Annotated in this window: 209 protein-coding genes, 6 tRNA genes and 1 pseudogene (1 of these 216 cut by a window edge); 114 read left to right on the top strand and 102 right to left on the bottom strand. The window is 64.7% G+C overall.

The window, feature by feature from the left end:
• The 3 genes from ACW7G1_RS07000 to phaR all read left to right on the top strand — a co-directional run.
• On the top strand, positions 1–679 hold the 3' end of the coding sequence (locus tag ACW7G1_RS07000) for an EAL domain-containing response regulator (protein WP_456979862.1). It extends 1400 nt beyond the left edge of the window; 679 of the gene's 2079 nt are visible here — the last part of the coding sequence; its start codon lies beyond the left edge, outside the window; it ends in the stop codon at positions 677–679.
• Between the two features lie 98 nt (positions 680–777).
• Complete coding sequence (gene phbB / locus ACW7G1_RS06995; protein ID WP_456979046.1) at positions 778–1518, top strand: acetoacetyl-CoA reductase; 741 nt, start codon at positions 778–780, stop codon at positions 1516–1518.
• An 85-nt stretch (positions 1519–1603) separates the two neighbouring features.
• Positions 1604–2101 carry a polyhydroxyalkanoate synthesis repressor PhaR gene (gene phaR / locus ACW7G1_RS06990; protein WP_456979045.1) on the top strand — a complete coding sequence of 166 codons (498 nt, stop codon included), beginning with the start codon at positions 1604–1606 and terminating at the stop codon, positions 2099–2101.
• 26 nt (positions 2102–2127) lie between these two features.
• Here the strand turns inward: phaR and ACW7G1_RS06985 are convergent, their stop codons facing one another.
• Together ACW7G1_RS06985 and ACW7G1_RS06980 are read right to left on the bottom strand one after the other, a co-directional pair.
• A complete protein-coding gene (locus ACW7G1_RS06985) occupies positions 2128–3057 on the bottom strand; it encodes a M48 family metallopeptidase (RefSeq protein WP_456979044.1) in 930 nt (309 codons plus the stop codon).
• A gap of 33 nt (positions 3058–3090) precedes the next feature.
• On the bottom strand, positions 3091–4992 hold the full coding sequence (locus ACW7G1_RS06980; protein WP_456979861.1) for an SUMF1/EgtB/PvdO family nonheme iron enzyme: 1902 nt from the start codon (positions 4990–4992) through the stop codon (positions 3091–3093).
• Between the two features lie 94 nt (positions 4993–5086).
• On the opposite strand from ACW7G1_RS06980, the gene rnd reads away from it, so the two are divergent.
• The 17 genes from rnd (at position 5087) to ACW7G1_RS06895 (ending at position 24212) form a co-directional block, all read left to right on the top strand.
• On the top strand, positions 5087–6193 hold the full coding sequence (rnd, locus tag ACW7G1_RS06975) for a ribonuclease D (RefSeq protein WP_456979043.1): 1107 nt from the start codon (positions 5087–5089) through the stop codon (positions 6191–6193).
• 51 nt (positions 6194–6244) lie between these two features.
• Positions 6245–6320 (top strand) — tRNA-Ala (locus ACW7G1_RS06970).
• Between the two features lie 159 nt (positions 6321–6479).
• On the top strand, positions 6480–8111 hold the full coding sequence (locus ACW7G1_RS06965; RefSeq protein ID WP_456979042.1) for a TldD/PmbA family protein: 1632 nt from the start codon (positions 6480–6482) through the stop codon (positions 8109–8111).
• A gap of 19 nt (positions 8112–8130) precedes the next feature.
• The gene (locus ACW7G1_RS06960) at positions 8131–9765 is read left to right on the top strand and encodes a TldD/PmbA family protein (protein WP_456979860.1); all 1635 of its coding nucleotides are present in this window, start codon (positions 8131–8133) and stop codon (positions 9763–9765) included.
• A 35-nt stretch (positions 9766–9800) separates the two neighbouring features.
• The gene (locus tag ACW7G1_RS06955) at positions 9801–11132 is read left to right on the top strand and encodes a TldD/PmbA family protein (protein WP_456979041.1); all 1332 of its coding nucleotides are present in this window, start codon (positions 9801–9803) and stop codon (positions 11130–11132) included.
• A gap of 43 nt (positions 11133–11175) precedes the next feature.
• Positions 11176–11898, top strand: coding sequence for a DUF4159 domain-containing protein (locus ACW7G1_RS06950; protein ID WP_456979040.1), 723 nt, complete (start codon positions 11176–11178; stop codon positions 11896–11898).
• A 16-nt stretch (positions 11899–11914) separates the two neighbouring features.
• Positions 11915–12925: an AAA family ATPase gene (locus ACW7G1_RS06945; protein WP_456979039.1), complete on the top strand. Its 1011-nt coding sequence runs from the start codon at positions 11915–11917 to the stop codon at positions 12923–12925.
• A 13-nt stretch (positions 12926–12938) separates the two neighbouring features.
• Positions 12939–13844, top strand: a complete 906-nt coding sequence (locus ACW7G1_RS06940; RefSeq protein ID WP_456979038.1) for a DUF58 domain-containing protein — start codon at positions 12939–12941, stop codon at positions 13842–13844.
• Positions 13841–15064, top strand: coding sequence for a BatA domain-containing protein (locus tag ACW7G1_RS06935; RefSeq protein WP_456979037.1), 1224 nt, complete (start codon positions 13841–13843; stop codon positions 15062–15064). Before ACW7G1_RS06940 ends, ACW7G1_RS06935 begins: the two co-directional genes overlap by 4 nt.
• Positions 15061–17256, top strand: coding sequence for a hypothetical protein (locus ACW7G1_RS06930; protein WP_456979036.1), 2196 nt, complete (start codon positions 15061–15063; stop codon positions 17254–17256). The genes ACW7G1_RS06935 and ACW7G1_RS06930 overlap by 4 nt, the downstream gene beginning before the upstream one ends.
• On the top strand, positions 17253–19127 hold the full coding sequence (locus ACW7G1_RS06925; protein ID WP_456979035.1) for a carboxypeptidase regulatory-like domain-containing protein: 1875 nt from the start codon (positions 17253–17255) through the stop codon (positions 19125–19127). The genes ACW7G1_RS06930 and ACW7G1_RS06925 overlap by 4 nt, the downstream gene beginning before the upstream one ends.
• Before the next feature lie 42 nt (positions 19128–19169).
• Positions 19170–19246, top strand: a tRNA-Arg gene (locus ACW7G1_RS06920).
• Positions 19247–19269: 23 nt separating this feature from the next.
• Positions 19270–20802 carry an L-piperidine-6-carboxylate dehydrogenase gene (gene amaB, locus ACW7G1_RS06915; RefSeq protein ID WP_456979034.1) on the top strand — a complete coding sequence of 511 codons (1533 nt, stop codon included), beginning with the start codon at positions 19270–19272 and terminating at the stop codon, positions 20800–20802.
• Between the two features lie 23 nt (positions 20803–20825).
• Entirely contained in the window at positions 20826–21161 is a 336-nt protein-coding gene (locus tag ACW7G1_RS06910) for a DUF4190 domain-containing protein (protein ID WP_456979033.1), read from the top strand.
• A gap of 2 nt (positions 21162–21163) precedes the next feature.
• Positions 21164–22225 carry a quinone-dependent dihydroorotate dehydrogenase gene (locus ACW7G1_RS06905; protein ID WP_456979032.1) on the top strand — a complete coding sequence of 354 codons (1062 nt, stop codon included), beginning with the start codon at positions 21164–21166 and terminating at the stop codon, positions 22223–22225.
• Entirely contained in the window at positions 22222–23295 is a 1074-nt protein-coding gene (gene murB, locus ACW7G1_RS06900; protein ID WP_456979031.1) for a UDP-N-acetylmuramate dehydrogenase, read from the top strand. Before ACW7G1_RS06905 ends, murB begins: the two co-directional genes overlap by 4 nt.
• Complete coding sequence (locus ACW7G1_RS06895; RefSeq protein WP_456979030.1) at positions 23289–24212, top strand: DMT family transporter; 924 nt, start codon at positions 23289–23291, stop codon at positions 24210–24212. The genes murB and ACW7G1_RS06895 overlap by 7 nt, the downstream gene beginning before the upstream one ends.
• Here the strand turns inward: ACW7G1_RS06895 and ACW7G1_RS06890 are convergent.
• Positions 24196–24816 (bottom strand): phosphatase PAP2 family protein, encoded by a 621-nt coding sequence (locus tag ACW7G1_RS06890; RefSeq protein ID WP_456979029.1) that lies wholly within the window; start codon positions 24814–24816, stop codon positions 24196–24198. The genes ACW7G1_RS06895 and ACW7G1_RS06890 overlap by 17 nt on opposite strands.
• 82 nt (positions 24817–24898) lie before the next feature.
• On the bottom strand, positions 24899–26167 hold the full coding sequence (gene ispG, locus ACW7G1_RS06885; protein ID WP_456979028.1) for a flavodoxin-dependent (E)-4-hydroxy-3-methylbut-2-enyl-diphosphate synthase: 1269 nt from the start codon (positions 26165–26167) through the stop codon (positions 24899–24901).
• 128 nt (positions 26168–26295) lie between these two features.
• Here ispG and xseA point away from each other — a divergent pair, with 128 nt between their 5' ends.
• The 5 genes from xseA to ACW7G1_RS06860 all read left to right on the top strand — a co-directional run bounded on the left by xseA (position 26296) and on the right by ACW7G1_RS06860 (position 32804).
• Positions 26296–27651: an exodeoxyribonuclease VII large subunit gene (gene xseA / locus ACW7G1_RS06880; RefSeq protein WP_456979027.1), complete on the top strand. Its 1356-nt coding sequence runs from the start codon at positions 26296–26298 to the stop codon at positions 27649–27651.
• On the top strand, positions 27648–28121 hold the full coding sequence (locus ACW7G1_RS06875) for a DUF4442 domain-containing protein (RefSeq protein ID WP_456979026.1): 474 nt from the start codon (positions 27648–27650) through the stop codon (positions 28119–28121). Before xseA ends, ACW7G1_RS06875 begins: the two co-directional genes overlap by 4 nt.
• Positions 28122–28184: 63 nt before the next feature.
• Positions 28185–30173, top strand: coding sequence for a bifunctional serine/threonine-protein kinase/formylglycine-generating enzyme family protein (locus ACW7G1_RS06870; RefSeq protein ID WP_456979025.1), 1989 nt, complete (start codon positions 28185–28187; stop codon positions 30171–30173).
• A gap of 13 nt (positions 30174–30186) precedes the next feature.
• Entirely contained in the window at positions 30187–30891 is a 705-nt protein-coding gene (locus ACW7G1_RS06865; RefSeq protein WP_456979024.1) for a DUF502 domain-containing protein, read from the top strand.
• Positions 30892–30983: 92 nt separating this feature from the next.
• Positions 30984–32804 carry a DUF885 domain-containing protein gene (locus tag ACW7G1_RS06860; RefSeq protein ID WP_456979023.1) on the top strand — a complete coding sequence of 607 codons (1821 nt, stop codon included), beginning with the start codon at positions 30984–30986 and terminating at the stop codon, positions 32802–32804.
• Positions 32805–32869: 65 nt separating this feature from the next.
• Here the strand turns inward: ACW7G1_RS06860 and ACW7G1_RS06855 are convergent, their stop codons facing one another.
• The 6 genes from ACW7G1_RS06855 to ACW7G1_RS06830 form a co-directional block, all read right to left on the bottom strand.
• Positions 32870–33562, bottom strand: a complete 693-nt coding sequence (locus ACW7G1_RS06855; RefSeq protein ID WP_456979022.1) for a hypothetical protein — start codon at positions 33560–33562, stop codon at positions 32870–32872.
• 2 nt (positions 33563–33564) lie between these two features.
• Positions 33565–34665, bottom strand: coding sequence for a hypothetical protein (locus ACW7G1_RS06850; protein ID WP_456979021.1), 1101 nt, complete (start codon positions 34663–34665; stop codon positions 33565–33567).
• Positions 34662–35780: a GNAT family N-acetyltransferase gene (locus ACW7G1_RS06845; RefSeq protein ID WP_456979020.1), complete on the bottom strand. Its 1119-nt coding sequence runs from the start codon at positions 35778–35780 to the stop codon at positions 34662–34664. The genes ACW7G1_RS06850 and ACW7G1_RS06845 overlap by 4 nt, the downstream gene beginning before the upstream one ends.
• A 236-nt stretch (positions 35781–36016) precedes the next feature.
• Positions 36017–37375, bottom strand: a complete 1359-nt coding sequence (locus tag ACW7G1_RS06840; protein ID WP_456979019.1) for a DEAD/DEAH box helicase — start codon at positions 37373–37375, stop codon at positions 36017–36019.
• Positions 37376–37671: 296 nt separating this feature from the next.
• Positions 37672–41304 carry an ABC transporter permease/M1 family aminopeptidase gene (locus ACW7G1_RS06835; RefSeq protein WP_456979018.1) on the bottom strand — a complete coding sequence of 1211 codons (3633 nt, stop codon included), beginning with the start codon at positions 41302–41304 and terminating at the stop codon, positions 37672–37674.
• A gap of 13 nt (positions 41305–41317) precedes the next feature.
• Positions 41318–42232 carry an ABC transporter ATP-binding protein gene (locus ACW7G1_RS06830; protein WP_456979017.1) on the bottom strand — a complete coding sequence of 305 codons (915 nt, stop codon included), beginning with the start codon at positions 42230–42232 and terminating at the stop codon, positions 41318–41320.
• 187 nt (positions 42233–42419) lie between these two features.
• Between ACW7G1_RS06830 and ACW7G1_RS06825 the strand changes: the two genes are divergently transcribed.
• Together ACW7G1_RS06825 and ACW7G1_RS06820 are read left to right on the top strand one after the other, a co-directional pair.
• Positions 42420–44531, top strand: coding sequence for a M13 family metallopeptidase (locus tag ACW7G1_RS06825; RefSeq protein WP_456979016.1), 2112 nt, complete (start codon positions 42420–42422; stop codon positions 44529–44531).
• Positions 44532–44685: 154 nt separating this feature from the next.
• The gene (locus tag ACW7G1_RS06820) at positions 44686–46677 is read left to right on the top strand and encodes a M13 family metallopeptidase (protein WP_456979015.1); all 1992 of its coding nucleotides are present in this window, start codon (positions 44686–44688) and stop codon (positions 46675–46677) included.
• Between the two features lie 113 nt (positions 46678–46790).
• Here ACW7G1_RS06820 and ACW7G1_RS06815 read toward each other — a convergent pair whose 3' ends face one another.
• Both ACW7G1_RS06815 and ACW7G1_RS06810 read right to left on the bottom strand, forming a co-directional pair.
• Positions 46791–47447 carry a rhomboid family intramembrane serine protease gene (locus ACW7G1_RS06815; protein ID WP_456979014.1) on the bottom strand — a complete coding sequence of 219 codons (657 nt, stop codon included), beginning with the start codon at positions 47445–47447 and terminating at the stop codon, positions 46791–46793.
• Between the two features lie 113 nt (positions 47448–47560).
• On the bottom strand, positions 47561–47896 hold the full coding sequence (locus ACW7G1_RS06810; protein WP_456979013.1) for an MGMT family protein: 336 nt from the start codon (positions 47894–47896) through the stop codon (positions 47561–47563).
• A gap of 35 nt (positions 47897–47931) precedes the next feature.
• Between ACW7G1_RS06810 and ACW7G1_RS06805 the strand changes: the two genes are divergently transcribed.
• A complete protein-coding gene (locus ACW7G1_RS06805; protein ID WP_456979012.1) occupies positions 47932–48342 on the top strand; it encodes a hypothetical protein in 411 nt (136 codons plus the stop codon).
• On the opposite strand, the gene ACW7G1_RS06800 is transcribed toward ACW7G1_RS06805, so the two are convergent.
• Both ACW7G1_RS06800 and ACW7G1_RS06795 read right to left on the bottom strand, forming a co-directional pair.
• Positions 48339–49466 (bottom strand): anion permease, encoded by a 1128-nt coding sequence (locus tag ACW7G1_RS06800; RefSeq protein ID WP_456979011.1) that lies wholly within the window; start codon positions 49464–49466, stop codon positions 48339–48341. The genes ACW7G1_RS06805 and ACW7G1_RS06800 overlap by 4 nt on opposite strands.
• A 10-nt stretch (positions 49467–49476) precedes the next feature.
• On the bottom strand, positions 49477–50103 hold the full coding sequence (locus tag ACW7G1_RS06795; RefSeq protein ID WP_456979010.1) for a DUF47 domain-containing protein: 627 nt from the start codon (positions 50101–50103) through the stop codon (positions 49477–49479).
• 303 nt (positions 50104–50406) lie between these two features.
• Between ACW7G1_RS06795 and ACW7G1_RS06790 the strand changes: the two genes are divergently transcribed.
• Both ACW7G1_RS06790 and ACW7G1_RS06785 read left to right on the top strand, forming a co-directional pair.
• The gene (locus ACW7G1_RS06790) at positions 50407–51744 is read left to right on the top strand and encodes a hemolysin family protein (RefSeq protein WP_456979009.1); all 1338 of its coding nucleotides are present in this window, start codon (positions 50407–50409) and stop codon (positions 51742–51744) included.
• Positions 51728–52363, top strand: a complete 636-nt coding sequence (locus ACW7G1_RS06785; RefSeq protein WP_456979008.1) for an exopolysaccharide biosynthesis protein — start codon at positions 51728–51730, stop codon at positions 52361–52363. Before ACW7G1_RS06790 ends, ACW7G1_RS06785 begins: the two co-directional genes overlap by 17 nt.
• A gap of 8 nt (positions 52364–52371) precedes the next feature.
• On the opposite strand, the gene ACW7G1_RS06780 is transcribed toward ACW7G1_RS06785, so the two are convergent.
• The 3 genes from ACW7G1_RS06780 to ACW7G1_RS06770 all read right to left on the bottom strand — a co-directional run bounded on the left by ACW7G1_RS06780 (position 52372) and on the right by ACW7G1_RS06770 (position 56342).
• On the bottom strand, positions 52372–54543 hold the full coding sequence (locus tag ACW7G1_RS06780; RefSeq protein WP_456979007.1) for a putative bifunctional diguanylate cyclase/phosphodiesterase: 2172 nt from the start codon (positions 54541–54543) through the stop codon (positions 52372–52374).
• Positions 54540–55457 (bottom strand): phosphate/phosphite/phosphonate ABC transporter substrate-binding protein, encoded by a 918-nt coding sequence (locus tag ACW7G1_RS06775; RefSeq protein ID WP_456979006.1) that lies wholly within the window; start codon positions 55455–55457, stop codon positions 54540–54542. Before ACW7G1_RS06775 ends, ACW7G1_RS06780 begins: the two co-directional genes overlap by 4 nt.
• Before the next feature lie 105 nt (positions 55458–55562).
• Positions 55563–56342 carry an RNA methyltransferase gene (locus tag ACW7G1_RS06770; RefSeq protein WP_456979005.1) on the bottom strand — a complete coding sequence of 260 codons (780 nt, stop codon included), beginning with the start codon at positions 56340–56342 and terminating at the stop codon, positions 55563–55565.
• Between the two features lie 111 nt (positions 56343–56453).
• Here ACW7G1_RS06770 and ACW7G1_RS06765 point away from each other — a divergent pair, with 111 nt between their 5' ends.
• Complete coding sequence (locus tag ACW7G1_RS06765) at positions 56454–57284, top strand: inositol monophosphatase family protein (RefSeq protein ID WP_456979004.1); 831 nt, start codon at positions 56454–56456, stop codon at positions 57282–57284.
• Between the two features lie 87 nt (positions 57285–57371).
• Here ACW7G1_RS06765 and secF read toward each other — a convergent pair whose 3' ends face one another.
• The 5 genes from secF to queA form a co-directional block, all read right to left on the bottom strand.
• A complete protein-coding gene (gene secF, locus ACW7G1_RS06760; protein ID WP_456979003.1) occupies positions 57372–58337 on the bottom strand; it encodes a protein translocase subunit SecF in 966 nt (321 codons plus the stop codon).
• A 15-nt stretch (positions 58338–58352) separates the two neighbouring features.
• Positions 58353–60218, bottom strand: a complete 1866-nt coding sequence (gene secD, locus ACW7G1_RS06755) for a protein translocase subunit SecD (protein ID WP_456979002.1) — start codon at positions 60216–60218, stop codon at positions 58353–58355.
• A gap of 57 nt (positions 60219–60275) precedes the next feature.
• Entirely contained in the window at positions 60276–60611 is a 336-nt protein-coding gene (gene yajC / locus ACW7G1_RS06750) for a preprotein translocase subunit YajC (protein WP_456979001.1), read from the bottom strand.
• Between the two features lie 113 nt (positions 60612–60724).
• Positions 60725–61834 (bottom strand): tRNA guanosine(34) transglycosylase Tgt, encoded by a 1110-nt coding sequence (gene tgt, locus ACW7G1_RS06745; RefSeq protein WP_456979000.1) that lies wholly within the window; start codon positions 61832–61834, stop codon positions 60725–60727.
• Positions 61831–62895, bottom strand: coding sequence for a tRNA preQ1(34) S-adenosylmethionine ribosyltransferase-isomerase QueA (queA, locus tag ACW7G1_RS06740; protein WP_456978999.1), 1065 nt, complete (start codon positions 62893–62895; stop codon positions 61831–61833). The genes tgt and queA overlap by 4 nt, the downstream gene beginning before the upstream one ends.
• Positions 62896–63117: 222 nt before the next feature.
• Between queA and ACW7G1_RS06735 the strand changes: the two genes are divergently transcribed.
• The gene (locus tag ACW7G1_RS06735; RefSeq protein WP_456978998.1) at positions 63118–64632 is read left to right on the top strand and encodes an aminotransferase class III-fold pyridoxal phosphate-dependent enzyme; all 1515 of its coding nucleotides are present in this window, start codon (positions 63118–63120) and stop codon (positions 64630–64632) included.
• A gap of 102 nt (positions 64633–64734) precedes the next feature.
• Here the strand turns inward: ACW7G1_RS06735 and ACW7G1_RS06730 are convergent, their stop codons facing one another.
• Positions 64735–64884 carry a hypothetical protein gene (locus ACW7G1_RS06730; RefSeq protein WP_456978997.1) on the bottom strand — a complete coding sequence of 50 codons (150 nt, stop codon included), beginning with the start codon at positions 64882–64884 and terminating at the stop codon, positions 64735–64737.
• Between ACW7G1_RS06730 and ACW7G1_RS06725 the strand changes: the two genes are divergently transcribed.
• Both ACW7G1_RS06725 and ACW7G1_RS06720 read left to right on the top strand, forming a co-directional pair.
• A complete protein-coding gene (locus tag ACW7G1_RS06725; RefSeq protein WP_456978996.1) occupies positions 64883–66397 on the top strand; it encodes a catalase in 1515 nt (504 codons plus the stop codon). The genes ACW7G1_RS06730 and ACW7G1_RS06725 overlap by 2 nt on opposite strands.
• A gap of 300 nt (positions 66398–66697) precedes the next feature.
• A complete protein-coding gene (locus ACW7G1_RS06720; protein WP_456978995.1) occupies positions 66698–69046 on the top strand; it encodes a membrane-bound PQQ-dependent dehydrogenase, glucose/quinate/shikimate family in 2349 nt (782 codons plus the stop codon).
• 180 nt (positions 69047–69226) lie between these two features.
• Here ACW7G1_RS06720 and ACW7G1_RS06715 read toward each other — a convergent pair whose 3' ends face one another.
• From ACW7G1_RS06715 to ACW7G1_RS06655, 13 genes are all read right to left on the bottom strand, one after another.
• Positions 69227–69811, bottom strand: coding sequence for a hypothetical protein (locus ACW7G1_RS06715; RefSeq protein ID WP_456978994.1), 585 nt, complete (start codon positions 69809–69811; stop codon positions 69227–69229).
• The gene (locus tag ACW7G1_RS06710) at positions 69808–70068 is read right to left on the bottom strand and encodes a hypothetical protein (RefSeq protein ID WP_456978993.1); all 261 of its coding nucleotides are present in this window, start codon (positions 70066–70068) and stop codon (positions 69808–69810) included. Before ACW7G1_RS06710 ends, ACW7G1_RS06715 begins: the two co-directional genes overlap by 4 nt.
• A gap of 47 nt (positions 70069–70115) precedes the next feature.
• Positions 70116–71006 carry an ATP-grasp domain-containing protein gene (locus ACW7G1_RS06705; RefSeq protein WP_456978992.1) on the bottom strand — a complete coding sequence of 297 codons (891 nt, stop codon included), beginning with the start codon at positions 71004–71006 and terminating at the stop codon, positions 70116–70118.
• Positions 71007–71124: 118 nt separating this feature from the next.
• Positions 71125–71583: an HIT family protein gene (locus tag ACW7G1_RS06700; protein WP_456978991.1), complete on the bottom strand. Its 459-nt coding sequence runs from the start codon at positions 71581–71583 to the stop codon at positions 71125–71127.
• Between the two features lie 108 nt (positions 71584–71691).
• The gene (locus tag ACW7G1_RS06695; RefSeq protein ID WP_456978990.1) at positions 71692–72078 is read right to left on the bottom strand and encodes a YchJ family protein; all 387 of its coding nucleotides are present in this window, start codon (positions 72076–72078) and stop codon (positions 71692–71694) included.
• Between the two features lie 53 nt (positions 72079–72131).
• Complete coding sequence (locus ACW7G1_RS06690) at positions 72132–72557, bottom strand: PaaI family thioesterase (RefSeq protein WP_456978989.1); 426 nt, start codon at positions 72555–72557, stop codon at positions 72132–72134.
• 23 nt (positions 72558–72580) lie between these two features.
• Positions 72581–75136, bottom strand: coding sequence for a diguanylate cyclase (locus tag ACW7G1_RS06685; protein WP_456978988.1), 2556 nt, complete (start codon positions 75134–75136; stop codon positions 72581–72583).
• 34 nt (positions 75137–75170) lie between these two features.
• A complete protein-coding gene (locus tag ACW7G1_RS06680; RefSeq protein ID WP_456978987.1) occupies positions 75171–75386 on the bottom strand; it encodes a hypothetical protein in 216 nt (71 codons plus the stop codon).
• Between the two features lie 139 nt (positions 75387–75525).
• Positions 75526–76146, bottom strand: coding sequence for a YbhB/YbcL family Raf kinase inhibitor-like protein (locus ACW7G1_RS06675; RefSeq protein WP_456978986.1), 621 nt, complete (start codon positions 76144–76146; stop codon positions 75526–75528).
• A 92-nt stretch (positions 76147–76238) separates the two neighbouring features.
• Positions 76239–76796 (bottom strand): DUF3228 family protein, encoded by a 558-nt coding sequence (locus tag ACW7G1_RS06670; RefSeq protein ID WP_456978985.1) that lies wholly within the window; start codon positions 76794–76796, stop codon positions 76239–76241.
• A 14-nt stretch (positions 76797–76810) separates the two neighbouring features.
• A complete protein-coding gene (locus ACW7G1_RS06665) occupies positions 76811–77821 on the bottom strand; it encodes a zinc-dependent alcohol dehydrogenase family protein (RefSeq protein ID WP_456978984.1) in 1011 nt (336 codons plus the stop codon).
• A gap of 70 nt (positions 77822–77891) precedes the next feature.
• Entirely contained in the window at positions 77892–82577 is a 4686-nt protein-coding gene (locus ACW7G1_RS06660) for an autotransporter domain-containing protein (protein WP_456978983.1), read from the bottom strand.
• A gap of 320 nt (positions 82578–82897) precedes the next feature.
• A complete protein-coding gene (locus ACW7G1_RS06655) occupies positions 82898–83488 on the bottom strand; it encodes a PAS domain S-box protein (RefSeq protein WP_456978982.1) in 591 nt (196 codons plus the stop codon).
• Between the two features lie 211 nt (positions 83489–83699).
• Here ACW7G1_RS06655 and ACW7G1_RS06650 point away from each other — a divergent pair, with 211 nt between their 5' ends.
• Positions 83700–86837: a TonB-dependent receptor gene (locus ACW7G1_RS06650; protein ID WP_456978981.1), complete on the top strand. Its 3138-nt coding sequence runs from the start codon at positions 83700–83702 to the stop codon at positions 86835–86837.
• Positions 86838–87020: 183 nt separating this feature from the next.
• Positions 87021–87938, top strand: a complete 918-nt coding sequence (locus tag ACW7G1_RS06645) for a glycerophosphodiester phosphodiesterase (protein ID WP_456978980.1) — start codon at positions 87021–87023, stop codon at positions 87936–87938.
• A gap of 84 nt (positions 87939–88022) precedes the next feature.
• Here the strand turns inward: ACW7G1_RS06645 and ACW7G1_RS06640 are convergent, their stop codons facing one another.
• Positions 88023–88802 carry a FecR family protein gene (locus ACW7G1_RS06640; RefSeq protein WP_456979859.1) on the bottom strand — a complete coding sequence of 260 codons (780 nt, stop codon included), beginning with the start codon at positions 88800–88802 and terminating at the stop codon, positions 88023–88025.
• A 104-nt stretch (positions 88803–88906) separates the two neighbouring features.
• The gene (locus ACW7G1_RS06635; protein WP_456978979.1) at positions 88907–89518 is read right to left on the bottom strand and encodes an RNA polymerase sigma factor; all 612 of its coding nucleotides are present in this window, start codon (positions 89516–89518) and stop codon (positions 88907–88909) included.
• Between the two features lie 303 nt (positions 89519–89821).
• Between ACW7G1_RS06635 and ACW7G1_RS06630 the strand changes: the two genes are divergently transcribed.
• Genes ACW7G1_RS06630 through ACW7G1_RS06620 form a run of 3 tightly spaced genes read left to right on the top strand, consistent with a single transcriptional unit; the run spans position 89822 to position 92416 of the window.
• Entirely contained in the window at positions 89822–90250 is a 429-nt protein-coding gene (locus tag ACW7G1_RS06630; protein ID WP_456978978.1) for a DUF2231 domain-containing protein, read from the top strand.
• Entirely contained in the window at positions 90247–91533 is a 1287-nt protein-coding gene (locus tag ACW7G1_RS06625) for a PQQ-dependent sugar dehydrogenase (protein WP_456978977.1), read from the top strand. The genes ACW7G1_RS06630 and ACW7G1_RS06625 overlap by 4 nt, the downstream gene beginning before the upstream one ends.
• Positions 91534–91582: 49 nt before the next feature.
• Positions 91583–92416, top strand: a complete 834-nt coding sequence (locus tag ACW7G1_RS06620) for a DODA-type extradiol aromatic ring-opening family dioxygenase (RefSeq protein ID WP_456978976.1) — start codon at positions 91583–91585, stop codon at positions 92414–92416.
• A 91-nt stretch (positions 92417–92507) separates the two neighbouring features.
• On the opposite strand, the gene ACW7G1_RS06615 is transcribed toward ACW7G1_RS06620, so the two are convergent.
• From ACW7G1_RS06615 to rsmD, 7 genes are all read right to left on the bottom strand, one after another.
• Positions 92508–93275: a TMEM43 family protein gene (locus tag ACW7G1_RS06615; protein WP_456978975.1), complete on the bottom strand. Its 768-nt coding sequence runs from the start codon at positions 93273–93275 to the stop codon at positions 92508–92510.
• Positions 93272–94162: an MBL fold metallo-hydrolase gene (locus tag ACW7G1_RS06610; RefSeq protein ID WP_456978974.1), complete on the bottom strand. Its 891-nt coding sequence runs from the start codon at positions 94160–94162 to the stop codon at positions 93272–93274. Before ACW7G1_RS06610 ends, ACW7G1_RS06615 begins: the two co-directional genes overlap by 4 nt.
• An 85-nt stretch (positions 94163–94247) precedes the next feature.
• Positions 94248–95987, bottom strand: a complete 1740-nt coding sequence (gene ggt / locus ACW7G1_RS06605) for a gamma-glutamyltransferase (RefSeq protein WP_456978973.1) — start codon at positions 95985–95987, stop codon at positions 94248–94250.
• 28 nt (positions 95988–96015) lie between these two features.
• A complete protein-coding gene (locus ACW7G1_RS06600) occupies positions 96016–96270 on the bottom strand; it encodes a YfhL family 4Fe-4S dicluster ferredoxin (protein ID WP_456978972.1) in 255 nt (84 codons plus the stop codon).
• 72 nt (positions 96271–96342) lie between these two features.
• On the bottom strand, positions 96343–96843 hold the full coding sequence (locus ACW7G1_RS06595; protein WP_456978971.1) for a hypothetical protein: 501 nt from the start codon (positions 96841–96843) through the stop codon (positions 96343–96345).
• Positions 96844–96949: 106 nt separating this feature from the next.
• Positions 96950–97453 carry a pantetheine-phosphate adenylyltransferase gene (gene coaD, locus ACW7G1_RS06590; protein WP_456978970.1) on the bottom strand — a complete coding sequence of 168 codons (504 nt, stop codon included), beginning with the start codon at positions 97451–97453 and terminating at the stop codon, positions 96950–96952.
• 57 nt (positions 97454–97510) lie between these two features.
• Positions 97511–98140: a 16S rRNA (guanine(966)-N(2))-methyltransferase RsmD gene (rsmD, locus tag ACW7G1_RS06585; RefSeq protein WP_456978969.1), complete on the bottom strand. Its 630-nt coding sequence runs from the start codon at positions 98138–98140 to the stop codon at positions 97511–97513.
• A gap of 62 nt (positions 98141–98202) precedes the next feature.
• On the opposite strand from rsmD, the gene ftsY reads away from it, so the two are divergent.
• From ftsY to ACW7G1_RS06565, 4 genes are read left to right on the top strand one after another with little or no spacing between them, the layout of a single operon-like run.
• A complete protein-coding gene (gene ftsY, locus ACW7G1_RS06580; protein WP_456978968.1) occupies positions 98203–99477 on the top strand; it encodes a signal recognition particle-docking protein FtsY in 1275 nt (424 codons plus the stop codon).
• 16 nt (positions 99478–99493) lie between these two features.
• A complete protein-coding gene (locus tag ACW7G1_RS06575) occupies positions 99494–100819 on the top strand; it encodes a hypothetical protein (RefSeq protein ID WP_456978967.1) in 1326 nt (441 codons plus the stop codon).
• Entirely contained in the window at positions 100816–101880 is a 1065-nt protein-coding gene (gene mutY / locus ACW7G1_RS06570) for an A/G-specific adenine glycosylase (RefSeq protein WP_456978966.1), read from the top strand. Before ACW7G1_RS06575 ends, mutY begins: the two co-directional genes overlap by 4 nt.
• A 29-nt stretch (positions 101881–101909) precedes the next feature.
• Entirely contained in the window at positions 101910–102185 is a 276-nt protein-coding gene (locus ACW7G1_RS06565; protein ID WP_456978965.1) for an oxidative damage protection protein, read from the top strand.
• Between the two features lie 6 nt (positions 102186–102191).
• Here ACW7G1_RS06565 and ACW7G1_RS06560 read toward each other — a convergent pair whose 3' ends face one another.
• Complete coding sequence (locus ACW7G1_RS06560; protein ID WP_456978964.1) at positions 102192–102620, bottom strand: DUF6491 family protein; 429 nt, start codon at positions 102618–102620, stop codon at positions 102192–102194.
• A gap of 161 nt (positions 102621–102781) precedes the next feature.
• Between ACW7G1_RS06560 and ACW7G1_RS06555 the strand changes: the two genes are divergently transcribed.
• The 8 genes from ACW7G1_RS06555 to dxs all read left to right on the top strand — a co-directional run bounded on the left by ACW7G1_RS06555 (position 102782) and on the right by dxs (position 110347).
• A tRNA-Phe gene (locus ACW7G1_RS06555) sits at positions 102782–102857 on the top strand.
• Between the two features lie 116 nt (positions 102858–102973).
• A complete protein-coding gene (locus tag ACW7G1_RS06550) occupies positions 102974–103687 on the top strand; it encodes a zeta toxin family protein (RefSeq protein WP_456978963.1) in 714 nt (237 codons plus the stop codon).
• A 12-nt stretch (positions 103688–103699) separates the two neighbouring features.
• Positions 103700–103897 carry a hypothetical protein gene (locus ACW7G1_RS06545; protein ID WP_456978962.1) on the top strand — a complete coding sequence of 66 codons (198 nt, stop codon included), beginning with the start codon at positions 103700–103702 and terminating at the stop codon, positions 103895–103897.
• A gap of 127 nt (positions 103898–104024) precedes the next feature.
• On the top strand, positions 104025–104507 hold the full coding sequence (locus ACW7G1_RS06540) for an LEA type 2 family protein (protein WP_456978961.1): 483 nt from the start codon (positions 104025–104027) through the stop codon (positions 104505–104507).
• Between the two features lie 82 nt (positions 104508–104589).
• Positions 104590–106380 (top strand): acyl-CoA dehydrogenase C-terminal domain-containing protein, encoded by a 1791-nt coding sequence (locus ACW7G1_RS06535; RefSeq protein WP_456978960.1) that lies wholly within the window; start codon positions 104590–104592, stop codon positions 106378–106380.
• Between the two features lie 75 nt (positions 106381–106455).
• Positions 106456–107154, top strand: a complete 699-nt coding sequence (locus ACW7G1_RS06530) for an HNH endonuclease (protein ID WP_456978959.1) — start codon at positions 106456–106458, stop codon at positions 107152–107154.
• A gap of 64 nt (positions 107155–107218) precedes the next feature.
• The gene (locus ACW7G1_RS06525) at positions 107219–108334 is read left to right on the top strand and encodes a hypothetical protein (RefSeq protein ID WP_456978958.1); all 1116 of its coding nucleotides are present in this window, start codon (positions 107219–107221) and stop codon (positions 108332–108334) included.
• Positions 108335–108421: 87 nt separating this feature from the next.
• Entirely contained in the window at positions 108422–110347 is a 1926-nt protein-coding gene (gene dxs / locus ACW7G1_RS06520; protein WP_456978957.1) for a 1-deoxy-D-xylulose-5-phosphate synthase, read from the top strand.
• A gap of 75 nt (positions 110348–110422) precedes the next feature.
• Here dxs and ACW7G1_RS06515 read toward each other — a convergent pair.
• From ACW7G1_RS06515 to uvrB, 11 genes are all read right to left on the bottom strand, one after another.
• Positions 110423–110499, bottom strand: a tRNA-Pro gene (locus tag ACW7G1_RS06515).
• Between the two features lie 73 nt (positions 110500–110572).
• Entirely contained in the window at positions 110573–110929 is a 357-nt protein-coding gene (locus tag ACW7G1_RS06510) for a MerR family transcriptional regulator (protein WP_456962930.1), read from the bottom strand.
• Positions 110922–111224 carry an integration host factor subunit alpha gene (locus tag ACW7G1_RS06505; protein WP_456961050.1) on the bottom strand — a complete coding sequence of 101 codons (303 nt, stop codon included), beginning with the start codon at positions 111222–111224 and terminating at the stop codon, positions 110922–110924. Before ACW7G1_RS06505 ends, ACW7G1_RS06510 begins: the two co-directional genes overlap by 8 nt.
• Before the next feature lie 74 nt (positions 111225–111298).
• Positions 111299–113689 (bottom strand): phenylalanine--tRNA ligase subunit beta, encoded by a 2391-nt coding sequence (gene pheT, locus ACW7G1_RS06500; protein ID WP_456978956.1) that lies wholly within the window; start codon positions 113687–113689, stop codon positions 111299–111301.
• A gap of 22 nt (positions 113690–113711) precedes the next feature.
• Positions 113712–114749, bottom strand: a complete 1038-nt coding sequence (gene pheS / locus ACW7G1_RS06495; protein WP_456978955.1) for a phenylalanine--tRNA ligase subunit alpha — start codon at positions 114747–114749, stop codon at positions 113712–113714.
• Positions 114750–114864: 115 nt separating this feature from the next.
• Positions 114865–115224: a 50S ribosomal protein L20 gene (gene rplT, locus ACW7G1_RS06490; RefSeq protein WP_456961047.1), complete on the bottom strand. Its 360-nt coding sequence runs from the start codon at positions 115222–115224 to the stop codon at positions 114865–114867.
• A gap of 13 nt (positions 115225–115237) precedes the next feature.
• Positions 115238–115435 (bottom strand): 50S ribosomal protein L35, encoded by a 198-nt coding sequence (gene rpmI / locus ACW7G1_RS06485; protein WP_456961046.1) that lies wholly within the window; start codon positions 115433–115435, stop codon positions 115238–115240.
• A gap of 194 nt (positions 115436–115629) precedes the next feature.
• Positions 115630–116151 carry a translation initiation factor IF-3 gene (infC, locus tag ACW7G1_RS06480; protein ID WP_456979858.1) on the bottom strand — a complete coding sequence of 174 codons (522 nt, stop codon included), beginning with the start codon at positions 116149–116151 and terminating at the stop codon, positions 115630–115632.
• A gap of 80 nt (positions 116152–116231) precedes the next feature.
• On the bottom strand, positions 116232–118133 hold the full coding sequence (gene thrS / locus ACW7G1_RS06475; protein ID WP_456978954.1) for a threonine--tRNA ligase: 1902 nt from the start codon (positions 118131–118133) through the stop codon (positions 116232–116234).
• Between the two features lie 300 nt (positions 118134–118433).
• Positions 118434–118508, bottom strand: a tRNA-Val gene (locus tag ACW7G1_RS06470).
• 82 nt (positions 118509–118590) lie between these two features.
• Positions 118591–120696, bottom strand: a complete 2106-nt coding sequence (gene uvrB / locus ACW7G1_RS06465) for an excinuclease ABC subunit UvrB (RefSeq protein WP_456978953.1) — start codon at positions 120694–120696, stop codon at positions 118591–118593.
• A gap of 153 nt (positions 120697–120849) precedes the next feature.
• Here uvrB and ACW7G1_RS06460 point away from each other — a divergent pair, with 153 nt between their 5' ends.
• Both ACW7G1_RS06460 and ACW7G1_RS06455 read left to right on the top strand, forming a co-directional pair.
• Positions 120850–121380: a GspH/FimT family pseudopilin gene (locus ACW7G1_RS06460; RefSeq protein WP_456978952.1), complete on the top strand. Its 531-nt coding sequence runs from the start codon at positions 120850–120852 to the stop codon at positions 121378–121380.
• An 85-nt stretch (positions 121381–121465) separates the two neighbouring features.
• Positions 121466–121542: transfer RNA gene (locus ACW7G1_RS06455), tRNA-Asn, on the top strand.
• Positions 121543–121608: 66 nt separating this feature from the next.
• Here ACW7G1_RS06455 and ACW7G1_RS06450 read toward each other — a convergent pair.
• Genes ACW7G1_RS06450 through ACW7G1_RS06425 form a run of 6 tightly spaced genes read right to left on the bottom strand, consistent with a single transcriptional unit; the run spans position 121609 to position 128553 of the window.
• On the bottom strand, positions 121609–122052 hold the full coding sequence (locus ACW7G1_RS06450) for a type IV pilin protein (RefSeq protein WP_456978951.1): 444 nt from the start codon (positions 122050–122052) through the stop codon (positions 121609–121611).
• The gene (locus tag ACW7G1_RS06445) at positions 122052–125774 is read right to left on the bottom strand and encodes a pilus assembly protein (RefSeq protein WP_456978950.1); all 3723 of its coding nucleotides are present in this window, start codon (positions 125772–125774) and stop codon (positions 122052–122054) included. Before ACW7G1_RS06445 ends, ACW7G1_RS06450 begins: the two co-directional genes overlap by 1 nt.
• An 11-nt stretch (positions 125775–125785) precedes the next feature.
• The gene (locus tag ACW7G1_RS06440) at positions 125786–126274 is read right to left on the bottom strand and encodes a pilus assembly PilX family protein (protein ID WP_456978949.1); all 489 of its coding nucleotides are present in this window, start codon (positions 126272–126274) and stop codon (positions 125786–125788) included.
• Positions 126275–126278: 4 nt separating this feature from the next.
• Positions 126279–127517, bottom strand: coding sequence for a PilW family protein (locus ACW7G1_RS06435; protein ID WP_456978948.1), 1239 nt, complete (start codon positions 127515–127517; stop codon positions 126279–126281).
• The gene (gene pilV, locus ACW7G1_RS06430; RefSeq protein WP_456978947.1) at positions 127514–128020 is read right to left on the bottom strand and encodes a type IV pilus modification protein PilV; all 507 of its coding nucleotides are present in this window, start codon (positions 128018–128020) and stop codon (positions 127514–127516) included. Before pilV ends, ACW7G1_RS06435 begins: the two co-directional genes overlap by 4 nt.
• Positions 128017–128553 (bottom strand): GspH/FimT family pseudopilin, encoded by a 537-nt coding sequence (locus tag ACW7G1_RS06425; RefSeq protein ID WP_456978946.1) that lies wholly within the window; start codon positions 128551–128553, stop codon positions 128017–128019. The genes pilV and ACW7G1_RS06425 overlap by 4 nt, the downstream gene beginning before the upstream one ends.
• A 127-nt stretch (positions 128554–128680) precedes the next feature.
• Between ACW7G1_RS06425 and ACW7G1_RS06420 the strand changes: the two genes are divergently transcribed.
• Positions 128681–129703 carry a sensor histidine kinase gene (locus ACW7G1_RS06420; RefSeq protein WP_456978945.1) on the top strand — a complete coding sequence of 341 codons (1023 nt, stop codon included), beginning with the start codon at positions 128681–128683 and terminating at the stop codon, positions 129701–129703.
• Positions 129704–129923: 220 nt separating this feature from the next.
• Here the strand turns inward: ACW7G1_RS06420 and ppnN are convergent, their stop codons facing one another.
• The 5 genes from ppnN to grxD all read right to left on the bottom strand — a co-directional run bounded on the left by ppnN (position 129924) and on the right by grxD (position 136522).
• On the bottom strand, positions 129924–131306 hold the full coding sequence (ppnN, locus tag ACW7G1_RS06415) for a nucleotide 5'-monophosphate nucleosidase PpnN (RefSeq protein WP_456978944.1): 1383 nt from the start codon (positions 131304–131306) through the stop codon (positions 129924–129926).
• Positions 131307–131403: 97 nt separating this feature from the next.
• Positions 131404–134601, bottom strand: a complete 3198-nt coding sequence (locus ACW7G1_RS06410; protein ID WP_456978943.1) for a TonB-dependent receptor — start codon at positions 134599–134601, stop codon at positions 131404–131406.
• Positions 134602–134815: 214 nt separating this feature from the next.
• On the bottom strand, positions 134816–135409 hold the full coding sequence (locus tag ACW7G1_RS06405; RefSeq protein WP_456978942.1) for a MarC family protein: 594 nt from the start codon (positions 135407–135409) through the stop codon (positions 134816–134818).
• 10 nt (positions 135410–135419) lie between these two features.
• Complete coding sequence (locus ACW7G1_RS06400) at positions 135420–136112, bottom strand: SDR family NAD(P)-dependent oxidoreductase (protein WP_456979857.1); 693 nt, start codon at positions 136110–136112, stop codon at positions 135420–135422.
• Between the two features lie 68 nt (positions 136113–136180).
• Positions 136181–136522, bottom strand: coding sequence for a Grx4 family monothiol glutaredoxin (gene grxD / locus ACW7G1_RS06395; protein WP_456978941.1), 342 nt, complete (start codon positions 136520–136522; stop codon positions 136181–136183).
• Between the two features lie 121 nt (positions 136523–136643).
• On the opposite strand from grxD, the gene sodB reads away from it, so the two are divergent.
• Complete coding sequence (gene sodB / locus ACW7G1_RS06390; protein WP_456978940.1) at positions 136644–137222, top strand: superoxide dismutase [Fe]; 579 nt, start codon at positions 136644–136646, stop codon at positions 137220–137222.
• Between the two features lie 48 nt (positions 137223–137270).
• On the opposite strand, the gene ACW7G1_RS06385 is transcribed toward sodB, so the two are convergent.
• Together ACW7G1_RS06385 and purE are read right to left on the bottom strand one after the other, a co-directional pair.
• On the bottom strand, positions 137271–138425 hold the full coding sequence (locus tag ACW7G1_RS06385) for a 5-(carboxyamino)imidazole ribonucleotide synthase (protein WP_456978939.1): 1155 nt from the start codon (positions 138423–138425) through the stop codon (positions 137271–137273).
• On the bottom strand, positions 138422–138925 hold the full coding sequence (purE, locus tag ACW7G1_RS06380) for a 5-(carboxyamino)imidazole ribonucleotide mutase (RefSeq protein ID WP_456978938.1): 504 nt from the start codon (positions 138923–138925) through the stop codon (positions 138422–138424). The genes ACW7G1_RS06385 and purE overlap by 4 nt, the downstream gene beginning before the upstream one ends.
• Before the next feature lie 92 nt (positions 138926–139017).
• Between purE and ACW7G1_RS06375 the strand changes: the two genes are divergently transcribed.
• The 3 genes from ACW7G1_RS06375 to ACW7G1_RS06365 are packed head-to-tail and all read left to right on the top strand — an operon-like array spanning position 139018 to position 140464.
• Positions 139018–139287 (top strand): Trm112 family protein, encoded by a 270-nt coding sequence (locus tag ACW7G1_RS06375; RefSeq protein ID WP_456978937.1) that lies wholly within the window; start codon positions 139018–139020, stop codon positions 139285–139287.
• Positions 139284–140150, top strand: coding sequence for a carboxylating nicotinate-nucleotide diphosphorylase (gene nadC, locus ACW7G1_RS06370; protein ID WP_456978936.1), 867 nt, complete (start codon positions 139284–139286; stop codon positions 140148–140150). The genes ACW7G1_RS06375 and nadC overlap by 4 nt, the downstream gene beginning before the upstream one ends.
• Positions 140151–140152: 2 nt before the next feature.
• Complete coding sequence (locus ACW7G1_RS06365; RefSeq protein ID WP_456978935.1) at positions 140153–140464, top strand: DUF3301 domain-containing protein; 312 nt, start codon at positions 140153–140155, stop codon at positions 140462–140464.
• Here the strand turns inward: ACW7G1_RS06365 and ACW7G1_RS06360 are convergent.
• The 6 genes from ACW7G1_RS06360 to ACW7G1_RS06335 form a co-directional block, all read right to left on the bottom strand.
• Positions 140457–141008: a ClpXP protease specificity-enhancing factor gene (locus tag ACW7G1_RS06360; RefSeq protein ID WP_456978934.1), complete on the bottom strand. Its 552-nt coding sequence runs from the start codon at positions 141006–141008 to the stop codon at positions 140457–140459. The genes ACW7G1_RS06365 and ACW7G1_RS06360 overlap by 8 nt on opposite strands.
• Positions 141009–141089: 81 nt before the next feature.
• The gene (locus ACW7G1_RS06355) at positions 141090–141725 is read right to left on the bottom strand and encodes a glutathione S-transferase N-terminal domain-containing protein (RefSeq protein ID WP_456978933.1); all 636 of its coding nucleotides are present in this window, start codon (positions 141723–141725) and stop codon (positions 141090–141092) included.
• 137 nt (positions 141726–141862) lie between these two features.
• A complete protein-coding gene (locus ACW7G1_RS06350; RefSeq protein ID WP_456978932.1) occupies positions 141863–142609 on the bottom strand; it encodes a cytochrome c1 in 747 nt (248 codons plus the stop codon).
• Positions 142602–143861, bottom strand: coding sequence for a cytochrome b (locus tag ACW7G1_RS06345; RefSeq protein ID WP_456978931.1), 1260 nt, complete (start codon positions 143859–143861; stop codon positions 142602–142604). The genes ACW7G1_RS06350 and ACW7G1_RS06345 overlap by 8 nt, the downstream gene beginning before the upstream one ends.
• 3 nt (positions 143862–143864) lie before the next feature.
• Complete coding sequence (gene petA / locus ACW7G1_RS06340; RefSeq protein ID WP_456978930.1) at positions 143865–144545, bottom strand: ubiquinol-cytochrome c reductase iron-sulfur subunit; 681 nt, start codon at positions 144543–144545, stop codon at positions 143865–143867.
• A gap of 136 nt (positions 144546–144681) precedes the next feature.
• Positions 144682–145620: a lytic transglycosylase domain-containing protein gene (locus tag ACW7G1_RS06335; RefSeq protein ID WP_456978929.1), complete on the bottom strand. Its 939-nt coding sequence runs from the start codon at positions 145618–145620 to the stop codon at positions 144682–144684.
• A gap of 155 nt (positions 145621–145775) precedes the next feature.
• Between ACW7G1_RS06335 and miaB the strand changes: the two genes are divergently transcribed.
• The 6 genes from miaB (at position 145776) to ACW7G1_RS06305 (ending at position 152978) form a co-directional block, all read left to right on the top strand.
• Positions 145776–147182 carry a tRNA (N6-isopentenyl adenosine(37)-C2)-methylthiotransferase MiaB gene (gene miaB, locus ACW7G1_RS06330; protein WP_456978928.1) on the top strand — a complete coding sequence of 469 codons (1407 nt, stop codon included), beginning with the start codon at positions 145776–145778 and terminating at the stop codon, positions 147180–147182.
• A gap of 68 nt (positions 147183–147250) precedes the next feature.
• A complete protein-coding gene (gene azu / locus ACW7G1_RS06325; RefSeq protein WP_456978927.1) occupies positions 147251–147697 on the top strand; it encodes an azurin in 447 nt (148 codons plus the stop codon).
• Between the two features lie 73 nt (positions 147698–147770).
• Complete coding sequence (locus tag ACW7G1_RS06320) at positions 147771–148463, top strand: TetR/AcrR family transcriptional regulator (RefSeq protein WP_456978926.1); 693 nt, start codon at positions 147771–147773, stop codon at positions 148461–148463.
• A 109-nt stretch (positions 148464–148572) separates the two neighbouring features.
• The gene (locus ACW7G1_RS06315) at positions 148573–149634 is read left to right on the top strand and encodes a DmsE family decaheme c-type cytochrome (RefSeq protein WP_456978925.1); all 1062 of its coding nucleotides are present in this window, start codon (positions 148573–148575) and stop codon (positions 149632–149634) included.
• 15 nt (positions 149635–149649) lie between these two features.
• A complete protein-coding gene (locus ACW7G1_RS06310) occupies positions 149650–152184 on the top strand; it encodes an MtrB/PioB family outer membrane beta-barrel protein (protein WP_456978924.1) in 2535 nt (844 codons plus the stop codon).
• An 8-nt stretch (positions 152185–152192) separates the two neighbouring features.
• Positions 152193–152978, top strand: a complete 786-nt coding sequence (locus tag ACW7G1_RS06305; RefSeq protein ID WP_456978923.1) for a c-type cytochrome — start codon at positions 152193–152195, stop codon at positions 152976–152978.
• Positions 152979–153037: 59 nt separating this feature from the next.
• Here the strand turns inward: ACW7G1_RS06305 and ACW7G1_RS06300 are convergent, their stop codons facing one another.
• Positions 153038–154735: an amidohydrolase gene (locus ACW7G1_RS06300; protein WP_456978922.1), complete on the bottom strand. Its 1698-nt coding sequence runs from the start codon at positions 154733–154735 to the stop codon at positions 153038–153040.
• A gap of 82 nt (positions 154736–154817) precedes the next feature.
• On the opposite strand from ACW7G1_RS06300, the gene ACW7G1_RS06295 reads away from it, so the two are divergent.
• The 5 genes from ACW7G1_RS06295 (at position 154818) to corA (ending at position 159523) form a co-directional block, all read left to right on the top strand.
• Positions 154818–155804 carry a PhoH family protein gene (locus tag ACW7G1_RS06295; protein WP_456978921.1) on the top strand — a complete coding sequence of 329 codons (987 nt, stop codon included), beginning with the start codon at positions 154818–154820 and terminating at the stop codon, positions 155802–155804.
• 19 nt (positions 155805–155823) lie between these two features.
• Entirely contained in the window at positions 155824–156297 is a 474-nt protein-coding gene (gene ybeY / locus ACW7G1_RS06290; RefSeq protein ID WP_456978920.1) for an rRNA maturation RNase YbeY, read from the top strand.
• Between the two features lie 75 nt (positions 156298–156372).
• On the top strand, positions 156373–157260 hold the full coding sequence (locus ACW7G1_RS06285) for an HlyC/CorC family transporter (protein WP_456978919.1): 888 nt from the start codon (positions 156373–156375) through the stop codon (positions 157258–157260).
• On the top strand, positions 157253–158467 hold the full coding sequence (locus tag ACW7G1_RS06280) for a lipoprotein N-acyltransferase Lnb domain-containing protein (protein ID WP_456978918.1): 1215 nt from the start codon (positions 157253–157255) through the stop codon (positions 158465–158467). Before ACW7G1_RS06285 ends, ACW7G1_RS06280 begins: the two co-directional genes overlap by 8 nt.
• 42 nt (positions 158468–158509) lie before the next feature.
• Positions 158510–159523, top strand: a complete 1014-nt coding sequence (gene corA / locus ACW7G1_RS06275; RefSeq protein ID WP_456978917.1) for a magnesium/cobalt transporter CorA — start codon at positions 158510–158512, stop codon at positions 159521–159523.
• A gap of 32 nt (positions 159524–159555) precedes the next feature.
• On the opposite strand, the gene ACW7G1_RS06270 is transcribed toward corA, so the two are convergent.
• From ACW7G1_RS06270 to ssb, 7 genes are all read right to left on the bottom strand, one after another.
• Complete coding sequence (locus ACW7G1_RS06270) at positions 159556–160803, bottom strand: DUF819 family protein (RefSeq protein WP_456979856.1); 1248 nt, start codon at positions 160801–160803, stop codon at positions 159556–159558.
• 78 nt (positions 160804–160881) lie between these two features.
• Entirely contained in the window at positions 160882–162972 is a 2091-nt protein-coding gene (locus ACW7G1_RS06265; protein WP_456978916.1) for a prolyl oligopeptidase family serine peptidase, read from the bottom strand.
• Positions 162973–163036: 64 nt separating this feature from the next.
• Entirely contained in the window at positions 163037–164986 is a 1950-nt protein-coding gene (locus ACW7G1_RS06260) for an OPT family oligopeptide transporter (RefSeq protein ID WP_456978915.1), read from the bottom strand.
• Positions 164987–165134: 148 nt separating this feature from the next.
• On the bottom strand, positions 165135–167153 hold the full coding sequence (locus ACW7G1_RS06255; RefSeq protein WP_456979855.1) for an alpha/beta hydrolase family protein: 2019 nt from the start codon (positions 167151–167153) through the stop codon (positions 165135–165137).
• Between the two features lie 69 nt (positions 167154–167222).
• Positions 167223–168122: a dTDP-4-dehydrorhamnose reductase gene (gene rfbD, locus ACW7G1_RS06250; RefSeq protein WP_456978914.1), complete on the bottom strand. Its 900-nt coding sequence runs from the start codon at positions 168120–168122 to the stop codon at positions 167223–167225.
• A gap of 4 nt (positions 168123–168126) precedes the next feature.
• Positions 168127–168690 (bottom strand): dTDP-4-dehydrorhamnose 3,5-epimerase, encoded by a 564-nt coding sequence (gene rfbC / locus ACW7G1_RS06245; RefSeq protein WP_456979854.1) that lies wholly within the window; start codon positions 168688–168690, stop codon positions 168127–168129.
• Between the two features lie 78 nt (positions 168691–168768).
• Entirely contained in the window at positions 168769–169248 is a 480-nt protein-coding gene (ssb, locus tag ACW7G1_RS06240; RefSeq protein ID WP_456978913.1) for a single-stranded DNA-binding protein, read from the bottom strand.
• A gap of 186 nt (positions 169249–169434) precedes the next feature.
• Between ssb and ACW7G1_RS06235 the strand changes: the two genes are divergently transcribed.
• Positions 169435–170442: a polyprenyl synthetase family protein gene (locus ACW7G1_RS06235; protein ID WP_456978912.1), complete on the top strand. Its 1008-nt coding sequence runs from the start codon at positions 169435–169437 to the stop codon at positions 170440–170442.
• Between the two features lie 17 nt (positions 170443–170459).
• Here ACW7G1_RS06235 and murD read toward each other — a convergent pair whose 3' ends face one another.
• Genes murD through ACW7G1_RS06220 form a run of 3 tightly spaced genes read right to left on the bottom strand, consistent with a single transcriptional unit; the run spans position 170460 to position 175864 of the window.
• Positions 170460–171881, bottom strand: a complete 1422-nt coding sequence (gene murD / locus ACW7G1_RS06230; protein ID WP_456978911.1) for a UDP-N-acetylmuramoyl-L-alanine--D-glutamate ligase — start codon at positions 171879–171881, stop codon at positions 170460–170462.
• Positions 171862–173241 (bottom strand): UDP-N-acetyl-alpha-D-muramoyl-L-alanyl-L-glutamate epimerase, encoded by a 1380-nt coding sequence (murL, locus tag ACW7G1_RS06225; protein WP_456978910.1) that lies wholly within the window; start codon positions 173239–173241, stop codon positions 171862–171864. Before murL ends, murD begins: the two co-directional genes overlap by 20 nt.
• Before the next feature lie 40 nt (positions 173242–173281).
• The gene (locus ACW7G1_RS06220) at positions 173282–175864 is read right to left on the bottom strand and encodes a bifunctional aspartate kinase/diaminopimelate decarboxylase (protein ID WP_456978909.1); all 2583 of its coding nucleotides are present in this window, start codon (positions 175862–175864) and stop codon (positions 173282–173284) included.
• A 244-nt stretch (positions 175865–176108) separates the two neighbouring features.
• On the opposite strand from ACW7G1_RS06220, the gene ACW7G1_RS06215 reads away from it, so the two are divergent.
• A complete protein-coding gene (locus tag ACW7G1_RS06215) occupies positions 176109–176987 on the top strand; it encodes a PhzF family phenazine biosynthesis protein (protein ID WP_456978908.1) in 879 nt (292 codons plus the stop codon).
• Between the two features lie 12 nt (positions 176988–176999).
• Here ACW7G1_RS06215 and ACW7G1_RS06210 read toward each other — a convergent pair whose 3' ends face one another.
• Positions 177000–177446 (bottom strand): OsmC family protein, encoded by a 447-nt coding sequence (locus ACW7G1_RS06210; RefSeq protein ID WP_456978907.1) that lies wholly within the window; start codon positions 177444–177446, stop codon positions 177000–177002.
• Between the two features lie 226 nt (positions 177447–177672).
• Between ACW7G1_RS06210 and ACW7G1_RS06205 the strand changes: the two genes are divergently transcribed.
• Genes ACW7G1_RS06205 through ACW7G1_RS06195 form a run of 3 tightly spaced genes read left to right on the top strand, consistent with a single transcriptional unit; the run spans position 177673 to position 179489 of the window.
• Positions 177673–178266 (top strand): DUF1439 domain-containing protein, encoded by a 594-nt coding sequence (locus ACW7G1_RS06205; protein ID WP_456978906.1) that lies wholly within the window; start codon positions 177673–177675, stop codon positions 178264–178266.
• Positions 178267–178281: 15 nt separating this feature from the next.
• Positions 178282–178977 (top strand): hypothetical protein, encoded by a 696-nt coding sequence (locus ACW7G1_RS06200; RefSeq protein WP_456978905.1) that lies wholly within the window; start codon positions 178282–178284, stop codon positions 178975–178977.
• A 14-nt stretch (positions 178978–178991) separates the two neighbouring features.
• On the top strand, positions 178992–179489 hold the full coding sequence (locus tag ACW7G1_RS06195) for a PIN domain-containing protein (protein WP_456978904.1): 498 nt from the start codon (positions 178992–178994) through the stop codon (positions 179487–179489).
• On the opposite strand, the gene ACW7G1_RS06190 is transcribed toward ACW7G1_RS06195, so the two are convergent.
• The 3 genes from ACW7G1_RS06190 to ACW7G1_RS06180 form a co-directional block, all read right to left on the bottom strand.
• The gene (locus ACW7G1_RS06190; protein ID WP_456978903.1) at positions 179461–181746 is read right to left on the bottom strand and encodes a DUF5916 domain-containing protein; all 2286 of its coding nucleotides are present in this window, start codon (positions 181744–181746) and stop codon (positions 179461–179463) included. The genes ACW7G1_RS06195 and ACW7G1_RS06190 overlap by 29 nt on opposite strands.
• A gap of 304 nt (positions 181747–182050) precedes the next feature.
• Positions 182051–182854: a 3-hydroxybutyrate dehydrogenase gene (locus ACW7G1_RS06185; protein WP_456978902.1), complete on the bottom strand. Its 804-nt coding sequence runs from the start codon at positions 182852–182854 to the stop codon at positions 182051–182053.
• A gap of 47 nt (positions 182855–182901) precedes the next feature.
• Entirely contained in the window at positions 182902–183387 is a 486-nt protein-coding gene (locus ACW7G1_RS06180; protein WP_456978901.1) for an SET domain-containing protein, read from the bottom strand.
• A 97-nt stretch (positions 183388–183484) separates the two neighbouring features.
• On the opposite strand from ACW7G1_RS06180, the gene ACW7G1_RS06175 reads away from it, so the two are divergent.
• The 15 genes from ACW7G1_RS06175 (at position 183485) to ACW7G1_RS06105 (ending at position 200181) form a co-directional block, all read left to right on the top strand.
• Complete coding sequence (locus ACW7G1_RS06175; RefSeq protein WP_456978900.1) at positions 183485–183952, top strand: SUF system Fe-S cluster assembly regulator; 468 nt, start codon at positions 183485–183487, stop codon at positions 183950–183952.
• An 89-nt stretch (positions 183953–184041) separates the two neighbouring features.
• Complete coding sequence (gene sufB, locus ACW7G1_RS06170; RefSeq protein ID WP_456979853.1) at positions 184042–185478, top strand: Fe-S cluster assembly protein SufB; 1437 nt, start codon at positions 184042–184044, stop codon at positions 185476–185478.
• Positions 185479–185512: 34 nt separating this feature from the next.
• Positions 185513–186292 carry a Fe-S cluster assembly ATPase SufC gene (sufC, locus tag ACW7G1_RS06165; protein WP_456978899.1) on the top strand — a complete coding sequence of 260 codons (780 nt, stop codon included), beginning with the start codon at positions 185513–185515 and terminating at the stop codon, positions 186290–186292.
• Positions 186292–187587, top strand: a complete 1296-nt coding sequence (gene sufD / locus ACW7G1_RS06160; RefSeq protein ID WP_456978898.1) for a Fe-S cluster assembly protein SufD — start codon at positions 186292–186294, stop codon at positions 187585–187587. Before sufC ends, sufD begins: the two co-directional genes overlap by 1 nt.
• Positions 187584–188894: a cysteine desulfurase gene (locus ACW7G1_RS06155; RefSeq protein ID WP_456978897.1), complete on the top strand. Its 1311-nt coding sequence runs from the start codon at positions 187584–187586 to the stop codon at positions 188892–188894. Before sufD ends, ACW7G1_RS06155 begins: the two co-directional genes overlap by 4 nt.
• A gap of 24 nt (positions 188895–188918) precedes the next feature.
• Complete coding sequence (locus ACW7G1_RS06150) at positions 188919–189458, top strand: GNAT family N-acetyltransferase (RefSeq protein WP_456978896.1); 540 nt, start codon at positions 188919–188921, stop codon at positions 189456–189458.
• The gene (locus tag ACW7G1_RS06145; RefSeq protein ID WP_456978895.1) at positions 189455–189775 is read left to right on the top strand and encodes a non-heme iron oxygenase ferredoxin subunit; all 321 of its coding nucleotides are present in this window, start codon (positions 189455–189457) and stop codon (positions 189773–189775) included. The genes ACW7G1_RS06150 and ACW7G1_RS06145 overlap by 4 nt, the downstream gene beginning before the upstream one ends.
• 193 nt (positions 189776–189968) lie before the next feature.
• On the top strand, positions 189969–192296 hold the full coding sequence (locus tag ACW7G1_RS06140; protein ID WP_456978894.1) for a catecholate siderophore receptor Fiu: 2328 nt from the start codon (positions 189969–189971) through the stop codon (positions 192294–192296).
• A gap of 12 nt (positions 192297–192308) precedes the next feature.
• Positions 192309–193001 carry a Fe2+-dependent dioxygenase gene (locus tag ACW7G1_RS06135; protein ID WP_456978893.1) on the top strand — a complete coding sequence of 231 codons (693 nt, stop codon included), beginning with the start codon at positions 192309–192311 and terminating at the stop codon, positions 192999–193001.
• Positions 193002–193124: 123 nt separating this feature from the next.
• Complete coding sequence (locus tag ACW7G1_RS06130; protein WP_456979852.1) at positions 193125–195296, top strand: TonB-dependent receptor domain-containing protein; 2172 nt, start codon at positions 193125–193127, stop codon at positions 195294–195296.
• 58 nt (positions 195297–195354) lie between these two features.
• A complete protein-coding gene (locus tag ACW7G1_RS06125) occupies positions 195355–195993 on the top strand; it encodes a PepSY-associated TM helix domain-containing protein (RefSeq protein ID WP_456978892.1) in 639 nt (212 codons plus the stop codon).
• Positions 195994–196041: 48 nt separating this feature from the next.
• A complete protein-coding gene (locus tag ACW7G1_RS06120; protein WP_456978891.1) occupies positions 196042–196569 on the top strand; it encodes a DUF2271 domain-containing protein in 528 nt (175 codons plus the stop codon).
• An 85-nt stretch (positions 196570–196654) separates the two neighbouring features.
• On the top strand, positions 196655–197455 hold the full coding sequence (locus ACW7G1_RS06115) for a DUF4198 domain-containing protein (RefSeq protein WP_456978890.1): 801 nt from the start codon (positions 196655–196657) through the stop codon (positions 197453–197455).
• A 54-nt stretch (positions 197456–197509) separates the two neighbouring features.
• Positions 197510–198514: an FAD:protein FMN transferase gene (locus ACW7G1_RS06110; RefSeq protein WP_456979851.1), complete on the top strand. Its 1005-nt coding sequence runs from the start codon at positions 197510–197512 to the stop codon at positions 198512–198514.
• Positions 198511–200181 carry a sulfite reductase subunit alpha gene (locus ACW7G1_RS06105; RefSeq protein WP_456978889.1) on the top strand — a complete coding sequence of 557 codons (1671 nt, stop codon included), beginning with the start codon at positions 198511–198513 and terminating at the stop codon, positions 200179–200181. The genes ACW7G1_RS06110 and ACW7G1_RS06105 overlap by 4 nt, the downstream gene beginning before the upstream one ends.
• 8 nt (positions 200182–200189) lie before the next feature.
• On the opposite strand, the gene ACW7G1_RS06100 is transcribed toward ACW7G1_RS06105, so the two are convergent.
• Both ACW7G1_RS06100 and ACW7G1_RS06095 read right to left on the bottom strand, forming a co-directional pair.
• Entirely contained in the window at positions 200190–200795 is a 606-nt protein-coding gene (locus ACW7G1_RS06100) for a HutD/Ves family protein (protein WP_456978888.1), read from the bottom strand.
• A 204-nt stretch (positions 200796–200999) separates the two neighbouring features.
• Entirely contained in the window at positions 201000–201281 is a 282-nt protein-coding gene (locus ACW7G1_RS06095) for a ComEA family DNA-binding protein (RefSeq protein ID WP_456960969.1), read from the bottom strand.
• A 207-nt stretch (positions 201282–201488) separates the two neighbouring features.
• Here ACW7G1_RS06095 and ACW7G1_RS06090 point away from each other — a divergent pair, with 207 nt between their 5' ends.
• The 3 genes from ACW7G1_RS06090 to murU are packed head-to-tail and all read left to right on the top strand — an operon-like array spanning position 201489 to position 204824.
• Complete coding sequence (locus tag ACW7G1_RS06090; protein WP_456978887.1) at positions 201489–202994, top strand: M20 family metallopeptidase; 1506 nt, start codon at positions 201489–201491, stop codon at positions 202992–202994.
• 37 nt (positions 202995–203031) lie between these two features.
• Positions 203032–204096, top strand: coding sequence for an aminoglycoside phosphotransferase family protein (locus ACW7G1_RS06085; RefSeq protein WP_456978886.1), 1065 nt, complete (start codon positions 203032–203034; stop codon positions 204094–204096).
• Entirely contained in the window at positions 204093–204824 is a 732-nt protein-coding gene (murU, locus tag ACW7G1_RS06080) for an N-acetylmuramate alpha-1-phosphate uridylyltransferase MurU (protein ID WP_456978885.1), read from the top strand. The genes ACW7G1_RS06085 and murU overlap by 4 nt, the downstream gene beginning before the upstream one ends.
• On the opposite strand, the gene hda is transcribed toward murU, so the two are convergent.
• From hda to ACW7G1_RS06065, 3 genes are read right to left on the bottom strand one after another with little or no spacing between them, the layout of a single operon-like run.
• Complete coding sequence (hda, locus tag ACW7G1_RS06075; RefSeq protein ID WP_456978884.1) at positions 204787–205491, bottom strand: DnaA regulatory inactivator Hda; 705 nt, start codon at positions 205489–205491, stop codon at positions 204787–204789. The genes murU and hda overlap by 38 nt on opposite strands.
• On the bottom strand, positions 205488–206645 hold the full coding sequence (locus ACW7G1_RS06070) for an AI-2E family transporter (protein WP_456978883.1): 1158 nt from the start codon (positions 206643–206645) through the stop codon (positions 205488–205490). Before ACW7G1_RS06070 ends, hda begins: the two co-directional genes overlap by 4 nt.
• Positions 206645–207844: a DUF2066 domain-containing protein gene (locus tag ACW7G1_RS06065; protein WP_456978882.1), complete on the bottom strand. Its 1200-nt coding sequence runs from the start codon at positions 207842–207844 to the stop codon at positions 206645–206647. Before ACW7G1_RS06065 ends, ACW7G1_RS06070 begins: the two co-directional genes overlap by 1 nt.
• A gap of 177 nt (positions 207845–208021) precedes the next feature.
• On the opposite strand from ACW7G1_RS06065, the gene purM reads away from it, so the two are divergent.
• From purM to ACW7G1_RS06045, 4 genes are all read left to right on the top strand, one after another.
• Positions 208022–209047, top strand: a complete 1026-nt coding sequence (purM, locus tag ACW7G1_RS06060; protein ID WP_456978881.1) for a phosphoribosylformylglycinamidine cyclo-ligase — start codon at positions 208022–208024, stop codon at positions 209045–209047.
• A 51-nt stretch (positions 209048–209098) separates the two neighbouring features.
• Entirely contained in the window at positions 209099–209785 is a 687-nt protein-coding gene (gene purN / locus ACW7G1_RS06055) for a phosphoribosylglycinamide formyltransferase (protein ID WP_456978880.1), read from the top strand.
• 68 nt (positions 209786–209853) lie between these two features.
• Positions 209854–210645: a DUF3108 domain-containing protein gene (locus tag ACW7G1_RS06050; protein WP_456978879.1), complete on the top strand. Its 792-nt coding sequence runs from the start codon at positions 209854–209856 to the stop codon at positions 210643–210645.
• A 24-nt stretch (positions 210646–210669) separates the two neighbouring features.
• Positions 210670–211353 carry a DUF3108 domain-containing protein gene (locus ACW7G1_RS06045; protein WP_456979850.1) on the top strand — a complete coding sequence of 228 codons (684 nt, stop codon included), beginning with the start codon at positions 210670–210672 and terminating at the stop codon, positions 211351–211353.
• A gap of 12 nt (positions 211354–211365) precedes the next feature.
• Here ACW7G1_RS06045 and murA read toward each other — a convergent pair whose 3' ends face one another.
• Positions 211366–212637 carry a UDP-N-acetylglucosamine 1-carboxyvinyltransferase gene (gene murA / locus ACW7G1_RS06040; protein WP_456978878.1) on the bottom strand — a complete coding sequence of 424 codons (1272 nt, stop codon included), beginning with the start codon at positions 212635–212637 and terminating at the stop codon, positions 211366–211368.
• Between the two features lie 2 nt (positions 212638–212639).
• A complete protein-coding gene (locus tag ACW7G1_RS06035) occupies positions 212640–212876 on the bottom strand; it encodes a BolA family protein (RefSeq protein ID WP_456978877.1) in 237 nt (78 codons plus the stop codon).
• A gap of 186 nt (positions 212877–213062) precedes the next feature.
• Here ACW7G1_RS06035 and ACW7G1_RS06030 point away from each other — a divergent pair, with 186 nt between their 5' ends.
• The 13 genes from ACW7G1_RS06030 (at position 213063) to ptsP (ending at position 223301) form a co-directional block, all read left to right on the top strand.
• Positions 213063–214067 (top strand): KpsF/GutQ family sugar-phosphate isomerase, encoded by a 1005-nt coding sequence (locus ACW7G1_RS06030; RefSeq protein ID WP_456978876.1) that lies wholly within the window; start codon positions 213063–213065, stop codon positions 214065–214067.
• Positions 214068–214071: 4 nt separating this feature from the next.
• Positions 214072–214674: a KdsC family phosphatase gene (locus ACW7G1_RS06025; RefSeq protein WP_456978875.1), complete on the top strand. Its 603-nt coding sequence runs from the start codon at positions 214072–214074 to the stop codon at positions 214672–214674.
• A complete protein-coding gene (lptC, locus tag ACW7G1_RS06020) occupies positions 214671–215237 on the top strand; it encodes an LPS export ABC transporter periplasmic protein LptC (protein WP_456978874.1) in 567 nt (188 codons plus the stop codon). Before ACW7G1_RS06025 ends, lptC begins: the two co-directional genes overlap by 4 nt.
• Entirely contained in the window at positions 215227–215832 is a 606-nt protein-coding gene (lptA, locus tag ACW7G1_RS06015) for a lipopolysaccharide transport periplasmic protein LptA (RefSeq protein ID WP_456978873.1), read from the top strand. Before lptC ends, lptA begins: the two co-directional genes overlap by 11 nt.
• Positions 215832–216551, top strand: coding sequence for an LPS export ABC transporter ATP-binding protein (lptB, locus tag ACW7G1_RS06010; RefSeq protein ID WP_456978872.1), 720 nt, complete (start codon positions 215832–215834; stop codon positions 216549–216551). Before lptA ends, lptB begins: the two co-directional genes overlap by 1 nt.
• An 89-nt stretch (positions 216552–216640) precedes the next feature.
• On the top strand, positions 216641–218065 hold the full coding sequence (locus ACW7G1_RS06005; RefSeq protein WP_456978871.1) for an RNA polymerase factor sigma-54: 1425 nt from the start codon (positions 216641–216643) through the stop codon (positions 218063–218065).
• Positions 218066–218134: 69 nt separating this feature from the next.
• Complete coding sequence (gene hpf, locus ACW7G1_RS06000) at positions 218135–218464, top strand: ribosome hibernation-promoting factor, HPF/YfiA family (protein WP_456978870.1); 330 nt, start codon at positions 218135–218137, stop codon at positions 218462–218464.
• A gap of 5 nt (positions 218465–218469) precedes the next feature.
• On the top strand, positions 218470–218931 hold the full coding sequence (locus tag ACW7G1_RS05995) for a PTS sugar transporter subunit IIA (RefSeq protein ID WP_456978869.1): 462 nt from the start codon (positions 218470–218472) through the stop codon (positions 218929–218931).
• Entirely contained in the window at positions 218931–219890 is a 960-nt protein-coding gene (gene hprK, locus ACW7G1_RS05990; RefSeq protein ID WP_456978868.1) for an HPr(Ser) kinase/phosphatase, read from the top strand. Before ACW7G1_RS05995 ends, hprK begins: the two co-directional genes overlap by 1 nt.
• On the top strand, positions 219890–220828 hold the full coding sequence (gene rapZ / locus ACW7G1_RS05985) for an RNase adapter RapZ (protein WP_456978867.1): 939 nt from the start codon (positions 219890–219892) through the stop codon (positions 220826–220828). The genes hprK and rapZ overlap by 1 nt, the downstream gene beginning before the upstream one ends.
• 3 nt (positions 220829–220831) lie before the next feature.
• Positions 220832–221224, top strand: coding sequence for a PTS sugar transporter subunit IIA (locus tag ACW7G1_RS05980; RefSeq protein WP_456978866.1), 393 nt, complete (start codon positions 220832–220834; stop codon positions 221222–221224).
• Between the two features lie 75 nt (positions 221225–221299).
• Entirely contained in the window at positions 221300–221569 is a 270-nt protein-coding gene (locus tag ACW7G1_RS05975; RefSeq protein WP_456978865.1) for an HPr family phosphocarrier protein, read from the top strand.
• A gap of 1 nt (position 221570) precedes the next feature.
• Complete coding sequence (gene ptsP / locus ACW7G1_RS05970) at positions 221571–223301, top strand: phosphoenolpyruvate--protein phosphotransferase (protein ID WP_456979849.1); 1731 nt, start codon at positions 221571–221573, stop codon at positions 223299–223301.
• On the opposite strand, the gene ACW7G1_RS05965 is transcribed toward ptsP, so the two are convergent.
• Positions 223295–223708: a hypothetical protein gene (locus ACW7G1_RS05965; RefSeq protein WP_456978864.1), complete on the bottom strand. Its 414-nt coding sequence runs from the start codon at positions 223706–223708 to the stop codon at positions 223295–223297. The two genes, ptsP and ACW7G1_RS05965, sit on opposite strands and share 7 nt — an antisense overlap.
• Positions 223709–223866: 158 nt before the next feature.
• On the opposite strand from ACW7G1_RS05965, the gene mgtE reads away from it, so the two are divergent.
• On the top strand, positions 223867–225228 hold the full coding sequence (mgtE, locus tag ACW7G1_RS05960) for a magnesium transporter (RefSeq protein WP_456978863.1): 1362 nt from the start codon (positions 223867–223869) through the stop codon (positions 225226–225228).
• Between the two features lie 57 nt (positions 225229–225285).
• Here the strand turns inward: mgtE and ACW7G1_RS05955 are convergent, their stop codons facing one another.
• A complete protein-coding gene (locus ACW7G1_RS05955; protein ID WP_456978862.1) occupies positions 225286–226299 on the bottom strand; it encodes an integron integrase in 1014 nt (337 codons plus the stop codon).
• A 657-nt stretch (positions 226300–226956) separates the two neighbouring features.
• Here ACW7G1_RS05955 and ACW7G1_RS05950 point away from each other — a divergent pair.
• From ACW7G1_RS05950 to ACW7G1_RS05940, 3 genes are all read left to right on the top strand, one after another.
• The gene (locus tag ACW7G1_RS05950) at positions 226957–227352 is read left to right on the top strand and encodes an MAPEG family protein (RefSeq protein ID WP_456978861.1); all 396 of its coding nucleotides are present in this window, start codon (positions 226957–226959) and stop codon (positions 227350–227352) included.
• A 537-nt stretch (positions 227353–227889) separates the two neighbouring features.
• Positions 227890–228273, top strand: a complete 384-nt coding sequence (locus ACW7G1_RS05945) for a nuclear transport factor 2 family protein (protein ID WP_456978860.1) — start codon at positions 227890–227892, stop codon at positions 228271–228273.
• Positions 228274–228340: 67 nt separating this feature from the next.
• Positions 228341–229000 carry an HAD family hydrolase gene (locus ACW7G1_RS05940; protein WP_456978859.1) on the top strand — a complete coding sequence of 220 codons (660 nt, stop codon included), beginning with the start codon at positions 228341–228343 and terminating at the stop codon, positions 228998–229000.
• Between the two features lie 119 nt (positions 229001–229119).
• Here ACW7G1_RS05940 and ACW7G1_RS05935 read toward each other — a convergent pair whose 3' ends face one another.
• Together ACW7G1_RS05935 and ACW7G1_RS05930 are read right to left on the bottom strand one after the other, a co-directional pair.
• Positions 229120–229524 (bottom strand): transposase, encoded by a 405-nt coding sequence (locus tag ACW7G1_RS05935; protein WP_456979848.1) that lies wholly within the window; start codon positions 229522–229524, stop codon positions 229120–229122.
• A gap of 147 nt (positions 229525–229671) precedes the next feature.
• Positions 229672–230032 (bottom strand): annotated as a pseudogene (locus tag ACW7G1_RS05930) (IS110 family transposase); the annotation flags it as partial.
• A gap of 246 nt (positions 230033–230278) precedes the next feature.
• On the opposite strand from ACW7G1_RS05930, the gene ACW7G1_RS05925 reads away from it, so the two are divergent.
• Positions 230279–230488, top strand: a complete 210-nt coding sequence (locus ACW7G1_RS05925) for a DUF1737 domain-containing protein (protein WP_456978858.1) — start codon at positions 230279–230281, stop codon at positions 230486–230488.
• The last annotated feature ends 198 nt before the right edge of the window (positions 230489–230686 follow it).

Raw genomic sequence — 230686 nt, 5'->3', positions numbered from 1 at the left:
GGTGAGCCTGCACGGCGAGCCCCGGCAGATGTACGACACCTACTTGCGCATGCGCGGTGAGCACGACGAGCTGATCCAACCACCGGCATTCCTGCACATTGCAGAAGAGCACGGCTTGCTGTGGGAAATTGACCGCTGGGTGGTCGCCAATGCGATCGCCAGCATTGCCCAGCAGCTCAAGGCCGGCCAGCGCACCACCTTGCTGGTGCGTATCACCGAGGTATCGCTGCAGGACGACAGCCTGTTGCAACACATCCAGGAGCAGCTGGCCAGGCACGCAGTGGACGGTGAATTGCTGGTGCTCCAGTTATCCGAGTCAAAGGTGTTCACCCACCTCAAAGCCGCCCAGGTGTTCCAGCAACAGGTCGCGAAGATGGGAGTGCGGGTGGGACTGGAGCAGTTCGGCAGCGGGCTGAACTCGTTCCAGCTGTTGAGTCATTTTGACGCCGCATTGCTGAAGTTCGATCCCAGCTTCATGGAGGACCTCCCGGCGAACCCGGAGTCCCAGCGCCGCATCCGCGAGATTGCCGACAAAGCCCGTGAGTCGGGAAAACAGACCATTGCCGAGATGGTCGAGGATGCCGCCAGCATGACGGTGTTGTTCAGCGCGGGTATCGACTACGCCCAGGGACACTTCCTGGCCAAGGCCGGACCCAGAATGGATCACGAATTCAACTAGCGCTGCGTTGCACAACAGAAGTTTCATGCTTGCCTACTAGACTCTTCCAGCAAGGGAGCACCATCCCGATTGCACCCGCCATTGAGGAGAGACAGGACATGCAGTCACGCGTCGCATTGGTCACCGGCGGTACCGGCGGCATTGGAACCTCGATCGTCAGGCGATTGGTCAACATGGGCCACAAGGTCGCGACCAACTTTCGCGATGAGGCCCGTGGTGCTGCCTGGCAAGCCAAGATGAAAGACGCGGGCATCGACGTCGCGCTGGCACCGGGCGACGTGTCCAGCCCGGAACAGGCCGCCGCATTGATCCAGGAAGTCGAGCGCCAGCTCGGCCCGGTCGACATCCTGATCAACAACGCCGGAATCACCCGCGACTCGACCTTCCACAAGATGACGGCGCAGCAATGGAACGACGTCATCTGCACCAACTTGAACTCGTGTTTCAACGTCACCCGGCCGGTGATCGAAGGCATGCGCGCGCGCAGGTGGGGCCGGATCGTCCAGATCAGCTCGATCAATGGCCAGAAGGGCCAGTACGGGCAGGCGAACTACGCCGCCGCCAAGGCCGGCATGCACGGCTTCACCATCTCGCTGGCACAGGAAAACGCGAAGTTCGGGATTACCGTCAATACCGTCTCGCCGGGTTATATCGGCACTGACATGGTGATGGCGGTACCCGAGGAAGTGCGCGAGAAAATCATTGCCCAGATCCCCACCGGACGTCTCGGCACGCCCGATGAGATCGCCTACGCGGTGAGCTTCTTCATGCCTGACGAGGCGGGCTGGATAACCGGCGCCAACCTGTCCGCGAACGGCGGTCAATACATGGGCTGGTAACGTCGCAGCGCCGGCCGGCCTTGTTGCAAGACCTCACCTGCTGGGCCATGCTGCAAAGCATCATGGCTTCCGGTCCGATTGTCCCATGTCCTCCAATCGCGTCATCAAGAAATACCCCAACCGTCGGCTCTACGACACCGAGATATCCAGCTACATCACGATCGAAGATGTGCGGCAGCTGATCATCGATGGCGAGGATTTCGAGGTGCGTGACGCGCGTTCGGGTGATGACCTCACCCGCCAGGTGCTGTTGCAGATCATTACCGAGCATGAGCAGAACGGCGAGCCGATACTCTCCACGCAGCTGTTGAGTCATGTCATCCGCTTTTACGGTGACTCGATGCAGGGCTTCATGGGCAATTACCTGGAACGCTCGATGCAGACCTTCCTGGAGCAGCAGCAACAGTTGCGCAAACAGCTCGGCAACTCCGTCGGGCAGACGCCATGGTCGATGATGAACCAGCTGACCGAGCGCAACATGGCGCTATGGAAGGAATTCCAGCAGAACCTGTCCGGCAGCGTCGGGCAAGCGCCGACGCCACCGGGCAAGAAGACCGGTGACAAGTCCAGGTCCAAGTCCTAGACGCCGCCAAGCTCCGCGCGCTGCGGTTACCTGGCCGCCCCCTGGCAATATTTCTCATAGAACCCAATAGCCTGCGGCATCAGGGCTTGCAGCGTCTGGATGCGGTTGGCGGGGTCTGGATGGGTCGAGGCGAACTCTGGCGGACGTTCGCCGCCGCCCAGTTGCGACATCCGCTCCCACAGCGGTATCGCCGCACGCGGGTCATAGCAGGCCGCCGCCGCCAACATCAGCCCGACCTCGTCCGCCTGGGTTTCGTGGCTGCGGCCATACGGCAGAATCAGGCCGTACTGGGCCCCTGCCCCCAACGCCGCCATCACCGCCTGCTGTTGTTGCGGGTCCATCCCGCCCACCGCCATGCCGGCGGCCACCTGCCCCAGCTGCACCAGGTTCTGCTGGGCCATGCGCTGTGAGCCGTGGCGCAACAATGCGTGTGCAATTTCGTGGCCCATCACCACCGCCATTGCGTCCTCGGTCCGGGTGATCGGCAGCAGCCCGGTATAGACCGCCATCTTCCCGCCTGGCAGGCAGAACGCGTTGGCCTGGTCGGACTGGATGACGCTCACGTCCCACTGGAAGTCCTGATATGAGGTGGGGGCTGGTTGCTGGTGCTGGGCGGCCAGGTCCGCGGTAACCTGCGGCACCCTGGCCACGAGCCGCTGGGCGATGCCGCGGACCTGCTGGCTCACCGGGTCGCTCGCCGGAAGCAACGCACCTTGCGCCTGCGCGTCACCCAGCACCTGCTGGTAGGCATTGGCACCAAGCTCCGACTCTTCAGCCGAGCTGGCGCCATAGTGCGCGGTCTGGCCGGTATAGGGATCGGTCTGGGCACTTCCAAACCATTGCCAGGCCGCGTAGCCGGCGAACAGCAACAATATCCACCAACGGATGCCACCGCCGCGACGCTTGCCAGCCGGCGCTGTACGGCGCCGGGAACCCAACAGGGAACCGATATTCATTCCACGCTCCTTATTTCCCGGAACTCATTACGTTCAGATCTCGCGCACCACCCGGAAGCCGACCCGGGCGTTGGTGGTGTTGGCGTCGCTGCCAAGCCGCCACGCCGAACGCGTCTGGCTTGGCGAGCTTGCCCACGAGCCGCCACGCACCACCCGGTCCCGGCAGCCTGGATTGATCCAGGCGCGGCCGTCAGACGGCGCGCGCCGGTAGCTGTCATGCCAGCAATCGCCCACCCACTCGCTGACATTACCGGCCAGGTCGTGAAGACCGTAGGCGTTGTCCGCATACGAGCCAACCCGCGCAGGCCCCCACGACCCGTCGCCATAATCGTCAAAGGCATTGCGCCAACCACGTCCAGTGGGGGATTGGTCGAGTCCGCCGGTAAAGTTCCCGGCCTTGGATGGTGGCGCACCGTCGCCCCACGGAAACCGTGTCTGGCTGCCGGCGCGCAACATGTATTCGAACTCCGCCTCACTCGGCAACCGGTAGTGATGACCCGTCTGCTCCGACAACCAGCGGGCATAGGCTTCGGCGTCCTTGGCGCTCACATGCACGACGGGCTGGTCATCGGCCGCCGGAGCGCCGGTGTAGTCCGAGCGCCAGTCCACATGGCTTCGGTGCACCAGGTTGCCGCTGCGCTCGTCGTACACCGTGGAGCCCTGCCGCCGACTGGCGCGTGATTCATAGCCGGTCGCAGTGACAAAACGGCGGAACTCGCCGACGGTGGTTTCATTGCGCGATACCGCCAACCCGCGGTCAAAACGGATGCTGCGCACCGGCAGTTCCGACTCGCTCGCGTCCGGCTCGTTGTCACCGGCCCCCATCCGGAACGCGCCATGCGGAATCACCACCATCTCCGGGCCACGGCCACCGTGCTCAAGCGCTTCGGTGAACGCCTGCCCCGGGCGAAACAGCCCGTAGTGCGTCACCAGCTCGATCTGCTCGCGCAACTCGATTGCCGCCGGGTCGCCGGCCGGTGCGATCCGCAGCAACGTTGCCAACTTGCCACGCGCCACGTCGAGGCCGTCCTCCTTCGACAACGCAGCAATGCCCTCGTCGCGCAGGTTGCCCACCCGCGCGCCGCGCTGGCGCGCTATCCGTTGGCGCGCCTGCTCTGCCGTGTCCATGTCCGGTCGCACCTGGGCGGCATGTCCCAACCAGGTTTCGGCAGTGGCGTAGTCGTCACCCTCGGCTGCCAGCTCGGCCTTGCGGATCAAGCCGCTCTCGGCCGCGGCCAGCCCCTGCCTCGCACGTGCATCCGCGGGACGCAACGCCAGTGCCTGGCGGAAATAGCCTATCGCACCGTCCTGGCCGTCTTGCCCCTGGTTCAACGCGCGCTCGCCGCGCAGGTTGGCTTGCCCAGCCTGGTCGGCGCGGTCCAGCAATTCCAGGTACTCGATCACGCCCTCATCGGTCGGCGCAACCGCCCGGGCAACCGCGGCGACCTGATGGGCATGACGCAACTGCTCCGGGTCGGAATCGATTCCCCCCAGTGCGGCGCTGCCCTGGGCCAGCAGAGCCTCCAGGGCGCGCTCCAATCCGGCCAGGACCTCGGGATCCTCCGGTGCGATATCCCGCAGCGCCAGGTACGACGGGATGGCATCGTTCGCGTCACCGAACAATTCGCCCTGTTCCAGCGCGAGTTGCGCGCTTTTTTTCAGATCGGCGGCACTGTCGGCATCCACTTCGACCGGCGGTGCCTGCCAAGCGGGTACGGGCGAGACTTGCTGGTCATCGCTGATGGTGACGACCGGCACCCGCGGGCCGGCAGCGGCTTCCGGATCGGTTGATGCAGAACGCTCCGTGTCCGGCTCGTTCGCACAGGCCGCCAACAGCAGCGCGAGCACCGTGGCCGCTACCCACCGCACGGGTCGTGACGCGGGTGACTGTACTGGCAATCGTGCTTGCAATCGTCCTCCTGCCCTGCGAACCATCGGCGCCGCGCCAAGGGGCACGGTGAAAGTAGGCTATTGTCACCCGCCCCGGCAATCTGTGTATCGGAGCCGCTCTCACGTGCCAAGTCCCGCCATGCCTCCATCATCCACTCCCGTCTGGATCACCGATCCCGCCGAGCTGACCGCCCGCCTCGCCGATCGCCCGGTGCGTATCGCCCTGGACACCGAATTCATCCGCGAACGCACCTATTGGCCACAGTTGGCACTGGTGCAACTGGCGCTGGAGCGCGACGGCGTACTGGAGATCCTGCTGGTAGACACGCTTGCGCCGGGAATCACGCAGGCACTTGCACCGATCCTTGTCGACGAGTCGGTCCTGAAGGTCATGCACAGCCCCAGCGAGGACCTGGTGGCCTTCCAACACGCCTGCGCCGTGGTACCGCAGCCGTTGTTCGACACCCAACTGGCAGCCGCGCTGGCGGGCATCGCCGGTGGCATGGGCTACCAGAAGCTGGTCGAGAACCTGACCGGGATTGCCCTGGCCAAGGGTGAGACGCGCTCGGACTGGCTGCGCCGGCCGCTGTCACCGTCGCAGTTGGAATACGCCGCGGACGACGTTCGCCACCTGTTCCCGATGCACGATGCCCTGGCCGGCATGCTCGACCAGCTCGGTCGCAGCCAGTGGCTGGCCAGCGACGAGGCGCGCACCGTTGCCAACGCCCGCAACGCCGGGCTGGAGCAATGGCCGCATCTTTCAATGCGCAGCGCCCAGTTCCTCGACCTTGACGCCCAGCGCCGCCTGGTGCGGCTGTTGCGTTGGCGCGAGGCCTACGCTCGCGAACACGACCGCCCGCGCAGCTGGATCCTCGACAACGAGCTGGCGGTTGCGCTGGCCCGTACCGTGCCGGCGGATCCCGCCGCGCTGCAAGCCGTGTTGGACGCCCACCCCAAGGCACCGCGCAAGCTGGGCGAGCCCATCTGGCAGGCACTCACCACCCCGTTGCCCGACGAGGCCGACCTGCCCGACGCGGGACTGGCGGAAAAACGCGACAAGAACCGTTTGCGGCAACTGCAGGACGCCGTCACCGCCCGCAGTTCGGAACTGGGCTTGCCTGCCGGCGTTCTGGCGTCGCGACGCTATCTGGAGGCACTGCTGGATCACGGCGAGTGGCCCGATGCCCTGGCTGGCTGGCGCCGTGAAGTATTGGAACCCAGTCTCGCCCCGTTGCTGCAAAAATAGTCGCGGGTACTGGCGCTGGTGCCCGCACGCCGCTACAATTTCAAGCTTCGTGGGGCGGTAGCTCAGCTGGGAGAGCGCCACGTTCGCATCGTGGAGGTCAGGGGTTCGATCCCCCTCCGCTCCACCACGAAACATTCCGGATAGCCTCCGGATACAAAAAACCCCGCCCAGTGCGGGGTTTTTTGTATCCGGCTTGTATCCAGCGCACCAACCATGCCTAACGTCACTTGACGGCATATAGCGTGGCCAGCACAGTCGATTGACACGTTTCTGGGGCGCGTTAACGATGGATAGACGACAGTTCCTTACCCTCGGCAGCCTCGGCGTCGCCGGCCTGGCGCTCCCCTCATGGGGGCACGCCATTGCCGCCGAGGCGCTGTTGGATCCGCTCGACGTGGCAGTCAACAAGGCGCTCGCCGATACCGCGCTGCAGGCGGCCACGGATGCCGGCGCGTCTTACTGCGACGTGCGCATTGGCCGCTACCTGCGCCAGTTCCTGAGGACCCGCGAAGACAAGGTCGAAAATATCGTCAACACCGAATCCACCGGCGTTGGCATCCGCGTGATCGCCAATGGCTCCTGGGGCTACGCGGCAACCAACGACCTCACTGCGGCAGGCATCGCCGATGCGGCCAGGCAGGCCACGGACATCGCCCAGGCGAACGCCAAGACCCAGACCGCGCCGGTGCAACTGGCCAAGACCCCGGGTCTGGGCGAAGTGTCCTGGAAGACACCGATCCGCAAGAACGCGATGGCGGTGCCGATCAAGGAAAAAGCCGAGCTGTTGCTGGGCGTCAACGCCGATGCCATCCAGGCCGGCGCCGACTTCGTCAACTCGATGCTGTTCCTGGTCAACGAGCAAAAATACTTCGCGTCCACCGATGGCTCCTACATCGACCAGGACATACACCGGATCTGGGTGCCGATGACGGTCACCGCCATCGACCGGGCCAGCGGCAAATTCCGTACCCGCGACGGGTTGTCCGCACCGATGGGCATGGGTTACGAATACCTCGACGGGAATGCCGACGACCGCTTCGTCCTGCCCAATGGGGTGGTCAGCTACGGCCAGTCCTACAACCTGCGCGATGACGCGATTGCCGCAGCGAAGCAGGCGCGCGAGAAGCTCAACGCGCCCTCGGTCAAGCCGGGGAAATACGATCTGGTGCTGGACCCCTCGCACACCTGGCTGACCATCCATGAGTCGGTCGGCCACCCGCTCGAACTGGACCGTGTACTGGGCTACGAGGCCAATTACGCCGGTACCAGCTTCGTGACCCTGGACAAGGTCAGGGATCACTTCCAGTACGGCAGTGAGCACGTCAACATCATCGCCGACAAGCTCGAGCCCGGCAGCCTGGGTGCGGTCGGGTACGACGACGAGGGCGTCAAGACCAGGCGCTGGGACCTGATCCGCGATGGCAAGCTGGTCAACCTGCAGGGCACTCGCGACCAGGTACACCTGCTCGGCCAGGACGCCTCGCATGGCTGCAGCTACGCCGACTCGTGGTCGAGCGTGCAGTTCCAACGCATGCCCAATGTCTCGCTGGCCCCCGGCAAGGACCCGCTCAGCGTTGCCGAGATGATCAAGGATGTCGAAAACGGCATCTACATCGTCGGTGACGGCTCGTTCTCGATCGACCAGCAACGCTACAACGCGCAGTTCAGCGGCCAGCTGTTCTATGGCATCAAGGACGGCCAGATCACCGGCATGCTCGAGGACGTGGCTTACCAGATGCAGACACCCGAGTTCTGGAATTCCTGCGCCGGGGTCTGCGACAAGAGTGACTACCGTCTTGGCGGCACGTTCTTCGATGGCAAGGGCCAACCATCGCAGTCGTCGACCGTCTCTCACGGATCCAGCACGGCACGCTTCAATGGCGTCAACGTGATCAATACAGCACGCAACCTGGGCTGATGGAGAACCCTGCACGATGATGCACCGTCGCGATTTCCTGAAAGCATCCAGCGCCGGTCTGGGCTTGTTGTTGCTGCCTTCGTTCGGCCATGCCATTGCCGCTGAAGAGCTGACCAGCCGGCTCGACGCCGCCGTGAACAAGCGTCTCGCCGACGCCGCGCTCAATGCGGCCAAGTCCGGCGGCGCAAGCTATTGCGACGTGCGTATCGGGCGCTACCTGCGCCAGTTCATCACTACCCGCGAAGACAAGGTCGAGAACATCGTCAACACCGAGTCGGCCGGCATCGGCGTGCGGGTGTTGTCCAACGGTGCGTGGGGCTTTGCCGCAACCAACGAGTTCGGTACCGACGCGGTGGCCGCAGCCGCGCTGCAGGCGCTTGCGATTGCGAACGCCAACGCGAAGATGATCACCACGCCGGTCCAGCTGGCACCGGCGCGTGGCGTCGGCGACGTGTCGTGGGCGACGCCGATCCAACGCAACGCCATGGCAGTACCGGTCAGGGACAAGGTCGAGTTGCTGCTGGGGGCCAACGCTGCAGCGCTGTCCGCCGGCGCCAGCTTCGTCGCGTCGCGGATGTTCCAGGTCAACGAGCAGAAATACTTCGCGTCGACGGACGGCTCCTACATCGACCAGGACATCCACCGCATCTGGACGCCGTTCACGGTCACCGCGATCGACCAGGCCAGCGGCAGGTTCCGTACCCGCGACGGGCTGTCCTCGCCGATGGGCATGGGATACGAGTTCCTCGATCCGCAGCCGGAGCACCGCTTCGACCTGCCTGGTGGCGTGGTGATGTATTCCGATTCCTATGACATCGTCGCCGACGCCGCCGCGGCGGCGCGCGATGCCCAGGCCAAGCTCAAGGCGCCGTCGGTGAAACCGGGCAAGTACGACCTGGTGCTCGACCCCAGCCACCTGTTCCTCACCATCCATGAGTCGGTCGGCCATCCGCTGGAACTGGACCGCGTGCTCGGCTATGAAGCCAACTACGCCGGCACCAGTTTTGCCACGCTCGACAAGTGGCGCTCCGGCGATTACCACTACGGCAGCGACCAGGTGACGATCGTCGCCGACCGGACCCAGCCGCATTCGCTGGGCGAGATCGGCTACGACGACGAGGGCATCCCGGGCCAGCGCTGGGACCTGATCAAGGACGGCGTCCTGGTGAATTACCAGGCCACGCGTGACCAGGCCCATATCATCGACGAGGCGCACTCGCAGGGCTGCTCCTATGCCGACTCCTGGTCGAGTGTGCAATTCCAGCGCATGCCCAATGTCTCATTGGCGCCCGGCAAGGCCGAATTGACCCCGGCGCAGATGGTCAAGGACATCGACAACGGCATCTACATCTTCGGCCGCGGCTCGTACTCGATCGACCAGCAGCGCTACAACGCGCAGTTCGGCGGCCAGTTGTTCTACGAAATCAAGGACGGCCAGGTCACCCGCATGATCGAGGACGTGGCGTACCAGATCCGCACGCCGGAGTTCTGGAATTCGTGTTCGGCCATCTGCGACCAGCGCGACTACCGCCTCGGCGGCTCGTTCTTCGACGGCAAGGGCCAACCCTCGCAGGTCTCGGCGGTCTCGCACGGGTCCAGCACCACACGCTTCGACGGTATCAACGTCATCAACACGGCACGCAGCCTCGGCTAGAAACGCCAGGCACGCATCAACCAGGAGTTCCGCAGATGGGTATGCTCACCGAACAGGAGGCCAAGGCGATCCTCGACAAGGTCATCGCGCTGTCGACGGCCGACGAATGCACCGCGACCTTGGACGGCTCGATCGATGGAAACGTCCGTTTCGCACTGAACAACATCTCCACCAGTGGCGTGGTCAGCGATACCAGCCTGGCGGTGCAGGTGGCGTTCGGCAAACGCGTGGGCGTGGCGACGATCAACGAGTTCGATGACGCCGCATTGAAACGCGTGGTGCAACGCGCCGAGGAGTTGGCGAAGCTCGCCCCGGAAAACCCCGAGTTCATGCCCGTCATCGGCAAGCAGGACTACAAGCCGAGTCCGACCTTCACTGCCGCGACCGCCGCGATCACCCCGGCGTATCGCGCCAAGGTCGCTGCCGATTCGATCGAGCCGTGCAAGACCCAGGACCTGGTCGCCGCCGGCTTCCTCAATGATGGCCAGGGCTTCCATGCCCAAGCCAACAGCAAGGGCAATTTCGGCTACCAGAAGACCTCGGCAATGGATTACACGTGCACCGTGCGTACTGCCGACGGCACCGGCTCGGGCTGGGTGGCGCGCAACCTGGCGGATGTGAGCCAGTTCGACGCCAGCAGCGACATCAAGACCGCGATCGCCAAGGCACGTGGTTCCGCCGATGCCAAGGCGCTGGAGCCGGGCAAGTACACGGTGATCCTGGAGCCGGCGGCGGCCGCCGGGCTGGTCTCGTTCATGATGCGGTTCTTCGATGCGCGGCGCGCCGACGAGGGCCGCAGCTTCCTGTCGAAAAAGGGCGGCGGCAACAAGCTCGGCGAGCAGGTCTACGACCCGCGCGTCAACATCAGCTCCGATCCATGGCACCCGGAGGTGGCGGTGCTGCCGTGGGACGGCGATGGCTTGCCGCGCGAAAAAGTGTCATTGGTGAAGGATGGCAAGATCGCCAACCTGCAGTACTCGCGTTACTGGGCCGACAAACACGGAAAACGCGCCCCGGGGCAGCCCGGCAACCTGCTGATGGAAGGTGGTGACAAGTCCACCGCCGAGCTGATCCAGAGCACCGAGCGCGGCGTGCTGGTCACGCGCACCTGGTACATCCGCATGGTCGATCCGCAGACCGTGCTGTTGACCGGCCTGACCCGCGACGGCACGTTCTATATCGAGGACGGCGTTATCAAGTATCCGGTCAAGAATTTCCGCTTCAATGAGTCGCCAGTGATCATGCTCAACAACATCGACGAACTCGGCCGATCCGTGCGCGTGGGTGACGAGTCGGACTTCGTGATGATGATCCCGGCGATGAAGCTGCGTGATTTCACCTTCAGTTCCCTGTCGGACGCGGTCTGAGCCACCATCGAAAAAAGAGGTCGCGGCCGGCCGCAGCATTTGCATGAACAGTCTTGAGCACCGCCGCGATTTCCTCCGGTTACTGGCGGGCAGCGCCGCCGCGGTCCTGGTCACGCCATGGCCGCGAGTCGCAGTTGCGGCGAGCGCCAACTACGATTTCTGGTTCACCCGATTGCGTTACGAATCCGGCGACTGGGATGTCGATCAGCGCATGCCGGCCAACATGATCACCTCGTTGATCGACTACACCAGCCTGCGGGTGGACCCGGAAGAGCACGTGCTCGACCTCGCCGATCCGAAGATGCTGATGGCACCGTTTTGCTACCTCGCCGGCCACAAGCTGGTCGAGTTCAACCCGGCCGAGCGGCGCAACTTCGAGCGCTACGTCCGCAACGGCGGCTTTATTTTCGTCGACGACTGCAACCACGACATCGATGGGTTGTTCGCCAAGTCGTTCGAGGCCCAGATGGCATCGATCTTCGGCAGCAAGGCACTCAGGAAACTACCCGACAGCCACGCCTTGTACCGCAGCTTTTTCACGTTCAAGGATGGCCCACCGGCAACCTCGTTCGAGCTCAACGGCTGGGGTGATGATCTGGTCCACGATTACCTCAAGGGCATCGAAGTGGATGGCCGTTTGGGAGTGCTCTACAGCAACAAGGATTACGGCTGCGAATGGGACTACGACTGGCGCAACAAACGCTTCCTGGCCGAGGACAACACCAAGCTTGCCGTCAATATCGCGATTTATGCATTGACCGCATGAGACAACCGGAACAACCATGAACGATACGCCGACCGGCACCCCGACAGAAACAGACATCCAGGCCGAGCTGGCCCAACTCGAGACCCTGCGTCGCGCCATCGCGCAGGCGATCGTCGGCCAGGATGAGGTGGTGGAACAGTTGCTGATCGGCCTGCTCGCCGGCGGCCACTGCCTGCTGGAAGGAGTACCGGGCCTGGGCAAGACCTTGCTGGTGCGCTCACTCGGCCAGGCGCTCGACCTGCAATTCCGACGCGTGCAGTTCACTCCCGACCTGATGCCAAGTGACATCATCGGCACCGAGATACTGGAGGAGGATCACGGCACCGGACAACGCCACTTCAAGTTCCAGCGCGGCCCGGTGTTCACCAACCTGCTGCTCGCCGACGAGCTCAACCGCACGCCACCAAAAACCCAGGCAGCGCTGCTGGAGGCCATGCAGGAACGTACCGTCAGCTACGCCGGCGTCACCCATCCGCTGCCGTCGCCATTTTTTGTGTTGGCAACGCAGAACCCGCTGGAGCAGGCCGGCACCTACCCGCTGCCGGAGGCGCAGCTTGATCGCTTCTTGTTGCATGTGCGGGTGGAGTATCCGACCCAGGCGGAAGAACGCGAGATCCTGGTCCAGACCACCGGCACCCACCAGGCCGAAGTGCCGCAGGTGATGCACGGTGAAGCGGTATTGGCCTTGCAGGCGCGCGTTCGCGAAGTGCACCTGGGCGACGACTTGCTGGACTGGATTACCCGACTGGTGCGTGCCAGCCGGCCTGACGACAACGCCCCACCGGAAATACGCCGGTGGGTGAAATGGGGAGCCGGTCCGCGTGCCGGGCAATCGCTGGTGTTGGCTTCCAAGGCCCGTGCGCTGTTGCACGGACGCCTGGCCGCCACCCGCGAAGATGTCCTCGCACTCGCCGCCCCCGTGCTGCGTCACCGCCTGTTGTTGTCCTTTACCGCCGAAGCCGAACAGACCCATGGCGACGAGGTCATTGCGGCCCTGCTGACCGCCGTGCCATTCGCGCCGCGCTGAGGCAGGTGACGCCGTGGCGCATCCGCCGACCCCTCTGCCAGACCTGATCCCACCGGATGTCCGTGCTCGGCTGAAGAACATCCCGCTTGTCGCGCGACAGGCTGCGGGTGCACAGGGCTTCGGCCAGCATCGCAGCCACCACCGCGGCGCCGGTCTGGAGTTCGCGCAGTACCGTGCCTACGAGCCCGGCGATGAGTTGCGCCAGATCGACTGGAAGCTCTATGCGCGCTCGGATCGCTTCTTCGTGCGCGAATCCGAGCGCGACAGTCCGCTCGACCTGTGGCTGCTGATCGACACCAGCGCCTCCATGTCACAGGAAGATGCCGCCCGCCCCGGCTGGTCGCGGCTGGATGCCGCCAAGTCGCTTGCGGCCTGCCTGATCGAGCTGGCGGCAAGCCAGGGAGAGCGCTTTGGCCTGGCCATCATTGGCGGTGGCCAGCTACGGTTGCAGGGCATTGGCGCCGGGCCACGCCACCGTGATCGCTGCCTGCTTGAGCTGCAGTCCCTGGCCGCCACTGGCACCTGGCCCGGCGAAGCGCGATTGCGGCCGCTATGGCAACACGTCGGGGCACACACTTTGGTTGTGTCGCTCAGTGATGCCTTCGACGAAGCGGTCGCGCACCTGCTGGAGCGCCTTGCCACGGCGCGGCGCGAGGTGCTGAGCGTGCAGATACTGACCACCGAAGAACGCGACTTTCCGTTTCGCGGCGGCTGCCGTTTTCAAGACCCCGAAAGTGGCGAGGAAATGCTCGGCGACGGCAATGACATCCGCGACGGCTTCATTGCCCGCTTCGCCGCGGCACGTGCCGCCCTGGCTTCGCGCCTCGCCGCCAACGGCATCCGCCATGTCGAATACATGCTCGACGAACCGCTCGACCTGCCGCTACGCCGGCTGTTCATGGGCGCACCCCGCCCATGACGATATCGCTGCTGCTGCCGCTCAGCCTGGCAGCTCTGGCCGCGTGTCTGATACCGCTGCTGATCCACCTCGCGCGGCGCAGCGAGCAACGGCTGGTGATGTTCGCCGCCTTGCGTTGGCTGCAGGCAAAACCACAGCCACGGCGCAACTACCGTTTCGAGGAAATCCTGCTGCTGTTGCTGCGCCTCTTGCTGCTGGTAGCGCTGGCGTTGCTGCTGGCCGAGCCGGTGTTGTTCGGCCGGCCGGACCGGACACCGTGGATTGTGGTGGCGCCCGGCGTCGACGTCGCAGCGGCTCGTCGGGATATCGGCATGGCCGATGCCCACTGGCATCGATTGGCGCCAGGGCTTCCACTGCTGGATGAGCAGGACACAGACAGCACTGAAAAGCCCGCAACAAACCCCTCCTCCTTGAGCAGCCTGCTGCGCGAGGTCGACGCGACGATACCGGCCGGCACGGCATTGACCGTACTGGTGCCACCGGTGATCGTTGGTGCCGATGCCGAGCGCCCCGTGCTCAGCCGCAATGTCGACTGGCGTGTCGTTCCGGGATCCGGTACGGCAACGCCCGCGCGTCCGGTGCCCCCCGCGACACCCTCGCTGATGGTGCGCCATTCGCCAGAGCGTACCGCTGCGTTGCGTTACCTGCGTGCCGCGGGCGAGGCGTGGATGGCACTGGATCGGGGCACCGACCCGGAAACCGACCCTCCGGCCACGACGCCAGTCCCGCCAGTGACCATCGCGCTCGCGGCCCAGCCGATTGATGTCGACCAGCGATACCTGGTCTGGCTGGTCCCCGGCCCACTCCCCGACAGCGTGCGTGAGTGGATCATCGCCGGCGGCAGTGCACTGCTGGACGCCGGCACCACCGCACCCGATCTGGCGGATGCCCCTGTCCTGTGGCGTGACGCCGACGGCCCGATCGTGCGCGGTACCAGCCTCGGCCGTGGACGCGTCATGCGCCTGGAGCGCGAGCTGGTGCCGGCGGCAATGCCGAGCTTGCTTGAACCCGACTTTCCGATCCGTCTGCGACGGTTGCTGGTCGGCGAACCACCGCAACCGACCCTGGTGGACGCCACCGTTCACACGCCCCGGAGCGGTCGTGCGGACTATCCCGAAGAACCGCGTCCGCTCGCGCCGTGGCTGGCGATGCTGGTGGCGCTGGTGTTCCTGATGGAGCGCTGGGTGGCCGGTGGCCCGCGTCGCAAGCCCGTCGCATGAGTACCGCCAACGCCCGCTTGCAGCATGCCCGTGGCCTCGCCCGCCGTCGCGCGATGGGGACCGCGGTGCTCGCCACGTTGCCATGGCTGCTGGCGGCCATCGTCCTTGCCTGGCGCGTGAACGCATCGGTCTGGTCGCAGCTGCTGGTCGCCGCGACGCTGATCGCCTCGCTTTGGCATGTCTGGCGCAGCGGACGCGGCTTTGATGATCACTGGTTGGCACGGCTTCTGGACGCACAGCGCGCCGACATGGAGGACAGCGCGGCCTTGCTGCTCCCGCAGGCCGCGCCAACCAGCGCGCTGGGGCGCCTGCAACGCGAACGCCTGCGCCAACGCATTCAGGACCAACCCACCCCGGATCTGCGAGCCCCGTGGAAAACACGCCAGTTGCTTGGGGGCGCGGCATTGGCCGGCGCCTGCATCGCTGCGATCGTGCTCTATCCCGGGCTGCCGCAAGCCACGCTCCACCCTGCCGCCTCTTCGGGGAAGCACGCGGCGGCGGCCCCGGCACGCTTGCTCGATCAGCACATCGGTATCCAGCCGCCGGCCTATACCGGCCTGCCGGAGCGTACCGTCGATACCTTGGCGGCCAAGGTGCCGGAGGGCTCGACGCTGCAATGGACATTGCACTTCGCGCCGGCACCGGAGCAGGTGGAGCTGGTCTTCCACGATGGCCGGCGACTCGCCTTGGAGCGTGACGGCGATGACTGGAAAGGCACGCTTCGCATCGACAAGCCAACCCTGTATCGCATTCAAACCGATCAGCCACTGCCACCGGTCCAGGCAGGTCCTCATCGCCTGGATGTGGTCAACGACAATCCTCCCCAGTTGCACGCACTGGAGCCGCAGCAAACGCTCACCCTGGCCACACCGGGGCAACGGACGTGGACGCTGGAGTTCGAAGCCAGCGACGACTACGGACTGTCACCGGACGCGCGACTTCAACTGACCCGGACCGAGGGCGATGGCGAGAACATCACCGCCCGCCAACACGTCATCACCGTGCGCGGACGTGGCGACGCCCGGCACAAGCGCTACCGCCATCAGATCGACCTGACCACGCTAGGCCTGGCTGCAGGCAACGATGTCATTGCCAAGCTCAGTGTCAGTGATCGTCGCGCCCCAAAAGCCCACACCACCGACAGTCCGAGTTACATCCTGCGCGCGCCGGCGGTCATCATCCCCAGTTCCAGCGATCTTGAGGGCGTGGTCAAAAGGGTGATGCCCGCCTACTTCCGCAGCCAGCGCCAGATCATCATCGATGCGGAGGCCTTGCTGGAGCAGGTGCACGGGCTGGCGCCGGACGTCTATCTCGAAAAATCCAACACCATCGGCGTCGACCAGCGTCTTCTGCGACTGCGCTACGGACAGTTCCTGGGCGAGGAGACCAGCGGTGAGCCGCGGCTGATGGTGACCGCCGACGCCCAGGATGAGTACCTGGCAACGCTGGGGGGTGACGAGACCGATGCGTCGACCACGGCGGCGGCCGGCCACGATGAGCACGGCGACGAGCACGCCGACGCGTCCGACGTGTCGCGACCGGCCACGTTTGGCGAACAACAGGACATGGTCGAGGAGTTCGGCCACACCCACGATCACGCTGAAGCCGCGACCTTGCTCGATCCGACTACGCGCAAGCTGCTCAAGTCCGCGCTTGATGAAATGTGGCAGTCGGAGCTGAACCTGCGACAGGGCCGGCCTGAACTCGCCTTGCCCTACGCCAACCGCGCGCTTGGTTTCATCAAGCAGGTTCAACAGGCCGAGCGGATCTACTTGCCGCGCGTGGGCAGTGAGCAGCCGCCAATCGATCACGAGCGGCGCCTGAGCGGCAAGCGCACCGGTCTGGCCGATCGCGGGGACCCGCTGGAGCCGGCGGCCGGCACCGATACCACCGTCGTCAATGCGTGGCGCGCGCTGGCACCGGTTACGGCAAGCCAGGACACGACCCTGGATCTCGACGCGCTCGGGCACTGGGTCGCATCAAACGACATCGACACCTCCGACCCGTTGCTGCTGGCCGCTGCCATCGATGCACTGCGACGCGACCCAACGTGCGCCGACTGTCGCCAACAACTTCGGCACTTGTTGTGGCCATTGTTATCGCGGTCACCCGCTGCCACCGGCGAACGTCCGTCGCCAGGACGCGTGGGCGACGCCTATCTGGATGCGCTCGGGCGCGCGGGTGAGCAATGAACATCTCGTCACTCGACTTCACTGTTGTCATAACCGGCGTTCTCGCGCTCGCTGTCGTGCTCGCCAGCGCGCGCAGCCTGTGGCATCGGCACCGTCAGCCGCCGTCTTCACGCCCCCGCGTCTGGCGCACGGTGGTGTTGCTGTTGGCGCAAGTTGCCAGCGCCTGGCTGCTCTATCAGGTGCTGTGCCCACCCCCTGTCGCACTTACCACCGGGACGCTGGTCGTGCTGACCGCAGGGGCGAGCGAGGTGACCGGACAGGCGCCTGCCGATGCCCGCGTGATCGCGTTACCCGAATCACACGCCGACACCGACACCCGGCCCGATGCCGAACGCTTCGGCGATCTCGCCAGCGCATTGCGTCATTACCCTGCCACCAAGCGACTCCGTGTGGTCGGTGCCGGCCTGGTCGCACGCGACCGCGATGCCGTACGCGGATATCCGGTCGAATTCCACCCAGCACCACTCCCCGAGGGCCTGCTCGAACTGCACTCCCCGACGCAGGTGCCCGTCGGCCGTCAGTTCGCCATTACCGGGCGTGCGATGGCGCTGGATGGCGGATCGGCGGAACTGCGTGACCCGGCAGGCGGCCTTGTGTCCCGCAGTGCCATCGAGGACAAGGGTCGCTTCGAACTGCACGCCCGCACCCGCAGCGCCGGGGTGACGTCCTATCGGCTGCAAATACGCGACGCCGATTCGCAGGTGGTGGATGACGTGGTCGTCCCTGTGCAGGCAACCCCGACCCACCCTTTGCGGGTGCTGATGATGGCGGGCGCACCGAATCCGGAGTTGAAGTTCCTGCGCCGGTGGGCGCTCGACGCCGGGGCCGAGCTCGACACCAGCATCAGCCTGGGCGCCGGCTTGCAGATTGGCACCACAGCCTCCGATTTACGCCCCGCCGCGCTGGACCAGCTCGACCTGCTGGTGCTCGACCATCGCCGCTGGCATGGACTGGGCCGCCGCGACCGCAGCGCCCTTGCCGCCGCGGCGGACGGTGGGCTCGGGGTGTTGCTGCGCCTGGACGGGCCGGTCAACGGCGCGGATCGCAACCATCTGGAGACGCTCGGCTTCTCCGCATCAACCACGGCCACGCCACGTGAGATCCGACTGGCGCGCAGCGACCTCACCGAAATTGGCACAGACCCTGCCACAGACACCGTAGCCACCGCCGACAACGACACCGCCGCATCGCCGACCTTGCATACCAGGTCCCCACAACTATCCGCCGCCGATGCGGTCACGCTTCTGGCCGACGCGTCCGGCGCGCCCGTGTCCATCTGGCGCGCGCATGGGCGCGGCCGCGTCGGCGTATCCATAGTCAATGACAGTTATCGATTGGTGCTGGCCGGGCGCGACGATGTCCACGGGGATCTGTGGAGCGATGCGTTCACCACCCTGGCGCGTCCGGCCCCGGTCGGCTCCCCGCCGACGGTGGACGCCGCCGCTCCAGGCCAACGCAGCGTGATCTGTGGCATCGGCGAGCAGGCCAGCGTTCTGGTGCCGGGCGGGCACTCCGCCCCATTGACGCTTGATCCGGCCAGCGACGGCGGCCATTGCGCCGGGTTCTGGGCCGATACCAGCGGCTGGCACCAGCTCCGCGACGCAGACCGCACGTTGCCGTTCTACGTCCGCGAGCCGTCCGATGCGCCCGGTCTGGCCGCCTACACGCTGCATGAAGCCACCCGCGCCCTGGCCGCGCCTGCCATCGCCAACGCCGATACCCCGGCGTTGACCCATGAATCGGCAGCCCGATCGACCCGGCTCAGCCCGCGTTTACTCTGGTTTTGCGCGTGGTTGCTGCTGGTAGCGGCGTCCTGGTGGCTGGAACGCGCACGGCGGGGCCAGCCTGCAGCCCGCCCGGGATCCACCTGAGTTCCGGCCCGCCGTCCATTCGTGCGAAAATTACCGTTTTACGGCCCCGTAGCTCAGCTGGATAGAGCGGTCCCCTCCTAAGGGACAGGTCACACGTTCGAATCGTGTCGGGGTCACCAGGTTTTTTCCAAGGAGTTTCTTCATGACCCACCCCGTCCTCACCGCACTCGGCCTGACCGACAACGAATCAGGCACCTATCTCGGCAATGGCGAATGGGCCACGTCCAGCGATGCCGGCATCCTGGAGCCGATCAATCCGACTGATGGCGAGTCGCTGGCGCGGGTCAATGCCACCTCGCAGGCCGACTACGACAAGCTGGTCGAGCGCGCCCAGGCGGCGTTCCAGGTCTGGCGTACCACCCCGGCGCCGCGACGTGGCGAGGCCGTGCGCCTGTGCTCCGACGCGCTGCGCGAGAACAAGGATGCGCTGGGTTCGCTGGTCGCGCTGGAAATGGGCAAGTCCAAGCCCGAAGGCGACGGTGAAGTCCAGGAAATGATCGACATCGGCGAGTTCGCTGTCGGCCTGTCGCGCCAACTGTATGGCCTGACCATGCCGTCCGAGCGTCCCGGCCACCGGATGTACGAGCAATGGCATCCGCTGGGTGTCGTCGGAGTAATCTCGGCGTTCAACTTCCCGGTCGCGGTGTGGGCCTGGAACGCGCTGGTCTCGGCGGTCTGCGGCAACATCACCATCTGGAAGCCGTCGCCCAAGACCCCGCTGTCGGCGATCGCCTCGATCAAGATCTGCAACGAGGCGCTGAAGAAGGGCGGCTTCCCGGACATCTTCTTCCTGTTCAACGACGACGATAACAAGCTGGCCCAGACCTTTGTCGACGACAAGCGCATCAACCTGGTCAGCTTCACCGGTTCGACCAAGGTCGGCCGCCACGTCGGTGAGCGCGTCGCCAAGCGCATGGGCCGCTCGCTGCTGGAGCTGGGCGGCAACAACGCGATGATCGTGGACGCCAGTGCGGACATGAAGCTGGCGATCCCGGCGATTGTGTTCGGCGCGGTCGGCACCGCCGGTCAGCGCTGCACCAGTACCCGCCGTGTGTTCATCCACGAGTCGATCTATGACGACGTATTGGCCAAACTGGTGACCGCGTACAAGCAGGTTGAAAGCAAAACCGGCGATCCGATGGACACGGCCAACCTGATGGGTCCGCTGAACAGCGCCGAAGGCGTGAAGGGCTACCTGGCAGCGATCGAGAAGGCCAAGGCGGCCGGCGGCAAGGTTGAAACCGGCGGCGCGGCCATTGACCGCAAGGGCAACTTCGTCCTGCCGACCCTGATCACCGGCCTGGCCAACAGCTCCGAGGTCGTCCAGACCGAGACCTTCGCGCCGATCCTGTACGTGATGAAATTCAGCACCTTGGACGAAGCAATCGATATGCAGAACGACGTGCCGCAAGGCCTGTCCTCGGCGATCTTCACCGAGAGCCTGAAGGCGGCCGAGCAGTTCCTGACGGCGCGCGGATCCGATTGCGGTATCGCCAACGTCAACATCGGCACCTCGGGTGCGGAAATCGGCGGTGCGTTCGGTGGCGAGAAGGAAACCGGCGGCGGTCGCGAGTCGGGTTCCGACGCGTGGCGCGCCTATATGCGTCGCCAGACCAATACCATCAACTACTCCGACGAACTGCCGCTGGCGCAGGGCATCAAGTTCGACCTGTAAGGCAAGCCACCGAGACCAGCACGATGAACAGTCCGGATCATCCTTCGTCGCTGCCCCCGCCCGCACCCGTTGCGGGCGGTAGGCGAACCAGTGTCCTGGCCATCATCAGCCTGGTCGCGGGCCTGCTCGGCTGGACAGTATTGCCGTTCGTCGGCAGCATCGTGGCGATCGTTACCGGCCATCTGGCACGCAGCGAGATCCGCAGGGATCCCGGGGTGATGGAGGGCGATGGATTGGCCCTGGCCGGGCTGGTGCTGGGGTACGCGATGGTGGTGATTGCGGTCTTGTCAGTGATCGCCATGCTGCTGTTTTTTGGCGGGCTGGCGGCATTCTTCGCGCTCGCCTCCAACTGGGGGTGAGCATGTACGGGTTGGCACGCCCGCTGTTGTTCACCATGGACGCCGAGCGCGCCCATGACCTGAGCTTGCGGGCGCTTGACCTGGCCCATCGCAGCGGCGCAACCGGGATGCTGGGACGCTTACCGGAACCGTTGCCGACCCGTGCCTTCGGGCTGGAGTTCCCCAACCCGGTCGGCCTGGCCGCCGGGCTGGACAAGAACGGCGAGCATATCGATGCATTGCTGGCACTGGGTTTCGGTTTCGTCGAGATTGGTACCGTGACCCCGCGGCCCCAAGCGGGCAACCCAAAGCCACGCATGTTCCGCCTGCCCGGACAGAAGGCGGTGATCAACCGGCTGGGCTTCAACAACGCGGGCGTGGACGCGCTGGTGCGCAATGTCGAACGGGCGCAACGCACGGGCAAGGGTTTGTTGGGCATCAATATCGGCAAGAACAAGGAAACGCCCAACGAGATTGCCGAAGGCGACTACATGTATTGCCTGTCGCGGGTCTACCAGTTGGCGGACTACGTGACGGTCAACATCTCCTCACCCAATACCGCCGGCCTGCGCGAGTTGCAGGAAGAGCAGATGTTGCGTCGACTGATTGGCACCCTGCGTGATGAGCAGGAGCGTCTTGGGGCCAAGCACGGCCGCCGCATCCCGATGCTGGTCAAGATCGCGCCGGACCTGTCCGATCACGATATCGAAGCCTGCGCGCGGGTGCTGGCGGAACTGGAAGTCGATGGCGTGATCGCGACCAACACCACCGTGTCGCGCATCGCTATCGAGGGCGCTCGCCATGCCGGGGAGCAAGGTGGCCTGTCGGGGAAGCCGCTGCTGGGCCCATCGACGACAGTGCTGCGGATGATGCGCACCCGGCTGCCCGAATCGATCCCCTTGATTGGCGTCGGCGGCATCCTGTCGGGTGCCGATGCGGTGACCAAGATGGCCGCCGGGGCGAGTCTGGTGCAATGTTATTCGGGGCTGGTCTACCGCGGTCCGGCGCTGGTGCGCGAGTGCGTGGAGGCGATCCGCCGGCGCAAGTTCGCACCCAGCAGTGGCCCGATGCCACCGGCTGCATGAATTCATCCCCCCGCATCCTCCGACAGGTACCGTTGCAACCGCGCAACACCCTGGGCGTGGTCGCCTGTGCCAGCTTGCTGGCGGAAGTCGGTGATGCGTCAGCGCTGCCGGGATTGTTCCAGCACGACGAGTTTGCAGGCCGCTCACCGCTGGTCCTGGGTGGCGGCAGCAACCTGCTGTTCGTGGAAGATCCGCAGCCACCACTGCTGGTGTTGACCGGTCGCGAGATCCGAGTGGTCGACGACTCGGGTGGCGGGGTCGTCTTGCGTGCCGACGCCGGAACGCCGTGGCATGGTTTCGTACTGGACACGCTCGCTCGCGGCTACGCGGGGCTGGAAAACCTCGCGTTGATTCCGGGCAGCGTGGGCGCGGCGCCGATCCAGAATATCGGCGCGTACGGGGTCGAGGTGTGCGAGCTGATCCACGCGGTCGAGGCGTTCGAGCCGGCGACCGGGGCATGGCATCGCCTGGATCGCGACGCCTGTGCATTCGCCTACCGCGACAGCCTGTTCAAGCGGCAGCCGGACCGTTTCATCGTCACCGCAGTGGAGTTCGCGCTATCGCGCACGTCGACACCGCGTACGTCGACAGCACGACTGGACTACGCCGGTATCCGGCAGGAACTCGCCGCAATGCAGGTTGATGTGCGCGACCCGAGCCCGCGCCAGGTCGCCGATGCCGTGATCGCGATTCGCCGTCGCAAGCTGCCCGACCCGGCGGTCATCGGCAATGCGGGCAGCTTTTTCAAGAATCCCATCGTGCCGACGTCGCAGGCGCAATCGCTGCTGGCGGAGCACGACGCACTGCCGGTGTTTCCGGTCCGCGACAACGACCCCGACAATGACTGCCGCAAGCTGTCGGCCGCGTGGTTGATCGATGCCTGCGGCTGGCGGGGGCATCGCGACGGTGACGCCGGTGTTGCCGCATCGCACGCATTGGTACTGGTCAACCATGGCCATGCGAGTGGCCGTCAATTGTTCGGGCTGGCGCGGCGGATTGCCGATTCGGTACACGCTCGCTTTGGCGTGGCGCTGGAGCCGGAGCCACGCATGATCGGAGCACGATGGTGAGCACCCCCAAGGCGTCCATGCCGGTACATACGCGTGCGGCGTTGTTGATGCTTGGCAGCACCGGCTTCTTCGCGCTGATGGTGATCACCATCCGCCTGGCCTCTGAATCACTGCATACCTTCGAGGTCGCATTCTTCCGCAGCTTCTTCGGCATGCTGGCAGCACTGCCACTGGTGCTCAAACATGGTCCCGGGCTATTGCGGACGCAACAACTACCCCGCTACCTGGTGCGTTGCGTGCTGGGCACGCTGTCGATGTTTTGCGGCTTCTGGGCGATCGGCAACCTGCCACTGGCCGAGGCGGTATCGCTGTCCTACTCCACCCCGTTGTTCGTGACCATCGCGGCGGTGCTGTGGTTGGGCGAGCAGGTGCGGGTACGCCGCTGGAGCGCGGTCGTGCTGGGTTTCATCGGCGTGCTGGTCATCGTGCGCCCCGGCACGGCCGAGTTCAGTGCCGGGACGCTGGTCGCGGTCTCGGCGGCGGTCATCAGCGCCATCGTCGCGATCCAGATCAAGCAGTTGTCGCATACCGAACCGGCGGACCGGATCGTGGTGCTGACCACCATCTTCTGGGTGCCGATGTCGCTGGTACCGGCACTGTGGGTGTGGGAATGGCCGCAGGGCATCACCTGGCTGTGGGTGATCGCCGCCGGCATCCTGGGGACTGCCGGGCACATGCTGTGGACCCGTGCGCTCAAGCTTGGCGATGTCTCCGCGCTGACGCCGATCAGCTTCGTGCAGTTACCGATCGTGGTGGTGTTCGGCTTCTTCCTGTTCGGTGAGAGCCTGGATCGCTGGACCGTGATTGGCGCGACGATCATCCTGGTTGCAAACGGCTACATCGCCCATCGCGAGGCAAGTCTCGCGCGTCGCGCGGCGACCTCGGCACCGAGTACTGCGGTCAAACCGGGCCAGTAAACGGCCTGTGCTGCGGGCGGAACACCGCCAGATACGCGACCACCGCCCAGACGCTGGCCGCGGCCCAACCGGCAAGGATGTCGGAGGGGTAATGCACGCCAAGGTAGATTCGCGAGAAGCCGACCAGCAGCACGAACGGCACCGCGCATGCCACCACCGGCCAGCGCCAGCGGGTGTGCCACAACACCAACACCAACACCCAGGCCAGGGTCGCCGACCCCATCGCGTGTCCGCTGGGGAAACTGTAGGTGAGCTCGGGCGTGATCGACTCCCACAGTGATGGCCGGTCGCGCGCGAATATCAGCTTGGTGCCAACGTTGAGCAGGCCGGATCCCGCCAGTGCGATCGCGGCAAAGGTCGCCGCCCGCAACCGCCTCAACAGCAGTAGCGCCAGCACCAGCGCGATGTCGAACGGCACCACCCCATGCAGGTAGCCGATATCGGTAATGGCAACGAAGAAACGATCCAGGTCCGGTGTCGCCAGCGCGTGGGCGAAACGCAGGACCGGCTCGTCGAAGCCGATCACCTCGCGCTCGTGGATGTCCCCGGCCAGCTCGGCAAAACCCCACAGCGGCAACAGCAAGCCGATGAATACCAGAAGCAATCGCCAACCGTACCGCCGCGACAGATCGGTAACGAGGTGCCGCTCCGCGCGGAGCGTCTCGCCGACCGCGGGAAGCTTGCGCTCAGTCGGCCCTGTTGCCGCCATAGTGTCGCTCGACATAGGTGTCGATCAGCCCGACGAACTCATCGGCGATATTCTCACCACGCAGGGTCACGGTCTTCTGGCCATCCTCGAACACCGGTGCCGCTGGCGCCTCGCCGGTACCGGGCAGCGAAATGCCGATGTTGGCGTGGCGTGACTCCCCCGGCCCGTTGACGATGCAGCCCATCACCGCGAGGGTGAGGTTCTCGGCTCCTGGATGGGTGACTTTCCACTGCGGCATCTTCGCGCGTACATGTTCCTGCACGGTCTTGGCCAGCACCTGGAAAAACTCGCTGGTGGTGCGACCGCAGCCGGGGCAGGCGGTGACCATCGGGGTGAATGCGCGCAGGCCCATGGTCTGCAACAGCTCCTGGGCGACGATGACCTCGTTGGTCCGCGACTGGCCCGGGTCGGGCGTCAGCGAAATACGGATCGTGTCGCCGATGCCCTCCTGCAGCAACACTGCCAGCGCGGCGCTCGAAGCGACGATGCCCTTGCTGCCAATGCCGGCCTCGGTCAGGCCCAGGTGCAGTGCGTAGTCCCCGCGGGTCGCCAGTTCGCGGTATACCGCGACCAGCTCCTGCACGCCGCTGACCTTGGCGCTGAGCACGATGCGATCGGCCGGCAAGCCGATATCGACGGCCCGCGCGGCCGAGTCCAGTGCCGAGCGGATCAGCGCCTCGCGCAGCACCCGTCCAGCGTCCCAGGGCTTGGCGCGCAGCGCGTTCTCGTCCATCAAGTCGCGGGCCAACGACTGGTCCAGCGAGCCCCAGTTGGCGCCGATCCGGACCGGCTTGTGGTACTTGATCGCCAGTTCGATCAAGGTCGCGAACTGGCTGTCACGCTTCTTGCCAAAACCGACGTTGCCCGGATTGATGCGGTACTTCGCCAACGCCTCGGCACACGCCGGCTCTGCGGTCAGCAATTGGTGGCCGTTGTAATGGAAGTCGCCAATCAGCGGCACCGGGGCGCCGATCATCGCCAGCTTGTCGCGGATCCGCGGCACAGCGGCGGCAGATTCCGCGTTGTTGACGGTGATGCGCACCAGTTCGGAACCCGCGCGCCACAACTCGGCGACCTGCTTGACGGTACCGGCGATGTCGGCGGTATCGGTATTGGTCATCGACTGCACCACCACCGGTGCGCCACCGCCAACGGTCAACCCGCCGATCCTGACCGCACGCGTCTGCAGGCGCGGCCGGGGGCCAAAGGCGGCGTGGGAGCAAGGCAAGGCGACGTCCTGGTTCATCCGCTCATTGTACCGCCGCAGGCAGGCGTTATATGGCAACAGTGACGGCGGCAATGCCGTTTGCCCGTGATCCGCGTGACCACTCCCGACCGCTGGGTTACCTTGTCCAGCCACCCTGCCCTGTTGCCATGACCCTCGACGATCCCAACCACGTCCTGACCCCGAGCCAGCTCAACACCCTGGCGCGCGACCTGCTGGAAGGGGCATTCCCGCTGGTGTGGATCGAGGCGGAGCTGGGCAACGTGGCGCGTCCGTCTTCCGGACACCTGTACCTGACTCTCAAGGATGCGCGGGCGCAGGTGCGTTGCGCGATGTTCAAGCCCAAGAGCAGCTGGCTGAAGTTCATCCCGCGCGAAGGCATGCGCGTACTCGCGCGGGGCCGGCTGACCTTGTACGAGGCGCGCGGCGAGTACCAGATGGTACTCGACCACATGGAAGAAGCCGGCGAAGGCGCGCTGCGCCGGGCATTCGACGAGTTGAAGGCGCGGCTGCAGGCCGAGGGCCTGTTCGACGACGCGCGCAAACGGCCATTGCCGGCGTTTGCATCGCGTATCGGCGTGATCACCTCGCCCACCGGCGCGGCGGTGCGCGATGTCCTGAGCGTATTGGCACGCCGTTTCCCCCTGGTCCAGGCCGAGGTCTTGCCGGTACCGGTACAAGGTGCGACCGCCGCGGCGCAGATCACCCGGATGCTGCAGCGCGCCGCCGCCTCCGGCCGTTACGACGTGCTGGTGCTGGCCCGTGGCGGTGGTTCGATGGAAGACCTGTGGGCGTTCAACGACGAACAGCTGGCGCGGGCGATCGCCGCCTGCGAGGTGCCGGTGGTGTCGGCGGTCGGCCACGAGACCGACTTCAGCCTGGCCGACTTTGCCGCCGACATGCGGGCACCCACGCCATCGGTCGCGGCGGAATTGCTGGTACCCAACCGGGATGACCTCAACCGCCGCCTGCGCGCGCTGGATGCACGCCATGCCAACCTGCAGGCACAACATCTGCGCCAGGCGATGCAGCGGGTGGACCGCGCCGGACTGCGACTGAACGCACAGCGCCCGCAAGCGCGGCTGGATGGCTTGCGCCGACGCCAGCTCGATGCCCTGCGCCGGCTCGCCGCCGCATGGCGACAACGGCTTGAGCAGGATCAGTCCCGCCTGCGCCACGCCGACGCGGTACTGCGGATATCCCATCCGAAGCGGCGTATCGATCGTTTGCGCGAGCGGCTGGCGGCGGTGTCGCAGCGTCCGCAGGCGGCTATCGCCCGGCGACTGAGCCACGATGCCCTGGCACTGCGTGGGCTTGCACGCTCGCTGGAGGCGATCAGTCCACTGGCCACCGTCAGCCGCGGCTACGCCATCGTCGAGCACCCTGACGGCCGCCTGGTTCGCAGCGTGTTCGATGCCGAACCCGACGACCATCTGGAAATCCGGCTCTCGGATGGCCGGCTGCAGGTCCGGGTCGAAAAGCCGCACCAGGCGCCCGGTAAATGAACCCCAACCTGCTCCGCCACGGGCTCAACCTGTGGCCGCCATTCCTGTTCAGCGGCATCCACGTCACTGCCATTGGCGCCCATTACCACCATGCCCATGTCGAGCTGCGCATGCGCCCGTGGAACCGCAATTACGTTGGCACCCATTTCGGCGGCAGCCTGTTCGCAATGACCGATCCATTCTGGATGCTGTTGGTGATGCAATCGCTGGGGCGCGACTACATCGTCTGGGACAAGGCCGGCACGATCGACTTCATGAAGCCGGGCCGGGGCACGGTACATGCGCGCTTCGACCTGGAGGCGACGGTTCTGGACGAACTGCGCGAAGCGACCGCCGACGGCGACAAGGCCTTGCGCTGGTTCGAGACCGGGATCACCGACGCGCAGGGCGATATCGTCGCCCTGGTACGCAAACAACTGTACGTGCGCCGAAAACGTCGTACCTTTGGGGATATCGAACCGGACCCATGAGCGCTATGCTCGTCGCTCGCGAGACAGGGGGGCCGCGCGATGCCGCATCCGCCAGACAATGAAATGAGCACGCAACCGCTGCCCGAAGTTCGGGGCTATCGGCTGCTGCGCATCATCAATCATGGCGGCATGTCCACGGTGTACCTGGCCGAACAGATTGCCCCGTCACGCGAGGTCGCGATCAAGGTGATGGCGCCGCAGGCGTTGTCGGATGAAGTCAGTCGGCGTCGCTTCGAGAACGAGGTCCGCACCATTGCCAGGCTGGAGCATCCCCACGTGGTACGCATCCACGAACTGGGGCGCACCGCCGATGGCCTGCCGTATTACACGATGCCGTACCTGTCGCGTGGCCACCTCGGCCAACGCCGCTTCCTGCTCGACAATGGCGAGCCCGACGAACCTCGCATAATCGCGACCTTGCGCACGGTGCTGTCTGCCTTGGCGTACGCGCATGGCCGCGGCGTGGTGCATCGTGATGTCAAAGCCGAGAACGTGCTGTTTGACGACGGCGAGCAACCGTTGCTGGCCGATTTCGGGATTGCGTTGCGACGCGGCTTCGGCCCGCGGGTGACGGCTATCGGCCTGGCGGTTGGCAGCACGGCCTACATGGCACCCGAACAGGCACGCGGCGAGGAAGTCGACGGTCGCGCCGACCTCTACAGCATGGGTGTGCTGGCCTGGGAAATGCTTACCGGCCACTTGCCGTTCGAAGCCGCTGACGCCTTGTCGATGGCCGTCATGCATGCGCAGGACCCGATCCCGAAATTGCCGGCGCACCTGCGTCATTGGCAACGTTTCATGAACCGTGCGCTGGCCAAACAGCCCAGTGAGCGATTCGAAGATGTCGGCCAGATGGCGGACATGCTGGCCCGGGTAGAGCAGCGCCAGGGTTGGCCGCGACTCGCCGTGTTCCGGGAGCGCATCACCGGCCAGCTGGCGGACATGCCACGTTGGGCGTTGGCTGTTACCGCCCTGGTGTTCGTGGCCATTGTCGGCAGCGCCCTGTTGACCCGCAACGACGGCGTCAATGGGTTCTTCCGCGCTGGCGCGCCGATGATCGAAAACACCGTCCAAACCGATCCAATCCCATCGATGTTGCGCCCCCTGCCCGAGGCGCCCGTGCAAGCGGCATTGGACAATGCGCGCAGGCAGATCGTGCAGCGCAATCTCACTGCACCAGAGGGCAACAACGCCTATGCCAGCGTGGTGAAGGCGTGGCAGGCCGAACCCGACAACCGGCAAGTGCAGGCGGTGGCTGACGAGCTCACCACCGCACTGGGCGCCGAATTGCTACTGAACCTGCGCAACGGCAAGGACACCCGCGCGAAGGAATACGCAGCCCGTGTGCAGCAGCTGGCCGACGATACCGGAACCCCCGTGTCGCCTGCTCGCTCGCAACTGCAATCGGACATCCAGCAGGTCCTGCAGCACCGGGTCGAGCGGGCCGCCACCCATTTTGACAGTACGTTGGCGACCGCTGTTGCCGCCCTGGCAGGACCGCTTGGATTGCCGGACGACGCCGCGGCCAAACTGCAACGCCTGGCCTTGTCGATCCCAAGGTCTGGGCAGCGATTGCCGGGTGACCCTTCGGGCGCGGTGGTGGCAACGGCCGGCGTAGCGGTCAGTCGCAAGCCGGTCAGCGTCGATGATTACTCCCGCTTCGCCACGCTCACCGACCGTCCGGCCGCGCGCTGTCGCGAGCGCGTATCGCTGTTGCGCGTGCTCGCACCACGTGACTGGCGAGATCCCGGGTTCGACCAGGACGAAGAAAACCCGGTTGCCTGCGTATCGTTCCCCGATGCACAGGCCTATGCCGAGTGGTATAGCCGCCAATCCGGGCATACCTATCGTTTGCCATCGACTGCCGAGGCCGATCAGCTGGCACCGGAGATCAGCGGCAAGCCCTTGTCGTTGTGGCTGCTTGACTGCGGTAGCAGCTGCAAGCAGCGCGAGGCTGGCGGCGCGTCATGGCGCAGCCAGGCTGCGAGTCGGGCGCTGAATACCGACCGTGGCTATGACGATGTCGGGTTCCGGCTGGTAAGGGAGCTGTAGCATCCGTCCACCGATGCCGCGCCGCCCCATTTACAATCGCGCCATGCGCACTCCCCCTACCCTGAAGCGACTGTTCCTCACTGGACTGCTGACCTTGTTGCCGCTGTGGCTGACGTGGGTCGTCGGCAAGTTCGTGTTCGTATTGCTATCGGACACCAGCCGGCCGATCACCGGGCCGATGCTGACCCGGCTTGCCAGCGACTTCCCGCACTTCGCCGGTTGGCTGGCGCAGCCCTGGGTGCAGACGGTGATCGCGCTGGTCGCAACCTTGCTGGTGATCCTGCTGTCGGGGATCATGGCCCATCGGGTAATCGGCCAACGGTTGCTGCGCTGGTTCGAAGCCGTAATCGGGCGCATCCCGTTCGCCAGCACCATCTATGGCAGCGCGCGGCAACTGCTGGATATCCTGCAGACCAAGCCCGACGGCACCCAACGGGTGGTGCTGATCGACTTCCCACACGACCAGATGAAGTCGATCGGCTTTGTCACCCGGGTGCTCAAGGAGCAGGGCACCGGCCGCGAACTGGCCGCCGTGTACGTGCCAACCACGCCGAACCCGACCTCGGGCTACCTGGAGATCGTCCCGGTCGAGAAGATCACCCCGACCGACTGGACCGTCGACCAGGCGATGAGCTTCATCATCTCCGGCGGCGCGGTGTCGCCTGACTCGATCCCGTTCTCGCCACCTGCGCGGACTGATGGCGGGAAGACCACGTAGCGATCGCGGGTGACTTTTGGGCCATGCCATGCGCGCCGTGAGCGATGAGGCTCGACGATTGTGCTTGCCGGCCCATCCAATCGGAGAATGCGATGAAGTCCAACGTCACCCGCTCCCTGCTCGCCGTTGCCCTGGTCGCCGCAATGGCCGGCTGCAGCCCCACCCCCGCCAACGATGCGGCCCAGGCCGAGCCCGCCACCGAACAGGCCGCAACCGACAAGGCCGCCCAACTCAAGGAGATGTACGCCCAATACTGGGAGGAGTACCTCAAGCTCAACCCATTGGCGGCGACTTTCCAGGGCGACCCGCGCTACAACGATCAGATGCCGAACTACCTGTCCGAGCAGTACCGGCAGAAGTCGCACGAGTTCACCCAGCGCTGGCTGGACAAGGTCGAGGCGATCGGTTCGGACGGGCTGGAAGACCAGGCGCTGCTCAGCTATGAGATCTTCGTCGAGGATGCCGAGGACGAACTGGCCAGCGAACAATTCCCCGGCTGGATGCAACCGATCAACCAGTTCTACAACCTCGCCAGCATGGCGGTGCAGCTTGGCTCGGGCACCAGCGCGCAACCGTTCAAGACCGTTGACGACTACGCCGCCTGGCGCAAGCGCGCCGCACAGGTGCCGGTACTGTTCGACCAGGCCATCGCCAACATGAAGCTCGGCGTCGAGGCCGGCGTGGTGCAGCCCAAGGTGCTGATGGACAACGTGGTTGACCAGCTCGACGCGTTGATCAAGGAAAAGCCCGAAGAAACCCTGTTCTGGAAGCCGATCGAATCGATGCCCGAATCATTCGCGGACGCCGACAAGGAGCGTATCGCGGCGGAATACCGCGAAATGATCGACACCGAGCTGATGCCGGCATATCGCGAGCTGCGCGAGTACATCGCCAACGATTACATGTCGCACGCCCGCGACACCGTAGGCATGGCCACGTTGCCCAATGGCGAGGCGTGGTATGCGTTCAACGCCCACAAGTCCACCACCACCGACCTGAGCCCGAGCCAGATCCACCAGATTGGCCTGGACGAAGTGGCCCGCATCCACGGCGAGATCCACAAGGTGATGAAGGAAGTCGGCTTCAAGGGCACGCTGCAGGAGTTCTTCGAGTTCATGAAGACCGATCCGCAGTTCAGCTTCGACAGCGAGGAAGCGCTGCTGACCTACTACCGTGGCCTCGAAGACAAGATCAACCAGAAGATCCCGGAGCAGTTCTCGCTGATCCCCAAGGCCGGTTTCGAGATTCGACCGGTCGAAGCGTTCCGGGCCAAGTCCGCGGCCGGCGGCTCGTACATGACCCCGAGCGAGGACGGCAGCCGTCCCGGCATCTTCTACGTCAACACCTATGACCTGCCGACCCGCAAGACCTGGGATGCGGAAGACCTGTACCTGCATGAGGCGATCCCTGGCCACCATTTCCAGCTCGCGCTGCAGCAGGAGCTGACCGACCTGCCCGACTTCCGCCGCTTCGGCGGCCAGACCGCGTTCATCGAGGGCTGGGGCCTGTATGCCGAGTCGCTGGGCAAGGACCTGGGCGTCTACGAGGATCCGTACAGCTACTTCGGCTATCTGCAAAATGAACTGTGGCGCGCGATCCGGCTGGTCGTCGATACCGGCCTGCACAGCAAGGGCTGGACCCGCCAGCAGGTGATCGACTACATGCTGGAGAACTCGGCGGAAAGCGAGACCCAGGCCACGGCGGAAGCCGAACGTTACATGGCGATCCCGGGCCAGGCACTCGCCTACAAGATCGGTGCCCTGAAGATCCAGGAACTGCGCGACAAGGCGGAAGCGGCGCTGGGGGAGAAGTTCGACGTGCGCGAATTCCACGCACAGGTATTGAAGGACGGCTCGGTGCCACTGGACGTACTGGAGGACAAGCTCAACCGCTGGATTGACAGCGTGGAATAACCGCCGCGCTGACCGCATCGCGCACCTGACCGCACAGCCGGAAGTTGTCTCACCGCCGGCTGCTGTCAGGTGGCGCGGTTGACATAGATGCGCAGGCCGGTGCTGTTGTGATGCAGGCGCAGGAAGCCGGCCCCATCGAATACATCGGCGTGGAGCGGATTCGAGTAGGCGATGAGGATGCGTCGCGGTTCTGCCTCATGGGCGGCCTGGATGTTGGCCAGTACCTGGCGCATCACCACCTCGTCGAACGGGTTGTAGAAATAGCAGAACAGGTCACCTGCCGGTGGGCGAAAGGCGACGGCATCCATGCAGAACAACTCGATCGCCCTCGCCTTCGCATCCCGGGCCGCGAAGGCGGCGATATTGCACATGGCCTCGGCGTACAGCGATTCAAACAGTTCGACCCCAACCACGCGGCGAAAGCCAAGATCGGCGGCCAGCACCAGTGCGCGACCCTTGCCGGCGCCGTAGTCGATGAATGTGCAAGCGGTCGGATCGAATGGTTGTGCGGCACTGACCAGACGCCGGAACTTGCCGAACGCCAACGGCGCATAGAACACCGCGTTGGCCGAGTGCTCGTGGCCAGGATCGCAGGCCACGGACTCGGCAACTTCGACCTGGCCCACGGTTGCGATGCCAAGCCTTCGATCCAGCCGCAGCTCGGCCTGGCCACGCAGCCAGACCGGCACCTTGCCGACCACGCCGAACACGCCGTCGATGCGGACCTGCCGGACCAGCTTGCGGATAAAAGTCACCATCGTCAGCTGTCCTGCTCCAACCAGGTCATATGCAGGACGGGCATTGCCTGCGGGGAGATATCCGGGTTGAGCCACATGCCAATGAGCGGTTGTCCGCTGCGGGCGACGAAGCCCGCCGCGCGCCAACCGGCCATGGCCTGCTCGTCGGCCGTAAGCAACAGGTGGATGGCGCTGCGTCGCTGCGCCCGCGCTGCGGCGACCAGGACCCGGATCAGCTTGGGGTGGATCCCTGTCATTGCATCAGCAGCCCAGTAATCCAGCACTTCCAGCGGTTGATCAAGCGCGGCATGGGCATCGCAGGCAAACCATGCCACCAGTTGATCGTCGTCGTCCGACACCAGCAGGTAGCGCGCGCGGCCCGCCGGCGGCATGTCAAACCGCCAGCGCAACAATGCGTGGTCGCGCACGCTGGTCAATGCGCAGGTGTGGGTCGAGCCATGCCACAGCGTGTCCATGCGCGGGTCGCTGTGCTCCGACCAGCGCCAATGCAGGTCCGACACGACGCCGCCGGCCAGCAGGTCCCGCAGCCGCACCGCCGAATCCACCAGCGCACCGACCGGACGCGCTATGGCCACCGGCAGCCTGCGTTGCAGGTAATCCCCGTAGCGCAGCACCTTGGCGTGTCGGCTCAACGTGCCCAGTACGCTGAAGCCTGCCCGGCGGCTGACGCCAACCGCGCTCGGCCGTGGCAGCCCGTACAACAGGTCGAACCGCCCTCGTGCGGCTTCCAGCAACGACTGCTGCAGCAGCAACGCCGGGCCCAGGGTGCGGTGGCCGGCAGCCACCGCAAAGTACGCGACGACCCCGGCGCGAATGGCCTTGCCTTGCCAGATCACCGGCCGCGGACCGGCGCTGATGACACCGACCAACTCGCCATCGGGATCATGACGCAACAACTGGATGATGGCCGGGCCGTCCGGATTGTCGCGGTAGAAGTGGTCGTACTTGTCGGGCGCAATCGCCGGCGGTCCGAAATCACCCTGCCAGAGGGCAATGATCGCGTCGCGGTCACGCACCGCGTCACCCGGATGCGTGCTGTAGCGCATGACCTCCACCACCTTGGTGTCGGCCACGGTGGTAACCGCGCCGCCCGTCGTGCTCATGGAGATGATTCGGCGCGGCGGGTCAGCAGCCGCTGCAACCGTTTGCCGTAACGCAACAGCATCCGGTTGGCCAGGGTGTTGCGCAGGATGGCGTAATCGCCCAGCACGCATTCACCGGCCCACAGGTTCGGAAACATGGTGTTGTCCGCCACCGTGCAGGAGTCGACGGCAGCCAGCTGGGGGTAGCGCTCGCGGATGTGATGCATCTGGTACAGCTCGATCAGGATGCCGGGCGAGTACCGCGCATAGGCTTCGTCGTAGGCAATCTTGAAGGTGAAGGCATGGGCACCGCTCAGGAAGTTGCACTTCATCGCGATGGGCTTGCCATCCAGGTCCAACGCCAGCATGTGCAACTGGCCGCGGGCGTGGGCGGCCTGGCAGGCGGCCAGCAGGAAGGTGCGGCCTGGATCACTGGCACCCATGGCGGTGCCCGCGCGGCCTTTCCAGCCACTGGCTTCGACCCGCAGGAACTGCTCGATCCATGTCGCAAGGTCGTCGTCCCTCGACATCACTCGGTAGCCGACCTCGCCCTCATCCCCCAATCGTCGCTCCTTGCGCCGGAGCGTGCTGCGCTGTTTGGCGGACATGTGTTGCGGGTCGTCCGGCACGTTCAGGTGATACATCGCACGGGTCCAGCGGGTACACCGCGACAGCAGTCGTCCGCGCCGCGCGATCCCCGCATCCAGGGCCGCCGCGACGGCGCCATCCATGCGGATGTTGACCAGCTCGATAACACCGGCGGGAGCGTCGCGTGCGGCCAGCCAGTCGAGCATGGCATCGACCGCCGCCTGCACATGGTCGCGGTGCAGCAGCGGCGCAGACAGGAAGGCATAGTCATGCGTCCATGAGCGCAAGGTGGGCTCAGGCATGCGCTTGAAATGCGCGTGATGGGCCAGCGGCAGCAACCCGATAAGCTCACCTGCGGCATCACGCACGGTCAGCAGTTGCAATGCCTCCGTCGACAAAAACATCAGCGCGGGGCGCAAGCACCAGCTTTCGTAGAAGGGGTTGGGTTCGGCCGCCTCGGCCGCAAGTTGATCGATCTCCCCCGCCAGTGCGTCATCAACGCAGTCCACCTGCGTCAGTTGCGCCCATGGAGCAGGTAGTTCGTTCATGGTTGCACTGGTCACGGACACGCTGGTTCTCCCCGGGTTCGCGGTCACAGGAACCGCTCTCGGTGGGAATAACGCAAAACGCGCCATGAGGTGGACACCGGTGCGCAATTTTTTGTCGCGCCACAACGCAAACGACCCGGAGGTCATCCGGGTCGTTTGCTGGATCGTTTCAGGCAAGCGTTACGCCGTAGCGCCGCTGCCCGCCGGGTGGCTACCCGTACTCAGCCGCCAGTGCTTCAGGCGCTGGAGCCGTCCCGGAACGAACCGCGTCCGCCACGACCACCGGCCGGTGCCGTGCGCTGTCGCGGGCCGCCGGCATGGGCATGACGCGGAGCCGGCTGGCCATGCGAACGAGCACCGCCACGCGGGGCATTGTTGCGTGGAGCGTTGTTGCGCGGCGGACGGCCCGCACCGGCATTGTTGCGCGGGTTCGGGATCGCCACGTCCAGACGGATCGGACGGCTGGGCTCGTAGCCCGGCACCACCACCATCTCGACATCCTTCTTCAGCACATGCTGGATCTGGCGAAGCAGGCCGCCTTCGTCGTGCGAGACCAGCGACAGCGCCTCACCGGTGGAACCATTGCGGCCGGTACGGCCGATCCGGTGCACGTAGTCCTCAGCGACCATCGGCAGGTCGAAGTTGATCACCAGCGGCAAATCAGGAATGTCCAGACCACGTGCGGCGACATCGGTGGCGACCATTACCCGGGCACGGTTCGACTTGAAGTCACGCAACGCCTTCTGGCGCTGTGACTGGCTCTTGTTGCCGTGGATGGCGACCGACTTCAGGCCGGCGGCTTCCAACTGTTCGGCAAGCCGGTTGCAACCGTGCTTGGTACGACCGAACACCAGCACCTGGTCGCCCGGACGCTTGGCGATGATCTCGATCAGCAGGTCGCGCTTGCGGCCGCTGTCCACCGGGTGCGCGCGGTGGGTGATGGTGTTGGCGATCGCGTTGTTGGTGGCGACCTGGACCTGCTTGGGATCGCGCATGAACTGCAACGCAAGCTGCTTCAGCTGGCTCTCGAAGGTGGCCGAGAACAACAGCGTCTGCCGCTGCGCCGGCACGCGGCCGAGGATGCGCTTGATCGCGGGCAGGAAGCCCATGTCGAGCATGCGGTCGGCCTCGTCGAGCACCAGCACTTCGATCTCGTCGAGCTTGACGGTGCCGCGCTCGATGTGGTCGATCAGCCGGCCCGGCGTGGCCACCACCACGTCGATGCCGCGACGCAGATTTTCGACCTGCGGGCCCATGCCGGCGCCGCCGAAGATCGTGCAGAAGTTCAGGCGCAGGTGTTTGGCATAGCTGCGCAGGCTGTCGTTGACCTGCACCGCCAACTCGCGGGTCGGCACCAGGATCAGCGCGCGCGGCTTGCGCGAACCGTTCGGCGCGGTCTGCTTGGCCAGCCGGTTGAGCAGCGGCAAGCCAAACGCGGCGGTCTTGCCGGTGCCGGTCTGGGCGCCACCCAGCAGGTCGTGGCCATCCATGATCAGCGGGATGGCCTGGACCTGGATCGGGGTCGGGCTGGTATAGCCCTGTTCGGCAAGCGCGCGCAGCAAAGCAGGCGCAAGGCCGAGGGATTCAAAAGACATGTTGTAACTCCGAGTAGATAAAAAACCGCATGGAATGCGGCAAGACCCGGAGCGTTCCCTGAAACCGCGCTGCGAGTATTCAATGTGACGGTGCCGGATGCTCCGGACCGTGTCGGCGCGACGAAAGACGTGCGGGATAACGTCGTATTGGGCGGTCCCCGCATGCAGGGAACTCGCACCAGATACGACAGGCAACCTGGGAAACGTAAGGCAGCCGTGCGCTGAACAGGCGAATCCTACGTGAAAATCTCCGCCTGCGCCAGCACCCGAAACTGCCCGTTCATTTTTGCGCCGGGTTACTTCACCGACACCCGCTTGCGGTTGTCCGACGACACCCGGTCGATCAGCTTGTTGTAGGGGTCGAAACCGGCCTCGTACGGCAACTGGTCGACCACCACGGTCAGCGCCGGCGATCCATCGACGATGTGCTGCCGCTCGAGGTACAACACCTGCTCATCGGCCTCCTCGCCCGAGGGCCCGCGAGCGAATACCCCGACCTCGATCCAGTCGTCGAGCTTCGCCGCGGTCTCCCTGCCCTCGCCATCTGCGTACAGCTTGGCCGCATGCAGATTCAGGGTGACTTCGTACTTGCCGTCGTCGCGCTTGACCGCGGTTGCAGCATCTACCCGGTTGTCATAGAAGCTGATCTTCTCGAACAGGTCGGTGATCAACTGCTGGTGCTCCGGCGCGGCCTCGGCGCGGATGTAGCTCAGCAACTCGGCCGAGGTGGTGAACGGTGCGTGCTGGTAGGCCTTGTCGGCGATGAAGCGCGACAGCGCGCGGTTGAGCGCGTCCTCGCCGATCTCGTCGCGCAACCGGTAGAACACCAGCGAGCCCTTGCGGTAATGGATGTACTGCTGATTTTCGACCCGGTACAACGGCAGCTCCTCGATCATCTCGCCACCGCGGCTGGACAGGTAACGGTCCAATTCGTACTTGAGGAAGCGACGCATCCTGTCGCGACCGTACTCATGCTCCATCACCATCAGCGCGGAGTATTGCGCCAGCGATTCGCTGAGCATGGTGGCGCCCTGCACGTTCGCGCCGATCACCTGGTGCGCCCACCATTGATGCGCGATCTCGTGGGCGGTGACGTAGAACACGTAGTCGATCGCGTCCTCGTCGCGCAGGTCGGCGATGAAGCCGATCGACTCGGAGTACGGGATCGTTCCGGCGAAACTCTGGGCGAAGCTGCTGTAGCCGGGGAACTCGATGATCCGTACCTGCTCATGTTGGTAGGGACTGAAATTCGCCTCGAAGTAAGCGAGCGACTTCTGTACCGACTCGACCATGCGGTCGACGTTGTACGGATGCTTGGGGTCGTAATAGACCTCGATCGGGATCTCACCGGGCGTGCCGGCCTTGTAAACGCCCTTCCTGACCTCCCATCGCGCCGACAGGGTTGCATGGAAGTCCAGCATCGGCCGCTGCATGGCGTAATCGAAGCAACGCCGGCCATCGAGCAGGTACTCCTTCTGCAGCACGCCCGGAGCGAGCGCGACCTGATCCGGCGCCGTGCACACCGTGGTCTTGAAGGCGATCCAGTCCCCGTCGTCACTGATGTAGGTGTTGGCCCGCGCAGCCTCGTCTTCCAGCTTGGCCATGCGCGGCACGTCGCCCATCCCGCGCTTGCGCCGCTCGTTGCGGTCGGCGATCTGGAAACCTTCGTTGTAGCCGAAGCTCGGCAACATCTGCGAGTTGATGAAGGAGCCGTTCTCGACCACCGCGGTGGAGGCGGTGTCGTTGCCGAAACCCTCCTGTCCGAACTCGACATCGAAGCTCAACTCGCGCTGCTCGCCTGGCTGCATCGGCTCGGCCAGACGGTAGATGCGGTAATTGACCGGCTCATCGTTGCTGACCAGTTCCGCTTCGCCGAACGCCAGCGCATGCAGCTGCGTATACGGATACAGCTGAATATGGATGTCGTTGATGGCCGCCGCGTGCGGATTGCTGATGGTGTAACTGCCGCGGATGCGCACGCGCTGGTCTTCCGGGCGCAGATCCACCTGCGTGCTGACGGCGCTGATGCGCGGTTGCGGCAGATCCCGGTACTGGCGGTACTGCTCCTCGTAACGCTGCTGGCGATCCTTGACGGCATCACCGGCGACGTACTCGTTGCGCACGTTGGTGTTCCAGAAGATGAAACCACCCAGCAGCGCGAACACCACCAGGCTCGCCGCCACCGCAACGCCATGACCGCCCATCAACCGTTGGCGCGCCAGCTTGAAGCGCTCGCGCCGGCTTGGTGATACCCCACGCACCCAGAACGCTGCCGCGACCAGCAACAACACCAGCAGGCACACGCCCCAGTACGCGTGGAACCACAGCCGCGCGGGCAGGAAATGGCCGTAGCCGTTCATGTCCGAATACGGCGCCTCCGGCGCGCTACCGTAGTTGTAGAGGTTGTGATCGAAGTCGAGGTAGCCCAGCGTGCCCTGCGCCACCAGCCAGGCGATCAGCAGGCCGTAACCGATGAACTTGTTGTTGCTCAGCACCTGCAACACCAGTGCGAGACCGGCGATCAGCACGAATGGAATCGAATCCAGCAACGACGCCTTGAGATACAGCGCTGGCTCCAGCGCGGTGAATCCCTTGCCCAGTTGCATCGCCATCGCGGCCAACGCACCGACGGCCTGGAACGCCAGTACCACCAGCACCAGCGCCGCCATCTTCGCCGCCAGCGGCACCCAGTTGGGCACCGGCAACGCGTCGGTCACCTCGTCGATCTTCGCCCCCCGCTCCTTCCACACCAGCTCGCCGGCGTAGAACATCACGATGATCAGCAGCATGAACGTGAAGCTGCCCTGCAAGGCCTGCAGCATCAGCGAGGTGACCGGGTAGACCTTGGTGCCGAACATGCTCTGGACGACGCTGGCACTGCCGCTGAAGTTCGCCACCGCCAGCACCAGCATGATCAGGAACGGCACGCTCTTGAACACGCCGACGCTGTCGAACCGCCACTGGCGCAGGAACTGCCGCCACGCCACCGATGCTCCGGTGGCAGGTACCACGCGCGGCGCGATCATCGAGCTGGGGCGCGCGGTGACCGCAGCGGCCGGCGCGGTAGCGGCACGACGGGCACGACGGGCACGACGGGTAAACCAGCCCGCAAACCAGCCCTTGCCAGTACCCGTCCGCTGCGGCTTGAACAGCGCAAACGTCGCCACCACCAGCCCCAGAGCAATCGCCACCCACAGCGCGCGGTTGGCAAGCAGGTAACCGGTCACGACCGGCAACTGGGTATTGTTCTCCGCCGCCGACCAGTAGCGGACGATGCGGCGGAACGCCGTGATACCGAACGGATCGAGCAGCGTGGCCAGCCAGACGTTGTCCAGATCGGCCGTGAGCCGGCCCGACATCACATACAGCACAAAGAAACCGATCACGCCCAGGTACACCGCCAGCAGGCTGCGCGTGGTCACCGCCAGCAGCGCCAGCAACGCGCCGGTGAACAGCAGGTTCGGCAACACCAGCACGCCGAAACCCCACACATACGGCGCCAGCGAGAACGCGCCCAGACGCTCGGGATCGACCCACGGCATCAGCGGGCCGATCATCAGTCCCAGCGCGACCATCAGGTAGACCACGCAGCACGCCGCCACCGCAGCGGCGAACCGGCCGATCAGGAAATCGCGCTTGCGCATCGGGCTGGAGAAGAACAGGTCGGCGGTGCCCAGCTCGAAATCACGCAGCAGCGCGCCACTGATGAAACTGACGATCACCAGCAGGCCGAGCACGGTGAACACGCCCAGAAAGGTGATGATCACGGTCGGCGCGTTGCGGTTGATGTTGCCGACCGCGCTGCCGATCTGGATCGCATCGCTGCTGGCCGCGCCGAACGCGAACAGGCCGAACATCAACGCCATCAGCCACAGCAACGGCGCGCGCAACTGCTGCTTCAGCTCGAAGCGGAAGAATTCAAGAATCATGTCGTGACCCCGCTCAAGCCGCTTCGGCGCGGGATGCCGTCTGCCGAGCCTGCTGGCGCAGGCGCTGGAAGTAGACGTCCTCAAGATCCGGCGCGACCTGCTCGAAACCTCCTTCCGGGCTGTCACTGGCAAACACGTGGATCACCGGATGACCCGCCACCAGCCGGGTCGACAGCACCGTGTGGCTTCTTTCGTACTCGGCCAATGCCGCCTTGGTCACCTGCTTGCGCCACACCTGGTTGCGCAGCGCCTCGATCGCCGCGTTCGGCTGGCCGGTCAGCAACACCTGGCCCTTGTTCATGATCGCCATCGTCGGGCACAAGTCGGTCACGTCCTCGACGATGTGGGTGGACAGGATCACCGCGACGTTCTCGCCGATCTCCGCCAGCAGGTTGAGGAAGCGGTTTCGCTCCTCCGGATCCAGACCGGCGGTGGGCTCATCGACGATCACCAACCGCGGGCTGCCGAGCAGCGCCTGGGCGATGCCGAAACGCTGGCGCATACCGCCCGAGTAGGTGCCCAGATTTCGCTTGCGCGCGTCCCACAGATTGACCTGTTGCAGCAGGCCATCGACCACCTCGCGACGCTGCTTGCGCGCGGTCAGACCCTTGAGCACCGCAAAGTGCTCCAGCAGATCCTGCGCACTGACCTTCGGATAAACACCGAAGTCCTGCGGCAGGTAACCGAGTTGACGGCGCACCGCGTCCTTGTCGCGTAGCACGTCGATCGGCTTGCCATCGGCACCGTCGAGCGTGACGGAGCCACTGTCGGCCTCCTGCAAGGTCGCCAAGGTTCGCATCAACGAAGACTTGCCCGCGCCATTGGGACCCAGCAACCCGAACATCCCCCGCGGAATGTCGAGACTGACGTCATCAAGTGCGTGCACGCCGTTGGCGTAGGTCTTGCTGAGTTCACGGATACTGAGCATGAACGCCCCCCGATATGGTGATGTAGCGAACCATAACACCACTCCAGCCCCCATTGCCATGACTTTCCGGCAATGACCTTCGACACACCCGTCAGTCCTGCAGGAGGTCTAATGTCGACCGGTCCCGTACTTGAAAGAAGTACTCTTCGGGGCTGTCATTCCTCAATGCCACCGGCCGGAGTCATACGTGAGCTTGAACAAACCACAAATCCTGTTGCTGTCCCTCGCCATCGCCACTGCCGTGGCCGCCTGTTCCAACCAGGACGCCGCCACCGCTGACGACGCCAGCGCCAAGCCTGCCGCTGCCGCTGACGCCAACTCACTGACCATCGACGAGAGCGCGCTGCCACCGGTCAACCGGTTCCAGATCTCCGACCTGGACAAGTCCAAGGATGCCTGCACCGACTTTGGTGGCTACATCAACGGCACCTGGTTGGCAGCCAACGATATTCCGGGCGACCGCACCAGCTGGGGCGCGTTCGAGATGCTCGACGAGCGCTCCACCGCAGTCCAGCACCAGCTGGCCAAACAGGCCGCTGCCAATGACGATGCCACCGGCGTGCAGAACATCGTCGGCGACTTCTGGGCGACCGGCATGGACGCCGAGCAAATCAACGCCCAGGGTATTGCTCCGATCCAGGACAGGATCGACGCAATCGCCGCACTCGACAGCCAGCAGGCGGTCACCGATTACCTGCGCAGCAGCGCAGCGGAAGGTGAGAATTTCCTGTTCTCGTTTGGTGCCGAGGCCGACTTCAAGAACTCCGACATGAATATCGCCTACGCCGCCCAGGGCGGACTCGGCCTGCCGGACAAGTCGTACTACCTGGATCCCGACAAGGCCGACAAGCTGGCTGCCTACCAGGAGCACATCGCCAAGGTATTGGAATTGTCCGGCGTGGAAGTGGCACAGGCGGCGAAACAGGCAAGCGACGTGATCGCCTTCGAGACCCGGCTGGCCAAGGCTTCCAAGTCCAGCGAAGAGATGTCGCGTGATGTCTCGTTGTTCTACAACCCGGTCAGCCTGGCCGAAGCCGACAAGCTGACCCCGAACTTCCAGTGGACGAAATTCTTCGAGTCCCAGGGTGTCGCCGCCCCGGAGATGTTCTCGCTGGCCATCCCGGCCTTCCACGAGCAAGTCAGCCAGATGCTGGCCGACGTACCGGTCGAGCAGTGGCAGTCCTACCTGCGCTTCCACACCGTCGACGGTGCCTCGCCGTTCCTGAGCGACGCGTTCGTGCAGGAGAACTTCAACTTCTACAACAAGGCAATGCGCGGCCAGAAGGAGATCAAGGACCGCAGCAAGCGGGTGCTGAACACGATCGAGGGCGAAGTGGGCGAAGCCCTGGGCCAGATGTACGTCAAGGTCGCCTTCTCCCCCGAGTCCAAGGCGCGCATGGAAACCCTGGTCAAGAACCTGAGCGACGCGCTGAAGGTTCACCTGGAAGGCCTGGACTGGATGAGCGATGAGACCAAGGCCAAGGCCATGGAGAAATGGGGCAGTTTCACGCCGAAGATCGGCTACCCGGACAAGTGGCGCGACTGGACCGGGCTGGAGACCGACCGCGACAGCTACATCGGCAACGTGATGGCGGCCAACCAGTTCAACTACCAGTGGAACCTGTCCAAGATCGGCCAGCCCGTCGACAAGACCGAATGGGGCATGAGCCCGCAGACCGTCAACGCCTATTACAACCCGCTGGCCAACGAGATCGTATTCCCGGCGGCAATCCTGCAGCCACCGTTCTTCGATCCCGAAGCCGGCGACGCGGTCAACTACGGCGGCATCGGCGCGGTGATCGGCCACGAGATGATCCACGGCTACGACGACCAGGGCAGCCGTTTCGGGCCGACCGGCAACTTCGAGAACTGGTGGACCGAAGCGGACTCCAAGGGCTTCAGCAGCCGTACCGACAAGCTGATCGCGCAGTTCGACGCCTATGAAGCGATGCCGGGCAAGCACGTCAACGGCAAGCTCACCCTGGGCGAGAACATCGCCGACCTGGGCGGGCTGGCGGTGGCTTACGACGCGATGAAGCAGGCAACCGAAGGCACCCCGGACCCGATGACCGATGGCATGACCCGCGACCAGCGGTTCTTCGCCAACTGGGCCACCGTGTGGCGTCGCAACTTCACCGACGACGAGCTCAAGGTACGCCTGACCACCGATCCGCACGCACCGGCGAACTTCCGCGCCATTGGTGCGCCGTCCAACATGCCGCAATTCGCCGCGGCGTTTGAGTGCACGCCCGGCCAGCCGATGGTTCGCGGCGACGACAAAAAAGTCGTCATCTGGTAATCGTGCCGGGCCCTGGTCAGGCCTGACAATGCAATGACCAGCGAGCGAAGCAGAAGCCCGGATTCGTTCCGGGCTTCTGCTTTTTGCCACCCGCGTTCAGTGGTCAAGGCCCATCCGTTGTTAGACTGGCGCGATCATCTGGACGGAATCCGCAATGACCCTTCGACCGCTCTGTTGTGCCCTCGCCCTGGCCTTGACTGCAGGCTTCGCTTCGCCGGGTGCCGTCGCGCAGGATACTGCCACCGCGTGCAGCGATTTTCATGCTTTTTCCAACAGCGGATGGCTCACCGCCAACCCCCTGCCCGCCGGTTCGGACTCCGTCTCCGCGCTGGGGCAACTGGGGGAGCGCGCGCGCCAGCAACAGATCAGTTTGCTCAATGCCGCCATGCAGTCACCCGAAGGCGATGTGCAGAAGCTGCTGGGTGATTTCTGGGCCAGCGGCATCAGTGAAGCCCAGGTCGAGCGCGACGGCGCCCAGCCATTGGCGCCCCTGCTGGACAAGATCATCGCGGTAAAACGCTCCCAGCACGTCGCCCCGACCATCGCGGCCCTGCATCAGGTAGGCATCCCGGTAGCATTCAACTTCGGCGCCGACATCGACCTGCGCAACCTGCAAAGCCATATCGGCTACTTCAGCCAAGGCGGACTGGGTCTCCCCGATCCGGCCTATTACACCCGCACCGATGCCGCGACCCAGGCGTTGCTGGCCCAGTACGACACCTACGTGCAGAAGATCCTCGCCCTGACCGGCGTGAAGGAGAAGGACCTGGCCGATCAGGCGCAACTGGTGATTGACCTGGAGACCCGCATCGCCCGGCTCTCGCTGCCCTTGTCCAAGCTGGAGGATCCACGCACCAACTACGCGCCGGTTGCCACCGAAGGACTCGCTGCGCAGTACCCGAACCTGCACCTGGATCAGTTTCTCGAAGTCCAGGGCGTCACCTCGCCCACGGTATCGGTTGCCAACCCGGAGCTGCTGACCGGTATCGACACATTGGTCGATGAGCTCAAGCCCGAACAATGGCGTGCCTATCTGCGCTGGCAAGTGGGCGATGCCATGGCACCGTACCTGTCCAAAGTCTGGCGTGACGCGCACTTTGATTTTCACGGTCACCTGTTGGCCGGCACCAAGGCACCGCCGCCACGCCAGCAACAGGTACTGGATGCCATCAACCTCGCCGCCGGCCCAATGCTGGGGCACGAGTACGCCGAAAGGTACCTGACCCCGGAGGTCAAGGCGCGGGCACTCGAAATCGCCGGCCACGTCCGCGACGCGCTTGGCGTCGCCCTGCAGGGCGACTCACGCCTGGGGCCGGAAGCCCGGACAGAAGCGGCTGCCAAGCTGGCCGCGCTGAAGATCGAGATCGGCACCCCGGCGCGGGATCTCGACTACACCGTACAACCGATGGGTCGGGGCAGCTTCGGCGGCAACATGCTGATCGCCTCCACCTGGCGTCACCGCGAGGAAATGCGACGGATCGGCGAGGACAATGCCGGCCGCCGCTGGAACGTGTTGCCACAGCAACCTGCACTGGCCTACGACCTGGCCCACAACCGCTTGATAATCACCGCGGCGGTGCTGCAATCCCCGATAATGAACCCGATCGCACAGACCTCCGCCCAGTACGGCAGTTTTGGCGCACTGGTCGGTCACGAGCTCAGCCATGGCTTCGATTCGCGCGGTCGCTTCGTGGACGCCGCCGGGGAGCTGCGCGATTGGTGGGGCCCGCAGGAACTTGCGGCCTGGGATGCCACGGCAAACCAGCTGGCCGCGCAGTACGGAGCCTTCGACTATCCGGTGCTGGAAGCGACCAAGGTCAATCCGGCAGCGGTCCGCAACGAGAGCGTTGCCGACCAGGCCGGAGTCGAGTTGGCGTGGACGGCTTACACCGCTGCGACACCCGATGCCGACAAGGCATCCGGGAAAGCCTTCTTCGAAGGTTGGGCAGCCCTGTGGCCGAAGCATATGACTCCGGAGATGGCCGCCCGCAGCGCCGTCAGCGACGTGCACGCCCCCGGCGTGTGGCGGACCAATGGCCCGTTGATGAACCTGGGCGAGTTTGGCGAGGTCTACGGTTGCAAGGCCAAGACGTCCATGCAATACAAAGCCGATGACCGGGTCGTACTCTGGCCGCAACACGACTGAGCCAGGACTGGGTCAGGCAGGAAAACGGCGCGGATGAAACCGCGCCGTTTTTATTTTACCGTTCTTGTTCCACTGTTCCTGGTTCACTTTTCCTGTTCAGCTATCTGCTCGCATCAGCGTACGACGCGTGGCCGCGGTGGCCCACGACGGCCAAACGGTGGCTGGCCCCGCCAATACCGGATCAGCAGCCAGCCAAACAGCATCCCGCCCAGATGGGCAAAATGGGCCACGCCGGGCTGGTAACCGCTGAAGCCCAGCATCAGCTCGATGGCGCCATAGACAATCACCAGCGTGCGCGCCTTCATCGGGATCGGCGGGATCAGCAACATCACCCGCTGGTGCGGAAACAGCATTCCGTAGGCCAGCAGCAGGCCGAACACGCCGCCCGAGGCGCCGATGGTCGGATAGGCGGCGCCACCGTGTGACATCGTCCAGGCCCCGACGATCAGCTGGCATACCGCCGCGCCCGCCACGCAGCCCAGGAAGTAGGTCAGGAACCGACGCTCGCCCCAGGTGTGTTCCAGCGGCGCACCAAACATCAGCAACGCGATCATGTTGAACAGCAGGTGGGTAAAGCTGCCATGCATGAAGCCGTAGGTGAGCAACTGCCATGGCAGGAACTCGTTGACCATGTAGGCGCTGTCTCCGCTGCTGATTGGCCAGAGCATGAACGACGCCAGTGCAGCGTCACCCAGCACCATCTGCAGGACGAAAACCAGTCCGTTGGCAATCAACAGCGCCTTGGTGACGGGCGGCAAGTTGGAAAACATCGCATCTCCTCAAAGGTCGTTCAATGGTAGCTGCTGGGCGCGGTTTCCGGTTGGGAAGCCAGTCGAGGACATGGTGTTCACGTGGTCGACTGACAACCCCGCTGGCATATCCCTCAGTCTCCCTGCCCGCCCCAGATCTGCTCATCCAGCGTCGCGGCGGCACGCAGACCGCGCACCCGCCCTGCCTCCACCACCACCCCCTCGGCCCGCAAGCGCTGAACCTGCTCGGCAAGCTGGGGTGAGTCGGCAGGGAAAGCGATACGCCCGTCCGAGCGCAGGACCCGGTGCCAGGGCAGGTCGGGGTCGTCGTTGTGGCTCAACAGGCGGGCCACCATGCGCGCACGCCCGGGGAGCCCGGCGCGACGCGCCACCTCGCCGTAGCCGGCCACCGAACCGCGCGGTATTGCCCGGATGACGGCCAGGATTCGGGTGGGAGCATCATCTTGCATCGCGGTAGCATAGTGGTCCCGACCCGGAGTCGCCCATGCACAACCTCCAAGCGATCCAGCAGCACCTGGTTGCCGCCGGCTTCCAGATCAGCTTGCCGCACGAAGGCGTGGCCTGCATCGAGCTGTCACTGGACAACGGCAGCCGCCACCAATCGATCTTCCTGTCGGAACTGGACGACGACGATGGGCGTCCCTACCTGCGCGTAAGCAGCTCGGTGGCGCCGATTGCGGGCCTGGATGCCCACCGCGCCCTGGTATTCAACTGGCAAAGCCGGGTCGGCTACCTGGCCATCGGCGACATGGGCGGAGAACGCTACCTGCAACTGTGCGAAAACCGCCCGTTCGACGGACTCGATGGCGCCGAAGTCCACCGACTGGTACTGGAGATCGGCGGACTCGGCGACCGCATGGAACGCTCCCTGTCCGGTGAGCGCGACCTGCTCTAGGCCCAGCCGGCGGCGGCCAACACCCGGAACGACAGGTACGCGATACCGCCGGCCGCGGGGATGGTCAGGATCCATGCCCAGATCATCCGCTCCACCATCGTCCACTTGATGGCATTCAGGCGTTTGGCGGTACCCACGCCCATGATCGACGCAGAGATGTTGTGGGTGGTGGACACCGGGATCCCCAGCGAAGACGCAATGGTGATGACCGTCGCCGCACTGGCCTCGGCGGCAAAGCCATGGATCGGATGCAACTTCACCAGTTTGTGGCCCAGGGTCTTGATGATGCGCCAGCCACCGGCAGCGGTACCGGCCGCCATCACCGCGGCGCAGGTGAACTTGATCCACAGGTCGATGTCGCCATTGACCAACGCATCCTCCGAAGGGTGCAGGAACGCCAGGAAGCCCGGCAGGTCATCCAGGGTGCCATCGGACTGCGCGGCGACCAATGCCAGGGCGATGATGCCCATGGTCTTCTGGGCGTCGTTCATGCCGTGCGCGAACCCCATGTAGGCCGCGCTGCCGATCTGCGCCTTGCCGAAGAACGCGTTGACCCAACGGGTCCGCGCCAGTCGCGCCACCAGCCCACCGGCCCGCGCCATGGCCGAGATGATCGCGAACAACACCCCCATCAGCAGGAAGCCGCCGACGAATCCCGCCACCGGCGAGGTCACCATCGGCACGATCACCTTCCACATCACGCCGGCGCTGCGGTACCAGGGTTCCACCGGGACCGAAAAGATGATCGCGTCGAAATTGTTCGCGGCCGCCGCCAGTGCCGCACCCATCAGCCCACCAATCAGGGCATGCGAGGACGAGGACGGCAGGCCGAGCCACCAGGTGATCAGGTTCCACACGATGCCGCCCAGCAACGCGCACAGGATCAGCTGGGAACTGACATCGACCACGGACGCATCGATCAGGCCAGACGCAATCGTCTTGGCCACCGCGGTGCCCAGCAATGCCCCCAGCAGGTTGGTACTGGCCGCCATCGCGACCGCCTGCGCCGGCGACAGCACCTTGGTGGCGACTACCGTGGCAATCGAGTTGGCGGTGTCGTGGAAACCATTGATGTACTCGAACACCAGCGCCACGAACACGACTATCAGGACCAGGGTCAACATCCCGGGAGCCTCAGGAGTTCTTCAGCACGATGTCGTACGCCACCACCCCGGCCTCGCGGCAACGGTCGATGGCCTTTTCGAGGATCTCGAAGAACTCCTTGAGCAGGAACATTTGCAACGGCTCCAGGTCCCCCGAGTAGATATCCCGGTACAGCTCAAGCATCAACCGGTCCGCCTCGTTCTCGATCGAGCGCAGCTCGTCGTTGAGTTGTTTCATCGGCGCCAGCTTGATCTTGCGCAGCTGCTTGACCATCTTGACCACCACTCCGGCCGCCTGCTCCAGCATCGCCGCGCGCGGCGCGAAGTCGATGTGTCCCAGGTGCTGCACGGCCAGTGAGTAACGGTCGGCAAACTTCTCGGCCTGCTTGTTGATCTTGTGCAGTGCGGAGCTCAACGCCTCGATATCTTCGCGCTCGATCGGGGTGATGAAGCTGTCGACCAGCTCCTGGCTGATCTGCCCCGAAGCATCGCGCTCGCGCTGGCGGGCGAGCTTGAACGCATCCAGCGCCGGCTCGGCGTCTGCGCTCCTGAGCATCTCGTGCAACGCCTTGGTACTGTCGTGTGCGGCAACCGCAGAAGCCTCCAGCAGCGTATAGAACTGATTGCCTTGGCCGAACATGGTTTGCAGGGAGAACATCAGGGAGGGACCTCGTCGTGCTGGCGGCAATGGGTCGCCGGAATGTGCGGGCAGGAGTGCCGCAACCGGACAGCGGTGGAGGCGACGGCGGAATTATGACGGTTTCGTGACCTTCACGCCCAGTCGGGGACTCTCAACGGGCCCACGGGCACCACCTGCTAAAATTCGCGAGCGCCGCATCGGCGCGCTTATCCGACATCATTTCTCCATGGACGACGACTCCAAACCTCCGCCAACAGTCATTACGCCGCCATTGCGGCGACACGTGTGCGCCCCCTTCACCGCCAACCCGGAGAGGTCGCAATGCTGGAGTTCCTGATTGTCCTGGTCCTGATCGCGTTCAACGCCTTCTTTGCCCTGTCGGAAATGTCGGTAGTCACCTCACGCCGGCCCAAGCTGCGCCAGATGGGTCGCTCCAGTCCCAACGCCCGCAAGGCACTTGACCTGGCCGAGCACCCCGACCGCTTCCTTTCCACCGTGCAGGTGGGTATTACCCTGATCGCCATCCTGACCGGCATGTTCGGTGGCGACGCCATCGGCAACGCGATCGGCAGCTGGCTGGGCGAGAAGATCCCGGCCCTGGGCAGTTACGCCCGACCGGTTGGCGTGGTGCTTGCGGTCGGCCTGATCACCTACCTGAGCATCGTGCTGGGCGAGCTGCTGCCCAAGCGCCTGGCGCTGCTGGCACCGGAGAAGCTGGCCAGCTTCATTGCACTGCCGATGCACTGGGTTTCACGGATCGCGACTCCGGCGGTTTGGCTGCTGATGGTCAGCACCCGCGGCCTGCTCAGGCTGCTGCGGCTGGACCGTAGCCAGGCCACGAACATCAGCGAGGAGGAGATCCGCCTGCTGGTCAGCGAGAGCCACGAGCAAGGCGTGATCGATGCCGACGAGCGCAAGATGATGCACCGTGTGCTCGGCTTGGGCGATCGCACTGCCGACAGCCTGATGACTCCCCGCACCCGCATCACCTGGCTGGATGCCGGTGCCCCGCTGGAGGTCAACCTGGAGACGATGCGCAATGCGCCCGTCTCGCGCTTCCCGGTGTTGCGCGGTACCGATCAGGACGTGATCGGCGTGGTCGAAGCCAAGTCGCTGTTGCGCGCACTGGCGCCCGGGGTGGCGATCGACCTGTTTGGCAACATGCGCGAGGCATTGTTCGTATCCGAATCGACCCACGCGATGAAGCTGCTGGAGATCTTCCGCGAGGAGCAGCAATCACTGGCGCTGGTGGTGGATGAGTACGGCGACGTAACCGGCCTGGTGACGGTCAACGACGTGATGGGAGCGGTCATTGGCCGCGTCCAGGCGGGCATGGGGACGACGACCGAACACCAGGCCGACCAGGCCAGCCCGGTGGTGGAGCGCGCCGACGGCTCGTACCTGATTGATGGCAGCCTCCACGTCGAGGACCTGCACGAGCTGGTCTCCGGCTCCGTGCCAGGCGACGAGGAGCACGACTTCCATACCGCCGCAGGCATGGTGATCACCCACTTCGGCCGCATTCCCAATGTCGGCGAGCAGTTCGCCTGGCCCGGCTGGCGGATCGAGGTGGTCGACCTGGATGGCCCGCGCATCGACAAGCTGCTGCTGTTCCCCGAACCCGAGCAGGATCCGGACAACGATGAGACCAGTGGATAGGCAACAGGCCATCCGCGAAGCGGGGACGCGTGCGCTGCTGGACGCCTTTGCCCACGGCGAGCAGGAACAGGTGGTCAAGCTGGGAGAGGTGTTCGCCGGCCTTGGCAAGCGGTCCTTCGGCATGCTGTTGTTCGTTGCCATCCTGCCCGCGTTCATCCCTGTTCCAGGGGTGGCAGGCGCGATCAGCGGACCGCTGGTCATCCTGGTCGGAGCGCAGTTGCTGCTCGGCTTGCGAACCCCGTGGCTACCCCGGTTCGTCGCCTGCCGCGGCCCGCGCCGACAAACCCTGGCGCGTTTTCGTGACCGGTTGTCACCCTGGCTGGCCCGGTTGGAACGCGTGGTACGACCACGCTCGCCCGCCTTGCTTGATCATCGCCTGGCCAACGCGTTCACCGGCTTGCTGCTGGTCGCGCTGGGACTGCTGCTGGCCTTGCCGATACCGCTGACAAACTATCTGTTTGGCGTCTTGCTGCTGTTGTTCGCGCTGGCATTGCTTGAGCGCGATGGCCGCCTCATGGCGGTTGCGTGGTTGGCCGGTGCAGCGGCCGTTACGGTGTTTGGATTGCTGTCGGGCCAGATCGCCGCGCTCATCACTCCGTGGATCGACCTGCTGTTCTAGCAGAGGTGCTAGCCCAGGCCCGATGCCATAGGCGGCTGCGCCCGCAACATCTCATGGAATGCTTCCAGGGCCATCGGGTGCCCCAGCCAGTACCCCTGGGCCAGGTTGCAGCCACGCTCGCGCAACAACGCGTACTGGCTTTCCGTCTCCACGCCTTCTGCGACCACCGGAATTCCCAACGAATGCGCCATCGCGATGATCGCGGTGGTCAAGGCAAGGTCGTCGGGGTCATGCAGGATGTCCGCTACGAAGCTGCGATCGATCTTGACGCCATCGATCGGCACCCGTCGCAGATGGCTCAGGCCGGAGAAGCCGGTTCCAAAATCGTCCAGCCAGACACGCACCCCGCGTGCGCGCAGTTGATGCAACATCTCGCTCGCATGCGCCTCATCACCGATCATCGCGGTTTCGGTCAACTCGACATGCAGCTGTTGCGGGGGCAACCCGCTATCTCCCAGCGCCGCGGCGACCACGTGCGGCAAGTCGCCACGACGCAGCTGCCGTGGCGAGACATTGACCGACACGAACAGCGGCTCCCCACTGGCCGACATCGATTGCCAGTGAACGGCGTCCCGACAGGCGACCTCCATGACCAGCGGCCCGATGGTTTCTATCAGCCCGCTCTGTTCGGCGACCTCGATGAATACCGACGGAGCAATGGATCCCAGCTCCGGATGGTTCCAGCGCAGCAATGCCTCCGCTCCGACCAGGATGCCATCGGCGAGCTGGAAGATCGGTTGGTACACCAGGCTGAGCTCCCCGCGGTCCCAGGCATCACGCAACTCCGCTTCCAGATGCAGCCGCCGCTCCACCGCCTGATTCATCGTCCGGCTGTAGTAGCGGATGCAGTTCTTGCCCGCGGCCTTGGCCTGGTACATCGCGATATCACCGATTTTCATCAGGGTCGCGGCGCCGGCCGCATCCTGCGGAAACAGGCCGATACCGATGGAAATCCCGAGGAAGACATCGCTGGCCCGTAGTGGCAAGGGGATCGCGACCTGCTCCACCAGCATTTCTGCCAACTCGCTGGCGACGGCGCGCAACTGGTCCCCATCAGCCGCCTCAAGCAGCACCAGGAACTCATCACCACCAAAGCGTGCCACCAGGGCCTGCTCGCCGGCCACCCGCGCGACAACCTTGCGGATGCGATTGGAGACCTCCAGCAATACCTCGTCCCCGACGTCATGGCCCAAGGTGTCGTTGACCCGCTTGAAGTCATCAATATCGGCGAACAACAACGCCAGCTGTCGGCCCGAGCCACGCAACTGCACCAGGCGCTGGTCCAGCGCCTCCCGGAAAGCGAGGCGGTTGGCCTGGCCGGTCAGCGCGTCGGTATAGGCCATCTTGCGGATGTCGCGGTCATGGCAGGCGATACTCTCGCTCATCCGCGAGAACGCGCGCATCAGGTCGCCAAGCTCGTCGTTGCGATCACTGGCCGGCACCTGTGTTCCGAATGCCCCACCCTCGATCGCACGCGCTGAATCGGCCAGCTGGCGGATAGGACGTACCAGCCAGCGATGGATCGACCACAACGTGACGCCGCCCAGGGCCAGCACCGCGACACCCAGCAGGCCAATCCAGAACAACTGCCGCCGACCCAGTTCCGACAGGCTCTGGCGCAAGCTGGCTGCCCCACGTTCCTGGTACCCGCGCACGACGTCGAGGTCGTACCCGATACGGACCCCGCCCAGGCGATTGCGGCCGACCAGGATCGGCGCCGACACCTCCATGATTGTGTCGCTGAACTGTGTATGCAGCGCCGTCGTTGCAATGGCCTGTGCCGCCAATGGATCGCTCATGTGCCGACCGTAACCGGGGATCTCGTCACTGCCGTCGTGCAGGACGTTGCCGTCTTCATCGAAGACAGTGACGTAGGCAATGCCGGGCTGGCGCAACGCGTCGCCGATGAGCGCTCCGACCTGGTCCAGGTCGTGGTAATAAAGCGGGTTCGCCAGCGACTCCGCCAATGGCCCGACCATCCCTTCCGCCCGTCGATGCAGCGTCTCGATGGTCATGGAATGCATCGCCGCCCGGCTGGCTGCCTCGACCTCGTACTGGGTGCGGTTCTGGCGGTGCAACAACAACGCGATCAGCGCCACCAGCACTACCATCGCGACCAGCATCAGCGATGCGACCCTCGCCTGCAGCCCGTAAGCCGGCTTGAAACGCAATGGCTTCATTCGACCTTGGCCCGTACGTGGCGGACGCCGGACTGGATGTGATCCAGCGCATGGCGGGATTTGGTGTCGATCGGCAAGAACCCCGTAGTCCCGAAAAATTGCCGTAGCGCGGCGCTGGCGGACGGATCGCTGGCCGCGCCCAGCAGCACTTCCTTGAGCCGTGCCCGCACCGCCGGGTCCATGTCCGGGCGCAGCATCTCGACCGCACGCGGGTAGTCCGGTGTGCGGCCGATCACCAACAGGTCGCGTCGGAAGGCCTTGGGCATCCGCTCCGGGTTGTCCCAATCCAGGTTGCTCATCACCCCGGCATCGACCACCCGTTTATGCACCCAGGTCGCGATGTTTCGCTCCGAACGCGCGAACAGGTAGCCCAGCGCGTCGGAATCGATCGAATCGGTCGGGGAAAGCAGTATCTCCAATGTGATTCCGAGCCCCAGCAACTCGCCTGCCGGGACAAAATAGGCACTGGTGGAGGACGGCCGCTGGAAGGCGATGCAATGCCCGCGCAAGCCGTCCAGGCCGGTGATGCCGCTGTCACGCCGGACGAAGAACACGCTGTGGTATTGACTGTGGCCGCCACGCTCGGTCAAGACCAGGGGCTGGGCGCCGGCACGCTCGCGCAGCAACATGCCGGACCCGGCGGTCTCGGTGACCCAGTCGACCCGGCCGCGGCGCATATAGCTGGCCATCTGCTGGGCATCACGCGCCATGAGTACGCTGCCCTCACGGATCCCCACGTCAGCCATCCGGGGCACCACATAGTCCAGCAACGGCTTGAGCTGCTCGTAGTGGGTCGCCGGATCGTCGCTGATCCGGCCCAACACCAGCACACCGTCGTCCGCCATTGCCGGCGACAACGCGCATCCGAACACGACCAGCAGAGCCAATACGGCCCGCTGAAGCGTTGCGATCACTGCAGAACTCGCACAGTAAGCCGGCCAACCCGAGGCAATGTCACAGGATAGCCCGAAAATCCTGCTCGCCACCCTCGACGCGCGCCCTCAGCGTGCCGGCTGCACTCATCGCTTTCCCGCCAGGGTTGCCATGCGGGTGGCATCCGCCAATACCCCGCGCAACAAGCGCACCTCCGGCTCATCCAGGCTTGCGCGCATGAACAATCGGCGCAGCTTGCGCATTGCCGATGCCGGCGCCCGGCCCTTGTGGAAATCGATCGCATCCAGCGTCTCGCCCAACTGGGTGAAAAAGCCCTCCATCTGGGCGTGCGATGCAGGCAACTGATGAGCTTCGTCCGCTACAGACGGTCCGGAGGCGGCCAGCAGCGCCAACCGCACCTCATAGGTCAGCACCTGCACCGCGGCCGCCAGGTTCAACGAGCTGTAGTCCGGGTTGGCGGGGATATGCACCGCGGCATGGCACAGCTGCAACTCGTCGTTGTCCAGGCCGGTACGCTCACGGCCGAACACCAGCGCGACTTCCTCATCGGCCGCCGCCCGGGACACCAGGCGCTGGGCCCCTGCGGCAGGCAGCAACTCGGGCAACATTATGCGACGGGTACGCGCGGTACAGCCGACTACCAGCCGGCAGTCGGCAACAGCCTCCGCCAGGCTGCCGCAGACCACCGCGGCAGACAGCAAGTCGTCGGCACCGGCCGCCAGCGCGAACGAGTCCCCGTTGGGCAATTTTTCCGGCGCGACCAGGACCAGACGGGCCAGCCCCATGGTTTTCAGCGCGCGAGCCGCCGAGCCGATGTTGCCCGGATGCTGGGTCCCGACCAGCACGATACGGATGCGATGGGCGACGGGAAGCGGAGCGTGTTCGGCAATGCGCGTGGTAGTCATGACGGCAATGGTAAACTTCCCGGCCGGCCACGGTCTCCATCCGTGTCATCGCCGGCTGCTCTTTTCCCTTGTCAACCCTTCCTTCACCTCTTTCGCCCGAGGCCGTTTGCCATGCAGAAACCCGCCGTCACCCTCATGGTCAAGGCCGCCCGCTCCGCCGGCAATGTGCTGTTGCGCCACATGTACAAGCTGGATGCGTTGAACGTGGTCGAGAAGGACCGCATGGACTTCGCCAGCGAAGTCGACGAGCTGGCCGAGAAGGAAATCATCAAGGAGTTCCGCCGCGCCACCCCGGACTACGCGATCCTTGGCGAAGAGGGAGGGCTGATCAAGCCCAAGAGCGGGAGCTCCCGCTTCACCTGGGTGATTGACCCCCTGGACGGCACCAGCAACTACCTGCGCGGGATCCCGCACTTTTGCGTATCCATCGCGCTGGTCGAGGCCGGCGAGCCGGTCCACGGGGTGATTTTCGACCCGCTGCGCAATGAGCTGTTCACCACCAGTCGCGGCAGCGGCACCACGCTCAACGACAAACGCGTACGGGTCTCTGACCGCAAGGACCTGACCGGGGCCATGATCCTCACCGGGTTTGCCCCGCGCGAGCGCGCCCGTGCCAGCGCACAGCTCAAATGCATCGATACGCTATTCACCGAGATCGAGGACATCCGCCGCAGCGGCTCCGCCGCGCTCGATCTGGCGTACGTGGCCTGTGGCCGCGCCGATGCCTACTTCGAGGCCGGCCTGAAGCCGTGGGATATCGCCGCTGGCGCACTCATGGTGCGTGAGGCGGGTGGCAAGATCAGCGACTTCCGCGACCGCACCACCGGCCCGATGGACGCACGGGGCGTGGATCCGCGGCCGCTGCTGGCCGGCAACATCAAGGTCACCGGACTGTTGCAGCAGCGCATCGTCAATACCGGTTATGCGGCCGCGTTTGATTGAGTCAAAACCGCACGGACGAATGAACAATGAACACCCACGAAAAAGGCCGCGGAATCCGCGGCCTTTTTCGTGGGGGCAATCGCACGGTTACGGTCGCCGGGCCAACGCTTCGTCGTTCTTGGCCTTGGGCATCAGGTCCTGCTTGGTGATCTTCAGGAAGCCGATGGTCAGCAGCGGGGACGCCACGAAGATCGACGACAAGGTGCCCACGACCACGCCGATCATCATCGACTCGGCCATGCCCCGCAGGGAGCCGCCACCGTACAGATACAACGCCAGCACGGTCAGGAACGCGACCACCGAGGTGATGATCGTGCGGGACAATGTCTCGTTGATGGAGGCATTGATGATCGTGCGCGGGTCGGCGCGCATGGTTCGGAAATTCTCACGGATTCGATCGAACACCACGATGGTGTCGTTGATCGAGAACCCCAGCACCGACAGGATGCCCGCCAGCACCGTCAGGTCGAACTCGTGGCCGCTCAACGCGAACCAGCCGGTGACGAGCACCACGTCCTGCAGCGACGCAATCACGGCAGCGACCGCGAATTTTTTCTCGAACCGCATCGAGATATAGATCAGGAAGCCGACCACGACGAAGATCACCGCCCAGATCCCATTGAGCGCCAGCTCCTTGCCGACCTGCGGACCGACGAAGTCACTGCGCATCACCCTGCCGGGATTCTCAGGCGTTGACACGGCCTTGGTGATGGCCTGGGCCGTCCGCGAGTCAATCTGGGCAGCCTCGTCTTCGCCTTCCTGCTCCGATTGCAAGCGAACCAGGATATCGTTGCCCGAGCCAAAGCTGAGCACCTCGGCATCGCCGTACCCGGCGTCCGCAAGCCGGGTACGCGCATCGTTGATGTCGATCGGTTGCTCGAAACGCAACTCGGTGACGGTACCGCCGGTGAAGTCCAGCGCGAAGTTGAAGCCGTTGAACACGATCGACCCGACCGATACCAACAGCAGAATGATCGACAACGAAAACGCTGCAGTGCGCAGGCGCAGGAAGTCGATGTTGACGTTTACCGGGATGAGGTTGAGTTGTTTCATGATCGTTTCCCGCCGTCAGATCGCAAGGGACTTGAGCTTGTTGCGCTTGCCGTAGATCAGCGTGGCCATCGCCCGCGAACCCGACACCGCCGTGTACATCGATGTCGCGATGCCTACGATCAACGCCACCGCAAAGCCCTTCACCGGACCGGTACCGAAGGCGAACAGCGCCACGCCGGCCAGGATTGCGGTCAGGTTGGCATCCATGATGGTCCCGGTGGCTTTCTCGTAGCCGGCGACGATCGCCGATTTGGGCGGCATCCCGTCACGTAGCTCTTCGCGTATTCGCTCGTTGATCAGCACGTTTGCATCCACCGACAGGCCGACCGTCAACGCGATACCGGCCAGGCCAGGCAAGGTCAGCGTGGCCCCGAACAGCGACATCACCGCGACCAGCATCAGGATATTGAGCAGCAACGCCAGGCAGGTGATCAGCCCGAACATGCGGTAGTACACCAGGAAAAACACCAGCGCGAAGGTGAACGAATAGCTCACCGCAGTCAGACCCCGCGTGATGTTTTCCCGACCCAGGCTGGGACCGACGATGCGCTCCTCGACGAAGTCCATCGGTGCGGCCAGCGAGCCCGAGCGCAGCAGCAGCGCCAGATCCGCCGCTTCCTTGCTGCTGTCCAGCCCGGTGGTCTGGAACTCCTTGCCGAACACGCCGTTGATGTTGGCCACCGAGATCACCTGCTCGCTGACCCGGGTGCTGCGCACCTCTTCGCCATCAACCATGCGTACCTCGGGGATACGCTCGATGTAGACCACGCCCATCGGCTTGCCCACGTTCTCGCTGGTGAAGTCGAACATGCGCTGCCCACCGGCACTGTCCAACCGGACCGAGACCGACGGTGTGCCGGATTGCGGATCCATCCCCGAGGTAGCGCCAATCAACTGGTCACCCGAGGCGATCACACGCTTGTTGAGCAGGATCGGCACCGGCTTGCCATCCGGACCGAGCTCCTTGCGGTAATAGACCTTGGCCTGCGGCGGCACGTTGCCCGAGGCGAGCGCGTCATACGCGTTGCCTTCAACCACGGCGCGGTATTCCAAGGTGGCGGTGGCACCGATGATGCGCTTGGCCTGGGCGGTGTCCTGCACGCCCGGTAATTCAACCACGATCCGGTCATTGCCCTGGCGCTGGATCAGCGGCTCGGACACGCCCAATGCGTTGATGCGGTTGCGCAAAGTGCCCAGGTTCTGGGTCAGCGCGTCGGCCATCATCCGCTGCAACTCGGCGTCGGGCACCGTCAGCGTCAGGGTCCGGTCATCTTGATTCAACTGCAGCGCCGGCTGGCTGGCGCGGATCTTGTTGAGCGCATTGGCAGCGTCGGCCGCGTCGGCCAGACGTACCACGATGGAATTATCGGGCCGGCGGGTCACCGACTCGTAACGCACCCGGCTATCGCGCAACACCACCCGGGTGTCCTCGACGATGGCTTCCATGTGCTTGTCCAGCGCCGCCTTCTGGTCGACCTGCATCAGGAAGTGCACGCCGCCCTGCAAGTCCAGGCCCAACAGCATGCCGTCGGCACCGATGGCGGTGAGCCAGCCGGGGACGGTGGACGCCAGGTTGAGCGCGGTCACGTAGTCGCTGCCCAGCACCGGCGCCAGTGCATCGGCGGCCCTGGTTTGCAGCTCGGTGCCAGGCAGGCGCACCAGCAGGTTGTCACCGGCCAGCTCGACTTGCTTGACCGGGATGCCCGCCTTCTCAAGCGTGCTGCTTACCCGGTCGGCCAGTGCCTGGTCGACGGGTGCACCGCGGCTGGCGGTGACCTGTACCGAGGGATCCTTCTGGTAAAGGTTGGGCAACGCGTACAGCGTGCTCAACACGATGGCCAGCACCAGTACAACGTATTTCCAGCGCGCGTAAGTCAGCATCGATTGCCCCTGCGGCGACCACCCCGGCCACCAGACGTCAAAAGTAGTGTTGGCCGATCAGGCCGACTTCAAGGTGCCCTTGGGCAATACGTTCGCAATCGATCCCTTCTGCACGCGGATGCGCACGTTGTCGGCGACCTCCACGGTGATGAAGTTCTCTCCCAGCTCGGTCACCACGCCGGCCATGCCGCCGTTGGTCAGCACTTCGTCGCCCTTGGCCAACTGGCCGAGCATTGCCTTGTGCTCCTTGGCGCGCTTCATCTGCGGACGGATCATCAGGAAGTACATGACGCCGATCAGCAGGATCGGGAACAGCAAGGACATTCCAAAGCCGCCAGCCGCCGGCGCAGCGGCTGCATGGGCGGGAGCAATCAGGAGATCAAGCAGGTTCATGTGGAAATTCCGTAAAGGCTGAAATTAGCCGGGGATTATGTCACGGCAGGGCACATACCACTTGCCTGGTCGTGAGACGGGTTGAAACCGGTTGAAATGGGGCTTGCACGCCACTACGGCTGACGCGCGAGATAAAAAGACTCCCTGAACGCAGCAAAGGTTCCCTGCCCGATTGCCTCGCGCATCTGCGCCATCAGCCGCTGGTAGTAGCGCAGGTTGTGCAGCGTACCCAACATCGGCCCGAGCATCTCGTTGCAACGGTCCAGGTGGCGCAGGTAGCTGCGGGTGAAGCCGCCGGCGCAGGCGCGGCAGTCGCAACCCTCCTCGATCGGCCGCAGGTCGTGCTCGTATTTCGCGTTGCGGATGCGCACCGTGCCGGTCGAGGTGAAGAAGTGGCCGTTGCGTGCGTTGCGGGTCGGCATCACGCAATCGAACATGTCGATGCCGCGCGCCACACCTTCGACCAGATCCTCCGGCCGCCCCACGCCCATCAAGTAGCGCGGACGGTCGGCAGGCAATTGCGGACAGGTGTGCTCAAGCATCGCGTTGCGCTCATGCTCCGGCTCGCCGACCGCCAGGCCGCCGATCGCGTAGCCGTCGAAGCCGATCTGCTTGAGTCCTTCCGCCGAGCGTGTACGCAGGTCGTGGTGGACCCCACCCTGGACGATGCCGAACAACGCCGCATCGTTGCCGTCGTGGGCTTTGCGGGAACGCTCGGCCCAGCGCAGGCTCAGTTCCATCGACTTTTTCGCGACATCCGGCGTCGCCGGGTACGGCGTGCACTCGTCGAAGATCATCACGATGTCCGAGCCGAGCACCTTCTGGATGTGCATGCTCTCCTCGGGTCCCAGGAACACCTTGCGGCCGTCGATGGGCGCGGCGAACGTCACCCCGGCCTCGGTGATCTTGCGTTTGTGCGCCAGCGAGAACACCTGGAAGCCACCGGAGTCGGTCAGGATCGGGCCATCCCACCGCGTGAAACCGTGCAGGCCGCCATGTGCCTCGATCACCTCGAGGCCTGGCCGCAGGTACAGGTGAAACGTGTTGCCCAGGATGATCTGCGCACCCAACCCGTGGATGTCATCGGGAAACACGCCCTTGACCGTGCCGTAGGTGCCGACCGGCATGAACGCCGGGGTCTCGACTGTGCCGCGCGGAAAATCCAACCGGCCGCGGCGCGCGGCGCCGTCGGTGCCGAGCAGTTCGAAGGACATGCGGCTCATGGCTGCTGCTCGGTGGTGCGCTCGGGCCACAGCAGCATCGCGTCGCCGTAGGAGAAGAACCGGTAGCGCTCGCGGATCGCATGCGCGTAGGCCGCAAACACCCGATCCTTCCCGGCGAACGCGGACACCATCATCAGCAAGGTGCTCTCGGGCAAATGGAAGTTGGTGACCATCGCATCGACCGAGCGGATCCTGTAGCCGGGCAGGATGAACAACCGGCTCTCGCCGGCATAAGGACGCAACTCGCCCCCGGGATTGGCCTCGGTAACTCGCATTGCCGTCTCCAGCGCGCGCACCACCGTGGTACCGACCGCAATCACCCGGCCCCCGGCAGCGCGCGTGCGCCGCACCTGCCCGACCAGCCCAGCGCCGACATTCAGCCACTCGCTGTGCATCACGTGCTGGTCCAGGTCGTCAACCCGCACCGGCTGGAACGTGCCCGCGCCCACATGCAGGGTGACGTGGCCGGAATCCACGCCCCGCGCGGCCAGCCGCTCCAGCAACGGCTGGTCGAAGTGCAGCCCTGCGGTGGGCGCGGCGACTGCGCCGGTCTCGCGTGCGAACACGGTCTGGTAGCGCTCGGCATCATCCGCGCCCGGAGCACGCTGGATATAGGGCGGCAATGGCAACTGGCCTGCGTGCAGCAGCCATTGCTCCAGCGATTGCCCGACATGGAACCGCAGGCGATAGAACTCGCCATCACGCCCCAGCACTTCGACGTCCCCACCCGCATCCAGGGCGATCCGCGCGCCCGGCCGGGGTGACTTGCTGACGCCCAGTTGCGCGCGCGCCTCATCGCCACCCAGCAACCGCTCGATCAAAATCTCGACCCGGCCACCGGTTGCCTTCTGCCCGAACAGGCGCGCCGGAATCACCCGGGTATCGTTGAACACCAGCAGGTCGCCAGGCGCAAGCAGATCGGGCAGTTGGTGGAATATGTGGTCTTCGATGCCACCCGGCTCTGGCGGCACCAGCAGCAATCGGCTCGACGAGCGTTCGGGCAACGGCGCCTGGGCAATCAGCGCCTGCGGCAACGCATAATGGAAATCGGATTTTTTCAAGGCGGATCTTCGAGGCGACTTTCGGGCAGACGGGCGCGGTGACAACCCACCCGCGCCGGCCGCATAGTGTAACGACGGTGGGGGTTATGCCCAATACGGCCGGCATGATAGAATCATGCAACTAATTGAATCAAAACGAAAAACACCCTCGTGTTGAACTCCTGAGCGCTTATGCCGGGCTACTTTCGACACCGCAATCGACCCCGTGGAGGAACAACACCGATGTCCAGCACCACCAACGGCAACGCCATTGTCAGCAAACTTGCGCCACTGCGCGCCCACGCCGGCTCGCGCCGTACCATCGGCCTGGACGATGCTGTTCTGGCCAGTTTTTCCACCGATGCCGACCTGATCGAGGCGGTCGATGCCGCGGTCGCCGAATACCACCGCGTCAAGGGTGATTTCGCCGACCTGCTCGAGCTCGACGAGGATGCCCAGACCCACGCCATGCAGGCGGGTTTCATCAACTTCTACCAGGACGACGCGGTCAATCCCTATATCGCCCTCACCGCACGCGGGCCGTGGATCGTGACCCTGAAGGGCGCGGTGCTGCATGACTCGGGCGGCTACGGCATGCTGGGTTTCGGCCACGCGCCGGTCAAGGTGCTGGAGGCGATGGCCAAGCCGCAGGCGATGGCCAACATCATGACTCCGAACCTGTCCCAGCTGCGCTTTAGCACCTTGCTGCGTGAAGCGATCGGCTTGGGCCGCGACTGTCCGTACGCGAGCTTCATGTGCCTGAACTCAGGTTCCGAATCGGTCACGCTGGCGGCCCGCATCGCCGATGCCAATGCCAAGGTCATGACCGACGAAGGCGGCCGGTACGCCGGTCGCACCACCATCAAGCGGGTCGTGGTCAAGGGTGGTTTCCATGGCCGCACCGAGGGTCCGGGCTTGTACTCCAATTCCTCGCGCAAGGCCTACGAGCAGTACCTGGCCAGCTACCGCGGCGAGAACAGCGTGATCGTGATCGCGCCCTACGACATCGACGCGCTGAAGCAGGCGTTCGCCGATGCCGACGCCAACAACTGGTTCATCGAGGCGATGTTCCTGGAGCCGGTAATGGGCGAAGGCGACCCGGGCCGCAGCGTACCGGTTGACTTCTACAATGCCGCCCGCGCGCTGACCAAGGCCCATGGCGCGCTGCTGCTGGTCGACTCGATCCAGGCCGGACTGCGCGCCAACGGCGTGTTGTCGATCGTTGATTACCCCGGCTTCGAGGGCGTCGATGCGCCCGACATGGAGACCTACTCCAAGGCGCTCAACGCCGGCCAGTACCCCTTGTCGGTTCTGGCGGTCAACGAGGTGGCCGCGAATGCCTACAAAAAGGGCTTGTACGGCAACACCATGACCACCAACCCGCGCGCGCTGGACACGGCCTGCGCGGTGCTGGAAACGGTTACTCCGGCCCTGCGCGAGACCATCCGCGCCCGCGGCGCCGAGGCGATCCAGAAGCTGGAGGCGCTCAAGGATTCGCTGGGCGGGATGATCACCAAGGTCCAGGGCACCGGCCTGCTGTTCTCGTGTGAGCTGTCCGACGACTTCAAGTGCTTCGGCACCGATTCCACCGAAGAGTGGCTGCGTGAGCACGGCATCGGCGTGATCCACGGCGGCGCCAACTCGCTGCGTTTCACCCCGACCTTCACCGTCACCAGCGCCGAGATCGACCTGCTGGTCAGCATGGTCAGCCGCGCCCTCAAGGAAGGCCCTCGCCTCAATCAGGCCGCGGTAGCCTGACCGCCACCACGTCAGACACTGCAAGCGCGTACTGAAAAAGCCGGGGCAACCCGGCTTTTTCACGCCAGCATCAATACGATTGAAATTTTTGATCGCTCGTAGCTAGAGTCGTGCGGTTTGCCTATCGCTTTGATCGAGATAATCGAATGGCATATCAATGGCGCGCGAGGCAGACTCGTTGGCAACACCAAGCCAAGCCGCCTGGATCCGTCCCAATGCGGCGCTGACCATCGACATGAGGAAGACGACCATGACCCGTTCCGACAACACGTCCAACAGCAGTGCGCCCAACAGCGGATCGACCACCGGTGCCGGCGCGCCCGCCCCGAGCGACCGCAACTCGCTGAGCATCGGCGCCGACGGTCCGATCCTGCTGCACGACGTGCACTTCCTGGAGCAGATGGCGCACTTCAACCGCGAGAAGGTGCCCGAGCGCCAGCCGCACGCCAAGGGCGCGGGTGCGTTCGGCGTGCTCCAGACCACCGAGGATGTCTCGAAGTACACCAAGGCGGCGCTGTTCCAGAAGGACGCGTCGACCGACATGCTGGCGCGCTTCTCCACCGTCGCCGGCGAGATGGGCAGCCCCGACACCTGGCGCGACGTACGCGGCTTCTCGCTGAAGTTCTACACCGATGAGGGCAACTACGACCTGGTCGGCAACAACACGCCGGTGTTCTTTGTCCGCGACCCGATGAAGTTCCCCCACTTCATCCGCAGCCAGAAGCGCCTGCCCGACTCCGGCCTGCGCGACAACCACATGCAGTGGGACTTCTGGACCAACAATCCCGAGACCGCGCACCAGGTCACCTACCTGATGGGCGAGCGTGGCCTGCCGCGCACCTGGCGGAACATGAACGGCTACGGCTCGCACACCTATATGTGGATCAACGCTGCCGGCGAGAAGTTCTGGGTCAAGTACCACTTCCACACCGAGCAGGGCATGGCGTTCTTCAATAACGCGGAAGCTTCCACGATGGCGGGCCAGGACGCCGACTTCCACCGCGGCGACCTGTTCAACGCGATCAAACGCGGCGAGCACCCCAGCTGGATCCTGTCGGTGCAAGTCATGCCGTACGCGGACGCGAAGAGCTACCGCTTCAATCCGTTCGACCTGACCAAGACCTGGTCGCACAAGGACTATCCGCTGATCAAGGTCGGCACCATGACCCTGAACCGCAACCCGGAGAACTTCTTCGCCCAGATCGAGCAGGCCGCGTTCTCGCCGGGCAACACGGTGCCGGGCATCGGCCTGTCGCCGGACAAGATGCTGCTCGGTCGCGCGTTCGCCTACGCCGACGCCCAGCGCCACCGAATCGGCACCAACTTCCACCAGCTGCCGGTCAACCAGCCCAAGGTGCCGGTCAACACGTACATGTTCGACGGCCAGATGACCTACCACCACAGCGGCAACGCGCCGGTGTACGCACCCAACAGCGGCGGCCGCACTTGGGCCGATGAAACCGGCCCGGTGGCAGACGGCTGGGAGACCGACGGCGAGATGGTCCGCAGCGCCTACACCCTGCACGCGGAGGACGACGACTTCGGCCAGCCCGGCACCTTGGTGCGCGAGGTCTGGAACGATGCCCAGCGCGCGCAGTTTGTCGATCAGGTCGCCGGCAGTCTGCTCGGCGGCGTCCGCAGCCCGGTGCTGGAACGCGCGTTCGAATACTGGAAGAACGTCGACCCCGCGACCGGCCAGCAGATCGAGGACAAGGTCCGTTCCGGCAGCGCGCCGGCACCGGCCGAGGGCATGGGCGAGGGCTGATCACCGGCTCGTATGCATGATCGCCAGCTCGTGAAGCGGTCTCGGCCAAGGCCGCCGCAACACGACCGATTGCGACCAGACCGATCGCAACACCCCGGCCTCGCGTGCCAGTCACGCGGGGCCGTTTTGTATGCCCGTGGCGTCATCCAGGTCACGGACATCCGGTAGGGTTTCAGCGCAGGGCGGAAAGCCGTTGGTCAATTCCGCGTAGTAGGCTCACGCACACAACTACTCTCACTGCCGGAGTCCACCGTGGGTATTTCAGCGCAAGCAACTTCACCCCGGGCTTGGCCTGCCTACGTGGCCGCCATCCTGGTGCTGCTGTGCGGGGCGTTCATGGCGATCGGCGGCGGCCGACTGCTGATGCTCGGCGGCAGTCCGTATTTCGTGCTCGCGGGCATCGGCCTGGTGGTCGCGGCGGTGCTGATGTTCCGCCGCCGGGCCGCCGGCACCTGGCTGTATGCGTTGGTGATGCTGGCGACGCTCGGTTGGGCGCTGTGGGACGTGGGCCTGGAGTTCTGGCCTTTGGTCTCGCGGCTGTTCGCGTTCGGCGTGCTGAGCCTGCTGGTCGCGCTGGCCTGGCCCGCGCTGACGGGTACCCGCAATCGCGGCGTTTGGGTCGTCGCCGCCGTGCTCGCCGTGGCCCTGCTCGCCACTGCCATCCGGGCGTTCCAGCCGAGCCCGATGGTGCAGGCCAGCGGTCCGTATCCGGCGGTGACGCCGGTATCGCCGGCGGCGGCACAGAAGGAATGGCGGCATTGGGGCAACACGACCGCCGGCACGCACTTCGCGGCGCTCGACCAGATCAACCGCGACAACGTCGGCCAACTGCAGGTCGCGTGGACGGCGCGCACGGGCGACATCCCCGAGAGCACCGGCTCTGGTGCCGAGGATCAGAACACGCCGCTGCAGATCGGCGACACGCTGTATGTGTGCACCGCCTACGGCAAGGTGTTGGCGCTGGACGTGGACACCGGCGAGGAGGCGTGGCGGTTCGACCCGCACGCCACCGCGCCCAACTGGCAGCGCTGTCGCGGCCTCGGCTACCACGAGCAGCTGGCTGGCGCGGCATCGGCGAGCGTCGATCCAGCCAGACGCCCGGCCCTTGCCTCGGCGAACTGCAGCAAGCGCCTGTTCCTGCCCACCATCGACGCCCGCCTGATCGCCCTGGATGCCGACAGCGGCCAACCGTGCGCGGACTTCGGCGACAACGGTACGGTCGACCTCGGCATCGACATGGGCCAGATCAAGCCCGGCTACTACCAGCAGACCTCGACCCCGCTGGTGGCCGGCGACCTGGTGATCGTCGGCGGCCGCGTCGCCGACAACTTCTCGGTCGGCGAACCGCCCGGCGTGGTCCGTGCCTACCACGCGGTCACCGGCGAGCTGGCCTGGGCCTGGGATCCGGGCAACCCCGCCACCACCCTGCGCCCGCCCGAAGGCGAGACCTACACCCGCGGCACGCCCAACGTGTGGTCGGCGATGGCCTACGACCCCGCACTCGGCCTGGTGTACCTGCCGACCGGCAACGCCACCCCCGACTTCTGGTCCGGCCATCGCAGCGAACTCGACGACAAGTATTCATCGGCGGTGGTCGCGGTGGATGTCGCCACCGGCCGGCCGCGCTGGCACTACCAGATGACCCACCGCGACCTGTGGGACTTCGACATCCCGGCCCAGCCGTTGTTGTACGACGTGCCCGACGGCAACGGCGGCACCCTGCCGGCGCTGGTGCAGATCACCAAGCAGGGCGAGATCTTCATGCTCAACCGGGTCACCGGCGAGCCGATCGCCGAAGTCGTCGAAAAGCCGGTGCCACAGGGCAACCTGCCCGGCGAGCGCTATTCACCGACCCAGCCGTACTCGGTCGGCATGCCCTCGATCGGCAACGAGACCCTGGTCGAATCCGACATGTGGGGCGCCACCCCGTTCGACCAGCTGCTGTGCCGGATCCAGTTCAAGTTACTGCGCCACGAGGGCGTGTACACCCCACCGGGGCTGGACCGCTCGCTGCAGATGCCCGGCTCGCTGGGCGGCATGAACTGGGGCGGCGTCTCGGTCGACCCGACCACCCACACCATGTTCGTCAACGACATGCGCCTGGGGCTGGCCAACTACATGGTGCCGCGCGCGGACGTCCCGACCTCCGCCAGCGGCATCGAGATGGGCATCGTCCCGCAGGACGGCACGCCTTACGGTGCGATGCGCGAGCGTTACCTCTCGCAGCTCGGCATCCCCTGCCAGAAGCCGCCGTTCGGCACCATGACCGCGATCGACCTGGCCAGCCGCGAGATCCTCTGGCAGGTGCCATTGGGTACCGTGCAGGACACCGGCCCGCTGGGCATCAAGATGCATCTGCCGATCCCGGTCGGCATGCCGACCCTGGGCGGCTCGCTGGCTACCCAGTCCGGCCTGGTGTTCTTCGCCGGCACCCAGGACTACTACCTGCGCGCACTCGACGGCCGCACCGGCAAGGAATTGTGGAAGGCGCGGTTGCCGGTCGGCAGCCAGGCGGGACCGATGACCTACGTCTCGCCCGATACCGGCCGCCAGTACGTGGTGGTGACCGCCGGCGGTGCCCGCACCTCGCCCGACCGCGGCGACTATGTGATCGCCTATGCGTTGCCGGAGGGTTCGGCGGATCGTTGATCCTGGTTGCCGTGGGCATGGCGAGGGCTGATCACCCGCACGTATTGACGCCGGCTTGTGAAACACCCGGCCCCGCGTGCCTGTCATGCGGGGCCGTTTTGTATCCGGCGCGTGACCACCGCGCCCGGAGCTCCCGCGCCGAATCGACACTGGAACCCGATTCGGGGGGATTACCGGCGGCTACGCATTCACCGCCAGTTGGAACGCCACCCCGCACGCCAGCCCTGTCACCGCACCGACGAGGACTTCCGAAATCCGGTGTCGGCGCAGTACCAACCGCGACCACGCCACCACCACTGCGGCCGCAAGCAACCCGGCGAACGCCACCGCCTGCGGCCAGACGATGCACGCCGCGAACATCGCGAACCCGACATGCAAAGAGATCTTGAGCCGGCCGCGCAGCACGTGGCCGGCCAGCACGATCACCCCCGACAAGCCGATCGCCGCGACTACACCACGATCCGAACCGGCCGCCGCGAGTATCGCCGCAAGCCCCAGCAGCACCCATGCGGCGAACCGGTTGAGTTGCGAGCGCTCGTGCGGTTGCGAGGCATCGATATGCGACCAGCGGCCCGAGCGGGTCTGCAGCACGCTGTAGATCATCACCACCGCGGCCGCCGCCAGCGTGAGCCCCAACGCCTGCCACACCCGTCCCGGCGCCGGGCCGCCCGCATTAGTGGCCACGGCGGCTGCGACCATCATCACCACCACCGGGTGGATCAGGATCGACACCAGGCGCGCGACCCATTCCCAAGTCGGTTTCATGCCGTTGCCGGCGCCGCCTTCCCCGCCTCCAGGCGCGCCCCGGCGAGCGTGCCGACGGCATGCGCCAGGAACGGCATCACGAAGTGCCGCGGCTCGAAAAGATGGATGGCGCTGGCGAGGCCCTCGGCGCTGGCCACGTCCACGCCCGCAGGCGGCGGAATCAGCGACGGGCCGAGGGTGACGAGTGCCAGGTTGACGGCACGGCCGACGACGAACCCGACGACGACGGCAATCACGTTGCGCAGCAGGTGGGGCATGGCGGGTTACCGACGAGTGGAAGATTGGCCTTGGAGCGTCGAAACGATCAGGCGTTCTCGAGCCAGGCCTGTACGGCCCGGCCGAACGCCGCGCCCTGCCGTGGATCGGCGCCGAGATAGAAGTCCGGCTCGATCAGTTCGGCCTCCATCAGCAGCCAGCGGCCGTCCGTATCGGGCAGGACGTCGATGCGTGCGTACAGCAGCGGCGTGTCGATCGCAGCGAGGGTTTGTTCGGCCAGCGCCAGCGCACCGGCCGGGGGTTCCGGCAGTGCGGTGTAGATGCCGCCGTACTGCACCTGGATGCGGAACTCGCCCGTCACTGGGCGCTTGTTGACTGCATGGCTGAAGCGGCCGCCAAAGAACAGCAGCGAGGTTTCGCCTTCGGTCTCGATGGTCGGCAGGTACGGCTGGATCATCGCGGCGCCTGCGGGGACATCGTGAGGGGCTTCGTGGAGACGATCGCCGCGGCCCAGGCGCTGGGTCTTCCAGCCACCGCCGGAGACGGTCGGCTTGACGATCAACTGCTCCGCGCCGGTGGCGGCGAATACCTTCTCGAGCTGGGCCGGCGTCACCCGGTCTGTCCAGAGGGTGGGCGGGGTCGCGATGTCCCGTTGCCCCAGCCTCTCCAGATAACGCTTGTCCGAGTTCCAGGCCAGTACTGCGGCAGGATTGGCCAGCGCGATCCCGTCGGCGTCCCAGGTCCGGCAGGCGTGAAGCCAGCGGGCGTGATCGTAATGGTAGCCCCACACGATCAGCGGAAGGACCAGCGCAAACCGCTTCAACCCGCTGCTGTCATCGACATGGGCCGTCCATGGTGTCGGCGTCGCGGTCACGCCGCTGGTTTCCAGCGCGCTCTGGAGACGGTGCAACACCTCCGGCCACAGCTCCGCGAAAGAGGGGTCGGCGGGATCGGGGGTGAGGATGGCGACTTCGGTCATCGGTGCTCCGGTACGTGGCGCATGCGTGGCGATTTTCGGCGTTGGGGAACCGGCGCGATCCATGCTATCCGGATCAGGTCAACGTATGCACGAGGTGACGAGTGGAAGCTTGGCGAGCTTACCGCTGCGGATCACTCTTCGTCCGGCCATTGGCTTGCCGCCAACTGCCGACGCAGCGTCTCCGCATAAACCTCCCTGACCCGCTCGTCTGGCGTATCTGGCGCATGCGGATAGACGCGCAACATCCCGTCGCCGACCGGCGCGGATGCACATGGAAATGCAGGTGCGGCACTTCCTGGCCGGCCGCCTCGCCGATGGAATGCCAGATGCCAAGACCCTCGTTGGCGAACGCCTCCCCGACCGCCCGTGTCACCCGCGTCAGCATGGACATCACCGCCGCGCCGGTGGCGTCGTCCAGCTCACGAACATCCGGCAAATGACGCCGCGGAACCACCAGGACATGGCCCGGGCTGAACTGGCGCAGATCGACGAACGCGACCACCAGATCGTTCTCGCAGACGATGCTCGCGGGCTCGGTTCCGCGGACGATCCTGCAGAAGGGACAGTCGCTGCTCATGTGCGACAAACGGACTCGATGAACGCCATGACTTTCCCCTGCTGCTGGTCGAACAATCCCCTTGACGGCAACCGCAGCCGGATCCGCGGTGCGCCTTGCACGATGTTGCTAGACAGGAAACTCCCCGTCCAGGTAAAACCAGCGGCCATCCACGCACGCGAAACGGCTCACCTCGTGCAGCCGTACCGCGGGAGCGCTGCCAACCTTGTAGCGGGCCACGAACTCCACCACCGCGCTGCCATCACCGGCATCGGCGTGGCGCTTCACGTCCAGCCCCAGCCAGCGCAGACCCGGGGTGTCGTCCAGGTCGAGCGAGGCTGGGCGGGTGTCAGGGTGCCAAGTGGCCAGCAAGTAGTCACGCAGGCCCAGCACATAGGCGCTGTAGCGCGAACGCATCAACGCCTCGGCGGTGGCGGCCGGGGCACGGCCCTCGTGCAGCGGCTGGCAGCAGGTCGCATAAGCGACGGACGGGTTGCAGGGACAGGACTGGGGCATGGAGAGTCTGGAATCACGCCGCGCAGCGGAGCCGCGGTCGGCTGGATGAATGGTCAGGCGCCTTGCTTCGGATAAAGCACCATTTGAGTACAACGGAAAAGAGCGATGGTCTTGCCGGACTCCCGGTGCGTGACCACGACATCCCAGACCTGGGTGGTCTTGCCAAGATGCACGGCTTTGGCAGTGCACTCGATCGTTCCATCACGGGCGGTGCCGAGAAAGTTGGACTTGAGTTCGATCGTGGTGAAACCTTCTGCTCGTTCCGGAAGATTGGCGACGCACCCATAACCTGCGGCGGTATCGGCCAGGGTGACAATGCTGCCGGCATGCAGGAACCCGTTGGGCGCCATCATCTCCTTGCGCACCGGCAGCTCCGACGTGACCTCTGACGCAGAGATACCCGTGATGACGATGCCGAGATGACCGGGGAGATTATCGGCGCCGATTTTGTTGAAGTAATCTGGATTCAGCATGGGCATGGCTTCAAACACCTTTGTTCTTGTCATCCCAGGGCATGGGTTCCCAAAGCTCGGTCTTGTTTCCATCCGGACTCCCCAAGGGTACTTCCTTCAGGCGCGGGAGCGCCGCGCAACTCGCCCAGCGGCGGAATGACCAGCGTGGTGTATTCCTCATAGTGCGCGTCGGGCAGGTCGCGCAGGGCCAGGCGCTCGATCCGGGGGGATCCGATCGGCAGCTGCGCCGCCTCGTACAGGATCACCTCGTGCTCTGCCGGGTACCAGCGCAGCAGCTTGTCGACCAGCGCCTGCAGCCCTTCGCGCTCGGCATGCAGGCGACGGCACGACAGGTCGCCGGACAGGGCGACCTGCCAGAGCAGCACCAGGCCGGCGGTATCAGGCCGGCGATCGTAGACAAGGAAATGGGTCGCCTCCATCGACTGCACGCCGCGGTGGCCCGGGTCGATCCCGAGGTCGGCGTACAGGCAGGCTTCGGCGGAAATCCCCGGCTCCATGCGCGCCGGAATGCCCTTTGCGCGGGCCTTGCGAAGCACCCCATGCGGCACATCGGCAAACACTCCCGGGTGGCCGTAGAACACCGCACAGACGTGCTTGCCGGCCTCCACCTCGGCCATGATCACCGCGTCGATCTCGCGGTAGATCTCGCGCCGGTCCTTGTCGGGCGCGTAGTAGACGCCGAGGTTGATCGCATCGGGGCGGAAGCCGTGGATCATGCCCAGCGCGAACGGGTCGACCAGGCAGAACACGACCTCGGCTTCGCGGATTTCCGACAGGCAGCGTTCGCTGGCGTGGCGGCCGAACTGGATCCCGCTGCCCACCACCACCAGGCCTCCGGCCGAATTCGCGGCGGAGCCGGCATCCCCGCTCGCACACACCACGCGGTCGCGACCGTCGTGCTTGGCGCGGTACAGGGCCTGGTCGGCCTCGTGGATCAGCTGCTCCAGCGTGGCGGTGCCAGCGCTCTTCGGGCAGATCCCCGCGCTGAGGTTGAAGCCGAACGTCTGCCCGAACACGGTGATCGGTTCGATCCTGGCGCGCAGGCGCAGCAACAGCGCCTCGGCTTCGACCACGTCGGCATCGAGCAGAATCGTGAACTCGTCGCCGCCGCTGCGCCCGGCGATGCCGCGCGCACCGACGACCTCAATGATCCACGTGCCGAGCGAACGCAGCGCCTCGTCGCCGGCGGCGTGGCCGTAGCTGTCGTTGACCTGCTTGAACAGGTCGATGTCGGCGACGATCGCCGTGAACGGCCGCCCGTTGGCGCGTGCGTGCGCGAATGCCGTCTCGCCGAGCTTGCGGACCTGCTGGTAGTTGTACAGGCGGGTCAGGCCGTCGCGCTCGGACTGCCAGCGGTAGCGACGGCGCTCGCGGATCGAGCGGCGCAGCAGGCCGAACAGCAGGACCGCGGTGACCAGCAGCCCGACCAGGCCGACGCCGAGCAGCAGCTGCCGGCGCTGCGTCGCGGTGACCTGCAGCGCCGCCAGCTCCTTTTCGGCTTCCAGCAGGGCGATCTGCTGCTCCTTCAAACGGGTATCGAACTCGACCTGCAGGTAGACCAGGCGGCGGTCGCGGGCGTCGCGCTCGGCCACCTTCGATGCCGACATGGACAGCCGGAAATGGGCGAGCGCCCGGGCGAAGTCGCCGCGCCGCTCGGCCAGCCTGGCGAACAGGTCCTCGGCCTCCGCGATCGCGAGGTGGAAGTCCTGGTCACGGTAGTAGCGCAGGGTGTCGGTCAGCAGCATCTCGGCCTCGTCGAGCCCCCGGTTCAACTCGATCAGGCTTTTGGCCACCTCCAGCCTGGCGCCCCAGGCGCCGGCCGCGAAGCCCGCCGCCCCGAAGTCCGCAAGCGCCTGGCGGGCCCAGCCCAGTGCCTCGGCGTAGCGCCCCTGGCTGGCCAACATCTTGCCGACGCCGTACTTGCCGTTGGCAATGAACACCAGGTCGCCGGCGCGGGTGCAGGCCTCGATCTGGCGATGTCGCCATGCCTCCGATTCGCGGAAATTACCCGCGTGATCCTCGGCCATGGCCACGTCGGCCAAGGCCAGGCACAGCGCCCTGGGATCATTTCCGGCTTCGACGGTTTCGAGGGCACGCATCGCCAGGTCCCGCGCCTTGTCGGTCTCGTAGACGAGGGTGTGCAGATAACTGGCGGCGCCGAGCAGCCCGGCCGATTCCGCGGGGGCCTCATCCAGGTACGACAGGCCCTCGCCCAGCCAGGTGAATGCCAACGTCCAGTCCTCGACGTTGGCGGCCATGCTGATGGCGGTGGTATAGACGCGCACACGCAGCGCCGCAGGCAGGTCCTGGCGCAGCAGCTCGGCCAGGCCCTGCAGCGCGGCGGACTGGTTGCCGGCGAGCCCGAGATTGCGCAGACGGACGAACTCGATCCGGTGGCGCTGCTCCTGCGAGAGCGCATCCAGCTGCGATGCCAGGCCCTCGATCTTCCTGTCGGACTCACGCCAGTGCGCGGTGACCGCCAACCGCTCGATGTCCTGGACCTGCGCCTCCAACGCGTCGTCGGCGAACACCGGCGTGGCGGCGAACACCAGTAGCAGGAGGGCGATGGAGACTAACCGGCTCATGCAGTCGCGAGCATTGGCGGCGTAAGGCGGCCAGCTACTCGTAGGCCTTGATGATGTGGTTTGTGGCGAACTTTCCGTCCGCCAGTCCAGTGAGCCGCTTGATCGCAGCGTAATCGCTGGCGAGCATTGCCTTCTGCTCGGCCCCGGACAGCCCGGCGCGCCGGACCACCGCGCCCGGATCCTTTGCATACTCCGCGGCCAGTGCGGCATCGCTGCCGAGTTTCCGCATCAGTACGAGCAGTTTCGACATGTCCCCTTCCCCCTTGAGTTGACCAGACATCCACTGCCGCATGCGCAGGATCGATCACCCCAGTCCCGCCATCAAGCCATTTGACCCTAGCATAGGCCCGTGTCCGTCTCCGTGGAGCGCGCCGGGGTACCAGCCGCCGTCAGCCGGCAGGCTCCTGCGGTGCCGCGTAAGTGCCCACCAACCGCGCTTTCCCCACGACGTGGCCACGCATCGCGTTGAGCAGCGCGTCGCGGCCGGTGTCGGGCGCGAGGTCGAGCGCGGCATCCAGTGCAAACACCTGGAAGTGGTAGTGGTGCAGGCCGGTCCCCGCGGGTGGCCGAGGGCCGAAGTAACCGGTTGATGCGTGGTCGTTGAGGCCCTGGCGCATGCCGTCCGGGTCGGCCAGCCGCGGTTCCGCGGGCAGGCCTTCGGGGAGCGACGTCGCGCCGGCCGGAATGTTCCAGGCCACCCAGTGCACGTAGGGCGCGGGCCGGTTGGCGTCGGGATCCTCCATCACCAACGCATAGGTCCGCGCACCCTCCACGGGCTGCCAGGCCAGCGCCGGCGAAATGTCCTCGCCGTAGGCACTGTGGCGCGCCGCGATTGGCTGGCCGTCGGCGAAAGCCGGCGAGCGCAACGCGAACTCGCCGGCGTTGGTGGCCTGCGTGTAGGGGCTGTCGAAGGCGAGCGCCACGCCATCGCCCTGGCAACCCGGGGCGATGGCCGCCAGCAGGGCGGCGAGAGCGATCGGCAGGATGGTACGTCGGGGCGTGCGGTTCATGGCGCGATCCTCGAAACGGATAGGTAACTTCCCTTCGCAGGCTAGCGCACGTCGCGTTGCGCGGGTGCGAAACCGTCAAACGCGACGTTCCCCTACCCGCGCCAGTTCGCGTGCGCGCGCCAGAACTCCACGCTGCCACGGTAGGCCTCACGGTCGACAGCCACGCCTGAGCCGCCTTCGGCAACGCCCAGCGCATTGCGCATCATCGTGATGGGTGCCATCGGCGTTTCTTCGGGCTCTACCGTGTACATGCACCCCACCACGCCCCAGTCGGCGTCGATCACCGTGCCCTCCTTCGCCAGTTGGTCGCGGCGGTAGAGGATGGGAATGAGATAATCCGCCACTGGGGGTTCGAGGCCCTCGAACCAGCGCACCAGCACCGGCAGTTCATCCTTCGTGCGCGCCTCGTAGTCGGAGCGCAGCAGGTGGCGGTTACTGTCGGTAATCGGCACCGCCAAGCAACGCGTCGACGTCCAGTTGCGGTGCACATGCAGCTTGCAGAACGGCGCGTAGCCGTCGAGCACTTTCAGCGGCGGCACATCGTTGAGATGGCGCTCGAATTCCGCGGGCGTGCAGTCCTGGATGGTGTTGCCACGCGACGCGCGCGGGAACAGGCGCGTGCGGGCGAAGTCGGTGAGGACGATGGACATGGACGCCCCGCCGCTCAGATGTCGAGCACAATTTTGCCGAAGTGCTTCCCACTCTCCTGATGGCGGAATGCAGCCACCAGGTCGTCAAGCGCAAAGTGGCGATCGATGACCGGGCGCAGCGTGCTGACGTCGAGCGCACGCACCATGTCCTGCTGCTGGCGGCGGCTGCCGACCACGAACGCCTGCAGCCGCAGGTGTCGCGCCAGGGCCAGGCCGAGCGGCAATTTGCTGTCCATGCCGGTCAGCACGCCGATGACGGCGATGTGGCCGCCCACGCGGGTCGCCAGCATCGACTGCACCAGCGTCTCGGGACCGCCCACCTCGATCACGTGGTCCACGCCACGGCCACCGGTCAGGCCGCGCACGGTCATGCCCCACTCCGGGTCCTTGCGGTAGTTGATCACCTCGTCGGCGCCCAGCTCGCGCAGGCGCTCGAGCTTGGCGTCGTTGGACGAAGTCGCGATGACCCGCGCGCCGGCCTGCTTGGCGAACTGCAGCGCGAAGATCGACACGCCGCCGGTGCCCTGCACCAGCACGTCCTGCCCTGGCTGCAATGCGCCGTGCTCGAACAGTGCGCGCCAGGCGGTCAGGCCGGCGGTGGTCAGGGTGGCCGCCTCGGCATGGCTCCAGCCGCGCGGCGACCGGGTGAACGCCATCGCCGGCGCGGTCACCTGCTCGCGCGCATAGCCGTCGATGCCGTCGCCCGGCACGCTGCCGAAGCCCTCGGTCTTTGGCTCGCCGTCCAGCCAGTCCGGGAAGAACGTGCTGACCACGTGGTCGCCGATGGCGAACTCGGTGACGCCCGCGCCGACCACGGTCACTTCGCCGGCGCCGTCGGACATCGGAATGCGGCGTTCCTTGGGCGCCATCGCGCCACTCACCACACCGTAGTCGTGGTAATTCAGCGAGCTGGCGCGCAGGCGCACGGTGATCTCGCCGGGGCCGGGCTCGACGGCCTGGGACGTGGCGATGGTGACGTGGTCGAAACCGCCGCCGGCGGGGATGTAGAGGGTCTTGATAGTCATGTCGGCCAGTCTAGACTCCCGGCCGCGCCGGCGGCGACAACGGGTGGGACAGTGAGTTTCCGCCAATGACTCAGAACCGCCAGAGCAGATTCACCGACCCGGCATTCTCACGACTGCCATCACCAAACTGCCCTGCATAACTCACGCCCAGTGTGGCGTTGCGAGAGATCGCAACATCGGCGCTCAACTCCAGCATTGCCACATTGCGCGCAATCGCCGTTCCAACAATGTTGAACGGCTGACTGCCATTGAACGCCAGCGTGCTTTGCGAGTTGATTGAACCCAGCACATGCCCCCAGCCCAGGCTGCCGCGCACCGTGCCCTTGCTCTCACCTTGCATAAACGGGGCCTGCAACCGCACGCCCAGGGTCGTGCTGGTCTGATCATCGGTTTTGGCTTGCCCGCGAAGTGCGGCCGAGCCACCGGATTCACTGAAGGCGCGCGTGTTCAACTCATTCCACGCCACGCCGGCAAAGGGTTCCAGCGTGGTCGTACCCATCGGCCATGCATAACCCAACTCGGCCGCCATTTGGCGGGTGTTGGCGCGGTAGTCGGCGTTGAGCTCCTGGCTCAAACCCGCTGCCGCGATGCGGCGCTGGCTGTCGATGTCATGCCAGGAGTAACCACCACCCGTCAGCAAGTTGAGTTTTCCGGTACCGACCTCAAACGCTTTGCCCGCGTAGAGCGTGGCGCTATAGCTGTTGATCTGGCTCTTTGAGTTACGTCCGTCGACGCGCAGTGTGCTGTCGGTATAGCCCAACACCCCGCCCACGCGCCACGCATTGCCGATCACCCTATCCGCGCCGCCAAATACTCCGCTGGTGCGCTGTGCTGTACTGGCTGCGTTGTCGTTACCGTCCATGCTCAACCAATTACCGACAACCTCCGCCCACGCCGGCAAGCCATCGGCTTGTACGCCAAGCGTACCCGGCTCCGCCATCGCGGTTAGATTGCTGCGCAGGTGCTTGAACGACAGCGCCCGGGTGCCGGCGGCGCTGCTTTGCAGTGCGGCACCGGTGCTGGCATGAATCTCACCGGACAGGTTGTCGAACACCGCCGGTGGCGCGCCCTCCGCAAGGGTTTCGATACGCCGATACAAGTCATCGACGTTGCCCAGGCTCTCCAGCGCGTTGGCAGTGGCGCGCTGGTTGGACGTGTTGGCGGCATCGGCAAAACGCATCGGCTGCGCGGGTTCCGTGGGCACCGTGGGCACCGTGGGCACCGCGGGCACCGCGGGTTCCGTGGGTTCCGTGGGTTCCACCGGCGCATCCTTGCGTACCAATTCCATCGTCACCGCGTTGGTCGCATACGCCAGGCTCGGGGTGAGATAGGCAAACACCGACTGCACTTCATCGAACGTGCCGAACACGCCCTGGTCGGCGCTCAGAATGGTGTAGCCGATACCCGCCTGATAGCTGCCACCGGGGCCCACATGCATCACGGTGCCACCGGCCAGTGTCGCGGTGCCGGTCACATTGGCCCGGCTGCTGTTGGCCGAGGCCGGATCAGCGAAGACCAGATAATGGGAGCCGGCCGCCATCGTCAAATTGCCGTCGATCGTCAGCGGTGCGCTGACATCGCCCGGCATCAGACTGCCGCCTGCCGCAACATTCGTATTACCTACCGTGCCGCTGCCGCCCAATAGGCTGCCTGAGGCGACGTTGAGCAGGGAGGACGAGGCAATGGAGCCGGCAACCAACAGGGTGCCTGCGTTCAACGCAGTCGCACCTGTATAGGTACTGATGCCCTCCAGCCGCAAGACACCCGCACCGATCTTGGTCAGCCCGCCGCTACCCAATCCACCGTCGCTGATCACGCCGGCGATCGTATCGTTCTGATTCAACCCGCCCAGCGTCAGGGTCTTGTCACCCAACACCACCGCGCCCGCACCCGACAACGAACCTATGCCGATGCCCGCGCCGGCAAGCGCACTGATATCCAGCGTGCCACCGGCATTGTTCTGCAGCGTGGCCAGATCCGCCGTCGAGTTACCGAAAAATTCGATCACGCCATCGGCGTTGTTGATGATCTGTCCCTGTCCCGCCGAGCTCTGATCAACAAACCACATCACGCCATCGGCCAGATTGACGAGGTTCGCGTTGCCGGCGCTGGCGTCGTGCAGGAGGACGGTTGAACCCCCATCGCTATTGAACAGCGTGGCATCGGCTGCGCTGGACGTACCACGGAAGTAGGTGCTGCCACCCTTCTCGTTATGGATGTTGAGCGATTGCGCGCTGACCGGGGTCGCGCCCATGGCGAGAAAGTCCAGCACGCTGCCGGCCCCGCTGACCTTGACCGCCCCGGCCCCCAAACCACCGGTGGTCATGACCGTCAGGTTTCCGCCCTGCACCTGGGTACCACCGGCGTAGGTATTGGCTTGGGTCAGCGTGACATTGCCGGCGCCCGTCTTGACCAGAGTGCCTGCGCCATCGATCACGCCACGCAAAGTGAGCATGCTGCCGGCGGCCGCATCCACGGTGCCCGCGGTGGTCAGCGTGATCGCGCGGCTGCTATCGAAACTCGCGGTGCTTGCCAGCGTGCCGCCACTGAATGTCAGTCCACCCGCGGCGCTACCCAGATTGGCATCGCTGGACACCGACAACACGCCAGTACGAAGCTCGGTGCCACCGCTGTAGGTGTTGCTGCCGGCCAGGACCAAGGTACCGAAATCAGACTTCACCAGGCGGCTGGCGCCGGTCAGCGCCGAGGCAAGCGTGGCCGTCATGCCTGCGCTGCTGGTCAAGCCGGTGCCCACGCGCACGATGGTCTCGCCGCCCACGCCTTGAAGCGCGATCGCGTCGCCTTCGATCCGATAACCGTCCGTGGTGAACTGCATGCCGGTGACGCCAATCGCGCCGGCCGCGTTGTCCACCGTGACCGTATCGGCCGCGCCCTGGAAGACTGCAAATGTCGGATTTGGCTGGAACGCACCGTTGGCTGCGGCACTAGCGTCAGTCCAGTTGTCACCGTCAGCGCGCCAGGAGCCTGCGCCGCCATCGATCACGCCATTGTTGTGGAGCGTCGTATTGCCGCCATCCCAGAAGCCGAGATCTGCACCCGCCGCGGACACCAGATTGATCTGGTTGGCGGCGGCGGTCTGGACATGGAAATCGCTGGCTGTCATCCCGCCCGGCATGAGGCCGATCGCAAGGCCGTTGTCGGTCAACGTGCCCGCGTAGTCGAACAGGCGATAGACGCCTGCACCAAAGCCGCCCTGGTTGGCCACATGGAGGGTGCCGTCCAGGATCAGGTTGCCTGCCACATCAAACAGCGCAGCAGTCGGCGCACCACCCAACGCCACCTTGATCGCACTGCCGTCGTCCAGAGCGAGGTTGCCGCCGATGGCAAGCGTCTGGCCTTGCGTGCCAGCCAGCACCGCGTCACGGGAGATCGCAACATCGCCGCCAATCGTGCCAACACCGGCAAGCGTGCCGGCCGCATTGGCAAGGACATCGCCGCTGAAATGACCGTCCACCTGAAACCGGCCGTTGCTTACCGTTGCCCGATCACTGGCCAACTGGTTGGTCACCACCAGCGAGCCACCGCGCACCGTGGTGCTGCCGCTGAAAGCCGAGCTGTCGCCGCTCAGCGTCAGCGTGCCCGCGCCCTGCTTGTTGAAGCTGCTGGCCAATGCCGATGAGAATCCCGTGCCCACCCCGATATTGAAGCCCGCGGTGTCAAACCAGGCGCCTTCGGCACCCACCGCCAGCGTGGAAAAACCTGACAGATAATCCGACTGGTTTTCCATCGCCTGCGCGATGCCGCCGTTGAAGTCGAGCGTGGCATTGCCCGGCCCTTTCATGATCTGACCGGTGCTGAGAACGCCACGCCCACTGGTGCTGTCGCCATTGAGGTTGAGCGTGCTGGTTGCTCCAGCGGCCGTACCCATGGTGATGCTTGGACTGACTACTTGCCCGCGCTTCTCGATGGTCAACGTGCCGGTACCGACGTGGCCCAGATAGAGGTTATCTAGATTCGTCCAGATCGAACCCGCACCGGTGACTGTGACCGTGCCGACGCTATCCCCCCCCAGACCTAAATAACCGACGATGTTGGACACCGTGCCGCCATCGGCAATGGTCAAGCTACCTTGACCTACGGAACCAACCTGTAGTTGGCCAGAATTGATCCAGCTCGATCCCACACCGGAGACAGTGGCGCTACCACCTGCCAGCTCCGTCCCTATGAAACCGGTGCGGCTTTCAACCTTGCCACCATCCAGGACATTCAGCGTGCCGGAGCCGGCACCACCCACCATAAACTGGTCCAAACTCGTCCAAATCGAGCCGGGACCGGTCACGGTCAGGGTGCCGGTGCTTCCGGGCCACTGACCGATCATCACAAAACCCGGGTTGCGAACCCTGCCGCCCTGCTCGACGGTCATCGTGCCGCTGCCAGCAGCGCCCACAATGAAAGCGCTTGAATTCGTCCACGTCGAGCCCACGCCGGTCACCTTGACCGTGCCGTCACTTCCCGCGTGCCTTCCGACAAAAGCCCCGCCGCTGGAAACCGTGCCGCCGCCCTCGATGTTCAGCGTGCCAACGTTGGTGTCGCCAACAGAAATGGTGCCCGCGACGTTCCATGGATCCGCGGGGGCCGGAAAAGCCGGCGTCACATCGCCGCTGACGGTCACCGATTGCGCGAGGCTGGGCTGCGCACAAACCAGGGTGGCGAGCACCACAGCCACGGCCTGGGCAAGCGGAAGCAGGCGCAGCCCACCGTTGTGGGACCGCTGGGCTTTCTTGGGGTACTTCATTGTCGGTTTCCTGATTGCTTGAATGATCAGCAGGCATGTATCCCCGCATGTCTTGGCTGACAGCCGGGCGCGCAGCGTCGATAGAAGCTTCCGCCCCGCTGACGATGCAGACATCCACTGGTATGCCCCTGGGGGCCGGTGTCACGTTGTTCCCATGCCAGACGCGCTTGGAAGCAACGCCGCGTGCACAGATCACGGCATGCTAGACAGCCGCAGGCCATTGCCCAATCCTGCTAATCAGCAGGATTGCACCCTGTCATTGCAACGGGGTGGGCAACCCGGATCCCATCACAAGGGAACTCCGGCGGTGTTGCATGACCTCAGCCGGCCGGCTCATCCCGCAGCGGCTTGAGCCACAGGCTCATCAATCCCGCACGGCCACGCACACCGAGTTTCCGGAAGATGCCGGTGATGTAGGAATGCGTGGTGGACAGAGCGAGGCCGAGCTTTTCAGCGATCTGCTTTTCCGTAGCATCGGAAAGTAGAAGCTCCAGCACTTTCTGTTCGTGCGGTGCTAGACCGGCCACTGCAGGCACGTCCCGCATGGTTGGCGCCTTGATGCGCCTCAACCCGGTGATATCACGGGCAACCCCGATACGCAGGCCCTCCGCTTCCAGCCACCGCGCCGACCACATGAGGTGGACTTCTTCACCGTTCTTGTGGAGATAGCGGTTCTCGAACCCGATCCTCTCGTTGGCCTTCATGACATCACGTGCTTCATGCAGGGTCTTGTCCCGGTCCACCGGCGCCACGAGATCCAGCATGGATCGTCCGACCATCTCGTCGGGCCGGTAGCCGAAAATACTCAGGCAAGCAGCGCTTACGTAGGTGATCCGATGGTTGGAATCGACCATGAAAACAGCATCCGGCAATCGGTCATAGAAGCTCAATGCACCGTCACCCATTGCCATGCTCATTTTTTCCAAAGGACGATGCCGAAGCATGTTACTTGAAGCAAGAGAACTGAACGCTCAAAACGCTTCCTGATCCCGGCGCCAAGTGATGTTGACCCAGCGGGCATTGGTCGCCTCGTCTGTCACAAAAATTTAATCTGCCAACGTGAAGGAAACCGCCAAGTGCACCGTCATCAATGGGGTACATCCTCCCAACAGGAATCCCGCAGTGCGCTCAACCTCCTCCCGCTTGGCCATCTCGATCGCCGCCGCCATGGTTGCGATCTCTCTTTCAGCCCCCCTGCATGCACAAGACCAGGTGCATGAATTCAACGTTCAACAACAGGATGCGTCGAGCGGGATCCGCGAGTTCGCGCAGCAGGCTGGCATCCAGGTCATCGTCTCCGGCGACGACGCTCAAAACCGCATCGTCAATGGCGTGTCGGGAACGCTGCCACCGCGCGCCGCACTCGACCGGCTGATCGCCGGAACGGGACTGACGGTTCGCTCGTTCGACAACAACGTCGCGGTCCTGGGCCCGGAACCCCCGGCGACACCAAGCGCCACCGAGGCGTCCGGGGAGGATATTTCAACGCTCTCCAACGTGGTGGTCACCGGCTCGCGCATCGCGCGCCCGGAACTGGAATCGTCGATGCCCATCGGCGTGATCGACATGGACCGCGCCATGAGCCAGGGCAAGACCACTCTGTACGAAACCGTGCTGCAGGACGTCGCGGTCGGCCCCGGCAACGGCCCCTACAACAGCTCACCCGAAGGCCAGTACGACGGCGGCATCGCGACCATCGAACTGCGCAACATGGGCGTCGCCCGCTCGCTGACGCTGGTCGACGGGCGTCGTCGCGTGTCCAGCGGCCAGTCCTCGTCGGCTGTCGACATCAACATGATCCCCGCCGCGATGGTCGAGCGCATCGAGATCATCACCGGCGGCGCGGCCGCGGTCTATGGCGCAGATGCCGTGACCGGTGCAGCCAACATCATCACCCGGAAAGATTTCGAAGGGCTGGAGTTCTCGGCAACCACCGGCACCACCCAGGACGGCGGTGGCGACAAGACCCAGTTCTCGGTCGTGGCCGGCACCAGTTTCGCCGACGGTCGCGGCTCCATGATGTTCGGCGGCACCTGGGCGAAGAACGACCCCATCCACTACTACGACCGTTATTCGAAGGGCACGAACCTCAGCTATCAGGTCAACCCGGAAAACACCGGACCCAACGATGGCATTGCCGACCGCATCATCCGTTACAACACCACCAACATGTACCTGCAGCCGGCACCGACCATCTACGCGGGCGGGGACACGTATCTGTTGAACCCGGACGGCTCGGCCTACGTGGGCGCCTACGACACCTGCCATTCCGGTTGCGGCACTTCGCGCGATGGAGGCGATGGCGGAATGCCGCAGAGCCAGCACTGGAGCGACTTCCTGATCGCGCCGATCGAGAACGCGTCCCTCATGGGCCGTTTCGACTATCAGTTGACCGACCGGCTGAACTTCGGCATGAACTTCGACTACGGCCGCTCCAAGTACGATTCCTACCGCCGCCCGTACCGCGACGACGACCGCCTGACCTGGCTCAACGGTGCCGGTGGCGCGGTTGCCTACCTGGACAACCCGTTCCTGCCCGACTCCTTTCGCGACGTCATGCTGGCCAATGGCCTGGAATCAACGGTCGTGCAACGCAGTTATGAAAATTTCGGCCAGATGACCGATCACAGCGACCGCCAGACCTTCAACATCGGCAGCTCGTTGGACGGCGAGATTGCCGCTGGATTCCAGTGGGAAGCGTTCTGGCAGCATGGCCGCAGCACCAATGACATCCACGCGAACAACGTACCGATGGCCTCACGCCTGCTCACCGCCCGCGACGTGATCGCCGATGAAAACGGCATTCCGGTGTGCCGCGATGAAGCCGCCCGCGCGCTCGGCTGCGTGCCGCTCGACGTCTTCAGCACTGAAGAGCTCAGCCCGGAACTACGCGACTGGATGATGGCCACGCGCCGCAAGCATCGCGAACAGAGGCAGACGATCTTCGGCGGCAGCCTGGCCGGCGAGCTGTTCTCCCTCCCGGCCGGTGAGGTGCAGGCAGTGCTCGGCATTGAGCACCGCAAGGAATCCATCCACAACGTCGACGACAATGGCGCCGCGGCGCCGGCCAATGAACTGTCGCACCTGGGCACCTGGGCACCCTACGAGCCGGAACTTGCAGCTTCCAACGACGTGTCCGAAATCTACGCCGAACTGGTGGTCCCCGTGTTGAAGGATCTGCCCTTCGCGCACCGCCTGACCGTGGAAGGTGCGTACCGCTATTCGGACTATAGCGACTTCGATTCCACCAACACCTGGAAGCTGGGAACGAGCTGGGCACCGATCGAGAGCCTGACCTTACGCGCCACCAAATCCAGGAGCGTGCGCGTTCCGAACTTCGGCGAGTTGTACTCCGCCCGCGCCGTGCAGGAGATCGGCGTGCGCGATGCATGCCTGGAAACCAGCTACCAGGCCAACCCGACCCGCATGGCCAACTGCGCGGCGCTGATGCAGCAACTGGGCGTTGACACGCCCTACCTGCCCAGCGAGATCGGAACCGGCCACGTCATCACCGGCGGCAGCCAGGACGTCACCCCGGAGATCTCCGACAGCGTCAGCGCGGGCCTGGTCTGGCAGCCGCAGTTCGTGCGCGGCCTGGACCTGACCCTGGACTACTGGAACATCAAGCTCGACAACATGATCACCGCGATCTCGCGGCAGAACATCCTGAATCTGTGCATGGACCTGCCCAGCAGCGACAACGAGTTCTGCGATCGCATCACCCGTGATTCGCGCGGCTACGCCGAAGGCGTCGATACCAGCTACATGAACGTGTCCGAGTCCGAGGCCAAGGGCATCGACCTTGGGGCGAACTACCGCTTCGACCTTGGCCCGGGCCGGCTGAGCCTGGGCCTGCGCGCCAGCTACCTGCTCAAGTACGAGACCACCACCCTGCCGGGGGTGGACACCAGCCGGATCATCTACGACGGCGGCTACCAGAACCCGGACTTGCGCGGCAACCTGTCGATGAACTACGACATCGGTGACTGGGAAATCGGCCTGAACAACCGTTACTGGGGCAAGGCGCTCAACTACACCAACGTGTCTGTCGAAGCCTACGACGGAAACAGGCTTCCGGCGCGGCTCTACAACGACCTGACCGTCGGTTGGCACATAAACGAGCACGCCACCTTCCGCGTGGGCGTCAACAACCTGTTCGACGCCCAGTCGCCGTATCGGCCGCGCACCTACGAGGGTGGCGGTGGTGTTTACGACGTCTACGGCCGCTACTTCTACGTCAACGCAAAGCTCAGCTTCTGAGGTCGATCCGTTGGGACGACGACGCCACGCCACGGCGGCATGGCCTGTGAAGCAACACTTCAGATCAGGAGACGCACATGAACATGATTGCAAACAGCCCGCTTGCAAGCGCGCTGACCGCGCATGGCAGGAACTGGTGAACCTGTTGCAAACCGAATATGCGAACCGTCGAGGAGTAGAAAAATGAAGCGTACAAACATGTGTGTGCTATCCGCGAGCCTGGCCGTGGCGCTGTCGGCCTGCGCCATGCCCAATACGGTCTGGGCAGAAACGGTCGCCCCGGAGACAGCCAGCCAGCCGTCCATCGCCGCACACCGGGGCGGGGCGATGCATCGCCCCGAGAACACCATCAGCGCGTTCGACCACGCCATCGAGCTGGGCGTGGATGTGCTGGAGTTCGACATGGTGATGACCAGCGACGACGAGCTGATCGTGCATCACGACGCCACCATCAACCCCGACATCTGCATTCCCGACCCGAGCTCCGACATGGTGGCCGGGCCGGTACGTGGCCTGACCCTCCAGCAGACCCAGCAGTTCGACTGCGGCACGAAGGTGCGCGACATCTATGCCGTGGAAGGCCATGTGGCGGTTCCGGGTGCGCGTATCCCCACGGTGGATGAACTGCTGGGACGCTTCCGGAGCAAGGACGTCGTCTTCTACGCCGAGACCAAGATGCCCAAGCCCACGCCGGGCATTGCCGATGTCGATCCGGTGACGTTCGCGACCCTGGTGGATGCGGTGGTCCGCGCTCACGGATTGCAGGACAGGCTCATCCTGCAGTCCTCCGATTACCGCACCATCGACGCCCTGCACACCATCAATCCACGCATCCGCACCTGCCTGCTGGGTGCGCACAACTGGGGCCATCGCGATTTCCTGACAACGCTGCAGCAGCACCATGCAACCTGCATCCTGCTGCGCGATTCCATAGTCGGCAAGGAAGACGTGCGGGCGTTGCAGGACGCGGGCGTGCAGGTCTATTCGGAAGTCGTCGACACACCGGAGGCCTGGCGCAGGTACCTTGACCTCGGCGTGGATGTCCTCTTCACCAACCACCCGGAAGGCGCGATCAAGTTCGTGGAGCGACAGGGCCAGTAATCGGACAAGGCCGCGTCGGCTTCACTTGATCCGTTATGACATCGGTGCGTCCCGACGCCATTCACTCGGGTGGGTGGCCCGCAGTTACGGGGCGCGTTGCGCTTCGAGAATGATGATTCCATCCCCATGGCCCACTTTCGCGCCTGCAATGGCGGCCGCGGCCTGGGCGAAGTGCTCAGGTTCATTCGCCTTGAACAGACCGACGACCCTGACGTCGCCGATGGCCGGGTCCCGCACGACGATCTGGGTGCGATTGACGCGGTTGAAGCGCTTCGCCGCGGCCAGGATCGATTCGTTATCCAGTGATATCTGCCCGGGGTTCAACGCCTGTGGCATGGTCGCGTCGGGGTCCAGCGTCACCTGGTCGCCAGCGTTGAGGATGATCGCCCGGTCAGCCTGGCCGTCCGTCCAGACCAGTACGCTGCCCTCGGACACCTTGACCGCCGCACCCGAGACGCCAACCCTGGCGACCGAGTACACCGTACCCACCGCCTGGGCGAACACCCCGCCGGAGCGGACCTGGAACGGGCGTTTCGGATCCTTGACCACATTGAAGACGGCTTTATGGCTTTGCAGGGTCACGGTGCGGGCGCTGTCCGTCATCTCCACTGCGACCCTCGCACCGCCGACGAGGGTGACAATGCTTCCGTCCGCCAGGTCGATGTCCTGATGGGAGGCGGTCGGAGACGACTTGGTCGGCCAGAGCCTTCCCGGCGCGACGGCGATCGTCGCGAGCAGGCATACAGCGATCGCCGCAAGGGCGAACCGGCGACGCCGGGCGGTCGGCGCCTGTTTCGGTCCATAGTCGTTGTCGTTATCCGACTCGAGCACCGACGGGCCGCGTGCCACGGCGGTTTCGATCACGTGAAGTGCCGCCCGGGCGCGCAACAGGGCGCCCCGATGACGGCGGTTGGCCTGCAGCCACGCCTCCAGATCGGCGCGACAACGGTCCGTCATCCGTCCATTGCTCAGCCGTGCTGCCCATTGCGCCGCTGCGTCCTCTGTCTGGTTGTTCGAATGGGGGTGCTGCAACTCTGTTCACCTTCGCCTTGCTCGTGCGTATCCAGTTCCGATACTGCTTTCAGGAGGCGCCTGATTCCACGCACGATATGGTTTTCGACGACGTTCTCACTGACTCCCAGCCGGCGTGCTGTTTCCGCCTGCGACAATCCGTGTACCCGACGCAGTTCTATCACCTGACGGCAGGTCCAGGATAGTTGCGACAGCAGTTTCGTCGCCCGCTCCAGCTCCTGGCTTGCCTCGGCGGCCCGGTCCGGCGTTGGGCCATCATCTATGACGTCCAGCCACTCGATTTCCGTCATCGCACGCGTGTTTTTATATCCGGCCGAGCGGGTCATGTCGATTGCCACCGCCCGGGCCGTGGTGAAGAAGTAGGACCGACCGGCGCGGATGTGCGCAACGGAGTCGAGTTCGGATATCCGGCAGTAGGCCTCCTGGATCACGTCGTCGACGTCGATCGCCCTGCGCCAATGGCGGATGAGCCAGCTGCGAACCACGGGTTCGTGCGGAAGGATTTCCTCCGCGACCCAGACTGCGATGCTGTTGTTGTCGGTGTGCATTGACGGACGCGGCTGAAAAGAGTGCATCGGAAAACGATGTGCACACGACGTTGCTGGCGCAGCGCATATGCGAAGTGCCCGACGATAGCGCTCAGTTGTGCAAGGGCTGTTACATCCGTCGCCGTGCAGCCAATGCCGGCGACTCCGGCGATCGTGCCGCCACGGACACCCAAACAGGCCGCGTTGGAGGCCTGGCTCAGGCACGGTTGACGGCCTGAGCACCCTGTTCCGCCAACGCCTTCCACGGGCCGCACTGCTACAGTGTCGGGAGCCTCATTTCAACCATCAAAGGGAGTAACCGCCATGGCTGTCACTGTCGACCGAGTGCCGCAAAGGGTGCTTCACCCCTTTCATGCGTTCCTGCTTGCCGGGGCCGTCCCGCTGTTCCTGGGCGCCCTGCTGAGCGACATCACGTATGCCCGCAGCTACCAGATCCAGTGGAGCAACTTCGCGTCCTGGCTGCTCGCCGGCGCGCTGGTCTTCGCTGGCTTCGCGCTGTTGTGGGCCGTCATCGACCTGCTCCGTGGCGATCGTCGCGGCGGGCGCCCGCTCGTCTACGTCCTGCTTCTGCTGGCGACCTGGGTGGTGGGCTTCATCGACTCCCTGATCCACGCCAAGGATGCGTTCGCGATCATGCCGACCAGCCTCATCCTGTCGGTGATCGTTGCCGTGCTCGCGTGCGCGGCGACCTGGCTCGGGTTCTCCAACCTTCGTACCGGAGGTGCAGCATGAAACGCCTGTTGACCGTCGTTGCCATGACGGCCCTGCTGGGCGCATGCGGCGGCAGCGACCCGGACTCGGCCCAGTACGGTGCTGATCCGACCCTCCCTGCCCCGGAACGCGGGCTGTTGCCCAATATGACCATTGCGAAGCCGGCGCTGTGGGGCGACCAGCTGCCGACCGTGCCTCAGGGCTACACGATCGCGGCCATCGCCACCGACCTCAACATCCCGCGCCAGACCCTGGTACTTCCCAACGGCGACATCCTGGTGGCCGAAGGCCGGGGCGGCGGCGCGGCGGCCCTGAAGCCGAAGGATGTGATCGCCGGCCGCATCAAGGCCAAGGGCAACACCACGGTCAAGAGCGGCAACCGCTTGACGTTGCTGCGCGACACCGATGGCGACGGCAGCTACAAGGAGCGGACCGTCTTCGCCGAGAACCTCAACGCGCCCTACGGGCTCGCGCTGGTCGACGGCCAGCTTTACGTGGCGAACCAGGATGCGCTGGTGCGCTTCGATTACCGCGATGGCCAGACCACGGCCAGCGGGGCGCCGGTCAAGGTCACCGACCTGCCGTCGGCGATCAACCATCACTGGACCAAGGCACTGACCGCCAGCCCGGACGGGCGTTTCCTCTACGTGGCCATCGGCTCCAACAGCAACATCACCGAGCGCGGGATGGATGCCGAAGTCGACCGCGCTCAGGTGTGGCAGGTGGACACGCAAACCGGGGCGCACAAGGTCTATGCCACCGGCCTGCGCAACCCCACCGCACTCGCCATCCAGCCGGGGACGGACGTCTTGTGGGCGGTGGTGAACGAGCGCGACGAGCTCGGTCCCAACCTCGTCCCCGACTACCTAACCTCGGTCCGCGAAGGCGGGTTCTACGGCTGGCCGTACAGCTACTGGGGCCAGAACGTTGATCCGCGCGTGCGGCCGCAGAACCCGGAAAAGGTGGCCTCCGCCATCACTCCGGACTACAGCCTGGGGTCGCATGTGGCTGCGCTGGGTCTGGATTTCTCCACGCCCACGATGGGTGCCCAGTTCGCGGACGGCGCGTTCGTCGGTGAGCACGGCAGCTGGAACCGCAAGGATCCTGTCGGCTACAAGGTGATCTTCGTGCCGTTCCGCAACGGTCGCCCCTCGGGCCCGCCGGTCGACTTCGCCACCGGTTTCCGTGGCGAAGACGGCAAGACCCGTGGCCGCCCGGTCGGCGTGACCGTGGATCCGCGCGGCGCACTCATCATCGCCGACGACCTGGCCAACACCATCTGGCGCGTGGCCCCGGCCCGCTGACCGACAACGATCCACGAGGCCATGCAGCAAACAGGCAAAGGTATCCACGGTGAACAACGACAAGCGCCCCAGCGCCGGCGATAACGCAAGGATGCCGGTGTTTTTCATCCCGCATGGCGCGGGCCCCTGCTTTTTCATGGATTGGAATCCGGGCGACACCTGGACCGGCATGGCGGGCTTCCTCAAGGGTGTGGCCGATACGCTTCCGGCCCGGCCGAAGGCCATCGTGCTGGTCTCCGGGCACTGGTTGGAGCCGCAGTTCAGCGTCACCGGCCACGCCCGGCCGCCGCTGATCTACGACTACTCCGGCTTTCCGCCGCACACCTATGAGCTGACGTATCCCGCGCCCGGCAACCCGGAGCTGGCGGCGCAGGTCGCTCAAATGCTTGGCCCGGATGGGGCGGCGATCCGGGTGGATGGTAAAAGCGGCTTCGACCACGGCATGTTCATCCCGCTGAAGTTGATGTTTCCGGCGGCGGAGATCCCGGTGATCCAGCTGTCCCTGCGCCGCGACCTGGACCCGCGTGCGCACATCGAAGCGGGCCGCGCACTGGCGGCGCTCCGCGACGAGGGCGTGCTGATCATCGGCAGCGGCATGAGCTTCCACAACATGCGCGGCTACGGCGATCCGCGTTTCACCCCGATCTCGGCCGAGTTCGACGCCTGGCTGACCACCGCGGCGGAAAGCTCGCCGGCGCAACGCAACGCCCTTCTGCAGGAATGGACGCTCGCTCCACACGCACGCGACTGCCATCCGCCGGGCGGCGAGGAGCACCTGCTTCCACTGCTGGTCGCCGCCGGCGCCGGCGATGACTCGACGGGGCGCAAGGTCTATTCGGAGACCGTCATGCAAACCACCATTTCAGCATTCCGCTTCGGCTGAGCAACCAGCGCGCGCGCCCGCGGCACCGCGGACAAGCCGCAGGCGGATGATCCCGATGTCGATGATCCGGCAGCCGGGCAGTGTATGCACGCTAACGCTTGAGTCTGCGGCGCAACAGAAGAGCGAGTACGAACGCCAGCGCCAGTGCACCGGCTGCTATCCAGAACCACCGGCCAGAACTTCCGGTCCGCAGAGAGTCTTGGCCGGCCGCCTGCAAGAGCCCTGTGGTTTGGGTTTCCAACTCCGGCCTGGTCGCCAGCTGCCACCTGCCATCCTCCAGCTCGACATGCCCCGACAACTCGGGAAGGCGCAATTGCCGCCAATGGACACGCAAATCGCCGATCTTGGGATCAAGCGGGTTGTCGGAGCTTCCAAGACCGTCGCCTTCCGGTTGGAAGGTGGCCGCCAGGTTGGCCCGCAAGCGTGAGAAACCCGGCCGAAAATCCTCCCATTGCCCCAGTGTTTTCAGCACTGAGAGGTCGAGCGGCCTGCCATCCAGACTGGCATCGGTAGCCCACCAACGCTGGCCTTGCAGTGGAATCTCCCCAGGGTTCTGGTGGCCCGGCGCGAATGCGGAGGAGTCGACCAAGGCCGGTTTCCAGACTCGCTCATAATCGCCATTGCGATCGCGGTACCACTGGAACATCTCAACCCGCCGGTCCAATCCGAACTGGTCGGTGCGCACGCCGAACTCGGTGTCTTCGAGCACGCTGCCGGGCACCGGTTCGCCCACCGGCTTGGCGACGACCGCCTGCGCCGGCGCCGCCGTGCGGCCAGGCACCTGCGCGCCGACCGGCCACGGCGCAAGTGTCGCCACCGTCACCAGTACCCATGCCGCCAGTCCAGGCCGCCAGTTCATGCGGCCAGCGTCCTCGCCCGTAATTCCGCCACCTCGTGGCTGGTGCCGAACCTGCCCTTCTCGTTGCGGGTCACCTGGGCCAGCGCGCAACCGGGATCGTGGGTAAAGAACAGGCGCACGTTGCGCGCCATCTTGTCGGCCAGGAAGGTCTTTTTCTCGTCGATCAGCAACTCGGCATTGCGGTCGTAACCCATCGTGATCGGCACATGCACCCACGGCCGTCCGGGGACCAGGTCGGCGCAGAACACCACTCCGCCCTGGGATTGGCCGTCGATGACTTCCGGCCCGACGATCTCCGCCAGCATCAGGCCCGGCGTGTGGCCGTCGCTGTAATGGAAGCGCACCGCCTTGCCGAGGGTCTGCGAGAACTCGCCGTCGACCAGCTCAAGCTTGCCGGTGGCCTCAAGCAATCCCGGAAGCTCGGGGATGAAGCTGGCGCGGTCGCGGGCGTGCGGCGCGGTGGCACGCTGCCAATGCTCCCGGCCCACCACGTAAGTCGCATTCGGGAACACCAGCCGTGCCGGTTGGCCTTCTTCCCACGGGGCAAGCAGGCCACCGGCATGGTCGAAGTGCAGGTGCGACAGCACGATTACATCGATGTCCGCCGGCTTGAATCCGGTTTCGGCCAGCGAGTCGAGCAGCACGTGGCGGTCCTCGACCACCCCATAACGCTCACGCAGCCTGGGCTCGAAGAAGGCACCGATGCCGGCCTCGAACAACACCGTCTTGCCCGCCAGCGGGCTGGCCAGCAGCGCGCGACAGGCCAGGTCGATGCGGTTTTGCTCATCGGGCGGCGCCCACTGGCTCCACATCGCTCGCGGCGCGTTGCCGAACATCGCCCCGCCATCGAGTTTCTGGCTGTTGCCGATCAGCGACCAGAGTTTCATCGTCGACTCCACAAGCTCGCAGCCGCGGCTGCATCCCGATCATGATGGGCGATCGGGATGCGCAAGGAAACCGTCGGCCCGGCAATCAATGCTCGTCGAGCTGTACCTCGGCCGAGCCGACCGGATTGCGTGGATCGGTACCGCCGTCCAGGGTGTCGGTCTGTTTGTCCCAGGCAACGGTTTGCAGGTTGCCCCAGGTACCCTCGCCAGCGTTGACCGTGTGGCCCATCGCCTGCAGAGCCTTGATGGTGCCGGCATCCAGCGCGTCCGGCTCAGCAGCAATCACGTCAGGCAGCCACTGGTGGTGGATGCGCGGCTCGGCGGCGACCTGTTGTGCGTCCAGACCGGCGTCATAGCCAAGGATACCGATCAATACCTCGGTGATGATCCGGCTGCCACCGGGCGCACCCAGCACGGCAAGCTTGTCTGGCGACTCGATGAAGGTCGGGGTCATCGAGCTCAGCATGCGCTTGCCCGGCTCGACCGCGTTGGCGGCAAAACCCATCACCCCGAACGCATTGGGCGTACCGGGCTTGAGCGCGAAATCGTCCATCTCGTTGTTGAGGATCACGCCGGTCCCGGGCGCAATCAACCCGGAGCCGTACAACAGGTTGACGGTCTGGGTTGCCGAGACGATGTTGCCTTCGGTATCGATGATCGAGAAATGGGTGGTCTCGTCATCCTCGAAGGGCACTGGCTGGCCGGAAAGCAGCTCGCTGGGAGTCGCCTTGTCCGGGTGGATGGTCGCGCGCAGGCCGGCCGCGTAGGCCGGATCGGTCAGCAGCGCGATCGGCATCTGCACGAAATCCGGGTCGCCAAGATAAATGGTGCGATCCCGGTAAGCCCGGCGCATCGCCTCCACCAGCAGATGGGTTCGCTCGGTCTGGTCGAGCTGGGACAAGTCCCACGGCTGCAGGATCTGCAGCATTTCCGCCAGTGCAACCCCGCCCGAGGACGGCGGCGGCGCGGTGACTACCTGCCAGCCGCGGTAATCGAACCTGATCGGTTCACGCTCGCGCACCTGGTACCCGGCCAACTCGGCGGCAGTCCAGTGACTACCCTCTTCCGCCACCGAGGCGAGTAGCTTGTCGGCCACCTCACCGCGGTAAAAACCGTCATGGCCATGCGCTGCCAGCAACTCCAGCGTGCGGGCCAGGTCGGGCTGCTTGAGGATCTCGCCGACCTTGGGCGGATCGCCATCGGCCAGGAATACCTCGCGGGTTCCACGGTAGCGCTCCATCACCTCGCTGCGACGCGCGTAGCCCTTCTCCAGCCGCTCGTATATCGGGAATCCATCACGGGCAACACGGATCGCCGGCGCCAGCGTAGTTGCCAGCGGCAGCTCGCCGTATTCCTGCGCCAGCACGACCAGCGCGGCCGGCAATCCCGGAATACCGGCCGACCAAGCGCCGTTGGTCGCCCGGTCGCGATCCAGTTCGCCGTCCTCGTCGAGGTAGGCCTCCGGCGTCGCCACGATCGGTGCCGTCTCGCGTGCGTCGAGGAATATGTCGCGATCGGTACTGGCGTCGTGGAGCAGGAAGAAACCACCGCCGCCGAGCCCGGAGCTGATCGGCTCGACCACCGACAACGTCGCTGACACCGCAACCGCCGCATCGAACGCGTTGCCGCCCTGGGCAATGATCTCCAGCCCAGCCTCGGTCGCAAGCGAATGACCACTGGCGATCACCGCCCCGGGAGGGGTGTTGGTGGCGGCTTGGGGCGCTGGTGCCTGCTCCGGCGAGCTCGCGCACCCGGTGAGGCCAACGGTGAGTGTGGTGAAGGCCAGCAAGCCAGCCAGCGTCAGCGTTCGTGGTGTATTGCGCATCAAGTCGCCCTCTTTGGCGTCGCAGGGTTTACCCGGTACCGGTTTGCAGCTTCAGCAATTTGCCCAGCAGCTGCTCATGGGTTTCCGGGAAGTTCGGGTCCGGGTCGATACATTCCACTGGGCAGACGACCACGCACTGCGGCTCGTCAAAATGTCCCACGCACTCGGTACACAGCCCCGGGTCGATTACATAGATGTCTTCACCCTGGGTGATCGCCCCGTTGGGACAGGCCGGTTCACAGACGTCGCAATTGACGCAAATCTCGTTGATCTTCAGGGCCATGGCATGACGCGGCGCCGTGGCCCGCGAAAGGATCCGTTGATTACAGTTTCAAGGATGTCTGTCGAAAGAAGACTACTTCGCCTCGACAAACACGTATTCGACACCGGCCGGCTCAACGGCAGCCTTGACCCGGTCATTATCGACGGCTTCACCGATGAACAGCAGCCTGACGTTGTTCATTGAACCCGGATCGACCTTGGCGAAAGCGCCGACCACGATATCGGCCATCATCGCCGACTCGGGTGAGCCAAACGCCACCAGGTTGCCTTCCACGATGCCGCGCTGCATCGCGATCTCGATCTCTTCCTTCAGGCGCTCATGGGCACCCTCGAAGCCCGCACTGTCGCTGCCGGGCAAATAGTAGAGGTACGGGCTGTTGGTGACCTCGCCCATGTTGCTGGTCACTACCTGCGACAGATAGCTGCCCCAAGCGTTGTCGTCATTGGTGGTCGGCGCAGTCAACGGTGCCTTCGCCACGGCTACGATTTCTTCGGCCTTGTCGGCCTTGTCGCAGGCCGCCAGCAGCGGCATCGAAAGCAGAGCAATCAGGATCAGACGGGTGGTGGTGTTCATGGCATTCCCCTTCGGTCAAATATCAAGTTTCAATTGGACAACGTCGATTTGAAGCTGCGTCGGTTTGATCGGCGTCGATTTGGAACGGCGTCGGTACGGCAAGTGCTCAAGCGTCACTACGTTGCCATTGCGTTTGCAGCGCCTTGGCAACGGCTGGCGGCACGAAGCCGGAGACGTCGCCCCCGAGGCGGGCAATCTCGCGCACCAGCGATGATGAAATAAAGCTGTATTGCTCGGCCGGAGTCAGGAACAGCGTTTCCACCTCCGGTATTAAATGGCGGTTCATGCTTGCCATCTGGAACTCATATTCGAAATCCGACACCGCGCGCAAGCCACGCAGCAGTACTCCTGCCCCCAGACCGGACACGAAATGGGCCAGCAGGGAGTCGAACCCGCACACTTCCACGTTGGCGTGGTGGCCCAGCGCCTGTTGCGCCAACTCGACCCGAAGCTCCAATGGCAAGGCAGGACTCTTGCTCGGGCTCTCCGCCACTCCGACGATGAGCCGGTCAAACAATGGCGCGGCGCGATCGACCAGATCGATATGGCCGTTGGTCACCGGATCGAAGGTTCCCGGGTAGACAGCGATGCGGTGGCGGGCCGGTGTCATTTGATGGCGGGCTCAAGAAGATTGGAACCCGGGTTTTCCGGGGTTGAGGGGAGTGTATCAACCGAGACCGGCGTCCTGCTGGTCAGTCGTGATGCCGGCACGCCGATACACGGCATACCGCACCTCGCGGGTACGGCCCTCGCGGTGCAGTATCCACCCGTGCGGCAGGACAATGGGCTCGGCCAGCGGTGCCTCGACATACAGCCAGGCATCGTTGGCCAGCACCGGCAGCAGTCCCGCCAATACCGGCTCCCACTGCCCGGAAGCGAATGGCGGGTCAACGAACGCGATATCGAAGCTGGCGCGCGGTTGCGCCGGCAGCCAGACCAGTGCGTCCGCCCGGATGACCTTGGCGACCTCGCCGCCCGGCAGCCGCTCGGCGGTCGCCTGCAAGCTTGCCGCCAGCTGGGGGTCGCGCTCGACCAGTACCGCTGACGCCGCGCCACGGGAAACCGCCTCCAGCCCGAGTGCCCCGCTGCCAGCAAACAGGTCCAGAACCCGTGCGCCGGGCAAGGCCGGCATCAACCAGTTGAACAAGGTCTCGCGGACCCGGTCGGATGTTGGGCGCAGCCCGCTGGCGGCACCCACCGGCAGCTTGCTGCCGCGCCAGCGCCCGGCAATGATCCGGACCTGGCCGGGGCCACGGAACACGGGACGGGCGGGCTTTGGAGCGGGTTTCTTGATCATTCGCAATGACAGGCCAGTGCTAGCATGTGCCTATTCTCGCGCATTCGTGAAACCAACCGTCGATGGTCAGCCTCTTCCGCCGAAAAAAGCCAGGGACCGGTCCGTCCGAGCGTCGTTACAGCACCGAAGAACTGGCGGCTGCGTTCCCGAGCCCGGCACCGGCGAGCAACGAGTCTTCGGCACCCGAGGCTCCTGTCGTACCGGTTCCGGCTCCAGCGGCGGCTCCGGCCTCAACTCCGCCGCAAGCTCTGGCACCAGCTCCCGCTCCCGCTCCAACTCCGGAACCCGAGCCGGCCCCGGCGCCACCTGGCTTGCCCAGGCCTGCGGACTTGCCGCAGCCTGCCGTTGCGCCGAGTCAGCAGGTCGCCTCGACACCGGTCATCCATCCTGCCGCATCGGTCGACAAGCCGGTCGCTGCCGACCGACCGAGCTGGCGCGAGCGCCTGCGGGGCACCGGGTTCGCCCGCAGCTTCGGCGGACTGTTCCATGGCAACCCGAAACTTGATGACAACCTGCTCGACGAGATCGAGACCGCACTGATCATTGCCGACGTCGGGGTAACGGCGACCACCGACCTGGTCGAGGACCTGCGCAAGCGCATGAAGGCACGCGAATTCGCCGATTCGCGCGCCTTGCTGCAAGGATTGCGCGCCGACCTGGTCGCATTGCTGGCGCCGGTTGCGGTGCCACTGTCGATCCGCAACGACGCCCGTCCATTCGTGATCCTGACCGTGGGCGTCAATGGCGTCGGCAAGACCACCACGATCGGCAAGCTGGCGCGCCGGTTCAAGGACGAGGGCCGGTCATTGATGCTGGCTGCCGGCGATACCTTCCGTGCCGCAGCGGTGGCACAGTTGCAGGCCTGGGGCGAGCGCAACCAGGTGCCGGTAATCGCGCAAGGGCAGAACGCCGATGCCGCCTCGGTTGCGTTTGATGCATTGCAGGCCGCCCAGGCGCGCAACATCGAGGTATTGATCGCCGATACCGCCGGACGCCTGCATACGCAGCAAGGCCTGATGGCCGAGCTGGGCAAGATCAAGCGGGTGATCCAGAAACTCGACCACGATGCGCCACACGAAGTGCTGATGGTGATCGATGGCACCACCGGCCAGAACGCGCTGTCGCAGTTGCGCCAGTTCAACGCTGCCGTCGGGGTGACCGGGCTGGTGGTGACCAAGCTGGACGGCACGGCCAAGGGCGGCGTGGTGTTTGCATTGGCGCGCGAGTTCGGCATCCCGATCCGCTTTGCCGGCATTGGTGAGCGCCCGGAGGACCTGCGCGTGTTCGATGCCGAAGCCTTCGTCGACGCGTTGTTGCCCGAGGCGATCGGCGCCTAGCGCCGGCGGCCTGCGCGTGGGCGCCCCAGCAGCGCCAACCGGGACCGAGCGAGGAGCCCGCCAGTGGCGAAAGATCATCGCCAAGGGTGCAGGCGCGTTCCTGCTGTTGATGTTCGCGCTTACCCTCGGCTGGTTCACCCGCCCCGGCCAGGTCGCGGATCTGATTCTGGAACGGGTCGGGCAGGCATTGGGATTGGAGATCACCTCCAGCGGCGCAAGTGAGTACCGTCTGCGCGGTACCCCCAGGCTTGTGGTGCGCGATGTCATCGCCCGCCAGCCGGGCGCCGAAACACCGTTACTGACCGCCGAGCGCATCTACCTGTCGCTGCCGTGGACGACGCTGCGCGCGGCCGGTGGAGACCTGACCGTGCAGCGCGCGGAACTGGACGCGCCACGAGTCGACCTCGCCGCATTGCAGCATTGGCTCGACAGCCGGCCACCGGGCGGGGAGTTTCGCATCCCGACCATCACCGATGGCGTCCAGGTCACCCGGGGCGAGATCATTGGCGACGGTTGGTCGATCGACCGGATCGGTCTGGACACGCCATCGCTGCACCCGGAAAGTGCGCTTGCGGCTCGAATCAGCGGCAGGGGTCGCTTCGGCACCACCATCGCCCCGTTCGACCTGCAGTGGGCCCTGACTCGGCCAACGCTGGATGCGGGCCTTGGCGCCGCCGGCATTGTCACCGTGGTCACGCCCGACTGGCGCCTGCCGATGCAGTTGCAACTGTCGGGACAACTGCACGATGGCGATGATGGCCTCGGGCTTGACCGCTTCCAGGCGGGCGCCGACATCCGCTGGTTGGATCGCAGCCCTGCCGGCTCCCGGGATCTGGCGTTTGCCTATGGCGTTGCCGGGCCGCTGCGTTACCGCGCGGGCAACATCAGCATCATTCCCATGGGCACCGTGCTGCGTGGCGGCGGGCCGATACCGAGCTTCGATGCCCGTGGTGCTCTTGCCTGGGGCGACACGTTGGCATTGCAACTCGACGGTGTAATCGCCGAATGGCCTGACAGTTGGCCGGCGCTGCCAGCGCCACTGGGCCAGTCGGGCTCACCACTGCCGTTCAAGGTCGACTACACCGGCCCGCTCGATCTGTCCGGGGTCACCTCCCTGCAACTGGAACGTGATGACACCCGCCTCGACAGCCGCTTGCAATTGCCTGCAATCCTGGATTGGCTGGACCAGCTCGACACCGGCACCCCGTTGCCGCCACTCAGCGGCACCCTGGTTACGCCACGCATCGAAATTGCCGGCGCAACCCTGACCGGGGTGGAAATCCGGTTCGACAATGGTGACGACGAGCACCCGGGCGATTCCGAAGACAGCGTCGACCCATGACACCGGAGCCAGCCGACTTTGCCGGACGCCTGCTCGTCTGGTTCGATCACAACGGGCGCCATGACCTGCCCTGGCAGCATCCGCGCACGCCTTACCGGGTATGGCTGTCGGAGATCATGCTGCAGCAGACCCAGGTCAAGACCGCCGCGCCCTACTTCGAGCGTTTCGTGGCGGCGCTTCCGAGCCTGCCCGCCCTGGCCGCCGCGCCGCTCGACGATGTCCTCGCACTGTGGTCGGGACTGGGTTACTACACCCGCGCCCGCAACCTGCATAACGCCGCCAAGCTATGCATGGAACGTCACGACGGCGACTTGCCACGTGATGTCGACGCGTTGATCGCCCTGCCCGGCATTGGCCGCAGTACCGCCGCGGCGATCGCGGCGCAAGCCTGGGGCGACCGGCACGCGATCCTGGATGGCAACGTCAAACGGGTGCTGGCGCGCTACCACGGTGTGACTGGCTGGCCCGGCACGCCGGCAATCGAGAAGCAGCTGTGGGCGCTGGCAGAGTTACATCTGCCCACCTCGCGTCTGCGCGACTACACCCAGGCCCAGATGGACCTTGGCGCGACCCTGTGCACGCGCAGCAACCCGCGTTGCGTCTCATGTCCACTGCAGGGCAATTGTGTTGCGCGTATCGAAGGCCGCAGCAGCGAACTGCCAACCCGCAAGCCAGCCAAGGCCATCCCGCAGCGCCACGCGCACGTACTCTGGCTGCAGGACGTCGATGGCCGGGTGCTGTTGCAGCAACGCCCGCCGGTAGGCATCTGGGCCTCGCTGTGGACCTTGCCGCAGGCCGACGACGAGGCGGGCGCACGCGACTGGTTCGCCCGCCACCTGGCGGGTGACCTTGATCACGACGGGTTCGACCAGGGAGAAACCCTGCCGACCATCGCCCACGCCTTCAGCCACTACCGGCTGGCACTGCAACCACGGCGCTGGCGCGGCGTTACCCTGGGCGGCGCGGTGGGCGACAATGCCGATCTGCGCTGGGTCGCCAACGGACAATTGGGGAGCCTCGGCATCCCCGCGCCCATCCGCCGGTTGCTGGAAGCCAACTGAGCGCGCACCCGATCCAAGGAGAACTGGTAATGGCCCGTACCGTCTACTGCGAATACGAAAAACGCGACGCCGAAGGACTCGATTTCGCACCCTGGCCGGGCGACGCCGGCAAGCGGGTATATGCCCATATCGGCAAGCCGGCCTGGGCCAAGTGGCTTGCGCACCAGACCATGCTGATCAACGAAAACCGCCTGTCGCCGATGGACCCCAATCACCGTGCCTTCTTGCAGGAGCAGATGCTGAAGTTCCTGTTCGAAGGCAACGTCGAGCAAGTGGCGGGCTACGTTCCGCCCGAAGGTGATTGAGCCGCGCTACTTGCCTTCAACATCGTCGCGGGCGGCGTCTTCGGCCTTCTTCAGGGCTTTGACATCCAGCGGCAGGATTTGCTGGATCCGGCACGGGAAGCTGGTGACTCCGGGATCGAGCACCACCACGCTGTCCATCCCGGAAAAGACCGTCCCACCCTGCCCGCTGAAACTGATGGCGTGCCCGTATTCCAGGCCCGGACAGCTCCCGCCCAGCTCCAGCAGATAGGCCTGGTTGCGCCGGGTCCAGACCGTCAGCGCGCTATCGCCCAGCGGAGTCCAACTGTAGAGAGTGCCAAAATTGTGGAAGCTGTTGACCGGTGCCCCGGCATGCGCCCGGTGGATGTCCAGGCGTTGATCGTCGGGCAAGGTCGCGGTAGTGGCGCAAGCGGTCAGCAGCGCTGCGACGGCGACCGAAAGGAAGATACGTTTCATGTCTGCTCCCGGGTTGGCGAAGGAGGCGTTCAAGAGTGCATGGTGCACCGTGAGTTGCGATGAGTCTGGCACGAGCGCGCGCGCATTCAGCTCACATCCGGCTTGCCACCTACGCCATCAGCCCGCTATCATGCCGCTCCTTCACGGCCAGCCCGTGACAGGGCCGGGTAGCTCAGTTGGTAGAGCAGGGGATTGAAAATCCCCGTGTCGGGGGTTCGATTCCCTCCCCGGCCACCATTTGGTGGCGTGTGAGATGCAAGCCCTGCAATGCTGTCGAGCACTGCGGGGTTTTTCGTTTGTGAGGGTGAGCCATGGAGGCTTAGTAAAATTGTCCGGCCCCGTAGGAGATCGTCTTGGAGCTGAGCCCCGAAGATCAAATTGTCATGGGCGCCGCCAACGCATACGCGCAAGCCAATCGGAAGGCTATTGCCGCGGAGCGGACAGACCCCCATGTCTACCTATCTGAAAAGTCGCCAGTCTCTGTCTTCATGGCCGGGTCACCTGGCGCAGGGAAGACTGAAGCATCGATAGAACTTCTGGCCCAGCATGGAGATCGTGTTCTACGGATCGATCCGGACGAGCTGCGGGAATTGCTGCCCGGCTATGAAGGACACAACGCCAGCCTCTTCCAACGAGCTGTTTCGACCTTGGTGAATCGGATGCTCGATCTGGCATTTAAGCAAAGTCAGACGTTTTTGCTCGATGGCACACTCACCAACTACTCAATCGCTGCCCACAACATTGATCGGTCGCTACAGCGAAAGCGCGTCGTTCAGATCCTTTATGTGTACCAGGAGCCTCACCAAGCCTGGGAATTCGTTCAGGAACGGGAAGCTCTTGACGGGCGGCACATTCCTCCAGAACAGTTCATACACCAGTACTTCGAAGCGCGTAACGTTGTGAACAGGCTGAAGAAGACTTTCGGCCGTTCGATCAGTGTAGATCTACTACTCAAGAATATTGACGGCACCAACGGTATGTACGTCGACAACATCGACCTGATCGATGGGCACATTCCTGAAAAGTACGACGAAACGGCCCTACGCCGGATCCTGAGCACCATCTAGAGAAATCAGAAAATGTTCGATTTATTCAAGACCAAGAAGGTATCGTCCACACCCTTCTCTGACTTCATTCGCAATGCCTCTTCCAAAGAGAAGAAGAAGGTCTACAAGGTCGTGCTGGTCAAAGCCACCGAACGCCAAAAGAGCATCATCGAGAAGCGCCGTGCTGAATCCGGTAGCTCTACGAGGACGTTCCACGCACAGTCGCGGTAACTCTTGATCCGCCTTCTAATTGCAGAACCCCGCTTTGCGGGGTTTTTGCTTTTGCCCATCGTCATGCAACTGCCCGCACCATGCGCCGTAGTATCCTCGACGAAACAGACACCATCGGGGACGAACAATGACTACCACGCGTTGGACAAGCTGGCTCGGATTGGCATCGTGCGTATTGCTGCTGGCAGCATGTGCCAGTGGCCCGGTGCGGCGCGTGTCGGAACCGTCCGCACGCATCCAGCAGTTGACGGTCCTGGCCGATGGCAGCTGGTCGGCCGAGTTGCGGATCGAGAACTTCAGCAGCATCCCGATGCGGTTCGATTCATTGCGCCTCGCCCTTGAGGTGGGCGACCAGGAAGCCGGCGCGCTGGCGGCACAGCCGGCGGTGACCATCGGCCCGGAATCTGCCGACGTGATCACCGTGACACTCGCCCCTTCGGTCGCTGCAAAGCTTGAAGTCGCCGATGCACTGGCCCGCAACCAGGGTCTGGATTACGCGCTTGAAGGAACCATCACCGCGACGCCCGACGATGAGCGCCAGCGTGAATACAAGATCGAGCGCAACAGCACGTTGAGTCCGGCACCGGGACTACCTGGCGTGTTGCGCTGAGCAGCGGGCAGCCAGACTCCCGTAATTTGCGGTCCATCCAAGCTCCCGATCCATCCAAGCCTTCGCCCAACCGAGGTCCTCGATGAGCCAGTACAAAGTTCCCCTTCGTGACATGCAGTTCGTCCTGTTCGATGTGCTCGACAGCGAGGCCGAGTTCCAGCGGCTGGGCTTCACCGATGTCAGTCGCGACCTGCTCGACGCGGTCCTGGAGGAGAGCGCGAAGTTTGCCGAGAACGTGCTCGCACCGCTCAACGAAGTCGGCGACCGCGAAGGCTGCACGTTCGACAAGGCGACCGGTGCCGTCACCACGCCGACCGGCTTCCGGCAGGCCTACCAGCAATACGTGGAGGGCGGCTGGACCGGACTGGTGTCATCGGTCGAGTTCGGCGGCCAGGGCCTGCCGCACCTGGCTGGCTTCGCGCAGAAGGAAATGATCGATGCCGCCAACCTGGCCTGGGGAAACTTTCCATTGCTCTCCCACGGCGCCACCGAGGCACTGCTGCACCACGGCGAGGACTGGCAGCGCGAGGTATTCCTCAAGCCCTTGGTCGAAGGCCGCTGGACCGGCACCATGTGCCTGACCGAGCCGCATTGCGGCACCGATCTCGGCCTGCTGAAGACCCGTGCCGAACCGAACGACGATGGCAGCTACTCGATCACCGGGACCAAGATCTTCATCACCGCCGGCGATCACGACCTGACCGAAAACATCATCCACCTGGTGCTGGCGCGGCTGCCGGATGCGCCCGCCGGCAGCAAGGGCATCTCGCTGTTCGTGGTCCCCAAGATCCGCATTGCGCGCGATGGCAGTACAGGAGACGCCAACGCGGTGCGTTGCGGCAGCATCGAGCACAAGATGGGCATCCACGGTTCGGCGACGTGCGTGATGAATTTCGACGGCGCGCAGGGCTATCTGGTCGGCAAGCCGCACAAGGGCATGGTCGGAATGTTCACCATGATGAATGCCGCGCGCCTGGCGGTGGGACTGCAGGGGCTGGGCCTGTCGGATCGTGCATTCCAGAACGCGTTGGCCTACTCGCGTGAGCGGTTGCAGATGCGCTCGCTGTCGGGCCCGAAATTTCCCGACAAACCTGCCGACCCGATCATCGTGCATCCCGATGTGCGCCGCATGTTGTTGACTTGCAAGGCACTGGTGGAAGGGGGCCGGGCCATGAGTTATCACGCCGGGCTGCAGATCGATATCGCCCAGAACGCCACCGACCCGACCGAGCGCGAGCAGGCCGATGCGCTGGTGGGTTTCATGACCCCGATCGTGAAGGCCTGCCTGACCGAATGGGGCGTGGAATGTACTTATCACGCGGTGCAGTGCTACGGCGGCCATGGCTATATCGCCGAGAACGGCGTGGAGCAACTGGCCCGCGACGCGCGGATCACCACGCTATATGAAGGCACCACCGGGATCCAGGCGCTGGACCTGGTCGGCCGAAAGATCCTGCAGCTGCAAGGTGCCGGGTTGAAGGTAATGCTGGGCATGATCGAGCAGTTCTGCAGCGACAACGCGGACAACGCCGCGGTCGCCGAGTTCATCGCACCGCTGCGCGCCCAGGCCGACGAGTGGCAGCGGCTGACGATGCAGATCGGCAAGCGTGCGGCCACCGACCCGGACGAGATCGGTGCGGCCGCCTACGACTACCTGATGTACTCGGGCTATGTCGCCCTCGCCTACTGGTGGGCGCGCAGTGTTGCCGCCAGCGAAGGGTCAACGCAGCCGGAGGGATTCAAGGCCGGAAAACGCGAGACCGCCCGGTTCTATTTCGCGCGGATCCTGCCGCGTACGCTGGCCCACGCAGCGGCGATCGACAGTGGCAGCAATTCGCTGATGGCGCTGAACGCAGGACAGTTCGACGCCTGAGGACGGCGCAACCCGTCGCAAGCGCGCGCAGGCCCGATCCAAATCGCCACAAATCAGGTATATGCTCGGTTTCCAATGGAGATCGACACAGCACCGTTATCGCTGGTCCGCTCTGGAATCCACGCCGGATACAGCAACCGGCCGGACCCGGGTGATCCCCCGTTTGGCTCGTCCACGCTCGACTCGCGCCACGCACTGGAGCATCTCAACGCGGTGCGGCTGCTGTCGCTGGATGCCTACGGTCAGGCACTCAGCTGGATAAACTGGCAGCAGGCCGCATGCCTGTATGCCCGCGATGCGGTGGCATGGACGCTCGGGGACCCGTGTCTGGAAGTCCACGGTGGCTTCAACCGGCTCAGTGGCCAGCACAGCCTGCTGGAGCTGCACCCGATCGTGGCGGCACGCGGGCATGCCCGCTCCCGCGCGATCAACCCCACCCCGTCCCTGACCAACCCGGCCCTGTTCGCCCGTGACGCTCACCTGTGCCTGTACTGCGGCGACGAGTTCCATCGCCCGCAGCTGACGCGTGACCATGTCATGCCGGTATCCCGCGGCGGCCGCGATATCTGGGAGAACGTGGTCTCCGCCTGTTTCCACTGCAACTCGCGCAAGGGAAACCGCACCCCGCAGCAAGCCCACATGCCATTGCTCGCCGTACCCTACCGGCCCAGCTGGATCGAACACCTGATCCTGTCCAACCGCAACATCCTGGCCGACCAGATGGCGTTCCTGAAAAGCCAGTTGCCCAGGAAACATGTCCGCTCGTTTTCCTGAGCACAATGTTTGACGCCTGCAAACGGTTCCGCAACACTGGCGGATTGAAAAATTGGATTCGATAATGGCCCTTACCCTTGGCCTGACCGGCATGGATCCGGCGACCGAAACTTCGTTAAAGGCCGCTTTCACGGATGCCAATGGGCGCTTGGGCTCCGCATGGCAGTTGATGCCCGCCGCCGCGGCCGAGTACGTCGTCGTCGATATGGACAGCATGTACGGGCCAATGAGCTGGTTGCGACTGCATGCGTCGGGCAAGACCGTGATCGGACTGACGTCGGCGCCGCGCACCCAGGCCGATCTGCTGCTGGCCCAGCCGTTTGATGCGGGCTCGCTGTTTTCCCTGCTCTCACAGATCGCGCCACAGCCGGCCGCCGCCGTCGCACCCACAAGCACGACTACGGAAAAGTCGCCCGCGACCGATTTGCCACCGGCTGCACCGCCAGTAGACAAGACAGCCAAAACGCCATCGCTTGACGAGGTACCTGCCGCCGCAGGCCCATCGCCGGTGGCGTCGGAGACGCTCGATCCCGTCGAGCCGCCCGGCCTGGCTGTAGCCGCCGATGTCGCACCGGCGTTGCCCGACGACGAGCCAAAGACCGGGCCGGACGCTCCAGCCGATTCGGAACCGTCTACATTCGCCGAGTGGCTTGCTTCCGGGCGTCTTGCCAGCCAGGTCAAATTCGAGCGTGACGGTCTGGCGTTGCTGGTCGATACCGCCCGCAACCAATACTTTGGCCCCAGCAGCCTGAAGCCATTGGCCGCTCATGTAACCAGCCAGGCCGATGCCGACGATTTCGTCTCCGTCCCTGATTGGGACAGCGAGATAGCCAGGATTGGCGCATCGCAGCCGTTGACGCGACTGGTCTGGTACGCAGGACTGCTGTCGAGCCAAGGCCGCCTGACGCCGGGATTCGACCCCAAAGCGCGTTACCAGCTGTTGAAATGGCCGCAAACCGAGCGCGAATACCCCAAGCATTTCCGGATTGCGACCACCATGATGAAAGGCCCGACGACGTTGCCTGACATCGCCGAGGCAAGCGGGGTTTCCATCGCGGAGGTGACCGACTTCGTCAACGCCAGCCTCGCCACCGGTTTCGCCGATATCGAGCGCTTGCCCGAGCCGGCACCGGAGCCGCAAAAATCCGGCGGCCTGTTCGGACGCCTGCGCGGACGCTGAGGGCCACTACCGCTGCCAGTCAGGTCCCACCTTGCTCCGTTCCAACGCGAGCGGGACAATGGCGTACTACCGTCCGACTCCGTATTGATGATTGATTCGCAACGCTACCCGCGTCTGTCACGTATCCAGACCCCCGCCGACCTGCGCCAGTTCCCCGCCGAGGAACTGTCTGCCATCGCCGGAGAGCTCCGTGCGTACCTGATCGAGCAGGTCGCTCAATCGGGCGGTCATTTCGGCGCGGGTCTGGGCGTGATCGAATTGACGGTCGCATTGCATTGGCTATACGACACTCCCACCGACCGACTGGTCTGGGACGTTGGCCACCAGACCTACCCGCACAAGATCCTCACCGGTCGCCGGGACCAGATCCACACCGTCAAGCACAAGGACGGCGTGGCGCCCTTCCCCAAGCGCGACGAGTCCGAATACGACACGTTCGGCGTCGGCCACAGCTCGACCAGCATTTCCGCCGCAATCGGCATGGCAATCGCGTTGCAGCACGTCGGCGACGAGCGCAAGGTGGTTGCGGTGATCGGTGACGGCGCGATGACTGCCGGCATGGCATTCGAGGCGCTGACGCACGCCGGCGGCATGGGCAACGACCCCGGCGGCGTTGAACCCAACGTGCTGGTGATCCTCAACGACAACCAGATGTCGATCTCCGAGAACGTCGGCGGCGTGACCCGGATGCTCGGACGCCTGACCGGCAGCCGCACCCTCAACGCCCTGCGCGAAGGCGGCAAGAAGTTGCTGGGCGACAAGAACCGCCCCCCGGCACGCTTCATCCGCCGTTGGGAAGAGCACTGGAAAGGCATGTTCGTGCCGTCCACGTTTTTCGAGGAGGTCGGCTTCCATTACACCGGTCCCATCGATGGCCATGACATGGAAGCACTGGTCGCCACGCTGAAAACCCTGCAAGGCATGAAGGGCCCGCAGCTGCTACACATCATCACCACCAAGGGCAAGGGCTACGAGCCCGCCGAGGGCGACCAGATCGGCTACCACGCGGTCAGCCCGTTTGATCCGGACCTGGGCATGATCAGCAAGACCGGGGCGAAGAAGCCGACCTATACCGACGTGTTTGGCGACTGGATCTGCGACATGGCCGCCGCCGACCAGGCATTGCTGGGCATCACGCCGGCGATGCGGGAAGGCTCCGGTCTGGTGCGCTTCAGCAAGCAGTACCCGCAACGCTACTTCGATGTCGCCATCGCCGAGCAGCACGCGGTCACCCTGGCGGCGGGCATGGCCTGCGAAGGCGCCAAGCCGGTGGTTGCGATCTATTCGACGTTCCTCCAGCGCGGCTATGACCAATTGGTACACGATGTGGCGCTGCAGGAGCTGGACGTGCTGTTTGCGATTGATCGCGGCGGCGTGGTCGGCCCCGATGGCGCCACCCATGCGGGCAACCTTGACCTGAGCTACCTGCGCTGCGTGCCCAACATGGTGGTGATGGCGCCAGCGGACGAAAACGAGTGCCGGCAGATGCTTTCCACCGGCTTCCGCTTCAAGGGCCCGGCGTCAGTGCGCTATCCGCGCGGCGTCGGCCCGGGCGTGGAGGTCCAGGCAAGCCTCGACACCCTGCCGATCGGCAAGGCGCACTTGCGCCGCGAGGGCTCCAGCATCGCACTACTGGCCTTCGGCGCACTGGTCCAGGTTGCCGAACAGGTGGGCAGCGAATTGGGACTGAGCGTGGTCAACATGCGCTTCGTCAAACCATTGGATCGCCAATTGCTGCTGGAACTGGCGGAGACCCACGAAGGCTTTGTCACCCTGGAAGACAACGTCGTCGCCGGTGGCGCCGGCAGCGGCGTGGCCGAGCTGCTGGCGGCTGAGGGCATCACCCTTCCGATCCTGCATCTGGGCTTGCCGGACGCTTTCCAGCACCACGCCAGCCGCGAGGAGTTGCTGAGCGAAGCCGGACTGGATGCGGACGGCATCCGCGTGGCCGTACTGGCGCGCTGGCCGGCATTGGCTGTCACGTCGTCCGGCGGGGCGGCCAGGACCGCCTGACCAGGGATCGCCTGACCAAGGCCGCCTGAAAAGCAAACGCCCGGCAATGCCGGGCGTCGCTGGAATCAAACGAATTGGTCGGGGCGGCCGGATTTGAACCGACGACCACTTGTCCCCCAGACAAGTGCGCTACCAGGCTGCGCTACGCCCCGAAGTCTTGCGGTCCGCCGTGGGGCGGGCGGTGAGTATAGCCGATTACCGTGGAATCCGAACCACTATCGTGGCTTATCGCCGCAGCAACTGCAGCACTTCTTCCAACTCCATACGCACCTGGCGGACGATCTGCGAACTCAGCGCCGACTCGTCCTTGGCGTCGTCGCCCTCCAGCCGCAACCGCGCCCCGCCGATGGTGTAGCCCTGCTCGTACAGCAAGCCGCGGATCTGGCGGACCATCAGCACTTCATGGCGTTGGTAGTAACGACGGTTGCCACGACGCTTGACCGGCTTGAGCGACGGGAACTCGGTTTCCCAATAACGCAGTACATGGGGCTTCACGTCGCACAACTCGCTGACTTCACCGATGGTGAAGTAGCGTTTGGCCGGAATCGGCGGAAGCTCGCGGTTGCTGCCCGGATCAAGCACGTGCGGCCCCTGCGTACGATTCGACACGTTCCTTCAGCTTCTGGCCTGGCCGGAATGTGACCACGGTCCGGGCCGAGATCGGGATCTCCTCACCGGTCTTCGGGTTGCGGCCCGGCCGCTGGCTCTTGCGCCGCAAGTCGAAGTTGCCAAATCCCGACAACTTGACCTGCCGCCCGGACTGCAAGGCTTCGCGCAGGGAGTCGAAGAACGCATCGACGAACTCCTTGGCCTCGCGCTTGTTGAGACCGACCTCGTCAAACAGTCGTTCGGCCATTTCAGCCTTGGTCAACGCCATGATCCATTTCCTTCCGATAGCCTATCGCCGCACGATTGCCGTTTTGCACCATCGCGGCCAACTTGCCGCGACCATCAACTGCGTAGCGTGGCGCCGTGCTCCGACTGCAACGCCGCAGTGACCGCAGTAACCACCGCATCCACGTCGGGCTCAGTCAGCGTGCGGGATTCTTCCTGCAAAATCAAGCCCATAGCGAGACTCTTGCACCCTGATTCAACACCCTTGCCCTGGTACTGATCAAACAACACCAGCTCACGCAGCACGGGACCCGCAGCGCCACGGACGCTGGCGGAAACCATCGCCCAGGAAACATCATCGGGCACCACGAAGGCCAGGTCACGGCGCACTGACGGGTACCTGGACAAGGCCGCTGCACGTGGCAGCGCGCGCGCGGTCAGCGGCGCCAGGTCGAGCTCGAACGCCACCACGTCGCGATCGATTTCCATCGCCTGTTGCAGGCGCGGATGCAATTGGCCGATCCAACCCAGTGCGATCGCGCTGCCTTTGTCGTCAATGCGGAAGACGTCGGCGCAGCGGCCCGGGTGTGCCCAGCCCGGCTGCGACGCCCGGTACTCCAAGCGGGCCCCCGACAACGCGGCCAGACTCTCCAGGTCGCCCTTCAGGTCGTGAAAACCCACCTCGCGCTCGGCCACGGCCCATTGCTCGATGGAGACATTGCCGCAGACCGCGCCCGCCACTCGCAGGCGCTGATGCGGCGCTTGTCCGCTGGCCACGGTGAATACATTGCCCAGCTCGAACAGGCGCACACGGGACTGCTGGCGTGCGACATTGCGGCCCAGCGCGGCGACCAGTCCTGGCAGCAACGAGGTGCGCATCACCGCGAGCTCGGCGCTGAGCGGATTGGCCAGCGACACCGCGCCATCGCCCAAACCCCAGGACTGCAACAGCCCGGCGTCGACGAAGGCGTAGTTGATGGCCTCCAGGTAATCGCGCCCAACCAGTTGCCGACGGATGCTGCCCTCGTCCACCGTCGCCTCGCTGGGCGCGGCCAGCCGCAAGGCGCCGGACGGCAGGGTCGTGGGGATCGAGTCGTAGCCGTGGATCCGTGCTACTTCCTCGATCAGGTCTTCTTCGATCGCGATGTCGAACCGCCGACCCGGTGCGGTGATCTGCCAGCCCTCGTCACTTACCTCGACGGCCAGGCCCAACGCTTTCAGGATCTGCTCGACCTTGGCATCGGGCACGTCCAGCCCCAACACGCGGGCAAGCCGGGCGCGACGCAGATTGATCGGCTGTGGTTGTGGCAGGTGTTCCGGCAACGCTTCTTCCACCACCGGACCGGGCATGCCACCGGCAGCATCAAGGATCAACCGGGTTGCATACTCGATCGCCGCACGCGGCAGCTCCGGATCCACGCCGCGCTCGTAACGGTGCGCGGCGTCGGTGTGCATACCGATTTTGCGGCTACGGCCGATGATCGCGCTGGGGGCGAAATGGGCAGACTCGAGGAATACGTTGCGGCTGGCGTCGGTGACCCGCGTATCGAAGCCACCCATCACACCGGCCAGCGCAACCGGCTTGTCGGCGTCGGTAGTGGCCAGGAACTGCTCATCGAGCTGGACCGTCCTGCCATCCAGCAACTTCAGGCTTTCCCCGGCTTGCGCCCAGCGCACACCGATCGGCCCGGCCAGCAGGTCCAGGTCGAAGGCATGCATTGGCTGGCCCAGTTCCAGCATCACGTACTGGGTCACGTCGACCAGCAGCGACACCGGGCGCACGCCACTGCGGCGCAAGCGCTCGGCAATCCAGAGCGGGGTCGGGACGGTGCCATCGATGCCTTCGATCACCCGACCGCAGTAACGCGGTGCAGCGGCGCCGGCACTGAGCTGGATCGCAAGCTTCGTCTCGACGGTAGCGGGCACCGGTTGGATATCGAATGCGGCAACCTCCCCGTCCAGTGCCGCGGCAACGTCAAACGCGATCCCGCGCACACTGAAGCAATCCGCCCGGTTCGGAGTCAGCTTGATCTCGATACTGGCGTCGGGCAGGCCGAGCAACCCGGTCATCGGTGACCCTGTCACGGCATCGGCCGGCAGTTCCAGCAGGCCGGACGCATCGCCATCGGTCCCCAGCTCCTTGGCCGAGCACAACATGCCAAATGACTCCACCCCACGCAGCTTGGCCGGCTCGATCTTCATCCCGTCCGGCAACACGGCACCCACCTTGGCCAGCGGTGCCTTGAGGCCAGCGCGCGCGTTGGGCGCGCCACAAACGATCTGCACGATCTCGCCATTGCCGACGTCGACCTGACAGACCTGCAAACGGTCCGCCTGCGGGTGCTTGTCGGCGCTGAGTATCTGCGCGACCACCACGTCATCGAGCGATTGCCCCAGCTCGGTGACCTCTTCGACCTCCAGGCCAATCGCTGTCAGGGTTGCGACCAGCTCATCGTGGCTGGCTTCGGTTGGTACGTGCTGGCGCAGCCAGTTTTCGGAGAATTTCATCGCTGTCCACTACGCGGGATGGTCACGCGAACTGCCTCAAGAAGCGCACGTCGTTGTCGAAGAAGCTGCGCAGGTCGTCAACGCCGTATCGCAGCATGGCGAGACGCTCCACGCCCATCCCGAACGCGAACCCGGTGTACTTCTCCGGGTCGATACCGACATTGCGCAGCACGCTTGGATGGACCATCCCGCAACCGAGCACTTCCAGCCAGCGGGTGCTGCCGTCGGGCTGCTGCCAGGCGATGTCGACCTCGGCGGACGGCTCGGTGAATGGAAAGTAGCTGGGCCGGAAGCGCATCTCGAAATCGCGCTCGAAAAACGCACGCACGAACTCGGCCAGGGTGCCCTTGAGGTCGGCGAAACTGGCAACCTCGTCGATCAACAGCCCTTCGACCTGATGGAACATCGGGGTATGGGTCTGGTCACTGTCACTGCGGTAGACCTTGCCGGCGGCGATCATCCGCAACGGTGGCCTACCGCCCTTGGCAAGCAGGTCCATCATGTAGCGCACCTGCACGCCCGAGGTATGGGTGCGCAGCAAGTGCCTGTTGCCGCCGGCCTCAGCGGCATCGTCCCCGGACATGTAAAAGGTGTCGTGCATGGCCCGCGCCGGATGGTGCGGCGGGAAGTTCAGCGCCTCGAAGTTGTGCCAGTCGTCCTCGATCTCCGGACCGTCGGACAACTCGAAACCGAGGCGCCCGAAGATGTCCGTCATGCGCTCCAGGGTGCGGCTGACCGGGTGCAGCCCACCACAGGCGGCATCGATACCAGGCAGGGTAACGTCCACCGTTTCCGCCGCCAGGCGTGCATCCAGCACTGCGGCGGCCAGCGTCACCTTGCGCGCCGCCAGCGCGGTGGACAGCATATCGCGCGCCTTGTTGATCTTCTCGCCGGCCGCCTTGCGCTGGTCGCCTGGCAGGCTGCCCAGTTGCTTGAGCTGGGCAGTGATGCTGCCGGATTTGCCGAGCAAGGCCACCCGCAATGCCTCGATCAGCTCGGGCGAATCGGCGGCGGCAATATCGGCCAGTGCCTGTTCGGTCAATTGTTCGATGCCGCTCATCTGCAATCCCCAGAACCAAACATGGGGAAGGACTTGCGCCCTTCCCCATGCGTGTATTGCGTTGTCGGCTCACTGCGTCGCGGGATCAACTCCCGCACGCGAGCGACGCGACACCTTACGCTGCGAGTGCGCCCTTGGCTTTCTCGGTCAGCGCGGCAAAGCCTGCCGCGTCGTGCACGGCGATATCTGCCAGCACCTTGCGGTCAAGGGTAATGCCGGCCTTCAGCAGGCCATTCATGAAGCGGCTGTAGCTGATGCCATTGGCGCGGGATGCCGCATTGATGCGGGCGATCCACAGCGAGCGGAAATTGCGCTTCTTCTGCTTGCGGCCGATGTAGGCGTACTGCAGGGCCTTCGTGACCGCCTGATAGGCGACGCGATAGACCTTGCGGCGGGCGTGATAGTAGCCCTTGGCCTGCTTCAGGATTTTCTTGTGACGCCTACGCGCCTGTACACCACGTTTGACTCGTGCCATTTCTCAGTCCTCCTCAGGCGTACGGCAGCATGCGGGCAATACGGCCGGCATCTTCGGCGCGAACGTGGTTCGCCTGCCTCAGGTTGCGCTTCCGCTTGGTCGTCTTTTTGGTGAGGATGTGGCTACGGTTGGCGTGGCCGCACTTGAACTTGCCGGAAGCGATCTTGCGAAAACGCTTGGCCGCTCCACGGTGAGTCTTCATCTTGGGCATTGCGAATGTCCTTTCGGGTTTCTGTAACTGACCTGGGCGGTGGCATGGCCACACTTTCCGTCCTGCCCGTGCCGGCTCGTAAGCTATTGATCCGCAAGCGAATCAACAACAGGTCCTGACAACAACTGCAAACAACACCGGTTCACCCGGCCGACCATTATGCCGGCTGGGTTTCATGGTTGCAATGCGTGATGCTACTTCTTCTTGGGCGCGATCATCATCACCATCTGCCGGCCTTCCAGGCGCGGACGCGATTCAACGACAACGTCCTCGCCAAGGTCCAGCTCGATCCGGCCCGCCATCTGGCGGCCCAGCTCCTGATGGCGCATTTCGCGGCCACGGAAGCGGATGTTGACCTTGATCTTGTCGCCCTCTTCCAGGAAACGGCGCATGTTGCGCAGCTTGATCTGGTAGTCGCCTTCATCGGTAACCGGGCGGAACTTGATTTCCTTGATCTCGACCTGTTTCTGCTTCTTCTTGGCGGCGTTGGCCTTCTTCTGAAGGTCGAAGATGAACTTGCCGAAATCCATGATGCGGCAGACCGGCGGATCGCCGTGAGGCTGGATCTCGACCAGGTCGAGGCCCTCTTCCTGCGCAAGCTCGAGCGCTTCGTCGCGCGAAAGCACGCCGACCATCTCGCCATCGCTGCCAATCACACGCACCTTGGGTACGCGGATCTCCTGATTCTTGCGGTTCCGCTTGTCGGGGGTACTGATGTTGCAATCTCCGGTATGGGTCGAGCCAGCCGCGCGTGCATCTGTGCACGTGCGAATGGGCCATTATGAACTACGTTGCCTCAGCGGATGTCTTCACTGCGTAAACGCTGGGCGAATTCGGCGACGGTCATCGACCCCAGATCCTCCCCTCCGCGTGCGCGCACCGCGACCTGGCCATTTTCCTTCTCGCGGTCACCGACCACCAGCAGGTATGGCACGCGCTGCAGCGTGTGCTCGCGGATCTTATAGCCGATCTTTTCGTTGCGCAAATCGCTGGCCACCCGGAACCCTTGATCCGCAAGGGCTTTGAGCGCTTCAGCGACGTAATCGGCTTGGGCATCGGTGATGTTCATCACCACCGCCTGCACCGGCGCCAACCAGGCCGGGAAACGGCCCTCGTGGTGCTCGATCAGGATACCGATGAAGCGCTCCATCGAGCCAACGATCGCACGGTGCAGCATGACCGGGTGTTGGCGCTGGCTGGACTCGTCGATGTACTCGGCGCCCAGTCGGGCCGGCATCATGAAGTCAACCTGCATGGTGCCCAGTTGCCAGGTCCGGCCGATCGCGTCGCGCAGGTGATACTCGATCTTTGGGCCGTAGAAGGCGCCCTCGCCGGGCAGCTCCTCCCACTCCACACCGGCCGCGCGCAAGGCGCTGCGCAAGGCATCCTCGGCCTTGTCCCAGGTCGCGTCGTCGCCCATCCGCGGCTCGGGACGCAGCGCCAACTTGACCTGCACGTCGCGGAAGCCGAAGTCCGCATAGACCGCCATCGCCTGGGCGTGGAAGGCGGTGACCTCGGACTCGATCTGCGCCTCGGTGCAGAAGACGTGGCCGTCATCCTGGGTGAAACCGCGCACGCGCAGGATGCCGTGCAACGCACCCGACGGCTCGTTGCGGTGGCAGGCGCCAAACTCGCCGTAGCGGATCGGCAGGTCGCGATAACTGTGCAGGCCGTGATTGAACACCTGCACATGGCCGGGGCAATTCATCGGTTTCAGCGCGTAGGTGCGCTTCTCCGACTCGGTGAAGAACATGTTCTCCTGGTAGTTGTCCCAGTGGCCGGATTTCTTCCACAGCTCCACGTCCAGGATCTGCGGGCAACGCACCTCGGCGTAACCGCTTTGGCGATAGACGCCGCGCATGTACTGCTCCACCACCTGCCAGATCGACCAGCCCTTGGGATGCCAGAAGACCAGGCCGGGCGCCTCTTCCTGCAGGTGGAACAGGTCCTGCTGCTTGGCGATCTTGCGGTGGTCGCGCTTCTCGGCCTCTTCCAATTGCAGCAGCCAGGCCTTCAGGTCCTTGTCGTTGAGCCAACTGGTCCCGTAGATGCGGCTGAGCATCTGGTTGTTGTGGTCGCCGCGCCAATAGGCACCGGCGACCTTCATCAGCTTGAATGCGCGCAGCTTGCCGGTGCTGGGCACGTGCGGGCCACGACACAGGTCGGTGAACTCGCCCTGGCTGTAGAGCGAGAGAGCCTCGTCAGCCGGGATCGACTCGATGATCTCGGCCTTGTAGTGCTCGCCGATGCCATTGAAGAAGGCGACCGCCTCGTCGCGCGACTTGACGCTGCGACTGACTGGCTGCGCCTCCTTCACGATCTTGAGCATCTCCGCCTCGATCGCCGGCAGGTCCTCGGGGGTAAACGGGCGCTCGTAGGCGAAGTCGTAATAGAAGCCGTTGTCGATCACCGGGCCGATGGTGACCTGCGCGCCCGGGAACAGGCGCTGCACGGCCTGGGCCAACAGGTGGGCCGTCGAGTGGCGCAGCACTTCCAGCCCATCGGGGTGCTTGTCGGTGACGATCTCAAGCGATGCGTCGCGGTCCATACGGTAACTGGTGTCAACCAGCTCGCCATCGACCTTGCCGGCCAGCGCGGCCTTGGCCAGGCCGGGGCCGATCGAGAGGGCGACATCGGCGACGGAAACCGGGCTGTCGAATTCACGGCGCGAGCCGTCAGGAAGCGTGACTGCAATCATGGGTATCTGTGGGGCTCTTGCAAGAAGGACGGCCGAAAAGCTCGGCACAAATAAAAAAGACGCCCCGAAGGCGCCTGCGCGGTGCGGAAGCTTCGGGCGGAATCAACAATGTGCGCTGGTAGTGCTCATGTCACACGCTCGGCCGGCGCGTTGGCGCGGGCCACCCTCGAAACGGAGCCGGCTGGATAGCCGACCGCTATTGCAATAGTTGGGGACAAGCCGCCGCAAGTCAACGGCAGGACGGCGGGCGATAAAAAAACGGCCAGAGCCGAGGCGCTGACCGTTCTTGAACCACCAATGTGGTGGGCGGTGAGGGTTTCGAACCCCCGACCCCTACCATGTCAAGGTAATGCTCTACCACTGAGCTAACCGCCCGTTCGTCAACTTGCGTGAAGTCGACGAGAGGGCGCGCAGTTTAGCCCGGTGCGGAGGTGACGGCAATAGGGTCGTGAGGATCTCACGCCCCAAACCCCTGCTCCTTCATCAGTCGCAGGCGATCGCGCACTGCGCCTGCCTGCTCGAACTCCAGGTCGCGGGCGTGCTGGTACATCTGTTGCTCCAGCTTCTTGATGCTTGCCGCCAACTGGCCGGGGCTGAGCGCGGCGTATTCCGCCATTTCCTCGGCCACCTGGCGCGCCTTGTTGCGGCCCTTGAGCGCGTCCGGATCGACCCGGGCGCCTTCCATGATGTCCATCACCGCCCGGTTGATCGAGGTCGGCGTGATCCCGTGCTCGGTGTTGTACTCGACCTGCTTGGCCCGGCGGCGGTCGGTCTCATCGATTGCCTTCTGCATCGATTTGGTCATCTTGTCCGCGTACAGGATCGCCTTGCCGCGGACGTTGCGGGCGGCGCGGCCGATGGTCTGGATCAATGAGCCGGCCGAGCGCAGGAAGCCCTCCTTGTCCGCATCCAGGATCGCCACCAGCGACACCTCCGGCATGTCCAGGCCCTCGCGCAACAGGTTGATGCCGACCAGCACGTCGAACTTGCCCAGTCGCAGGTCGCGGATGATCTCCACCCGTTCCACCGTGTCGATGTCCGAGTGCAGGTAGCGCACCCGGACGCCGTGCTCGGCGAGGTATTCGGTGAGGTTCTCGGACATGCGCTTGGTCAGGGTGGTGATCAGCACCCGGTCGCCCATGGCCACGCGCTTGGTGATCTCGCCCATGACGTCGTCGACCTGGGTCGCGACCGGACGGATCTCGACCTGCGGGTCGATCAGGCCGGTCGGCCGCACAACCAGTTCGACCACCTGCCCTTCGGACTTCTCCAATTCGTAATCGCGCGGGGTCGCGGAGACGAAGATCGAGCGCGGCGAGCGCCCTTCCCACTCCTCGAACTTCAGCGGCCGGTTGTCCAGCGCGGACGGCAGCCGGAACCCGAACTCGACCAGCGTCTCCTTGCGCGAGCGGTCGCCCTTGTACATCGCGCCGATCTGCGGGACGGTCACGTGCGACTCGTCCAGCACCAGCAGCGCATCCGGCGGCAGGTAGTCGAACAGGCACGGCGGCGGCTCGCCGGGCATGTGGCCGGTCAGGTGGCGCGAGTAGTTCTCCACACCGTTGCAGAAACCGACCTCGGCCAGCATCTCCAGATCGAACTGGGTGCGCTGTGCGAGCCGCTGCGCCTCGACCAGCTTGTTCTGCTCATACAGGTGCTCCAGGCGGACCTTGAGCTCCTCCTTGATCGCCTTGACCGCATCCAGCACGCTGCGGCGCGTGGTCACGTAGTGCGACTTCGGGTAGATCGTGTAGCGCGGCAGCTTGCGCAGGGTCTCGCCGGTCAGCGGATCGAACGCGGTGACCGCTTCGATCTCGCCGTCGAACAGCTCGATCCGGACCGCCTCCATCTCCGACTCCGCCGGGTGCACGTCGATCACCTCGCCGCGCACCCGGTAGGTGCCGCGCCGCAGCTCGGTGTCGTTGCGCACGTACTGCATCTCGGTCAGGCGGCGGATCAGCTCGCGCTGGTCGATGCGCTCGCCCCGCACCATGTGCAGCACCATCCGGAAATATTCGTTCGGGTCGCCCAGCCCGTAGATCGCCGACACCGTGCACACGATGATCGCGTCGCGCCGCTCCAGCAGCGCCTTGGTCGCCGACAACCGCATCTGCTCGATGTGCTCGTTGACCGAGCTGTCCTTCTCGATGAACGTGTCCGACGACGCCACGTAAGCCTCGGGCTGGTAGTAGTCGTAGTAGCTGACGAAGTACTCGACCGCGTTGTTGGGAAAGAACGACTTGAACTCCCCGTACAACTGCGCCGCCAGCGTCTTGTTGGGCGCCATCACCAGGGTCGGTCTCTGCACCTGCTGGATCACGTTGGCAATGGTGTAGGTCTTGCCCGAGCCGGTCACGCCCAGCAACGTCTGGTGTGCCAGGCCGGCCTCGAAACCGGCCACCAGCTTCTCGATCGCCTGCGGCTGGTCGCCCGCCGGGGAGTACGGCGAGACCAGCTCGAAGGTGCCTTCGCGCTGGCGCGAACCCGGGAACCGGTCGCCGGGCTGTGGCGCTTTCCGGCCGGATTGCGTCGGGGGTGTCGCCATGTGGGTTTCGTCGTTCATCGTGTCGAAGCGTCTGGCCGCCAAACCCCAAGTGTAGGACCCCACCTTGATGGGGGCAGGGGCGGCACTTCCCTACCCCGGCGCGGGCAGGTGGCCGATAACCATTCAGCCCAGCGCGCGCGACCCTGCAGGCTGTCCGAATGGAGTCGGCCGATGAAGTCCGTGGCGAAAGGATTCACATTGCTTGAGTTGATGGTGACGTTGGCGGTGCTGGCGGCGGCCTTGGGGGTCGGTCTTCCCGCTTTGGCCTCCGTTATCGAACGCACGCGAGTCGCCAGTACCTATCACCTGCTCACCGCATCGCTGATGGCCGCCCGAACTGCCGCGGTCACCCGGTCGGAGCCCGTCACCGTCTGTCCCAGCAGCGATGGGATGCGATGCCGGGGCGACCAGGTCTGGGAGGGTGGCTGGATCATCTTTGTCGACTCGGGTCGTACCGGGCAACCGAGCGGCGCAGCCTCAGTCTTGCGCCAGATTGACGCTATCAACGGCAATCTTTCCCTACGCACCACCAGCGGACGCCAACGCGTGCGCTACCTCCCCAGTGGCCGCGCCTACGGCAGCAACGTCAGCCTGCGACTGTGCGGGCATGACGATGAGCGATTGATCGGCGAAGTGGTAGTCAACAATGCCGGCCGCGCACGTACTCAACGCGCCACCGGATACGAGCCCTGCCCCTACTAATCGCCTGCGGACCCACTACGATTGCCACTCTGTAGCGTCATGAGCCCTTGACCCCTGCCACGTACCGCTTACAATGCCCGTCCCCGCCCGAATAGCTCAGCTGGTTAGAGCACTTGACTGTTAATCAGGGGGTCGCTGGTTCGAGTCCAGCTTCGGGCGCCATACAAAAACAAAGGCTCGCATTGCTGCGAGCCTTTGTTTTGCGTGTCAACTATGTACTGTTTGGCGTCACCAACACCTTTCGACCGAGCCACTCGTACTGCTGATGCTCTTCACCCCAGCCTGATTGATGCTCAAAGCTCCGCACTGGGTATCCTTCTCCTGACTGCCCTCGGGGCTGGCGGTAAGGTCATAACCATCTGCATCGTCATTCGCCAGGGCGATCGTGTAACGGGCCGTGCCCGTATGCGGTGACTGACCGAAAGCACCCATGTTGAAGCCGGCGTAAGTGTTGTTCACTGTGCGATGGCGCTCGAGCAACTGGGCGGTTTCCATCAAGTCGGCCTTGGCTTGCCCGCGATGCCCCTTTCGCACGCTGTCCGCGTACGAGGGGTAGGCAACCGCCGCCAGAATCGCGATTACGGCTACCACGATCATCAACTCGATCAGCGTAAAACCGGCGACCTTCCCCTTGCCGGTGTTCGAATACATATGTCGCTCGGTAATGTTCATCAGCGCACCTGCCTCCATGATTGGCGACCACACGCTCTCCATCGATACAACGGGTCAGCGCCTGGCACCACCACCATCACGTCGCACCGCCCCTCACCAAGAAGTGCATCCAACCTGGCTTGGTACTCGGCCTCCGTCTCGCCTGTAACGGGTGAAAGCCTATCCAAACCCGGACTGGCGAAAATCCCGATATCCATGACCGGTGAGCTACCACCCACCGCCAACTCCATCTTGCCGGTGCCTTGCGGTGCCGGATCCCCGTCTTCTTTGCGGAAGCTGCCCAGGTCACCTCCACCCGTCAGGGCTTTCAAACCATACAAGGCGTTGGCGCCACCGCCTGCGCACGGATCCGTGCTGCTGGGTGCATAGGTTGGGAACAGGAACGTCCCACCCTCCAGCCGCGGTCGCCCAACGACCCGCTCTCCGGCAGCAACATTAGTGCCGGCGGAGTTTTCGATTTTGCTGTCCAGGTCCAGATACCAACCACTTTGGTCCCCGTAGTAATTGGGATCGATGTTCGAAACGACGCCGGTGCCTGCATCCAATGTCTGAGCTTGCAGATTGCTCCTCACCAACGTCGTCGTGCCGGCGTCGCCTATATCCAGCACGCCGTAGACCGATTGCATATCACTATTGGTCTTGTCGTTGATGTTGCCAACTGCCTCAAACATGAAGCTGCCGGTGCCGAACAGCACCATCACGCCACCCTTTGGACCCAGCGCGACCTCAAGGCCGCCGGTGATAGGCTGCCGCTTGCCTTCGCTGTCCTTGGCCGTGAACACCGGCAAACCGGATACTTCAAACGAGCCGCCATCAGTAAGGTCGAAACGCCAGATATTGCCGTGCAGGTCTCCCCCATAGATCGTATCGACAAAGCCATCACTGCCTTCGCTGACGACGCCTTCGGCGATCAGCTTGCGATCGATCGCAACGATGTTGCCCAGGCCGTTGGGTCGAGAAAGACCACCGGTGCTCTCCTTGGCTTTGACCGTGGTGACCGCGCCGGTGCCAATATCAACCACGAACAGATGCGCACTGCCATCGGCGCCGGATACGCTGCCGTAACCATTGCCGAAGACCGCTTTCCACGCAGTCGACCCGTCCTTGGCCCGTACCGGAACGATCAGGGGTTTGGCCAGTACATGGCCGATTTCATTCCCCGTCGTCCCCCCGGATTTGTCACTGATCTCCCACAAGACGCTGGGAGCTGCGGTGCTGTTCGGCGTGGTCGCGTCAAGCGCAAACACTCCCTTGCCGCCCGCGCCAGGCGCGCCTACCAAGACGGTATGCCAGGCATTGCCGTACATCGCGTCAGAAACGGTGATCTGCCCATCCACGTAATAGCGATGCTGGAAGTCCTTGATATCCGGGAACAACAGGTTGCCCATGTATCCCACTGCAGTGGCGGGGATATAGGCGAACGTCTCTGCTCCGCTGTCACCATTGAACGCGTGCAACATGCCGTCGTTGGCACCGACGTACACCGACGTGCCAAGCGTGGACTTGGTGGCCAGATAGTCTTCGTAATCGTATGGGTCGCTCTCCTGGGCGGTCGCCCCCGTCCCCAGCAGCGCTGCATAGCCATAATTGTCGCGCGGGGAGGCTACCACTGGCGCCGAATTGATGATGTCGCCAAGCAGGGTGGTCCGGGTCCGCAGCTTCTTGCCAGTACCGGCATTCGACGTATCGCCGCGCAGATAATCGATCGCCTCATCACGAGTAGCCACCGTGCTGAGGCGGGTGCTGCAGGTACTGGTCGAAGGGTAATCGGCGCACAGACTAGCCAGCGTGAGATCAGTGTTCGTCTTGGCGAAGCTGCTGACCGTGGGCTTGGCCGTACCGGCCGTGGTCTTGCCGAAATAGATGTTCCGGCTGCCGTGCGCCGGGAGCTCCTCGCTAGCTTCCCACTTCAGCGTCGGCTCCAAAGTTCCGGTCGCGGCTGAGTAGGCCATCTCGAAAGCCGTCAACTCACCGTACCAATCGGTTCCGTCGACTCCAAACGATGGCGATAGCGACAAGGAATCGCCGCTTACGCGGGCGCCGCTGACAGTGAGACTGCCTGACTGGCCCGCTTGTGCCGACACTGCCGACAGCACGGCACTCATTGCATCGGTGATCTTTCCCGGTGTAGTGGCATTAATGAACTTGCCACGCGTGTTCATGGTTGCGTGCCAGATCTCATCTACCGTACTGGGGTTGTTGTCTTGGCGCGCCTCCCACGCGGGCGAGGGCTTTTCGCCAGAAAATACCTGTTCGGTTGCCACTGAGCCGTCGCTGGTGCCGTCTGCGAGTACACCATACGTGCTACCAAACATATCGCCCTTGGCGCCCAACGTGATTCCATAAAAATTCATGTGCAAATTTTCCTGACAATCCAGACGTTCGTCAGGATTGGCGCCTTCACACGCCAGTGGGCGAGGCACTTTGCCTGCCTGGAGGTCGGGTCGCAATGGCGAATTACCGGACCTGTCCAGATAGAATGACGTCACAATATCCGCAAGAGTGTTGGAATGCGTATCTGCGAACGGCGCACCCATCGCCCCATCGGCGTTACTGATCTCTGCGCTTGGCCCGCCGCCATTGCTATAACCATCAGTAAACAGCATCCCAGCGTTCTTCTGGCAACTCGTCTGGATAGGTGCGTTTTCATCCCTGCGCTGGAACTGGTCACCAATGTGCTGCACAGCGTTGCGGTTGGGCGTACCGCCATTAGCATTCAGCGCCAGCATCTGACCATACAGTGCCGCTTTGTCCGAAGGCACGTCCATGTCACGCATGGTAACGTTGCCGTAGTTCGAGTTAATTGTGAAATACCCCACATTCAATTTGCTTACGTCCCTCATGGAGCGCGTGAGGCCGGCGATCATAGCCCGTTGGCGATTACCATAAAAAGAGAACCAGTTGGCATAGTTCTGCTTGGCTGCAGCACTTGTCGGCTCGTACTTCCACAACGCACATCCTGGTCCGCACGCGTCGTTAACTTTGATCCCGTCACTGTACCCGTCCAGCGCCTTCAGGGTTTCCAGATAGACAACCGCAGCCGGGCCATGGAAATAGGCGCTCCTGCCATCCCCGCGCGCCCAGTAATATCCCCCATTCCCAACAGTATAATTATTTCCATTGTATCTATACTGTGTTCCCGGAGACAGATACATACCATTCTGCATCCTATAGCTATTTTCCGTGTCCAGAGAACTGGAAAACAGGTTCACGGTCGAACCCTTAGTCGGATGGATGCGGGTATTTGCTACGTTGGCATCGGGGTAATTATTACCGTCAGCTTGCGTCCATGGCTGGTAAGTTGCGTCGGGATCAAAATACGAAGGATTCCAGTCCGGTGACCTAGCAAATCCGAGCGAATCCAGGGGCGCAATCCCATAATAAGCTCCCCCAATACGATCACCAGGCGACACGTAAAGATAGTTGCAGCTCCCGCTAGTCCGCAGAGCTGTATCAACCCCCGACCCACTGAAGAAGCTATCCGCATTAGTGCTCCAGCACGCCTCACCGTCGCTGCCCGGAAACAAAGTTTGAAACGTCATTGACCCCGAGTCATCAACCGCCATGATAAAAGCGGGTGTAGCCCCACCGCCGAGACTAAGCGGACTCTGGGTCAGTGTGCCTTCACCCTGAGCCGGATCGTTGACGCCGGCAGGGCTGATGGTGGCCAACGAGGCCGCAATCAGGGCGCTCAAGGCAAGTACAATGGTTTTGTCATTCATGGCTAGGCCACTCACGGAATAAAGATGGTATCGACGGCAGCGTCGGACGTTGCACCGGCATCAGGGGAATATGCGGTCACCTGGTACATCTGGTCAGTTTTCTCGCTTTCCGCGCGCACGCCCGTCCCCAGTGAGCCACCGGGTGTGCATCGGTCGATGCGCCGGGAACGGCTGACCGCTACAGGCGTAGTGAGCGCGGCTTGGTCTTCCGCCCACGCCACCGGGTCAAACGTCGGGTCGCAACGCTCCTGATCGGAGATGAACATTCCACCGCTGTTGAAGTCCAATTCGATCTCCGCCTCCAGGGCGCGCGCTTCGCTTTCTGCCAATTGGAAGGCGATATTGGTAGCGCGGTAATTGGCCGACATACGCTCCTGTAACATGGCGATCTGCATACCGGCAACACCCAACAGCGCAAGTAACACCAGGAATACCAGTGCTACGTAGAGCACGGCGCCGCGTTGGCGCGCAGGCGGGCACAAAATAGTCTGCATCGTCATGCCCTCAATTTCCGTACAAGCGGTTGCGCAGTGCAATCGATGATTCATAGACCGAGCGATAGAAGGTGTCGCCGGCCGGCGGTGTCATGCTGACTCCCAATACCGATGGTGCATTGATGGCCTGATCGGCTGCCGCCGGATCACTACTGCGCATCAGCATGCCTACCTGGACCATGCCAACGCGGCGCCAGTCGTTGGCCTGCGCGTAAGTCGGGGCAGCGGCTGCTCCGCCGATATCGGCGGCGACGGTATTGCGGGTGATATAGCCCGTTGGGCGCGTACCGGGAGCACTCTGATCCCTGCCATAGATCAGCTGCAACGACTCCACGCCCTCCACCAACTCCTCGCTGACGTAAGCTCCAATACCATTTGCCGCCGCGCGGAACAGCGATGGTCCACCGCCAGCGCCCACACCCACGTAATAAACCAGGCTTTCTGCACGATACAACGTGGCTTGACTCGGCTGATAGGCCTCGACACCGCCAAACCCGCTTTTATTTGTCAATGACCCACCGGCCGAAAACCCTACCTCGCCAGTACCCGCATCCAACAGCTTGCCGGAGAATATCGTGGCCTGCGCACAGTCGGAGATGCCAAACAGAGCCGTCGCATTGACCACCAGATCATTGGTCACATCGGTCCCCGCGCTGGCCGGCGTAATCGAGGCCGCGACCCCGTTACTGGCCGTCACGTTAAAACCTGCGGCACCATCTTGGAGGCTTACTCCAGCTGGAGCAAAATAATGCATTACCAGTATGTCGCTGTTGGCAACCGGATTCAGGTTTTCGATCTCGGTCGGCAGGTTTGGCAACCACAAGTTCGCATTACCCGCAGCCACTGTAGTGGTCGGCAGAGTAATGGTGTCACCGGGTCCGGAGCTTGCGGCCTCGAAACCCTGGATACCCATGTCAAAGCGGAGCGGAACCGAGGCGGCTACATGGTTAACGTCATCAGGGAGGAACTTGAGATGTACGCCTTCCATGCCCTCCTGCATGCGCGCCTGATCGTTGACACAACCCAGGTGCCCGGCCATGCGCAAGTCGCGCTGCATTGAGTCCATCGCGAAACGTGCGTTCTCCTGAGTGCGGGCCACGCCGGATGAGAGCTGATAGGCCGCTCTCGATGCGGACATCACCTGCACCAAGCCCAGCAATAGCACCACACCAATCGCCATTGCGATCAGCAACTCGATCAGCGACAGGCCAGCAGTTGCCGCGCGGGGAGATAAGCGAGGCGTACTCATAGCCTTGTCTCAACTTCGAATGTGGTGGTCTTGTCCGGCGCACCGGCATCCGCACTGTCCTCGCGACCGACGTCATCCGCCCACGACACGGCAACTGTTACCACATCACCAACAAAATCAATCTTGGCAGTGCCATTGGGTAAATTTGATACCACTTCGCACTTCCAGCGACTGATATTGTTGCTGTAGTTACCGCTTGTGCCCCGGACGCACCCAGTCGCCGGAACCACCACTGGAAAATCAGCGTCATCGATAAACCCGTACCGACGTGCGGCCACGCTATTGGAACGCATCATATCCAGCACTTCATACGTCAGATTGGTTGCCATGGTGCGATGTTGAGCACTTTGCGTATAACGGACGCTCAGCACTTGCAAAAAAGCCAAGCCGAGCAAGCCAAACGCCAACAGCAGCAGAGCTATAAGCACTTCGATGAGTGAAAATCCCTGGGCTCTCCGGATGCTACCCGCTCTGGTGCGTCTGGCTTTGAAGTTGAGGTTCATTGACACGCCTCTTTGCTCATACGAGTTTGGCCGCTACGCGAGACGTGGATGCGACGTTGCAATTCGGCATCATTTGGGCAGTCCGTGGGCCTCAGCACAACATCGATCGCCGAAACCACCCGACCGCGTCTGTCAAAAGCAACCGCAGGAACCGCGGCGGCCCCGCCCGTGGGCGCTGCAGTAAATGACAGGCTTGGTTTCGCTTCGAAATAGCGGATTGCAGTGTCCCCGGTGGACCACACCCCGGTCGCGTCGTTGTCGCCGAACACCAGTACCCCGGCATTCCAGTCGCTGCCGCTGCACGCGGACCCATCGCCTGATGGACACACACCTGCGCCACTGTTGCTACGGATGGCCTCGGTGCGTGCAAGGTTGAAAGATGCGATCAAGCTGTTGGTAGCCGTGGCAACGCGATTCGACCGGAGTACGCTGGTAAATGACGGATAGGCGAGCGTCATACCGATCGCCGCGATGGCAATGGTGATCATCAACTCAACCAAGGTGAATCCGGCGCTACTTCTTGTGCGACACATAGTTGCTCCCCAGCGTCTGTATGGGCATCCTCACTGAACATTGCTCATGGATACAAGGACAAGGCGATAGGCGGTCGTATCGAGTCCGTGGGCGTACGTTGGATCCGGATGGACTACCCTCACGTCCATGCACAAGACCGCTGCTACCTACGACCCACTCGACGCGCTGTGGCAAGCTCCGGCAGTTCTCTGGATGCTGCTCGCGGGCGAGGGTGTTGCGGTTGTGCTGACCCTCGCACCCGGTATTGAGGATGATCGCTTGCGCTATTTCGGCCTGATATCTCTGGCGATCCAGTGGATATCGCTGAGCACGCTGGCAGCGCTGTATCTGATGAGACGCCCGCTGGCCCATTTGCGGCCGCCCCATGTAGCCTACGTTGCCTTGGCATTGCTGGTCGTCTTTACCTTGACGATCTCCAACCTCGCGTGGTTCTTCTTCCGCGACGTATGGTCGTTATCGGCAGATAAGTGGAACGGGATGCAATGGCGCCTGACCGGCATCGTGCTGGCCGTAGGCCTACTCGGACTGGCCGCCTTCCAGAACCATTGGCGCGGCCGGCTCCACGCGGTCCGCGCCAAGCAGTCCGAGCTGCAGGCGCTGCAGGCGCGCATCCGGCCGCACTTCCTGTTCAACACACTCAACACCGGCGCGGCGCTGGTGCACGAGCGGCCGGAGGAGGCGGAGCGGTTGCTGCTGGACCTGGCCGACCTGTTCCGCGCGGCGTTGGCGGGGCCACGGCAGATTTCACTGGAAGACGAGCTGTCGCTGGCGCGGCGGTATCTGGAAATCGAGGCGCTGCGCTTTGGTGATCGCCTGACGATTGGCTGGCATTTGCCGCGCGAGTTGCCGGCGGTGACGGTGCCGGCGCTGTCGATCCAGCCGTTGGTGGAGAACGCGATCCGGCACGGGGTGGAGCGGATGGCCAGCGGGGACATCGACGTCAACGTGAGCACCATGCCCGACACGGTGGTGGTGCGGATCAGCAACCCGCTGCCACCGGCGGGCGGGCTGTCGTTTGCCGGTCACCAGGTCGGGTTGAATGCCTCGCAGGTGCGGATCGAGGCACTAACCGGCGGCCGCGGCAGCGTGCAGACGCAGGTTGAGGCGGGACGGTTTATCGCCACGGTACGGTTGCCGGTGGAGGGGTGAGCGTCGAGGTTTTTCGGCGCTTGAATATCAAAGTCCATGGATCCCCGCCTTCGCGGGGATGACGGTCAAAAGAGGGATGACGGTCGAAAGGGAGATGACGGTCGAAAGGGAGATGACGGTCGAAAGGGAGATGACGATCAGAAAAGGGGGATGACGGTCAGAAAATAGGGGATGACGGTCAAAAGCCGAATTGCCCAGGCCTTCCTGGGTGGCAGGTGACTCAGGCCACGACCCGATAACACGGTTTGTAATCCCCGGCGATCTTCATCCGGCGCTGCTCGACGAAGGCGCGCAGCAGGCCGTCCAGAGACGCCATTATCTCGGGGTCACCATGGATCTCGAACGGGCCGTGCTCTTCGATCCGGCGCATGCCGTCCTCCTTGACGTTGCCGGCGACGATGCCGGAGAACGCGCGGCGCAGGTCGGCGGCCAGTTCATGCGGCTTGCGGCCGTGGTGCAGGTCCAGTGCGGCCATTGCTTCATGGGTCGGGACGAACGGGCGCTGGAACTCCAGCGGCACGTTGATCGACCAGTTGAAGAAGAACGAGTCGCGCTGCTCCAGGCGGTGTTCGCGGACCTTGTGCACGCCGTTGGCCATGCGCCGGGCGGTCGCGACCGGGTTGCCGGTGATGATCTCGTAGCGCTTGGTCGCGGCTTCTCCCAGGGTCAGGCGGATGAACTTGTCGATCTGCTCGAAGTACGGCGCCGAGGCGGTCGGACCGCTGAACACCAGCGGGAACGGCACGTCGGCGTTCTCCTCGCGCAGCAGGATGCCCAACAGGTACAGGATCTCCTCGGCGGTACCGACGCCACCGGGGAACACGATGATGCCGTGGCCGATGCGAATGAAGGCCTCCAGCCGCTTCTCGATGTCCGGCATGATCACCAGGTGGTTGACGATCGGGTTGGGCGACTCGGCGGCGATGATGCCCGGCTCGGTCACGCCGATGTAGCGCATCCGGCGCTTGCGTTGCTTGGCGTGGGCGATGGTGGCGCCTTTCATCGGCCCCTTCATCGCGCCGGGGCCGCAGCCGGTGCAGATGTCCAGGCCGCGCAGGCCCAGGTGGTAGCCGACCTCCTTGGTGTAGAGGTACTCCTCGCGACTGATCGAGTGGCCGCCCCAGCACACCACCAGATTGGGGTCGGCGGGCAGCAGCACGTGCGCGTTGCGCAGCAGGCCGAATACCGCATCGGTGATGCCGTTGCTGCTGTCCAGGTCACGGCCGGCATCCACGCCCAGGTCGATCGCGTGATACGCCAGGTCGCGCACCACGGCGGCCAGCAGTTCGGCGACGCCGCGGATGATCTGGCCGTCGACGAAGGCCATCGCCGGGGCGTGTTGCAGGTCGATGCGCACGCCGCGGTCCTGCTGGTGGACCTGGATATCGAAGTCCGGGTACAGCTCCTGGGCGGCGCGCGGGTCGTCGGAGGCACTCCCGCTGGTGAGCACGGCCAGCGCACAACGGCGCAACAGGTCGTGCATGCCGCCGGCAGAGGCATCGGCAAGGCGGGCGACTTCCGCACGCGACAGCAGGTCCAGGCCACCGCGTGGATGGATGCGGGCGTTGACAGTCGGCAAGGTCGCGTTGGTGGGGGCGGTCATTGGATTCCCTTGGTTATGGTTTTTCTGGTGAAGACTTTAGCGCACACAAAAACGGCCGGGTTGCCCCGGCCGTTGGATTACTGCATTCCGAGTGTGATCAGAACTTGTACTTGAAGCTCAGCATCGCCGACCAGCGCGAGATACCCGGGTTGGAGCGGCCTGCGCCGTCCTGGATGTTCTCGTTGTCGGTGAAGCCGCTGAAGTTGTAGATGTACTTGCCGGTAGCCGGATCGATACCGGCGTAATTGGCCACGCGGCGGGTCGCATAGAAGCCGTAGTCCTCGACCACGCCCCAGTCCTTGTTGAGCAGGTTGCCGAAGTTCATGATGTCCAGCGCGATCTCGGCCTTGTGGCCCTTGAAGAACGCCGGAATCTCTTGGCTGATGCGCACGTCGAAGGTATTGACCCAGCTGGCCCGGAACTCGTTGGCCGGAGCCACCTGGCCACGGTAGCGCTGCAGCTCGGGGGCGCTGGTCGCCATCCAGTCGAAGAAGTCCTTCTCCATCTCGGCGCCACCGGTCCACATCACATCACCCGGGCCCGACGGCACGTAGAACAGGTCGTTGGTCTCGGCACTGTCGCCGTTGACGTCGTTGTAGAAGATGTAGCTGTACGGACGACCCGAGCGGCCCTCATAGAACATGCCGATGCTGGTGGTGTTGTCGCCGAACAGGTCCTTCTGCCAGGTGACCGCACCGGTGAAGCGGTCGCGGATCGCGTAGCGCGAGTTGTAGCCGACCGGCTCGTTGGTGTTGAACACCAGCGAGTTGTTCCAGTTCGAGGAGTTCTGCGAGCTGGTGGCCGGGCTGAACTCGGTGGCATCGGTGTGGGTATAACCCACGCTCCAGCCCCAGTTCTCGACCATCGGCTTGGACAGCGAGAGCGTCAGCTGACGCGCCGAGCCCTTGTTGGTGTTGCGGATCACGATGGCCTGATCGACACCCGGGTTCTTGTTGGCGCGGTTTTCTGCACCATTGAGTCCCGCATCGATGCCGAAGTTGCCGGCATTGGCCGGGTCCAGGCCAGCCGCGTTCCAGTAGATCATGCGGCCGTCCTGGCCCTGATAGGTGGCACCGCCCACGTCGATCCGGTCAAACCACAGCGCGTCCTTGTTTTTGGTCACCAGCAACTCGGCCGAGCCGACCAGTCCGTACCACGGCAGTTCGTGGTCGATCGCCAGGTTGGCCTTCCAGATCGACGGCAGGGCCAGGCCCGGCGCCATGATGTCGGCGGTGATCAGCGGGGCGCCAGCGTTGCCGCCCACGACCGTCGGCGGCAGGCTCGCGTCAAACCCCGGGGTGTCGGGGCCGCGGAAGTCATAGGAATCGAAGTTCAGGCCGGTGTTCTGGAACGGGCCGGCCAGCCAGACGTTGGGGTTGCCGCCCTGGAACAGGCCCACGCCGCCGCGCAGCTGGGTCGGACGATCGGTGTCGAAGGTGTAGTTGAAGCCGAAGCGCGGCTGCACCAGCTTCTTGTCGAGGGTGACGGAGTTGTCGTAGCCGTAGATCTCCTGGATGCGCGAGTTGTAGATCGGGCTGTTGTCGAACTCCGGCATGTCCACGCGCACGCCGAACATCAGGCTCAGGTTGTAATTGACCGCCCAGTCGTCCTGGATGAACACACCGGTATTCTTGAAGTTGTACGCCGCCGGGATGTCCGCGTAGCTGCCACCCGGACGCGGGGCGCGAACCTGGTAGCGCGAGGGATTGTTGCTCTCGAAGTCCTCGATGCTGTCGAAGGTATAGACGCCGTTGATGTCGCGGCCGTAATAGTTGAGGACGTCGTTGTCCTCATAGTCGAAACCGAACTTGATGGCGTGGTCACCGGCATACCAGGTGCCCGCGCCGAACAGGGTGGTCTGCTCGGTGTCGACCACGTTGGCGTGGCGGTTGCGCTCGGTGCCGAGGTTGATCTCGTTTTCACCGTCCTTGATGATGATGCCCGGCAGGTTGGCGTAGGTGGACGCGATCGACGAGTAGTCGCGACGCGAGACCTTGAACTCGGTGGTGAAGGTGTCGCTCCAGTTGCTGAAGAGCTCACCGACCACGCTTTCGAAGGTCTTGTCCTGGTCGTACCAATGGCTGCGCAGCGAGACGCCGTCGTTGCCGAAACCCGGAATCTGCGGCACCGACTGCACCAGCTTGCTGTAGCGCAGCGCGGCGCGGTGATCGTCGTTGATGTTCCAGTCCAGCTTGAGCGCGTATTCCTCGATATCGGTCTCGGCGCTGGCCGGCGGGGTCATGCCACCGGCGTCAAAGCCGTAGCCTTGGGCTGCGGCCTGCACGCGGGCGATGTCGGCATCGGTGATCTCGCCACGGCCGTACGGGGTACCCACTAGGCTGACGCCCGGGGCGGTACGGGTGAACTGCTCGTAGTTGGCGAAGAAGAACAGCTTGTCCTTGATCAGCGGACCACCCAGGGTGAAGCCGTAGGTCTCTTCCTTGTCGAAGCCCTGGAACTCCTCGCCCGCCAGGTCCTCGCGGACCCAGTCGCCGTCACGCATGGCGAAGTAGGCCGAACCGTGGAACTCGTTGGTGCCGGACTTGGTGACCGCATTGACGATCGCGCCGGTGCCGCCGGCGATGGTGGTGTCGTAGTTGGCCAGGTCGATGTTGATCTCTTCGATCGCATCCATCGAGACCGGCTGCCGCATGGTCGGCATGTTGTTGGCTTCCAGGCCGAACGGGTCGCTGCTGTTGACGCCATCGATCCGGATCACGTTGAATCGCGAGTTCTGGCCGCCAGCCGAGATCGCGCCGTCACCCTTATCGGTCTGCGCGATGCGCGGGTCCAGGCGGATGTAATCCTGGATGTTGCGGCTGGCCGACGGCAACGCGTCGATCTGCTCCTGGGTGACGTTGGTGCCGGTGCCCATCTTGGTGGCGCTGAATATCTCCGAGCCGCCTCCCATGGCAACTGCCTGAACCGTCGTCAGGGTGGTGACATCGTTGTCGAGTTTCACATCAACGGTGCTCACCTGGTTCAGGGCCAGGTACACGTCGTCCTCCGAAGAGGACCCCGCACCCGCCTTGTTGATGGTGATCGTGTACGGCCCACCCACGCGCAGGCCCCGCGCGGTATAGCGGCCGCTGGCGTCAGTAGTGACACGACTGACCGTGCCCGATTCATCATGCACGATGGTGACCTCGGCGCCGACGACCGGCTGGCCGTCAGTACCAGACACCTGTCCACCGAGGCCGGCGGAGGTGCTCTGTGCGAATGCAGGAGCAGAAGCAAGGACAACGAGCAGTCCCAGGGTGAGCTTGGACAACCGGGCGCGGCTGGGGTGATTCATGACGGAGGGCCTCAAGGCGTTGGGTAACTTGACTTGACCATCGGTGGGGCGACGGCGGGGTTTTCTTGGGTGTTGACGCAACAAACTGGTGGCTGCCAGTTAACGTTAGATTAACATGGCGACATACTAATGCGGATGTTTTACAGAATTGTGACGGTCTCCCCCCAGCCGCTGGATCATGTGTTTGCCCTGCCGCCCCCCGGCAACGCGCTGTTCAGGACGCGACGCCCAGGTATCCGACCAGTCCGTCAAGGAACATCTGTACCGAGATCGCGACCAGCAACATGCCCATCAAGCGCTCGACTGCGCTGAGCACGCGCGAGCCAAGCCACTTGTACAGATAGGTCGCCGAGAACAGGATCGCCGCGGTCACGCCCCAGGCGATCAGCAGCGCCAGGCTCCACTCACCCAGGCGGTCAGGCTCGTTGCTGCCCATCAGCAGTACCGCGGCCATGCCGGACGGGCCGGCAATCAGTGGGATGGCCAGCGGCACGATGAAAGGCTCACCGTCAGGCAACGCGCCCATCAGCCCCTCCGGCGGCGGGAAGATCATCCGGATGCCGATCAGGAACAAGACGATACCGCCGGCGATCGCGACCGAGTCCTGGCGCAGGTGCATCACTTCCAGCGCGTACTTGCCGCCCCACAGGAACAGCATCAGCACGACCAGGGCGATCAACAGCTCGCGCGCCAGCACGAAGCGCTGACGCTCCGGTGGCAGCGTGCGCAACAGGCTCAGGAAGATCGGGATGTTGCCCAACGGATCCAGGATCAGGAACAGCAGCAGCGCGGCGGAGGCTATGGTCATGCGACGACGCTCACGGCTTGGGTGCCCAGACCTGGCCGCGATGGATCGCGCCGGCGCTCGACAACAGGGTCACGCAGGATTGCGCATAGGCTTGGGGGTCATCGGCCAGGTGCATGGTTTCCTCGACATAGGCCTTGGCCCGCAGCGGCGTACGCATCGGCCCGGGTTGCAGCCCGCTGACGCGTACCGGCGAGTTGGCCAGTTCCGCATGCAGCATGCCGACCAGGCTGGCAAGGCCATGCTGGGCGAGCCCGTAACCACCCCAGAACGCCTTGCCTACCCGGGCCAGGTCGTCGATGGCGAACACCAGCGCCGCATCTTCGGCTTTTTCCAGCAACGGCAGGCAAGCCTGGCTGAGCCACCACGGGGCGGTCAGGTTGACGTGGATCGCGCGCGCGAACGCGGCGGGATCGGTATGCAGCAACGGGGTCAATCCGGAAAAATCGGCGGCACAATGCAGCACGCCATCGAGGCGTCCGAGCTCGGCATCGATGCGCGTCGCCATCTCGGCGTAATCATCCGGCGATGCGCCTACAAGGTCCAACGGGTACAGCAAGGCTGCAGCGCCGTCGGCCACGATCGCGTCATGGACCCGGTTCAACCCGGGCAGCTTGCGACCCAGCAACACAACAGTCGCGCCCGCGCGCGCGCAAGCCTTGGCGGCCACACTGCCCAAACCACCATGGGCGCCGGTCACCAGAATCACACGGTCATGCAAGTCCGGCGTAGCGGAAGCAACGGTGTGCGAATGAGCAGTGCTTACCGAGCTCACTACGCCTGGTTCTCCGCTTGATCCTCGGCCTGGGTCTCGCTGATCATCCGCGCCAGCTCACCCGACTCATACAGTTCGACGGTGATGTCGCAGCCGCCGATCAGCTCACCGTGGATGAACAACTGCGGGAAGGTCGGCCAGTTGGAGTAACGCGGCAGGTTGGCGCGGACCTCCGGGTCCTCCAGCACGTTGAAGGTATGCAGACCGGTGGCGCCGGACGCCTGCAACACCTGCACCGCGCGACTGGAGAAGCCGCACATCGGGAACTCCACCGTCCCCTTCATGAACAACACGACCGGGTGGCTCTCGACCTGGGCCTGGATCCGCTCGATCACCGACATTGGCGCGCTCCTGGGTTTGGCTTGCCGTGACCGTTGACGACCACGCAACATGGGGTGGGGATAGAATGGGGATTGTAATCTTTTGCTGTCCCCCAGAGTCACTTTCATCAGGAGCCCGCCAATGGCCATCGAACTGCCTCCCCTGCCCTACGACAAGAACGCGCTTGAGCCGCATATCTCGGCGGAGACGCTGGACTACCACTACGGCAAGCATCACAAGGCGTACGTCGACAACCTCAACAAGATGATCGAGGGTACCGAGTTCGCCGACATGCCGCTGGAGGACATCATCCGCAAGTCGCAGGGCGGCATGTTCAACAACGCCGCGCAGGTCTGGAACCACACCTTCTACTGGAACTGCCTGTCACCCAACGGCGGCGGCGAGCCGACCGGCAAGGTGCTGGACGCCATCAACAAGGCCTTTGGTGATTTCGCCAAGTTCAAGCAGCAGTTCAGCGACACCGCGATCAAAACCTTCGGCTCCGGCTGGGGCTGGCTGGTACAGCGCGCCGATGGTTCGCTGGCACTGGTCAGCACCGCCAACGCCAACACCCCGCTGACCGGCAGCGACACCGCGTTGCTGACCTGCGACGTGTGGGAGCACGCCTACTACATCGACTACCGCAACGCGCGGCCGAAGTACGTGGAGTCGTTCTGGAACCTGGTCAATTGGGACTTCGTTGCTTCGAACATGAAGTAACCGGACGGTTGATGCGCAACACGAACGGCCGGGGCGACCCGGCCGTTTTTATTTTTTCTGGTCGCCCTGCAATCTGGCGATTACCGGCGAGACTTGCGCCTCGCGCCCAAGCGCTGCGCCGACCCTTTCCAATGCGGTGACCAGCTCGTCGGTGGAATCGGCGCGCAAGGTGGCATGACCGACCTTGCGCCCGTCCCGCGCGGCCTTGCCGTAGTCATGCCAATGGCCCGATGGCTCGCCCAGTATCGGATTGGCCTCGGGCATCGCGCCGATCCAGTTGAGCATGCAAGCGTGGCCGAGCATGCGCGTAGAGCCCAACGGCCGACCGAGCACGGCACGCAAATGGTTCTCGAACTGGCTGGTCTCCGCGCCCTCGATGGTCCAGTGCCCGGAGTTGTGGACGCGCGGCGCAAGTTCGTTGGCGAGCAGTTCACCGTCGCGGCAGAACAGTTCCAGCGCCAGCACGCCGACATAATCCAGCGCATCGGCCAGCTTGCGCGCATAGGCAAACGCACGCTCGGCCAGCGCTTCGTCGACGCTCGCCGGTGCCAGGCTGGCCGACAACACGCCGTCGACGTGCCAGTTCTCGGTCAGCGGCCAGGCTCGGAACTCGCCGTCACGGCCGCGCACGGCGACCACGCTCAACTCACGCTGGAAGTGGACGAAACCTTCCAGGATCAAGCCGACCTTCGCCGCCTGCGCGCCCAGTGCCACCCAGGCGTCGTCGGCGTCGCCTGCGGTGCGGATCCGGAACTGCCCCTTGCCGTCATAGCCCAGACGCCGGGTTTTCAGGATGCACGGCAGCCCGACGCTGGCGATCGCCTGGTCGAGCTGTTCGCGGGTATCGACCACGGCGAAGTCGGGCACCGGGATGCCGAGCTCGCGGAACAGGGTCTTCTCGGCCAGCCGGTCCTGGGCGGTACCCAGCGCGCGCGGGTTGGGGAATACCGGGACCCGATCGACCAGCCATTTGGCCGACTCGGCCGGCACGTTCTCGAAATCAAACGTAGCCACGTCGATACGGGAGGCAAACTCGCCCAATGCCTCCTGGTCCACGTAGTCGCCCACCACCATCGGCGCGAACTGGCCGGCGCAGGCATCGGCAGCGGTGTCCATGACCAGGAAACGCAACCCCAGCGGAGCACCCGCCAAGGCCATCATCCGGGCCAGCTGGCCACCACCGAGAATGCCGACCGTGCTCATCGACGCGGGTCGTCGTTGCGGGCGACGTCGTTGGTTTGCCGTTCCCGGAACTGGGCCAGTGCCTCGCCGATCGCCGGATACTCGACCGCCAGCATGGCCGCCGCGAACAGCGCCGCATTGGCCGCGCCCGCATCACCAATGGCGAACGTGGCCACCGGAACACCGGCGGGCATCTGCACGATCGACAGCAGCGAGTCCATCCCGTTGAGCGCCTTGCTCTGCACCGGCACGCCCAGCACCGGCACCGTGGTCTTGGACGCCAGCATGCCCGGCAGGTGCGCCGCGCCGCCGGCACCGGCGATGATGGCGCGCAGGCCGCGACCGGCCGCACTGGCGGCATAGTCGAACAGCGCATCGGGCGTGCGGTGCGCGGAAACCACTCGCACCTCGTGGGCAACACCCAGCGCTTCCAGTCGTGCGACGGCGTGCTGCATCGTCTCCCAGTCGGAGCGCGAACCCATCACGATGCCGACCAGCGGCCTCGGTGCGGTGTCTGTCATGGTTGGACCCTGCGGCAAAACGGTATTCTACCGGGCATGCACGCAAGCGCCATGCGTGTGCACATCCCGAATGAACTGGAGACTCCCACCCCATGGACCGCAAGTTGCTCGATCTGCTCGTCTGCCCGATCACCCGCCAGCCATTGGCCATGCTCGAGGGACGTGGGCTGCAAGTACTGAATGACGCGATCGCCAGCACCACGGTATCCCGGGACGACGGCAGTCCCCAGACCGAGCCGCTGCGCGAGGCCCTGGTGACCGCCGACCGCAAACGCGTCTACCGGGTCGACGACGGCATTCCGGTGTTGCTGGGCGACGAGGCGATCATGACCGCGCAGGTCGATGGATTTCCGTCGGCATGACGGCCGACTTCCATCCGCCCCTTGCTGCGATTGACGCTGACGTCGCCAGCGCGTTGGCCGAAGACCTGGGCAGCGGCGACGTCACTGCTGCGCTGCTGCCCGATGCCGCCGACACCGCCTACCTGCTGTGCAAGCAGGACGCCGTGGTGTGCGGGCGGCCCTGGTTCGATGCCTGCCACCGCGCGCTGGACCCGCAGGTCCGTATCGACTGGAAGGTAAACGAAGGCGACCACGTGACCGCCGGCACCGTATTGGCGCTGCTGAGCGGCCGGGCGCGCGCGCTGGTCAGCGCCGAGCGCACGTCATTGAACTTCATGCAGACCCTGTCGGCGACCGCCACCACCACCGCGAGCTACGTCGAGGCGGTAAGCGGCACCCGGGCAAAAATCCTCGACACCCGCAAGACCATCCCCGGTTTGCGCCAGGCGCAGAAGTACGCCGTGCGTGTCGGCGGCGGCACCAACCATCGCATGGGCCTGTTCGACGCGGTGATGCTGAAGGAGAACCACGTGCGCGCGTCCGGCTCGCTGACTGCGGCGATCAACGCGGCGCGGTCCGCACAACCGTCGCTGCCCCTGATTGTCGAAGTCGAGACCCTGGCGGAACTGCGCGAGGCGCTGGAGGTGGGTTGCGACCGCATCCTGATCGACAACTTCGATGCTCCCACCCGGCGCGAGGCCGTCCGGATCAACGCGGCGCATGCACGTCGGGTGCCGCTGGAAGTCTCCGGCGGGGTCGACCTGCCCGGTCTTCGCGCCATTGCCGAGGACGGCGTCGACTGCATCTCCATCGGCGGGCTGACCAAGCACGTGCAGGCCATCGACCTCTCGCTCAAGCTCGGCTCGCCGCCGGCGACGGGCTGACCATGCCGACCCTGCTGATCATCATGCTGGTCGCCGGTGCCGCCTTCGCGTTCTGGAGCGCGGGACGTGGAGCGGCCGAGCGCGCGGAAGAGGTGGGACGCGACGCCTGCAATGCGGCGGGGGTCCAGTGGCTGGACCAGAGCGTGCATGCCATTGGTCTACGACTGTGCCGTGGCCATGATGGTTGGCTGGGATGGGAACGTACGTTCCGCTTCGACTATTCCCGCGACGGAGAGGACCGACACGTCGGCCGGCTGGTATTGCGCGGCAACCGCCTGGTGTCGTTTATCGGACCGGTCAGCCCGCCTACTTGACCACCCTCAGGTGTCCGCCACGGCGCGGCCCGGGCCCGTCTGGACCATCGTCGGGACCATCATCACGATCGCCGTTGGCAGACGAGGCCTTGTCCGGGTCCTTGGGCACCGCACTCAAGGACGGGCGAGCGGGCTCCGCAACACCATCATCGGTGTTGGACTGTCCTGTGCCGGCCGAGTCGATACCGGCGCCATCGGCAGCACTGCCCGCACCGACATCATCGGGCAAGGCCATGCCGTGGCCGGTCTCACGTGCGTAGATCGCCAGCACCGCACCCACCGGTACAGATATGGACTGGCTGACACCGCCGAAACGGGCGCTGAACCGAATTGACTCGTTGCTCATCTCCAACGCGGAAACGGCGCGGTCGGCAATGTTGAGCACGATCCGACCGTCGCTCACTGCGCTGACCGGCACCCGGACATCCGGCGCGTTGGCATCGACCAGCAAGTGCGGCGTCATGCCGTTGTCGGCGATCCATTCGTACAGCGCCCGCAACAAGTAGGGGCGATGACTGGTCATCGGGAGGCTTTGTTCACTCATGGGGGCAGTTTAAGCCAACCGGCCCGGCCAGGGCACCTGGATCGATGCCCATTTCGGGTGCGATTTTCCGGATCAGCCGGATCAACCAGGCAACTCGTTCAGCCGCCGCTCTTGCTCGGTCAGGCTGCGTGCAAAGCCCGGATTACGGAAGATCCGGCTGCCGTAATCCTCGATGGACTTGCCATCCTTGGGCAGCGCCACGCCCAGCGACGGCAGCCGCCAGATGATCGGTGCCATCGCGCAATCGGCCAGGCTCATCTCGGCGTTGAGGAAGAACTTGAACGCCTTGAACAAGGGCACCGACGCGACCAGAAGCTCTTTCAGCCGCTTGCGGCCGGCATCGGCCTGGGTCTTGGTGCCCATCTGGATCGCTTGCACCTGCGGCACCCAGTCGATTTCCAGGCGCAACGTAGCCAGGCGCAACCGGGCCCGTGACAACGGGTCCACGGGCATCAACGGCGGGTGCGGATAGCGCTCATCGAGGTACTCGCTGACCACGCTTGCCGCGTACAGCACCAGGTCGCGCTCGACCAGGGTCGGCACGGAATGGTAGGGATTGAGATCGATCAGGTCTTCCGGTGGATCCTGGGGATCGACTGGAATCAAATCGTACGTGACACCCTTGGCCGCCAGCACCAGCCTTACCCGATGGCACAACACGCAATCGTTCGCGGAAAACAGGGTAAGGGCATTACGCATACGTGGGCTCGCCGCCATTATCGACCTCTCCAGCACCCGGAATCCGCCGGATACAAGACGCTGCCCACCCAGCGTGGGCAGTCGTCACGGCCTCGAGCAACGCACCCTCACAGCCGGCCACCAATCGCCGGCTGCTCATGGGCAGGTGCGTCTGACTAGTCCACGTCCCGCCAATACTCTTTGTTCAAGAGCCAGGCGAACAGCGTGAACACCGCCAGGAACAAGACAACCCACACACCCAGGCTCTGGCGCTTGAGGGCAGCAGGTTCACCCGCGTACTCGAGGAATGCAGTGATATCACGTACCGACCGATCAAAGGCCGCCGGGTCCAGTGACCCGGCCTGGGTGATGGTGAGTCCATTGACCACCTTGTCACCAGTGACCGGGTCGGGATCGCCGTACTCGGCGTGTTGCAGTCCTTGCAGCTTCCACAACGGGTTGGGCATCGATACGTCCGGGAACAACTTGTTGTTCCAGCCCAGCGTTGCGGATTCGTCCAAGTAAAACGACTTCAGGTAGGTATACACCCAATCACTGCCGCGGGAGCGGGAGATCAGGCTAAGGTCCGGCGGCATCTTGCCGAACCAGGCGGTTGCCCCGGCCTCGGGCATCGCCACTTCGATATGGTCACCAAACTTGGCGTCGGTAAAGACCAGGTTGGACATCACCTGCTCTTCGGTCAGCCCCAGATCGGACGCCAGGCGCGAGTACCGCAGGTACTTCAGCGAATGGCAAGCCGAGCAGTAGTTCATGTACAGCTGGGCGCCGCGCTGCAGCGAGCCTTCGTCGTTGAGATTGGTCCCGGCCTGCAACAGGCCTCCGCCGCTGGCCGCAAACGCGGCAGCCGAAACCAGCATGCCGGCGGCAAAAACGGTGATCCTGCCAATGATGGACTTATTCATGCATCGTTACCCGTTCCGGTACCGGCTTGGTCTTGTCGAGCTTGCTCCATAGCGGCATCGTGATGAAGAAAGCGAAGTAGAGGAAGGTCAGCACGCGGCCGATCTGGGTCTCGACCGGGTCGGTTCCAGGACCCGAGCCAATCTTGCCCAGCCAGACGAAGCAGACCACCAGCAGCGCCAGCATGGTCTTGGTGATCCAGCCCTTGTAACGGACCGACCTGACCTTGCTGCGATCCAGCCAAGGCACCGCGAACAGGATGGCGATCGCACCAAACATCACCATCACGCCGCCCAGCTTGTCGGGAATCACCCGCAACATCGCGTAGAACGGGGTGTAGTACCAGACCGGCTTGATGTGCTCCGGAGTGACCAGACGGTTGGCTTCCACGAAGTTGTCATGTTCCAGGAACCAGCCACCAAACGCGGGTGCAAAGAAGATGATGAACGCGGCAATCATCAGGAACGCGCCGATCCCGACCAGGTCGTGCACGGTGTAGTACGGATGGAACGGGATGCCGTCGGCCGGCTTGTTCGCGTCCCAGCGGTTGCCCTTCGGACCTTTCTTGATCTCGACGCCGTCCGGGTTGTTGGAACCCACCTCGTGCAACGCACCGATGTGCAGCACTACCAGCAACAGCAATACCAGCGGCAGTGCAATCACATGCAGGGCGAAGAATCGGCCCAGCGTCGCATCGGAAGGCAGGTAGTCGCCCATGATCCATTCGGTCAGGCCCGAACCAATCACCGGGATCGCGCCAAACAGCGAAATGATCACCTTCGCGCCCCAGAACGACATCTGGCCCCACGGCAATACGTAGCCCATGAAGGCTTCTGCCATCAGTACCAGGTAGATCAGCATGCCCAGGATCCACACCAGCTCACGCGGCTTCTGGTAACTGCCGTACATCAGCCCGCGGAACATGTGTATGTACACCACGACGAAGAACAGCGAAGCGCCGGTGGAGTGCATGTAGCGGATCAGCCAGCCCCACTCCACGTCACGCATGATGTACTCGACCGAGGCGAACGCCTCCGCCGAGCTGGGCTTGTAGTGCATGGTCAGGAAGATGCCGGTGAAGATCTGGTTGACCAGCACCACCATCGCCAACACGCCGAAGTAGTACCAGACGTTGAAGTTCTTCGGGGCGTAATACTCGGTCATGTGCTTGCGGTAGACCGGCATCATGCCCGGCGCGCGCTCGTTGACCCAATCCATCACGCCATTGGCGCTACGGGTGAAGATGTTCGCCATGACTCAGGCTGCTCCCTGGTTGGAAGACGGGGGATCGAGGCCGACCACAATGGTGACGTCGTCCTTGTAGTAGTGCGGCGGCACAACCAGGTTGGTTGGCGCCGGCACCCCCTCGTACACGCGTCCGGCCATGTCGAATTTCGACTTGTGGCAGGGGCAGAAGTAGCCGCCTTTCCAGTTCGGGTCGAACGGCTCGGGCCGGATCTCGGCCTTCATCTCCGGCGAGCAGCCCAGGTGTGTGCAGATGCCGACCAGAACCGAGACCGCCGGCTTGATCGAGCGCAGCTCCGGATGCTCGGCAATGACATACGCCGGCTGCTGTTCCGGGTTCTCCGACATCGGGTCGCGCAGGTGGTCGTCCAGGGTGGGCAACGCCTGCAGGATCGCCTCGGAACGACGCACGACCCAGATCGGCTGGCCACGCCACTCGCGCATCAGGCGCTGACCCACTTCGAGTGCGCTGATGTCGACGGTGATCGGCGCACCGGCCTGCTTGGCACGCTCGCTCGGGTTCCACGACTTGATGAACGGCACCGCCAGGAAACCGGCGCCCACCGCGCCTACCACGCTGGTGGTCGCAGTCAGGAACCGGCGGCGCCCCAGGTCGGCAGGTTTGCTGACCGGGTTACTGACGGATCCACTGGCAGGATCGTGATGAGGATCATTGATCCCTGGATTGGCCATCCGGCACTCCGTAAAGCTGGTAATCGACGTTCCGCCACACTACCGACCCGATTGGTGACGGTTGGCGGCTCATAAAGGCAGGAAGTGTAACGGAAGGATGAACAGCTCGACAATCGTCGCGGCGTTTTGACACGTCCTATTGCGCTGCCCGGTACCGGTCGGCCAGCACCCCGACGCGCTTCACATAGCGCTGGGTCTCGCTATACGGCGGCACCCCCTTGTACTTGTCCACCGCGCCTTCACCGGCGTTGTATCCCGCCGCCGCCAGGGTCAGGTTTCCATCGAAGCGCTTCAGCAGCCACGCCAGGTACTCCACCCCGCCAAGGATGTTCTGGCCCGCATCGAAGGCGTTGCCCACCTTGAAACGGCGCGCGGTCGCGGGCATCAGCTGCATCAGGCCCTGCGCGCCGACCCGCGACAGCGCGTTGGGGTTGAACGACGACTCGGCATGGATGATCGCGCGCACGATTGCCTCATCCACCCCGTGCTTGGCCGCCGCGGCAGCGATCTCCGCGCTGTAGGCCTGGGTATTGAGCCGGACATTGCTGAAGTTGACGCCCGAAGCGGTCCCGCACGCGAAACAGGTCTCGAGGAAGCTGTACTTGATCGTGCGCACCGGCCCCGCGCGTGCCACGCCCTGGGGACGCGCGCTGGTGTAGTGACGCACGCCATCCTTGATGTAGGAATACACCTGCCCCTGGACTCGCCGGGCGCCTTTCGACCCCGGCGTAACCGAGCTGACCGGCGCAGCATTGGTCATCAGGCCGACTTCGGCGCCGGCGGATGCGTCCGTGCTGATGCTGGCTGGCGCGCCTTCGATGGAATGGGCTGCCGTGGCGCTGCCGACCGTCGCCGGCGTGCTGGGTGTTTGCGGTGCGCTGATCGACGAAACGCCCGTCCCGGAAGTCGCGCCGCCGGTATAGCGGCTTATCGGACTGCACTTGGCGCCCGAAATGCGCTTGCTGACGTAACTGCGGACCCCATCATCACTGTCGCAGCGATACACGGTACCGGCGACCACGGGCGTGGCAACCAGCAAGCAGGCAATCCCCAACAGTGCGATACCCCCCCTCATGTCGCGAGTCTCTCCTTTAGCGCGCGCGTTGCCAAGCACCTCACCCCTGAAACGGGACCAACGCCCCGATGCGGCCGCGGCAGCGGCAGCGGCTAGACTACCCGGTTCCAACCACCTCCGGCGCGGATTAACCGCCGCCCCTCCCGGAACCCGCCATGACCGATACCCCTGCCCGCGGCAAGCTTTTCATCCAGACCCACGGCTGCCAGATGAATGAATACGACTCGGCCAAGATGGCCGACGTCCTGGCCGCCAGCGACGGACTGGAACTGACCGCCGACATTGAAGAAGCCGACGTGATCCTGGTCAATACGTGCTCGATACGTGAGCGGGCGCAGGACAAGGTGTTCAGCCAACTGGGCCGCTGGAAGGCCCTCAAGGACGGCGACCGGCAGGTACTGATCGGTGTCGGCGGCTGCGTGGCCAGTCAGGAAGGCTCGGCAATCATCAAGCGGGCGCCGTATGTGGACCTGGTGTTCGGCCCGCAAACGCTGCATCGGTTGCCGGAACTGATCCGCGAGCGTCGCCAGACCGGGCAGCCGCAGGTGGATATCAGCTTCCCGGAGATCGAGAAGTTCGACCGCCTGCCGACGCCACGCGCCGACGGGCCCAGCGCGTTCGTGTCGATCATGGAAGGCTGCAGCAAGTACTGCAGTTTCTGCGTGGTGCCCTACACCCGCGGCGAGGAGGTGAGCCGGCCGTTCGAGGACGTACTGGTCGAGGTCGCCCAACTGGCCGCGCAAGGCGTGCGCGAGGTCAACCTGCTGGGACAGAACGTGAACGCCTACCGCGGCCCTTATGGCACGGAAGCCGAGTCGAACGAGGAACAACTGGTCGCTGATCTCGGCCTGTTGATCCGTACCATTGCCCGGATCGACGGCATCGACCGGATCCGCTTCACCACCTCGCACCCGCTGGAATTCTCCGACTCGCTGGTGGAGGCCTACCGCGACGTGCCGGAACTGGCCAACTACCTGCACCTGCCCGTCCAGGCGGGCAGCGACAGGGTGCTGGCGGCAATGAAGCGCGGCTACACCACGCTGGAATTCAAGCAGAAGATCCGGAAATTGCGGGCGGTACGGCCGGACATCTCGATCTCCTCGGACTTCATCGTCGGCTTCCCCGGCGAGACCGAGGCGGACTTCGAGAAAACCATCAAGCTGATCGAGGATGTCGGCTTCGATCAGTCCTACTCGTTCATCTATTCACGCCGTCCCGGCACCCCGGCCGCCGACCTGGAAGACCACACCAGCGATGCCGACAAGCGCACCCGGCTGGCGCGGTTGCAGGCGCTGGTAAACGCCAATGCGAAGACCATCAGCGAGGCCATGGTGGGCAGCGTCCAGCGGGTGCTGGTCGAGGGGCCATCGCGGCGCGATGCGAACGAGCTGACCGGCAAGACCGAAAACATGCGCTCGGTGAACTTTGCCGGTCATCGGCGGCTGGTCGGGCAGTTCGTGGATGTCGTGATTACCGATGCGATGAGCAATTCGTTGCGCGGTCGCGTTGCGACCACCGGCACCGACAGCCCCGTGAGCGTTCTTCACCAGCCGTCCATGTAACCTCAATTACAGTACCCGAACGCCCTGCCATGCAAGGCGCCCATTTTTTCTCATGTGAGGCCATCCCAATGTTGCGCACACTCGTTATCGCCGCTGCCCTGTCCCTGGCCGCTCCGGCCGCCTTCGCCGCCACCTGCTCGGTGGATCTGGAAGGCAACGACGCCATGCAGTTCAACAAGAAGGAGATCGACGTCAGCAAGAGTTGCAAGACGTTCACGATCAACCTGAAGCACACCGGCCAGCTCGCCAAAAACGTGATGGGCCACAACGTGGTAATTGCCAAGACCGCCGATATGCAGGGCATCGACGCAGACGGCATGAAGGCGGGCCTGGATGCCGATTACATCAAGGCTGGCGATGCGCGGGTGATCGCCCATTCCAAGGTGGTCGGTGGTGGCGAGAGCACCTCGATCAGCTTCGATCCGGCCAAGCTGAGCGCGGACCCGAACTCGTTTTTCTGCAGCTTCCCCGGCCACTCGGCATTGATGAAGGGCACGCTCAACCTGGTGCCGTGATTCCAGCCGCATGTTCCCTCGACGGCCGCCTTTGTCCAAAGGCGGCCGTTTTGTTGCCACGTATCATCCGTCCATGACCGCTCCAGCCAAACCCCATACCAGGGGCATCCGAAAATCGCCCGCACTGCCCAAGCTGAAAGCCCGTCCGGCAGCCAAGTTGCGCAAGCGTGGCGAGGAACGGGTCGACCGTTTCCTGGAAGCGGCGACCCAGGTCTTTCTCGAAAAAGGTTATCGCCATGCACGCCTGAGCGAGATCGTCAGCCGTGCCGGTGGTTCGCTGGCCACCTTGTATCGCGTGTTCGGTGACAAGGAAGGCCTGGCGCACGCGATCATCGAGCGGCAGGCGGAAAAATTCACCCTCGTGTTCCACGACCTCTGCCTGTCGGCCTTGCCGCCTGAAGAAGGCCTGCACCTGCTGGCCCGGCGCTTCGTGGAAACCATGGTGTCGATGGAGTCCCAGGTACTGCACCGCACCATCATCGGCGAGGGGCACGCTTTCCCCGAATTGCGCGACTGGTACTTCGAACACGCCATCGGTGCCACCAATCACATCCTCGCCGAGTACCTGCTCCAACAGGAGACCGCGGGCCGGCTGGTGCTGCCCCAAGGACCAGAACTGGCCGCGATCCAGCTGGCGATGCTGATGGTCGGCGACCTGGTGTTGCGCATGTCCAGTGGCCACTTGGTGACGCCGGATGCAGCGACCGCCACCCAGGCCGCCGAGGCTGGCGTGGATGCTTTCCTCCAGGGTGCCCTGCCGCGCTGAGGCCGAGCCAGAAAACCCGCACCACTTTCCACTTGACTCAGGCTGAACGAGACCTTTATGGTCGGCATGTAATTCCGATTACGCCAGCCAGCAAAGAAGGTGAGGTTCAATGCGTATTCTCCTGGGTCTGGGTCTGGCGGCAGCCGCCGCTGCCGTACTTGTCGTCGCCGGTTGGCAGGCACCCGTGGCCGCGCAAAGCACCGCTCCGACGGACAATCCATACAACCTACCCAGCACGCACTTCGGCAGCGAAGGTCCGGTCGCCGGCCACGGCTTCGATGTGCCGCCCGGCTTCGCCCATGCGCGTGTAGCGAGCAACCCGCTGGCTGCCGACGCCACGCCGATCGGCGAGCAGACCTGCAATTCCTGCCATGCCCGCGAAGAACAGAACTTCGCCCATACCAGCCATGCGCTGGGAATGAAGGTCGCGCTGGCAGCCAACCCCGAAACGCCGACCTGCGAGGCCTGCCATGGCCCGGGCTCCAAACACATGGAGAACCCCGCAGCCAAGGGCGCGATCATCGCCTTCACCAAGGACGGCGGCACGCCGGTCCCCACCCAGACCGAGACCTGCATGGGCTGCCACTCCGGCGGTCCGCGTGACCAGTGGGTGGGCTCGGTCCACCAGCGCAATGACCTGTCGTGCAGCGATTGCCACAATCCGATGGCGCGCCTGTCCGCAGAAGGGCTGATGGCCAAGCCGTCGATCAACGAGACCTGTGCGACCTGCCACAAGGACATCCGCCAGCAGTTCAACCGCCGCTCGCACATGCCGCTGCCAGAAGGGCAGATGGCCTGCGTGGATTGCCACAACCCGCACGGCGGCTTCAACGAGGCGCTGCTCAAGACCGACACCGTCAACGAGACCTGCTACCAGTGCCACGCCGAAAAGCGCGGGCCGTTCCTGTTCGAGCACGCCCCGGTACGCGACAACTGCCTGAACTGCCACATGCCGCACGGCTCCAACCAGCACGCCCTGCTGGTGGCCCCGATCCCGATGCTGTGCCAGCAGTGCCACTCACACGTCCGCCACCCCAATGACCTGCTGACCAGCCAGTCGCTGGGCATCGGGTCCGCGCCGGACGAGCGGCTGATGGGTCGTGGCTGCATCAGTTGCCATTCGCAGATCCACGGTTCCAACAACCCTTCCGGACCACGACTTCACAAGTAAAGGGAGTGCCGAGCCATGCACGGACATCCACGACTGCTGCCGTTATCCCTGGCAGCCCTGTCGTTGTCGCTTGCCCTCGCCCCCCTTGCCCATGCACAGGACAGCGGCGCCGGCGTCGACCTGCAATTTGGCACCGCGCTGGACCCGGCCGGCCTGTCCGCACGCAGCTGCGACCCCGATGGCATGAGCTGGCTGGCCGGCGATGCCAAACGAACGCCGACCGGCTATCTGTACGGCTGCACGCCCACCCCATACGGCCTGGACTCGACTGCCACGCTGGACGACACCTGGCTCGGGGGCGGAACGCTGTCGGTCGGCTACCTGCATCTCACGGGTGACCAGGCCAACACCCAATGGCGTCGATTCACCAACTGGGACGACGGCTTGGTGCTCAGCGCCGACTTCCGCCTGGTGCGTCCCGACCAGGGCCGCTACATCGACTTGCGCGCCACCCGCATCAACGAGGACAGCCAGTTCTATCGCGCCGTATTCGGCCAGGCCGGAAAGTACCGCGTGCAGGCGTTCGTGCGCTCGCAACCGAACATCCTCAGCGGCAACGCCCGCTCGATATGGGATGGCGTGGGCAGCCAGCACCTGACCCTGAAGGACGGTCTCACCGTCAACGGCAGCACCGTCGAGCAGGTCTCGGCGGTGTCGGCAGCGCAACCTTTGCAGACTTTGAAGGTGGTGCGCGACAAGCAGGGGCTGGGAATCCAGTACCTGCTCAACAGGCAGTGGACGGCCACGTTCAACGCCAGCCACGAATCGCGTGATGGCGCGCGACCGTTTGGCGGGCCGTTCTTCTTCAACTATCCGTTCCCGGACAACGGCGGCATCTACGAGATCCCCCGGCCGATCGACGACAGCACCGTCAACGTGAATGCCGGCCTGCGCTTTGTCGGCAACGACTGGCGCATGCAGTTCGACTATTCCGGCTCGTTCTTCCGCAACGCGTACACCGGTTTCGACTACGAGATTCCGTACACCACCTGGTCGGTGGTCGGAGTGCCCACCCCGCAGGTTCCGCTGGGCCAGTACTCCTACGAACCCGACAACGACTACCACCACGTCTCCGGCACCTTCAGCCGGCGGATCAAGTGGAATGGCGATTTTTCGGTAAAGGCCGCGTTTGGCACCTCGCGCCAGAACGACAGCCTGCTGCCGCCGACCAACTGCCAGGGTCAGGTCGGCATCCCGATTCCCGGCTTCCTGTATGACTGCGCGGACTGGAACACCACCGCCTCGCTGTCGCGCCAACGCGCCGACCTGGCCATCAACACCCAGCGGCTCGACTTGCGGGTGGTGCTGCAACCGGCCACCGGCCTGAGCTGGCGCTCCACCGCCAAGTTCCACCGCGAGGATTATTCGGGCACCTACTGGGCCTACAACCCGCTGACCGGGCAATACGGTTACATCGCCGAGAATGGCGCGATGGGCAGCGTGGTGCCGGGCGAGATGGGCGTGTGGGACCCGGGTGCCAACGCCTCGGTGCCGACGCGGGTACGCAACCTGCCGCTGGACAAGGAAACCTGGGAAGCATCCACCGGCGTCAATTGGCGGATGAACACGAAGAACACCCTCGGAGCGGGCTACACCTTCACCCGCACCGAACGCACCAATCGCGAGTTCGCCACTGTCCAGGACAACGAGCTCAAGCTCAACTGGACCAACCGTTCGATCGACTGGCTGAACTTCCGCGCCAATTACGCCTTCCTCGACCGCTCGGGCAACGACTACAACTCCAACCCCTACTCGTTCACCCTCTCGCATGACATGCCCGGCTATGTCCCGCCACCGGGCGGCACGCCTGCGCATACGATCGCCGAACTGCGCAAATACGACGTGGGCGAACGCGAGCAGCACAAGATCGACCTGATGGCCACGGCGACGCTGCCCAACAACATGACCGTCAGCGCCTCGATCCGCGGCGACTGGAACGACTACGACGCCCAGGCCGGCCGGCAGCAATTCGATACCCTCGGCACCAGCCTGCAATGGGAGTGGCAGCCCGTCCCGGGCCGGGTCGCCGGCGCGTGGTACGGCTATGACGAGTCGGACCTGGTGTTCGCCAACGCCAACGACGTGGCGATCACTCCCGACCCCAACCTGGACGGCGCGACCTACCAGGACGGTGGCCGCTGGAGCACCAACGACCGGCAGCGCAACCATTACGCAGGCGCGAACTGGTCGCAGCGTTTCGGCAAGGCCACCTTCGATGCATCGTGGAACTGGACCTACACACGCGGCATGACCCGCTACGATTTCGCCTCGGCCGACGCGATGGCGTACCCGCAGCTGGTCGCCAGTGCCAACGGCGCGTTCCCGCCGATGATCTACCGCTCCAACTCGCTCAGCCTGTCGCTGTCGTTCCCGATCAACGACCGCATCGGGGTCCGCCTGTTCAACACCTACGAACGCGCGCGACTGTCCGACTGGCACTACCTGGGTTTTGACCAGAGCCGGGTCTACGACCACCGCGTCTACACCGACGGCGGCCCGATGGATTACAGCGTCAACATGTTCGGCGCGATGCTGGAGGTCCAGCTATGAAACTTGCAGTGCCTGCCTCTATCCTGGCCGCTACCCTGCTGGCGGTACTTCTGGGCCCGGCCGTGGCGCAGGCGCAGGAGTCGCCAACGAGTGATTCGGCGCCGGCCGAATCCCCTGCAGAAGCGGAAGCCCCGTCGCCGGATTATCTCGACTTGCGCCGCGTCGCCAGCATCCATGGCGATGCCGCCGCGGGGCAGGCAAAAAGCGAGCTGTGTGCTGCCTGCCATGGCCCACAGGGCATCGCGATCGCGCCGATCTTTCCGAATATTGCCGGCCAATCGGCCGACTTCATGTATTGGCAACTGGTCGAATACAAGCGCGGCGTGAATCCCTCGCCGATGACCCCCCTGGTAGCGAACCTGTCGGATCAGGACATGCGCGACCTGTCGATGTACTACGCGGCCATGCCGGCCGATGGGGCGCCTTCAAGCGGACAGGAAGCACCGGCCGCTGCAGCCGACCCGGCTCAGTTGCAGTTGGGTGAGCAGTTATATCTGTCCGGCGATCCGGGCAAGGGCATTCCGTCGTGCCAGGGCTGTCACGGCGCCGATGCCCGCGGTCCGGCGGCGGCTGACCGGGTAAATCGCAGCGGTCATCACCCCTATGCCGGCTACCCGTCGCTGCGCGGACAGCAGGCCGCCTATCTGCAGGCCAAGCTGGGCGCCTATCGCGACGGGAACATCGGCGACTCCACCTCCGACTTCGTCATGACCGGGGTCGCCAAACAGCTGGATGACGCCTCGATCCAGGCACTGTCGACCTGGTTGTCGAGCCTGCCGGCAACCGATCGGTAGCGGTCAACCGCCTGACCGCTACCAACCCGGCCGCGAGCATGTGCCGGCAGACAGCGGAATCAGGGCCCGGCCGCGCTGTAGACCGCCTCCCCGTCCACGTATGTGCCCAACACCGTCAGTTCACGCAACTGCGACGGATCGATCGCCAGCGGGTCCTGCGCCAGCACCACGAAGTCGGCGCGCTTGCCGACCTCCAGGCTACCCACTTCATCCTCGTTGAAGCCGGCATACGCCGCGTCCAGGGTGAATCCACGCAGGGCCTCGTAGGCGGTCAGTTTCTCCTCCGGCTGCCAGCCACCGAGCGGCAGGCCTTCGGCATCGGTGCGCGTGGTCGCCGAGTACAGGCCCAGCCGTGGATCAACCGACTCGACCGGGAAGTCCGAGCCCAGGGCAAGCCGCGCTCCGCTGTCGCGCAACTCGCGCCACGCATACGCCCCCTGAAGCCGCTCCGCGCCAATGCGATCCTCGGCCCAGGGCATGTCGCTGGTGGCGTGGGTGGGTTGCATCGATGCGATCACCTGCAGGCGTGCCAGCCGTGGCAGGTCCTCGGGCGAGAGGATCTGCGCATGCTCGATACGCCAGCGATGGTCGCCACTGCCGTCCTTGCCCAGTACCCGTTCATACGCCTCAAGGACCACATGGTTGCCACGGTCGCCGATGGCATGGGTAGCAACCTGGATGCCACAACGCTTGGCTTTTTCCGTCACCTCCGCCAATTCATCCGGTTTGACCATCAACAACCCCCGGTTGCCTGGATCGTCACTGTAGTCGGCCAGCAAGGCCGCACCGCGACTGCCCAGCGCGCCGTCGGCAAACAGCTTGACCGAGCGCATCTGCAAGCGCCCCGACGGGTGCCGGTAGGCGCCGTCACGGCACAACATCGCCAGTGCATCGCCGTCACCGGCCGCCATCGCGTTGATGCGCAACAGCATCTCGCCACGGTCCGCCAGCTGCTGGTAATGCTTCAGCCCTGCCAGCGAGACGCCCGCGTCGTGCACGCCGGTCAAGCCATGCTCGACCGCGGCTTGCATGCCCAGCGCCAAGGCGTGTTCCTGCGTGGCGGCATCGGGCTCGGGTTCCTGCGCGTCGATCAGTGCCATTGCCCCATCGACGAACACGCCGCTTGGCTGGCCATTCGCATCGCGCTCGATCTTGCCGCCTTCGGGCTGCCAGTCGCCGGTCAGGTCACGCTCCACCAGGGCCATCGCGGCACTGTTCGCCCAGCCCGCATGGCCGTCGATCCGCCGCAGCCACACCGGGCGATCCGGGAACAGGGCGTCCAGGTCGGCGGCGGTCGGGAATCGCTTCTCCGGCCAGTCGTTCTGATCCCAGCCAGCTCCCAACAGCCAGGCGCCATCGGGCAGTTCGTCGGCAAAATCGCGCAGTCGTTGCAGCGCTTCCTCCTTGCTGGCGGCATCGACCAGGTCCGCCTGCAGTTCGTTGAACCCCAGCCCCGCCACGTGGCCATGGGCGTCGATCAGGCCCGGCACCACGGTGGCCTCGCCGACATCCAGGCGGCGGGCATCCGGATAGTCCCGCAGCAGCGCATCGCGCTCGCCAAGCGCCACAATCGCGCCGGTGTCGTCGAATGCCAACGCCTCCACACGGGGCTGCGCGGTGTCCATCGTATGGATGCGTGCCGCCGTCAGTACGGTGACTTCGGCGGCCAGTACCGGTGCGGCCAGCGGCATGACTGCGGCGAGCAACGCTGTCTTCAGCAGGATATTCCGGGTCTTGCGCGTCGCCTGCATTGCCATGCCCCTTATGAGTGAGTTCCGCCACTTTGCGAAAACCTGGCGCCGGGTGCAAGCTGACATGCCAATGGAAGACAGTTTGACGATGGCACCAAGCACGATTCACGAGTTCACGCTGGACCCGCCCGATGCCCAGCGCCTGGCCAACCTGACTGGCCCATTCGATGCCCATATGCGGATCATCGAGCTGCGTACCGGAGTTGAAATCTCCAACCGCGGCAACGTGTTCCGGTTGGCGGGCACCAAGATGATGATGCGCAAGGCCGAAAAGGTCCTGCGCGAACTATGGGAAGAAGCCGACGGCCCGGTCCTGGACGAGCATGCGATCCATCTTGCCCTGATCGGGCTGGACGTCGCCCATGCGGTGGAGCAGGACATCCAGCCGCAGGAAGTCGTGATCCGCGTCAAAAGCGGAACCATCCGTGGTCGCGGCGCCAACCAGGCCCGATACCTGCACGCCATAGCCACCAACGACATCAATTTCGGCATCGGCCCGGCCGGTACCGGCAAGACCTTCCTGGCCGTTGCCAGCGCGGTGGAGGCGCTCAACGAATCGCGGGTGCAGCGATTGGTGCTGGTTCGCCCGGCGGTGGAGGCCGGCGAGAAGCTCGGGTTCCTGCCCGGCGACCTGTCGCAGAAGGTCGACCCCTACCTGCGCCCGTTGTACGACGCGTTGTACGAGATGCTCGGGGTGGAAAAAGTGCTCAAGCTGCTGGAGCGCAGCGTCATCGAGATCGCACCACTGGCCTACATGCGCGGACGCACCCTCAACGACGCCTACGTGATCCTCGATGAGGCCCAGAACACCACGATCGAGCAGATGAAGATGTTCCTGACCCGGATCGGCTACGGCAGCACCGCCGTGGTCACCGGCGACCTGACCCAGAACGATCTGCCCAAGCACCAGAAATCCGGTTTGCAGGATGCGCTGGACGTGCTGCGCGAGGTCAATGGCCTGTCCTTCACCTTTTTCGAATCCGGCGACGTCGTGCGTCACCCGCTGGTAGCCCGTATCGTCAACGCTTACGAGGCGCGCGATGCGAAGGACGCCCAGACCGGTCCGTCCAGCTGAACCACATGAGGCCCAACCCATGACCCTCGGTCCCACCGTACTCGACGTGTCAGTCAGCTACGGCCTGCCGCGCGCCGGCATCCCGGCCGCGGTCAGCTTCCGGCGCTGGGTCGCCGCCGCACTGGACGGCCGGATCCGCCAGGCCGACCTGGCGATCCGCCTGGTCGACGACAAGGAAGGCCGTGCGTTCAACCGCCACTATCGCGGCAAGGACTACGCCACCAACGTGCTGAGCTTCCCGGCGGATTTGCCCGAAGGAGTCACCCTGCCACTGCTGGGCGACTTGCTGATCTGCGTTCCGGTGGTCGCCAGGGAGGCACGCGAACAGGGCAAGCGGCTCAACGAGCACTATGCCCATTTGACTGTCCACGGTGCCCTGCACCTGCTGGGCTGGGACCACGAGGACGAGCGCGAAGCGGAATGCATGGAGCAACTGGAGCGCGAGATCCTCGCCACCCTTGGCATCTCCGACCCGTACCTGATCATCGATTGATGCCCAGCCACCCCCATTTGATGCGCTAAACTCACCCCGACGCCCATCCCCCGGGCGTATTCATGAAACTGATCAATGTCCGAGGACGATAGTAGTACCCCCACCCACCCATCCGCGCACGATGCGCCGGAGCGGAACGACAAACGCCGCTCCTGGTTTGACCGGATCAGCTCGGCGCTGTCGGGCGAGCCGACCTCCCGCGAGGACCTGGTGGAGCTGTTGCGCGATTGCCAGACCGACGGGCTGATCGAGTCCGACACGCTGACCATGATGGAAGGCGCGATAGCGATCTCGGATTTGAGCGTGGGCGATGTGATGGTCCCGCGCTCGCAGATGATCATGCTGCCGGCGAACGGGTCTTTCATGGACCTGATGAAGCAGGTGGTCGAGTCCGGTCATTCGCGCTTCCCGGTGCACGGCGAGGACAAGGACGAGATCATCGGCATCCTGCTCGCCAAGGACCTGCTGCTGGGAGTGGTCACCGATAACGGCCCGGCCACCATCCACCAGCTGATACGACCGGCGGTGCTGATACCCGAGTCCAAGCGGCTGAACATCCTGCTGCGCGAGTTCCGCCAGTCGCGCAACCACATGGCGATCGTGATCGATGAGCACGGCGGCGTCGCCGGCCTGTTGACCATCGAGGACGTGCTGGAGCAGATCGTCGGCGAGATCGATGATGAGCACGACGAGGCCGAGGATCCGGACGCGTTGATTGCCGCCCAGGCCGATGGCCAGTACGTGGTCGATGCGCTGGCCCCGATCGAGGACTTCAACGAGCATTTCAATGCCGATTTCGACGATGACGAGTACGACACCATCGGCGGACTGGTGATCGCGGCGATCGGCCATTTGCCGGAGGCCGGTGAAGAGCTGATTCTCGGACGGTTCGTATTCCGGGTGTCCAGTGCGGACGCACGGCGGGTACATGCCTTCCATGTAGGCGTGCTCGGGGATGTTTGACCGGCGGGGGGTTGAACGGCTCGGGGTTGACCGTTGCGGAACGAGCCATGGCATCTTGATCCGCCTATGCCTGTTGGCGCTGTTGTGGTCGTGCGCATTCGCCGCCGCCGCCACGCCCCGCATTGGCGTGATCACCATGCAGCCGGGCGAGATTTTCTTCGAGCGTTTCGGCCATAACGCCCTGCTGGTCACCGACCCGGACACCGGTACGGAAATCTCGTACAACTTCGGTTTCTTCGACCCTACCGAGGACGACTTCATCGCCCGCTTCGTACGCGGTGACATGCGCTACCGCCTGGTGGCCCTGCCGTTGCAACAGGACCTGGCCTACTACCGCCAGGTCGGGCGTGGGGTCAGCCTGCAATGGCTGGACCTCGACCCGGCGGCCGCACAAGCGGTTGCCGACGCACTGGAGCAGAACGCACGTCCGGAGAATGCGGCCTACAGCTACGATTATTTCCTGGACAACTGCTCCACCCGGGTGCGCGACATACTGGACCGGGCGCTGGGCGGTGACCTGCGTCGCCAGATGGGCGGCTCGCGTGGCAGCACGTTCCGCAGCGAGGCGACGCGTCTGGCATCACCGGATTTCTGGATGTGGCTGGGCTTCGACGTTGGCCTGGGACCTGCGGCCGACCGGCCACAGGCGTTCTGGGCCGAGGCATTCATTCCGATGCGACTCGCCGACGCCTTGCGCGATGCCCACAATGGTCATGACGAACCCCTGGTCATCGAGGAGGTCGAACTGCTGCCACACCGGCTTGCGCCGGCGCCGCGCGACTTGCCGCGACCCTGGTGGCCGTGGCTATTGGCCGGAATCGCGACCGGTGCCGGCCTGGCCTGGCTCGGCCGCCATCGACCCCGCCTGGTGGCCGGGATCGCACTGCCGTTCTGGACGGTGTCGGGACTGGTGGGCGCCCTGTTGCTGTTTATCTGGTTCGGCACCGCGCACCAATTTGGCTGGGCCAACCAGAACCTGTTGCTGGCCAGTCCGCTGGCGTGGCTGTTGCTCCCCGGCGGTTGGCGAATCGCCCGCGGCCGCAAGGGCGGACGCTGGTTCGGCTACGTGTTGACGGCGATGGTGGCGCTGGCGGTGCTGGCATTGTTCAGCCATTGGATGCAGTTGCTGCCGCAGCGCAACCTGCACTGGATCCTGCTGCTGCTGCCCATCCACCTGGGCCTGCTGGGGGCGCTGAAGCGTCGTTGAGGTGCTTGCCGGCATCCCTGTCAACGGGTCAGGATGGCACTGATGAAGACTTCAACCAGCCAGCCGCGTGATCCCAGCCTGCCGGCGAGCGTCGTCAACTGCGCCGCCTACGACCGCCACGGTACACGCCGCGACATCAGCCTGGATGCCATCAGTGACGTATTGGCGGTCGACGACGGCAGCTTTGTCTGGGTCGGCTTGTACGAGCCTGATGATGCGATCCTCGACAAACTGCGCGAAGAGTTCGACCTGCACAGCCTGGCCGTTGAAGATGCGACCAACGCCCACCAGCGACCGAAGCTGGAAGCCTACGACCGCTCCTTGTTCATAGCGTTGCACACGGCGCAAACCGTCGACGGGCATATCCGCTTCGGCGAGACCCACCTGTTTGTCGGCGCGCGCTACCTGGTCAGCGTGCGCCACGGTGCATCCATCAGCTATGCCGCCGCGCGGGCACGGATGGAGCGTGAACCGGAAATGCTCAAACACGGTCCGGCGGCTGCGCTGTATGCCGTACTCGACATGGTGGTCGACCGCCTGGTGCCGATCGTCGACGAGTTCGGCAATGCCCTGAACGCATTGGAAAAAGACATCTTCGCCGACGAGTTCCACAAGCACACGGTCAGGAAACTGTACGACCTGAAACGCGAACTGACCCGGTTGCGGCTGGCGGTAGCACCACTGCAGGACATCCTGGGACATCTGGCGCGTCCGCGCGGTGAGCTTATCGATGAGGAAATGCAGCTGTACTTCCGTGATGTCCTGGACCATGCGGTCCGGATCAATGACCACACCGACACGCTGCGCGAGATGCTCACCGCCGCGGTCAATGTCAACCTCTCGTTGGTGACCGTGCGCCAGGGCGAAATGGTCAAGCGCCTGGGTGCGTGGGCCGCGCTGCTGGCCGCGCCAACCTTGATCACCGGCTGGTACGGGATGAACTTCGTCTCGATGCCCGAGTTCAATGCCCGCTGGGGCTATGCCGTGCTGATCGGCGTGGTAGCCGTGACGATGGGAGTGCTGTACTGGCGGTTCAAGCGCTCAGGCTGGTTGTAACGGACTTGTTGTGACGGACTGGTTGTGACGAATCAACCGGCCATCAGCTGCAACCCGAGCCCGGTGATATACGCGCAGTACGTGCCCAGCGCATAGCCCAGTACCGCCAGCAATACCCCGACCGGTGCCAGCGACGGATGGAAGGCGCTGGCGACCACCGGCGCGGACGCGGCGCCACCGATATTGGCTTGCGAGCCGACCGCCAGGAAGAACAGCGGTGCCCGGATCAACTTCGCCACCACCAGCAGCAGCAACGCGTGGACGCTGATCCAGATCACGCCCAGCAACAGCAGCATCGGCCGTTCCGCCAATGACTTCAGGTCCATTTGCATGCCGATGGTGGCAATCAGCACGTACAACATCACCGAGCCGATGTTGGACGCGCCTGCGCCTTCCAGCCGGCGCGCGCGGGTGAAACTGAGCAACACCCCGAACGTGGTGGCCAACACCACGATCCAGAAGAACTTCGAATCCAGGCTGTAGTCCTGCAGCCGCCACTCCGCCGGCAGCGACTGCACCCAGGTGATCAACGGGTCGGCGAGGAAATGCGACAGCCCGGTCACCCCCAGCGCAACCGCCAGGATCAGCATGAAATCGGCCATGCTGGGGATGCGCGCGTGCTCGCTCTGGTAGCTCGCGATGTGCACCTTGAGCTCCTCGATCGCGGAGGTGTCTGCACCCGTCCAACGGTCGAATTTCTCGGCGCGCGGCGCGAGGAACAGCAGGATCGCCATCCAGAAATACGCCACGATCACGTCGATCGCAACGAACTGGCCAAACAGCGTCGCATCGACCTCGAATACTTCCTTCATCGCGGCCTGGTTGGCGCCACCGCCGATCCAGCTGCCGGCGATGGTGGTCAGGCCACGCCAGGTTTCGCCGGCCACGGCTTGGGGATAGATCCAGCCCATTGCCCAGAACGCCACGAACGCGCCCAGCATGACCCCCACGGTACCGGTGAAGAACATGATCAGCGCCTTCGGCCCCAACCGCATGACCGCGCCGATATCCATCGCCACGCAGAACAGCACCAGCGCACTGGGCAGCAGGTAGTCACGCGCCATCGGGTACAGCCCCGACGCGGGTCCATCGATCAGACCGACGCTGTTGTAGATCGCCGGCACCAGGTAGCAGATCAGCAGCGCCGGTATGACGCCGTAGAACTTCTGCCAGAACCCGGTGGGCCGCGACGCGGTCCAGAACACGGCGCCAAGGGTAATCGCGAGCAATCCGAGGATCGCCGCATCACCGGTGATGACGGCGGTGGGGGGTGCAGCAATCATGCAGACTCCGGTATGGAAGCAAGGCGAGGACCGGCCCGCTGCATTGGCGCGGGCCGGCTCAGGTCGATGGACGGACTATTGGCCCAGGTGCTGCTCGAGCCAGCCGTTGACGGTGTCGTGCCACTGCACCGAATTGTGCGGCTTCAACACCCAGTGATTCTCATCGGGGAAGTACAGGAACTTCGACTCGATCCCCTGTCGCTGCAGCGCAGTGAACGCTCCCAGGCCCTGGCTGACGGGAATCCGGAAGTCCTGCTGGCCGTGGACGACAAGCATCGGCACGCGCCAGTCGGCGACATGGCGACTGGGGTTGAAGGTCTCGTAATCGGCGTCCTTGTCCCACGGGCTGCCGCCGTTTTCCCACTCGGTGAACCACAGCTCCTCGGTAACGAAACCCATCATGCGGGTATCGAATACACCGTCGTGATTGACAAGGCACTTCCACGCGCCGGACGACGGCGTGTGCCAGTTACCGGCGATCCAGTTGACCATGTAGCCGCCATAACTGGCGCCCAGTGCGCAGGCGTTGTCGCCGTCGAGGAACGCATACTTCTCCTGCGCGGCTTTCCAGCCCTTCTGCAGGTCCTCCAGCGGGCGATCGCCCCAGTGCTGGCTGATGGCATCGGTAAACGCCTGGCCATAGCCGACCGAGCCGTGGAAGTCGATCATCACCACCGCATAGCCTTGGCCGGCGTAGGTCTGCGGGTTCCAGCGGGTGCTCCAGCCATTGCCGAAGCTGCCTTGCGGGCCACCGTGGATCAAAAAGGCGACCGGGTACTGCTGGCCTTCCTGGTAGTTCCAGGGCTTGAGCACATAGCCGTGAACGGTGTCGTTGTTCCAGCCAGTGAAGGTGAACTGCTCGAACTCGCCGAAGGTCACCTCAGGCAGCATCTGGCCGGCGCTGGGGGTGATCGCGCGTTCTGCCGCGCCGTTGATGCCGCCGACGAAAACCTGGGCGCCACTGTCCAGGCTGGCCCGGGTAAATGCCAACGTGCCGCCGGCCAGTTGCACCGAACCGATGCTGCCGTCGCCGGCGATCGGCGTGACACCGCCACTGTCGACGTGGACGGCAAACAATGGATGCTCGCCGGTGTCCTGCGCGGTCACGTAAAGAGTCTTTCCGTCCGCGGACACCGCGATGCTGTCGGCGGAACGATCCCACTGCGGTGCGATCTCCCGGCGTGCGTTGGTGACCAGGTTCAGCTCCATCAGCCGGTAACGGTCGGCTTCAAAACCCGGACGCGTCATGGCCCGGTAAAACAAGCTGCGACCGTCGGCGCTGAATACCGCACCGGTGTCGGTGGCAAGGTTGTCAGCCGTCAGGTTCTTCGAAGCACCGCGACCATCGGCGCTGACCTGGTACAGATCGAAATTGGTCGACCATGGCTCGCTGCGGTCGCTTTTGCGGGCGCTCATCACCAGCCATTGGCCGTCCGGCGACCAGATGTAGTCGCTGCTGTCACCAAACGGTCGCGCCGGGACGTCGCCAATGACCTCGGTGGCAACCGCCGTAGCAGTGGTCGTCAATGCCTTGTCGTCCGTCAGTGTCGCCACGAACACGCGATTCAGACGGCCATCGCTCCAGGCATCCCAGTGACGGACGAACATGTGGTCGTAGACCACCCCGGTTTCAGGGCTGGATTCGCGTTCGTCCAGGCGCTGCTTGCTGCAGGCAAGGTCGCTGCCGCAATCAACGAAGGCCTCGACGTTGAACGCCACTTGCTGCCCATCGGGTGACAACTGGTAGCCGCCGACATCCAGGGCGAAGTCGGTCAATTGCCGGGCTTTGCCTCCCTCGGTCGGGACCGCATACAGCTGCGAGCTGCCCGACTGGCTGCTCAGAAAATACACGCGCTTGCCATCGGGTGAGAACGCGGGGGAATTGACACTCCAACCTTCCGGGGTCAACCGCACCGGCGGCGCCGAGTCGCGGGTGACCAGGTTCTCGATCCACAGCGAGGACGACGCCTTGTTGGCGTCGTAGTCGGTCACGGCCTTGGCAAATACCACCAGCCGACCATCGGGAGATACCGCCGGCGAGGAAAAACGGTCCAGCGTCGCCAGGTCGATCGGCTGCAGGCCACGAGTCTCCGCATGGACAGGTTGACCGATCGTGGGCAGCGCAACAGCGATCAGCAATGGCAGCACGGCATGGCTCAAACGCATGGACAGTTCCCCTTTTTTTTCAGATCCCGATGGTAGGCCCGGCGGCGCAACCGCCGCAACCGCATCAATTGGTGGCCGAAGGATCGGCTTTGGCCCCGGCGCGATAAAGCAGCCAACCCACCAGGGCCAGCACCGCCAGACCCACCCATTGGCCGAAGTTCAGCGCATCCGGCAAGGCCAGCACGTCGGCGCGTCCCGACACCACGATGGGGATCGCAATGGCAATGCCCATCAATGCCTCACCGGTAATCAGCCCGGCCGAGAACAACACGCCGGGCCGGTGGATGCGGTCCTTGCCGTCCTCATCGTCGGCGGCCAACTTGTGCCTGCGCTCCACGAAGTGCGCCAACAGGCCACCCAGGAAGATCGGGACCATCAGTTCCAGTGGCAGGTAGATGCCGATCGCCGCAGCCAGCACCGGCACCCGGAACTTCGAGCCGCGTTTCTTCAGCCACTCGTCAAGCCCGATGACCAACGCGCCGATCGCCGCGCCCAAGCCAATCATGAACCACGGTAGCTTGCCGCCGAACATGCCCTTGGCCACCGATGCCATCAGCATTGCCTGTGGCGCCGGCAGCGGGTTGGGATGCGCGTCGGTCGGCGTGCCGATGCCGTAGGCGGCCGAGAGCAGGTTCAGCACCGGCGCCATGATCAACGCGCAGGAAAACGCGCCAATGGCCAGCATCAGCTGCTGCTTCCACGGCGTCGCGCCGACCAGGTAGCCGGCCTTGAGGTCCTGCAGGTTATCGCCGCCTACTGCCGCAGCGCAGCACACCACTGCACCGATCATGATCGCGGCGACCGCGCCGATCGGCGAGTCGCGCCCAAGCATGAACACCAGCACCAGTGAGGCGAAAAGTATGGTGGCGATGGTGATGCCCGAGACCGGGTTGTTGGACGAGCCCACCAGTCCAGCCAGGTACGCCGACACCGAGACGAACAGGAAACCGGCGACGATCATGATGATGGTCATCGGGATGCTGACCAGCCATTGCCCGACGATCGCCTGGTAGAGCGCGCCCAACGGGATCACGAACACCACCAACGCCACCAGCATCCACTTCATCGGCAGGTCGCGCTCGGTCTCTGCCACCACCTCGCCGCTGCCCTTGCGTGCGGCCGCGATACCACTCTTGATCCCCGATACCAGCGACTTGCGCAGCGAGAACAGGGTCCATATCCCGCCAATCAGCATCGCGCCGACGCCGAGATAGCGGATTTTTGCGTTCCAGATCGTGAACGCCGCGTCGGCCGCGCCCTGGCCGGCCAGCTCGGCGGCCAGCACCGGATCGGTGCTGGCGAAGAAGGCGTAATACAGCGGAATCGCGATATGCCACGACAACACCGCACCCGACACCACCACGATGCCGACGTTCAGGCCCACGATGTAGCCCACACCCAGCAATGCCGGCGACAAGCCGGTACCCAGGTAGGCCAGGACCTTGCCGTTGCCCAGCAGCCCCGCCTGCACCCAGGCGTCCGGAATGACCCGCAGGCCGCTGCTCGCGGCCAGCTTGACCACCGCCCCCACCACCCCGGACAAGGCCAGGATCTTCAACCCGGGACCCGGGCTGTCACCGGCCTTGAGGACTTCCGCAGCCGCCTTGCCCTCGGGGAACGGCAACGGATCCTCAACGATCATCGACCGTCGCAGCGGCACCGAGAACAACACGCCCAGCAATCCACCCAGGCCGGCAATCGCCAATACCCAGGAATAACGGAAGTCGTCCCAGTAGCCCAGGATGATCAACGCCGGAATGGTGAAGATCACGCCGGCCGCGATCGACGAGCCGGCCGAGGCACCGGTCTGGACGATGTTGTTTTCCAGGATGCTGCCGCCGCCGAGCAGACGCAGCACACCCATCGAGACCACAGCGGCCGGAATCGCGGTAGCAATGGTCAGGCCGGCAAACAGTCCCAGGTAGGCATTGGCCGCAGCCAGCACCACCGCCAGGATAATCGCCAGTACGACGGCGCGGAAGGTCAGTTGCGGTGGTGATGCCGTGGTACTCATCGAATGCTCCTTTGCTACGTCGACCCGACCGGTGCAGGAAAACGCCGGCCTGCAAAAACACAAGCTGCCGAGAATAGCCGAGAACCCGCAGCCAGCACGCGTGCCGATCGTCAGCCGACGGTCGGCACCAGACTCCAGCGGATCCCGGCTATTCGGCCTCCCCGGCTCCGGCCCCCTTACCGGTGCCGCCACCCAGGCTCCGCGACAGGAAGGCCAATAGCCGGACGTAGTACTCCCGGCGGTGCGACTGGAGATAAAACCCATGACCCTCGGTGTCGTAGTAGAGGGTTTCCACCGGCACCCCGGCCCTGCGCAGCACGCGTTCCATCATCTTGCTGTGCGCGATAGGGGCACGCTCGTCTTCGCCGCCGGCGGCCAGGAAAACCGGCACCTTGATCCGGTCGGCCAGATTGTTGGGAGAGACGGCGGCAAGCTGGCCGCGATCACCGATCCACTCACGCAGGTAGGTCTCGCCTGAGCCGCGCTGCTGGATATCGCCGTGGGTGTGCATCGTCGGCAGGTCGTAAACGCCGACGTAGCCCGCAGCGCATTGGTACAACGATGGCTCCCGGGCGACTCCCATCAACGCGGCATAAGCACCGTAACTGGCCCCATAGATGCAGATCCGCCGCGGGTCCGCGATGCCCTGGTCGATTGCCCAGCGGGTCGCATCGGTGAGGTCGTCCTGCATTGCCTTGCCCCACTGTTGCGCGCCAGCTGCGGTAAAACTCTTGCCGTAGCCGCCCGAGCCGCGGAAGTTCAGCCGCAGCACCGCATAGCCGGCGTCGGCCAGCAATTGCACCTCGCTGTCAAAGCCCCAGGTGTCGCGGATGCCAAAAGGACCGCCATGCGGCAATACCACCATCGGTTCCGATTTGCCGTCCGACCCGTTGGGCAGCGTCAGGTAACCGTGCAACGGCAGGCCATCGCGGGCGTTCAATTCAATCGTCCGGGTCACTGCCATCTGGCTGGGATCGAACCAGTCAGCCCGGCTCAACAGCAACTCCGCGCTCTTGGCCTGCTTGTCGAACAGGTAAAAGTCGCCGGGATTGCGGTCACTCCAGGTCTCCACCAAGGCGATCTTGCCGTCCGCGGTCTGGGAGTTGATCAACACCGGCTGGTTACCGAAGGCAGCCTCCAGGCTGCGATACAACCTTGCCTCGTCCGAGTCCTCGTCGAAAAATGCGGTACGCGGCTTGCCGTCGTCCAGCAACACGCCCACCGGGACCGCACTGCCATTGCGATAGATGACCTGGGCCGGGTCGACGTTGTCGTCGCGTTGGACCAGCTTCCGGGTCTGTCCGGCGATGTCGAACGCGATGATCGCGTTGGGACCGCTGGTTTGCTCGGCTTCCAGATAGGCGATCTGGTCGTTGGCATCAAAACCGATCGGCCACTGGCTCAACCCGGTTTTATTTTCATCGTTGAGCAGCTGCCAATCCGCACCATTACCGGCGCGGTAATACAGGCGTTCGCGGTTGTCGGTGTTCATCCCGACGGCAAACCGGACAACGCCCTGGTTGTCGGCAACGAACCGCGCGTTGCGCACCGGCGCACTGGCGACCTGCACGCGGCGACCGCTGTAGACGTCCAGCAGCTCGGCGCGGGTGTACGGGTCACTGTTGAATGGACTGACCGAAATGATCACTTTCCGATCATCATTGGGCAAGTCATCGACCAGGAACGCAGCGACGCGTTCGGCTTTTTTCGACTGGATCCGGGTGCCCGGCCCCGCACCCTGGACGCGCTGACCCACCAGGAATTCGACCTGGCTGCCATCGGCATTGATGGCATACAACTCACCGGTAGCCTGGGGCTGGTCGAGCGCACCCAACTTCTCGGCCATGCTGATCAGTACCCGCTCGGGGTTGACCCAGGCGAAGCTGGCAACGTGCGTGTTTGCCCCCAACACGAACGTCGCGCCGATCGAGTGGTCGCTGCGTCGCGTAATCACCAGTGCCGTGCGCTCGCCATCATCCAGGGGCACGGTAGCGGCATAGTAATCCCCGCGCGGCGAGATCTTGATCGCGTTGAAACTGTCGGTCCTGACAAAGCGCCCGACATCAACGGTTGTGGTGGTAGTGCTTCCCGTAGCGGTAGTGCCCCCATCGGCCGCCAAGGCGGCCGTCGAGAACAGCGCGGCCGCCAACAGCGCAGTACTGACCATGACTTTCAATATAGATCTCCCCTGGCTAGCGCCCCTGCAGGCAAGACTACTGCACCAACGCTGTCCGCTCTAGTCGCGCGAAACGGGGCCCAACGTGGTGGCGAGCGCTTGCCGCCAGTCCGGAAGTTCGACCCCGTACTCGTCCAGCAGACGGCGGGTATCGAGCACCGACCACGACGGACGGGCCGCGCGCGTGGGGAACTCGGCGGTGGTGATCGGTAGCACCCGTGGGCCCTGATCGATCATCCCGCGATCAGCCGCCCCGGCAAAGATCGCCTCGGCAAAACCGTGCCAACTGGTTTGACCGGCACTGACCAGATGACGCACGCCTGACTCGGCGAGCCCCTGCTCCAGCACGGCCGCGGTAACGTCGGCAATCAGCCAGGCCGGCGTTGGTGAGCCGATCTGGTCGGCAACCACGCGCAACTCATCGCGCTCGGCACCCAGGCGCAACATCGTGCGCAGGAAATTGGCGCCATGCAGGCCGTAGACCCATGCGGTGCGCAGGATCAGATGACGGGCGTGGGTGGCGGCAATCGCCTGCTCGCCAGCAAGCTTGCTGGCACCATAAACGCCCAGCGGCGAGGTCGGGTCATCCTCGCGGTATGGGCGTTTTGCGTTGCCATCGAACACATAGTCGGTCGAATAGTGGATCAGGCTGGCGCCAGCCTGCTCGCAGGCCGCGGCCATGCGCCCGGGAGCTTCGGCGTTGATACGGAACGCCAGGTCCGGCTCGTCCTCGGCGCGGTCCACGGCGGTGTAAGCCGTTGCGTTGACCACGGCCTCGGGCGCATGGCGCTGGATCAACCGGTCGATCGCTTCCGGGTCGGACAGGTCCAGCGTCTCGCACCGGCCGCCCTCGGACAGGCGGCCATCGCGGGTACTCACCACCAGCTCTCCCAGTGGCGCCAGGCTGCGACGCAACTCATGGCCGACCTGGCCGTTACCGCCCATCAACAGGATCTTCAACGGCTCACTCCGGTGGATCAAACGTCGGCAGGCAATCGTCGGCAATGTCGTCCAGCAGCGGCGCTTTCATGTCCTTTGCCGACAGCACCGGTACGCTGACCGGCCAATCAATCGCCAACCGCGAGTCATCCCAGCGCAAGCTGCGATCGGCCTGGGCGTCGTAGGTCGCGGTACATAGATAGGTGAACACCGCCCGCTCGCTCAGTGTCACGAAACCATGGGCAAAGCCTTCGGGAATCCAGAGCTGGCGTTTGTTATGCGCGCTCAGCACCACGGCGGTCCAACGACCGAAATGTGGCGAGCCACGACGGATGTCGATCGCGACGTCCCAGACCTCCCCTTCCAGCACGGAGAGGTACTTGCCTTGCGGATTGGGCCACTGGTAATGCAGGCCGCGTAATACACCGCTGGTGGAACATGAAACGTTGCCCTGCACGAACGCCGGCTGCAGCCCGTGCTCGCGCATTCTGTCGTGGTTGAACGACTCGTAGAAAAAGCCACGCTCGTCATTGAGCACCCGCGGCTCGATGACCACGCACCCGGGCAGGTCGGTCTGGATCAACTTCAATGGCAAGCCTTTCAGCGGTGACGGTCGAGACCGGTACCGGGCAGACACCTACCCGGTCATGGACGGCAGGGCAGGTTCCTAGAACGGGATGTCGTCATCGGCGAAGTCCGCGCCAAAATCGTTCGACTTGGCCGGCGCAGCCTCGCGACGCGGCGCTTCCGAACTTGCCGCCGGTCGGGACGGACGCTCGCTGCGGTCGCCACCGCCACCACCGCCGCCTTCACCACGGCCACCGAGCATCTGCATCTCGTCGGCAACGATCTCGGTGAAGTACTTTTCCACTCCGTCCTGGCCGGTGTACTTGTCGTAACGGATGGAGCCTTCGATATAGACCTGGCTGCCCTTGCGCAGGTACTCGCCGGCGATCTCGCCGAGCTTGCCGAAGAAGGTCACCCGGTGCCAATCGGTGCGCTCGATCTGCTGGCCGTCCTTGTCCTTGCGGGAGCTGCTGGTGGCCAGGCTGATCTTGGTGATCGCCATGCCGCCTTGGGTGTACTTGGTCTCTGGGTCGTTGCCCAGGTTGCCGACCAGAATCGCCTTGTTGATACCACGTGCCATGGGTGCGGTCCTTTTGGGTCGCCGCGGGCGGCGACGGGCAGTCCAGTATACCGATCCAACCGCAGACCGCAGTCGGCAAACCCCGGGCCGCGAGGTAGGATTTGTGCGGCGGGTTCGCCAATCGCGACCCGGCCAATGCCGTGCTGGACCGCCTATAATTGCCGGTCCAGCGTTTCCGGTTCCGCCATGCACGCCGCCAGCAAATCCGTCATTCCCGGCCTTCCCGCCATCCAGGCCCTCGCCCACGCGGACATGGCCGCCGTCGATGCGCTGATCCGGCGGCGGTTGGCCTCGGACGTGGTGCTGATCAACCAGGTCGCCGAGTACATCATCGGCGCCGGTGGCAAGCGGCTGCGACCGATGCTGCTGCTGCTGGCCGCCGGCGCGCTCACCCCATCGGGCAAGGGTATCGGCGCCGAGGTCCACCAATTGGCTGCGGTGGTTGAATTCATCCACACCTCCACCCTGCTGCACGACGACGTGGTCGACGAGTCCGACCTGCGCCGTGGACGCCGTACCGCCAACGCGGTGTGGGGCAACGCGGCCAGCGTGCTGGTCGGCGACTTCCTGTATTCGCGCAGTTTTCAGTTGATGGTCGAGCTGGACAGCATGCCGGTGCAGCGAATCCTGGCCGACACCACCAACCTGATCGCCGAGGGCGAGGTCCTGCAGCTGTTGCACGTGCGCAACCCGGACACCGACGAAGCCGCGTACCTGCGCGTGATCGAACGCAAGACCGCGGTACTGTTCGCGGCCGCGACACGCCTGGGCGCGCTGCTGGCCGGCGCCGACGAAGCCACCCAGCAGCGCTTGCACGATTGCGGGCTCAACCTGGGCTACGCCTTCCAGATCGCCGACGACGTGCTCGACTACTCGTCCGATGCCCAGACCCTGGGCAAGAACCTCGGCGACGACCTCGCCGAGGGCAAGGCGACGCTACCGCTGATCCATGCAATCAGGCACGCCGATGCCGACACCGCCGTCAAGTTGCGAGCGGCCATCGAGCATGGCGATGCCGATTCATTGCCCGGAGTGCTGGCGGCGATCCACGCCACCGGCGGCCTGGAATACAGCCGCGAGCGTGCGCGCGATTACGCCAAACTCGCCGCGCAGGCGTTGGACGGGTTGGAAGAGAACAGCCACGTGGGCGCGCTGCGTGGTTTGATCGACTATGCGGTCAACCGCGACCACTGAAGGTGCCGCAAAACACGTCAACTCACGCCGAGTCCGGGGATGGTGCTGATCGCGTTGGGGTCGAAACCTGTCAGGGAGGCGAAATGGCGGCCGCGGGCAACGTAGTCGCGGTAGGGACCGAAGCTGGGGGCGCCGGGGGAAAGCAGGACAACGCCCTCGCCGCCAAGCGCGTGCTCGGCCTGCCGGACCGCTTCGGCCAGATCGGTGGCGGCGACTAGCTGGAAGCGGCCGCGCGCAGCCAGCGGCGCAAGCAGCTCGTGGATCCGTGGACCGTTGGCGCCCATGGTGACCACCGCAGCCGGGGCATGATCCGCCATCGCCGCGGCAAAGCCGGACCAGTCGACACCGCGGTCATGGCCACCGACCAGGATCGCAACCCGGCGGGCGCCGAAACACTCCAGCGCAGCCAGGCTGGCATGCGGGGTGGTGCTGATCGAATCATTGACGTAACTGACCGCGTCCCGGGTGCCGAGCATCTGCAAACGGTGCGGTAACGGCACAAATTCCATCGCGCGGCTGGCCAGCGCCACCGCATCCAGTCCGAGCACCTCCAGCACGGTCAGCACCGCGCACAGGTTGCCGCGATTGTGGCGACCCGGAAGTGGCAGCGCGGCGGTATCCATGACCCTATGATCGCCGCGATACAACGCGTCCTCGCGCAGGTGCCAGCCATCATCGCCTCCGAACCAATGCACGTCGCACCCGGGCAGTGACAGCGCCGCCAGGGTGGGGTCATTGGCATTGAGCACCGCGACCGGCGGCCGCGCGCCGGTCAGCAGCCGCAGCTTGTCCTCGATATAGCGCGCCTGCGATCCGTGCCAATCCAGGTGCTCGGGGAACAGGTTGAGAACCACGGCGACCTGCGGCCGGGCGCCGCTATCGGCCACGTCGCCGGTCTGGTAGCTCGACAGCTCGATCGCCCAGTAGTCCGGTGACGGTTGATCGAGCGACGCCTGCGGCCAGTCAGACAACTCCAGCAGCGGCAGGCCGATATTGCCGGCCAGCGCGGTGCGATGACCGGCGGCACGCAACAGGTGGGCGAGCAGCGCGGTGGTGGTGCTCTTGCCCTTGGTGCCGGTCACGCAGACGGCGTTATCCACGATACCGGCGGGGCCGGCATGTTCGGCAAACCACAGTGCCGTGCCACCGATGAAGCGGGTGCCCTGCCCGGCGGCGGCAATCGCCTCGGCGCGGTAGGGGCTGATGCCGGGCGACTTGACCACGACATCGAAGCTGGACAAGCGCCCGGCGCTGGCATCGGTTTCCACCGCCAGCCGGGCATCTCCCACGGACGCTGCGTCGGCAGCTTCATCATCCTGACAAAGCAGCGTCAGCGGCAATTCCGGCAATCGCGAGCGGATCGCACTGTAAGCGGCGCGGCCTTCACGGCCCCAGCCCCACAACGCAACGCGCTGGCCATCAAGTTGCGAGATGCGCACGCAATCGTTCCCACAGTCGCGGCGGAATCCGCTGCTCGTCGTCGGGCACCAACAGCGGCTGGATCGACAATCCTTCCGGGTCGAGTTGCGGCAGTATTTCGCGGGCGAAACGTTTGACCAGCGCATCCTCGCGCCACTCGGGACGCTCGGCCAGCGCGGCCATCGCTGCGCGCGACTCGCGGCCTTCACCGACACACTCGAACGGCTTGTGGTCGCGGTACTCCAGCAAGGCGTCGTAACCGGCGGCCTGGGCGCTGTCATCCAGCAGATTGCGGCCAAGGATGCCGACCAGCCGCGGCTTGCTCATGAATGGCGCCAGCGCGAGGAACACGAAATGGCACTTCGGGCAGACCCCGCACCAGCGGTTGGTCGGGCGCTCGCCAAGAATATGGAAGTTGCGGTTGCAACTGGAAAAATGCGCGTCGTAGTGATCGGTGCGGGTGAACTGGCGCGCAACCGCCAGCTCGCTCAACGGGCGCAGCAGCGAGTAATAGTGCAGATCGGCGGCAACGTGCTTCTCGACGTAGTCGCCAAACGCCGACTCGAACGCCCAGCCCTTCGACCACTGGTGGTTGACCTCGGTGGTGACCGTGCCGTCATCGGTAGTGATCAACGAGCCGTAGCTGGCCGAACGCTCGTTGGAGAACACCACCTGCCCGGCCGCCTGCAACAGCGCAGCCAGCACCAGGATCGCGGAGTTCACCGCCGTCACCGGAATGTGGCCGTTCCAGGCGCCCTCGCGGTTGTAATCGAACAATTGCGAGGCCAGCGCGCGACCGACGTTCAGTGTCGGCAAGCCGGTACGTTCCGCGCAGGCCTTGATCAGCTGCGAGCCGCCAATCCAGCTGACCGTCTGCTCGACCCCGAGCGCGCGCAACGCCTCGATGCTGACCAGCGAGTCCTTGCCGCCGCCAATGGCAACCAGCGCGTGCTCGCCCAGACCCACCGCGGGAGCGAGGCCGGAAGCGGGCTGCTTCCCGCTCGGGAAGCGGATCCGGCCATGCAGGTCCAGGCCATTGCGATACGCAAACTCACCCAGGCCATTGAGATAGATGGTCTCCAGCAAGGCCGCGGTGTCGCTGTCAATGGCGTACGAGTCGATCCGAATCTGCTCCGGCACCGCCGCCTTGTAATAGCTCACCCCGGCGATCAGGTGCAGCAGTTGCAGCGCCTTCTCCACCGCGGCGGCACGCGCGTCGTCCAGGACGAATGGCGCACCCGGCACGGTGATCGTCTCCACCAGTTCCGGACCGTCGTCAAACGCATAGACCAGCTGCGCCACCCCATTGGCGGGGTCGAAACTGCAGCGGACGAAACGGAACGCGTCGATCGCGTCACGCTGGAACTTCCAGTTACTCATTGCCATGCACTCATTAGCCATGCACTCATGCGCCGTGTACTCATTCAATGATGTCCTCTGCCGGCAGCGCCCGCAGGTTGTAGGTGTTGGCCATCGCCATGCCGTAGGCGCCAGTATCGGCGACCAGCACCACGTCGTCCTCGGCGGTGGCGGCCGGCAGCAGCCGGGCGCGGCCCAGCACGTCGCCGGTCTCGCAGATGGGCCCGACCACCTCGAAGGTTGCCGTCACCGGGTCGTCCAGGCGACTGAGGTTGTGGATGCCATGCCAGGCGTCGTACATCGCCGGCCGCATCAGTGCATTCATGCCGGCATCGCAGCCCACCCGGTGCACGCCATCCTTCTCGACCACCTGGGTTACCGACAGCAGCAGGACGCCACACTCGGCGGCCAGATAGCGGCCCGGTTCGACCACCAGCCGGTAGCGCGGATAGCTGGCCTTGATCTCGTCCAGGCCAGCGCCCCAAGCGGCGAGGTCGAAGTCATGGGCGTCGGGCGTGTATGCCACCGGCAGGCCACCACCGATATCGATGCTTTCGACGCTGGCGGCCGTGTCTGCCAGTCCGACCAGCTCGGCATACACCTCGCGCCAGAAACGGGGGTCGTCGATGCCGCTGCCCAGGTGGGCGTGCAAGCCGCTGATACGGATATCCAGCTGGCGGGCACGAGCGAGGAAGTCGTCGAACTTCGCCAATGGCAGGCCGAACTTGGCGGCGACGCCACCGGTGCGGACCTTCTCGTGGTGGCCGTCGCCGCGGCCCAGGTCCAGCCGCAGCCAGATAGTGCGGCCACGGAACACTTCCGGCCAGTTCTGCAGCGCTTCCAGATTATCCAGGGTGACGGTCACGCCAAGCGCAAACGCCGTCTCGTACTCCCGGCGCGGCGCAAAACTGGGGGTGAACAACACCCGCTGCGGGGACAGTCCGGGGACATGCTGGAACACGTGCTCCAGTTCTGCGGCCGACACACATTCCAACCCGAACCCCTCGGTCGCCAACACGCGCAAGACAGCCGGATGCGGGTTGGCCTTGATCGCGTAAAAACAGCCGTCGACGGCGGTGGCTGCCGCCACTTCGCGCGCGCGCCTGCGCACCGTGTCCAGGTCGTATACATAACGCGGCGTTCCGGCGCGGGCACGCTCCAGCAAGTGCTGACGCGCACCCAGCCACCAGGGTGTCCGCCGCCGGGTCTTGCCGTGGACGATCTCACGCCAGCTGGGACCAAATACCTCGGCATCCAGGGTTGGCATGGCGCCGCTGCGGATCAACTCGGCATGCAGCACCGGCAACAGGCCGTCGGCATCCGCCTCGTCGATCACGAAGGTCAGGTTGAGGTCGTTGGAGGATTGGCTGATCAGGTGCACGCGCTCGCGCCCGAATGTCGCCCATACGTCCGACAACCGGTGCAGCAGCGAACGCATGCCGCGGCCGACCAGGGTGATCGACGTGCAAGGCACGATCACCTTGACCCGGCACACCAGAGCCAGATCGGCGGCGAGCGCCTCGATCACGTTACTGGTGACCAGGTTCTCGCTGGGGTCCAGGGAAATGGTGACGTTGGTCTCCGACGAGCCGATCAGGTCGACCGACAGGCCGTGATGCTTGAACAGGTCGAAGATGTCAGACAGGAAGCCGACCTGTTGCCACATGCCGATGTTCTCCATCGACACCAGCACCACCCCGTCGCGGCGACTGATCGCCTTCACTCCGGGCACGGTCGCGATGGCGCCTTCGATCCGCGTACCCGGCAGTTCGGGGCGCTGGGTATCCAGGATCGTCATCGGCACTCCGGCGCGGCGGCAGGGACCGATCGAACGCGGGTGCAGGACCTTGGCACCGGTGGTCGCGATTTCCTGGGCCTCGGCGTAGTCCAGTCGCACCAGCAACCGGGCGTCCGGGACCTCGCGCGGATTGGCGCTGAACATGCCCGGCACGTCGGTCCATATCTCCACCCGCTCGGCGTTCAACAGCACGCCAAAACACGCCGCCGATGTATCCGAGCCGCCGCGGCCAAACAATGCGGTGCCACCGTCGGCATGACGGGCGATGAACCCCTGGGTCAGCAGCATCGGCGCCGGTTGGGCGGCAAAGCGCTGGCCAAAGCCGGGCTCGGCCTCGCGTTTGCAGTTCACCGACAGCCGGCCTGCCCACGGGCTCTGGTTGGGCAGTTCCGCCGCATCCAGCCACTCGCGCGCGTCGCACCAGCCGACATCCACGCCCTGGCTACGCAGGTAAGCCACGCCCAGCGTGGAGGACAGCAGTTCGCCCTGGGCCAGCATCTCGGCTTGCCACGACAGCGGCCGCGCTACTGCACACGGCGATTGCAGCAAGGCCAGCAGCGCGTCCAGACGCGCGCCCAGCACCAGCTCGGGGTCCAGCCCCAGCTCGACGCAGAACGCGCGATGCCGCTCGATCAGCGCCAGGCCCCGGGCGTCGGCATCGTCGCCGTCGCAGATCGCCTGCAGCTCATTGGTCACGCCCGACAGTGCCGAGACCACGACCAACACGCGCACGCCACTGTCCGCCATGCGTTCGCCGGCCAGACGGCCGATGGTGTCCCACCGCTCACGTTGCGATACCGAGGTCCCGCCAAATTTCAATACTGCCCATCTATGCGCTTGAACCACCAATGTGTCCTCGACTGAACCGGTAGCGCGCGCCGGTCTGGGTGAATAAAACGGGGTCTCGTCCTGATCCGATGCCTGCGCCACAAGCACAGGGTGCAGACCCGATGCACACGGGCCGGTGCAGAGGGAATGCTGCTTGACCCACTGCTTCGATACAACCCTTTAGAATCCAGCGTCCGCCGATTGCCCGGTTGACGCACTGTCACCCATTGCTCCGGCTACACCCACAGGATGCCTCACCGCAATGACGTTGCGCCGCTATTTGCAATTGGATGTGTTCGCCGACCAGCCGGGCGCGGGCAATCCGCTGGCCGTGATCCTGGATACCGAAGGCCTGGACGATGCGGCAATGCAGGCCATTGCCCGTTGGTCAAATCGTCCCGAGACGACGTTTGTATTTGCCCCCACGGTGCCGGGCGCGGATTACCGCATACGGATATTCAGCCCGCAGCGCGAAGTCCCGTTCGCCGGCCACCCCAGTGTGGGAACGGCGTTCGCGGTGCTCGACGCCGGCATGGTGGCCGCAAAAGGAGGCCAGGTCGTGCAGGAAGGCATCGGCGGCGTGCTGCCGCTCGCCGTCCACGGCGAAGGCAGGCAACAGACAATTGCGGTGCGCACACCGCGGGCACAGGTGACCGAGGTTGCCGCGGTCGATGACCCTCGGCTGACAGCCGCCCTGAGCGGCTTGCCAGCAGGCAACCTGCCTCCGGCACTGATGGACGGAGGACGCCGCTGGTGGCTGGTCGAAGTCATTGATGAGGCGGGCTTGCGCGCTGCCGTCCCCGATTGGCCCGCAATCGCCAAGCTTGCCGCCGCCACCGGAAGCATGGGGATATGCGCGTTCGCGCGCGCCGATGACGACCACGATTACGACTTGACGGTGCGCGCCTTCGTCGGCGCGGGAGCGCCGTTCGAGGACGCCGCTTCGGGCGCGGCCAATGCGACCATCGCCGCCTGGCTGGCCCACAACCAGCGCCTGCCCGGCCGCGACGGCCGCTACGTGGCCAGCCAGGGACGCGAGGTTGGATTCGACGCGCGGCTGCAACTGCACGTGGACCGGGACGGCGAGGTCTGGTCCGGCGGTCGGGTATGCCCGATCGTGCGCGGCAGCCTTCACTGGTAAGGCCGGTACGGGTCAGGCTTTCAGTGTCGCCTGCATCGACATCGGTACGGCGCTCAATGCCTTCGATACCGGGCAGTTTTCCTTGGCATCCTGGGCAATCGACTGAAATTTGGCCTCGTCGATTCCCGGCACCCGGGCCTCGACCGTCAGCCGGATCTGCGACAGCGACGGCCCGTCCTTCATCGACAAGTCGACCTCTGCACGCGTGTCCAGGCTGTCGGGCGGATGGCCGGCCTCGGTCAGCTTGGCCGACAACGCCATGGTGAAGCAGCCCGCGTGGGCGGCGGCGATCAGTTCCTCGGGGTTGGTACCGCGGCTTTCATCGGTATCTCCGTCGCTGAAGCGGCTGTTGAAGCCGTAGCGGGTCTTGTCCATCAGGCCGCTCTGGGTGCTGAGCTGACCCTTGCCGGTCTTGAAGTCGCCTTCCCAATGTGCGGTGGCGTGGCGTGAAATGCCCATGTTCGGTTTCCTTTGCGTGTCAGGGGAAACCACAGGCTAGCGGCGGGAGTGTTAGCGCAACATGTCGACGGGCCTTGCGCGCAGCCAGCCATCGCGACTGCGCGACCCTCGACTACCGGCAACCACTTCGCGCTAGCATCGATACAGCCCGCCACGGGCGTCGTCACGCTAACCCGCCATTCACGGTCGCCACGTACCGTGCGAACGAAACCTGCAAGGATCGATCATGCGCAAACCGGTTGCCTGCAAGTCTGTTGTCCGTACCTGCGTCGCCATCTCGACGTTCGCCTTGATATGCCTGTTGTCCGCCGGCTGTTCCACCCTCAACGCGCTTGGCATGATGCTTGGCAGCCAGGTCACGTTTACCCAGCCGCAGTTGCAGCACTCGCTCAACCGCAACTTCCCGAAGCAATACGAGCGTGTGGGCGGCCTGGTGTCGCTGCGGCTGACCAATCCGACCCTGTCGATTCCGCATGACAACACCCGCCTGCGCCTGAGCTTCGACATCCGCTTGTCGGCATTGGACAGCACCAGCCTGACCGCCCTCGGGCATTTCACGCTGAGCAGCGGCCTTCGGTTCGACCACGACACCCTGGGACTTCATCTGCGCGACCCGGTAATAGAGTCGGTCGACCTGCCAGGACTGGGCGGCGTGATGAATACCACCTCACGCGAGCTGCTCAGCGCCTGGCTATCCGACTACGCCCGCGAGGAGCCGGTCTACCGGCTCGACAACAGCCTGCTGGAGCGCATCAGCGCGCGCCGGATCGAGTCGACCGATATCGAGCGCGGCCTGGTCGTAGTCAAACTCGACGAATAACGGAGTACCGACCGCATGAACGGTTTGCACACGACGATTGGCCTGGGTGTCTTGCTGGCCTTGGCCAGCTGTCTGGCTGGCTGCGGTGAGCGCTCGACTCCGGTGAGCCACGACACCGCCAGCACCGAAGGCCTGCCCGAACCCGGACCTTCCAGCGACAGCGTCACCGGCATGCCCACCCAGCCGGGGCCGGGACAGATCGGGTCGCCCCCGCCGCTGAGCCCGCCCGCGATCGATGCCGCGACCGGCAGCGACGGCAAGCCCGATGAGGACGGCGGACTGCCGCTGTCGGCTCCCACGCCCGGCATGTCACCGGATCTGGAATCGCGCCCCGAAGAGCCCGGCCCGGACCAGGCGGTCGCGGTGGTGCGTGAGTATTACGAGGCAATCAACGCCGGCCAGCATGACCAGGCCTATGAGCTGTGGTCCGGCGACGGCAAGGCAAGCGGGCAATCGCCAAAGCAGTTTGCCGATGGCTTCGACGATACCGTCCAGATCTCGGTCGAGGTGATGGCGCCCGGCCAGGTCGGCGCCGCCGCCGGCTCGCGCTACATCGAGGTTCCGATCGCGCTGCGTGCTACCCATCACGATGGCAGCATCCACCAGTATGTGGGTGCCTACACGTTGCGCCGGGCCGTCGTCGACGGCGCCACCCCGGAGCAGCGTGCATGGCGAATCGCATCGGCCGACATCCGTGAAGTCCGGCCGTGACAGGCGAGCGGGCTGTGCACCGCATCGTGCTGGATACCAATGTCTGCCTCGACCTGTTGCTGTTCAACGATCCACGCGTGAGGGCGCTGAAGGCGGCGTTGCGGGCCGGTGACGTGATCGCGGTCGGCAACCACGACTGTCGCGCCGAATGGCTGCGGGTGCTGCGTTACCCGGTGCTGAAGCTGGACGAGGATCGCTGCACCGCGATGGTCGCGGCGTTCGATGCGGTGACGACGCCGTTGCATGCCATGGAGGCAGCCACCGGCTCGCGGCCCGACGTCGCCCTGCCCCGCTGCAGCGATCCCGACGACCAGAAATTCCTGCAACTGGCGTGCGACTCGGGTGCCCGCTGGCTGCTCAGCCGCGACCGTCACCTGTTGTCGCTGGCGCGGCGCTGCAAGCGCGAAGGCCTGTTCGAGATCACCACCCCCGACCAGTGGATCGCCCCAGACAACCCCATACAGGAGCGACCGGTCCGCGCCCTTACAACTCGAACCGGTACGACAGCTTGACCAGCAACTGCTCGCTGTCGCGCAGGCTGAAGCTGTCGAGCAACTGCTCCCGCGGCCCGACCGAGAACTCGTCGAGCATGTAGCCGCCGCGTCCGTAGACTACATACAGGTCCGACAGCGGCGCGAGCATGTAGCGGTAGCGGACCTGGAAGCCGAGGTTGCGCAGGCTGAAGTCGTCGACCTGGTTGTCCGCCAACGTGGGATCGACCGCCAACGCGTGGCCATCCGCACCCACCCGCACCGCCCCGGTGCGCTGCGCCTCCAGCCCGATCGCCTGCAACTTCACCCGTAGCTCCTGGCTCTGGCCGATGCTCCAGTCCAGCCCGGCGTTGAACTGCAACGAATGCTGCTCGAAGCGACCGACCAGGTTGTCGCGCTGCCAGACCAGCCAATCCGGCGTGTACTCGGCATAGCCACCAACGAACGCGCTGAGGGCGTCGCTGAAGTAGTAGGTCGGGGAGAACTCCAGGCTGTAGCCAACCTGGTCATTGCCTGCCAGGCCACCGCTGCCGGCCCAGGCATCGAACTCCCACGCCCAGTTCCCCTTGCGCGGCCGGTCGCGCTCCCAGGACAGGCTGACGTTGCCCGGCAGTTGCAATGGATTGTCACCCCGCGTCAGCAGGTCGTCGTAGTGCGGCGCGTTGACGTTGAGCTGCAGGTACTCGGCGCCGCCATCGCGACGGTCGCTGGAGCGGATCAGGCGCAGTTGTCGCTGCAACCGCAGGCCATGGTCGTTGTCCATGCCGATGATGCGGCCGCGATAGTCGTGCGAGGCGTAGGCCGAATCCGGCGACAGTCCGGTCAGGCGGCGACTGACCTGCCAATGCCCGTAGTTGAGGTTGTTGCGACCGAGGTAGCCAAAATCGTTGACCTCAAGGTCATCGCCAAAATGCATCGCCAGCCACTGCTGGCGCCAGCCGTTGCCCATTTCATACTCGACCACGGTGGTCGCGCCGCTGCCACGGGTGGTCTGCCCGGCCTGCTCGATGTCGCTGCCGACCATGTTGCTGGTGATGGTCAGTGCATCGGTCGGTCGCCAGCGATGGTCGATACCAAGCACCCGCGCCTCGCGGTCCAGGAACGGCCGCAGCACCTGGGTGGCCAGCAGACCGACGTTCTGGCGCTGGAAATCATGATTGAGCCGCAGCGCGCGGAACGAGCGGCCGGCCTCGCCATTCTCCTCGGCTGCCATCAGTCCATAGTTGGTCGCGCCAAAACTGCCGTTGAGCTTGACCGCCGCGCCAATGTCGCCGGCACCGCTACCGTCATCGGCAGGCCCGCCGACCCGACGGGTGTAGATCAGCTGACTGTCGTCGATCAACAGGCCGAAGTTGAAGATGCCCTGGTTCTCGGTGAAGAACGGCCGCTTGTCGCTGAAGAAGGTCTCCTCGGCGCCGAAGTTGACCACCAGGTCGTCGCTCTCGACCTGGCCGAAGTCGGGGTTGATGGTCGCGGTCAGCTGGGTCTGGCCGTTGGGCTTCCAGAAGATGTCCGCGCCGGCGTCGAAGTCACTGCTGCCGGCAACGTTGTCGTACACCCCGACCGCGTACGGCGTGATCGCGAGCAGCGACTGGCTGTAGGCCGGCAACTCGATCCGGCGGAACTCGGACAGGAACCGCGGGCGCTGGAAGCTCGCGCCCGGCGCGGCGACGCGTTCGCCGGTCGAGCCGATCACCCGGTCCAGGTACAGGCCGACCGTGCGGGTACCGCCGTCGGCCTTGCGCATCGGCGCGATGTACCACGGAATCAGCATCTCGACGCTCCAGCCGGCCTCGTCCTCGCTGACCGCGTGTTGCCAGCTGCCGTCCCAGTCGCTGCTGTAGCTGCTTTCATTGGTGATCACCTCATCGGCGATACCGCCGGCCAGGGTGACCATGAAGCTGTAGCCGGTGCGGCCGTCGCCATCGAAGTCAATCGCGACGTTGACCCGGTCGACCTGTGCATCCTCGTCGCGACGGGTGCGGGTGCGCACGCGCGGCACGTCGGCCGCCTGCAGGCTGCGGAACGCCACCGCCAACCCGTCCGGCGTGGCCAGCACCCAAGCTTCGGTGGGGTACGGCGATGGCTGTAGCGACAGCGGCTGGGTCAGCACGAAGTCATCGAAGTGGCGCGCACCCCGCCATTCGACCGGGTCGATCCGGCCATCCAGTTCGATGGTGCCAGGCTCGACTGTCGCCGCTCCGGTTGTCGCCGCTACCGCGGCATGAAGCGGCAGGGCCAGCATAACGAGGAGGAACAGCATCGGGAGCAGGCGCATGCAAGGGCCGGAAAAAGCAGCATTGGATATAAAGACAGGCTGGCGCATCAGGTGGCCCCGAAAACTGTGTGTGTACGGTTGGCGCCTCGGCTGAGGCCCAGTGTTGTAGTTATGTATATCAGTACACATGACAGTATCCTATCCCCCGAAGGTCACGCATCGACCAGCATCGGGTTGAACACCGCTCCGATCGCGGTCAGGACGCTCGAGGCAGCGTCCCGCCGGCAGACTGTCGCGGCTGCAGATTCGCATCAGGCGCATGGGCCTGAATCTTCGGACAGGTTGGCCGGCCGGGTACTTCGGCCTATTGCATGTACCAGCCGTGGCTGACCACCAGGCTTTGCCCGGTCAGTGCGGCGCTGGGGAACTCGGCGAGAAAGCGCACCGTCCTGGCGACGTCTTCGACCGTGGTGAAGATGCCATCGACGGTTTGTCCCAGCATCACGTCGCGGACCACTTCCTCCTCGCTGATGCCGAGCTCTTTCGACTGTTCCGGGATCTGCTTGTCCACCAGCGGCGTGCGGACAAAGCCCGGGCAGACCACGTGGCTGCGCACGCCGCGCTCGCCGCCTTCCTTGGCCAACACCCGCGCCAGGCCCAGCAGACCATGCTTGGCGGTGACATACGGCGCCTTCAACTTCGACGCTTCATGGGAATGCACCGAGCCCATGTAGATGACCACGCCGCCGCGGCTCGCCTTGCCGCTGCCATCGTCCTGGTACATGTGCGGCAACGCCGCCTTGGTGGTCAGGAACGCGCCATCAAGGTGGATCGCCAGCATCTTCTTCCAGTCGGCGAAGCTGTAGTTCTCGATCGGATTGACGATCTGGATGCCGGCGTTGGACACCAGGATATCGACCGCGCCGAACTGATCCACGACCTGCTGGGTGCCGGCATTGACCGCCGCCTCGTCGGTGACGTCCATCGCGACACCGATGGCCTTGCCGCCGGCCTGCTCGATCTCATCGGCAACCGCTGTGGCGCCGTCAAGATTGATGTCGGCAATGGCGATCAACGCGCCGGCACGCGACAACTCGAATGCGATCTCCTTGCCGATGCCGCTGGCCGCGCCGGTGACGATGGCAACCTTTCCCTGGATCGAACTCATGCGCTGGCTCCTGCTGTGTTGGGATGGCGCGATGTTATCGAATGGGCTCAGTCCTTGCGCGTGTTCTTGCGCTTGGGCTGCAACATGGTGCCGGTGCAGCTGCCCGCGCCGCAGCGGCATGTCCAGATGCGTTTCATCCGCGCGGTGTGGGCCTCGGCCAGGGTAATGCCGTAGTTGTAGACCAGCTCCTGGCCCGCCGCGATGTCGTGGATCGCCTCGATGAACACCCGGTCCTTGCTGCGGTCATCACCGTCGTGTTCTTCCAGCAACGCCTCGCAATTGGGCTCGCAGCTGTGGTTGATCCAGCGCGCGACCCCGCCGCGATAATTGGCATCGATCACGTACTCGTCGTTCAACGTGAACAGAAAGGTGTGGCCGGAGTCCGGGTCGCCGGTATCGCCGGCATCCACCTCCTGGTGGGTACGACGCAACCCCTTGTACTCGACAATGCGCTCACCCTTGGCGATGGGCGCGACGGCAAACACACCGTTGCCGTGGATGGCGGAGTGGCGGGCGATGATCTTTCGCGGCATACGGTCTTCCGGGGGTAGAAAAGGAGTGAACCGCCAAATGTACTTGGCCCCCGCCCCGATAATCCGTACAATAACGGTACTGATTGAGGGTCCAGCCATGTTGCGTGTCACCCGACTCACCGATTACGCCACCGTCGTGCTCACGGTACTGGCCGCCGATCCCCTGGTCGTGCTGAGCGCGCCCGAGCTCGCCGACCGTGCCGGGCTGGAGACGCCAACGGTGAGCAAGTTGCTCAAGCCGCTGGCCCAGGCGGGCCTGGTGGAGGGCTTCCGTGGTGCCAACGGTGGCTACCGGCTGGCCCGTCCGGCCGGAGCGATCACCCTGATCGAAATCGTCGAGGCGATGGAAGGCCCGTTTGCAATGACCGAATGCAGCATCCACGAAGGCAATTGCGAGATCGAGGATTCATGCAACGTGCGCGCCAATTGGCGCTACATCAACGATGTCGTGGCCGATGCGCTGCGCGCGGTAAGTCTGGCCCAGATGCTGACGCCGCTTACGGCCCCCACGCCACCCCCTCTTTCCGACCCGAAGCGCATTGACCTTCGTCTCTCCAACGCATGACCGACAGTAGGCAGCCCATGGCCACCGAAACCATTGAAAACCCGACTTCACGCACGCCTCCAGACGCGGCGACCGCGCAACAGGCGGACATGCCCAACCGTGAAATCCATGAACAGCTTGGCCGCAAGTACGAGGCCGGTTTCATCACCGATATCGAAACCGACAGCCTGCCGCCAGGACTGAACGAGGACATCATCCGCCAGCTCTCCGCGATCAAGGAAGAGCCCGAGTGGATGACCGAGTGGCGCCTGCAGGCCTATCGCCACTTCCTGACGATGCCGATGCCTGACTGGGCCAAGCTGAACATCGCGCCGATCGACCTCCAGGCGCTCAGCTACTACTCCGCGCCCAAGGGGCCGAAGTACAAGTCGCTGGACGAGGTGCCGCAGGAGCTGATCGACACCTACGACAAGCTTGGCATCCCGTTGCACGAGCGCGCCAAACTGGCCGGCGTGGCGGTGGACGTGGTGTTCGACTCGGTCTCGGTCGGCACCACTGTGCACAAGGAGCTCACCGACAAGGGCATCATCTTCTGCTCGATGTCGGAGGCGATCAAGAACCACCCGGAACTGGTCAGGAAGTACCTGGGTACGGTGGTGCCGACCGGTGACAACTACTTCGCCGCGTTGAATTCGGCGGTATTTTCCGACGGCAGTTTCGTGTTCATTCCGGCCGGGGTGAAGTGCCCGATGGAGCTGAGCACCTATTTCCGCATCAATGCCGGCCACACCGGGCAGTTCGAGCGCACCCTGATCATCTGCGAGGACCGCGCCAAGGTGTCCTACCTGGAAGGCTGCACCGCACCGATGCGCGACGAGAACCAGCTGCATGCGGCGGTGGTGGAGCTGGTCGCGCTGGAAGAAGCCGACATCAAGTATTCCACCGTGCAGAACTGGTACCCGGGCGACGAGAACGGCGTCGGCGGCATCTACAACTTCGTGACCAAGCGCGGCGAGTGCCGCGGCGCGCGCAGCCGGATCCACTGGACCCAGGTCGAGACCGGTTCCGCGATCACCTGGAAGTACCCGTCGTGCGTGCTGATCGGCGATGACTCGTCCGGCGAGTTCCACTCCGTCGCCCTGACCCACCACCGCCAGCAGGCCGACACCGGCACCAAGATGATCCACATCGGCAAGCGCACCAAGAGCACGATCATCAGCAAGGGCATCAGCGCCGGCCACGGGCAGAACACCTACCGTGGCCTGGTCAAGATCGCCTCGTCGGCGGAAGGCGCGCGCAACTACACCGAGTGCGACTCGCTGCTGATCGGCAAGCATTGCGGCGCACACACCTTCCCGTATATCGAGGTGCGCAACCCGACCGCGACCGTCGAGCACGAGGCCACCACCTCCAAGATCAGCGACGACCAGATGTTCTATTGCCGCAGCCGCGGCATTGGCCAGGAAGATGCGGTGTCGATGATCGTCGACGGCTTCTGCAAGCAGGTCTTCCGCGAGCTGCCGATGGAGTTCGCGGTGGAAGCCAAGGCGTTGCTGGAAGTGAGCCTCGAAGGCTCGGTCGGCTGAGCCGAATTTCAAGAAACATCACGAGAACACAATCATGTTGAAGATCGAAAACCTCCATGTCCGCATCGGTGACAAGGAAATCCTCAAGGGCCTCAGCCTGGAACTGCAGCCCGGCCAGGTCCACGCCATCATGGGCCCCAACGGCTCGGGCAAGTCGACCCTGGGCAACGTCATCGCCGGTCGCGAAGGCTATGAGATCACCGAAGGCTCGGTAACGTTCAAGGGCCGCGACCTGTTGTCGCTGGAGCCCGAGGCGCGCGCCGCCGCCGGGGTGTTCCTCGCGTTCCAGTACCCGGTCGAGATCCCGGGGGTGAACAACACCTATTTCCTGCGGACGGCACTCAACGCGCAGCGCAAGGCGCGCGGCGAGGACGAGGTCGATTCGATGCAGTTCCTGAAGCTGGTGCGCGAGAAGCTCGCAGTGCTGCACCTGAAGGACGAACTGCTGCACCGCGGCGTCAACGAGGGCTTCTCGGGTGGCGAGAAAAAACGCAACGAGGTCTTCCAGCTCGCCTTGCTGGAGCCGACACTGGCAATCCTGGACGAGACCGACTCGGGTCTGGACATCGACGCGCTCAAGACCGTCGCTGCCGGCGTCAATGCGCTGCGCTCGCCCGACCGGATGTTCATGGTGATCACCCACTACCAGCGCCTGCTGGACTACATCAAGCCGGACGCGGTGCATGTGCTGGCCGATGGCCGGATCGTGGAGAGCGGCGGGCCGGAACTGGCGCTGGAGTTGGAAGCGCACGGTTACGAATGGATCAAGGACCGGATTGAACCCAACATGGCCGCGCCGGAGGCGGTTGCCTGATGAGCGCCCTGCTCGACTCGCTTGCCTCATCTTTCGACACCCTGCCCGCCCGCGATGCCGGGGGCCTGGGTGACCATCGCCGTGCCGCGCTCGACGCGGCCCTGCGCGATGGTCTGCCGCACTCGCGCGTCGAGAGCTGGAAGTACACCCCGTTGCGGGCGCTGGAGCGTCGTGCGTTCGCACCCTCCGCGGGCACCGCCTCGTTTGATCGCGAACTGCTGGCCGGCATCCCCGCGCCGCGAATCGTGTTCGTCAACGGTCGCTTCGATGCGGCCGCGTCCGACCTGGCCAAACTGCCGGCCGGGGTGAGTTTGCAGCCACTGTCGCAGGTGCTGGACAGCGGCGACGCCCGCCAGACCAGTTTCCTGGCGCGCAGGTTCGAACGTGGCGACGAAGTGTTCGCCAAGGTCAACGCGGCGCTGGCCACCGAAGGCATGGTCCTGCGTGCCGAAGCCAATACCCGCGCGACCGCACCGGTGCACCTGGTATTCATCGGCGCTGCGGCCGAAGGCGATCAAGCCTGGCATCTGCGCCATTTGATCGAGCTGTCCGACGGCGCCGAGTTGAGTGTGGTGGAACACCAGCTGGCGGGCGCCGAGCACCGCCATTTCGCCAACACCTTGATGCATGTCCATGTCGGCGTCGGCGCCCGGTTGTCACATGCCCGGGTGCAAGCCGAAGCCCCCGGCGCGACGCTGATCAGCCGCACCGATGCGGTGCTCGCCGAGCGCGCCGAATACCGACGACTGGACCTGGAGCTGGGTGCGGGCCTGTCGCGCCACGAGCTCAACGTGCTCCTGCAGGGCAACGCATCCAGCCTGCACGCCAACGGCGTATTGCTCGGTGCCGGTCGCCGGCACGTGGACACACGTTTATCGATCGACCATGCCGGTCGCGACACCAGTTGCGAACTGACCTGGCGCGGCATCGGCACCGACCGGGCCCGGGTGGTGTTCCATGGCGGCATCGAGATCCGCGAAGGTGCCGATGGCACCAATGCGATGCTGTCCAACAAGAACCTGCTGCTCAGCGAAGGCGCGGAAATCGACACCCAGCCGGTGCTGGTGATCAACGCCGACGAAGTACAGGCCGCGCATGGCGCAACGGTGGGCCAACTGGACCCGACGGCGATGTTCTACATGCGCTCGCGCGGGCTGCCGGTCGAACAGGCGCGTGCGCTGCTGACCGCGGCATTCTGTCGTGAAACCCTGGCGGTGTTCGAGGACATCGGCACGCGCGAGGCGGCGTCGGCACGGCTGGATCAGGCACTGGCGGAAACGGTGGCAATGGCATGAACGTGGAAGCCGGCACGCCCCACGCCAGCGGACTGCCCGACCAGCATGCCCGCGAGCCCGCATCGGATGACGTTGCAGGCAACGCTGTCACACCGATCGACTGGGCCCGGGTGCGCGCCGATTTTCCGTTGTTGTCCCGTCAGGTCCACGGCAAGCCGTTGGTCTACCTGGACTCGGCCAACACCGGTCAAAAACCTGCCGTAGTGATCGAGGCGGTGGATGACTTTTATCGTCGTCACAATGCCAACGTCAGCCGCGCCGTCCACGCGCTGGGCTCCGAGGCAACCGACGCCTACGAAGGCGCCCGCGACAAGCTGGCGAAGTTCCTCAACGTGCGCGCGAACGAACTGGTGTTGTGCAGCGGCACCACGTTCGCGATCAACCTGGTCGCCTGGAGCTGGGCGCTGCCGCGCTTGCGGCCCGGCGACGCCATCGTCCTGACCCGGATGGAGCACCACGCCAACATCGTGCCGTGGCAACTGGTCGCCGAGCGCACTGGAGCGACCTTGAAGGTCGCCGAGCTGGACGAGCATGGCGATCTCGACCTTGCCCAGTTGTATGGCCTGCTCACCCCGGAGGTGAAGCTGCTCGCATTGACCCACGTCTCCAACGTGCTGGGCACGGTCAATCCGGTGCGCGAGATCTGCAGGCAGGCGCGCAAGCGTGGCATCGTCACCGTCGTCGATGGCTCCCAGGCCGCGCCGCATCGTGCGCTCGACATCGCGTCCATCGGCTGCGACTTCTACGCCATCACCGGCCACAAGATGGCCGGACCGACCGGCACCGGCGTGCTGTGGGCACGCCGCGAGCATCTCGAGTCGATGCCCCCGTTCCTGGGTGGCGGCGAGATGATCAAGGAGGTGCGTTTTGAAGGCACCGTGTACAACGACGCGCCGCACAAGTTCGAGGCCGGCACGCCGAACATCTCCGGCTTCATTGGCCTGGGCGCGGCGGTGGATTACCTTTCCGCCATCGGCATGGGCAACATCGAGGCACGCGAGCAGGAACTGCTGGCCTACGCGACCGACAAGCTGTCGCAAGTGGAGGGCCTGCGCATCTTCGGCCATGCCCGCGAGAAGGCGGCCGTTATCAGCTTCCTGATCGAAGGTGCACACGCGCACGACCTGGCCACCCTGCTCGACCTGGAAGGTGTGGCGGTGCGCTCGGGCCATCATTGCGCGCACCCGCTGATGCACCATTTCGGGGTGCCCGCAACCTGCCGCGCGTCGTTCGCGTTCTACAACACGTTCGCGGAGATCGATGCGTTCGTGACCGCGCTGGAAAAAGTCCGCAAGCTGCTGCTGTAGCCGCTGAGTCCATTCATGCCATCCATGCCCGAAGCCACCTTCCGCAACGCCATCGCTGCTGACATCGACTCGTTGGTCGCCTTCGTCACGGCCGCCTACCGTGGTGACAGCAGCCGCCAGGGCTGGACCACCGAGGCCGACGTGCTCGACGGCAACCGGATCGATGCACAGGTGCTGGGTGGCGATATCGAGCGCGATCGCAGCCGGATCCTGCTGCTCGAGCGTGGCGGCGAATTGCTTTCCTGCGCTCACGTCTGCGAAGACACCGGTGCTGGCTACTTCGGCATGTTCGCGGTCAAGCCGAGCCTGCAGGGCGGCGGCATCGGCAAGCGGGTCATGGATGAGGCCGAGCGCGTGGTGCGCGATGACTGGCAACTGCCGGTGATGCGGATGACCGTGATCGACGTGCGTGCGGAGTTGATCGCGTTCTATGAACGACGCGGGTATCGCCGCACCGGGTTATTCAAACCGTTTCCGTACGGCGACGAGCGCTTCGGCATCCCGCGGCGGGATGACTTGCGGTTCGAGGTGTTGGAAAAACCCCTCCGCGGGACGACGCCATGACCGGCTGGACCCGCGTCTGTACCACCGCCGAGCTGTTACCAGGCGAATCCACGGTCGCCTGGGATGGCGACACGCCGATCATGGTGGTCAATTTCGATGGCACCTACTACGCCTTCGAGGACCGCTGCTCGCATGAAGACTTCGAACTGTCCGCCGGCCGCTTCGACGGCAAGGAGGCGACCGTGGAATGCGTCCTGCACGGCGCCAAGTTCGATGTCCGCGACGGCCGCGCATTGTGTCCGCCCGCCTACGAGCCGGTGGTGAATTTCCCGGTCAAGGCCGACGACGGCGTCGTCTGGACCCGCGACGACCGCTGAACAACGGCGGCGACGCCACCCCCGAACCGGTGTCAGGGGCCTGCTCGCAGGCGGCCTCACGGGCGTCATTTTCCAATTATCTATTGCGAATAGTTCTCAATTGCGTTTAAATGACGCCCCTCGAAACCGTCATTGACTTGCGTAGTCATGCGCCGCCCTCCGAGCGCAACGCGACCCTATACAAGGCATGGAAATGAGCCACATCAAAAGCCGCAAGCATTCGTCCCGGTTCGCGGCATCCTCGCAATCGCTGACCGCAGTCTCACTCATCACCGGCCTGGCGCTGGCAGCACCGATGGCCGCATCGGCACAGAACCTTGGCGGCCCCGCCGCCGACGTACTCCAGACCACCGAACTGGACGAGATCAACGTCCGTGGCAAACGCGGCAAGGTCTACTCATCGGGCAAGCTGTCGTCGCCAAAGTTCAGCCAGCCGCTGGTCGACACCACCCAGACCATCAACATCATCGGCAAGGACCTGTTCAACGAGCAGGGCGCGACGACGCTGACCGAGGCCTTGCGCAACAGCCCCGGCGTCGGCACGTTCTACGCTGGCGAGAACGGCAATACCACCACCGGCGACGCGATCTACCTGCGCGGGTTTGATACCTCCGGCAGCATTTTCGTCGACGGCGTGCGCGACCTTGGGTCGATCTCCCGCGACGTGTTCAACATCGAGCAGATCGAGGTCGCCAAGGGCCCGGCGGGCACCGACAACGGCCGCACCGCCCCCACCGGCGCCATCAACCTGGTGACCAAGCAACCGTTCGGACGCAACAAGTCATCAGTGACCGCGTCCTACGGCAGCGCCGACCAGAAGCGGGTCACCGCGGACTGGAACCAGACCTTCGGCGCGGCCAATGCGTTCCGCCTCAACGTCATGGCGCAGGACAGCGGCGTCCCCGGCCGCGATACCATCGAGAACAAGCGTTGGGCGATCGCGCCGTCGCTGGCCTTCGGGCTGCATTCGGCGACCCGGGTGTACCTGAATCTGCTCCATGTACAACAGAACAACCTGCCCGACGGCGGCGTGCCGACCATTGGCCTGCCCGGCTACAGCTCACCGGACCCCACCCGTCCGGAACTGGCGGCCGCACCGCCGGTGGATCCGCGCAATTTCTACGGCACCTTGTCGGACTATGACGATGTCACCGCCGACATGGCCACCTTGCGGGTCGTGCACGACCTGTCCGATGACACCCGGCTGACCAACACCACACGGTGGGGACGGACCCGGCAGGACTACATGCTGACCGCTTTCATGGGCTCGACCGCCAACCTGGTCACTCCGGATATCACCGACGCGGGCAGTTGGACCATCGCCCGCTCACTGCCGACCTTCAAGGACCAGAGCAGCCGGATCATCACCAACCAGACCAGCCTGGCCACGCGCTTCACCTCCGGCAGCGTGCAGCACGACCTCAACACCGGTCTGGAACTGACCCGCGAGAACCTGGCCACCCGCGGCGTCGACGAGCTTGCCGGCACCGCATGGCCAGCCGCCAATATCTATGCCCCCAATCCGGACGTCAGCGGACTGGCGTGGGAGCACAACGGCGCTCGCGGCGATGGCCAGACCGACACCGTCGCGCTGTATGCGTTCGACACCATCACCTTCAACCCGCAGTTCGAGCTCAACGGCGGGGTCCGTCTGGATCACTACAAGACGGCCTTCAGCAGCCTGGTCCCGTGCGGCGGGCGCCGCGGTCCGGACTGCGGGGCCCTTGCCGACGGATCGATCGCGCCCGGCGTGGATGCCGAGGTCTCCGACACCCTGGTCAACTGGAAGGTGGGCGCGTTGTACAAGCCGGCGTCCCATGCCAGCGTCTATGCCAACTACGCCATCGCCCAGCAACCGCCGGGCGGCGGCAACCTGGAATTGAGCTCATCGGCCAGCAGCGCCAACAACCCGGCCCTGGACCCGCAGAAAGCAAAGACCGCCGAAATCGGCACCAAGTGGAACCTGCTCGACAAGCGACTGTTGTTGACGGCCGCGTTGTACGACACCCGCATCAGCAACGAAGTTGTGCGCGACCCGGTCGACCAGCAGTACTACCAGAGCGGCCGCAAGCGCGTGCGTGGACTGGAGCTGAGCGCGGTTGGCAAGATCAGCAACGCCTGGTCGGTCTCAACCGGCTTTACCACCATGGATGCCGAGGTGCTGGAAGGCCCGACCGTATCGACGGACGGATCTCAGGACCTGGCCTACACGCCCAAGCGCGCGTTCACTGCCTGGTCGACCTACCAGTTGCCTGTCGGCCTGACCATCGGCGGCGGCGTGCGCTACTCCGGCGAGCTCAAGCGCGGCAACGATGGCGCCGTCGGCACGCCCGCCTATACCGAGGACTACTGGGTGGTCGACGCGGTCGCCAGCTACGCGGTCAGCGAGCATCTGGATCTGCGGTTGAACCTCTACAACCTGCTGGACGAGAACTACGTGGCGGCCATCAACAAGAGCGGCTACCGCTACACGCCCGGGATGCCGCGCTCGGTCATGTTGACCGCCAACTTCCACTTCTGAGCGAGCCACGCCATGTTGTTGCACGTCCCGGGAATCCTTGATCGCGACCAGCTTACCCGGTTCCGCCAGGCACTCGATGGCGCGCAGTGGACCGACGGCAAGGAAACCGTCGGTCCGCAAGGCGCGCAGGTAAAGCGCAATCTCCAACTCCCCGATGCGTCGCCGCTGCGCCAGCAACTGGGACAGGTGGTCTCGGCGGCGCTGGCGGCCAGTCCGCAGTACTTCGCCGCCGTGCTGCCACTGCGCACCCTGCCGCCGCGCTTCAATCGTTACGAAGGTGGTGGTCAATACGGGTTCCACGTCGACGGCGCGGTGATGACCCCTGCCGCGCCGCCAGGACAGCTCGCCGCCACCCTGCGCACCGACGTGTCGTGTTCGCTGTTCCTGTGCGAGCCCGACGAGTACGAAGGCGGCGAGTTGGTGATCCACGACACGTATGGCGAGCACGAGGTCAAACTGCCGGCCGGCGACTTGATCATCTATCCATCCAGCAGCCTGCACAAAGTGCAGCCGGTGACCCGCGGCGCGCGCCTGGCGGCGTTTTTCTGGGCCCAAAGCCTGATCCGCGACGATGGCCAGCGCCGGCTGCTGTTCGATCTGGACACGTCCATCCAGGCCCTGACCCGCTCCGGCGCCGACCCCGATGCACTGCTGCAGTTGACCGGCGTCTATCACAACCTGCTGCGCCGCTGGGCGGAGACCTGAGCCACACCACCGCATAGCGCCGCGCCAAACCCCATCCACCGTTGCCAGCAGGCTCCCGTCTGCTGACCTTTGCGCGCCTGCCCGACCGGCAGCCCGTGCTTTTCAATGACTCCCGTGACCCTTATGACCCTTGTGACCCTTGTGACCCCAACCCATTCCCGCACCCTGCGTCGGGCGACCCTTGCCGTCGCACTGCTGGCTGCCCTGACCCAGCCCGCATTGGCCGAAGGTGCCAGTGCCGCCGCCGGCGCGACCGACCTGGATGCGGTGGTAGTCACTGCCTCGGGGTTTGAGCAGATGGTGCGCGAGGCTCCCGCCAGCATCACCGTAATCACCCACGAGGACCTGGAACAAAGGCCCATCCACAGCCTGGCCGATGCGTTGGTCCACGTGGAAGGCGTGGATGTCGGCGTGGGCGTGGACAAGACCGGCGCTCCGCAGATCAGCATGCGGGGCATGCCTGCCGAGTACACCCTGGTGCTGATCAACGGCCGCCGCCAGAACACCTCCGGCAACGTCGGCCCGAACAATTTCGGTAACACGGCCAACAACTTCATACCGCCGATGTCGGCGATCGAGCGCATCGAGATCATTCGTGGGCCGATGTCGACCCTGTACGGCTCCGACGCGATGGGCGGCGTGGTCAACATCATCACCCGCAAGGTCGGCACCCAGTGGGCCGGCTCGGTGGGGGTACAGACCACCCGGCAGGAGCACGCGCAGTTCGGCGACTCGCATGGCACCAACTTCTATCTCGATGGCCCGCTGGCAGACGACCTGCTGGGCCTGTCATTGCAGGGCGGGTACTTCAAGCGCGACCAGGCCCGAACCACCTACCGCGATGTCAATGGCAACCAGATCGAACCGTGGATGGGAGCCAACCCGGTCAGCTACGACAACCACAATGTCGGCGCGCGCCTGATGCTGACACCATCCGACAACCATGACCTGTGGCTGGAGCTGTCCGGCAACCGCCAGAAGTACGACAACAGCGAAGGCCAGATGGGCACACTCGGCGGTCGTGGCTATGCGGAGGCCCTGCGCTTCAACCGCGACCAGGCGACGCTGGCGTGGGATGCGCGGCTCGCCTTTGGCACGCTGGAAACCAGCCTCCAGCAAAGCAAGACCGAGACCATCGGGCGGCTGCTTCCTGCTGGCACCGCTGATGCAGACGGTCCGCGCAAACTGGAAAACACCAACCGCGTCTTCGACACGAAGCTGATCACCGACATCGGCCCGAACAAACTCATCATCGGCGGTCAGTACCTGGATGCCGAGCTGGTCGATGGCATCGCCTCGGCGCCGTTCGGGTTCCATCAATGGGCTTTGTTCGCCGAAAACGAGTGGCGGATCAACGACACGCTCAACCTGACCCTCGGCGCACGCCGCGATGACCACAGCACCTTCGGCAGCCATCTCAGTCCACGTGCCTACCTGGTCTGGAACGCGAGTTCCAACTGGGTAATCAAGGGCGGCTACAGCGAAGGATTCCGCTCGCCGAACGTCGAGGATCTCACCGCTGGCATCAAGGGTTTTGGCGGCCAGGGCACGATTCCACTGATCGGTACGCCGAGCCTGCAGCCGGAAACCAGCGCGACCACCGAACTGGGCGCGTACTACGCCACCGCCAACGGCTTCAGCGCCAGCTTGACCATGTTCAACAACGACTTCGACGACAAGATCGCGCGCGGAACGCCGGTCACCAACTGCGCCTATGGATTGAGCCAGGCCGAGTACGACAGCGCCTATTTCGATGGCGCAAGCTGCGTCGACGTGGGCTATTTCCCGCGCTCGGCGACGCTCGGCCAAACGGTCAACATCGACAGTGCGGTAACCCGTGGCGCCGAGTTCGCCATGCAACTGCCCCTGGCCGATCGCTTGAAGCTGCTGCTCAATTACACCCATATCGACAGCGAGCAGAAGACCGGGGCAGCCAAGGGCGAGCCGCTGACCGATACACCCAGGCACCTGCTCAACGCCAGCCTCAACTGGCAGGCGGGCGATGCATTGGATATGTACCTGCGCGCCGAGTACCGCAGCTCGCGCTATCGCAGCGCCGACAGCGCGGTTCAGGAACAACTTGGCGATTACAAGCCGTACTCGCAATTCCACCTCGGCGGGCGCTACCAGCTCACCGACGCCGTCAGCCTCAATGCCGCTGTCTACAACCTGTTCGACAAGGATTTCGTTGATTACCTGCCGTATGACGACAACGGCAGCGTCGCCTATGCCAACAGCCGCAGCACCAGCGAAGCCGGACGTCGCCTGTGGTTGTCGCTCAACGTGGACTTCTGAGCAATCGGCACGGATATCCCAATTGCGAGTGATTCTCATTGATAGTAAGCTGGTCTGAATGTCTGCTGCCTCCCCAAAAACTCCTGGAAACACCGCCACCCGTGGGTGGTGGCTGAAGACACTGCATCGTTGGCACTGGATGAGTGCCGCATTCAGTTTGTTTGCGTTGCTGGCATTTTCCGTCACCGGGTTCACCCTCAACCACGCCGCCCAGATCGAATCCACGCCGACGGTCACCAATCTTGTCGACACCCTGCCGCCGAGCGTCCTGGGAAGTCTGGCGGGCGATTTCGATGATGCCGCTCCACTGCCACCCAGCGTGGGTCAGTGGTTGGCGGGCGAGATGGACGTGCGCGTTGCTGGCCGGCCGGTCGAGTGGTCCGACAGTGAGGTCTACATCTCGCTGCCGCGCCCCGGCGGCGATGCCTGGCTGGCGATTGACCGCGCCAGTGGGGAGTTGGAATACGAACGCACCGACCGCGGGGTGATCGCCTGGCTCAACGACCTTCACAAGGGCCGTAACACCGGTACGGCTTGGCGCTGGTTCATCGACCTCTTCGCCGTTGCCTGCCTGCTGTTCGCACTGACCGGTTTATGGCTGTTGCAAATGCACTCGCGCCAACGCGGCAAGACCTGGCCCATGGTCGGTCTGGGCGTGGCCGTGCCGGCGCTGTTGATTCTCCTATTCATGCACTGACAAGACAGGTATTTCCCAATGCGCTCGCCCTCACCTTCCGTGCCCCGATTGTTTGCGTCCAGACGCTTCCGGCCGCTGGTACTGGCCACCTTGCTGGTGCTTCCGGCCGCACTGCCCGCCGCCGAGCTCAACCTGACCGTGGAGATTCCACGGATGAACGTGGCCGAGTACCACCGGCCCTACCTCGCGGTGTGGATCGAGCGACCGGACCATACCGTGGCCGCCAATCTTGCCGTCTGGTACGACCATGACATGAAGGGCGACGAAGGCAGCAAATGGCTCAAGGACATGCGCCAGTGGTGGCGCCGCAGCGGCCGCTCGCTGTCGATGCCGGTCGATGGCGTCAGCGGTGCCACCCGTCCGGCGGGCCAACAGCAACTTCGCTTCGACGACTCCCGGGCGCCCCTGAAGGGCCTTGCACCGGGGAAGTACGAGCTGATCGTCGAGGCCGCGCGCGAGGTCGGCGGGCGCGAGGTTGTCAGCATTCCTTTCCAGTGGCCGGCGCAGGCGCCGCAGCAGATGCAGGCCGAAGGCGACAGCGAGCTGGGCCAGGTCCGGCTGTCGCTGGAGCCCTGAGCCCCGCTCCACTCCGAGCCGGGCCGGGACAGTCACCGACTGCACAACGATCAAACCACCTCAATCTCAATCAACAAGGACTCCCATGATGAACCTGCGCACTATCGCCATCGCCGTCTCGCTAAGCCTTTGCTTCGCTCCCAGCGCATTCGCCCACAAGGCCTGGTTGCGCCCCTCCGCCACCGTGTTCTCGGACGTGGGCAGCTGGGTGACCGTGGACGCGGCGGTCTCCAACGACCTGTTCTATTTCAACCACGTGCCGCTGCGCCTGGACGGGCTGCAGATCACCGCGCCCGATGGCAGCCAGCTGCAGCCGGCGAACCCGGCGACCGGCAAGTACCGCAGTGTTTTCGACCTGGAACTCACCCAGCCCGGCACCTACAAGCTGGCCGTGGTCAACGACGGCCTGATGGGGCGCTACCAGCTCGATGGCGAGGCCAAGCGCTGGCGCGGCGGTCCGGAGGCAATACCGGCAGGTGCCACTGGCGTGCAGGTGTCCCAGCGACTAGGACGCGTGGAGACCTTCGCCACGGTCGGCTCACCGACCACCACCGTGCTCCAGCCCACCGGCAATGGACTGGAACTGGTACCGATCACCCATCCCAACGATCTCTACGCCGGTGAAACCGCGACCTTCCAGCTGCTGATCGATGGCAAGCCGGCGTCGGGGCTGGAGATCGAGGTCGTCCCCGGCGGCACCCGCTATCGCGACCAGCAGAACCAGATCAACCTGGTCAGCGACGCGGACGGCAAGTTCGAGGTGACCTGGCCGGAAGCCGGCATGTACTGGCTGGAGACCACCAGCACCGACCAGCACACCTCCGTACCGGAAGCCAGCGAACGCCGCCTCAGCTACGTGGCGACCCTCGAAGTGTTGCCGCTGTAACCGATGCACGTCGGACTCGGACCCATGCGCATCGGTGCCCTGGCAGTCAGCCTGATGCTGGGGTGGCTGCTGTGGCCGCTGGCGGCGATCGCCATGCCACTGCAGACACTCGCCGGGCAGACGATGGGCACGACCTGGGCGGTGACGCTGCAGGCCGAGCCTGGCGGGCTGCCGGCACTTCGGCGCGGTATCCAGGCCGAGCTGGATCGGGTGGTCGCGCAGATGAGCACCTGGGAAGCCGACTCCGAGCTCAGTCGTTTCAACAACGCGGTCGCTGGCGCCAGCGTCGTGTTGCCGCCGCAACTGCACGAAGTGGTCGACGCGGCGCTGGAGCTGGCCGCGGAAACCCAGGGCGCGTTCGATCCGACGGTCGGACCGCTGGTCAACCTGTGGGGTTTTGGGCCAGGCAACAGCAGGCCCGGGAATGATCGCCAGCACCCGCCCGCGCCGAAGGCACTGGCCGCGGCGCGCAAGCGGGTCGGATGGAGACAGCTATCGGTCAACGCCGATGGCACCGCCACCCAGCCCGGCGGTGTCTATGTCGACCTGTCCGGCATTGCCAAAGGCTATGGCGTCGACCAGGTCGCACGGTTCCTGCTCGGGCAAAAAGTGGAGGCGTTCCTGGTCGAGGTCGGCGGTGAGCTCCGTGGCCATGGACGCAAGGCCGACGGCAGCGACTGGCGGATCGCGGTGGAACGCCCGGCCCCCGACGATACCGTCGATAACGACATCCAGCAGGTGGTTGCGCTGGACGGGCTTGCGATGGCGACATCGGGCGACTACCGCCGTTACTTCGACGACGCTGGTCGACGCTACTCGCACACCATCGACCCTCGCACCGGGTTCCCGGTGACACACGGCCTGGCGTCGGTCACTGTGCTGCACGAGAACTGCATGCAGGCCGATGCGTTGGCCACCGCGTTGACCGTGCTGGGTCCGGAGCAGGGCTGGGACTACGCCCAACGCCACGGGTTGGCGGTACTGCTGACGTGGCATGAAGGCAACGGATTCGCCAGCCGGATGACGCCTGCCTTCGCGAGCCACGTGCAATCGCAATGAGCACGATCGTCACCATGCACCCGACCAATGCGGCTGCCGTCCCGGGTCGACGCGGCAACCTGCTATTGGCGCTGATGCTGGTCGTGCTGGCCATCGCGCTGGCGGGTTGGCAGGTCGAGCCATGGCAATGGGTCGACCCGGGCCGGCCAAGGCTGTTGATGGCAGCTGCGGTGGTGCTGGCCTATCTGGGATTCATCGCATTGCTGGGCGAGACGCGTCGGCGTGCGACGGCGACGGATATCGACACCCAGCCAATGCTCGACCCCGACAGCGCCAGCCAAGGTTGGCTGGTGGCCTACGCCAGCCAGTTCGGCCAAGCCGAAGATCTGGCGCGACGGACCGCGGAGTCATTGCAGCAGGCTGGCCAACAGGCGGCGGTCGTCGCGCTGGAAACACTGGACGACCGCCAGTTGCAGAACGCCCGACGCGCCCTGTTTGTCGCCAGCACCACCGGCGAAGGCGATGCCCCCGATCCCGCGTCCGCTTTCGTGGAGCGGACCATGGGCCGGACCGATCTTCGCCTGGAGCATCTCAGCTACGGCGTGCTTGCGCTGGGTGACAGCGACTACGGTGAGTTCTGTGCTTTCGGCCACCGGCTGGACGCCTGGTTGCGGGATGCCGGCGCGCAGCCGCTGTTCGACCTGATCGAGGTCGATGACTGCGATCCCGGCGCGCTTCGTCATTGGCAGTACCACCTGGGCCAGTTGGGGGGTGACAGCGACCAACCCGACTGGAGCCGTCCCCGCTACCGCGCGTGGTCACTGCAGGAGCGTCATCTGCTCAACCCCGGCAGTCCGGGCGGTCCCGTGTTCGACGTGGCATTGCTGCCGCACGAGGCTGACGAGCTGACCTGGCAAGCCGGCGACATCGCCGAAGTCGGTCCACGCCACGGCGCCGCCACGGTCCAGGCCTGGCTCGACCGCGTCGCCCTCGCCGGCGACACCATGGTGAAAGACGCCGCCGGCCCGGTCGCGCTGGCCGAACTGGTGGCTCGCAGCCGGCTGTTGGCACCCGAGTCGATCAATGGCGACGCGGCCCAGGCGATTGCGGACCAGTTGCAGCCACTGCCCCACCGTGCCTACTCGATTGCCTCCATCCCCGCCGAAGGCAAGTTGCGGTTGCTGATACGACAGGTCTGGCACCCGGACAACACGCCCGGCATTGGCAGCGGTTGGCTGACCGCGCACGCCGACCCGGGCACGCGGATCGACCTGCGGATCCGCCGCAACGAGTCGTTCCATCGCCCCGCCGACGATCGGCCGTTGGTGCTGATCGGCAACGGCACCGGCCTGGCCGGGTTGCGGGCGTTGCTGTGCGAGCGCGTCCAGACAGGCCACCATCGCAACTGGGTCCTGTTTGGCGAACGCACGCACCAGCACGATTTCCATTACCGCGACGAGTTCGAGCACTGGCATCGCGAAGGCCGGATCGAGCGCCTCGACCTGGCGTTCTCGCGCGACCAGGAGCAGCGCCATTACGTGCAACACCTGGTGCAGGCCCGGGCCGAGGAACTGCGCTCGTGGTGTGAACAGGGCGCAGCAATCTACGTTTGTGGCAGCCTCCAGGGCATGGCACCGGCCGTGGATGAGGCACTTGCCCAGATCGTCGGCCGCCCTGCGCTGGAAGCGATGACAGCCGATGGACGCTACCGCCGCGACGTTTATTGAGGGGACGACTATTGAGGGGGCGAGCGCGGGCTGATCCGCATCACCAGAATCTCGCCGGCACCCTCAAGAACGTAGCGCACGCGCGCCTCGGAGGCGGCAAGGATGGCGGTATCGGCGGTCTGCATCGGCGCCAGCCCCGAATCGGCCGCGAAGCGCGCGTCGCCCGCGAGTACATGGACAATCCAGGTCGTGCCCGGCTCGCCGAAGATCACCATCGGACCCACCAGCGGCCGGTGCCACGACTCGGTTTCGACACGGTCGCGGCGCCACATCAGGTTGAAGTCCTGGGTGGGCCCATCCAGCAGCTCTCCGGTGACGCCACATTCGCCGGAGAAGCGATGGCGCTCGTACGGGCGCTGCAGGGTCACTGCCTCGCCATCGTCGAAGCGCAGCCGCACGCCATTGCCGGACAGCAGCACCAGCTCACGATCAACGCCGGGAAACGGCGAGAAGGCGGCATCACGTTCGATCTCGGCAATCGACAGCCGCCAGTCCCAGTCATCTGCCGGCCCGTGCCGAAGGATCTCGCGGGTCCAGCCGAGCTGGTTGCGCCAGCGCTCGCGCCGGTACTGGCTTGCCTGGATAACACTTGACCCAATAGCACGCGAATCCATGACTGCAGCTCGTGAAACGGGCATCCAGTCTATCCACGCACCAAGCCCTCGCCAACGACGTCACACCAACGGCGGCTGCTGACAAAGCTGCCGCCCGCCGCAGATCCCTCTGCGGCGGGCGGCGTACATCCCTGTCCAGGGTTCCCCCTGACTCCACGGGCAATCCGTGCCCACGTTGACTCCAACGCGTCCTGCTTGGGCGACCTACTTCTTGGAGCTGCCCACGGTGATGCGGTCGCGGTTCTTCTCGATCGTTTTCAGCCCGATGCCCTTGACCATCGCCAGTTGCTCGGCGCTTTGGAACGCACCATTGGTTTCACGATAATCGACGATCGCCTGGGCCTTGGACGGACCGACGTTGAGCAGCACGCGATCAATGGTGGCCGCGTCGGCGGTGTTGACGTTGACGGTTTCTGCAGCAAGGGCCGTGCCCGCCAACAGCAGCGAGAGGACCAACGACTTGGCAATGAGTGCGAGGCTTTTCATGACGAGACTCCTGTTGCGAAAATTGGGGTTTCCGTTCCTGCCGGCAGCTGTGTTGCCGGTGGATACAGTCTCCGTCTCGTCCAGCAACACCGCTATCGCCAAAGCCGCCATCGCAATCAGGGTGCAAGCCGCACCACCGGGTAGGAAAAGTCCTATCCGTGGCACCGGCGGTACAATGACGGCTCACTGGAAATACAGGTGCCCCCCATGGCCGCCAGCAAGATCGACACCGCCGTAGCCGAACGTTTCATCGCCGGCAAATGGGACGACGAGATCGTCCCCCAGCTGATCGAATACATCCGCATCCCCAACAAGTCACCGATGTTCGACGAGAAATGGGTCGAACACGGTTACATGGACCAGGCGGTGGCGTTGATGGAAACGTGGGCCAGGGCACAGGCTATCCCCGGCATGCAACTGGAGGTCGTCCGGCTGGAAGGTCGCACGCCACTGATCTTCATCGAGATCCCGGCGGCCAATGGCGGCAGCGATGAGGACTGCATCCTGCTGTACGGCCATCTGGACAAGCAGCCGGAGATGACCGGCTGGGATGACGACCTCGGCCCCTGGAAGCCGGTGATCAAGGGCGACAAGCTCTATGGCCGTGGCGGCGCCGACGATGGGTACGCGATCTACGGCTCGCTGACCGCGGTGATGGCGCTGCATGAGCAAGGCGTGCCGCATGCGCGCTGCGTGATCGTAATCGAGGCGTGCGAGGAATCGGGCAGTTACGACCTGCCGGCCTACGTCGACCACCTCGCCGAGCGTATCGGCAAACCCTCGCTGGTGGTCTGCCTGGATTCGGGCTGCGGCAACTACGATCAGCTGTGGTGCACCACGTCGCTGCGCGGGCTGGCGGGCGGCAATTTCACCGTCAAGGTGCTTGACGAGGGCGTGCATTCCGGCGACGCGTCGGGCGTGGTGCCATCGAGCTTCCGGTTGCTGCGGCAGTTGCTGTCGCGACTCGAGGACGAGAGCACCGGCCGGATCGTGGTCGAGGGGCTGCACGTGGAGGTTCCCGCCGAGCGTCTGGAGCAGGCCCACAGGTGTGCGCAGGTGCTGGGGTCGGCGGTCTACGACAAGTTTCCGCTGCTCGACGGGATGACGCCGATGAGTGACGATCTGGACGAGCTGGTGCTCAACCGCACCTGGCGGCCGGCCTTGTCGGTGACCGGTATCGATGGCATGCCGTCACTGGATTCCGCCGGCAACGTGTTGCGTCCCCACACCGCGGTCAAGCTGTCGTTGCGCCTGCCGCCAACCCTGGATGGAAAGCAGGCCGGCGAGCTGCTCAAGCAGGTGCTGCTGGACAACCCGCCCAACGGCGCGCAGGTCTCGCTTGAGCTGGAGAAGTCCTCCACCGGCTGGAACGCACCGGCGCAATCACCGTGGCTGACCCAGGCCATCGAGGATGCCAGCCAGGCCTTTTTCGGCAAGCCCTCGATGTACATGGGTGAAGGCGGCTCGATCCCGTTCATGGGCATGCTGGGCGAGAAATTCCCCGGCGCCCAGTTCATGATCACCGGCGTGCTGGGTCCCCATTCCAACGCCCACGGCCCCAACGAGTTCCTGCACATTCCGATGGGCAAACGCGTCACCGCCAGCGTCGCCCAGGTGATCGCCGCCCACCACCAGGCCGGCGAGCGCGGCGAGACCACCGGCGTGGCCGCCGCGGCCACCACCCTGGAACGCGGTGAGCACGGTTGTTGCTGAGTCGTCCGGCAACCCACTGCCGGTCGACAGGGCCCACATGACCGTGCCGGTTGTTGCCGAGTGTCCCGAGCGCGCGGCCGTGCGCCTGGCCTGGGCCCGCGCTGCCAGCGGCCACCCTGGCCTGGTGCTGGATCGCGCGTCCATGGATGCCGGTTTCCGCAGCTACTGGCGTGCGACCAACACGGTCGGCAGCGGCGACTTCGGCACCTGGATCGTGATGGACTCTCCGCCCGACAAGGAGGACGTGCGGCCGTGGCTGCGCGTGCGCGAGCTGCTGGAACGCGGTGGCGTGCGGGTGCCGCACGTGCTCGCGCAGGACATCGATGCCGGCTTCCTGATGCTGGAGGATCTGGGCATCAACACCTACCTGCAGGTGATCGGAACCGACAACGCGGACCAACTGTTTGATGCGGCCATCGCACAGCTATTGCGGTTGCAGGCCCTGCCCTGCCCTGCCGACCTGCCGGCCTATGACGAATCGATGTTGGCCCGCGAACTGCATCTGTTCGACCAGTGGTATCTCGGCCAGCACCTGGGCATCGCCCTGGATGATGGCGAACTGGCGACGCTCGAACACGTCTATCGCCAGCTGACCGATGCCGCGCTCGCCCAGCCGCAGGTGTTCGTGCATCGCGACTTCATGCCCCGCAACCTGATGCCGGTGCCCGACAACGACGGGGCGCAGGACACGGGACCGGCAGTGCTGGATTTCCAGGACGCCGTGCGCGGCCCGATCGCCTACGACGTCATCAGCCTGTTCAAGGATGCCTTCCTGAGCTGGCCGGAAGCGCACGTGGATGCGTGGATCGGCCGCTACCATGCGCGCGCACTGCAAGCCGGGCTGCCGGTTCCGGCACTGGAGCGATTCCGCCGCGATGCCGACCTGATCGGCGTGCAGCGGCACCTGAAAATCATCGGCATCTTCGCCCGGCTGTGGCATCGCGACGGCAAGCCCAAGTACCTCGCTGACGTGCCGCGGTTCGTGAGCTATCTGGAGATCGTACTGCCGCGCTACCCCGAGCTTGCGCCGTTGGCGGCGATCCTGCAGCGCCACGTGATCCCCGCGCTGGCATCACGGCCGTTCCGGGTCCCCGCCGGGTGAAAGCGCTCATCCTCGCTGCCGGCCTGGGCGAGCGCATGCGCACGCTGACCGCCCACACCCCCAAACCGCTGCTTCCGGCAAGCGGCAAGCCGCTGATCGTCTGGCACCTGGAGAGGCTTGCCGCATCGGGCGTGCGCGAGGTGGTGATCAACACCAGTTGGCTCGCCGAGCAGTTTCCACAGGTATTGGGCAACGGCGATCGCTGGAACCTGCGGCTGCATTACTGTTTTGAAGGTCCGGTGCCGCTGGAAACCGGCGGCGGCATGTGGAACGCGCTGGACCTGCTGGGTCATGAAGCACCCTTCATCGCCATCAACGGTGATATCTGGACCGATCATGACCTTGCCGACTTGCCGCGCGAACCCACCGGCCACGCGCACCTGGTGCTGGTCGACAACCCCGCGCACAACCCGGACGGCGATTTCGCCCTGGATGAGCGGACCCTGCTACACAGCGACGGCGAGGACCGGTTGACCTTTTCCGGTATCGGCATCTACCGTCCGGCGCTGTTTGATGACTGGCAGGCGGTGATCGGTGACGCCCCCGGCGCGCGCGAGCAACCACCACGATTCAAGCTCGCGCCCGTGCTGCGTGCCGCCATGGCACGCAGCATGGTCACCGGCGTCCACCACCGGGGCCGCTGGACCGACGTCGGGACTCCGCAACGATTGGCCGAACTGGATGCCGAGCTCAGAGCCCCAGCGTCTCGCGCAGGAACGGGACGGTGATACGCCGCTGAGCGGCCAGCGACGCCCGGTCCAGGCGGTCCAGCAACACAGCCAGTCCGGCCAGGTCGCGGTCGACACGCTTGAGCAACCAATCCAGCGCGGCGTCCTCCAGCAACCACCCGCGACGTCGTGCGCGTTGTCGCAGCACTTCACGGCGGCCTTCTTCACTCAACGGTTGCAGCCCGATCCGGCTGCATTGCGACAGCCGTGAGCGCAGGTCTGGCAGCACCAGCCCCAGGGCATCGGGATTGGCGCGCGCGGCGTAGATGATCCGGGTACCGGCCGCGCGGGCACGGTTGTGGGCATCGAACAGCGCCACCTCGTCGTCGCGCTGGCCACTGATCGCTTCCAGCCCGTCCAGTGCCAGCACATCGTTGCCTTCCAGTGCGTCCAGCGCATCGGCCAATCGCCCAACGGCGGCGACCAGCGGCAAATAGGCAGCGCGCCCGCCCGCCGCTTCGGTGGCCGCGCAGCTGGCCAACAACAGGTGGGTCTTGCCAACGCCGGTCGGGCCGGCCAGGTACAGCCAATCACCGGTTTTTCCCTCGACCAGCCCACGCAACTGCGCCAGTGCACCGGGCGGAGCGCCGACAAAGGTATCGAGCCGCTGGTCAGCCGGATAGCGCAGCGCAAGCGGCAACTGCGGCACGGTGCGCGCGGGCTTCACTCGTCCTCCGGCTCCAGCGGATACGGCCGCACCGGCGGGTAGCCCTCGCGGGTCACGATGGTCGGTGAATCGCCGGCGTACAGCCGGCTATGGGTGTAGCGCTCCTCGGCATAACGCAGCAGCACGTTGACCACCGCCGCGCAGGGCAATGCAATCAGCATGCCCAGGAAGCCGAACAGCTGGCCGCCGGCGAGCACCGCGAATATCACCACCACCGGGTGCAGTCCGATGCGGTCACCCACCAACTTCGGTGTCAGCCAATAGCTCTCGATCAACTGGCCGATGCCAAATACCGCCAATACCCCGGCGACATGCTGCCAGTCCCCATACTGGACGAGCGCCGCGACACAGCCCAGCACCAGCACGGTAGCCGGCCCGACATAGGGCACGAAGGTGAGTATGCCGCCGATGATGCCGATCAGGATGCCCAGGTCCAGCCCAACCCCCCACAGGCCAACCGCGTACATCACGCCCAAGATCAACATCACCAGGAATTGGCCACGCAGGAACCCCCCCAGCACGTTGCTGGACTGCATCGCCAACCTGCTCACTGTCTCCAACTGGTCGCGCGGAATCAGCGCGGCAACCCGCGCCACCAGCCGGTCCCAGTCGCGTAGTGCAAAGAACGTCACCACCGGCAACAGCACGACATTGGTCGCCATCCCGATCAGGGCGAATCCGGAGCGCGACATGTAGCCCAGCACGGTGCTGGCAAAGCCGCCGGCACTTTCCCAGTTGCTGCGGATCAGTTCGATCACGTGATTGAGGTCGAACCAGCCGGTAAGCTCCATCCCGGTCCTGGCTTCCAGCCAGGGCATTGCCGTGGCGACAACCCAGTGTTGGTAGCGCGGGACCGACTGCACCAGCGTCCGGATCTGATCCTGGATCATCGGCACCAGCAACAGCAGCACCAGCGCTACCAGCAGGATCATCGCGCTGAACACCAGCACCACCGCGACGTTGCGCGACCTGCCGGCGCGCTCCAGGCGGTCGACCAGCGGATCGCCCAGCCAGCCCAGCAACGCGCCCAGCACGAACGGCGTCAGCACCGGTGCCAGCAGCCACAACACCCAGCACAGGAACAAGCCCAGCGCCGCCCATTGCAGCCGCCGCAGGAAGCGGGCGATGTCTTGCAGCGCGTTGGTATCGTCCATCACAGCAACCGGTATACCGCAGTGCGGCGTGGGGCCTGGACCGGGCCTTCGATCGGCGCACCATCGACGGCGTCGATATCACTGCCAATCGGGATGGAAGGGTCCGCTGGCAAGTCGACACCAGCCAGCACCCCATCACCATCGATCATCAGCTCGAACCCTGTCAGGCCCGACACCAGTTCCAGGTTGAACTCCACCTGCTGCTCGCTGGCGCGTAGTGGAACCACCGCGCGGACTACCGACAGCTGCTGCAGGTAACCCGCCAGACGCAGGTAGTCATCGGCACTGTCCAGGCCGGTGAACGCCACCTGGTAGGTTCCGGCAGGGCCGGTCTGGCTGCGTTTGGCATACCGTTTCATCAGTGCATCGGCGGCACCGTCGGCTCCAGTGGCCATGAGCTGGCGCGCGTTGGCGCCAGACTCGGACCAGCTCGACAACACCTTGCCCTTGTCGACGAAGATCCAATCCGCCTTCCAGGCGCCGCCGTCGCGGTACAACTTGCCGATCAGCTGCATCGGCGGGCTGTAGCGTGCCGACCCGCGCGCCACCACGCCGCTGTCGCCGCGCCAGATCGCGCCCACCAGTGCCTGCTCGGCCGCGCTGCCGTTGGGCAGGCCGAGACGATAACCACGTTGCTGGGCACGATCGAGCACCGAGCGCGCCGCATCCGCCCTCGACAGGTCGACCAGCCTTGGCCCGCTACCGTCGTCAATGGCCAGCCATAACACCGGCTTGGGTCGCGGTTGCGGCCACACTGGCAAGCCAAGTGCGGCGGTCAGTGCGTCGACTTTCTCCTCGTCGAAGCGGACCACCAGGGTGGTCTTGAAACTGGGCGCACCGCTGGATGACAAGCCTTCGTCCTGTCGGTAGTCGTAGCCCAGCACATACTTGCCGGCCTGGCGCAGTTCCCGGGTGACGGCGGGCTCGGAGCCGACGTCGCGGTCGCCCGACAGTTTCCCCATGACCTGGGCCAGGCCACGGGAGAAGCCGATATTGCGCTCGGACTCACCTTGACCGTTGACCTCGACCTCGGCGGAATAGGCCCCACGCGCCGCCGCCCGGTCGCCCTCAACGCGCTGCGCAGCCGCGCCAAAACTGCACAGCAGCAATGCGGCTGTGCAGACCCAGTACAGCAGCCAGCCGGTGGACGCGTGACCGCGTTTGCGAGGCTGTATCCGGCCGTATCCGTCGTTTGCCACACCCGTTACGCACGCCATGGTCGTTCCCGTGTACTGGTTATCGTGCTGAAATGGTGCCGCACGGCGGCCGGCACGTCCATCAAAGCCGGTTGCCGGCGGCCGCGGCTGCTAAAATCGCCGCTTTCCCGTGCCGTCGAGCCTGCCGTGACCGTTCCCACCGCGCCCCCCAACACTCCCATGACCTATCGCGATGCTGGCGTCGATATCGACGCGGGCAATGAGCTGGTCGAACGCATCAAACCGCTGGTCAAACGCAGCTTCCGGCCCGAGGTGATGGGCGGGCTGGGTGGGTTTGGTGCCCTGTTCGACCTGTCGGGCAAATACAGGGAGCCGGTGCTGGTCTCGGGCACCGACGGCGTTGGCACCAAGCTCAAGCTGGCCCAGCAACTGGGGCGCCACGACACCATCGGCATCGACCTGGTCGGGATGTGCGTCAACGACGTGTTGGTGCAGGGGGCCGAGCCGCTGTTCTTCCTGGATTACTTCGCCACCGGCAAGCTCGATATCGAGACCACCGTGGCCGTGGTCGGCGGCATCGCCAAGGGCTGCGAGTTGTCCGGCTGCGCACTGATCGGCGGCGAGACGGCCGAGATGCCGGACATGTATGCCCCTGGCGAGTACGATCTGGCTGGCTTCACCGTCGGCGCGGTCGAGAAGTCACAGTTGCGTGATGGCGCGCGGGTCGAGGCCGGGGACGTGTTGATCGGCATTGCCTCGTCGGGCCCGCACTCCAATGGCTACTCGCTGATCCGTCGGATCTTCGACCGTGCCGGCCGTCCGGCCGACGTCGAGGTCGGCGGGGTCAAGCTGGTCGACGCGCTGATGAAGCCGACCGCGCTGTACGTCAAGCCGATATTGGCGCTGCTGCACGGTGAACACGGCGATGCCGTGCATGCGATGGCACACATCACCGGCGGTGGCCTGTCGGAGAACATCATCCGGGTGATCCCGGAGGAACTGGGTGTCCAGATCGAGGCGTCGGCGATCGTGCTGCCACCGGTATTCGACTGGCTGCAACGCGAAGGCAACGTCGCCGACGCGGAAATGTGGCGGACCTTCAACTGCGGCATCGGATTCGTGCTGGTGGTGCCGCAAGGCTCGGTTGCCGCCGTCGAGTCGGAACTCGACCGCGTGTCACTGGCGCATCACCGGATCGGCGAGGTCGTAAAATCCGGCAACCGCCCACGCATGCAGATCAGCTGACTTTCTCATCCACGTCCCAGACCCGTGATCCACAAGCATGTCCCATCCATCGTGACGCCCGGCCCCTTCCGCATCGCCGTGCTGGTGTCCGGGCGCGGCAGCAACCTGCAGGCGATCATCGACGCTATCGCCGGGCGGCACCTTCACGCAGATCTGGTCGGAGTGTTTTCCGACCGCCGCCTTGCGCCCGCATTGGAGCGTGCGCGAGCGGCCGGCATCCCCACTGTCGCGCTCAGGCCGCGCGACTTCCCGGACCGGGCCAGCTATGACCGGGCATTGTTCGAACGCATCGACCAGGTTGGCGCCGACCTGGTCGTGTGTGCCGGTTACATGCGCCTGCTCAGTGCACCCGTGGTCCGTGCACGACCCGGCCGGATCATCAATATCCACCCCTCCTTGTTGCCCGCCTTCAAGGGCTTGCACACCCACCAGCAGGCACTGGACGCGGGTGCCGATCAACATGGTGCCAGCGTGCACTTCGTTTCTGCCCAGCTCGATGGTGGCCCGGTGATCTCCCAGACCCGGGTGCCCGTCTTGCCAGATGACGATGTCGGGCAACTGACCCGGCGGGTGCTGGCCCGTGAGCACCCGTTGCTGCTGGCGACGCTGAAACTTCTCGCCAGTGCACGGGTCACACTGACCGACGACCAGGTATGCCTGGACGGGATGCCGCTAAGTGCGCCGCTGCAGCTGGATTCAGGTAACCAATTGCACATTACCGACCACGTCGCCGATTGATCACCGAGTCAACCCGCCGCGTCAACCCGCCGCATCAACTCACTGCGTCAAACCATTACGGCGAGCCCATGTCCCGACCACCACTCATCCCCTTGCTGACCTTGCTGGCTGCACTGTCATTGCAGGTCCCGGCACATGCGCGGGCCGAGGCAGCTGTTGCGGAGCCGTCCGCCATCGAAGCGAACACAACCACGATCGCGGCCGAGCCTGTACTGGAGTCGTTCGTCGCCAGCTATCTGGTCTACAAGGGCGGCAAGCAGCTGGGCGAGGCGACCATGCAACTGGTGCCACAGCAAGGCGCGCGCTGGCGGGTCGACCTGGTAATGCGGGGCACCCGTGGCCTGTTCGGCGTCGTCGGGATCAACGCCGAGCAAAGCACGGTGTTCGATCTGGCCGGCGAAACTTACCGCCCGCTGAGCCAGGCCACCGTCAACAAGAGCCTGTTCACGCGCAAGCAAACCGTGGGCATCTACGATTGGGCCTCTGGTGCGGCCCGGTGGCAAGGTGACGTCAAGGACACCCGCCGCCGCCCGATAGATCTGCGTCCCGGCGACATGACCGGCCTGTTGATCAACCTGGCGGTAATCCGCGATGCCGCGCCGGGCAAACAATTGGAGTATCGATTCGTCGACGACGGACGCACCCGCGATCATCATTACCTGGTCGCCGACGAGTACGAAAGCATCACCGTTGGCGACCTCCCGTACAAGGCGATGAAGGTCAGCCGGCTCGAGGATGGCGGCGACCAGACCATCATCTGGGTGGTCCGGAACGTACCAACCCCAATCCGGATACTGCAACGGGAAAATGGCGAAGACACCTACGACCTGCGCCTGGTCGAATACCAAGGAGTTGACTAGATGCGGTATACCAACCTGCCCATGATTTCGACCTCAGCCAAGCTGCGCGGGCTGTTCGCCGTCGCTGCGCTGCTGATTGCAAGCGCTCCGGCGATGGCGATCGAGCCGTTCACCGCCAATTACCAGGCCAGTTACATGGGCATGCAGGCCGACGGCAAGATGACCCTGGCACCGGCTGGCGATAACCGCTGGCGCTATAGCCTGGACATCAGCAATGCGCTCGCCAACCTGAGCCAGGTCACCGTGTTCGAGGAGCACGCCGGCCACTGGCGCCCGATCAGCAGCAAGGATTCATCCAAGGTATTGGTGAAGAATTCCGACAAGAGCGCAACCTACGACTGGAGCAAGGGTGTCGCCAACTGGAGCGGCGACGTCAAGCCCGACCGGGCGGGCCCGATCAAGCTGAAGGCCGGCGACATGGATGCGCTGTTGATCAACCTTGCGTTGGTGCGCGACCAGGCGGCAGGCAAGCCGCTGAACTACCGGCTGGTGGATGACGGCCGGGTCAAGCAACTCAGCTACAAGGTCACGGGCAAGGACACCATCACGGTTGGCGGAAAGGAGCGCCAGGCAACCAAGGTGGTCAATACCGATGGCGACAAGCAGACTGTTGTCTGGCTGGTGGAAGGCATGCCGATCCCGGCCCGGATACTGCAGCGCAAGGATGGCAAGGACACGATCGACTTGCGGGTGAAGTCGGTGCAGTAGACGTCCGGGCCGTCAACCGATGCGGCGAATTTTCGCGCCCAGGCCGGACAGCTTCTCTTCGATGTTCTCGTAGCCGCGGTCGAGGTGGTAGATACGGCTGATGGTGGTCTCGCCGCTGGCGACCAGCCCGGCCAGGATCAGTGACGCCGAGGCGCGCAGGTCGGTGGCCATCACCGGGGCCCCGCTGAGCTGCTCGACCCCGCGCACCACTGCCATGTGCCCGTCGACGCGGATGTCCGCGCCCAACCTCACCAGTTCGTTGACGTGCATGAAGCGGTTTTCGAAGATCGTCTCGGTTACCACCCCGACCCCATCGGCGATGCAGTTCATTGCCATGAATTGCGCTTGCATGTCGGTGGGAAACGCCGGATGCGGCGCGGTGGTCAAGTCAACCGCCTTCGGCCGGCGGCCCTGCATGTCCAGGGTGATGCGGTCTCCGGCACATTCGATCAACGCGCCGGCTTCCACCAGTTTGTCGAGCACGGCCTCCATCGTGTCCGGCCGCGCATGGTGGGCGGTAATACGACCACCGGTCATCGCCGCGGCCACCAGGAACGTCCCGGTCTCGATCCGGTCGGGTACCACCGAATGCGCGCCGCCGTGCAGCCGTTCGACACCATGGATCACGATCCGGCCGGTTGCCTCGCCCTCGATCCGCGCGCCCATCGCACGCAGGCACTCGGCCAGGTCGACGATCTCCGGCTCCATCGCCGCGTTCTCCAGCACCGTGGTGCCTTCGGCCAGCGTCGCCGCCATCATCACGTTCTCGGTCGCACCGACGCTGATCATCTCGAACACGTGCCGTGCGCCCTTCAGCCGTGAAGCGCGCGCGTTGATGAAGCCGTTTTCCACCGTGATTTGCGCGCCCAGTGCCTGCAGACCCTTGATGTGCAAGTCGACCGGACGCGAGCCGATCGCGCACCCGCCCGGCAGCGAGACTTCCGCGTGGCCGTACCTGGCCAGCAGCGGGCCCAGCACCAGCACTGAGGCGCGCATGGTGCGGACCAGCTCGTAGGGCGCCACCTGACTGTGCACCGTGGTCGGATCCACGGTGATGCCCCCGCTTCCACCGAGCGCGCGCTCGTCGATGCTGATGCCCGCACCGATCTCGGCCAGCAGCTTGGCACTGGTCACCACGTCGTGCAGGTGCGGGACATTGCTGATCGCCACCGGCGCATCGGCCAGCAGGGTCGCAAACAGGATCGGCAGCACGGCGTTCTTGGCGCCGGAGATCCGCACCTCGCCGTTCAGGACGTTGCCACCTTCCACGACGATCTGTTGCATGCTCAGCCCTGCCCGGCTTCAGCGGGCGTCAATGTTTTCAGTGCCAGGGCGTGAATCTCTCCACCCATGCGGTCACCCAGGGTCGCGTAGACCAGACGGTGCCGGGCCAGCGGCAGCTTGCCGGCAAATGCGTCGCTGACCACGGTCGCCTCGAAATGCACGCCATCCTCGCCGGATACGTCGGCGCGGGCGCCCGGCAAGCCGAGCTCGATCAGGGTTTTTATGGTGTCAGGATTCAAGGTTTCGGGTCTCAACGAAAGCGGCGAAATCGACTCGCCGGATGGAAGCAGGAATCGATCCGGATCGGACCACTCGCATGCATCCATCGCTCCATGGTGGGGACGGGTTCAGCGGATGGGGTACGCAGCCGGACAAACTGGGTAAAATCAACCCTCCCAGCCTAGCGGAAAGCCCCCTGCTCCGAAATGGCAACATCTCCCAGCCCCGTCCAAGACTCCCCTGGAACCGACTTCGCCGGCAGCGGTCGTCGCGTATTCGATATCGAAGCCACGGCCCTCGCCGCGGTGGCCGCCCGGCTGGATGGCGAGTTCAGCGCCGCCTGCCGGTTGATGCTGGACGTGCGCGGCCGCGTGGTCACCACCGGCATGGGCAAGTCCGGCCACATCGCGCGCAAGATCGCTGCCACCCTGGCCTCCACCGGCACGCCATCGTTCTACGTGCACCCCGGCGAAGCCGGCCACGGCGACCTGGGGATGATTACCGATGCCGACGTGGTCCTGGCGCTGTCCTACTCGGGCGAGAGCGACGAGGTGGCGATGCTGTTGCCCGGCCTGAAGCGCCAGGGCAACCGGTTGATCTCGATGACCGGTCGCAACAACTCCACGCTGGCGCTCGCGTCCGATGTCCATCTCGACGTCAGCGTCCCGGCCGAAGCCTGTCCGCTGCACCTGACGCCCACTTCCAGCACCACCGCCTCGTTGGCGATGGGCGATGCCCTTGCCGTCGCCTTGCTGGAAGCGCGCGGCTTCACCGCCGACGATTTCGCCCGCTCGCATCCGGCCGGCGCGCTCGGCCGGCGCCTGCTGCTGCACATCGCCGACATCATGCACGGCGGCGAGCAGGTACCCCGCGTCAAGGCCGATGCCAGCGTCAGCGAGGCGCTGGTGGAGATGAGCCGCAAGCGCCTGGGCATGACCGCCATCGTCGATGACGCCGGCAAACTGTTGGGGCTGTATACCGATGGCGACCTGCGACGCAGCCTGGACGACAGCGATGTCGACCTGCGCAGCACCCCGATTACCCAGGTGATGACCAGATCACCCCGCACGATCGGTTCGGGCGCGCTCGCGGTAGAGGCGGCGCAACTGATGGAGGCGCACAAGATCAGCGGATTGCTGGTGGTCGATCCGGACAACCAGGTGGTCGGCGCGCTCAATATCCACGACCTGCTGCGCGCCCGGGTGGTGTGAATCCATGCCCTATAACCTCCTGGACGACACGCCCGCGACGATTGTCGAGCGCGCCAAACGCGTGCGACTGGCCTGCTTCGACATTGATGGCACGCTGACCGATGGGCGCTTGCTGTTTGACAGCCAGGGCCACGAACTGAAGGCTTTCCACGTCCATGACGGGCTGGGCCTGGTGCTGTTGCGCCAAGCCGGGGTCGAAGTTGCGTTTGTCACCGCGCGCGCGAGCACGATTGTCGAACGGCGTGGTGCCGAGCTCGGCCTCACCGAAGTCCACACCGCGGTCAAGGACAAGCTGGCGCGGGTGGGTGAGATCGCGGCAAGACTGGGCGTCAGCCTGGACCAGGTGTCATTCATGGGCGATGACCTGCCCGACCTGCCGACGATGCAGAAAGTCGGTCTTGCCGTTGCGCCCACCAATGCCCATCCCTGGGTGCGCGACCGCGCGCACTGGTGCACCACCCTGGCGGCAGGCGCGGGTGCGGCCCGCGAGTTCTGCGACCTGGTGCTGGCCGCCCAAGGCCGGCTCCCGGCCCTGCTCGACGAGGGTCATGCCGACGCGCGCTTTAGCGGCCCGGTCCCGGCCATCGCCGCACGGGACAACGCGTGAACTGGCGCGTGGCCATCACCATGGTGCTGCTTGCTGGCGCTGCGATCAGTGGCTGGTCGCTGTGGACCAAGTGGGGCGACAACACCCCCGCTTTGACGGAGGCCGCCGGTGCCCGCCCCGACTACGTGCTCAACGACTTCGAACTGGTGGCGCTGAATGACCGGGGCCAGCAGTCGTTCACCTTGCGCGCGCCCCTGCTGACTCGCGACCCGGGTACCGAGTCGATGGAAATTGCCACACCCCTGTTCCTGATCCCGCCACAGGCGGGCAGCGATGGCGATGCCTGGCAGGTCCGGTCAAAAACCGGCTGGATCAGCGGCGACGGTGACGAGCTTCGCCTGCGCGGCGCGGTCAAAGCCACCAGCGAGGGCGGCAACGATGCTCCGGTCACCATCACCACCGAGCAGTTGAATGTATTCCCCGAGAAGGACCTGGTGACATCCGCGGTCGCGGTCACGATTAATCAGCCGGGCTCTATACTTCGCGGCAATGGGCTGGAGGTGGATCTGGCCAGCAAGCAATACACGCTCAAATCCAAGGTCAATTCCCGCTATGTCCCGTAACCATTCGATGTCATCCGTCCGCTGGCTACTGCTGGCAGTGCTGGTCGCTTGCAGCTCGTCGGCCTTCGCGCGCCAGTCCGACCGCAACCAGCCGATGGATATCAATGCCGGTCGCACGGTGGGCAGCCTGGACGACAGTATTCCCACGGTCATGTCCGGCAACGTCACCATCGATCAGGGCAGCCTGCACGCCGAAGCGGCGCGAGCGGAAATACAGACCAGCAACGGCGAAATCGAGCGCGTGGTGCTGACCGGCTCGCCCGCGACCCTCCAGCAGCAGATGGACGACGGCACCCGCATGTCCGCCGTCGCCAGCAAGATCGACTACAACGTCACCACCGATACCGTGGTGTTCACCGGCCAGGTCAACATCAAGCAGCCACGCGGCACGCTGAGCGGCGAGCGCGTGGTGTACAACATGACCAGCGGCCAGGTCACCAGCGGCGGTGAAGGCAATGGTCGGGTGAAGATGCGGATCATGCCCAAGACCACCGGCAGCAAGCCGCCCGCGGCGGACTCCGGCGCAAAGCCGGCGCAGGCCCAGCCGGACGAGAGCGACGGCAGCGACGCTGACAGCCCGGTGGAGGGCGGCTGATGCTGGTCGCCAAGGGGCTGCGCAAGTCCTATCGTTCGCGCGAGGTCGTGCGCGATTTCGGCCTGACCCTGGATGCCGGCGAAGTGGTCGGCCTGCTCGGTCCCAACGGCGCGGGCAAGACCACCTGTTTCTACATGATCGTCGGGCTGGTTCCGGCCGATGCCGGCCAGATCCTGCTCGATGGCAAGGACATCACCGGCGAGCCTATGTATGCGCGCGCCAAGTACGGTGTGGGCTACCTGCCGCAAGAACCATCGGTATTCCGCAAGCTGACCGTGGCCGACAACCTGCGCGTGGTGCTGGAGCTGCGCAAAGATCTCGACAAGGCCGGGCGCGAGCGCGAACTGGCCTCGCTGATGGACGAGCTGCAGGTCAGCCACGTCGCCGACCAACTGGGGGCAAGCCTGTCGGGAGGCGAACGTCGCCGGGTGGAGATCGCCCGCGCCCTGGCGGGCAAGCCGCGTTTGATGTTGCTGGACGAACCGTTCGCCGGCGTCGACCCGATCTCGGTCGGTGAGATCCAACGGATCGTGCGCCACCTCAAGAACCGCGGCATCGGCGTGTTGATCACCGACCACAACGTGCGCGAGACCTTGGGGATTTGTGACCGGGCGTATATCCTCAATGATGGTGGCGTGCTCGCGCAGGGGGCTCCGGACGCGCTGCTGGCCAATCCCGACGTCCGTCGCGTCTATCTGGGCGAAGCCTTCCGCCTGTAGCCGGAAGGCTTGTACCCGGTGCAGTCCATACCGGGCATGATGCATGTGTAGCGGCCGTCTCCACCATCGGGTCGCGTTGCCTTTTGATCATGAAGCCCCAACTACAAATCTCGCTCGGCCAACACCTGGTGATGACGCCGCAGTTGCAGCAGGCGATTCGGCTGTTGCAACTGTCGGCAGTCGAACTTGAAGCCGAGCTGGTCACCGCGGTCGAAAGCAATCCGCTGCTGGACTGGGCCGAGACCATGGTTGCGGACGGCCCGGGGGACTCGCCCGCCGCTGCCGGCGAGCAGGAATCCATCGGCCGCGATACCCCCGCACCCACGGAAGCGGAATGGAGCGGCGGCGATGGCGAGGCCTGGCACCAACGCTCCGGTCCACGCGACCCAGACGATGACGATTCAGCCAGTGACCAGGTGGCCGAGCCCGACAGCCTGCAAGACCACCTGCTGTGGCAATTGCATCTCAGTCCGTTGTCGCCACGCGACCGCCACATCGCGGTGAGGTTGATCGAGGCGATCGACGATGACGGCTACTTCCGCGAATCACTGGAATCCATCGCCACCGCGCTCGCCCCGGAACTGCAGGTGGACGACGGGGAAATCTGCACCGCGTTGTGCCAGATCCAGCGGTTCGACCCGGTCGGGGTCGGTGCACGCAACCTGGGCGAGTGCCTGCGCCTGCAACTGGAGCCGCTGTGCGGGGACACTCCGGGCAAGGCATTGGCACTGCAACTGACCGATGGTCCGCTGGAGCGCTTGCCGCGCATCGGTATCGCAGGGCTCGCCGCGCAGATGAAGCTGGCGGTCGAGCAGGTCGAGACCGCGGTGCAACTGCTGCGCTCGCTGGATCCGCGTCCCGGCGCCAGCATCGGCGCCATTGCCCATGACACCTACGTCTCCCCGGACGTGGTGATCTGGCGCCAGCATGGCCTGTGGCACGTTGCGCTATCGGAAAGCATGCGTCCACGGGTCAGCATCCACCGCGGGTATGAAGGCATGATCGGCAAAGCCAGCAGCGCCGACGCCAGTTACCTCAAGGGCCACCTGCAGGAGGCTCGCTGGCTGCTCAAGAGTCTGGAGGCGCGCGGTGAAACCATGCTCAAGGTGGCCCGCTGCCTGATCAGCCAACAGGCGGGGTTCCTGGAGTTCGGTGACAGCGCGCTGCGGCCATTGACCTTGCGCGAAGTCGCTGCCGAGATCGGCATGCATGAATCCACCGTCTCGCGCGCTGTCTCCCGCAAATACGCCCGCACCCCGCGCGGCACCATACCGCTGCGTAACTTCTTCGCCTCCGGCATTGATACCGGCGGCGGCGGCGAAGCGTCGAGCACCGCCATCCAGTCAATGATCCGCGAGCTGGTCGACGCCGAGAATCCACGCAAGCCCCTATCCGATGCGCGACTGGCCGATGTCCTGAAGCAGACAGGCATTCCGGTCGCCCGTCGCACCGTGGCCAAGTACCGCGAAGCCATGGGGATTTACCCGTCCAAGGATCGGGTGCGAATCGCCTGACTTGGACCGCCAACCGGCGTCTGGCTGGGCTATGCTGAACTCCCGTCGCGACGTTAGAGGAGTCCTCCCATGCGTATCGAAGTCTACGGCCAGCAGATCGACATCACCGCCGCCCTCCAGGATCACGTCGAAACCAAGCTCGCGCGCCTGCAGCGCCATTTTGAGCAGCCATTCGAAGTGCGGGTCCAGCTGGGCCTGGACAAGCCCGACCAACGTGCCGAGGCCACCATCACCTGCGCCGGGAGGACCTTTCATGCCGTCGCGGCAGCGCCTGACATGTACGCGGCCGTCGACCTGCTGACCGACAAGCTGGACCGGCTGCTGATCAAGCACAAAGACAAACAGGTCGACCAGCATCGCCGTGCCGAGAGCCTGGCGCGCATCACCGAACCCGGCTAGTCCCAATGCCCCTGCACCAACTGCTCCACAGCGACCGCATCGCGATCGTCACCGGACCCCACACCCGCGCGACGGTGATCGACACCGCCGCGCGGATGCTGGCGACCCGGGACGACTACCCGTCGGTCCGCGACAGCCTACGCTCACGTGAGCGCCTGGCCAGTACCGCGATCGGCCATGGCGTGGCGATTCCACACGGCCGGACCGGCTTGATCGGGCACGCCCGCGGGGCATTCCTGCACCTGCTTGAACCGGTCGACTTTGGCGCCATCGACGGCCAGCCGGTCGACCTGGTGCTGGCAATGGTGGTGCCCGAGCACTTCGTGCATGAGCACCTGGAACAGTTGGCCGAGCTGGCCGAACAATTCTCCGTTACCGGTTTTTGCGCCCGTCTGCGCCAGGCCGGCAACGTCGATGAACTGCGCCGCCGCCTGTTACAACCGCTCGCACACCACCAGGTGGCGTGATGCCGATACCGAGCGCGCGCATCAGTGCCAACGAGCTGTTCGACCAGCAGCGCGACCGCCTCAAGCTGCGTTGGTTTGCCGGTCAGGCGGGCGGCGATCGCATGCTGGAAGCGGTGGAAACCGTGGCCCGGCGGCCGTCGCTGGCCGGTTACCTGAACGCGATCTATCCCAACAAAGTGCAGATACTGGGCACCGAGGAACTGACCTGGCTGGATTCGCTGGACTCGCGCCACCGCTGGGAGACGATCGAGAAGATCATCCAGTTCCGGCCGCTGGCGCTGGTCATCACCAAGGGCCAGGACTGTCCTACCGACCTGATCGAAGCGGCCGAGGAGTCGCTGACCCCGCTGTGGGGCTCGGCCGCACGCGGGCACGAGTTGCTCAATCACCTGCAATACCATCTGGCTCGCGCCCTGGCGCCACGAATCACCCTGCACGGGGTATTCATGGAGATCTACTCGATCGGCGTCCTGATTACCGGCGATTCCGGTGCCGGCAAAAGCGAGCTGGCGCTGGAGCTGGTAAGCCGCGGTCACCGACTGGTTGCCGACGATGCACCGGAGTTCACCCAGATCGCGCCGGACGTGCTTGACGGTACCTGTCCCGAGTTGCTCCAGGACCTGTTGGAAGTCCGCGGCCTGGGGGTGCTGAACATCCGCCAGATGTTTGGCGACACCGCCGTCAAGACCAATAAATACCTGCGCCTGATCATCCATCTCACCCGTCCCAGCGAGACCAGCGAGCTCGATGGCATGGCACGGTTGACCGGCGATAACCAGACCCGCCGGGTGCACGACCTGGACGTGCCGATGAGCTCGCTGCCGGTGATGCCGGGGCGCAACCTGGCGGTGCTGGCCGAGGCCGCGACCCGTCTGCACAGCTTGCGTATGAAAGGCATGGACCCGGCGGCGGCGTTCATCGCCCGGCACAACAACTTCCTCGAACGTGGCACCAGCTGATGGCCAACACCCTGCCCCCTTCCTCGCCCTCCCCGCCGGAGCCGACCCGCACCAGATCCGCGGACACCCGTGCGGGCACCGACGCGCTGGTCATCGTCAGCGGCATGTCGGGTTCCGGCAAGTCGGTGGCGTTGAAGACGTTCGAGGACCTGGGCTACTACTGCGTGGACAACCTGCCGGCCGAGTTGCTGCCCGCGTTCGTGCGCAGCGCCACCGGCGGCTCGACCACGGCCAAGCTTGCGGTCGGCATCGATGTACGCAACAGCCACAGCGACCTGAGCAACATCCCGGCCTGGCTGTCGGAGGTTGGAAAGCTCGGACTGGACCCGCGGTTGATGTTCTTCGAGTGCCGCGACGATATCCTGCTCAAGCGCTACGCCGATACCCGTCGACGCCATCCACTGAGCCATCTGGGCCTGTCGCTTCCCGATGCGATTGCGCTGGAGCGCCAGGTACTGCGGCCGCTGCGACAGCTGGCCGACGTCGACCTCGATACCAGCGACCTGAATGTCCACCAGTTGCGGCGCCACGTCATCACCGAGTTCGCCCTGGGCAACGACAGCGCGGTGTCACTGTTGTTCGAATCGTTCGCCTACCGCCATGGCGTGCCGAAGGACGCGGATTTCGTGTTCGACGCCCGTTGCCTGCCCAACCCGCACTGGGACCCGATCCTGCGGCCGTTGTCGGGACGCGATGGCGCAGTTGGCGATTATTTCGCCTCCCAGCCACTGGTCAACCAGTTCGTGGAGCAAGTCAGTGGTTTCCTGGATACCTGGTTGCCGCGACTGCACGAAGACACCAGCCGCAGCTACATCACCGTGGCGTTCGGCTGTACCGGCGGGCGCCACCGCTCGGTCTATCTGGCCGAACGCCTGGCCCGACACGCACGTGAGCAGGGATGGGACGAGGTCGCGGTCCACCATCGCGAGATCGACTGAGCCATGGCCGTCGGCATACTCCTCATTACCCACGAAGGCATCGGTAGCGCCGTGCTGGCCGTCGCCTCACGCCTGCTGAGTCCGCTGCCACTGCGCGCGGAGGCGCTGGAAGTCCCGTTTGACGGCGACCCCGACCAGCTCCTGCCCGGCGCCAGCGCCGCCATGCGCCGGGTGGATGACGGCGACGGCGTGCTGGTGCTGACGGACCTGTACGGATCCACGCCCAGCAACCTGGCCGCCCGACTGGCCACGCTGGGCACTCCGGTCCGGCGGGTGTCGGCGTTGAGCTTGCCGATGTTGTTGCGGGTGATGAACTACGCCGAGCTGGACCTGGACCAGTTGCCGGCCGTGGCGGGGGCGGGCGCGCGCAACGGTGTGCGGCTGGATGACAGCTGATCATGGCGCTGGCACCGATGCAATGCCCTTCACTGTTGACTACAGCCCCGTGACCACCGCTTCTGGACCCTTGCCATGATCGAACGCGAATTGACCGTCTCCAACCGTCTGGGCCTGCATGCCCGCGCCACCGCCAAACTGGTGCAGCTGCTCTCGGGTTACCAGTGCAGCGCGACGCTGATTGCCAAAGGTCGCGAGGTCAACGCCAAGAGCATCATGGGGGTGATGTTGCTGGCCGCCGGTCAAGGCACCCAGGTCCGGTTGCGGGTCGATGGCGACGATGAATCGGCCGTCGCGGAGGCAGTCAGCGCGTTGTTCGAGCGTCGCTTTGACGAGGACCAATAGGATCAAACGGTTACGACAGGAGCTTCGCGGACAACCGGCCTCACGCGGCAACGCACTGGGCCGTGCCCGCGTGCGCCTGCCGCATGTGCTGGACGTGATCGAGGAGCGCATCGCGCCCGGTGCCGTTGACGCCGAGCTGGAACGACTGCACAGCGCGATCGATCGCGTACGCAACGACATGCACGGACTGCGCGACCAGTTGCAAGGGGCGTTGGCCCACGAGGTCGGCGAGTTCCTGGATCTGCACGCGCTGCTTCTGGACGATCCGGAGCTGCTCAAGGGGCTGGACGAGCTGATACACAGTGATCGCTACAGCGCCGACTATGCACTGCGCCTGCAACGCGATCGCATCGCCGCGGTGTTCAACACCATGGACGATGACTACTTCCGCAGCCGCCTGGACGATATCGACCAGGTGATCGGCCGCGTCCACGCCGCATTGCACCGTCGCGCCAGCGGGATGAAAGGCGTCGCCGGCGATATCCTGGTCAGCGACAACGTCGCCCCGGCCGAGCTGGCCCAGCTGCAGGCCCAGGGCGTGGTCGCGATCGTGACCGCCAGTGGCAGCCCGTTGTCGCATAGCGCCATCCTCGCCCGCAGCCTGCACTTGCCGCTGGTGGTGGGCGTGGCCAGCGTACTGCAGCGAATCAACGATGGCGACGCGCTGATCGTGGATGGCGGCACCGGCACGGTGATCCTGGAACCCGCACCGGCGGACCTGCGCCGCCACCGCACCGCGCAACGCGGCTACGTGCGCGAACGACGCGAGCTCAATCGCCTGCGTCGCGAGCCCAACCGGACCCGCGACGATACCGAAATCGAGCTGTACGCCAATGCGGAATCGCGCGCTGACGTTGCCGAGGCGCACGCATTGGGCGCCACCGGGATCGGCCTGTATCGCACCGAGTTCCTGTTCCTGCAGCGCAATGAACTGCCGGACGAGCATGAGCAATTCCAGGCCTATCGCGATGTGATCCTCGGGATGAGCGGGCGTCCGGTGACCATCCGAACCCTCGACGTCGGCGCCGACAAGGCGGACCGCACCGACCTGGCCCTGCGCGACGAATCAAACCCCGCGCTGGGCCTGCGCGGGATACGGCTGTCGCTGGCGCGCGCCGACTTGCTGGAGACCCAGTTGCGCGCCCTGCTGCGTGCATCGGGCTACGGGCCGCTGCGAATCCTGCTGCCGATGATCACCACCCGAGATGAAGTGCGCCAGGCGCGTCAGCACATCAAGCGCATTGCTCGCGACCTGCACGGCGAAGGCCATGAGATGGCCGGCCATGTCGCGGTGGGCGCGATGATCGAGGTTCCGGCGGCGGCGATCTCGCTGGCGGATTTCATTGGCGAGACGGACTTCCTGTCCATCGGCACCAATGACCTGATCCAGTACCTGCTCGCCGCCGACCGCAACAACGAGGCGCTGGGCGAGCTGTACACCCTGCTGCACCCGGCCGTTCTGCGGGTCTTGCGCGATGTGATCCGGGTGGCAAAACGGCGCCAGGTGCCGATTGCGCTATGCGGTGAGGTTGCCGGCGATGCCCGTTTTGCCCCGCTGCTGCTGGCGCTGGGGCTGGAGCAATTCAGCATGCATCCGACCAGCCTGCTGGAGGTGCGCCGCACCATCCGCGACTGCGACCTGGCCCGGCTGCGCGCCCACGCACCGGCATTGATGCGCGCGCGCGACCGCGGCGAGATTGAGCGTTGGCTGGACAACCAGCTCGGTCATTGACCAGCGGTTGTCCCGGCGGCCTCGCAACGACCCGGCCCGGCAGCGACCGCGGCCAGCAGCATGTCGGTATCACGATCGACCAAAATGAACACCATGCCGTCGGAGGTCCACGCGTCGGTCTGCTCGGTCCCCATGGACTCGTCGCTGCGAGCAAAAACCTTGCGGTCGTCCGCGCCAATCTGGATCTCGATCTTCGAGCTCATCGACAACGGCACATCCCAGTTGACCGCACTGCGATACGTGCCGTCCGGTGCACAACCCGGGCCGGCAGGGGTCACCGTGAACGTCACCCCCGGCTCCGCGAACGGCAGTTGCGTGGGCACCTCGGGTGCACTGCAAGCGGCAAGCATCAAACCGGCAAGGGCAATCGTCGCGTGGCAGACGAGTCGGAGCGTTGTGTAGCGCATGCTGGAAACCATGTCGAAAATAGTGGCGTATCAATACCACGAAGTCGCCAGCAACCCATATCGCTGGGCACAATCCCCGGGAGCAGGGATAATCCTTCGATGACCACATGAAGCTGGTCGCATCCGGCGCGGGTGCGGCTTCCTGACCAGGAGCACGCATGGCCGAAGCCGTCCGCCACGACAAGACCTCGCACCAATTGCGGATGCTCTCCGACGCCCTCGACAGCGGGCGGCTGGGCCCGGTACGACGGCTGGTCAATACCCTTTCCCCGGCCGAGATCGGCAACCTGCTGGAATCGCTGCCGCTGGGCAAGCGGGTCATCGTCTGGGGGCTGGTGGATCCCGAGGACGACGGTGAGGTCCTGGTCCACGTTGGCGACGAGGTGCGCGAAAGCCTGCTGGCGGACATGGACCCCGACGAGATCATCGCCGCGGTCGGCGACCTCGACATCGATGACCTGGCCGACCTGGTCGAGGACCTGCCAGACACCGTCATCGATGAAGTACTCAAGTCGATGGACCGGGAAAACCGCGAACGCCTCGAGCAGGTGCTTTCCTACCCCGAAGGCACCGCCGGGCGCCTGATGAACCCCGACGTGGTCACCGTCCGCGCCGACACCACCGTCGACGTGGTGCTGCGCTTCCTGCGCCTGCGCGGCGAGCTGCCCGAGCACACCGACCACCTCTACGTGGTCAGTCGGCGCCATCAGTACCGCGGTCGGATCGCCCTGGCCGCATTGCTGACCCACGAACCGTCCACGCCGATCAACCGCCTGCTCGACGACGAACAGCCGGCATTCGACGTGGACGAATCGGCCAACGAGGTGGCCCGCCAGTTCTCCGATCACGACTGGCTGAGCGCACCGGTGGTCGATGACACCCACACCTTGCTGGGCCGCATCACCGTCGATGACGTGGTCGACATCATCCGCGAACAAGCCGAACACCAGGCCTTGAGCGCGGCAGGTCTGGACGAGGACGAAGACATGTTCAGCCCGGCCCGGCGCGCGTTCCGGCGCCGGTTGATCTGGCTCGGTGTAAACCTGTGCACGGCGTTCCTGGCGGCCGGCGTGATTGGTCGTTTCGAAGGCTCGATCGAGAAGATCGTCGCGCTGGCCATCCTGATGCCGATCGTGGCGGGGATGGGTGGCAATGCCGGCACCCAGGTACTTGCGCTGATGATCCGGGGACTGGCACTGGGCCAGATCGGCGCCTCCAACGTCGGCGAACTGCTGCGCAAGGAACTTGCCGTCGCCCTGATCAACGGCCTGTGCCTGGGCATCGGATTGGGAGTTATCGTACTGCTGTGGTTCCGCGACCCGATGTTGTCGCTGGTGATCGGCGTCGCCCTGACCATCAACCTGCTGACCGCCGCCGCCGGCGGTGTGCTGGTACCGCTGACCCTGAAGCGGATGGGCTTTGACCCGGCGCTGGCAGGCGGGGTCCTGCTGACCACGATCACCGACGTGATGGGGTTCCTGAGCTTCCTGGGGCTGGCGACGCTGGTGTTGCTGCACTGAGCCACGGGGCATGGCAAACGCACGGGCTGCTCCCTGAAAGACTGGCCGCCCGTTTGTTCAATCCCTGTCCAGCGGACTGAGCACCCCGCCCGCTCCGCGACCCAACACGTGGGTATAGATCTGCGTGGTCGCTACGTCCTTGTGGCCAAGCAGCTCCTGCACCGTGCGGATGTCGTGGCCGTCCTCCAGCAGATGGGTGGCGAACGAATGGCGCAGCGTATGGCAGGTCGCCGGCTTGTCGATCCCGGCGCGTGCCCGCGCGGTCTTGACCGCACGTTGCAGCACGCCCTCGTCGACATGGTGGCGCCGCTTGCTGCCGTCGCGCGGATCCAGCGAATGGCGCACCGACGGAAACACGAATTGCCAACCGAGTTCGCGGCCGGCATTGGCATACTTGCGCGCCAGCGCATGCGGCAAGCTGACCACACCGAGACCCTGCAACAAGTCCTGCGCGTGTATCACCCGCACCCGCTCGACCTGCTCCCGCAACCGCTCGCGCAACTTGCGCGGCAACGGCACCCGCCGATCCTTGCCACCCTTGCCATTGCGCACGCAGATCTCGTTGCGACCGAAGTCCACGTCCTTGACCCGCAGCCGCACGCACTCCATCAACCGCATCCCGGCGCCATACAACAGCGCCGCCATCAGCCACACCTGACCATCGAGCACCGCCAGCAACCGGGTCACCTCATCGCGCGACAGGACCACCGGAATCCGCTGCGGCCGCTTGGCCCGCACCACCGACTCCATCCACGGCAACTCGATGCCGAGCACCTGCCGATACAGGAACAACAACGCCGACAGCGCCTGGTTCTGGGTGCTCGCCGCCACGTTGTCGTGCGTCGCCAGCGACGACAGGAACGCCTCCACCTCCACCACCCCCATGTCGCGCGGGTGCCGCTTGCGATTGGCCAGGATGAAACGCTTGATCCAGCACAGATAGACCCGCTCGGTGCGCAGGCTGTAATGCTTCAACCGGCACCGGGCCCGCACCTGCTCCAGCAAGCGCGGCGGACGATCAGGCGCCGCCTCGCTGCCAGATAACACCGCAATTTCGGGACGATAAGACATGACACCCCACAAAAGCCGCTTTCCCCAGCCAGCTTCCACTTCAAGCGACCGCGGCGTAAGTGGATAAGCCGCTGATATAGGGTAGGATTTCCCTGATTGACGGCGCCCCAGATTAAAGGCGACGATCCGATAACACCCCACTTTGGGGATCTACTAAGCGTTAGGCCACCTATGACACGTTCGCTGCCCCTGATAGTCATGCTTTTGCTTGGCGGCTGCAGTGAGCCAACGCCGGTGACCGTAGAGAATCGCTCTGACGTTCTGCTTCAATCGATCACTGTGGCCGGATCTGGCTTCACGCAGCACGTAGGTGATCTTCCGCCTGGCGCAACTGCCACAACGCAGGTCAGCCCATCCGGTGAGTCCGGCCTTAGCATGTCTTTCCGCGTCAATGGCAAAGAGGTTGCCTTGCCGCCCAGCGGCTACTTTGAGGGCGGCGGCAGTTATGCTGTCCGTGTAACGGTCACCCCAGAGCTGCGTGCATCCGTGGTCTCAGAGCTGCAGCAGTACTAGGCGGTGGCCTAACAATTCGTTCAAGCCGAACTTGCTTCGCTACACCAACAACATGGCAGAAAAAGCTTGCCATGTTGTTGGCTCCGCTACGCAAGTCGGCTTAACTCAGGCGTTAGGCTGCAGCATCTCGCAACCGGGGAATACATGGCACATCCACTTGTGCTTCCAATGGCAGCGCACGTAGCGCTTGCTGCACTCCTCTACGCTCTGCTTACCGTTGCGCGCGCTCCCAAAGTCTGGGGCATCGGCCAACGCGCGGACGGCTCCAATCCGTGGGCAGCTATTGAGTCCCGTATCAGTGCAAACCTATCCAATCAGTTCGAGTGGCCCGTCTTTTTCTACGCAGCATGCCTGCTGCTAATGCAAGGCCATCTGGTGAGCACTGCTGCGGTTGTTCTTGCGTGGGTCTTTGTCGTCGGTCGCTTGGCCCATAGCTGCGTTCAGATCCTCACTACAAACATCCGACTGCGCGGCTTGGTGTTCACGGTCAACTTCCTCGCTACACTCGGACTTTGGGCTGTGGTTCTTCAGTCCCGGTAGCCGGGGCAGCAGCCTAACAATTCGTTCAAGCCGAAACCGCTTCGTTACACCAAAGGCATGGCAGAAAAAGCTTGCCATGCCTTTGGCTCCACTACGCGGTTCGGCTTAACTCAGGCGTTAGGCGGCACTACACTTCAGGGCATCGGACGATTTATCAATGCCATACGGTTTGATTTTGCTAATAGTGGTTGTGTTGGTCACCGGTCGCTTCGTAGTTGCCTCGGATGCGTCGACACGGGCGAAATCTATTATCGCGATCGCCTGTGTCGCTTCAATTGTTGCGCCGCTCGTCTTGCCGCAGTGGCATCTCGTGAGTCTTTTGGCTCAAGTCATGCTCGTTATAGGTCTGGTACTTCACTCTAAAGTTCACGGCTAAATGGACGGCGATGGTATCTAACGCGCCGCCTAACAATTCATTCAAGCCGAACCCGCTTCGTCGCTTCGTTCAAATGAGCCGTTGACGGCGTTGCATCGGCATCCGGCCTGCACCGTGCGGGTCGGCTTAATTCCGGCGTTAGGCCTACTTAGGAGATATCGATGGCTAATCCAGTAGAGCACTTCTTCTCGCGCCTCGCATCAGCGGATGTCGAAGGTGCCCTCAAATATGTGCATGAGGACGCAGTATTCGAAGCTCAAGGTCCGAGCGATGTGCCCATCTACGGACGGTTCGAGCGAAGAGATGGCGTGAGCCGTTTTCTGACCATCGTTTCGGAGATGTTTGACACAGAGGTGTTTGAGTTTCGCAAATGGGCCGTAGTCGATGACTTTGTGTTCGCACACGGGTATATGCAGCACAAGCTTCGGAAGAATGGACATGTATTCAAAAGCGAATGGGCTTTGGTCTGCCAAATTGAGGAGGGCCTGATTCGTTCGTACAAGATGTTTGAGGACACAGCCGAACTCCAGGCGGCGTATTCCTAACAATTCATTCAAGCCGAACCCGCTTCGCGGGTCGGCTTAATTCAAGCGTTAGGTGCCTTACGAAGCTATGTCGCATTACAAACTCATCATCTTTGATTGTGACGGCGTCTTGGTCGATAGCGAACGCATCACCAACCAAGTGTTCGTTGACATGTTAAATGAGCTCGGACTTCCATTAACGCTCGAAGACATGTTTGAGCAGTTCGTCGGTCATTCCATGAACCAGTGCTTGGACAAGATCACAAGTATGTTGGGCAAGCCTCCATCTGCAGACTTCCTGCCGGCTTATCGAGCACGCACCAAGAATGCTCTTGAATCAGGCCTTCTTCCGGTTCCAGGCATAGAAGATGCACTTGACAAGTTAGCTCTGCCGACCTGCGTTGCCTCAAGCGGAGATCATGAAAAAATGCGCACTACGCTGGGCATCACAGGGCTTTGGCGGCGATTCGAGGGGAGAATTTTTAGCGTAACTGAGGTGGCAAATCCAAAGCCTGCGCCAGATATCTTTCTGCATGCAGCCAAAGAACTCAACGCCTCGCCCGCCAACTGCGTGGTGGTCGAAGACACGCCCACTGGCGTGGCAGCTGCGGTCGCCGCGGGAATGACAGTCTTGGGCTACTGCGGCTTGACGCCAGCTCATCGCTTGCAGGCAGCGGGGGCGCATCATGTGTTTGATAGCATGGACGCTCTTCCGAGCCTGGTGCAAAAGCCGTGGGGCGGCGCCTAACAATTCGTTCAAGCCGAACCTGCTTCGCTACACCAACAACATGGCAGGTAAAGCTTGCCATGTTGCCGGCTACGCTACGCAGGTCGGCTTAACTCAGCAACTGTCTTGAAGCGTGCCGCTCAAGCCAGTGCCAGACCCTCGGCCCGAAGCTCGTCACGCCGCCTTGCGTTGATGATCCCGAGCAGCTTCCGCATGCACGCCACCAGAGCCACCTTGCCCAGCTTTCCACGCGCTCGCAGCTGCTGGTAGTGCGCCTTCATGGTCGGATCCCAGCGTACGGCCGAGAGCGTGGCCATGTAGAGCGCGACGCGAACCGGCGCGCGCCCTCCACGGATCCGCCGCTTGCCCTGGCCCTGTCCGCTGTCCCGGTTCATCGGAGCCACGCCGGTGAGCTTGGCGATCTGTCTGCGATCAAGGTGGCCGAGCTCCGGCAGCAGCGCGAGAGCGGTGGCCTGGAACACGGGTCCAAGCACCTTGCTCGAGCGTAGCGCGGGCGTGGCGTGCGCCTGGATCAAGGCCTTCATTGTTTTCTCGATCGCGGCAAGCTCCCGGACCAAGGCGGCAATGGTGCGGGCTGCAAGCTTGCGGACGGAAGCAGGCGCCATCGCCGCCTGCTGCTTCTGGGCTTGGAGCAGGACGACCACCTGGCTGCGACGGCGCAGCCAATCACGCAGCTCGCGTTGCCAGGGCGGCGGTGCGAGGTAGGGGCGCAGACGGTCGGCGAACAGCCGGGCCATGAGCGCCAGGATCCGGGCGTCGATGTCGTCGGTCTTGGCCAGCTCGCCGGTGGCGTTGGCGAAGGCGCGGGTTGACCCGGGCAATCCACAGACCGGCATCGCAGCAGGCCTCGAGCAGTGGCTCCTCGTAGCCGCCGGTGGCTTCGACCACGATCCGCGTGGCCCCAAGTGCCTGTAGTCGCTTGACCAGCTTGGCGATGTCCGCCCGATTGTTGGCGAACCGGAGCACGCGCGGCTGCCCATCCACGGCCAAATCCAGGCTGGCCTTGCCCACATCGATCCCTGCTGCTGACATGTTCGTTCTCCGCTACAGTTGATTGGCCGAGAGCATCGCGCCCGAGGCCCACGCTTATCAGTTCGAGGGAAACCTCGATCAACTGTTCGGGCGCAGGGCGCGAGATCCGGCGTGCGGCCCCTGCTGAATTACGGTGGTCTGACACCGAGGCGTTATCGGGCGCGCACGTCGGGCTCTCGGCGCCTACGGTAGGGGAAACTCAAGACATAAGGCGTTAGGCGCCACATCCGTCATCGAGGCGAGTTCATGAAGCAACCACCAAACGACCTGCCGATCTATCGTGTGCTCACCGGTCCAGATGATGCTGCGTTCTGTCACCGTGTTAGTGGAGCTCTGGCACTTGGTTATGAGCTTTATGGTTCGGTTGCTGCAACTTTCGACGGCCAAAGAATCGTCTTGGCGCAAGCCATTATTTGGCCTCGCACAAAGCGCCAATTGTCCGGTACTAACCAATGATCGTTGGCGCGCTGCAAAGTGTGGCGCCTAACAACTCGTTCAAGGCGGACGGCTGCGCCGCCGCTTAACTCCAGCGTTGGGCGTCACCAGAACGAGTGCAGTCTTTCGCACTTCTGGGCGTCAGAATGACGCCGTCAGCATCGGGCAAACGCGCCGTCGGAGGCGCCTCTTTTCGGCCACCCCCGCGCTCTTGCGCCC

It is taken from the genome of Lysobacter sp. A378 (assembly GCF_054052125.1).
Note: the sequence above shows the minus strand (reverse complement) of the source record. Positions and strands in the feature narration are given on the sequence as shown.

Bases quoted from the DNA above. Each gene is read 5' to 3' on its own strand.
- phbB (WP_456979046.1), top strand. From the start codon at position 778: ATGCAGTCACGCGTCGCATTGGTCACCGGCGGTACCGGCGGCATTGGA.
- phaR (WP_456979045.1), top strand. From the start codon at position 1,604: ATGTCCTCCAATCGCGTCATCAAGAAATACCCCAACCGTCGGCTCTAC.
- ACW7G1_RS06985 (WP_456979044.1), bottom strand. From the start codon at position 3,057: ATGAATATCGGTTCCCTGTTGGGTTCCCGGCGCCGTACAGCGCCGGCT.
- ACW7G1_RS06980 (WP_456979861.1), bottom strand. From the start codon at position 4,992: ATGGTTCGCAGGGCAGGAGGACGATTGCAAGCACGATTGCCAGTACAG.
- rnd (WP_456979043.1), top strand. From the start codon at position 5,087: ATGCCTCCATCATCCACTCCCGTCTGGATCACCGATCCCGCCGAGCTG.
- ACW7G1_RS06965 (WP_456979042.1), top strand. From the start codon at position 6,480: ATGGATAGACGACAGTTCCTTACCCTCGGCAGCCTCGGCGTCGCCGGC.
- ACW7G1_RS06960 (WP_456979860.1), top strand. From the start codon at position 8,131: ATGCACCGTCGCGATTTCCTGAAAGCATCCAGCGCCGGTCTGGGCTTG.
- ACW7G1_RS06955 (WP_456979041.1), top strand. From the start codon at position 9,801: ATGGGTATGCTCACCGAACAGGAGGCCAAGGCGATCCTCGACAAGGTC.
- ACW7G1_RS06950 (WP_456979040.1), top strand. From the start codon at position 11,176: ATGAACAGTCTTGAGCACCGCCGCGATTTCCTCCGGTTACTGGCGGGC.
- ACW7G1_RS06945 (WP_456979039.1), top strand. From the start codon at position 11,915: ATGAACGATACGCCGACCGGCACCCCGACAGAAACAGACATCCAGGCC.
- ACW7G1_RS06935 (WP_456979037.1), top strand. From the start codon at position 13,841: ATGACGATATCGCTGCTGCTGCCGCTCAGCCTGGCAGCTCTGGCCGCG.
- ACW7G1_RS06930 (WP_456979036.1), top strand. From the start codon at position 15,061: ATGAGTACCGCCAACGCCCGCTTGCAGCATGCCCGTGGCCTCGCCCGC.
- ACW7G1_RS06925 (WP_456979035.1), top strand. From the start codon at position 17,253: ATGAACATCTCGTCACTCGACTTCACTGTTGTCATAACCGGCGTTCTC.
- amaB (WP_456979034.1), top strand. From the start codon at position 19,270: ATGACCCACCCCGTCCTCACCGCACTCGGCCTGACCGACAACGAATCA.
- ACW7G1_RS06910 (WP_456979033.1), top strand. From the start codon at position 20,826: ATGAACAGTCCGGATCATCCTTCGTCGCTGCCCCCGCCCGCACCCGTT.
- ACW7G1_RS06905 (WP_456979032.1), top strand. From the start codon at position 21,164: ATGTACGGGTTGGCACGCCCGCTGTTGTTCACCATGGACGCCGAGCGC.
- murB (WP_456979031.1), top strand. From the start codon at position 22,222: ATGAATTCATCCCCCCGCATCCTCCGACAGGTACCGTTGCAACCGCGC.
- ACW7G1_RS06895 (WP_456979030.1), top strand. From the start codon at position 23,289: ATGGTGAGCACCCCCAAGGCGTCCATGCCGGTACATACGCGTGCGGCG.
- ispG (WP_456979028.1), bottom strand. From the start codon at position 26,167: ATGAACCAGGACGTCGCCTTGCCTTGCTCCCACGCCGCCTTTGGCCCC.
- xseA (WP_456979027.1), top strand. From the start codon at position 26,296: ATGACCCTCGACGATCCCAACCACGTCCTGACCCCGAGCCAGCTCAAC.
- ACW7G1_RS06875 (WP_456979026.1), top strand. From the start codon at position 27,648: ATGAACCCCAACCTGCTCCGCCACGGGCTCAACCTGTGGCCGCCATTC.
- ACW7G1_RS06870 (WP_456979025.1), top strand. From the start codon at position 28,185: ATGAGCACGCAACCGCTGCCCGAAGTTCGGGGCTATCGGCTGCTGCGC.
- ACW7G1_RS06865 (WP_456979024.1), top strand. From the start codon at position 30,187: ATGCCGCGCCGCCCCATTTACAATCGCGCCATGCGCACTCCCCCTACC.
- ACW7G1_RS06860 (WP_456979023.1), top strand. From the start codon at position 30,984: ATGAAGTCCAACGTCACCCGCTCCCTGCTCGCCGTTGCCCTGGTCGCC.
- ACW7G1_RS06855 (WP_456979022.1), bottom strand. From the start codon at position 33,562: ATGGTGACTTTTATCCGCAAGCTGGTCCGGCAGGTCCGCATCGACGGC.
- ACW7G1_RS06850 (WP_456979021.1), bottom strand. From the start codon at position 34,665: ATGAGCACGACGGGCGGCGCGGTTACCACCGTGGCCGACACCAAGGTG.
- ACW7G1_RS06845 (WP_456979020.1), bottom strand. From the start codon at position 35,780: ATGAACGAACTACCTGCTCCATGGGCGCAACTGACGCAGGTGGACTGC.
- ACW7G1_RS06840 (WP_456979019.1), bottom strand. From the start codon at position 37,375: ATGTCTTTTGAATCCCTCGGCCTTGCGCCTGCTTTGCTGCGCGCGCTT.
- ACW7G1_RS06835 (WP_456979018.1), bottom strand. From the start codon at position 41,304: ATGATTCTTGAATTCTTCCGCTTCGAGCTGAAGCAGCAGTTGCGCGCG.
- ACW7G1_RS06830 (WP_456979017.1), bottom strand. From the start codon at position 42,232: ATGCTCAGTATCCGTGAACTCAGCAAGACCTACGCCAACGGCGTGCAC.
- ACW7G1_RS06820 (WP_456979015.1), top strand. From the start codon at position 44,686: ATGACCCTTCGACCGCTCTGTTGTGCCCTCGCCCTGGCCTTGACTGCA.
- ACW7G1_RS06815 (WP_456979014.1), bottom strand. From the start codon at position 47,447: ATGTTTTCCAACTTGCCGCCCGTCACCAAGGCGCTGTTGATTGCCAAC.
- ACW7G1_RS06810 (WP_456979013.1), bottom strand. From the start codon at position 47,896: ATGCAAGATGATGCTCCCACCCGAATCCTGGCCGTCATCCGGGCAATA.
- ACW7G1_RS06805 (WP_456979012.1), top strand. From the start codon at position 47,932: ATGCACAACCTCCAAGCGATCCAGCAGCACCTGGTTGCCGCCGGCTTC.
- ACW7G1_RS06800 (WP_456979011.1), bottom strand. From the start codon at position 49,466: ATGTTGACCCTGGTCCTGATAGTCGTGTTCGTGGCGCTGGTGTTCGAG.
- ACW7G1_RS06795 (WP_456979010.1), bottom strand. From the start codon at position 50,103: ATGTTCTCCCTGCAAACCATGTTCGGCCAAGGCAATCAGTTCTATACG.
- ACW7G1_RS06790 (WP_456979009.1), top strand. From the start codon at position 50,407: ATGCTGGAGTTCCTGATTGTCCTGGTCCTGATCGCGTTCAACGCCTTC.
- ACW7G1_RS06785 (WP_456979008.1), top strand. From the start codon at position 51,728: ATGAGACCAGTGGATAGGCAACAGGCCATCCGCGAAGCGGGGACGCGT.
- ACW7G1_RS06780 (WP_456979007.1), bottom strand. From the start codon at position 54,543: ATGAAGCCATTGCGTTTCAAGCCGGCTTACGGGCTGCAGGCGAGGGTC.
- ACW7G1_RS06770 (WP_456979005.1), bottom strand. From the start codon at position 56,342: ATGACTACCACGCGCATTGCCGAACACGCTCCGCTTCCCGTCGCCCAT.
- ACW7G1_RS06765 (WP_456979004.1), top strand. From the start codon at position 56,454: ATGCAGAAACCCGCCGTCACCCTCATGGTCAAGGCCGCCCGCTCCGCC.
- secF (WP_456979003.1), bottom strand. From the start codon at position 58,337: ATGAAACAACTCAACCTCATCCCGGTAAACGTCAACATCGACTTCCTG.
- secD (WP_456979002.1), bottom strand. From the start codon at position 60,218: ATGCTGACTTACGCGCGCTGGAAATACGTTGTACTGGTGCTGGCCATC.
- yajC (WP_456979001.1), bottom strand. From the start codon at position 60,611: ATGAACCTGCTTGATCTCCTGATTGCTCCCGCCCATGCAGCCGCTGCG.
- tgt (WP_456979000.1), bottom strand. From the start codon at position 61,834: ATGAGCCGCATGTCCTTCGAACTGCTCGGCACCGACGGCGCCGCGCGC.
- ACW7G1_RS06735 (WP_456978998.1), top strand. From the start codon at position 63,118: ATGTCCAGCACCACCAACGGCAACGCCATTGTCAGCAAACTTGCGCCA.
- ACW7G1_RS06725 (WP_456978996.1), top strand. From the start codon at position 64,883: ATGACCCGTTCCGACAACACGTCCAACAGCAGTGCGCCCAACAGCGGA.
- ACW7G1_RS06730 (WP_456978997.1), bottom strand. From the start codon at position 64,884: ATGGTCGTCTTCCTCATGTCGATGGTCAGCGCCGCATTGGGACGGATC.
- ACW7G1_RS06715 (WP_456978994.1), bottom strand. From the start codon at position 69,811: ATGAAACCGACTTGGGAATGGGTCGCGCGCCTGGTGTCGATCCTGATC.
- ACW7G1_RS06710 (WP_456978993.1), bottom strand. From the start codon at position 70,068: ATGCCCCACCTGCTGCGCAACGTGATTGCCGTCGTCGTCGGGTTCGTC.
- ACW7G1_RS06705 (WP_456978992.1), bottom strand. From the start codon at position 71,006: ATGACCGAAGTCGCCATCCTCACCCCCGATCCCGCCGACCCCTCTTTC.
- ACW7G1_RS06700 (WP_456978991.1), bottom strand. From the start codon at position 71,583: ATGAGCAGCGACTGTCCCTTCTGCAGGATCGTCCGCGGAACCGAGCCC.
- ACW7G1_RS06695 (WP_456978990.1), bottom strand. From the start codon at position 72,078: ATGCCCCAGTCCTGTCCCTGCAACCCGTCCGTCGCTTATGCGACCTGC.
- ACW7G1_RS06690 (WP_456978989.1), bottom strand. From the start codon at position 72,557: ATGCCCATGCTGAATCCAGATTACTTCAACAAAATCGGCGCCGATAAT.
- ACW7G1_RS06685 (WP_456978988.1), bottom strand. From the start codon at position 75,136: ATGAGCCGGTTAGTCTCCATCGCCCTCCTGCTACTGGTGTTCGCCGCC.
- ACW7G1_RS06680 (WP_456978987.1), bottom strand. From the start codon at position 75,386: ATGTCGAAACTGCTCGTACTGATGCGGAAACTCGGCAGCGATGCCGCA.
- ACW7G1_RS06675 (WP_456978986.1), bottom strand. From the start codon at position 76,146: ATGAACCGCACGCCCCGACGTACCATCCTGCCGATCGCTCTCGCCGCC.
- ACW7G1_RS06670 (WP_456978985.1), bottom strand. From the start codon at position 76,796: ATGTCCATCGTCCTCACCGACTTCGCCCGCACGCGCCTGTTCCCGCGC.
- ACW7G1_RS06665 (WP_456978984.1), bottom strand. From the start codon at position 77,821: ATGACTATCAAGACCCTCTACATCCCCGCCGGCGGCGGTTTCGACCAC.
- ACW7G1_RS06660 (WP_456978983.1), bottom strand. From the start codon at position 82,577: ATGAAGTACCCCAAGAAAGCCCAGCGGTCCCACAACGGTGGGCTGCGC.
- ACW7G1_RS06655 (WP_456978982.1), bottom strand. From the start codon at position 83,488: ATGGCAATGGGTGACGGTGCATTGAGCTTCTATGACCGATTGCCGGAT.
- ACW7G1_RS06645 (WP_456978980.1), top strand. From the start codon at position 87,021: ATGAAGCGTACAAACATGTGTGTGCTATCCGCGAGCCTGGCCGTGGCG.
- ACW7G1_RS06635 (WP_456978979.1), bottom strand. From the start codon at position 89,518: ATGCACACCGACAACAACAGCATCGCAGTCTGGGTCGCGGAGGAAATC.
- ACW7G1_RS06630 (WP_456978978.1), top strand. From the start codon at position 89,822: ATGGCTGTCACTGTCGACCGAGTGCCGCAAAGGGTGCTTCACCCCTTT.
- ACW7G1_RS06625 (WP_456978977.1), top strand. From the start codon at position 90,247: ATGAAACGCCTGTTGACCGTCGTTGCCATGACGGCCCTGCTGGGCGCA.
- ACW7G1_RS06615 (WP_456978975.1), bottom strand. From the start codon at position 93,275: ATGAACTGGCGGCCTGGACTGGCGGCATGGGTACTGGTGACGGTGGCG.
- ACW7G1_RS06610 (WP_456978974.1), bottom strand. From the start codon at position 94,162: ATGAAACTCTGGTCGCTGATCGGCAACAGCCAGAAACTCGATGGCGGG.
- ggt (WP_456978973.1), bottom strand. From the start codon at position 95,987: ATGCGCAATACACCACGAACGCTGACGCTGGCTGGCTTGCTGGCCTTC.
- ACW7G1_RS06600 (WP_456978972.1), bottom strand. From the start codon at position 96,270: ATGGCCCTGAAGATCAACGAGATTTGCGTCAATTGCGACGTCTGTGAA.
- ACW7G1_RS06595 (WP_456978971.1), bottom strand. From the start codon at position 96,843: ATGAACACCACCACCCGTCTGATCCTGATTGCTCTGCTTTCGATGCCG.
- coaD (WP_456978970.1), bottom strand. From the start codon at position 97,453: ATGACACCGGCCCGCCACCGCATCGCTGTCTACCCGGGAACCTTCGAT.
- rsmD (WP_456978969.1), bottom strand. From the start codon at position 98,140: ATGATCAAGAAACCCGCTCCAAAGCCCGCCCGTCCCGTGTTCCGTGGC.
- ftsY (WP_456978968.1), top strand. From the start codon at position 98,203: ATGGTCAGCCTCTTCCGCCGAAAAAAGCCAGGGACCGGTCCGTCCGAG.
- mutY (WP_456978966.1), top strand. From the start codon at position 100,816: ATGACACCGGAGCCAGCCGACTTTGCCGGACGCCTGCTCGTCTGGTTC.
- ACW7G1_RS06565 (WP_456978965.1), top strand. From the start codon at position 101,910: ATGGCCCGTACCGTCTACTGCGAATACGAAAAACGCGACGCCGAAGGA.
- ACW7G1_RS06560 (WP_456978964.1), bottom strand. From the start codon at position 102,620: ATGAAACGTATCTTCCTTTCGGTCGCCGTCGCAGCGCTGCTGACCGCT.
- ACW7G1_RS06545 (WP_456978962.1), top strand. From the start codon at position 103,700: ATGTTCGATTTATTCAAGACCAAGAAGGTATCGTCCACACCCTTCTCT.
- ACW7G1_RS06540 (WP_456978961.1), top strand. From the start codon at position 104,025: ATGACTACCACGCGTTGGACAAGCTGGCTCGGATTGGCATCGTGCGTA.
- ACW7G1_RS06535 (WP_456978960.1), top strand. From the start codon at position 104,590: ATGAGCCAGTACAAAGTTCCCCTTCGTGACATGCAGTTCGTCCTGTTC.
- ACW7G1_RS06530 (WP_456978959.1), top strand. From the start codon at position 106,456: ATGGAGATCGACACAGCACCGTTATCGCTGGTCCGCTCTGGAATCCAC.
- ACW7G1_RS06525 (WP_456978958.1), top strand. From the start codon at position 107,219: ATGGCCCTTACCCTTGGCCTGACCGGCATGGATCCGGCGACCGAAACT.
- dxs (WP_456978957.1), top strand. From the start codon at position 108,422: ATGATTGATTCGCAACGCTACCCGCGTCTGTCACGTATCCAGACCCCC.
- ACW7G1_RS06505 (WP_456961050.1), bottom strand. From the start codon at position 111,224: ATGGCGTTGACCAAGGCTGAAATGGCCGAACGACTGTTTGACGAGGTC.
- pheT (WP_456978956.1), bottom strand. From the start codon at position 113,689: ATGAAATTCTCCGAAAACTGGCTGCGCCAGCACGTACCAACCGAAGCC.
- pheS (WP_456978955.1), bottom strand. From the start codon at position 114,749: ATGAGCGGCATCGAACAATTGACCGAACAGGCACTGGCCGATATTGCC.
- rplT (WP_456961047.1), bottom strand. From the start codon at position 115,224: ATGGCACGAGTCAAACGTGGTGTACAGGCGCGTAGGCGTCACAAGAAA.
- rpmI (WP_456961046.1), bottom strand. From the start codon at position 115,435: ATGCCCAAGATGAAGACTCACCGTGGAGCGGCCAAGCGTTTTCGCAAG.
- thrS (WP_456978954.1), bottom strand. From the start codon at position 118,133: ATGATTGCAGTCACGCTTCCTGACGGCTCGCGCCGTGAATTCGACAGC.
- uvrB (WP_456978953.1), bottom strand. From the start codon at position 120,696: ATGAACGACGAAACCCACATGGCGACACCCCCGACGCAATCCGGCCGG.
- ACW7G1_RS06460 (WP_456978952.1), top strand. From the start codon at position 120,850: ATGAAGTCCGTGGCGAAAGGATTCACATTGCTTGAGTTGATGGTGACG.
- ACW7G1_RS06450 (WP_456978951.1), bottom strand. From the start codon at position 122,052: ATGAACATTACCGAGCGACATATGTATTCGAACACCGGCAAGGGGAAG.
- ACW7G1_RS06445 (WP_456978950.1), bottom strand. From the start codon at position 125,774: ATGAATGACAAAACCATTGTACTTGCCTTGAGCGCCCTGATTGCGGCC.
- ACW7G1_RS06440 (WP_456978949.1), bottom strand. From the start codon at position 126,274: ATGACGATGCAGACTATTTTGTGCCCGCCTGCGCGCCAACGCGGCGCC.
- ACW7G1_RS06435 (WP_456978948.1), bottom strand. From the start codon at position 127,517: ATGAGTACGCCTCGCTTATCTCCCCGCGCGGCAACTGCTGGCCTGTCG.
- pilV (WP_456978947.1), bottom strand. From the start codon at position 128,020: ATGAACCTCAACTTCAAAGCCAGACGCACCAGAGCGGGTAGCATCCGG.
- ACW7G1_RS06425 (WP_456978946.1), bottom strand. From the start codon at position 128,553: ATGTGTCGCACAAGAAGTAGCGCCGGATTCACCTTGGTTGAGTTGATG.
- ACW7G1_RS06420 (WP_456978945.1), top strand. From the start codon at position 128,681: ATGCACAAGACCGCTGCTACCTACGACCCACTCGACGCGCTGTGGCAA.
- ppnN (WP_456978944.1), bottom strand. From the start codon at position 131,306: ATGACCGCCCCCACCAACGCGACCTTGCCGACTGTCAACGCCCGCATC.
- ACW7G1_RS06410 (WP_456978943.1), bottom strand. From the start codon at position 134,601: ATGAATCACCCCAGCCGCGCCCGGTTGTCCAAGCTCACCCTGGGACTG.
- ACW7G1_RS06405 (WP_456978942.1), bottom strand. From the start codon at position 135,409: ATGACCATAGCCTCCGCCGCGCTGCTGCTGTTCCTGATCCTGGATCCG.
- grxD (WP_456978941.1), bottom strand. From the start codon at position 136,522: ATGTCGGTGATCGAGCGGATCCAGGCCCAGGTCGAGAGCCACCCGGTC.
- sodB (WP_456978940.1), top strand. From the start codon at position 136,644: ATGGCCATCGAACTGCCTCCCCTGCCCTACGACAAGAACGCGCTTGAG.
- ACW7G1_RS06385 (WP_456978939.1), bottom strand. From the start codon at position 138,425: ATGAGCACGGTCGGCATTCTCGGTGGTGGCCAGCTGGCCCGGATGATG.
- purE (WP_456978938.1), bottom strand. From the start codon at position 138,925: ATGACAGACACCGCACCGAGGCCGCTGGTCGGCATCGTGATGGGTTCG.
- ACW7G1_RS06375 (WP_456978937.1), top strand. From the start codon at position 139,018: ATGGACCGCAAGTTGCTCGATCTGCTCGTCTGCCCGATCACCCGCCAG.
- nadC (WP_456978936.1), top strand. From the start codon at position 139,284: ATGACGGCCGACTTCCATCCGCCCCTTGCTGCGATTGACGCTGACGTC.
- ACW7G1_RS06365 (WP_456978935.1), top strand. From the start codon at position 140,153: ATGCCGACCCTGCTGATCATCATGCTGGTCGCCGGTGCCGCCTTCGCG.
- ACW7G1_RS06360 (WP_456978934.1), bottom strand. From the start codon at position 141,008: ATGAGTGAACAAAGCCTCCCGATGACCAGTCATCGCCCCTACTTGTTG.
- ACW7G1_RS06355 (WP_456978933.1), bottom strand. From the start codon at position 141,725: ATGGCGGCGAGCCCACGTATGCGTAATGCCCTTACCCTGTTTTCCGCG.
- ACW7G1_RS06350 (WP_456978932.1), bottom strand. From the start codon at position 142,609: ATGAATAAGTCCATCATTGGCAGGATCACCGTTTTTGCCGCCGGCATG.
- ACW7G1_RS06345 (WP_456978931.1), bottom strand. From the start codon at position 143,861: ATGGCGAACATCTTCACCCGTAGCGCCAATGGCGTGATGGATTGGGTC.
- petA (WP_456978930.1), bottom strand. From the start codon at position 144,545: ATGGCCAATCCAGGGATCAATGATCCTCATCACGATCCTGCCAGTGGA.
- ACW7G1_RS06335 (WP_456978929.1), bottom strand. From the start codon at position 145,620: ATGAGGGGGGGTATCGCACTGTTGGGGATTGCCTGCTTGCTGGTTGCC.
- miaB (WP_456978928.1), top strand. From the start codon at position 145,776: ATGACCGATACCCCTGCCCGCGGCAAGCTTTTCATCCAGACCCACGGC.
- azu (WP_456978927.1), top strand. From the start codon at position 147,251: ATGTTGCGCACACTCGTTATCGCCGCTGCCCTGTCCCTGGCCGCTCCG.
- ACW7G1_RS06320 (WP_456978926.1), top strand. From the start codon at position 147,771: ATGACCGCTCCAGCCAAACCCCATACCAGGGGCATCCGAAAATCGCCC.
- ACW7G1_RS06315 (WP_456978925.1), top strand. From the start codon at position 148,573: ATGCGTATTCTCCTGGGTCTGGGTCTGGCGGCAGCCGCCGCTGCCGTA.
- ACW7G1_RS06310 (WP_456978924.1), top strand. From the start codon at position 149,650: ATGCACGGACATCCACGACTGCTGCCGTTATCCCTGGCAGCCCTGTCG.
- ACW7G1_RS06300 (WP_456978922.1), bottom strand. From the start codon at position 154,735: ATGGCAATGCAGGCGACGCGCAAGACCCGGAATATCCTGCTGAAGACA.
- ACW7G1_RS06295 (WP_456978921.1), top strand. From the start codon at position 154,818: ATGGCACCAAGCACGATTCACGAGTTCACGCTGGACCCGCCCGATGCC.
- ybeY (WP_456978920.1), top strand. From the start codon at position 155,824: ATGACCCTCGGTCCCACCGTACTCGACGTGTCAGTCAGCTACGGCCTG.
- ACW7G1_RS06285 (WP_456978919.1), top strand. From the start codon at position 156,373: ATGTCCGAGGACGATAGTAGTACCCCCACCCACCCATCCGCGCACGAT.
- ACW7G1_RS06280 (WP_456978918.1), top strand. From the start codon at position 157,253: ATGTTTGACCGGCGGGGGGTTGAACGGCTCGGGGTTGACCGTTGCGGA.
- corA (WP_456978917.1), top strand. From the start codon at position 158,510: ATGAAGACTTCAACCAGCCAGCCGCGTGATCCCAGCCTGCCGGCGAGC.
- ACW7G1_RS06265 (WP_456978916.1), bottom strand. From the start codon at position 162,972: ATGCGTTTGAGCCATGCCGTGCTGCCATTGCTGATCGCTGTTGCGCTG.
- ACW7G1_RS06260 (WP_456978915.1), bottom strand. From the start codon at position 164,986: ATGAGTACCACGGCATCACCACCGCAACTGACCTTCCGCGCCGTCGTA.
- ACW7G1_RS06255 (WP_456979855.1), bottom strand. From the start codon at position 167,153: ATGGTCAGTACTGCGCTGTTGGCGGCCGCGCTGTTCTCGACGGCCGCC.
- ssb (WP_456978913.1), bottom strand. From the start codon at position 169,248: ATGGCACGTGGTATCAACAAGGCGATTCTGGTCGGCAACCTGGGCAAC.
- ACW7G1_RS06235 (WP_456978912.1), top strand. From the start codon at position 169,435: ATGCACGCCGCCAGCAAATCCGTCATTCCCGGCCTTCCCGCCATCCAG.
- murL (WP_456978910.1), bottom strand. From the start codon at position 173,241: ATGAGTAACTGGAAGTTCCAGCGTGACGCGATCGACGCGTTCCGTTTC.
- ACW7G1_RS06215 (WP_456978908.1), top strand. From the start codon at position 176,109: ATGACGTTGCGCCGCTATTTGCAATTGGATGTGTTCGCCGACCAGCCG.
- ACW7G1_RS06210 (WP_456978907.1), bottom strand. From the start codon at position 177,446: ATGGGCATTTCACGCCACGCCACCGCACATTGGGAAGGCGACTTCAAG.
- ACW7G1_RS06205 (WP_456978906.1), top strand. From the start codon at position 177,673: ATGCGCAAACCGGTTGCCTGCAAGTCTGTTGTCCGTACCTGCGTCGCC.
- ACW7G1_RS06200 (WP_456978905.1), top strand. From the start codon at position 178,282: ATGAACGGTTTGCACACGACGATTGGCCTGGGTGTCTTGCTGGCCTTG.
- ACW7G1_RS06190 (WP_456978903.1), bottom strand. From the start codon at position 181,746: ATGCGCCTGCTCCCGATGCTGTTCCTCCTCGTTATGCTGGCCCTGCCG.
- ACW7G1_RS06185 (WP_456978902.1), bottom strand. From the start codon at position 182,854: ATGAGTTCGATCCAGGGAAAGGTTGCCATCGTCACCGGCGCGGCCAGC.
- ACW7G1_RS06180 (WP_456978901.1), bottom strand. From the start codon at position 183,387: ATGCCGCGAAAGATCATCGCCCGCCACTCCGCCATCCACGGCAACGGT.
- ACW7G1_RS06175 (WP_456978900.1), top strand. From the start codon at position 183,485: ATGTTGCGTGTCACCCGACTCACCGATTACGCCACCGTCGTGCTCACG.
- sufB (WP_456979853.1), top strand. From the start codon at position 184,042: ATGCCCAACCGTGAAATCCATGAACAGCTTGGCCGCAAGTACGAGGCC.
- sufC (WP_456978899.1), top strand. From the start codon at position 185,513: ATGTTGAAGATCGAAAACCTCCATGTCCGCATCGGTGACAAGGAAATC.
- sufD (WP_456978898.1), top strand. From the start codon at position 186,292: ATGAGCGCCCTGCTCGACTCGCTTGCCTCATCTTTCGACACCCTGCCC.
- ACW7G1_RS06155 (WP_456978897.1), top strand. From the start codon at position 187,584: ATGAACGTGGAAGCCGGCACGCCCCACGCCAGCGGACTGCCCGACCAG.
- ACW7G1_RS06150 (WP_456978896.1), top strand. From the start codon at position 188,919: ATGCCCGAAGCCACCTTCCGCAACGCCATCGCTGCTGACATCGACTCG.
- ACW7G1_RS06145 (WP_456978895.1), top strand. From the start codon at position 189,455: ATGACCGGCTGGACCCGCGTCTGTACCACCGCCGAGCTGTTACCAGGC.
- ACW7G1_RS06140 (WP_456978894.1), top strand. From the start codon at position 189,969: ATGAGCCACATCAAAAGCCGCAAGCATTCGTCCCGGTTCGCGGCATCC.
- ACW7G1_RS06135 (WP_456978893.1), top strand. From the start codon at position 192,309: ATGTTGTTGCACGTCCCGGGAATCCTTGATCGCGACCAGCTTACCCGG.
- ACW7G1_RS06130 (WP_456979852.1), top strand. From the start codon at position 193,125: ATGACCCTTGTGACCCTTGTGACCCCAACCCATTCCCGCACCCTGCGT.
- ACW7G1_RS06125 (WP_456978892.1), top strand. From the start codon at position 195,355: ATGTCTGCTGCCTCCCCAAAAACTCCTGGAAACACCGCCACCCGTGGG.
- ACW7G1_RS06115 (WP_456978890.1), top strand. From the start codon at position 196,655: ATGATGAACCTGCGCACTATCGCCATCGCCGTCTCGCTAAGCCTTTGC.
- ACW7G1_RS06110 (WP_456979851.1), top strand. From the start codon at position 197,510: ATGCTGGGGTGGCTGCTGTGGCCGCTGGCGGCGATCGCCATGCCACTG.
- ACW7G1_RS06105 (WP_456978889.1), top strand. From the start codon at position 198,511: ATGAGCACGATCGTCACCATGCACCCGACCAATGCGGCTGCCGTCCCG.
- ACW7G1_RS06100 (WP_456978888.1), bottom strand. From the start codon at position 200,795: ATGGATTCGCGTGCTATTGGGTCAAGTGTTATCCAGGCAAGCCAGTAC.
- ACW7G1_RS06095 (WP_456960969.1), bottom strand. From the start codon at position 201,281: ATGAAAAGCCTCGCACTCATTGCCAAGTCGTTGGTCCTCTCGCTGCTG.
- ACW7G1_RS06090 (WP_456978887.1), top strand. From the start codon at position 201,489: ATGGCCGCCAGCAAGATCGACACCGCCGTAGCCGAACGTTTCATCGCC.
- ACW7G1_RS06085 (WP_456978886.1), top strand. From the start codon at position 203,032: ATGACCGTGCCGGTTGTTGCCGAGTGTCCCGAGCGCGCGGCCGTGCGC.
- ACW7G1_RS06070 (WP_456978883.1), bottom strand. From the start codon at position 206,645: ATGGACGATACCAACGCGCTGCAAGACATCGCCCGCTTCCTGCGGCGG.
- purM (WP_456978881.1), top strand. From the start codon at position 208,022: ATGACCTATCGCGATGCTGGCGTCGATATCGACGCGGGCAATGAGCTG.
- ACW7G1_RS06050 (WP_456978879.1), top strand. From the start codon at position 209,854: ATGTCCCGACCACCACTCATCCCCTTGCTGACCTTGCTGGCTGCACTG.
- murA (WP_456978878.1), bottom strand. From the start codon at position 212,637: ATGCAACAGATCGTCGTGGAAGGTGGCAACGTCCTGAACGGCGAGGTG.
- ACW7G1_RS06030 (WP_456978876.1), top strand. From the start codon at position 213,063: ATGGCAACATCTCCCAGCCCCGTCCAAGACTCCCCTGGAACCGACTTC.
- ACW7G1_RS06025 (WP_456978875.1), top strand. From the start codon at position 214,072: ATGCCCTATAACCTCCTGGACGACACGCCCGCGACGATTGTCGAGCGC.
- lptA (WP_456978873.1), top strand. From the start codon at position 215,227: ATGTCCCGTAACCATTCGATGTCATCCGTCCGCTGGCTACTGCTGGCA.
- lptB (WP_456978872.1), top strand. From the start codon at position 215,832: ATGCTGGTCGCCAAGGGGCTGCGCAAGTCCTATCGTTCGCGCGAGGTC.
- ACW7G1_RS06005 (WP_456978871.1), top strand. From the start codon at position 216,641: ATGAAGCCCCAACTACAAATCTCGCTCGGCCAACACCTGGTGATGACG.
- hpf (WP_456978870.1), top strand. From the start codon at position 218,135: ATGCGTATCGAAGTCTACGGCCAGCAGATCGACATCACCGCCGCCCTC.
- ACW7G1_RS05995 (WP_456978869.1), top strand. From the start codon at position 218,470: ATGCCCCTGCACCAACTGCTCCACAGCGACCGCATCGCGATCGTCACC.
- hprK (WP_456978868.1), top strand. From the start codon at position 218,931: ATGCCGATACCGAGCGCGCGCATCAGTGCCAACGAGCTGTTCGACCAG.
- rapZ (WP_456978867.1), top strand. From the start codon at position 219,890: ATGGCCAACACCCTGCCCCCTTCCTCGCCCTCCCCGCCGGAGCCGACC.
- ACW7G1_RS05980 (WP_456978866.1), top strand. From the start codon at position 220,832: ATGGCCGTCGGCATACTCCTCATTACCCACGAAGGCATCGGTAGCGCC.
- ACW7G1_RS05975 (WP_456978865.1), top strand. From the start codon at position 221,300: ATGATCGAACGCGAATTGACCGTCTCCAACCGTCTGGGCCTGCATGCC.
- ACW7G1_RS05965 (WP_456978864.1), bottom strand. From the start codon at position 223,708: ATGCGCTACACAACGCTCCGACTCGTCTGCCACGCGACGATTGCCCTT.
- mgtE (WP_456978863.1), top strand. From the start codon at position 223,867: ATGGCCGAAGCCGTCCGCCACGACAAGACCTCGCACCAATTGCGGATG.
- ACW7G1_RS05955 (WP_456978862.1), bottom strand. From the start codon at position 226,299: ATGTCTTATCGTCCCGAAATTGCGGTGTTATCTGGCAGCGAGGCGGCG.
- ACW7G1_RS05950 (WP_456978861.1), top strand. From the start codon at position 226,957: ATGGCACATCCACTTGTGCTTCCAATGGCAGCGCACGTAGCGCTTGCT.
- ACW7G1_RS05945 (WP_456978860.1), top strand. From the start codon at position 227,890: ATGGCTAATCCAGTAGAGCACTTCTTCTCGCGCCTCGCATCAGCGGAT.
- ACW7G1_RS05940 (WP_456978859.1), top strand. From the start codon at position 228,341: ATGTCGCATTACAAACTCATCATCTTTGATTGTGACGGCGTCTTGGTC.
- ACW7G1_RS05935 (WP_456979848.1), bottom strand. From the start codon at position 229,524: ATGAAGGCCTTGATCCAGGCGCACGCCACGCCCGCGCTACGCTCGAGC.
- ACW7G1_RS05925 (WP_456978858.1), top strand. From the start codon at position 230,279: ATGAAGCAACCACCAAACGACCTGCCGATCTATCGTGTGCTCACCGGT.